The sequence below is a fragment of the Mycobacterium colombiense genome (assembly GCF_001953985.1).
Taxonomy (GTDB): domain Bacteria; phylum Actinomycetota; class Actinomycetes; order Mycobacteriales; family Mycobacteriaceae; genus Mycobacterium; species Mycobacterium colombiense_B.
In genome coordinates this window covers 1-186,859 of record NZ_MBEI01000001.1, presented here as the reverse complement: position 1 = coordinate 186,859, position 186,859 = coordinate 1, and the positions used below count along the sequence as shown (strand labels likewise).

Below are 186,859 nucleotides of genomic sequence, written 5' to 3'. Positions count from 1 at the left end.
CCGCCGGAATGTAGTTGTAGATACGGTTTTTGATGATCGGGTTGAGGTACTGCAGGCACAGTTTCGACACCCGGGCCAACCGCGCCCGCGACGCAGCCTCGATCGAGCTGCAGATGAACTGCGGGATGTCGGCGAAGTTGTTCAGCGCCAGGATGCCGGTCATCGCGCTCTGGGCCGGCTGGTAGATGTTCAGGAAGTTCTGGAACACCGTCGGGGCGATGTGCAGGAGCTGCTTGATGTCGCCGCGGCTGTCGTTGAGCGCCGTGGTGATGGAACCCAACCGGTCGAACGTGACGCCGGCCGCCTCGCGGTTCTCGGCCAGGAAATCGCGCACATCGGTGAGCGCCCCGTCCAGGGACTTCAAGGCGTTGCCGACTTCGTTGGGGGTGTTCGAGAGCAGCGTCGTCACGCTCGCCAGGTTCTGGTTGAACGACGCCAGCAGGTCGCTGCTGGAGTACAGCGCGGACACCAGCAGCTGCAGGTTACGCACGGTGCTGAAGATGTCGTCAGCGTGATCTCCGAGCGCCGAGATCGCTTCTGACAGCTTGAGTACGGTCTCGCGGGCGGTGTCGCCCTGGCCGCGCACGTTGTCCGCCGCCGAGTCGATGAACTCACCGACGGAGTTGACCCCGCCCGGGCTGGTGGGCTGCAGGGCGTCGGTCAGCTTCTCCAGCTGCTTGCGGAAGTCATCCCATTCCACCGGAACCGCGGTGCGGCTCAACGGAATCGAGGAGCCGGCGCCGAGCTTGGGGCCGCCGGAGTAGGCCGGGACGAGCTGGATGGCCCGGGAGGTCACCAGCGACGGCGACAGGATGGCGGCGCGGGCATCGGCCGGGATCGAATACTGCTTGTCGACCGAGAACGTCACCTTGGAGCTGGCGGGCTGGGGCTCGATCTTGTCGACCACGCCGACGGCGACGCCGAGGATGCGAATCTCGTCACCGACGAACAGGCCGTTGGCGTCGGCGAAATAGGCCGTGTACGTGTTCTTTTCGACGTCCTTCCACAGCTTGTCGGCGACCAGGAATGACGCCACGGCCAGCGTCAGGATCAGACTGGCGGCGGTCACCTTGCGTAGGGTGCCTCGAGTCACGCTCATGGCGAATCGAAATCGTGTGGCGACGGGGGCGGAACGGTCCGGATGGGCGGCGTCGACGGCGGCGGCGAGGGCGGCTGGGACCACAGCGGCACCGGCGCGTTCTCCGGCGGCACGGGCGGCGTGCCGGTGGGCGGGTCGACCGCTTCTGACGGCAGCTTCTGGTTGGGGTCCAGGAACCGGTCATACATGTCCGCGTCGAGCACCGGGCCGCCGATCTGGCCGGGAACCAGGTTGGCCACGTAGGCCTTGAAAAATGGTCCGGAGCCCAGGCATTCGCCGAAGGACATCGCGTACCGCTTGAACTTGGGCAGCGTCTTCTGAATGTCTTCCTTGCGGTTGTCCAGGATCTCCAGCACGCCGTTGAGCTTGTCGAGCGCGGGCTTGAGCTGGGTTCGGTTGTCGTTCACCAGTCCGGAGATCTGATGCGAAACCGTGGTCAGGTTGTTCATCAACGCGTCCAGCGAGTCTCGTTCGTCGAGCAGCGCGGCCAACAGCGCGTTGGAGTTCGCCACCAGCCCGGCGATCTGCTGGCTGCGCTTGCCCAGCACCGTCGAGACCTTGTTGGCGTTGCCGAGCAGGCTGCGCAGCTGCGCGTCGCGGCCGTTGAGGGTGTCGGAGAACCGGGCCACGCCCTCCAAGGCGGGTCTCAGGTTGGACGGCGTCGCTTTCAGCGTGTCGGCCAATGTCGTGAGGGCCGTGGACAGTTGGGTGGTATCCAGTCCGCTGATGGTGGTCGTCAGGTCACCCAGCGCGTCGGGCAGCTCGTACGGCGAGGTGGTGCGTTCCAACGGGATGGTGCCCGACAGTTGCCCATTGCCACGAGGAGTCAGCTCGAGCATCTTGGCGCCCAGGATCGTCTCGGTTTTGATCGCGGCCTCGGTGCGGTCGCCCAGCTCGACACCCTTGTGCACGGTGAAGCCGACACGTACCTTGGTGCCCTCCAGGCGGAGGTCGGAGACCCGGCCCACGCCCATGCCCGAAACCCGCACGGTGTTACCGGGTTTGATGCCACCCGCCTCGGAGAAGTAGGCCGCGTAGTCGTCGGTGTTCTTGATGAACGGCAGTTTGTTGTACTGAAAGGCGACAACGGTCACGCAGGCCAGGATGACGGTTCCCATCACGCCAAGCACGAAGGGGCTTCGCCGGTCGGCCGATTTGACCTTGGGTAGTTGCAGCCTCATCGCGGCGTGCACCGCCCGCTGGGCTGGCCCAACAGTTTGACGAAGATCGGGTTGCCCCCCTTGCCGTTCAGCTTGAGCAATACCTCGCAGAAGTAGAAGCCGAAGTAGTCGCCGTTCAGGCCCTGCCGGGCGAGCACCTGATAGATGTCCGGGAGATCCGTGAGCAGTTTGTCGACGTACTCCTTGTCGGAGAGCACCTGCCCCGACACCCGATCCGTCTCGTGCACAACGTCTTTGATCGGTTGGCGGGACTGGGCGAGCAGGTCGGTGATCGAGCCCGCGGCCGCGTTGATGTAGGCGAGCCCGGTGGAGATGTCGTTCCTGCGCTGCGCGAGCCCGTCGACCAGCTGGGCCAGCTTGCCCACGCCATCGGAGAATTCGCGGTCGCGGGTGGCGAAGGTGTGCAGCACGGTGTTCAGGTTGGTGATCAGCTGGCCGATCAGCTCGCTGCGCCCGGCCAGGGTCGAGGTCAGGATCGAGGTTTGGGAGAGCACCGAGGCCAGCGTCCCGCCCTGCCCCTGGAAGATCCGCAGCAGCTGGCCGGACAGGGCGTTGACCTGATCGGGGTCCAGGGCACGGAACAACGGCCGGAAGCCGCCGATCAGGGCGTCGATGTCGAGCGCGGGGGACGTCCGGGCCAGCGGAATGGTCGCGCCCGGCGGCAGCCTGCGCGGCGGTCCGGGGCTCTCCTCGAGCGCGAGATAGCGGTCACCGATCAGGTTTTCGTAGCGCACGACGGCCTTGGTGCCCTCGCTGAGGCGCACGCCCCTGTCCACTTTGAAATCGACGGTGACCGTGCCGTCACGGTGCAGGCTCAAGTCGCCGACCTTGCCGACTTCCACCCCGGCGATGCGCACGAAGTTGCCGGACTTCAGGCCGGAGATGTTGGTGAAGATCGCGCGATAGCCCGTGCGGTCCTCGAAGCGCAGCTGCCCGAACACCGCGATGAGCGCAAACGTGAACAGCAGGCAGACCGCGGTGAAGATCCCGACGCGCAGGATGATGCTGGAGAGCTTCCTTCTCATGGCGGCGGCTGTCCCCCGCGCCAGAAGTAGCGTGGCCCTTCCGGCGGGTTCTTGGTGGTCGGGAACCAGTTGGCCCACCATGGATTACCCGCGGCCACGTTGGTGCGGATCTCGTTGGGGGCCGCCCCCCAGCCGGTGTCGGTGACCAGCGCGCGCACCGGGAAGTTCGCGCTGGGATCGGGGAGCGAACCGCAGCTGGGCTTGCCGCCCGGGCCGCCGGTGGCGTTCACCTTGGGCAGGTGCTTCGGGAAGCGGTACGGGTCGTCGCCGAACAGCAGCGCCGCGTCCAGGATGACAGAGTAGCCGTTGCCGCCCAGGGCATCGCGGCCGCCGTGGTCGACATACCATTGCGCGCCCTGGAAAAGGCAGGTGTAGGTCGGGGAGTATTTCTCCAACAGCGCCATGGTCGGGTCGAGCAGGTTCATCGACCGCACGATGTTCGATTCGTTGCGGCCGATCACGTTGATGCCGGTCTGGCTGAAGCCGATCGCCGACAGCAACAGCGAGTCCAGCGAACGCTGGTCGTCGGTGATGGTGGCGCTGGTCGTCGTCGCCGAGTCCAGGATGGACAGGATGTTCTGTGCCGCATCGGAATAGATGGCGGTGGTCTTGCCGAACAGCCGCCAGTCCTTTCCGATGGTATCCATGCGCGGGTTGACCGTGAGGAGCACGTTATTGGCGTCGGTGATCGCCTGACCGATCCGTTCGCCCTTGCCGCGCACCGATTGCGCGAAGGCCGACAGGATCGAGTTCAGCTGTGCCGGGTCGAGCGCCTGGACCACCGCCTGCAGATTCTCGAACACCGTGTTGACTTCGACGGTGACGTTGCGCGAGTGCAGCAACGCGCCGGGCTTGAGCGACGTGGCGCTGGGATGGTCGGGAACGATCAGGTCGACGAATTTGGAGCCGAACGCGGTGGTCGACTTGATCTCGGCCTCGAGGTTGCTCGGCAGATACTTGAAGGCGTCCGGCTGTATCTTCAGTTGCAGCCGAGCCGTTTTCACGTCGGTGCCGATGGACGCGACCTGGCCGACCTGGACACCGCGCAGCTTGACCTTGGCGCCGTCTTCCATCACCAGCCCCGCGCGGTCCGACACCAGCGTGAGCGGGACGAAGTCGTGGAACTTGCCCGAGAACGAGGCCGCCGTCATCGCGATCAGACCTCCGACGAGGATGAACAGCGTGGGCGCCCACCAGATCGGATCAATCCTGCTGCTGCGGGTCCTGTTCCGCTGGAATGCCCCGCCGGCCGTGTGATCACTCATCCGGTCACCCCGACAGATTGAAGTTGCCGGACTGGCCGTAGACGGACAGCGAGATCATCAGGCACACGAATGCCGTGACGATCATCGACGACCGCACCGACCGGCCAACCGCTTCCCCGACTCCCGCCGGGCCGCCCGTCGCGGTGAAACCGTAATAGGTGTGCACCACCATCACCCCGGCCGCCATGGTCAGCGCCGCCAGGAACGACCAGAACAGGTCGGTGGGTCGCAAAAACGTTGCGAAGTAATGCTCGTAGACGCCGCGTGACTGGCCGTACACGTAGATCGTCAGGAACTTCGCCGCGATGAACGACATCAGCACGGCGACGGCGTACAGCGGGATGACGACCAGGATGCCGGCGATGATGCGGGTGGACGCCAGATAGGTGACCGCCCGGATGCCCATGACCTCCAGCGCGTCGATCTCCTCGTTGATGCGCATCGCGCCCAGTTGCGCCGTCGCGCCCGCGCCGATCGTGGCGGCGAGCGCCAGACCGGCCGTGCAGGGCGCGATCATCCGGACGTTCAAAAACGCCGAGAGAAACCCGGTCAGCGCCTCGACGCCGATGTTGGACAGGGTGTCGTAACCCTGCACCGCGACGAGGGCGCCGGTGGTCAGCGTGAGGAAGCCGATGATGCCGACGGTGCCGCCGATGACGGCCAATGCGCCTGTGCCCATGCCCATCTCGGCGATCAGCCGCAGGAGCTCGTTCGGGTAGCGCCGGATCGCATCGACGGTGGCGGCCAGAGATTGTCCGTAGAACGCGGTCTGCTCGCCCAGCTTGCGGGTGGAATGCGTCAGCCGGGGCCCGAGGGTGACGAACCACGACGGTTCGCGTGCGGCATCGGTCATTTGGCGGTCACCTTCACACCGAGCGCGGTGGTCAAGATGTTGATGAAGAACAGGGCCATGAACGAGAACACCACGGTCTCGTTCACCGCGTTGCCGACGCCGGTCGGGCCACCGCCCACCGACAAGCCCTTGTAGCAGGCGATCAGGCCGGCGGACAGTCCGAACAGGGTCGCCTTGATCAGCGAGATGACCACCTGCGGTAGACCGGTCACCAAGGTCATTCCCGCGATGAACGCACCGGGCGTGACGTGCTGGACGAAGACCACGAAGATATAGCTGCCGGTCAGCCCGGTCACCGCCACCACCGAGTACAGCAGGACCGCGACGAACGTCGCCGCGATGATGCGCGGAACCACCAGCGCCTGAGTCGGATTGACGCCGATCACCTTCATCGCGTCGATTTCCTCGCGGATGGTGCGCGCGCCCAGGTCGGCGCACATGGCCGTCGACCCGGCGCCCGAGACGACCATCGCGGTGACAACGGGTCCGACCTGGGTTACCGAGGCCAGCCCGGCACCGGCACCGGAGAGGTCGCCGGCACCGATTTCGACGAGCAGGATGTTGAGGACGAACACGATGAGCACCGTGTACGGGATCGACAACATGATGGTCGGGAAGATGGAAACCCGGGCGACAAACCAAATCTGTTCGAGGACCTCACGCCACGCCCAGGGCCCACGCACCGCGGCGACCAAGGCCTCGGCGCTGAGCAGAAAAAATTGGCCCAGCGCGTTCATGGGCTTCGCGAGGGCCGCCCCGTTCACGCCGCTTGCCCAACCCAATGGCGGTCCTTGACTCAAACCCGACCCCCATTTCGTAACGGCGTTTACACGTTCGTGATTCGCTGGCCCTGAAGCAAACAGCACTGTTTACCTGCGCCGCGTCTGTTCGAGCGCATAGATGAGGGAATGTACGGGCATAGCGATGCCCGACGTCAGGTTTGTAATCAACAAGAAGAAATGTGGGCGACGGCCGAGGGGCTCCGGCCGAAATTCCTATCGCCCACGCGGATCGGCAGGCCCTGAGCCCGCGTGGCTGCTTGGCGTCGGCCTTGCGCGGGGGCCGCTTAGCGGCTGCCGGCAGACGGGCCGATGCCCGGGCGGTGGCGCACGCAAACGGCGGGATCGACCGATGGGTATTCCCGGGTGACCGCCCGAAATAGATTGTGCCGTAGCGCTTCTCATCGCAGCACGGGTCGCGCCGCTGACGCGGCTTTCCGTCCGCTCCGAAACCAGATGAGCACCCACGGCCACCGTCCCGTTCGGCTGTCGTCGCCGAACGCCACAGTTCGGGTAAGTCGGTTTCGAGGCAAGGGTTTCCTTCAGCCTGACCGTAACCGCGCGACCCCGGATAAGAATTGAAGGTTCTGGATACACTCTGCCGGTGACAAGTAGCCCGTCGTCATATCTGGTGTTGGCGTCGCAGCGCAGCGGCAGCACGCTGCTGGTTGAGTCGCTGCGCGCCACCGGCGTGGCAGGCGAGCCACAGGAGTTTTTTCAGTACCTCCCGGCCACCAGCCAGTCCCCGCAGCCGCGGGAGTGGTTCGCCGGCGTCGACGACGAGTCGATCCTGAGCCTGCTCGACCCGCTCGATGTCGGGACGCCGGACCTGGCGCCGCCCGAGATCTGGCGCGCCTACATCCGCACGGTCGGACGGACACCCAACGGGGTGTGGGGCGGCAAGCTGATGTGGAACCAGACGCCGCTGCTGCTAGACCGTGCGAAGAACCTGCCGGACCGCAGCGGTGACGGCCTGCTGGCGGCGATCACCGACGTGGTGGGCGAGCAGCCGCTGCTGATTCACGTGTACCGGCCCGATGTGATTTCGCAGGCGGTGTCGTTCTGGCGCGCGGTGCAGACGCGGGTCTGGCGGGGCAGGCCCGATCCGGTGCGGGACGCTCGGGCCACCTATCACGCCGGAGCGATCGCCCACGTCGTCAAAATGCTGCGCGCCCAGGAAGAGGGCTGGCGCAACTGGTTCGCCGAAGAAGACATTCAGCCGATGGACATTTCGTATCCGGTGTTATGGCGCAACCTGACTCAGGTGGTGGGATCCATCCTCGAGGCTCTGGGGCTGGACCCCCAGCTGGCGCCCGACCCGGTGCTGGAACGCCAGGCCGACCAACGCTCCGACGAATGGGTGGACCGCTACCGCGCCGACGCCGAGAAGCACGGCCTGCCAACCTGATCGACCGATAGAGCTAAATTCAGCCCGAGCCAATCACTTGGATGTGACGCGCGCGGACGCCACCATTCGGATCGACGGTGCGGCTGGGAGACGCCGCCATGGGCGCTTGAGGAGCGGTCATCGTGGGTGAAGGCGTGCCAACTGACGGACGGGATCCCGACGCTTCGCGGCGTCCGGATTGGGCGGCCCGGTTCGGTTCGGTGTCGGTGGACTGGTGGGCGACGGCGGTGGCGGGTGTCATCGTCGCGTCGGCCGTGGCCAACGTACTCCCGAAAATCCCCTGGTGACAGGCGTGAGCACGGTCCAGGTGCGGCCCGACGAAACGTCGGATGAAGCCACCTTCACCAGCACCCGTCCGCTCGACTATGTGCCCGGCATCCTGCTGCTGATCGGCGTCGGGGTGTTGGGCAAGTACGCCCAGATCTGGTGGAACGCACTGGCCAAGCACCAGCACTGGACCGTGCCCGACATCGAATATGTGTTGTGGGCGATCGTGATCGGGCTGCTCATCACCAACACCATCGGCCTGCACCCGATATTTCGCCCCGGCGTGCTGACCTACGAATTCTGGCTCAAGGTCGGGATCGTGGCGCTTGGTTCGCGATTCGTGCTGGGCGACATCGCCAAGCTCGGCGGGATCAGCCTGGTGCAGATCCTGGTGGACATGACCATTGCCGGAACGATCATCATCGTGGTGGCCCGCGCGTTCGGGTTATCGGGCAAGCTCGGCTCGCTGTTGGCGATAGGCACGTCCATTTGTGGGGTGTCGGCCATCGTGGCGGCCAAGGGCGCGATCCGGGCCCGCAACTCCGATGTCAGCTACGCGATCGCGGCGATCCTGGCGCTGGGCGCGGTGTCACTGTTCGTGCTGCCGCCGCTGGGCCATGCGATCGGCCTCACCGACCACGAATTCGGTTTGTGGGCGGGGCTTTCGGTGGACAACACCGCCGAGACCACCGCCACCGGATACCTGTACTCCGATCATGCCGGCAAGATCGCGGTGCTGGTGAAGTCGACCCGCAACGCGCTGATCGGGTTCGTCGTTCTCGGCTTCGCGCTGTTTTGGGCGGGTCGGGGGCAAGCCGACGAGATCGCGCGCGGCGCCAGGGCCAAGGCCGCGTTCGTCTGGAACAAGTTCCCCAAATTCGTGCTCGGCTTCCTGGTGGTCTCGGCGATCGCCACCGCCGGCTGGCTGACGAAGGGCCAAACCGCCAACCTCGCCAACGTCTCGAAATGGGCGTTCCTGCTGACCTTTGCCGGTGTGGGACTCAACACCGACATCCGCGCGATCGCGCGCACCGGGTGGCGTCCGCTGGTGGTCGCGGTCATCGGGCTCACCGTCGTCGCCACGGTCTCGCTCGGCATCGTGCTGCTGACGTCGCGCGTGTTCGGTTGGGGCGCAACAGGCTAAGGGTTCAGCGCCCCAACCACGTTGCCTATGCGCTCGGCTGGGCGGACGCTCAAATCCCAACGCCCGGCTGGGCGGGCGCTCGGCAAGCCGCGCGTCAGCCGACGTTGGTACCGCCCTCGGCGATCCGGCGCACCGCCTTCAGGAAGACGTCGATATCTTTGAACGTGTTGTAAGAAGGCGAACGACGGACGCGGTGGCCTCGAGCCCATAGCGCCTGCCCACCTCGAGTGGCTCGTGCCCGGCCAGCGCGAACGACAGCACGCTGACCCACCAGCGCACACCCGCTGCTGTGGGCTCGGTCGATGCCCTGATTGCGACCGCCACAGCGTGGCCACGGTGATTGTTTTGCCCGCGCCGTGCCCCGGACGGGTGCACGCGCAGTGCTAAGACACGAGTAAGTCCTGGCCAGCAGGTCAAAAGAAGAGCTGGGCGAAACGTCCGACCACGTCCGATGGCCTATAGTGGCGGCATGCAACACCCCGTACAGCTGCGCTTTGCCCCGTCGCGCTGCATCGTCGTGAACTGTTGTTGCTGTTGCTGGTGTTGTTGATTTCCTCAAGCGCTCTGACCTTGTAGAACTCCGCGCTCGCCCCGCTCAGGACGGTGCCGCCGGGTCTGCCCGGCGGACTCACGACGCGGGCTCGCGGAAAGCCTTTCAGGAAGATCAACCACCCATGACGATATTGTCCGCGACCAACCGCGCCCTGGCGCCTCGACGCCCTGTCACCTGCGCCTACCGTTATTACCGGTTGGTCGAACACTCCGAGACGGGTACACCGAGGATCGACCAGGCGCCCAACACTTCGGGAATAAGGCTCACCGCGAAAACGGTTGGCGATCTGCATGGACGCGTGCTCACCGGGGTGGCGCTGGACGAAGCGTCGCGACGCTTCACCCCGGTGGCGCTAGCCATCCCCACCGAGATGAACATAGAGTTCGATATTAGCTGGCAGGCAGAGGCCTGGTCCTACGTCGTTGGAGACAATAGGTAGATGAGCATCGCGGAGAACGTCACGGAATTGATCGGTAACACGCCGCTGGTCCGGCTGAACCGGGTCACCGAAGGTGCGGTCGCCGACGTCGTCGCCAAGCTGGAATTCTTCAACCCGGGCAACAGCGTCAAGGACCGCATCGGGGTCGCGATGATCGACGCGGCCGAGCAGGCGGGCCTGATCAAGCCGGACACCATCATCCTCGAGCCGACGAGCGGGAACACCGGCATCGCCCTGGCGCTGGTGGCCGCGGCCCGCGGCTACCGTTGCGTGCTGACCATGCCGGAGACCATGAGCGTCGAGCGACGAATGTTGTTGCGCGCCTTGGGCGCCGAGATCGTTCTGACACCGGGTTCCGACGGCATGCCCGGTGCGATCGCCAAGGCCGAGGAACTGGCCAAGAGCGACCAACGGTATTTCGTGCCACAGCAATTCGAGAACAAGGCCAACCCCGCGATCCACCGCGCCACCACCGCGGAGGAAGTGTGGCGCGACACCGACGGCAAGGTTGACATCTTCGTCGCCGGCGTGGGCACCGGTGGCACCATCACCGGCGTCGCGCAGGTGATCAAGGAACGCAAGCCCTCGGCACAATTCATTGCCGTCGAGCCGGCCGCGTCGCCGGTGCTGTCCGGCGGACAGAAGGGACCGCACCCCATCCAGGGCCTCGGCGCCGGGTTCATCCCGCCGGTGCTCGCGATGGATCTGGTCGACGAGGTGATCGCCGTCGACAACGACGAATCAATCACCCTCGCCCGCCGCCTGGCCGCGGAAGAGGGACTGTTGGTCGGCATCTCCTCGGGCGCGGCGGTGGTTGCCGCCCTGCAGGTGGCCCGCCGACCCGAGAACGCCGGAAAGCTCGTCGTCGTGGTGCTGCCCGACTTCGGCGAGCGGTACCTCAGCACGCCGTTGTTCGCGGATCTGGCCGATTAGCCATGCTCGAAGCCATCCGACGTGACATACGAGCGGCCCGGGAGCGGGACCCCGCCGTTCCGACCACGCTCCAGGTGATCTTTGCCTACCCGGGCGTGCATGCCATCTGGGGTCACCGCATCAACCATTGGCTTTGGCGACGCGGCGCAAGACTGGTCGCGCGCATCACCGCCGAAATCACCCGGATCCTGACCGGCGTCGAGATCCATCCCGGTGCCATCCTGGGCCCCGGTCTCTTCATCGACCACGCGACCGGGGTGGTGATCGGCGAGACTGCCGAGGTGGGCGAAGACGTGACCCTCTACCACGGCGTCACCCTCGGCGGCAGCGGCAGGGACACCGGAAAGCGCCATCCCACCATCGGCGATCGGGTGATTATCGGCGCCGGGGCGAAGATCTTGGGCGCGATCAAAATCGGCGACGACAGCCGCATCGGCGCCAATGCCGTGGTGGTCAAAGAGGTTCCGTCGTGCTCGGTGGTCGTGGGTGTGCCGGGACAGGTCATCAGCCGCAGCCGGCCCGGCAGTCCGGACGACTCGATGATGCCCGACCTCGTCGGCGTCAGCCTGCAGTCGCTGCTGACCCGGGTGACCAAACTCGAGGCCCGCGCGGACGGCGCTCAGAGCAATCACGTCATCAGGCCGCCGGAGGCCGGTGTCTGGCACGGCGAGGACTTCTCCATCTGATCTGTGAAAGATCGTGAAGCCAAACTGAACACGCCCTGATCGCCGGTATTCGCCACGCTGCATCGAATCCCCGTCGGCGCATTGCACGGGGTTGAGCTCGGCGAAGTATTACTCACGCTGAACATAACCCGGTGATGGAATGCATCACCGTCAGCAGCGTTGCACAGTGGGTTATGACCACGACGCGCGACGGCGATACCCTCGGCGGGGTCCGATCATGACCGAGCTGCATCTGGCGGTCGGCCTGGACGGCTACGGTTGGCACCCCCAGGCGTGGCGATACGCGTTCGCGCACAACGCGACCGGTGGCGGGCAACTCAGCGGTCGCTACTGGGCCGCGCTGGCGGGCACCGCCGAGCGCGGGCTGCTGGATTTCCTGACCATCGACGACAGCCTGGACGCCCAGCCGGGCCGCCGGCCCGAGATCTCCCCGCGGCGCCTGGCGGGGCGCGCCGATGCCACGCTGGTGGCCGCCCGGATCGCGCCGGTCACCAAGCACATCGGCCTGATCCCGGTCGCCACGGTGACCCATACCGAGCCGTTCCACGTCTCCAAAGCGATTGCGACGCTTGACCATATCTCGCATGGCCGGGCGGGCTGGCAGGTGCGGGTGAGCCCTACCGCGCACGAAGCGGCGCTGTTCGGCCGGCGGGCCGCCCCCGCCGCCGACGAACTCTTCGACGAGGCCGCCGACGCCGTCGAGGTGGTGCGCCGCCTGTGGGACAGCTGGGAGGACGACGCCGTCATCCGCGACGTCGCGACCGGTCGCTACATCGACCGCGACAAGCTGCATTACATCGATTTCGCCGGCGAGCACTTCTCGGTCAAGGGACCCTCGATCACCCCGCGGCCACCCCAGGGCCAGCCGGTGGTGGCCGCGCTGGCGCACGCTGACTACGAATTCGCCGCCGCCAACGCCGCCGCCGTGTTCGTCACCCCACACGACGAGGGCTCGCTGCGCGCGATCCTGGCCGACGTCGGCGCGCGGCGCGCCGTGGGCCGCGAGATCCGGGTCTATGCGGACCTGGTGGTGTCCCTGGCCGACGATCCGCTGGCACCGGCGGCCGCCATCTCCTCCGATGCGCACGTATTCACCGGCAACACAAGCGATCTGGCGGATCTTCTGCTCGCCTGGCAGGACGCCGGGGCCGACGGCGTGCGGCTGCGGCCCGCGATCAACGCCATCGACCTGCCCGCCATCGTCGACGACCTGGTGCCGCGGCTGCAGCACGCCGGCCGATTCCGCGCCGGCTACCGCGACGGCGAGACGCTGCGCGAACGCCTGGGCCTGGCCCCCGCACCCAATCGTTACGCGGCGGTGCCGTCATGACCGTCACTTCCCTGTCGATCCTCGACCTCGCGCCCATCAGCGCCGGCAGCGACGCCGCGACGGCGCTGCGCAACACCATCGACCTGGCCCAGCACGCCGAGAGCTGGGGCTACCGGCGCTACTGGCTCGCCGAGCACCACTTCGTCGCGGTGGCCAGCTCGTCACCGGTGATGCTGATCGGCCAAATCGCCGCGGCCACAGAGCGAATCCACGTCGGATCGGCCGCGGTCCAGGTCGGCCACACGACGGCGCTCGCCGTGGTGGAAAGCTTCGGCATCCTCGACGCGCTCTACCCCGGCCGCATCGACATGGGGCTGGGCCGCTCCGGGCAGCGGCGCAAAGAGGCGGCCACGTCGTCTCCGGCCGTACCCGAACGCGCGCCCACTCCGTGGCGTGAGGTGGCCGGCGTCGTCATCCCCACCCCTTTTGACCAGACGCCGCTGATGAATAGCGATCGGATCCGGGCTCAGGCGTCGGCGCTCGCGCAGCCGTGTGCCCAACCCCCCGACTTCGGCGAGCAGCTGGCCGACATCGAGGCGATGCTTAACGGCACCTACACCGTCAATGGCCATGAGTTGCACGCCGTTCCGGGTGAGCACGCCCAATTGACGCCGTGGATCTTCGGCAGCACCAAGGGCCAAAGCGCCGAGGTGGCAGGTGCCCGTGGGCTGCCGTTCGTCGCCAGTTACCACATCACCCCCGGCACGGCGCTCGACGCGATCACCGCCTACCGCAACGCGTTCCGGCCGTCCGCCCGGCTCTCCGAGCCGTACGTGGTGGTTTCGGCCGACGTCGTGGTTGCCGAGGACAGCGCGACCGCACGCCACCTCGCGACCGGCTACGGCCGCTGGGTGCATTCCATCCGCAGCGGCCACGGCGCGGTCCCCTATCCGGACCCCGACTTCTGCGAGCCGTTGACCGAGGAGCAGCAGGCGCTGGTAGCCGACCGCACCGCAACACAATTCGTCGGCAACCCGGACGAGGTCGCCGACCGGCTCGAGCTGCTGCGTCGGGCCACCGATGCCGACGAACTGGTGATCACCTCCGTGACGCACCGGCACGTCGACCGGCTGCGCTCGCATGAACTGCTCGCCAAGCGATGGGGGCTGACCGGATGAGCGTTCGAGAAGCGGCCCGCCGCAAGCAGATCCATCTGGGCGCGCACTTTCCCGGGGTGAACAACACGACGGTGTGGTCCGATCCGAGCGCGGGCAGCCAGATCGCGTTCGAATCGTTTGTGCACCTTGCCCAGACGGCCGAGCGGGGGCTGTTCGACTTCTTCTTCCTGGCCGAAGGCCTGCGGCTGCGTGAGCATCGCGGCAAGATCCACGACCTCGACGTCGTCGGCAGGCCCGACACCTTCACCGTGCTGGCCGCGCTCGCCGCGGTCACCGACAGGCTCGGCCTGGCCGGAACCATCAACACCACCTTCAACGAACCCTATGAGGTGGCAAGGCAATTCGCGACGCTGGACCACCTGTCCGACGGGCGGTCGGCCTGGAACATGGTCACCTCCTCGGACGCATTCACCGGGGAGAACTTCCGCCGCGGCGGATTTCTCGCGCACGCCGACCGCTACCACCGGGCCGAGGAATTCATCACCGTGGCGCGAAAGTTCTGGGACAGTTGGGCGGCCGATGCCGTCGTCGCCGACGTCGATGCGGGGATCTATGTCGATCCCGCCCGTATCGGCAGCGTCGAGCACCACGGCCCGCAGTTCGGCGTCCACGGCGTGGCCTCGCTGCCCGCGGGGCCGCAAGGGCAGCCGGTGCTGCTGCAGGCCGGCGACTCCGACGACGGCCGCGACTTCGGCGCCCGGCACGCCGATGCCCTGTTCACGCTGCACGGGTCGCTCGAGGCGGGCCAGCGCTACTACGCCGACGTGAAGAGCCGCGCCGCCGCCTACGGGCGCGATCCCGACCAGCTCAAGGTGCTGCCCGGTGCGACGTTCGCGCTGGGCGACACCCCCGCCGAGGCGCAGGACAACGCCCGCCACATCCGCGAGCAGCAGGTCAGCGGCCCGACCGCCATCGCGTTCCTCGAACAGGTGTGGGGCGTGGACCTCTCGGCCTACGACCCCGACGGGCCGCTGCCCGACCTCGACCCCGTCGAAAATCCGAACATCACGCGAGGACGGGTCCGGCACGGCGACCCCAAGACGGTCGCCGCAACCTGGCGGGCCCGAGCGGAAGCCGAAAACCTGTCGATCCGCGAGCTGATCATCGAAGTGACCAGCCGGCAGCAATTCGTCGGGACCCCGCAGCAGGTGGCCGAGGAGATCGACCGCTACGTGCAGTCAAATGCCTGCGACGGCTTCATCCTGGTGCCGCACCTGACGCCGCACGGCCTCGACGAGTTCGTCGACAAGGTGGTACCGCTGCTGCAGGAACGCGGCAGCTTCCGCACCGAATACCGCGGCCACACCTTGCGCGAGCATCTGGGCTTGTCACCCACTCCGGGGTGGGCGGGAAATCCGGCCGGCATCGCGATCGGCCAATGAGAGTCGGCGCAGTGAACTTTGCTCCCCCGCCTGGACTCGAACCAGGAACCCTTCGGTTAACAGCCGAATGCTCTGCCAATTGAGCTACAGGGGACTAACCCGATCGCGGGACGACTCTAGCGTACTGGCACGACCGCACCCAACTGCGGACCAGTGGCGATCGCCAGCGCGGCGTAGCCGGGCGCAGCGGGTCGCCGGGCGGTGAGGCAGGATGGAGCCATCGCTAGTCGGGAGGACCGTTTTGATCCGGTATGTCGTGGTGCTTGGACTGGGTTACGTGCTGGGCTCGAAGGCCGGGCGTCGCCGATACGAGCAGCTCGTCGGCACTTATCGCGCGCTGACCAGCAGTCCGGTGGCCAAGTCGATGATCGAGGGCGGACGGCGCAAGGTCGCCAATCGGATCTCGCCTGACGCCGGTTTCGTCACGCTGACGGAGATCGACGACCAAACGGCCATCATGGAACGCGATGTCGAGGGCTCGGCCGACGAGGCGCTCGCGCCGTCTAATCGTCGCCGCTAGCCTGCTCCAACAGGCTGCGCCGGTAGGACTCCATCGCCACCAGGTCGCCGAATAGGGCGTGATACTCGTCGCCCTGCTCGATCGGCGACATGCGCTGCAGCTTCGACTTCACCTCGGCGATCTGCCGGCCCATCCACACCTCTTGCAGCCGGGCCAGCACGCCGCCGATGTAGCGCGGCAGCTTCTCCTCGTCGACCTGGATCGCCTCCACACCCAGCTCGCTGGCCAGCCCGGCCGTCAGGGGCGAGGAGGCCTGGTCACGCACCGCCTCGATCCACTGCGCGCCGGTGACCCCGCTCGACGTACCCCCGGCGGTCTCGATGGCCGCCCGGATGGCCGCGTACCCGGGATGGGTGAAGCTCTCGACGGTCAGCGTGTCGAATACCGGCCCCGCGAACGCCGGGTACTGCAGGGCCGCCTTGAGCGCCTCCCGTTGCGGCCACAGCGTGGGGTCGCGCGGGTCCGGACGGCTGGCGGCGGCGGCCTGGGCCGCGGCGGGCGTCGGCCCGGCCGCGCGGCGGGAGGCCTTGGGCGCGGAACCGCCGCGGGCCTGGGTGTTGGAGCTCTTGGCCTGGCTGCGCACCCGGTCGATCACCTGCGCGACGTCGTCCCAGCCGACCCACCCGGCGAGCTGGCGGGCGTACTCGTCGCGCAGCGTGGGGTCCTTGATCTGGCTCACCATCGGCACGCAGCGGCGCAGCGCGGCAACGCGGCCCTCGGCGCTGTCCAGGTCCATCTCGGCGAGCGCCGAACGTATCGCGAATTCGAACAGCGGGGTTCGCCGCGCCACCAGGTCGCGCAGCGCGCCGTCGCCGGACTTCAGCCGCAGATCGCACGGATCCATGCCGTCCGGCGCGACGGCCACGAACGACTGCCCCGCCAGATTCTGCTCGCCGCCGAAGGCCTTGAGCGCGGCGGCCCGCCCGGCCGCGTCACCGTCGAAAACGTAGATCAGTTCGCCGCGAAAGAAGCTGTCGTCCATCATCAGTCGGCGCAGCATCGACAGGTGCTCGTCGCCGAACGCGGTGCCGCACGAGGCGACGGCGGTGGTGACCCCGCTCAGATGCATCGCCATCACGTCGGTGTAGCCCTCGACGACGACGGCCTGATGCCCCTTGGCGATGTCGCGTTTGGCCAAGTCGATGCCGAACATCACGTTCGACTTCTTGTACAGCAGCGTCTCGGGCGTGTTGATGTACTTGGCTTCCATCGGATCGTCGTCGAACAGCCGGCGGGCCCCGAAGCCGATCACCTCACCGGCCGAACTCCGGATGGGCCACAACAATCGGCGGTGGAAGCGGTCCATCGGTCCGCGCCGCCCCTGCCGCGACAGGCCGGCCGCTTCCAGCTCTTTGAACTCAAAGCCCTTGCGCACCAAGTGCTTTGTCAACGAATCCCAGCCCGACGGCGCGAAGCCGCAACCGAAGCGCCGGGCCGCCTCGGCGTCGAAGTTCCGCTCCGTCAGATACTGCCGGGCCGGTGCGGCCTCGGCGGATTCCAGCGCCGCCGCGTAGAACTCCGCCGCGGCCGCGTTGGCCGCGACGAGCCGGCTGCGACTACCGCGGTCGCGCTGCACGCTGGTCGCCGGGCCGGAGTAGTTGATGGTGTGGCCGATCCGGTCGGCGAGCAGTTCGACCGCCTCGACGAAGCTGACGTGTTCGATCTTCTGGATGAACGCGTACACGTCGCCGCCCTCACCACAGCCGAAGCAGTGGAAGTGGCCGTGGTTGGGGCGGACGTGAAACGACGGCGACTTCTCGTCGTGGAACGGACACAGGCCCTTGAGCGAATCGGCGCCGGCACGCCGTAATTGGACGTAATCGCCGATGACTTCGTCGATGCGCACCCGTTCGCGGATGGCCGCGATGTCGCGGTCGGGAATCCGGCCGCGACCCCGGGCACGGCCATCGCCCTCCGCGCGTGAACCTGCCGGGCTTGACATCGGCTCAGTCTAAGGCGCGAGCGCGAAAGCTAGCTGGTACCGATGACGCCGCAGGCGACCCGGTCCATCGCGTTCTCGGTGTCCTGGGCGCCGTGCAGCATCAGCGCGGTCTTGTTACCCGCCAGCAGGTCGTCCCGGTTGAACGAATCGGTGGTGGTGACCAGGTAGGCCGAGCCGTCCTGACGGACCTCGAGCGACGCCAGATCGCCGCTTTCCGGCTTCCCGGTGTGGCCGGGCGCCTGGTAGTGACCGCCGGCGGACAGGAAGTTCCCGGGCGCTCCGCCGGTGGGAGCCACCGAGTTCGGCTCGCACTTGCCGATCTCGTGCACGTGCAGGCCGTGGATGCCGGGCGTCAGGATGCCGGGCGCCGCCGTCTTCACAGTGACGGTCACGTAGCCGCCGGTGAAGTCGAAGGTCGCGATGGCCGCCGAGCGACCATCGGGCGTCTTCAGGTCCGCGCTGAGCGAGCCGGCGGCCGGTGCCGGGGTCGTCGTCTCACCGGACGACGTCGGAGCGGCACTCTTCACCGACGGGGTGGTGCCCGGCTGGGTGCTCGCATGCTGCGGTGAACTGCAGGCTGTCATGGCGACGACGGGCAGTGCCATCAAGGAGGCCACAAAGGTCGAGCCGCTGAATTTCTTCATGCCGGGCAGCCTAACTCGCGGCGGCCCCGCTGATTCCCGGACCGGACGACTTGATGCCCGCCGCGACTACGGAGCGGCCTGGCGGACGTCGATCCGTTCGAGCCGGCCCTCGGTGAACGAGGCGATCTGATCGACGATGACCCGCCACCTCGCGCCGTCGTCCGCCGCGGTGTTGAAGGCCGCAGCAAAGACCGGATCGAGTGTTCGGGGTGCCCCGGCGTAAAGCCAGTGCGCGACCCGGTGGATGCGTTCACGCTGCCCGGCTTGGGTTTCCTGATGCCGCGGATCGGACATGATGAATTGCAGCGCCAGGATTTTCAGCAAGGCGACCTCGGCACGCACCAGGTCGGGAACCTGCAGTTCGGCCCGGTAGCGCACCAGGGGCCCGGGGCCCGCCGCCGCGCGGGTGGTGGCGATGGCGGCCGAGGCGAACCGGCCGACCAGCTCACTGGTCAACCGCTTCAGCGCGACCGAAGCGGCGAGCGTGGCGTCGTATTTGCCGACGGCGGCGACCACCGGCAGGCCGGCGAGCCGTCGCGCGGCCGCCATGAAGTCATCGGCACGCACCCGGGAGAATTCGGTCTCGCCCAGTTTGGCCAACGCGGCGGCCTCGTCGTCGTCGGCGAGCACCCGCAGGTCGATGCGTTGGGACACCACACCGTCCTCGACGTCGTGCACCGAATACGCCACGTCGTCGGCCCAGTCCATGACCTGCGCCTCCAGGCACATCCGGCCCTCCGGCGCGCCCGCCCGAACCCAGGCGGCCGGCTCGCGGTCGTCGTCGTAGAACCCGAACTTGCGTTGCCCTTCGCCGCGCGGCCACGGATACTTGGTGACCGCGTCCAGCGACGCGCGAGTCAGATTCAGTCCCGCGCTATTGCCTTGTTCGTCAAGGACTTTGGGCTCGAGACTGGTCAGGATTCGGAAGTTCTGGGCGTTGCCCTCGAAGCCGCCATAATCCGTTGCGACCTCGTCGAGCGCCTTTTCACCGTTGTGCCCGTAGGGCGGGTGGCCGATGTCGTGGGCCAGTCCCGCCAGCTCGACCAGGTCGAGGTCGCAGCCCAGCCCGATCGCCATCCCGCGCCCGATCTGGGCGACCTCGAGCGAATGCGTCAGCCGGGTGCGCGGCGTGTCGCCCTCGCGGAGCCCGACCACCTGGGTCTTGTCGGCCAACCGGCGCAGCGCGGCGCTGTGCAGAACGCGCGCGCGATCACGGGCGAAGTCCGTGCGGTGCTGACCCTCGGTACCCGGCAGACCCGCAGTCTTCGGCGCTTCGGCCACCCGTCGCTGACGGTCGAAGTCGTCGTATGGGTCGTGCTGATTCCCGGTCACCGACGCACAGTCTGCCAGGGAATGCCCGCCGAAGTCTGGCTCGACTCAGGCCTACTGGCGTGTGTCGCGGCGGGGCTGCGCCTGACCGCCCCACTCCTCATGAGGCCTACTGGCCTGCATCGTCGCGGGTCTAGATTGGCCCTATGCGTTGCACCGCTCGCCTGATCGCCGTGATCGCGACGATCCTCACGGTCGGCTTCGGCGGCAGCCTGCTCCTGGCACCGTCCGCCGGCGCGCAACCACCATTCCGGTTGGCCGACTACATCACTGATCCCGCGGGAGCCTTGTCGAATTCCGGGCACAGCGCGGTCAGCTCCGCCCTCAACAAGCTGTACACCGACCGCCACATCCGGCTGTGGGTGGTCTACGTCGACAACTTCTCCGGGCAGAGCGCGGCCGAATGGGCACAGCGCACTGTGCGCAGCAGCGACCTGGGCGACTACGACGCGCTGCTGGCCGTCGGCACCACCAGCCGTGAATACGCGTTCCTGGTGCCGACCACGATCAAGAGCATCAACGCAAACCAGGTCGACAAGTTGCGGCGCAACAAGATCGAGCCCGCGCTGCACAACGGGGATTGGAGCGGAGCCGCCGTCGCGGCGGCCAACGGGCTCGACACCTCGCCCGGTTCGTCGGGCCGGGTGGCACTGCTGGCCGTGCTGGCGGGCATTCTCGTCTCGTTGGCAGTCCTGTTGCTGGTCATGCGTTATCGGGGCCGGCGCCGCCGCGCCGCGGCGTTGGCCGCGGCACGCCGGGTCGACCCCACCGACGCCGATGCGCTGGCCACGGTGCCGCCGCAGGCACTCGACGACCTGTCGCGCGCGCTGGTGGTGGACGTCGACAATGCGGTGCGCACCAGCGCCAACGAATTGGACCTGGCGGTCAGCGAATTCGGCGAAGACCGCACCCAGCCATTCACCCAGGCCGTGACCAACGCGAAAGCGGCTCTGTCCCAGGCATTCACGATCCGCCAGCAGCTCGACGACGCGACGCCGGAAACGCCGGCGCAGCGCCGCGAATTGCTCACCCAGGTGATCGTCTCGGCGGCGCGGGCAGACCGCGAACTCGAGTCACAGACCGAGGCATTCGAGAAGTTGCGCGATCTGGTGATCAACGCCCCCGCCCGGCTGGACTCGCTGACGCAGCAGTACGTGGAACTCACCACCCGCATCGCACCGGCCGAGGAACGACTTGCCGCACTGTACAAGGACTTCAGTGCTGCCGCATTGACTTCGGTGTCCGGCAATGTCACGGCGGCCAAGGAGCGCCTGGCATTCGCCGACAGCAACATCGGCAGCGCCCGTGAGCTGGCCGCCCAGGCCATCAGCGGGCAGCAAGCCGGTCTGGTCGATGCCGTCCGCGCCGCCGAGTCGGCGCTGGGCCAGGCGCGCGCGTTGCTCGACGCGGTGGACAACGCGGCCAGCGACATTCAGCACGCCATTGACCGGTTGCCGTCGGCGATGACCGACATCCAGAACGACATCGAGCGCGCAGGCGAACTGCTGAAGAAAACACCGAACGCCAAAACCGCGCGCCGCGGTGATCTGGCCGCGGCGCGCGACGCGGCCGTCAGGGCCGTCGAGAGCGCACGAGCCGGCGCATCCGACGATCCGCTGGGCGAGTTCAGTCAGCTGACCAAGGCCGACGCCGCCCTCAACGGGCTACTGGCCACGCTGGCCCAGGAGCAGGCCGCCGCCGAACAACTGAACCGGTCGTTGGAGCAGGCGTTGTTCACCGCGCAGTCGAGGGTGCGCGCGGTGTCGGACTACGTCGACACGCGTCGGGGCAGCATCGGCCCCGAGGCGCGCACCCGGCTGGCCGAGGCCAGACGGCATCTCCAAGCCGCGGAGGATAAGCGGTCGACGCTGCCGGCCGAGGCGATCGCTCACGCCAATGCGGCGTCGACGCTGGCCGCCACGGCGCAATCCCTGGCCAACGACGACGTGCAACTGGCGCAGCGTGCCTACATGGGCCGCGGCGGCAGTGACATGGGCGCGATGCTCGGCGGGATCATCATCGGCAATGTCCTCAGCGGAGGCATGCGGGGCGGATTCGGCGGCTGGAGCCCGACCTCGTTCGGCGGCAGCGCGGGTTCGTCCGGCGGCGGTTTCATGGGTGGCGGCGGCCGATTCTGAGCAGCGCCTGACGCCGGCGATCAGCTTTGGGTTTGCTCCGGTCTCAGCCGGCTGCCGGGGAATGCGGTATCACGCCCGGGCTCCGCTGGACGGTGTCACCTTCCCAACCACTCCACACTCCGTCTGCAACGGCCGTCGGGCGGGGGACGTCGGTCATCTCTTCGGGAGCTTCGGCAGTGACATCCGCCTTCGGCGCCCAGTGGTCGTAGTCATCTGGTGGGACGACCACGCCCCACTTGAGCGGAACCGACAGGCCACCGAGCATGCCGGACTCACCTCGAACTGCCGACACCGTGTCATCCGGCAACGGCGAACCGAGAGGCAAAAGCACCCCTGCCCCCTTCCACAGCCGATAGTGCGTTCGGGCGCTGTGGCGAATCTATTTACACCAACCGGTCACATCGTAAGACAAACTGAAGAAAATATGTGGGAATTGCCAATTTTGATTTTTCCGGTTCGCGCTCGACAGCGGGCGACTCGTCGCCGGTCCGCGACGACAGCCGCGGATCACCGTCGCCCGCATTCGACAACGCCGGGTGCCGACGCTCGTCGCGAGGCGTCATGCGACGCATCGCCGAATCCACATCCGTTGGCGCGCAACGTGTTAGGGCCATCATCGAGCTCGCGAGACGGGCGGACGAGGTTTTGTTGGCGCGCCGCGGGAGTCGGTCTCGCCGGATTCGTTCGTTGAATGCGTAGACCCTGCTGCGAGTTTTTACTAGACGCAACAGATGAATTCCGCGTTGCGATACAACGCTCGTTGCCGCGTATGCTCGCAAAAGTATTGAATTCGCGCCCCATTGCACAGTATTCACGTGTGCAACAGCAGCACCGTCGCCGCTATCCCGGGCGGTTGCGCGGAACCACTTTGGGACGCGACCTCACCACCTGAGCCCGGGTCCCGCGGTCCTCGCCCTCGGGACTCTTGTCGCCGACCGGCATCGCGGCCATCGGCACGCCACTGCCCGACCCGGTAGCCGCCGCGGCAGTCGGCGCTCCAGAGCCCACGCCCGACATCGCCGGGGTGGCGATGTAGGCCGGCATCGACCCTTCCCATGCGGCGGGCACCGACATCGACCCGATGAACCGCGCGCTCCCCAGGCCCGCCGTCGCAATGCCCAAGGCGCCCAAACCCCCGCCGGCCAACGGCTGCAGGTCGGACAGTGGGCTCCCCGCGCTGTGTGGCGCGTTGAGGGGCGCGCTGCTCGCGCCGACCACGGCCGGTGCCAGTGTCGGCGCCGCCTGGGGCGCCGCAGTCGGGCCCGCAGGTCCGGCACTGTGGGCGAGCGTCGCCATGGGCGTCACCAAAGCGGTGGCCGGGTACATCCCCGCCTGCGCCACCGTCGTCAACGTGGCCACCGGCGTCGACGTGAGCAGTGAGACGGCCGGCGAGAGCGCGCCGAACACCGACTGAAGCTCGGAGGCGAACGCGGTCCCCAGTGAGGACAGGCCCTGGAAGAACTGGGACGCGAAACTCAGCGGCGCCGTCACCAATCCGGCCAGGCCCGACAGGTCCGCGGCCGGTGCGCCACCTCCTCCCAGAGCCGCGGGCGGCACGCTGAACTCCGGCAATGCCTGCGCCATCGATTGAGCCCCGGCGTGATAGCCCAACATCGCCGCCACATCCTGCGCCCACATCTCGACGTATTCGAGCTCGGTCTGTGCGATGGCCGCGGTGTTGATGCCGAAAAAGTTCGTCGCGATCAGCACGAGCAGCCGGGCCCGGTTCGCCAGCACCTGCGGCAGCGGCACCGTCGCCACCAGAGCGCCCTCGAAAGCCAGCGCCGCGATCCGGGCCTGCAGGGCCGCCACCTCCGCTTGCGCCGCAGCGATAATCAGCCATTCCACGTAGGGCGACGCGGCAGCCGTCATCGACATCGACGACGGCCCCATCCAGGCGCCACCGGCCAAATCGGAAACCGTGGTGTGAAACGACGATGCCGAGGTTGACAGCTCGACCGCCAGCCCATCCCACGCCGAGGCCGCCTCGAACAGAGGTCCGGCCCCCGGGCCGCCAACTATCAAGGCCGAGTTGATCTCAGGAGGGAAGAACACAAACGCGGGAATCATTTGCAACCCCAACCGGCCGAGTCAACGGCTCCTACCCCGGACGGCCCAACGTCCGCCCGCGGCCATTAGCTATCTACTTATGCCCCAGAGGGATCCTAAGGCACCGTCACCGCGAAAGGCCGAACTTTAAACAAACCTTATTTCGGAAATCCGGCGTCGGTGATGGCGCATCGCCACCCGCGCGGGACCATCAGACGTGCGGCGGCGAAACAGGAAAGACAATATACAAGACCGCGCCACAACTGGCCGATTAACAGCCCTTCAGGCGCGCCGCCAGATAATCGGACACGGCATTCATCGGGACGCGATCCTGGGACATGTCGTCGCGGCGGCGCACCGTCACGGCGTGGTCCTCGAGTGAGTCGAAATCGACCGTGACGCAGAACGGGGTACCGATCTCGTCCTGGCGCCGATACCGTCGCCCGATCGCACCGGCGTCGTCGAAATCGATATTCCAAAACTTGCGCAACTCGGCGGCCAAGTCCCGCGCCTTGGGGCTCAAGTCGGCGTGACGGGACAGCGGAAGCACCGCAGCCTTGACCGGGGACAGGCGCGGGTCCAGACGCAGCACCGTACGTTTTTCCATCTTGCCCTTGGCGTTCGGGGCTTCGTCCTCCACGTAGGCGTCGATCAAGAAGGCCATGAACGACCGTGTCAGGCCGGCGGCCGGCTCGATGACATAGGGCGTGTACCGGGTGTCGGTGACCTGGTCGTAGAACGACAGGTCGACGCCCGAGTGCTTTGCATGCGTCGACAGATCGAAATCGGTGCGGTTGGCGACGCCTTCCAGCTCGCCCCACGGATTACCGGCGAAGCCGAACTTGTACTCGATGTCGACGGTGCGATCGGAGTAGTGCGACAGCTTGTCGGCGGGGTGCTCGAATAACCGTAAGTTCTCCTGATCGATGCCCAGGTCGACATACCATTGCAGCCGGGTGTCGATCCAGTACTGATGCCATTCCTTCGCGGTCGACGGCTCGACGAAGAACTCCATTTCCATTTGTTCGAACTCGCGGGTCCGGAAAATGAAGTTGCCCGGCGTGATCTCGTTGCGAAAACTCTTGCCGATCTGGCCGATACCGAAAGGCGGCTTCTTGCGGGCGGTAGTGACCACGTTGGCAAAGTTGACGAAGATGCCCTGCGCCGTCTCCGGGCGCAGATAGTGCAGGCCCTCCTCGGTCTCGATCGGACCCAGGTAGGTCTTGAGCATCATGTTGAACTCGCGCGGCTCGGTCCACTGGCCCGGCTCGCCGGTCTCCGGGTCGCGGATGTCGGCCAGCCCGTTGGGCGGCGGGTGTCCGTGCTTGGCTTCGTAGGCCTCGATGAGATGGTCGGCGCGGTAGCGCTTGTGGGTGATCAACGACTCGACCAGCGGGTCATGGAACACGTCGACGTGGCCGGAGGCCACCCACACCTGCCGCGGCAGGATGATCGACGAATCCAGGCCCACGACGTCGTCGCGACCGCTGACCACCGAGCGCCACCACTGGCGTTTGATGTTCTCTTTGAACTCCACACCCAGCGGGCCGTAATCCCACGCCGACCGGGTGCCACCGTAGATCTCGCCCGAGGGAAAAACGAAGCCGCGCCGTTTGGCCAGGTTCACTACGGTGTCGATGACGGACGCCACGGGGCGGTGCACTCCCTTTCCGGGTTCGGGCGGGCACGCGCGGCGGTCAACCGCGGTGCGCAGAGCATCAGTCATGGTAGCGATCGACGCCGCGCTCTTTGACATGCGTCATCATGCATGTGACAGTGGATGGCAGCCGATAACGATATTCAATGGCGGATACTTCCCCACTACCTGGCACTTCTCGAGGTGATGCCGCTCCCATGATGACGTCCCCGTCGCCTTCCGCATCGATGCCGGCCGCCGACGACGGCGACGCGGACCCCGGCGTGGTCGCCCACGACCACGCCGCTCTGGACGCCGCCGGGCACTCCGGAGTCACCGCCTACCCCGTCCCGCCGCCGCGAGACATCCTCGATGCCGCCGGCGAGTTGTTGCGCGCGCTGGCCGCGCCGGTGCGGATCGCGATCGTGTTGCAGCTGCGCGAGTCCCACCGCTGCGTGCACGAACTGGTGGATGCGCTGGGCGTCCCCCAGCCGCTGGTCAGCCAGCACCTCAAGATTCTGAAGGCGGCCGGGGTGGTCACCGGGGAGCGGTCGGGTCGCGAGGTGCTCTACCGGCTGGCCGATCATCACCTCGCGCACATCGTGGTGGACGCCGTCGCGCACGCCAGTGAGGAGCCGCGACAATGACCGGAGCCAGCGTCCGCTCCACCCGGCAGCGTGCGGCGATCTCCACGTTGCTGGAGACGCTCGACGAGTTCCGCTCGGCCCAAGAGTTGCATGACGAGCTGCGCCGCCGCGGCGAGAACATCGGCCTGACGACCGTCTACCGGACACTGCAGTCGATGGCCGCGGCCGGGATGATCGACACGCTGCGCACCGACACCGGCGAATCGGTGTACCGCAGGTGTTCCGAGCACCATCACCACCACCTGGTGTGCCGCAGCTGCGGCGCCACCATCGAGGTGGGCGATCACGAGGTCGAGGTGTGGGCGGCGGAAGTGGCTGCCAAGCATGGCTTCTCCGACGTCAGCCACACCATCGAGATCTTCGGCACCTGTTCGGATTGCGAGGGCCGGTAGCCGCTCAGCCCGTCAGCGTCCGACGTATCCCGGCGCCGGTGTCGAGCACCAACAGGATCAGCGTCCGCAGGGCGTCGTCGGTGAGGCCGCCGCCGGGGAAGTTGTAGCGCAGCATCACGTCGGCGGTCTTCGACGCACCCTTGCCCGAATTGCGTTGCACCGCCTTCTCATTGACCTTCTCGATCAGGCTCACGCTGCCGAAGTTGCTGTCGCGGGCCTGCTTTGCCACCTGTTCGCTGACCTTCTTGGTCAGCGGCAGGTCCCACGCCAATATCTGGGTGAGCGACACCAGATCGAGGCCCTCGGCGATGTTCACCACCCGCAACGAGGCGATGGTGCCGTCGTGGCGCACGGTCACCGCGCCGTCGGCCTCCTCCTCGAGTGGGAGAACCTCGCCGAGTATCGACGACAGGCGTTCTTGCAGCGATGACACTATGCGCTCCCGAATCTGCGGTTGCGGGAAGCGTATTCCTCACACGCCGCCCACAAATCGCGGCGGTCGTAGTCGGGCCAAAGCTTGTCCTGAAACACGTATTCGGCGTACGCCGCCTGCCACAACATGAAATTGCTGGACCGGTGCTCCCCCGAGGTCCGCAGGAACAGATCGACGTCAGGAATGTCGGGCCGCTGCAGGTGATGCGACACCGTCGACTCGGTGATGCGTTCCGGGTTCAGCCGGCCGGCGGCGGCCAAGCGCGCGATTTCCTTTGTAGCCTCGGCGATTTCGGCACGCCCACCGTAGTTGACGCAATAGTTGACGGTGATGACGTCGTTGTTCTTGGTCATGTCCTCCGCGATCGCCAATTCATTGATCACGCTGCGCCACAGGCGCGGCCGCGAACCCACCCACCGGATCTTGACCCCGATCGTCTTCAAATTCACCCGGCGCATGCGCACCACGTCGCGGTTGAACCCCATCAGGAAGCGGACCTCCTCGGGGGAACGCTTCCAGTTCTCCGTGGAGAAGGCATACAGGCTGAGCCACTTGATGCCGAGTTCTATTGCGCCGCAAACGATGTCGATGACCACGGCCTCGCCTGCCTTGTGACCGTCGGTGCGGGTCAGCCCCTGCTGGGTGGCCCATCGGCCGTTGCCGTCCATCACGATGGCCACATGGTTGGGCAGTCGATCGGCCTCGATCTTGGGCGGGGCCGCCTTGGAGATGTGCTGCGGCGGCCGGGACGGCCCGCCGTCGGGGGACGGCGGCAGCTCCGGAAAGACGACCGGCCAGGTCGACTTGTCGGGAAACACGGGATAGTCGTCGGGCGCGGGGGGCAGCTGCGGGAAATCGGCTGACGCCGTGGCGCGCTCGGTCTTTCGAGCGGAGCCGCCGGCCCAGAGTTTAGCCACAGTCCATATCCTGCCCGATCAGCGCCGCGCGCTGGTCGGCGATGGTCCGGTCGACGTGATACGTCCGTTCCACGAGCGGCAACGTCTTGAGCTGTCGCTCCAGATGCCACTGCAGGTGCGCGGCCACCAGACCGCTGACGTAGTTGCGGTGCGATTGCGGCGTGTGCTCGGCGAAGTCCCAATCGCCGTCGTGCAGCGCGGACATCAGATCCAACACCCCCGGCGGCGGCGTCGTCGTAGCGGCCGGGCGGCAGTGTGCGCAGACGCTGCCGCCGGCGCCGACGTGGAACGCCCGATGGGGACCGGGGGTGGCGCAACGGGCGCACTCATTGAGCGCGGGCGCCCATCCGGCGATGCCCATCGCGCGCAGCAGGTAGGCATCCAGCAGGAGGTCCCGGGACCGGCGGCCGTCGGCCACCGCGCGCAGCGCGCTCACCGTGAGCCCATGCAGGGCCGGGGCGGGCGCGCGCTCCTCGCCGGCGAGGCGCTCGGCGGTCTCCAGCATGGCGCAGCCACAGGTGTAACGGCCGTAGTCGCTGACGATGTCGGTGGCGAACGCGTCTAGAGAAACGACCTGGGTGACGATGTCGAGGTTGCGGCCGGGGTGTAGCTGCGCGTCGATGTGCGCGAACGGCTCCAGCCGCGCACCGAATTTGCTGCGGGTGCGGCGCACGCCCTTGGCCACCGCGCGGACCAGCCCGTGATCACGAGTCAGCAGGGTGACGATCCGGTCGGCTTCGCCGAGCTTGTGCTGGCGCAGCACAACAGCTCGGTCTCGGTATAGCCGCATCACAATAGTTTTGCACCCCGCCGCGACATTACGGGTATCCGCGCCGTTAGTCTCGTACCCCGTGATTGGCGCTTCCGGGTCGGGTCCTGGATCCATTTCCGGATCCGGCCACCGGCGCCTGCCCACACTCACTGACCTGCTCTATCAGCTGGCCAGCCGCTCAGTGACATCCACCACACTGGTGGGTCGCTCCCTGCACGCCATTCACGCCAGCCAGCCCACGCTGAACGCCTTCCGGGTGGTGCTCACCGAGTCGGCGCTGGCCGACGCGGCGGAGGCCGACCGGCGCCGCGCGGTTGGTGACACCGCCCCGTTGCTGGGGGTCCCCATCGCGGTCAAAGACGACGTCGACATCGCAGGGGTGCCGACCGCCTTCGGGACGGAGGGGTCGGTAGCCCCCGCCACGCACGACGCCGAGGTGGTGCGCCGCCTCAAGGCGGCCGGCGCGGTGATCGTCGGCAAGACGAACACCTGCGAACTCGGGCAATGGCCGTTCACCAGCGGGCCCGGGTTCGGACATACCCGCAACCCCTGGTCGCGCCGGCACACCCCCGGCGGATCGTCGGGCGGCAGCGCCGCCGCGGTGGCGGCCGGACTGGTCACCGCGGCGATCGGCTCGGACGGCGCCGGCAGCATCCGCATCCCGGCGGCGTGGACGCATTTGGTGGGCATCAAGCCGCAGCGGGGGCGCATCTCGACCTGGCCGTTGCCGGAGGCGTTCAACGGCATCACGGTCAACGGCGTGCTGGCCCGCACCGTGGCCGATGCGGCGCTGGTGCTCGACGCCGCGTCGGGCAACGTCGAGGGCGACCGGCACAAGCCACCCCCGCTCACCGCGACCGACTATGTGGGCAAAGCGCCCGGCCCGCTGAACATCGCGCTGTCCACCCGGTTCCCGTACACCGGCTTCCGGCCGAAGCTGCATCCGGAGATCCTGGCCGCGACGCGGGCCGTCGGCAAGCAACTCGAGCTGCTCGGCCACACCGTGGTGCCTGGCAACCCCGACTACGGCATGCGGCTGTCGTGGGACTTCCTCGCCCGCTCCACCTCGGGCCTCCGCGACTGGGAGGAGCGGCTGGGCGACGGTGTCGTGCTGGACCCCCGCACCCTGTCCAACCTGCGCTTGGGCGCGGTGCTGGGACAGGCGATCCTGCGCAGCGCCCGCCGCCACGAAGCGGAAGACCAGCGCCGGGTGGGGTCCATCTTCGACATCGTCGACGTGGTGCTGGCGCCGACCACGGCCCAACCGCCGCCGTTGGCGCGCGCCTTCGACCGGTTGAGTGGCTTCGGCACCGACCGCGCCATGATCGCGGCGTGCCCACTGACGTTCCCCTGGAACGTGCTGGGCTGGCCGTCGATCAACGTTCCGGCGGGCTTCACGTCTGAAGGCCTGCCGATCGGTGTGCAGCTGATGGGTCCGGCGAACAGCGAGGGCATGCTGATTTCGCTGGCCGCCGAGCTGGAGGCGGTCTGCGGGTGGGCGAGCCAACAGCCCCAGTCGTGGTGGGACCAGACCACCGATGCGTCCGGCGCCAATTAGCCGCTGACAACCCGGGTACCCGTCCGTCATGGACCAATCGACCGCTCCCCTGCTCGATGCGCTGGCCGATTACCGGAACCAGAACCGGTACGGATTCACCCCGCCGGGCCACCGGCAAGGCCGCGGCGCCGACGACCGAGTCCTGGCGGTCTTGGGCCGCGAGCCGTTCCTGGACGACGTGCTGGCCAGCGGCGGCCTGGATGACCGCAGATCCAGCAACGGATACCTCAAGCGCGCCGAAGACCTGATGGCCGAAGCCGTGGGCGCCGACATCGCCTTTTTCTCCACCTGCGGCAGCTCCCTGTCGGTCAGGGCGGCGATGATGGCCGTCGCCGGCGGGGACGGCAGCCTTCTGCTAGGCCGCGACAGCCACAAGTCGATCGTGGCGGGGCTGATCTTCTCCGGTGTGCAGCCGCGTTGGATCACGCCCCAATGGGACGCCGAGCACCACTTTTCTCACCCGCCCTCCCCGCAGCAGGTCGAGGAAGCCTGGACCAAGCACCCCGACGCCTCCGGAGCGCTCATCGTGAGCCCCAGCCCGTATGGCACCTGCGCCGACATCGCCGGCATCGCCGACGTGTGCCACGCACGGGGCAAGCCCTTGATCATCGATGAAGCCTGGGGGGCACATTTGCCGTTCCACGACGACCTACCGACGTGGGCGATGGACGCCGGAGCCGACGTCTGTGTGGTCAGCGTGCACAAGATGGGCGCGGGTTTCGAGCAGGGCTCGGTGTTCCACGTGCAGGGCGACCTGATCGATCAGGACCGCCTTTCCGGTTGCGCTGACCTGCTGATGACGACCAGCCCCAACGTCTTGCTGTACGCGGCGATGGACGGATGGCGGCGGCAAATGGTCGAGCACGGACACGAATTACTCGGCGCCGCACTCGATCTCGCGCATCAGTTGCGCGCAGACATCGAAGGCCTCCCAGGCGTCGAGGTGCTCGACGACGAGTTACTCGGGGCGCAGGCATCCCACGACCTGGACCGCTTACAGGTGCTGATGGACGTATCGGGCACGGGCACCTCCGGTTACCAGGCCGCCGACTGGCTGCGCGCGAACGCTCATATCGACACCGGGATGAGCGATCACCGCCGCATTCTGGCCACCCAGTCCTTCGCGGACGACAAGACCACCGCCAGCCGTCTCACCGATGCGCTGACGGCGTGGCGCAAGGCAGCCGACGACTTCGACAGCCCGCCGCAAATAGACCTGCCCTCCCCCGATGAGCTGGAATTGGAGACAGTTTGCCTGCCCCGCGGCGCGTTCTTCGGGCACGTCGAGGCGGTGCCCACCGATCAGGCCGCCGGTCGGGTCGCCGCCGAACAGGTGACGCCCTATCCCCCCGGCATTCCCGCGGTCGTGCCCGGCGAGCGTCTCAATGATGCTGTGCTGAACTACTTGTGCTCCGGGGTGCGCGCCGGCATGAATACCCCGGATGCCGCCGATCCGTCGATGAAAACGATTCGGGTGCTCGCCTGACGAGGCGATCCCGGTGAATTCACATGAGCCACATGCGTAGCCTCTGCCAGGCATATGGCCTTTCTCAAATGCGCTAGCACCGGCGCTAGCACGATTGAGACTCACCTATTGGTCGGGTGTGCGGCGGTGGAAGGTGTGCGGCCGGGTGTGCGGCGGTGGAAGGTGCGCGGCCGGGCGCGTGGCGGAAGGTGTGCGGCCGGGTGTGCGGCGGTGGAAGGTGCGCGGCCGGGCATGACCGCTAAAAGCCCAGTCGACCAAGCTGTTTGGGGTCGCTCTGCCAGTTCTTGGCGACCTTGACGCGCAGGTCGAGGTAAATCTTGGTGCCCAGCAGCTTCTCGATCTGGGCGCGCGCGGCGGTGCCGACCTCCCGCAGCCGGGCACCACCCTTGCCGATGACTATGCCCTTCTGGCTGTCGCGTTCGACGTAGAGCAGGGCGTGCACGTCGATCAGGTCGTCGCGATCCTCCCGCGGATTGACCTCGTCGATGACCACCGCCAGTGAGTGCGGCAGCTCGTCGCGAACACCTTCCAGCGCGGCCTCCCGAATGAGCTCGGCCATCAGGACTTCTTCGGGTTCGTCGGTCAGCTCACCGTCGGGGTAGTAGGCCGGGCCGGGCGGCAGCGCCGCGGCCAACACGTCGATCAAGATGTCGACCTGCGCACCGGTCACCGCCGACACCGGCACGATTTCGGCCGAGTCACCGACTAACTCGCTGACCGCCACCAGTTGCGCGGCCACCCGGTCCTTGGGGGTCTTGTCGATCTTGGTGACGATGGCGACCAGGGTCGTCTTCGGCGCGGTCGCGCGGATCTGTTCGACGATCCACCGGTCTCCGGGACCGATCGCCTCGTCCGCCGGGATGCACAGCCCGATCACGTCGACTTCGGAATAGGTGTCGCGCACAAGGTCATTGAGCCGCTTGCCCAGCAAGGTGCGCGGCCGGTGCAGGCCCGGCGTGTCGACCAGGATGATCTGAAAGTCGTCCCGGTGCACGATGCCGCGGATGGTGTGCCGGGTGGTCTGTGGCCGCATCGAGGTGATCGCGACCTTGGTCCCGACGAGCGCGTTCGTCAGTGTCGATTTCCCGGTGTTGGGACGACCGACGAAACATACGAAACCGGAGCGGAATTCAGTCATGCTGCTCGGATGCCTCGCCATCGGGTGAACCGTCGGATTCGCTCGGGCTGAGCAGGACGGTGTTGATCCGTACCCTGCCCCGGTGATCGGTGCCGCCCTCGGCCTGCAGCCGCAGACCGTGCGACACCACCTCGGCGCCCGGCAGCGGAACGCGGCCCAATTCCAGGGCGAGCAGGCCGCCGACGGTGTCGACGTCGAGATCGTCGTCGAATTCCACGTCATACAGCTCGCCCAGGTCCTCGATCGGCAGCCGCGCCGACACCCGGAAGTGCTTGTCGCCCAGGTCCTCTATGGGCGCCGTCTCCGCCTGGTCGTACTCGTCGGCGATCTCGCCGACGATTTCCTCGAGCACATCTTCGATGCTGACCAGGCCGGCGATCGCGCCGTACTCGTCGACGAGCAGCGCCATGTGGTTGCGGTCGCGCTGCATTTCCCGCAGCAGCGAGTCCAGGGGTTTGGAGTCGGGCACGAAGACCGCCGGGCGCATCACCTTCGACACCGGCGGGGTCCGGCCGCCGTCACCGGACAGCACCGTCTGCTGGACAAGGTCTTTCAGGTACACGACGCCGACGATGTCGTCGACGTTCTCGCCGATCACCGGGATGCGGGAATGCCCGCTGCGCACCGCCAGGTTGATCGCCTGGCTGGCGAACTTGTCGCTTTCGATCCAGATCATCTCGGTGCGCGGCACCATCACCTCGCGGGCCGGAGTGTCACCGAGTTCGAAGACCGACTGGATCATCCGGCGCTCTTCGGCGGCGACCACGCCGCGCTGCTGGGCCAGATCGACGACCTCACGCAGCTCGATCTCGGAGGCGAACGGCCCGTTCCGCAGGCCGCGCCCGGGAGTGACCGCGTTACCCAGCACCACCAGCAGTCGGCTGATCGGCATCAACAGCCACGAGATCGCCTGCAGCGGAAGCACCGTCGTCAATGCGATCGAGTAGGCGTTCTGCCGGCCGAGGGTGCGCGGCCCCACCCCCATTACGACGAAGCTGGTCACCACCATGATGGTCGCGGCGCCGAACAATCCCCAGCGCAGCCCGAAGTTGTCGTAGAGGAAAACCACCAGCAACACGGTCGCGGTGATCTCGCAGGTGATCCGCAGCAGCACCACCAGGTTGATGTAGCGCGGCCGCTCCGACATCACCTTGGACAACGCCACCGCGCCGGGCCGCTCGTCGCGCACCAACTCCTGAACCCGGGCCAGCGACACCGTGCTGATGGCCGCATCGATCGCCGCGAACAGTCCGCCCAGCGCAATCAGCGCGACTGCGCCGAGCAGCTCAGACCAGCCCGTCAATTGTCGACGTACCTAGGTGTCAGCGTCCTGCTCCTCGGTCCGGCTCCGGCGAGCGAGCAACCAGGCGACCAGGCACACCACGACCGCGAACCCGCCGTAGCGCAGCGCCATAGTCCAGATGGATTGGTTGGGTTCACCGGGCTCCTGATGGTGGACGGCGAGCAGCACCAGGAAGCTGCCATCGTCGGTCGGGCCGACGCCGGGCGTCGGCTGGGTCTTGATCACCCGGATCTGGGCGGGGGCGCTGGTGGAATTGTCGATCTGCCCCCAGGCCAGGGTGGAGTCGTCGAGCAGGAAGGTGTCCTGGCCGCCGGCGGGTTGGCTGCCGTCGTGACCCACCACCGACACGTGGCCCACTTCGACGGTCTCGCCCTTGGCGGGGACGGACACGCTGACGTTCTCGTAGAGCTTCGGGGGCGCGGGCGGCTTGTAATCGGGGGGCGGCGGGCCGTTGTAGCCGTTCAGCGGTATCGAACCCCCGCCGTAGAAGCTGCCGGCCGCCACATAGCTGTCGCCGACCGCGGTGAACGGGACGACGCCGACGGTCGTCGCGTCGAGCACCATCCGCGCTCCTCGCGGCAGGTACGCCTGCTGGTAGGCGCCGTTGTAGAAGTAGCGGAACGTGACCGGCTGATTGAGCGGGTTGTAGATGGTCGGGCGGCGGTAGGCGTCGTCGTAGTCGAGGTAGTCCCAGTGGCGCGGGCGGACGAACTTCTGGTCGTCAATCTTGAGGATGTCGACGTTGTCCCGGTGCGAACTCACGACGTTCTGCACCTGCTGGTTGAAATCGATCTGGGTGGGCGGCTTCGGCGGGTTGGCGGGGTCGACGCGCGTCACCGGCGCGCCCTTGGCCGCCGCGATCGCCAGCGACGGCGCATCCAGCCCGCGCGGCGGCGCCACCACCGGGGCGTTGCGCGGCGCGTCGGGGCCGGGCGGAGGGATTTCCAGCACCGGCACGTTCTGACCCGAGTTGGGCGGCGGCAGGACCAGCGGGTTCTGCGCCGGCGGCGGCATCGGGGGCGGCTCGTACACCGGAATGGGAACTTCTGGGGCCCGCGTGGGCGCGTTGCTCGGGGGCCCCTGCACCCCGTGGCGGTCCTCGTTGCACACGTTCGCCGTGTGGTAGGCGTTCACGTAGAACATGCAGTGCTCGCAGGCGACCGGGTTCGATCCCGCACCCGCACACGGGGCGGCCTGCGCCTCGGTGTCGGTGATGGCCCACACCGGCAACGGTGCGAACGCGATGGCGGCTGCCGCCAGAATCTTGAGGGTCCTCAATTGTCGAAATACCTTGACTTGTCGAGCAATCGGCGGTCCCGCTCCTCTTGGCGGTCCTGACGGTAAGCCTCGACCTGATCGGCGACCCACTCTTCGAGGAGCCGGTCCTGCAGGGCGAACATCTCCTTCTCCTCGTCCGGCTCGCCGTGGTCGTAGCCGATCAGGTGAAGCACCCCGTGGATGGTCAGCAGCGCCAGCTCGTGCCCCAGGCTGTGCCCCGCCGAGGCGGCCTGGCCGGCCGCGAATTCCGGGCACAGCACGATGTCGCCCAGCATCGAGGGACCCGGCTCGGGGGCGTCCGGGCGCCCACCCGGCTCGAGCTCGTCCATCGGAAAGCTCATCACGTCGGTCGGGCCGGGCAGGTCCATCCAGCGCATGTGCAGGTCGGCCATCGCGGCGGTGTCCAGCAACACCATCGACAGCTCGGCGGCCGGATTGACGTCCATCTTGGCGATCACGAACCGCGCGACGCTGATCAGCTCGGCTTCGGAGACGTCGATACCCGATTCGTTGGATACCTCAATGCTCATAAACCCGCTCACCGCACCATCATCGACGACCGCGCGAGCCCGTCGCCCGCCGCGACGCCCGGTTCATCGTCAGACCGGGCTCTTCAAACTTCGCATAGGCGTCGACGATCTCCGAGACCAGCCGGTGGCGGACCACGTCCACGCTGGTCAGCTCGGCGACGTGGATGTCCTCCACGCTGTCCAGGATTTCCATCGCCGAACGCAGGCCCGACTTGGCGCCCCCGGGCAGGTCGACCTGCGTGATGTCGCCGGTGACAACGATCTTCGACCCGAAGCCCAGCCGGGTGAGGAACATCTTCATCTGCTCGGCGGTGGTGTTCTGCGCCTCGTCGAGGACGATGAACGCGGAGTTCAACGTCCTTCCCCGCATGTAGGCCAGCGGCGCCACCTCGATGACCCCGGCGGTCATCAGTTTCTGGATCAGCTCGGGATCCATCATTTCGTAGAGCGCGTCGTACAACGGCCGCAGATAGGGATCGATCTTCTCGCTGAGCGTGCCGGGCAAAAAGCCAAGGCGCTCACCGGCTTCCACGGCCGGGCGGGTCAAGATGATGCGGCTGACCTGTTTGGTCTGCAGCGCGTTGACCGCCTTGGCCATCGCGAGATAGGTCTTGCCGGTGCCGGCCGGGCCGACCCCGAAGACGATCGTGTTGTCGTCGATGGCGTCGACGTAGCGCTTCTGGTTGAGCGTCTTGGGCCGGATCGTCTTTCCCCGCCGCGACAGGATGTCCAGCGTGAGCACTTCGGCCGGTGACTCGTTGTCGGTGCCGGCCAGCATGGCGACGCTGTGCCGGACCACCTCGGGGGTCAACGACTGACCCCCGGCGACGATGGCGACCAGCTCGGAGATCACCCGCTCGGCGAGCGCGACGTCGGCGGGCTCACCCGCGACGGTGACCGCGTTGCCACGCACGTGCAGGTCGGCATTCAGGCTGCGCTCGAGGGCCCGCAGGTTCTGGTCCGCCGAACCCAACAGGCCCATGACGACATCGGGCGGAACGTCGATGCTGCTGCGAACCTGAGCAGAGGCCGGGACGGCTCCGGCTGCGTCAGCAGCGCTGGTCTCGCGGGGCGTCACGTGGCTCTCGATGCCTGCTTCCTCGGCTTGTCGGTGGGTTGCTGGGCCGTCTCAGTCTACGCCGAGGGCCCGGGTTGGTCAGTGTTCAGCAACGTACTCGACGACGGGCCGGTGTCGCGAACCTGCAGCGTGAGGCCGTTTGCCGGAATGTCGCCGCGCCGGTCCCAGCGCGGGGTCAGCACGCCGAGGGCGCCCAGGGCCACCGCCGCGGCCGTCGACGTCCGCAGCACCTGCGGACCGAGCCGCACCGCGGCCGCGCCTGCGTCGGATAGCGCCGCCATCTCGTCGTCGGCGATCCCGCCTTCGGGGCCGACGACGACCAGCAGTGATTTGGCTTGTGCCAGCTCAATATCCGCGAGCCGGTCGGTGGCCGACTCGTGCAAGGCCAGCGCCGTCGCGCCGGCGGCCACCTCGTCGCGGATCCGCCGCGTCAGCTCCGCGGTGGACAGCACGCCGTCGACCGGCGGGATGTGCGCCCGGCGGGATTGCCGGGCCGCCGAACGGACGACGGCGCGCCACCGGCGCAGCCCCTTGTCGACCCGGTTGCCCTGCCAGTTGGCCACGCACCGTGCGGCCTGCCACGCCAGGAACGCGTCGGCGCCGGCTTCGGTGGCCAGCTCGATGGCCAGCTCCGAGCGCTCCGACTTCGGCAGCGCCTGCACGACCGTCACGGCCGGGGATCCGGGCGGGACGCTCCAGCGCTCGAGCACCCGCGCGCGCAGGCCGTCACGCCCGGCGTGCTCCACCTCGCAGTGGGCCAAGACTCCGGCGCCGTCGCCCAGCACGAGCCGCTCGCCGGGACGGATGCGCCGCACGGTGGCGGCGTGAAAGCCCTCGTCACCGCCCAGCACGGCGAGCGCGCCGGGCTGCGGCAGATCGTCGAGGTAGAACAGGGTCGCGACCATGCGGGCGCCTTCGCGGGCTCCCGACTAGCGTCCGGTGAAGGTTTCGCGGAGCCGGCTGAACAGGCCGCCGCCGGCGTGGGTCGAGCGGACCTCGGGCACGTCGCGGCTGCGGCGCGTCTTGAGCTCGCGCAGCAATTCGGTGTCGCGGTGATCCAGTCGGGCCGGAACCACCACCTCGACGTGCACATGCAGATCGCCCCGGGTGCCGGACCGCAGGTGCGGCATGCCGTGGCCGCGCAGCGTGATGACCGACGCCGGTTGGGTGCCGGGCGGGATGGTGATCTCGCTGACGCCGTCCAGGATGGCGTCGACGGTGACGGTGGCGCCCAGCGCCGCGTCGACCATCGGCACCGAGACCGTGCAGTGCAGGTCGTCGCCCTCGCGGACGAAGACGTCGTGGGGCTGTTCGTGCACCTCGACGTACAGGTCACCGGCCGGCCCGCCGCCGGGCCCGACCTCACCCTGGGCGGCGAGCCGCACGCGCATGCCGTCGCCCACACCGGCGGGGATTTTGACGCTGATCTCGCGGCGGGCCCGCACCCGGCCGTCGCCCATGCACTGGTGGCACGGGTCGGGGATGACGACGCCGACGCCACGGCAGGTCGGGCACGGCCGCGAGGTCATCACCTGTCCCAGCAGCGAGCGCTGTACCGTCTGGACCTCGCCGCGGCCACCGCAGGTGTCGCACGGCACCGGCGCCGAATCGCCGTTGGTGCCCTTGCCCTGGCATCGGTCGCACAGCACCGCGGTATCGACGGTGACCTGCTTGGTGACGCCGGTGGCGCACTCTTCGAGGTCGAGCCGCATCCGCAGCAGCGAGTCCGAGCCCGGACGCACCCGCCCGATGGGGCCGCGGGAGGTCGCGCCGCCGCTGAAGCCGCCGCCGAAGAAGGCCTCGAACACGTCGCCCAGGCCGCCGAAACCGCCGCCGAAGCCGCCGCCCGCCGCGGCCGCACCCTCCATCGGGTCACCGCCCAGGTCGACGATCCGCCGCTTCTCGGGGTCGCTCAGCACCTCGTAGGCGACGCTGATCTCCTGGAATTTCGCCTGCGCAGCCTGGTCGGGGTTGACGTCGGGATGCAGTTCGCGCGCCATCTTGCGATACGCGCGCTTGATCTCCGCGTCGCTGGCGTTTCTGCTCACGCCGAGCAGCCCGTAGTAATCGCGTGCCACGCTTGACTCTCCTATACCTGGTCTTTACCCCGCGCCAACCCATCCTGCGGGTGCGCGTTCATCGAGCACCCAGGACTTCGCCGATATATAGGGCAACCGCAGCAACACTGGCGATAGTTCCCGGATAGTCCATCCGGGTGGGCCCCAGCACACCCATTCCCCCGTAAACGGTGTCGGAAGTGCCGTAGGCGGTGGTGACCACGGAGGTGCCCAATATCTGCTCGGCGGCCGTCTCGTGGCCGATGCGCACCGTCACCTTACCGGCTTCCTGCTGGGCGGCCAGCAACCGCAGCACCACCACCTGCTCCTCCAGCGCTTCCAGGATGGAGCGCAACGAGCCACCGAAATCGGCCGCGTTACGGGTCAGGTTGGCGGTACCACCGAGCAACAGGCGTTCTTCGGTGTGTTCGACGAGGGACTCCAGCAACACCGTCGCCGACCGGCCGACGGCGTCGCCCAGGCCGTCCGGGCTGCGCAGCTGTCCGGCGAGGTCGGCCACCGCCACCGAGGCGGCCGACAGCTTCTTGCCCACCAGCGCCTGGCCGAGCATCTCGCGTAGCTGAGAAAGTTCGTGGTCGTCGATGACGTCACCGAGTTCGACGACCCGCTGGTCGACCCGGCCCGAGTCGGTGATGACGACCATCAGCAGCCGCGCCGGGGTCAGGGCGATCACTTCGAGGTGACGCACCGTCGACGAGGACAGCGTGGGGTACTGCACCACGGCCACCTGCCGGGTCAGTTGCGACAGCAGCCGGACCGCCCGGCGCAGCACGTCGTCGAGGTCGACCCCGGATTCGAGGAAGCTCTGGATCGCGCGCCGTTCGGCCGAGGATAGGGGTTTGACGTCGTCGAGCCGGTCGACGAATTCGCGGTAGCCCTTCTCGGTGGGCACCCGCCCGGAACTGGTGTGCGGCTGGGTGATGTAGCCCTCGGCCTCGAGCACCGCCATGTCGTTGCGGACGGTGGCGGACGAGACGCCCAGGTTGTGACGCTCCACCAACGCCTTGGAACCGATCGGTTCTTTGGTGGCGACGAAGTCGGCGACGATGGCGCGCAGCACCTCGAACCGACGGTCATCGGCACTTCCCACCGGCCGCCACCTCCTTCGATACCGCCTTGACCGGATTCATTTTACGGGCTCGGGCGGTGCCGACCGTTATCAGCGGCGTTTCGGCGGACTGGGTGGCCGCGGGGCTGACGGCCCGTCCTCGCCGCGAAGACGGCGGGTCGCTCGGAAGACTTTCTGCGCACGCACCGGTGCTGCCGAGCACCAGTCCGACTAGCCTTTCCAGAATGAAGCGGTCGGGCCAGCGCGATGAGTCGGGAGAGGTCGGCCGATGATTTTCAAGGGCGTGCGCGACGGCAAGCCGTATCCGGAGCACAACCTGTCCTACCGGGATTGGTCGCAGATACCGCCGCAGCAGATCCGGCTCGACGAATTGGTCACCACCACAACGGTGCTCGCACTGGACCGCCTGCTCTCCGAGGACTCCACCTTCTACGGCGATCTCTTCCCGCACGCGGTGCGGTGGAAGGGCATCACCTATCTCGAAGACGGCCTGCACCGTGCGGTGCGCGCCGCGCTGCGGAACCGCACCGTGCTGCACGCCCGGGTCTACAACATGGATATGCCGCTGGGCTCGCCCGCATAACCGTCACGTTCGGGCCTCGCCGCGTGTCGACCTAGTAAGGACGTTGGTTCTCACCACACAACTTGCCAGGGAGGGTGGTCATGTCACGGCTGCAAGGAGTCTCCGACCGCGACGCCGGCCTCGGCGCCAAAATCGCCTTCTTCTTCACCAAGCGCAAGCTCGCGCAGATGGCCGGACTCGAAACCGCGGGGATGCTGGAGCCGCTGCGGATGTATGCGCATATCCCCCGCTTGCTCAGCGCCTACGGCAAGTTGGAGCAGGCCGAGTCGAAACTGGACATTCTCAGTCCCCGCCACCGCGCGCTGGCGGAGCTCAAGGCGGCAACGACGGTGCGCTGTGAGTACTGCATCGACCTCGGCTCACAGATCGCACGCCGCTGGGGCATGACCGACGAAGAGCTGTTGGCCCTCTCCGATTATCAGAACGCGCCATGCTTCTCCGACGTCGACAAGCTGATCCTGCGGTACGCCACCGCGATGAGTCGCACACCGGTCGAGGTGACCGATGAACTTTTCGACGCGCTGCGTCTCCACTTCGACACACCACAGCTCGTTGGGCTGACCCATGTCATCAATCTGGGCAACATGCGCGCCCGGTTCAACATTGCCCTCGGTATCGGGTCGTCGGGCTTTTCCGGTGGCCGGGTGTGCGCCTTACCCGAGACCGATCGGCCGTGACGGCGGAGGCGTCACTGGCGGCACGCTTCGAGGCGGCCCGACCACAGCTGGGCGCCATCGCCTACCGCATGCTGGGCTCGATCGACGACGCTCAGGATGCGGTGCAGGAGGCGTGGCTGCGGTTGAGCCGCAGCGCCGAATCGGACGGCGGGGAGGGCATCGTCAATCTGGACGCCTGGCTGACCACGGTGGTGGCGCGCATCTGCTTGAACATGTTGCGCGACCGCCGGACTCACGGCGGCGAGGAACTGGTCGGTCACCTGCCGGATCCGATCGTGGAGGCAGAGGGTGAATTCGACCCCGAACACCGCGCCATGCTGGCCGACGCGGTGGGGCTGGCGCTGTTCGTGGTGCTGGACACGTTGCCGCCGGCCGAGCGGCTGGCGTTCGTCCTGCACGACGTCTTCACCGTGCCGTTCGATCAGATCGCGGCCATCGTCGACCGGACGCCGGAGTCGGCCCGCAAGCTGGCCAGCCGGGCACGACGCCGGATCGAGCAGGCCGATCCGGTTCCCGACGGCACATTGGCCGCGCAACGCGAGGTGGTCGACGCCTTCTTCGCGGCGGGGCGCAGTGGCGACTTCGACCGCCTGGTCGCGGTGCTCCATCCCGACGTGGTGTTGCGGGGTGACTTCGGCGCCGCCGCGCCCGTCTTCCGCGCCCAGGGTGCGGTCTCGGTGGCGGAGCTGGCCCGCGGTTACGCGGGCTCGGAGCGCGAGGCGCGTGCCGCGACCATCAACGGTGCCGCCGGCGCGGTGATTTTCATCGCCGGCCGGGCGGCATCCGTCATGGGTTTCGTGGTACGCGACGGCCGGATCCGCGCGATCGATGTGCTCGCGGATCCGGCGCGCATCGCCCGGTTAGACCTGCGCGCGCTGGGCGCCGATCACTGACCGGCGGCCTGCAGCAGTTCCATCGCCGACGCCCGCGACAGCACCCAGCCGCCCTGATTGACGAAGGTGACGTTCTGCGTGACCGGCGACGTCAGCTTGGGGCCGGAGACCGCAACGTCGGCGGTCGCCGAACCGCCCGCGGCCGGCTGGATGTTCGTGACGTCGAACGACAGCGGCAGGTCGCCGTTCTTGGCGGCCTTCTGCAGCTTCTTGTCCGCGACGTGCGCTTCCATGCCACTGATGCCGCCCTGGACCAGGTTGCCCTTGCTGTTGAACGACACCTTCGGGTCGGCGAGGCTGTTCAACACGCCCGTCAGCTGATCGGGCGTCGGCACATTGGCTCCGGCGACCGGCTGCGCCGGCGGCGGATCCTGCGGAAGCGGCGCACCGACGGTGGCCAGCCGCACCCCGGCGGCCAGCGAACTCGGCGTCGCGACGGAAGCCACGCCGGCGGCGGCGCCCCCGACGATGGCCAGCGCTGCCACCGCGGTGGCAATGGTCTTGACTGTGTTCATGGTTCCCCCTTCGGTAGGCACGAATTTCGACGCATCGCAATCCGCACCGCCTGTCGTGGCAGCTCAGATGGTGTAGGCGTGCCCGTTGCGTCTGGTATTTCGTATCTCGGCACCGATACGTTACGGCGAGCCGATGTGGAACAAACAAGAGCAAACTGTGCGCCGGCTGTGCGAGGACGTGCATGGGTACGCCGCCGGGGGCGACCGGTGATTGCGTGCCAGGGGAATTGAAACGCAGAACCCCATGCGCCGCCTCACGGAGGCGCATGGGGTCCGCTTGAAACGTCGGTTTTGTCAGACGAATCGCCGAACTGTTTAGTTGGTCGCCGTCGCCGCCTGGAGCAGGGCAAGCGCCGCGTCGTGTTGCAGGATCCAGTTTCCGTTCTGGTTGACGAACACCAGGTGCTTTTCGACCGGCCCGGCGAACTTCGGCCCGGTGATGGCCACGTCGGCCTGGGCCATGTTCGGCCCCGCCGGCGCGATGTTCGTCACGTTGAACTGCTCGGGGAAGTTGCCGTTCCGGTAGGCCTTCCGCAGGTCGTGGTCGGCGACCATACCCTCGTTTTGCGGGACGCCGTTTTCAACGAGGTTGTTCTTGTCCCTGTAGTTGACCCCGGGGTCGGTTACTTGGGTGCAGAGATTGGCCAGTTGGTCAGCCGTCGGCAACTGTCCCGGCGCTCCCGGCGGCGGGGGCGGAGGCGCCGGCGCAGGCGGCGGGTCCTGCGGCAGTGGCGCGCCGACCGCAGCCAGTTGCACCTGATCCAGGCCGATCGGTGCTGCAATGGAAGCCACACCGGCGGCGGCGCCGCCAATGGCGGTCAGCGCCGCCACGCCCGTGGCAATGGACTTCACGGATTTCACAGGTCCCCCTTCGATGCACATGGGCCGTGGCGGAAATCCCGCGGATCGCCGCACACGGTCACACGTCTCCATGGTTGAAGATGGTGTAAGTGTGCCCTGTGACTCCGCGATTTGTGTCTCAGGTCGGTCACGTTACGACGACGCTACGGCCGCGACGTGTAATCACGCTAATTATTCTGTGCCGCAAGCATGTAGCGGCAAAAATCTCGCCCCCGCGGACCCCCTGCTACTCGCCGGCGAGTGTCTCGATCAGGCTCTTGGGCCGGATGTCGGACCAGTTCTGTTCCACGTACTGCAGGCAGTCCGCGCGGCTGGCCTCACCGAACGCCACCCGCCAGCCGGCCGGCGTGTCAGCGAAGGTCGGCCACAGGCTGTGCTGGTCTTCGTCGTTGACCAGCACCACAAAGGTCGCGTTGTCGTCATCAAAGGGGTTCGCGCTCATCGTGTCTCCTTCGCACGGGATACTTGGACGGGCTGACGGTGGATCCCAACACCCGGTCGGATAGCAGTCCAAGGCAGCTCAGGTTGGGAAACCCGGGCCCCTGGGTAAGTCCTGACAGGTTCGGCAGGAACAACTTGGGTGTCACGTCTGTGACGGCCAGGTCATAACCTATCGCCTCCTGCAGCCGTTCCGCAGTCAGGGGCCCACCCAGACCGAGTTCTAACAGATCAAGGGCTTCCTGGCTGAATAACGGTGCGAACCAAAGCGAGTCGGCGCCGGAACCATCGATGACGAGATCGAACCCGTGTACCGTCTCCAGATTCTCGCTGCCGCGGTTGGTGGACAGCGTCAACCGGATCTGCCCCTCCTTGCCCACCGCGTGGGCGACGCGGCCACGCAGGTGGTGGATGCGATCGTCGGCCAGCAACGCTTCCTGCACGTGGGACGAAAACACCCCACGGTCGGTGCGCGCCAACGCATCACGGCGTTCGGCAAGCGTGAGGGCCGGCCAGTTGGTGGGATCGGAGAACAGCGAGTTCTCGAAGAACCCCTCGCCGCGGGTGAACAATGTGGCTTGTGGCGAAATCACGGTGATGCTGGAAACCCGGTGCCGGAACAGCTCATAGAGCATCGCCGCGGCCGTCTCGCCACCGCCGATCACCGCCACCCGCTCCGCATCGATGCGGTCGTGATTGGCGGCGCGGTCCCAGAACTGGGCGATCGACAGCACGCGCGGATTGCCCGGAAGCAAAGACTTTTCGGCCTGGCCGGGGCCGGTGATCATCAACGCGTCGGCGTGCACGGTGGTCTCGTGCGTGTACAGCGCCCAGCGGTCTCCGGCGATCGCCATTCGCTCGACATCGCCGTGCACCACGTTCATGCCCACGTGGTGAGCGACCCAATTCAGGTACTGACCCCATCGGCGATGCGTCGGCGCCGGCCTGCCGCGGTCGATCCACTCCGCGAACGAGGCCGTCGCGATGAGATAGGACTGCCAGCTGTAGCGGGTCATCCGCTCGTCGAGTTCGGCGTTGCGGCGCGGCACCAGCGCCGAGCGGTAGGGAAACCCGACGTCTTTTTCGGGGCTGGTACCCAACCGATGCGCGCCATCGGTCCAGCCTCCGCTGGCCTGCCAGTTCGCCGCGACGCCGATCCGCTCCACCGCGACCACGTCGGGAACCTCGACGCCCATGTCGCGCAGCGCGAAGGCCTTGGCTGCCACAGCCACCGCCTTGGCGCCGGCACCCACGATCGCAAGTGTGCTCATTTCACCATCTCCCGCAGCGAATCGACCCAAAGCTCCTGCAGCGCAGCAATATCCGTGTCATCGAGAATGTCGGGCAGGGCGCGCCACTGCGCGGCCAGCACCCGCTCCCCGTCATAGCTCAGCACCATCGCGGCGATGGTCAGTTCGTGGCGCACCGCCAGTTCCGGCTCCGGCACCGGCGACGACCCGGCGAGTAGCTCACGCTCGAGCCGCAGTCCGGTGCCGCCGTCGGTGTGCGCGGCGCCGAGATAATTCAGCAGCAGCTGCGGAGGTGCATAACCGGCGAGCCGCTCCGCGGTGTCGTCGCGCAGGTAGCGCAGCAATCCGTAGTCGAGTCCATCGCCGGGGATCGCCGCCATCGTCTCCGCCACCGCGCGCGGATCCGTCGAGTCGAACCGCACCGGGTAGATGGAGCTGAGCAACCCGACCGTGTCGCCGGTGTCGATGGTGTGTGCGCCCGGCCCGTCCACCAAACTGTCCGCGCGGCCGTGTGTTTCGAGTGCCAGCAGCGGGGGCGGGGTGGCCTGGCCGCGCATCTCGCGCCAGCGCGTCACCGTCGCCGCGGTCGCGGCGATCAGCAGCGTGGGCAACGGCAGGCCCGACTCCAGCAGCCGGCGGGTGACGTCGGCGTCGGTGGCGGCGTTGCGCACGATCAGGTCACGAGCCCGATCGCGGCTCGGATCGAGGCGACGGGCACCGAGGTCGGGATCGTCGCCGTCCAGTTGGGACGCCCAGAATTGGACGGTGTCCAACCGGTGCGCCCGCGCGGTCAGCGCGTCCGCCCAGCGTCGATAGCTGGTGTGCTCGCGGATCGGCGCCGGCGAGTGGCCGGTGGCCGACGCCGTCAGGCCCGCACCGAGTTCACCGAGGATCACGCGCCACGACGCCGGGTCCAGCGCGACGACGTGCGCGGCCAGCAGCAGGACGCTCTCCCCCGCCTGCGGTCGCAACCACACCGCGGACAGCAGCGTTCCGCGTTCGGGGTCGAGGCGGTCGACGGCCTGGGCGACGTGGGTGGGTACCACCGCGGCCAGATCGCCAACCACCTCAACCTCTTTGACCACATCGACAATGTCTGCCGCCGGAGCCGGCACCAGGGTCATGGTGGAGCGGTCCACCCGGGTGCGCAGCACCTCGTGTCCCTCGATGATGCTTGCCAAGGCCGCGTCCAACTGCTCGCGGCGCAGCGTCTCGGGCAATCGGACGGCTTCGGTCTGCGCGAGCCGGCGCGGGTCACCGAACTCATAGAGCCATCGGCCGTTGGGCAGCAACGGCATTGGTCCGGATCCGGTGTCCGCCTGCCCGGCGGCGGCCGCGGTTTCCGAGTCGATCGCCTCGGCCAGTTCGCGGACGTTGCTGCACTCGAGGATGAGCCTGGCGCGCAGCGCAATTCCGCGTGCGCGGGCCGCTTGCACCACCGACAACGCCATGATGCTGTCCAGGCCCAGCTGCAGGAAATCCGCGGTGACGTCGATGCGCGGCTGCCCGAGCAGCTCGGCCAGCAGCTCGGCCAGCGCGGATTCCGTGGCGGTCTCGGGCGTTGCCGCCCCGACCTCCGACTCGGCGTTGTCGAAGGCGGCCAGCGCGGTCTCGTCCAGCTTCCCGTTGGCGGTCAATGGGATTTCGTCGACCAGGACGATGCGCTGCGGAACCATGTAGCGCGGCAGCCGGGTGCTGAGCATGCCCCGAAGCTCGGACGTTGTGGGCCGGTCGGCTGTTGCGTCGGTGGCGACGTACGCGGTGAGCCGCGCGGCACCGCGGCGCTGTTGCACCAGCACCCCCGCGTGCCGCACGGCCGGGTGCGATTCGAGGGCGGCGGCGATCTCCCCGGGTTCGACGCGGTGGCCGCGGATCTTCACCTGGGCGTCGGCGCGTCCCACGTATTGCACTGAGCCGTCGGGCAATCGGCGCACCAGATCGCCGGTGCGATACATCCGTTCGGCCGTCGCAAACGGGTCGGCGACAAAGCGCGCCGCGGTCTCCGGAGCGCGGCCCAGGTAGCCACGGGCCAGCTGGGCACCGCCCAGATAGAGTTCGCCCGTCGCCCCGCACGGCACCGGCCGCAGCGCCGAGTCCAGGACGTAGCCACGGGTGTGCCGGGTCGGCCGCCCGATGGCTGGGTCATCGTGCTCGGCGATGGCGGCGACCACCGCCTCCACCGTGGTCTCGGTGGGCCCGTAGCAGTTGTATGCCACCATCGACGAGGTGCCGCAGGTGTTGCGGATCCGGTTCCAGGCCGCGCTGCCGACCGCCTCGCCGCCCAGCGCAAGCACGGTCAGTGGCGCCTCGGTCAGCAGACCAAAAGCCTGCAGTTGGGCGAACATTGACGGCGTGGTGTCGATCATGTCGATGCCGTGCGCGGCGATCAGCGCGACGAGCGCCTCGGCATCGGTCTGGGTCTGCTCGTCGACGACATGCACGCGGTGCCCGTCGAGCAGGCCGACCAACGGCTGCCACGCGGCGTCGAAGGCGAACGACCAGGCGTGGGCGATGCGCAGCGGACGCCCGAGTTTGCCTGCCGCGGACCGCAATACGCGGTCCAGATGATCGTCGGCGTAGGCACCTACCGCGCCGTGGGTTCCGATGACACCCTTGGGTTCTCCCGTCGTGCCCGAGGTGAACACGACATACGCGGCCTGCTCGGCGGTAACGTCGACTGGGTTGAACTCGTCGTCATGCGGTTCGCAGGCGTTCAGCAGCTCCTCGGTCAGCTCGTCGTCCAACACGATCGACGCGCCCGATTGGCGCAGGATCGAGTCCACCCGCTCGGGGGGCATTGCAGGTTCCATCGGCACGCACATGCCGCCGGCCTTGAGCACGGCGAGTATCGCGATGATGTAGTGCGGGCCGCGGGAAAGGCTGAGTCCCACCGGAGTTTCGGGCTTGACCCCCTTGTGGGCGAGTCGCGCCGCCAGCCGGGTGGCATGAAGATCCAGCTCGCGGTAGCTCAGCGCGCCGCCCGCCCAGCTGACCGCCGCGTTGTCCGGTGTCCGGGCGACGACGCCGGCGAACCGGGCATGAATGCTCAACGGCGACAAAGGCGTTAGCGCGCCGGCGGCCCGCAGCGGGTCGGCCTCGTCGCCGAGCAGAACGCTGACGTCGCGCAGCGGACGCTCCCAGCCCTGCAGCAGCCTCTCAGCGGCGGTAAGCACCCGCTGCCCGAAGGTGGCGGCGGGAATGGCGCCCAGCGCTCCGTCGATCGCTTCGATCAGCACCACCAGCTCGCCGCCTTCCATGTGGGCGGCGATCGCGACCGGGAAATGCGACAGGGTTTGCAGGGCGGACGGCCGGAAAGTCGCACCACCGGCGGTCAATTCGCCACCGGCGGTCAGCCCGTCCATCGGGAAGTTCTCGTAGACCAGCAGGGTGTCGAACATCTCCCCGACCCCGCCGAGGGCGCGCAGTTGGGCATGGCCGAGGTGGCTGTGCTCGCGCAGCAGCGCCGCGTCGCGCTGCACGGCGCGGCACTGCTCGCCGGCCGTCGCGGCCGGGTCGAGCCGCACCCGCAGCGGCACGGTGTTGATGAACAAGCCGACCATGGTCTCGACGCCGGTCAGTTCGGGTGGCCGACCGGAGACCGTGACCCCGAAAACCACATCGCGGGTGTCGGTTAGCCGCGACAACACCAGCGCCCACGCCATTTGCATCAGGGTGTTGACGGTGATGCCGCGCGCTCGGGTGTCCTCGACCAACCGCGCGGTGGTGTCTGCCGGCAGGCGCAGCCGGGTGGTGCGGGGCAGCGCCGACTGCTGCCCCTCGGTCGTCTCGATGGACCCCAGCGAGGCGGCGAGCAGGGTGGGGCCCGGCAGTCCGGCCAGGTGCTCGCGCCAAACCCGTTGGCTGGTTTCCGGGTCGCGGCTCGCCAGCCAGCCAATGTAGTCGCGGTAGGGCCGCGGCGCCACGGGCAGCGCCGACGGGTCGCCGCCGGCCTGATACAGGATCGTCATCTCGTTGACGAACACCGGCAACGACCATCCGTCGATCACAATGTGATGCGCGGTGAGCACCAAACGCCATTGCGCGCCGGGCAATTCGATCAACAGGAAGCGAATGGCCGGCCCACGTTCCAGATTGAACGGCCGTTGGCGTTCGCCGGTTTCCAGCGCGGGCACGTCCCCGGGTGTGGCGGTGACCAGTCGCCAGGGCAACTCGACGCGGGACGGCACGATCTGAACCGGTCGCGGGATCCCCCGGCTGAAGAAGCTGGCCCGCAGATTCGGGTGTCGCACCAACATCCGCTCCGCGCATTCGCGTAGCAGCGCGACATCGAGTTCGCCGGAGATGTCCGCCGCGATCCCGATGACGTACGGGTCGTCCGCCGCTTCCCCGTCGGCGAACTCGGCGAGCGTGGTCAGCGAATACAAGCCCTCCTGCAGCGGGCTCAGCGCCATCACGTCCTCGATGTCGGGCGCGACATCGGTTTGGGCAGCTGTCATGTCGTGCCTTCGCGCGACGACGAGAAGAGTTGCGTCACGGCGGCCAGATCCGAGGGCGACAGTCCCGAAGTACTCATCGGCTCGAAACGGGTGTCGGCCGGCAACTCGTCCTGTTCGACGACGGCCCCTTCGTCGCCCAGGGCATCCAGCGCGGCGGCCAGCTGCTGCACCGTCGGGTTCTCGAAGATCATCCGCGGGCTCACGGCCAGGCCGGCCGCCCGGGCCCGCGAGGCGAGCTGCACGGACAGGATGCTGTCGCCGCCGAGGGCGAAGAAGTCGTCGAAGCGCCCGACATCCGGGGTGGACAGCAGTTCCGCGAACACCTTGGCCAGCGCCCGTTCGGTGTCGGTGCGGGCCGGTTCGGTCTGCCCGCCGGTGCTGACCGCCGGCCGCGGCAGCCCGGGCCGGTTCAGCTTGCCCGATTCGGTTTTCGGCAGGACGTCGAGCACGGTCAGCGACGACGGCAGCATGTAGCCCGGCAGGGTCGTGGCGATCGCGGCGCGCACCTCGCTCGCGAATGTCGCCTTCGCGGCGTCATCGGTGATCGGGTGTTGCGGCACAACATATCCGGCCAGGGAGGTGCCGCCGTGCACCTCCCAGGTGCGGGCCGCCGCGGCCGCGACGCCATCGGCGCCCGCCAGGGCCGCCTCGACCTCGGCCAACTCGACGCGGAAACCGCGGACTTGCACCTGATGGTCGGAACGTCCGGCGAATTCCAGTTGACCATCCTCGGTCCACCGGGCCAGGTCGCCGCTGCGGTACAGCCGCGAACCCGGCTCGGCACCATAGGGATTGGCGATGAACCGCGTCGCGGTCAGGCCCGGACGTTTCCAATAGCCTCGAGCGAGCTGGTCACCGGCGTAGTACAACTCGCCCACGACGCCGACCGGCACGGGACGCAGCCCGTCGTCGAGCAGATAGGCCTGCGCCCCCGGGACCGGCTTTCCGACAAGCGGATTCGGCAGGCCCAGCCGCCCGCGGGACACCGCGCCGGAGGTCTCGGTGGAACCGATGTTGTTCAGCAGCTCGGTGCGGACGCCGTCCTGGTCGGCGCACACCGATACCAGCCGCTGCAGCAGCGCCGTGCTCACCGGTTCCCCACCGCACACCAGCCGCGACAGCGCGCACACCGCGTCGGGCCGGCTGTCCACCAGCGCCGACACCAGGCTGGGCACCGCTGTCACCTGGGCGACGGAATACCGGTTCATCAGGTCCCCGAGGGCCTCCGGGTCGCGGTGCTCGGCGTCGTCGGCCAGGATCATGGTCGCGCCGGCCGCCAGGCCGGCCAGCATCTCCATGCCGCCTTCGAGGAAGGTGATCGAGGCCTGCGCCAGTCGAACGTCGTCGGTTCGCGGCGGGTAGTGCCGCAGCTGCCAGTCGAGCCGCGCTGTCATCGAGCGGTGCGTCCCCACCGCGCCTTTTGGCTTGCCGGTGGACCCGGAGGTGAACACCAGGTACATCGGGTCATCGGGGTGCGGCAGTCGCGCCTCCCTCGACAGGGGATCCACGTCGTCGCTGTCGACCAGGGCGCGTACCTGCGGATCGTCCAGCGAGATCAGCTCGACCCCGGGCACCTGCGGCATGGTGTCCACGGCTTCGACCGTCGCGACCACGACCGGCGGTTGCACGTCGTCGAGCATGAATTGCTTTCGGGCCAACGGATATCCGGGATCGATGGGGAAGTAACCGGCGCCGGCTTTCATGATGGCCACCAGCGCCACCACCAGCTCGATGCTCCGTCGGGTCGACAGCCCGACCAGCGACCCGGGCCCCACCCCGTTCTTGACGAGCAGCGCGGCCAGATTGTCCGAACGACGGTGCAGCGCAGGGTAACCGATGCTCTGCTCGCCGCAGCGCACCGCGACGCGGTCGGCGCCCCACGTCCGGCTGGGTTCCAGCAGTTCCGGAATGGTGCGTGGCCGGTCGTGCGGCGGCTGCTCGCCGCGGCTCCAGTCCTGCAGAATGCGGTGCTGTTCCGCGGCATCGATCAGCCGGACGTCGCGCAGAGTCTGATCGATGTCACCGGCGAACTCGGCGAGTGCTCGGCCCAGCCATTCGGCCATCCGCTCGATGGTGGTCCTGGCGTAAAGCTCGGTGCGGTAGATGACATTGCAGTTGTAGCCGATGTCGCCGGAGCCGTCGGTACCGAAGAAATTCACGCTCAGGTCGGCGTGCGCCATGTCGAAGACGGGGTCCAGCGAGGTGCACACGGTGTCCTGCTCACCGCTGCCCGGGGCCGCGGCCTCGATGACCCGGGTGGCGGACAGGTGATCCCGGACGTGCACGACGACCTGGAACAGCGGGTTGCGTGACAGCGAGCGCACCGGGCTGACGCTGTCGACCACCCGGTCGAACGGCAGGTCCTGGTGGGCGTAGGCCGCCAGCGCGGTCTCCCGGGCCCGCTTGAGCAGTTCGCGCAACGTCGGGTTGCCGTCCATGTCGTTGCGCAGCACCAGGATGTTGACGAAGAATCCGATCAGCTGGTCCAACTCGGCTTCGGTGCGGCCGGCGACCGGGGTACCCAGCGGAATGTCGGTTCCCCCACCGGCTTTGTGCAAGACCACGGCGACAGCCGTTTGCAGCAGCATGAATTCGGTGATGCCGAGCTCGCGGCACAGCTCGCCCAGCTTGGCGCGGGTGGCCGAGTCGATCTGGAAGTCGACCGACTCCCCCTCGCCACTGGGCACCGGCTGGCGCGGGAAGTCCGGGCGCAGCCCGGTGTCCTCCGGCATCCCGGCCAGCTGCCGGGTCCAGTACTCGCGCTGGCCGCCGGCGATGGCGGACTCCTGGCTCGCGTCACCCAGGAACTTGTGCTGCCAGGCCGCGTAGTCGGCGTACTGCACACGCAGCGGGGCCCAGGACGGCGCCTCCCCGCCGCGCCGGGCCCGGTAGGCCGTCATCACGTCGGAGAACAGCACGCCCGCCGACCAATGGTCGGAGGCGATGTGGTGCACGACCAGCGACAGCACATGCTCCGCGGTGTTCTGGGTGCGCAGCACCGCGACCCGGATCGGCAATTCAGCGTCCAGTTCGAAGCAGTGGCATCGCTCGACGTCGAGCTGCTGTTGCAGCCAGGCCTCGTCGGGCCCCTCCTCGCGGCGCACCGGAACCTCGACGCCGGCCGGTTCAACGACCTGATAGGGCACGCCGTCCAGCTCGACGTAGCCGGTGCGCAAGATTTCGTGCCGGGCAACGACATCGCCGACGGCGGCGATCAACGCATCGATGTCCCACGGCCCGGTCAGCTTCGCCGCAAAGGGAATGTTGTTGACCCGGCTGGGCCCGTCCACGCGGTAGGCGAACCAGCTGCGCAGCTGCGACGCCGACAGCGGCATCGGTTCGTCATGCGCGGTGGTGATCAGCCGGGGCCGCGACTGCGTCCTTACGCCCAAACCCAGTTGGTCGATCCGCTCGGCCAACGCCCCGACCGTCGCGAGTTCGAACACGTCGCGGATGCCGATTTCCACGCCGCACTCCGCGCGGATCGCGGTGACCAGTTTGGTGGCGACCAGCGAGTGGCCGCCCAGATCGAAGAACGAGTCGTCGACGCCCACGCGTTCGTGGCCGAGCAACCCGGAAAACAATTGCGCGATGCGCTCTTCGGTGGGGGTGCTGGGGTCGCGGTATTCGGTCGCGGCCGCGATCTGCGGTTCCGGCAGCGCGGCGCGGTCGATCTTCTGGTGCGCGGTGATCGGGATCTCGTCGAGCACCACGTAAGCGGCCGGGGTCATGTAGTCCGGCAGCGCGGCGGCCACCCGGGCCCGGATGCGCTCGACGTCAACGGTTTCCGTGCCGGCGCCCTGGGCCGGCGTCACGTATCCGACCAGGCTCTTGCCCACCTGGGGCAGGTCCATGGCCAGCACGACCGCTTGCCCGACGCTGGGGTCGACCGAGATGGCGGCCGCGATTTCGCCCAGCTCGATGCGGAAACCGCGGATCTTCACCTGCTCGTCGGCGCGGCCGACGAACTCGATGTCGCCGTCGGCGTTGCGGCGGGCCAGGTCACCGGAACGGTACATCCGGCCACCGGGCGTGAACGGGTCGGCGACGAAGCGCTCGGCGGTCAGCTGCGGTCTGCGGTGATATCCATGCGCGACATGCGTTCCGGCGATGTAGATTTCACCGATCACGCCGACCGGGACCGGCTGCAGCGCGTTGTCGAGCAGATACACCTGCGTGTTGATCTTGGGCCGGCCGATGGGCACCACCCGGGTGCCCTGGGCGCCCTCGACCGGGTAGCTGGTGCAGTTCACCACCGTCTCGGTCGGTCCGTAGAAGTTGTGCAGCGACGCGTCGAAGGTGGCGTGGAACTTGTCGGCGATCTCGCCCGGCAGGGCCTCCCCGCCGATGGGCACGCGCCGCAGGGTCCGCCACTGGCCGACGCCGGGTAACGACAGGAAGAGCCCCAGCAGCGACGGGACGAAGTGCATCGACGTGATGCCCTCACGGGCCAGCAGCTCGGTGAGGTAACCGATGTCGCGCAGCCCGTCGGGCCGCGGAATCACCAAGCGGGCACCCATGATCAGCGTGCCGAAGATCTCGCCCATCGACACGTCGAAGCTGGGCGAGGCGACCTGCAGCAGCCGATCGGTGTCGTCGATCCGGTATTCGTCGCCGAACCAGACGAAGTACTCGGCGATGGGGGCGTGCGGCACCGGAACGCCCTTGGGCAGCCCGGTGGAGCCCGAGGTGTAGATCAGGTAGGCGGTGTTCTGCGGGCTCAGCGGTCGGATCAGCTCGGCGGGTGCGCTGGCCGGATAGCGCGCGGCGTCGCTAATCGGTTCGCGCAGAACCAGTTTCGTGTCCGCGTCCTCGAGGATGAAGCTCAGCCGGTCCTCCGGATAGGTGGGATCCACCGGCAGATAGACCCCGCCCGCTTTGAGCACCCCGAGCGCGGTGATGACCAATTCGGGGGACTTGTCCAGCAGCACCGCGACGCGATCCTCGGTGCCGATCCCCTGCTCGATGAGCCAGTGCGCCAACCGGTTCGACTCTTCGTCGATTTCCCGGTAGGAGTAGGCGCGCCCCTCGTAGACCACGGCGACGGCATCGGGGGTGAGCCCGGCCCTCCGGCTGACCAGCTCGGGCAACGTGCTGGCCGGGGTGACGAATTCCTCGCCGGTCGATACCGCGCGCAGCCACTCGGCGTCCTCGTCGCTCATCAACGCGCACGCCGACAGCGTCACGTCGGGGTCGGACAGCACGCCATCCAGCAAGGCGGCGTAGTGGCGCAGCAATTGCTCGACCAATTGCTGATCCATCACCTCGACCAGGTACTCGGCCTCGACCACGCCGCCGCCTGAGCCGTCCGGTGCCCGGTCCAGCTCGACCATCAGGCTCAAGGGCAATTGGTTGAAATGGCCGCGCAATTCGCCGCGCTCGCAGCGCACGCCGGGCGGACAGAAGCCGGCGCCGTCGGGCTCCCGTTGCCCGAAGCTCACCCGAGTCATCCGATCCGCGCCATGCCGGCGATCGGGATTCGACTCGCGCACCAGCCAGTCCAGGTCGGCGCGCGAATGAGCGAAGGCGCCCACCGCCTCCTCACGGGTTTGGGCCAGCAGCTCGCGGAACGTCTGGTGCGACCGCGGCCGCAGCCGGATCACCACGGTGTTGCCGTAATAACCGATGACATCCTCGGTGCCCACCCCGCGGTTGAGCACCGGGGCCGCAACCAAGAAGTCCGTCGACTGCGTGTACCGGTGCACGAGCGCGGCGAACGCGGCCATCAACACCATGTACGGGGTGGCGCCCGTCTCGCGGGCCAGCACGGCCGCCCGCTCGACGGTGTCCGCCGACAACTGCGCGAACGCGCGCTGTGCGCGCCAGGTGCTGGGCACCACCGAACCGTTGACCCCGGGCAGTTCAAGGGGTTCCGGAAGGTCGGCCATCCGCGGCCGCCAGTAGTCCAGGTCCGCCTGGCGAATGGCGGTCGCATCCGCGGCGAGGTCCCTGAGCGCCCGACCATCGGCGAACGCAGCCGGGTCGGTGTATGCGCGGGTCAGATCGGCGAAGAAGGGCGCCCACGAGCCGTCGTCCCAGGCGATGTGGTGCGCGGTGATCAGCAGCATCAGTTCGTCATCAGCCACGCGCGCCACCGTGACCCGCAGCGGCGAATCCTTGCTCAGGTCGAATGGCCGGCGAAAGTCACGCTGCGCCAGCACATCCAGACGTAGCCCGCGCGCCTGATCGGTCATCCCGGTCAGGTCGTGTTCGGCCCATTCGGGCCGCAGGTCCTCGCGGATCACCGGATGCGGGTAGCCCTCGCCGTCGGTGGCGTACGTCGTATGCAGCACCGGGTGTCGCGCGGCGACTGCGTCGACCGCACGATGCAACTGCGCGGTGTCGACGGTGCCGGATAGGCGGTACGAGACGCAGATGTTGAGCAACGCGCCGTCGGGATCCACGGACTGCACGAACCACATCCGGTGCTGGCCGACCGACATGCGTGGTTCGCCGTCGGTCGCGAGCGGCGCCGCGGCCGTCGTCTTGGCCAGGCCGCGTTCAGCGAGCTTGCGGCGCAGTAATTCCAGCCGCTCATCGTCGAGACGAGTGCCGACGCCGGTGGTGTCTGTCACGCTAGGAGTCCAACCTTTCTAGCATCGCGAGCGTTGAGCGGTGCGCACCGTTGGCGGCTCCGGTGCGTCCGAATGACGGCGCCGCCGCGGGCCCGCCGGTCGAGTCGGCACGCAGCGCGTCGATCAGCTCGGTCACCGTGATGCCGCCGAGCATGCGGGACACCGGAACCGAGCTACCTACCGTGCGGCGCAGCCGCTTACGTAAATCGAGTGCGAGCAGCGAGTCCACACCCAGGTCGATCAGCGGCGTGCCCGGGTCGATCGACAACGAATCACCCAGGTGCAATGTCGCGGCCAATTCGGCCCGCACGATGTCGGCGAGGGGCTTCTCCGCCGCGGCCTCGCGGTCGTCGTCCTCGCCGGCGGGCGAGACGGTGAACGGCATTGGCATTCCCTGGCTTTCGAAGAACACCTGCAGCCGCTCGAAGTCCGCGTCGAAGATCAGTGGATCGCCCTGGTAGCGATACAGGCTGGCTTCGATGGCCCGTTCCGGCTCCATCGCCACCAGACCGGAGCGCTCGGTGCGGGTGATCTCGTTGCCGACCACAACCCCGGCGCCCTGCCACAGACCCCACCGGATCGCCGTGCAGTCGCGGCCGGTGGCGCGCAACTGGGCGGCCAACACGTCGAGCATCCGGTTGGACGCCGCGTACGCCGCGTGGGTGTAGCCGCCCCAGACGCCGAATACCGAGGAGCAGGCCAGGATCCGGCAGTCCGGCCGCAACGGCCACACGTCGGTCAGCATCGCCAGTCCGCGGACCTTGGCCGCGCACACCGCCGCCACATCGGAGCCGGTGAGCTCGGCACGCGAACGCGCCCGCGCGATGCCCGCGGTGTGGATCAGCAACGACGCGCCCGATCCATAATCGGCGGCCACCGCGGCCAGTGCGGCGCGATCGGTGATATCGCATTGCGGCGCGTGCACTTCGGCGTCGAACCGGTCGGCGAGCTCACGCAGTGCGGTCGGGTCAACGCCGTTGCGGCTCAACAGGGTGACGGTCCGGGCGCCGCGTTCCAGGCAATACCGGGCGTACTGCTGTCCGATGGCTCCGCTGCCACCGGTGATCACCACGTCGTCCAGGGTGGCGGCATCGAGGGGCCGCGGGGTCGCCGGTTCGCGACACGCGCGGAACGTCCGGACGTGGCGTCGCGGCGATCCGGTGCCCCGCAACGCGACCTCGGCCGGCTCGCCGAGCAGCACCTCGACGACGGCTGGTGCCGTGGCGGCATCGACGTCGCGGTGCGCGAGGTCGAGATGCCCGAATGCCTGATCCGGGAATTCGAAACCAACGCTGCGATGCATGCCGGCCAGCGCCGCCTGTGCCGGAGAGACGCTGGTGTCATCGCGGTCGACCTGTTCGGCTCCGGCGGTGAGCAACCATACGGCGCGGCATCGCGGACCGATGAGCGCGGGGTAATCGGGCAGGCCCGCATCGGGCCTGCCGGCGATCTGCTCGATCGCGGCGCTGACGTCGAGCCGATCGAGTTCCGGCGCGACCACCACCAGGATTTCCGCCTCGTTCGGCGACACAGCCCGGCAGCCGCCGTGTGCCGCAACGACATCGGCCAGCCGCTGCGTCAGCGCGCCCGCACCGAAGACGCCGATGTCAACAGGGCTCGCGCTCGGTGTGATCGGCGCCGTCGCGGGCTGCCAGTCCTCGACGGCCACGGTGAGCGCAGGAGTCGGCGCCGCTTCGGTCGATCGTTCGGGCGCCGCCCACAGGTGCACCGCCCGCATCGGCGCGTTCGGGAATCCCCGCAGCGCAGGCCGGTCGGCCATCGGGACCGCGTCGACCCACCTGCAGCCGGGGTCGGCGGTCGCGACGGCGGCGATGCTCGCGGACAGCGAATCGGTGATGGATCGGTCGCGATGCCCCGAGCCGACGATGACGGTCGACTCGTCATCGACGATGTCGCCCAGCGGGTAGAGCAATGACGGGTGTGCGGACAGCTCCACGAATGCGTCCGCCCCGCAGGCCCGGGCGTGCTGCACGGCTAGATCGAATCGCACCGTGCCGCAGAGGTTTCTATACCAATAGTCGGAGAAGTCGGTGGTGTCACCCAATTCGGTGCCCAGCGTGGAGCCGATGAACCTCACCGGGCCGTCCCGGAACGCCGACTTCGGTGTCAGCTCGGCCAGGCTCGCACGCAACGGTCGGAGCGCACTGGTGTGGCCGGGATAGTCGACGGACAGTTGCTGGTTGAAGATCCCCCGCTGTTGGGCCAGCCCCGCCGCGGCGGCCACCGCCTCGCGATCGCCGGCGACCACGGTCGACGATGGCCCGTTGACCGCCGAAACTTCCAACCAGCCCGGCGTCTCGGCCAGCAGCGCCTCCGCGATGTCGAGGCCGGCGCCGAGCACCGCCATCGCGTAGCGGCCGGTCAATCGGTCGACGACGCTGGCGCGGGCCACCACCAGAGCGACCGCGTCCGGCAGCGAGATCGCTTCCGCCACAAAGGCCGCCGCCACCTCGCCGAGGCTGTGCCCGATGGTGATGTCGGGCAGCACCCCACAGAATCGCCACGCTTCGGCCAGGCTGACCGCGTGGGTGAACTGCGCGCCCTGGATCTCGGGACGCGACCAGTCACGCTCCTCGTCGCCCACCAGATAGGGCAGCGGAGAAGGAAATCCACCGGATGCGAACGCTTGCGCGCACCGGTCGGCCGCCTCGCGGTAGGCCGGCAGCCGCCGGTAGGCCTCGGCTCCCATCGCCTGCCACTGATTGCCCTGGCCCGGGAACACGAACGCGATGCGCGGCGGCGCCGCCGTGGCGGAGCGCGAGACCAACTCGTGGTCGTCGCCGCGAGCGATCGCGGACAGCCCCGCGAGCAGTTCGGCGCGATCGGCGGCTCGCAGCACTGCACGGTGACGTCGCACCCGGCGCAACCGCAGCAGGGTGGAGGCGACCGCAGCGGTCGGGTCCGTCGCGGTATCGATGCGGCCCAGGTAGGCGGCAATCGCCGCGGCGTCTTGGCGGATCAGCTCGGGGTCGTGGGCGCTGAGCAGCACCGGGACGCGCCCGTCCGGCAACCCATGATTGAGCATCATGCGACCTCGGGGACGGAGACGATCAGATGGGCGTTGGTGCCGGCGATCCCGAACGCGGACGCCGCGGCGGTGCGCTGCCCGTCAATGGCCGGCCACGGTGTCAACGTCTGCGCCAGCCGCAGACCCTGTTTGTCCCATTCGATTTCGGGGCTGGCATCGCCGGCGTGCAGGGTGGCCGGCACGGCGCCGTGTTCGGCGGAGACCAGCACCTTGGCCAACCCCAGGGCGCCGGCGGCGGCCAGCGAGTGGCCCACGTTGGATTTCACCGAGCCCAGCAGTGCTCCGGCGCCGGGTTCAATATCGCCGTAGGTCTGGGCCAGCGAACGCAATTCGGTCCGGTCGCCGAGCCTGGTGCCCGTGCCGTGTCCCTCGATCATCCCCACCTCGTCGGGCTTGATCCCGGCCTGGCTGATGGCCCGCTGGAACAGCCGCACCTGTGCGTCGCCGCTGGGCGCGCTCAGACCGGCGCTGCGCCCGTCCTGATTCATGGCGGTGGCCCGCACCTCGGCCACGATCTGCCGACCGGCACGCAGCGCCGCCGACTTCCGTTGCAGCACAAACATCGCCGCTCCCTCGGCCCACACGGTTCCGCTGGCCTGCGCGCTGTAGGGACGGCAGTATCCGTCGTCGGAGAGCGCGTGTTGTTTGGAGAACTCGACGAAGAAGCCTGGGGACCCCAGCACGTTGACGCCACCGGCGATGGCCAGGTCGCAGTCGTCGTTCTGCAGGGAGCGCACCGCGACATGGAAGGCCACCAGAGCCGACGCGCACGACGAGTCCAGGGTCAGCGCCGGCCCGGTCAATCCCAGGGTGTAGGCGATGCGGCCCGAGATCACACTAAGCGCGGTGCCGGCCAGCAGATGACCGCTGTGTTCGGAGAACTTGGCCATCTGGGGCCCGTATCCCGTGGCCGAGGCGCCGACGAAACAGCCCACGTCGTGCCCGGCCAGGTCGTCGGGATTGATGCCGCTGTTTTCGCACGCACGCCAGGCCACCCGAAGCGCGACCCGCTGCTGCGGGTCCATCACGACGGCCTCGCGTGGTGAGATGCCGAAGAACTCCGGATCGAATGTGGTTGCCCCGGTGAGGAAACCGCCGCGGTCGTGAATCTCCTTGAAACCGCTGCGGCGCGAGCCGGTGAGCAGTTCGCGCACCGCCCAACCGCGGTCGGTGGGAAACGGGCCCAGCGCCTCACGGCCGTGTGCCAGCAGATCCCAGTAATCGTCGGCGGTTTCGATGCCGCCGGGCGCCTCCACGCCCATGCCCACGATCACGACCGGGTCGGCGCGCTCGGCGTCGAACCCGTCGTCAGACATTGGTATCACCCGGCATTCACCTGCGCCGCGATCGCATCGACATGGTCATAGACGTAGAAGTGGCCGCCGTCATACAGCGACACGGCGAAGGATCCGGCGGTGTGCCTTTCCCACTGCCGCAGCACGCCGGTGGCGATGCGGTGGTCGTCATGGCCGCCCAGCACGTGAATGTCGGCGCCGATGCGGACATCGGGGCTGGGGCTGTATCCGTTGAAGGCCTGGTAGTCGGCGCGCACCGCGGTGGTCAGTAGTTCGGAAAACTCCTCGTCGGCAAGCAGTTCGGGGTCGGTACCACCCAAATCGGCGATATCGGCCAGCAACCCGTCGTCACTGGTCGGCAGTTCGGGCATGTCGGCGACGACGCAGGGCGGCGGACCGGCCGACACCCACAGTTTCTGCACGGCCGCGCCGTGCGTTTCGGCGACGCGGGCGAACTCGAAGGCGACGACGGCGCCCATGCTGTGCCCGAACAGCTTCAGCGGCGCGACGCTGGGCCATGGCGCGGCCTGGAAGAGGCTGGCGGCCAGGTCGTGCACGCTGTCGTGAGCGGGTTCGCTGAGGCGGTCCGCCCGCTGCGGGTACTGCACGATGTACGTGTCGCCGCCGGCGGCCAGCGCCGCTGCCAGCACCCGATAGCTCGCGGCGGCGGCGCCGGCGTGCGGAAAGACCACGGTGGCACCGGAGGACGACCCGTTGTTGCCGCCCGGGGTCAGTTTGATCCAGGACGGGAACGTGGTGGTGATCAGGTTATTCAATGTCATTGCGCTATCTGCGATTTCGCGGTTCGCTGGGAGTCGGCCAGAACCGATTCGGCGTCCATGCCGATCACTTCCAGGTACAGCTCGGCGACCTGGTCGAGCCGGTCGGGGTCGTCCTCGGCGGCGCTGAGCACCGCGGCCAGCGCCGCCACGGTTCGGTTGGCGAAGATGTCTGCGACCATGATGTCCGGCGCGTCCAGCCAGGCCCGGATCCTCGCCACCGCCTGGGTGGCGAGCACCGAATCGCCGCCGAGGGCGAAGAAGTCGTCGTCGACTCCGACGTTGTCCCGGCCGAGCAGGTCGCCGACGATCATTGCCAGCGCGGATTCCAACCGCGTCGACGGTGAGCGGTGACCGGGCCGCTGTGCTTGCGAGACGGCGGCTTCCAATTCGCGTGCGACGGCCCGGCGGTCGAGCTTTCCGGCATCGGTGAAACCGATCCGCTCCACCACCGTGATGTGGCGCGGGACCATGTGCGCGGGGACCAGGTCACCGAGACGCTGCCGAATCCGCTCGGCGGTCAAAGTCGTGTCATCGCTACCCACCTGCGCGGCCAGCACGTCGGATTCCCCGGACACGGCGATCAAGGCGGCCACCGCCGTCCGCACCCCGGGCACGCGCCGCAACGCGGTCTCGATCTCGCCCAGCTCGACGCGGTACCCGCTGATCTTGACGCGGTGGTCGGCACGGCCGACAAATTCGAGGGTGCCGTCCGGCCAGTAGCGAACCAAATCGCCAGTGCGGTACCAGGTTCGGCCGTCATGCTCAACGAAGCGTTCCGCGGTGAGATCGGGACGTCCACGGTAGCCGCGCGCGATGCCGCGTCCGGACACCCAATATTCCCCGGCGACCCAGTCGGGGCAGTCGGCGCCGGTGTCGTCGACGACGCGGCAGGCGTTGTTGGGCAGCGGGACGCCGAAGGGCAGGGCGGTCCAGCCCTCCGGTATCGCCTCGGTGACCTCGAAAATGGTGTTGTGCACCGGGGTTTCAGTCGCACCGCCCAGGCCGGCGAAGCGCAGGTTGGGCGCCTCGGATTGGAGGCGGCGCACCACCTCGGGTCGCACCCAGTCGCCTCCGGTGGGGATCACCCGCACCGAAGACAGCCGACCGCGGCCGACTTCGATCAACATCTCCAGCCAGCCGGGCATGAAGTGGAGCACTGTGACTTTGTGAGCGTCGATGAGCCGGGCCCAGGCGTCGGGATCACGCCGCTGCGCCTCGTCGACCACCACGATGGCCCCGCCGGTGCGCAAGGTGACGAACACGTCCATCACCGAGATGTCGCCTTCCAAAGTGGACAGGGCCAGGCATCGGTCCGCGGGGCCGATCTCGAAGTGTCGGCCGATGAATTCCACCGTGTTCATGGCGGCGTCGTGGGTGACCTCGACGCCTTTGGGTTCGCCGGTGGACCCCGAGGTGAACAACACGTAGGCCAGTTCGCCGGGATCGACGCTCGTTGAGGCGATCTCGGCGCCGGCTCGAATCTCGCAAAGCACCTCGGCGATAACCAGTTCGGGCACCGGCAACGACAGCCGTTGTCCGCCGCACACCAGGGCCAGGCTCACCGCACCGGTGTCGAGGATGCGCTCGGCGCGATCGCGCGGCTGGTCGACGCCGATCGGCAGATACACGGCGCCGACGGAGAGGATGCCCAGCAACGCTGGAATCTGCTCGGCGGTCTTCGGGCCCATCACCGCGACGGTGTCGCCGGCCGTGATGCCGGCGGTGCGCAACGCGGCGGCCACGGCCAGCGCCTGGTCGCGCAGCTGCGCGTAGCTGAGGTCGCCCGAACTCGCGAGCACTGCGGGGGCATCGGGCCGCTGCTCGGCTTGCCGAAAGAACCCGTCGTGCAAGGCTTCTCCGCTGGGGTCGGCGGTGCGCGCGTTGGCGGCATCGCGCACCGCTCGCTGCGCTTGCGGCAGCGCCGCGGGGCCCGGCGCGTCCCAGGAGTCGTCGCCGTGGGCCAATTGGAGCAGCTCGTCGATGTGGTAGCCGAACATGGCGTCGATGACCCCGGGCGGGAACATGCCTTCGCGCACATCCCAATTCACCAGGACACCGCCGTTGAACTCGGTGACCTGCGCGTCGAGCAGCACCTGCGGCCCCTGGGAAATGATCCACCCCGGTGCGCCGAATTGGTCGGTCACGTCGCGGCTGAACAGGTCGCCGAGGCCCAGCGCGCTGGTGAAGACCACGGGCGCGAGCACCTGGGTACCGCGATGACGGCTGAGGTCGCGCAGTACCGACAGCCCCGGATAGGCGGAGTGGGCGGCGGCCGTGCGCATCGCGTCCTGCACCACCTGCGCCCGCGCGGTGGCGGTGTCCGCGCCGACGAGATCGATGTCGAGCAGCAGCGATGAGGTGAAGTCGCCGACCAACGAGTCGACGTCGGGGTGCAGGGCCTGGCGCCCGAACAGCGGGACGTTCAGCAGGAAGCGCGAGGTGGTCGACCAGCGCGCCAGGGTGTTGGCGAAACCCGCGGCCAGGGCCATGGCCGGGGTGATGCCGCGCGCCTGGGCGCGGGCAAACAGCGCATCGCGGGTTTGCGGGTCCAGCCAGTGCCAGCGCCGGGTGCTGTGGTTCGAGGCGCCGCCACCGGTCGACGGCAGCGCGGGCGGGTCCGGCAGCTCCGGGAGGCGCTGCGCCCACCACGCCCGGTCCGCCTCGCGCGCGGGTTGCGGCTGCGCGTCTTCGGCCTCTATGGCTTGGCGGTACTGCCGGTAGGTGTAGGTCAGCTCCGGGAGGTCGCGGCCGCCGTAGAAGGCCGCGAGATCGGCCATCAGGGTGCGATAGCTCATCGCGTCGGCGGCCTGCATGTCCAGATCGACGTGTAGCCGCGACCGCTCGGCCGGTAGCAGCGTCATGGCCAGTTCAAACACCGCACCGTCCAGCTGCTGATGCGATTTGGCAACCCGGATCGCGTCGAGCCGCTGCTCGACCTCGTCGGCGCTCAGCGCGCGGAGGTCCTCGACGCCGACCGGGAAGTCGCCGCTCTCGTCGGCCGGGGTGATGCGCTGCGTGCCGTCGGGGAGGAACCGCACCCGCAGCATCGGGTGGCGACGCGCCAGCGCGGTGGCCGCCACGCGCAGCCGTTTGGCATCGATCGGACCACCGTCGAACTCCACGTAAAGGTGCCCGGCAACACCGCCCAGCTGCTGGTTGCCTTGGCGACCGACCCACATCGCATGCTGCATCGGGGCCAGGGAAAACGGCTCGTCCTCGCCGGACAGCTCGGCGTCGCCGGGCTCTTCGGCGGGAACGGTGTGCCGGTCGGCGTCCTGCCCGCCGGCGCAGACCAACCCGGCCCAGGCCTCGACCGTCGGGGTCTCGGCGAGCGTCGCGAAGTCGATGTCGATGCCCTGGCGGCGCCAGCGACCGGCCAACGTCATGATCCGGATGGAGTCCAGGCCCTGGCCGATGAGGTTGCTACCTGGCTGAACCGCATCGACGTCGACGCCGAGCAATTCGGCCACCTCCGCCCGGATGTTCTCCGAGCGTGCCGAGGCGTGCACCACAGACCCTCCCTGAATTAGCACAGGCTGCCCTAATTTTTTGGTTACCCTATCCTTACCCCCTGCGTCCCCGCTACTACGCCCCCGTCTAAGGAGCCATGAGCCCGAACACACCGCAGCCGCCGGCCGAAGTCCTCGACGGGTTCGTGCCGTTCCCCGCTGATCGGGCCGCCGCCTACCGGGCGGCTGGTTACTGGACGGGACGGCCCCTGGACGCGATCCTGACCGACGCGGCCCTGCGATGGCCCGGCCGAACTGCCGTCGTCGACGCCATGGGCGAAACCGGCCTCAGTTATGCGGACCTCGACGACCAGGCTAACCGCGCGGCCAGTGGGCTACGGAGTGCGGGTGTCGCGCCGGGTGACCGGGTGCTGCTGCAGCTGCCGAACGGCTGCCAGTTCGCGGTGGCGCTGTTCGCGCTGTTGCGCGCGGGCGCGATCCCGGTGATGTGCCTGCCCGGCCACCGGGCCGCCGAACTTGGGCATTTCGCCGCGGTGAGCGAGGCCACCGCACTGTTGATCGCCGATACCGCAGCGGGTTTCGACTACCGCACGATGGCGCAGGGGCTCGCCGAGCAACACGCCGCGCTCAAGCACGTCATCGTCGACGGCGACCCGGGACCGTTCACCTCGTGGACACAGCTGCGCGACCAGGCGACCGCCGGCACGCCACCGTCGGCGCCGGACCCGGGATCGCCTGCGCTGCTGCTGGTTTCAGGCGGCACCACGGGCACACCCAAGCTCATCCCCCGCACCCACGACGATTACGTTTTCAACGCGAGGGCCAGCGCCGAACTCTGCGGGCTCACCTCGAACGACGTCTATTTCGCGGTGCTGTCGGCCGGCCACAATTTCCCGCTCGCCTGTCCGGGTCTGCTCGGCGCGATGACCGTCGGTGCCACCACCGTTTTCGGCACCGATCCCAGCCCCGAAGCGGCCTTTGCCGCCATCGCACGCCACGGCGTCACGGTGACCGCCCTGGTTCCGGCGCTGGCCAAGTTGTGGGCGCAAGCCTGCGACTGGGAACCCGTGACACCAAAGACATTGCGCCTCTTGCAGGTTGGTGGCGCCAAGCTGGACCCCGAGGACGCCCGCCTGGTGCGCGGCGCCCTGACCCCGGGGTTGCAACAGGTCTTCGGGATGGCCGAGGGGCTGCTGAACTACACCCGGCTCGACGATCCCCCGGAACTCACCGAACACACGCAGGGGCGACCGATGTCGGCCGCCGACGAATTGCGCGTCGTCGACGCGGCGGGCGAACCGGTGGACCCAGGTGAGGAAGGCGAACTACTGGTCCGCGGGCCGTACACGTTCAACGGCTACTTCCGCGCCGAGCGCGACAACGAACGCAGCTTCGACGCGCAAGGCTTCTTCCGCAGCGGCGACGTAGTGCGGCTGCGCAACGACGGCTATCTGGTGGTGACCGGTCGGGTCAAAGACGTGATTTGCCGTGGCGGGGAAACGATTTCCGCGGCCGATCTCGAGGAGCAGATGCACAGCCACCCGGCGATCTTCTCGGCCGCCGCGGTCGCGCTGCCCGACCCGTACCTGGGCGAGAAAATCTGCGCGGCAGTCGTTTTCGACGGCCCCGAACTGACGCTGGCGGAATTGAACGGCCATCTGGACTCCCGCGGTGTGGCCGCGCACGCCCGCCCCGACGTCCTGGTCGCGATGACCTCACTACCGACCACCCCGATCGGCAAGATCGACAAAAAGGCGATCGCCGGCCGGGTTTCGGCGCAACAAGCAGAACCGCGACGGTAAAGCCGCGCGCTTCTGCCGTCGTCCGCGGTCAGCCCATCGCGGCGTAGAGGTCGGCGAGCAAGCCCGCCGTGGTCCGGAAGTCCATGCACTGATCGGTCACCGATTGCCCATAGGTCAGCTCGCCGCCGAGCGATTGCGCACCGGCCACCAGGAAGCTCTCCAGCATCAGACCGGCGATACCGCGCTCGCCGGCGGCCAGGCGTGCGGCCACCTCGGCCGTGACTTCGGCCTGCCGCACATGGTCTTTGGCGGAGTTGGCGTGCGAGCAGTCGAGCATGACCTGCGCCGAAAGCCCCGCCTTGCTCAGCCGTTCGATGGCGGTGGCCACCGAGGCGGCGTCGTAGTTGGGCCCGGCGGTTCCGCCCCGAAGGATCACGTGGCAGTCGGGGTTGCCCATGGTCTGCACGATGGCCGCGCGACCGACGTTGTCGGTGCCGAAGAAATGGTGCGGTGCCGCAGCGGCTTTGACGCCGTCGATGGCGACCTGGATGCTGCCGTCGGTGCCGTTCTTGAATCCGACCGGCATCGACAGGCCGGACGCCAACTGGCGGTGCACCTGCGACTCGGTGGTCCGGGCGCCGATCGCGCCCCAGGCGACGGCGTCGGCGATGTACTGCGGACTGGTGGGCTCCAGGAATTCACATCCCACCGGCAGACCGACGTCGATGATGTCGAGCAGCAACCCGCGCGCGATGCGGATGCCGCGTTCGACGTCGAAGCTGCCGTCCATGTTGGGATCGTTGATGAGTCCCTTCCAGCCGATGGTGGTGCGCGGCTTCTCGAAGTAGACCCGCATCACGACCTTCAGCCGATCCGCGTACTCGGCGGCGAGCGGCGCGAGCCGGCGCGCGTAATCGAGTGCGGCGACGGGATCGTGCACCGAGCAGGGGCCGACCACCAGTAACAGCCGGTCGTCACCACCGGCCAGGATCGCCGAGATCTCCTCGCGGTCGCGCTGCACGGCCTGGGCGCGCCGCGCCGTCAACGGCAGCTCGGTGCGGATCACGGCGGGAGCCGAGAGTTCCCGGAACGAAACGATCCGATGATCGGACGTGTCGATAGTCGCCGTCTCGCAATTGATGATGGACATGGAGGGTGTGTGCCTTTCTCTGCTGGCTCCCAGGGCACGCCCGCTGGTTCCCGATGCCCTGAAAAACGAAAAGCAGCAACCTTGTGGTCGCTGCCGGGCTCCGGGTATCAGTCGTGCGGTTGCGTCAACCAGACGCTGCATCGCTGGCTCCACCCGGAGCCACGATAAAGCGCCAATACGCGCGCACGCCGATGTTCACGTCGGCGAAGATACCACGCCGGGGCGGCGCCGCTGAAAGCGGCGTCGCGGTTACGCGCGGCGCGGCCCCGGTCCGGGATCGAAAACCGCGGTCGCCGAATCGAATCAGTGCAGACCGAGCGCGGCGATCTGATCGAGGAATGCGCGCGCGGGCGCCGACGCGCTGGCGGAGATGGCGAGGCCGAGGCGCCGCACGGTCTGCGGCAGCAGCGGTCGCACCGCGACACCGTTCAGTTCGGGCAGGCCGGCGCTGGGCAGGATGCTCACCCCGAGCCCGGCGCGCACGATCTCGAGCGTGGCCGCGATCTCGCGCGCTTCGAAGGCCAAGTCGAATTCGATCCCGGCGCGGCGCGCGATCGGCATGAACACCTCCGCGCAGCCGCCGGTGCCGCGGACGAACGGCTCCTTGGCCAGGTCGGCGTAGGTGATGGTGTCCTTGGACGCCAGCCGGCTGTCGGCCGGCACTACGGCAACCATTTGCTGTTCGCCGAGGACCGCCACGTCCAGCCCCTTGACGGGCAGGCTGACTACACCGGCCTCAGCGGCGCCCTGGTCGAGCCAATCCAAGATTTCGTTCTCGCTGCCCTCCAGCAGCCGGATGGTGACGGCGGGATGCCGCTGGGCGAATGCGCGCAGCTGCGGAGCGACGAGCGAGCCGGTGGCAGACGGCACGCTTGCCAGGCTCAGCGTTCCGGTGAGGTCGCCGGCCAACCCGGCGACCTCGGTGCGCATCAATGTCAGCTGGCGCACCGCCTCTCGCGCGTGCGTCAGCGCGATGGAACCCGCTTCGGTGAGGGACAGCCCGTCTCGGCGACGGAGGAACAGCGGCAGCCCCAGCTCTTTTTCCAGGGTGGCAACCGTGCGGCTGACGGCCGGCTGCGATAACCCGAGCCGTCGGCCCGCTGCCGTGAAGCCACCCTGATCGACCACCGCAATGAACGTTTTGAGCTGCGACAACGTCGTCATCGATCCTCCATAAGACCAATGTGATCACCCATATCAACAACATTATGAGCGATTGGCTTTCCAAAACGTTTAAGTAATCATACGAATGCCTTCCAAGGAGGACACCATGACCACACGGCGAGTACTGATCACCGGGGCATCGAAGGGAATTGGGCGCGCGGTCGCGGACCGCATCGCGGCGGCCGGCGACATACCGATCGGGCTGGCCCGCACCCGGCCCGACGACTTCCCGGGCGAGTTCTACGAGGCGGACCTCGCCGACCGCGCCGCCACCGACGCCGTGCTCAAGCGCGTGCTGACGAACGGGCGCGTCGACGCGGTGGTCAACAACGTCGCCGTCGCCCGATTCGGCCGCATCGGCTCAATCGATTTGGACGATCTGTTCACCACGTACGACCTGAACGTGCGCACCGCCGTCCAGGTGGTCCAGGCGGTGCTACCCGGCATGCTCGCCAGCGGGTGGGGACGCATCGTCAACGTCACCAGCCTGACCACACTGGGCACTGCGGAGCGCACGCCCTATGCGGCCACGAAGGCGGCGCTGGAAGCGTGCACCCGGATCTGGGCCGGCGAGCTCGCCCAGTCCGGCGTCACGGTCAACGCGGTGGCGCCCGGACCCATCGAAACCGAGATGTACCGCGAACTCAGCCCGGCCGGATCCGAGCGCGAAGCTCGTGTGCTGCAGACTATTCCGCTGCGCCGTGTCGGCACACCGCACGAGATCGCACACGCCGTCTGCGCGCTGCTCGACGAGGACGCGGGTTATATCACCGGTCAGATCATTCGGGCCGACGGCGGCGGAAGCATCGCCGCATGACGGCCCTGCTACTCGAGGATCCGATCAGCAGGGAGAATTCTTATGAGCCACAATCTTTTACAGAATGTCATCGCACCGGAGGACATCGTCTGGCATGAGACCGATCTCGGTCCGAACTTTTGGACCAGTGATGAGCTGGTCGGCGCGGAATACTCCACGCTATTCAGCGCGCAATTGACGAAGTTCGGCCCCGGCGGCCGATCCTCGCCGCATCACCACGACTATAACCACGCGTTCTATTTCCTTACCGGCACCGGTCGCGTGCAACTCGGTGAGCAGGTTTGGGAGACGAAGGCGGGCACATTGGTCAAGGTCCCCGCTAACGTCGTACACAGTCTCGTCAACACCGGCGCCGACGACCTTGGATTCCTCGTCATCTACGACCCACCGCACGTCGCCACGGACTAGCCGGAAGTGTTGGCGCGCAACGCTTCGAGCAGTCTGTCCATCACCGCGCCGGCGTCCGCCCGCGCCTGGCGCTGATCGTCGGCGCGGGCGATGTAGAGCGTTGCCTCTCGCAGCGCGCCCATGATCGTCAGCGCCGTCGCCTCGACGGGCTGGCGGGGGATGGCGCCGGAGTCGATGGCCTCGGTGATTAGCCCGGTCACGAACCCGATGTTGTAGCGGTGCCCGATGTCGCTCCAGCGTTCCCATCCCAGCACCGCCAGCGCCTCGAGCAAGACGATGCGCTGGATCTCGGGTTCGGCGCACGCGTCCAGCCAGAGCCCCGAACACAGTCGCATGATCTCGATCGGATCCGAGTGCCCCGCAGCGGCGACGGCCTCCCCCATCCGGACGGCCATCTCCCCCTCCACCTGCTCGAAGACCGCCGCGAACAGCTCTGTCTTGTCGGCGAAATGGTGGTACAGGGCTCCGCGTGTCACCCCCGCGTCGCGGACGATGGTTTCCAGGGACGCGTCGGCGAATCCCACCGACGCGAACAACGGCCGCGCGGCACCCATCAGCGCCTGACGCGTCTCGGCCGCGCGTTCGGCCTGCGTGCGGCGACCGCCCTTCGCCATCAGCCCTCACCTTTCACACCGCCCGTGTCATACATACCGTATGCAGGTCGTGGATTGCGGTACCGGCGAAGTGGCGTCGCGGTTGTCTCGTCAGAACACCCTGAGCCGGCGCACGATATCCAGCGCTGACGGGTCACCCTCGGCCTGCACGCCGAGGCCCTCCCAGGCGCCGCGCTGGGTGACCCACCGCACGAAGGCCTGGGAATCGGACGTGATGCGCGCCGCGGCGGCGGAGTGGGCGCCGAGACGCAGGGTCCGGGCGCACAGACCGTCGAGGCGAATCTCCACGCCGGCCGATAAGTCGTTGAGCAGCTTGACATTCTGCTGTGGCAGCGCCGCTTCAATCCAGTCGAGCGTGGGGGCGAGCCGCAGCTCGTCGACGGGCGGCGGGTCCCCATCCAACGGTCCATCCGGAGGAAACAGGTCGTACCGTGTGTGAATGAAGGCCTCGAAGACGAACGTCGTCGGCACCACCGAGGCCGGGTAGGTACCGACGTCGCCTATGGGTATGTCGACGTCCTGGCCCTCGATTGCCGCGAGCACCTCCAGCCCGCGCGCGCTGACCGATTCATAGTCCGCCACAACCTCTTTGGGGGTCATCGAGCGTCGTGAGTCGACATAGAGGTCCGCCGCGCGTTCGGCGGGCATTCCGCCGGGGTTGGGCAGCGTCGACGGATCGACCGCCAACCAGAAGCTGCACGCCATGTGCGACACGAGGTCCTGCACCGACCACCCGGAGCAACCACTCTCCTTCGCCCACAATGGATCCGGCATTCGCGAGCAAAGCTCCAACACGATTCTGCGTTCTTCCGCTATGGCGTCGAGCGTGGCACTCATGAGACCCCTACCTACTAGATACATACCGTATGTATGAACATACACACTGTATGTATGAAGTCAAGGGCGAGTCGGGAGCCGGTGATGAGGTTGGCGTTGCCCGGCTCAGCCGGTGCCGAGCAGGCGTTGCTTTTGTTCGGCGAATTCGGTGTCGGTCAGCGCGCCGGTGGCTCGCAGTTCCGCGAGTTTGCTTAGCACGTCGGTGATTTCGCGTAGCTCGGCGGCGGTTCCGGTCGGCGCGCTGCGCTGCGACTGCCCACGCTCTTGCGGCGCCGCCGCCGCTGGGACCTGGCGGCCGGGCGCCTCGGTCGCGCCGGCCGGTTGGCGACCCCGGGAATCGGGTGCGCCGCGGCCGGGCATCGCCATCAATGGCGCACCACCGAACAGCGGCATCTGGCCGCTGAACAGCCCGGAACCGGCGCGACTCGCCGGAACAGCGCCGGCGGCGGGCGACTCGAGCGCGGTGAGGCGGACTTCCGGTGCCGCCGTCGACCAACCCTGCGGCACCGACATGCCGCCCAACGAGTTCGCACGCCCCATTCCGGCGGACACCGTCGCCGCTTTTCCGGACGGGCGCGAAATCGCCGGCTTGTCCGGCACGGCCTTCAACTTCGTGCCCGGTTCCACAATCTTGTGTTCGGTGTCGGAAATGAACCCCGCGGCGCCCGATACCCCGATCAGCCCGGTGCCGTTGCCGAGGAATGCGGAGCCGAGCGACACCAGGTTGTAGGGGTTCATGAAGCTGGAGAAGTCGCTCAATCCCGAGGACGCCGTCGACGACGTTGTGAGGCTTTGCAGCGCGTTCGGCACCGCGGACATCGTGTTGCCCGACAGCCCCGACTGCGCGTGTCCGGCCGAGGTACCGGCGGCCTGTGTGGTCGCAGCGGTCTGCGCGGCCAGCCCGCCCTGATTGGTCGTCTGCTTGGGCGGGGTGAACGGTGTCACCTGCGAGGCCGCCTGCGACGCGCCCGCATAGCCATACATCGCGGCGACATCCTGGGCCCACATTTCGCCATAGGCGACCTCGGTGGCCGCGATCGCCGGCGTGTTCTGGCCCAGCAGATTCGTGGCGACCAGGGACGACAACTGGGAACGGTTGGCCGCGATCACCGACGGGTGCACCGTTGCCGCATACGCCGACTCATAGGCCGTCGCAGCGGCTTTGGCCTGGGCGCCGGCTTGCGTGGCCTGCTCGGCAGTGGCGTTCAGCCAGGCCACCTGCGGTGCGGCCGCGGCCGCGGTCGCCGCCGCGGACGGCCCCTGCCACGGTTCACTGGTAAGCGCCGAGATCACCGACTCGATGTTGGCCGCCGTGGTGTGCAGCTCACCGGCGAGCTCATCCCACGCCGTCGCTGCGGCCAACAGTGGGCCCGCGCCGGCGCCTGCATACATGCGGCCGGAATTGACCTCCGGCGGCAATACCGCGAAGTGCATCGAGTTCCTCTGGGATCGTGGGGGCATCGGTCATCTGACCCCCGCTCACGTCCCCTTTGGTACCACGCGTTCCCAACTCTCAATCCTGCGCGCAACATCGGCGCCGAGAGCGGCGTCCCTCGCCGATTGCGCTGCTGCGCTGGCATTTCCAGTCAGCCGCCAAAGTCGTTGCCACCGCCCTGACTGGTGCATGAACGGAAAGTGAACATATTCACACCGCGGTTCCGGTACCCATAACCAGTCGCTTCGACAGTCGAAGCGATTGCCCGGAGGAGATCTCAAGCGGCTACGGTCCGCCGTCGTTCACCGGGTCGCGGACTTGGGGTATTCGGGGAGCCAGCGCACCTGCATGATGCGTTCGGTGAGTTCAGCGTCGCTGCGCGTCGGGGCGACGCCATCCGCGACAGCCTGCACGGCGACGGCGTGCGCGATCCGCACCGCGATATCGGGCACGTCCGACCATGCGGGCAGCAGCGGCTGGTCGGGGTCGGCGAGGGCCGGCGATGCCTCGCCCAAGGTTTCGGCGGCGACCCGCATCATCTCGTCGGTGACCCGCGTCGCCTGAGCCGCCGTCACCGCCAGTCCCATCGCGGGGAAGATATAGACGTTATTGCATTGAGCCACCGGGCGTTCCACGCCGTTTCGGTGTAGCGGCGCGAACGGTGAACCGGTGGCGATCAGGGCGCGCCCGTCGGTCCACTGGTCCAACTCCGCGGGGTGCGCCTCGGCGCGGCTCGTCGGGTTGGAGAGCGGGAAGATGATCGGTCGCTCGGTCTTGCCGGCGAGCTCGCGCACGATGCTCTCGGTGAAGGCACCCGCCGCGGTCGACAGGCCGAGCAGCACACCCGCGTCGACATGGTGGACGACGTCGGCGAGCTGGGCGGGCCCGGAAAGACCCCATTTCGCGACGCGGCCGGCCGGCTGGGCGAATCCGCGCTGTGCGTCGGACAGGTCGGTGCGGTCATCGGTGAGCAGGCCGACCACGTCGACAACCCAAATGCGCTGCGAGGCCTCCTGTTCGGACAAGCCTTCGGTCATCATTTGCCGGCGAATCATGTCGAGCACTCCGATACCGGCCGAGCCGGCGCCGAGCATGACGACCTCTTGCTGCGAGAGCGGGCGGCCGGCGACTTTGGCGGCGCCGTGCAGCGCTCCCACGGTGACCGCGGCCGTCCCCTGGATGTCGTCGTTGAAGGTGAGGAGCTTGTCGCGGTAGCGGGCCAGGATCGGCAGCGCATGCGTCGTGGCGAAGTCCTCCCACTGCAGCAGCACGTTGGGCAGATGCTTGCGCACCGCGGCGACGAACTTGTCGATGAATGCGTAGTAATCGTCGTCGTCGATGCGCCGGTGCCGCCAGCCCAGGTATTGCGGATCGTCGAGAAGTTCGCTGTTGTCGGTACCCACGTCGAGCACGATCGGAAGGGTGCGCGCGGGATCGATCCCGCCGATCAGGGTGTAGAGGGAGAGCTTTCCGATCGGGATACCCATCCCGCCGATGCCCTGATCCCCCAGGCCGAGGATGCGCTGCCCGTCGGTCACCACGATCACATCGACGTCGCGTTGCGGCCGGTTGTCCAGCACCTCGTCCAGACAGTCACCCTCGGCGTAGGAAACGAACAATCCTCGCGGCCGCCGGTAGATCTCACTGAAACGCTCGCAGGCCTCGCCCACGGTGGGGGTGTAGACGATCGGCAGCGCCTCGGGGATGTGGTCGCGCAACACCCGGTAGAACAGTGTTTCGTTGCGGTCCTGCAATGCCCGCAGATAGATGTGTTTGTCGAGATCGTCGCGCCGAGTGGTGAATTCGTGCCAGCAGTGCGCGGCTTGTTGCTCCAGGGTCTTCACCGTCGTCGGCAGCAGACCCAAGAGCCCCAACCGCCGGCGCTCGGATTCGGTGAAGGCGGTGCCTTTGGTGGTCACCGCATCGAACAGTCTGGCCGTACCGCGGAGCTCATCGGGCATCGTCAGCATCCGTTCTTGCGAAGGTTCACGGTGACCAGAAAGGACGGGTTGTCCCGACCATCATCGACCATCGGAGGGCGCTTTGTCTGCGTCACCGCCGTCGGGGTGCGCCGGCTCGGGGGCGACGCCGCCTCGGGCAACTTGAGATCGACGGCCAGGCGGTGCGTCCTGCAGGTTGCCGGGGCGGTCTCCGCTCACCGTGGAGAGAACAGACGCCGAACAGCTGCCTTCGCCGCTTATCCATTTGGCGCACAGAGATTTCCACGGCGCTGGGAATTCGACCTCGCGGTCACGCGCGCTGCGCCTACGTGACGAGGTTCACTATGGTGGCTCAACCGGATCACAGTTTGCTGTCCGTGCGCAGCACGGCACCGAACTGGTGCGCCCGAGCTGGCATTAGCAGCGCCGTAGGACCCAGTGCCGCGGCCCTTTTGGGAATCGATTGGCCGTTTGCCCGGATCATCGGCGCGAGGAATCTTTCGCTGACACTATTCCAATACGGCCATACATCACGATATGGTAACCGAGGCGCGCCGTTTGGGCAGGCCCACCAGCATCTGGCGAGGTCTCCCGGACATAGCGCTGGCTCCGTGGGTGGGAATCGACAGGTTGGGTCATCTCGTCGAGATAAATGCTTGTTTGACTGTTAGTTCCGAGTTAACAATGCGCGAATTAAATGACCCTGCGTGGTCGGCTACCTCACACGAGCACACATTCGATTGACAGAACTTTCCGTGCGATAGCTCAGGCCCGAAAGGGGAATGTCATGATTGCGCCGCGGGATCGCCGGCGAGTCATTTATTTGCGCGGCTTGCCAACACGTGAACCGTCAACTCAAACCCCAACCAGCTCAATCATCGGCGTGCATTGCCCGCCGCGGCACGCCGCAAGCGACTTGCCGGAGGTGCGGAACTGGACCGCTTCGGCAACCGACTTACTCAGCAATTCATGCGCGGTGCCGTTATGGTCATCCGAACCGGCGTCGCAGCTGACGGACGAAAGGTAGCGCATGTTCTTGGGCACGGTTGAGGACTGGACGGCGGAGGGCACCGTCGTATCCTGGTACCCCACGGCCGCCACCTATCGGCGCGCCGCCGAAGCGCGGCACCACCCCGCCCCAGTGAGCTATCAACAGGCGCAGCATCTCCGCTATTACCGACGCCAGGTCAGCCGCGGCCGTGATATCCCCCGGTTGTGCATCGGGGCCTGGGAAATCAGCGGCATCTGCGATATCGATGCGATGACCCAAGCCGTGAACAGTCACCTGCGGCGACACGACACCTACCACGACCGCTTTGGCTTCGGGGACAACGACGAGATCCTTCGCTATGTCATTCCCGAGCCGGAGGCCATCACCCTGGCGCCAAGGGATCTCGGGCGGATGGCGCCGAACCAGATCCGCAAACTGCTTCTCGATACGCCCGACCCGCTGCAGTGGGACTGCTTTACCTTCGGCATCGTTCAGGCCCAAGACCGGTTCACCATCTATATCGCCGTCGACCACTTGCGCGCCGATGGCATGTCGGCGGGGGTCATCTTCCTCGACATCCAGACGATGTACTTCGCCGCGCTGCAGAGGGCGGAAAACCCGCTGCCGCCCGCTCCGAGCCATCGCGAATACAGCGCGAATCAGCACGCGTACACCAGGGGCCTGAACGAGGAGTCGCCCGAGATCCAATCGTGGCGGGCCTTTCTCGCGGCGAATAGTGGGGCACTCCCGAAATTCCCGCTGGAACTGGGTGAGTCGAACGCGGACACACCGGGAGCCATCGACGTATTCGACCTGATCGATGACGACCAGGGCCGACGGTTCGAAGCGGCGTGCCGTGCGGCGGGTGCGCGTTTCAGCGGCGGCGTGTTCGCCTGCGCCGCGCTGACCGAACACCGGTTGACCGGCGCCGCAACGTATTTCGGGCTCACACCATTCGACAACCGGCGAGAGCCCGCATATGCCACCGCGGTCGGCTGGCTGGCCAGTTTCGTCCCGTTGGTGATTCCGACCGCCGGTGCGTCATTCGATGAGGTGGTCAGCGCCGCCCAGGCATCTTTTGACGGCAACACCGCCCTGGGCGCCGTGCCCTACTACCACCTGCTCGAATCGACCGACGCGTCGTCGAACCCCATCGAGGTCCCCGACCGTCCGGTCCCGATGCTGTCCTACATCGACATCCGCAAGTTGCCGTTCGGCGATTACTTCGACGGCCTGCGCGCCGGCGTGTGGGGCGACAACCGGCTGTCGGAGACGGTGTGCATGTGGGTCAATCGCATGCATGACAAGACGCAGTTGGTGGTCGCCTACCCGGGCACCGACGTCGCCCGCAGGTCCGTCCTGCGCTACGTCGAGACGATGCGTGCCGAGTTCACCCGGGTATGCGACTCCGGACTACGTATCGATGTGTGATGTAGTTCCCGTCGTGCTGTCGCCGGAGTTCGCGGTATGAGTGCCCTGGTGGCACTCACCTTGCGGACGGTGTCAGCCTCTCGGCGCGACGCCGACCTACTTTTCGCGGCGCTGGCACCGGTGGGCTGTTTCCTGGGGTTCACGCTGGTCCTCGGCGGCCTCATCCACACCGGCGCAATGAGCTATCCGCAGTATGTCGTTCCAGTGGTCATCGTGCAGGCGATGCTGTTCGGGGCAATGACCACGGCCGACCGCGCCGCACGAGACCGGTTGTCCGGCTTCGGTTCCCGCCTTCGCACCCTGCCGGTTTCCGCGGCGGTGCCGCTGGGCGCACGGATGCTCTATTGCCTGATACGCGCGATCATCGCGGTGGTCGCGGCCGTCGCGGTCGGATGGTTGTTCGACTTCCGGATGGAAGGCGGCCCGGGCGACACGGTTCTGTTCATGGTCATCGTGGTGGCGTTCGCGATGGCGGTCTGTCTCGGTGCGGATGCACTGGGCTCCCGGGTCGGCTCCGTCGAATCGTCGAGCCAATTACTGCTTCTCCCCCAACTGGTCCTGGTCTTGCTGTCCACCGGAATCGCTCCGGCGGAATCCTTTCCGGCATGGCTCGGACCGTTCATTCGCAACCAACCGGTATCTCAGGTCACCGAGACGCTCCGCGGCCTTGCCACCGGTCACCTCACCGCACGGGATCTGACGGTGACATTGACGTGGTGTCTTGGCTTGCTCGCACTTTTCGGCGTTCTCGCGGTGCGCATGCAGCGACGCGTCAGCGCGGGAAGCCCGGGCGCGCCTCTGATCGTTCGCAGGGCACGTCGAGACGAGTTGGGGGCTCGCGATGCCTGCACAGATCGGACCCAGGTGGCCGTTAGCGCCGCCGCACGGCACGAGATCCCTTGCGCTACACCGCTGACTGCCTTCGTCAGTCAAACCGCTTCGGAGGCCGGGCGGCTGCTGCGGCGCTGGCGCCGCGATCCGATTGTCGCGGTGCAAGCGCTATTGTTTCCGACCTTTCTCCTCATCATCTACAAGCTGCTGGTTGGCAAATCCGTCCTGGCCGCCACCGGACACGACAGCCTGTACGGGCTGGTCCCGATGTGCGCGGTGGTCGGCGCCGTGTTCGGAACCCTCGGTGCCGGTCTGGCTCTGCCGTCCGAGCGCGAGTCCGGTGTACTCACCAGGCTGTGGGTGCAGCCGGTACATCGGGCCAGCACCGTGGCGGGGCGACTGGTCGCTGAGGCGGCCCGGACCACCACGTCCGCCCTTGTGCTCACCGTCTTCGGGATCGCTTTGGGTCTGCGATTCAACTACGGCTGGATCGCAATGCTGGCTTTCGTCCTGATGCCCGTAGCGGTTTCGGCCGGCATGGCGACATTGGTCATCGCCATCGCTGCGCGCGCGGACGGCAAGGCGATGGTGACCTGGCTAGGTGCCGGGTGCGTGGTGCTGCTGTTCCTCAACACCGGTGTTGCGCCCGCCGAGGTGTTTCCGGGCTGGCTGCAACCGGTGGTGCGATTTTCGCCCATTTCCCCGACGATCGAGGCGATGCGCGCGCTCGCGGAGGGCGGTCCGGTGCTGTCGCCGCTGTGGCAGACGGGCCTGTGGGGCGGCGTTCTGGTCGCGGTGTTCGCGCCGGTGGCGGTGCGCGGGTATCGCGCCGCGGCCGAGGCGGGGTGCTAGTGGCGAGGCTGGCCCTGCTGGACCAGGCCGCCTTCCTGCGGCTGCGCGCCACCGGCCAAGGCAGCACCGTGCAGTCCACGTGGATCTACGACCGCGACGTGAACATCAACGAATTACGCGCCTTCAACGACAATCTCGGTGCCGGCCTGCTCGGACGCCGGATCGAGCGCTCGCCGCTGCCGTTCGGGCGCCATCGCTGGGTGCTCGACAGCCGCTCGCCCGAAATCGCGTGGGAACCGCGGCGACCGCGCGGTGAGATTGGTGCGTGGCTGGAACGACGCGCGAAGGTGGGCGTCGATCCCGAGCACGGCCCGACGTTTCATCTCGGCGTGCTGCCGCTGGACGACGGCGGTGCGGCGGTCACGCTGGTGGCGTCGCACTGCGTGGTCGACGGCCTCGGGCTGGTATTGGCCGTCGCCGACGCGGTCAAGGGAGAACGCCGCAATCTTGGCTATGCACCGCCGCATTCACGCGGGCGAGGCCGCGCGGTGTGGGACGACGTGGCCGATGCCGTTCGTGCCCTGCCGGCGGCGATCCGCGCGCTCATCGCGACCCTGCTGATTTTGCTCAGGGTCTCGTCCGATCAGCGGGGTCAGTCGCAGGCGCGGCGGCCCTCGGGGCCCGCTCCGCTCGACGACGACCCGAACACCTCGCCGTCGGTGACGATCCAAACCGACGCCGCGGCCTGGGAGGCGCGAGCGCGCGCCCTCAACGGAAGCGGCAACGCACTTTTCGTCGCGTTCGCCGCTCGCCTGGCTCACCGGATGGGCAGGGTGCTGCCCGACGGGAACTCCGTGACGGTGGTGCTTCCGGTCAGCGACCGCACCCCCGACGACGACCGCGCCAACGCGCTGACCTCTATCACGCTGAGCGTGGACGGCGCCGCGGTGGCTGACGACTTGAGCGCCGTGCGCGCCGACGTCAAGAGATCGCTGACGGCCCTGGAGCGAGAGCCCAACGAGATGCTCGCCGGACTGCCGCTCGTTCCGTTCACGCCACGCTGGCTGGTGCGGCGCGCCGAAGGCATCGCCATGTCGTCCGGCCAGCTTCCGGTGGGGTGTTCCAACCTCGGGAGCCTTGACAGCGCCGTCGGCCGCATCGATGGCGCGGATGCGACCGAGGTCTCCATGCGGCTGGCCGAGCAGGGCATCACCCAGGCCCGCATCGAGCAGGCCCAGGGTCAATTGTTCTGTGGCACAGGCACCGTCAACGGCAGCCGCTTTCTCACCATCGTGGCGTATCGGAGCGGCGCCGACAGCGGCACAGCCACGCGCGAGCTCGCGTGTGCCGCGCTGGCCGACCTGCAGCTGTCCGCCACCACCGTGTATGAGGGCCGGATCTGATGGTGGACTTGGTCGTTAAGACGGACCCACCTACCCGGAACCGCCTTGTGGGTATCGGCGCCGCGATCGCGGTGTGGACTGCACTCGTGCTGTGGTGCGCGATCAAGGTCGTTCCGCTCGACGTGTACTGGATGTCGTATTACGCCGCCGACTACACGCACGGTTTCGTCCGCCGCGGGCTCGCCGGTGAACTGGTTCGGTTGGTCCCGGGACACTACTTCGGGGCCACACTCGGTCTGCGCTGGCTGTCGACCGCGGTCTACCTGTGCGGCCTGGCCGCGATCGCGGGCGTGGTGCTCTTCAGCCGCCATCGATCTGAGCGCCGGCTGTTGGTTTCGATGGTGATTCCGTTGCTGCCCTTCGGTGTTCCGTTCGCGGCGTTCTCGGCCCGCCCCGACCTGTTCGGGGGCGCGGCCCTCGCCCTGTTCAGCTCGGCGTTGGTGTGCACACGTTCTCGTGCGGTGGCGACGGGTTGGTGCGCGGCTTACGGCGCCGTGATCGCGGTGCTGACGCTGATGCACGAGGCGATAGGGCTGCAGTTCGCTTTGGGCGCGGTGCTGGCGATCATCGTCCTCGGCGGTGCGCTGGAATCCTCTCGGCGCGTTGGCGCACTCGTGGCTGTCACGCCGGGGGTCATCAGCACGGCCGTGGTGGCGGTCTTCGGTCGTCACGACATCTCCTCTCGCCTGTGTGCGGCCGTGCCGCATCACCTGATGCCCAACCCCTTCGCGACGGTGACGTCACCGGAGACGCTGCTGCGCTTCGTGATCGATGGACGCTCCAGTCAGACCGACTATCACGACTGGGTGTGCCGCAACGTGATGCCGAACTATGACAACGGCATCGTGGCTGCCATCCGCACCGTCGGGCAAATCGGAGCACTTGGCCTCACGGTCTCGTTGATATTCGGCGCCGCTGCCGTCGCGGTGGCGCTGTGGGGACTCGGCGAGCTTTCCGGCGTACCGCTGCGTGCATTGGTCGAGGCGTTGCAGGGTCGGATGACCTGGGTTGCCGCGGGCCTGCTGTTGGTCGCACCGGTTTTCCTCACCGGCTACGACTGGACCCGCTGGGTGACGATCGTCGCGTTCGATATCGCGATCGTGTTCATTCTCTTCGCCGCACGTCGACCGGAGATCGAACAAGCGCCCACACCAAAAACCCTGCGGCGGTTCATTCTTCTCGTCATCGCATTCGCACTGATCCCGGTGGGCGCCGTTCCGGGTTTCGGCGGCCCGCTAATGGCCTGACCGGCGCCAAAGGCGTGGCTTGGTGGCAGGTGCGGCATCGCAGCTGGTAGCGTCAGTGCCACTGTGAGTTTCGGAGTTACAAAGCCTTCACGGTGGCCACGACGACAATCTGCGTCAGCCATCGTTGCTGTGCTGGCCCTCCTTGCAGTTGTCCTCGGTTGCCACGCTTTGCGAGCCGAGACGATCACCGGCACGGCGCAGCCGCAAGCGGTGGCATCGTCGACCAGCCCGGTTTCGGGCCCGACTCAGCTGAGTAACGACTCGGTTCGTGTCCGTCGTCTTGGCGTGGGGTCCACCGTGAACGATGACAAGGCCTTCAAAAGCGGCGGGCTAAAGCGTGATCGGCCAACCACTTTGGCACTTTCCACGCCACGCTCGCCCGGATCTGCGGCACCCCCGATGGTCGGGGTTATTCGGCCCCAGCAGCGGGTCGGTGTACCCGCCCGCTCGCCGGCATCAAGCTGCGTTGACCAGAATCTTCTGATTCGATTCTGCGTCGCCCGCTGCTGATCAAGCACGGCAGTTCCTCGGCGCGCACACACATCGCGGCAGGCTGAACCCTAGCCGCCGACGCGTTTCGCGTCCTTGGCGTCGGCCGCTTGTCGCGGCAGTCTGCATCGACGCGATCTTCGCTATCGAAGTCGAATTCGCCCGAAACCGGTGCGCCAGTTCCGCCGAATTCCAAGGTCAAGCCGCGAACCGTCGGCGTCGTAGTACACCGCGCCGCCGTTTGCGCGACGCTTGGGCAATTTTCAATCATTCACAACTTGCTTCAGCTGCTGACCAGATGTTGCGTGCGGCGCCACCCACGCCGATCCGGCGTCATCAAGGTCAGCCCAAACAGGCACCAAGAAATTAGGGATAGACATGGATTTTGGCGCACTACCACCGGAGATCAACTCCGGTCGAATGTATCTGGGGCCCGGGCCTTCGACCTTGCTGGCCGCCGCCGCGGGATGGGAGTCGCTGGCCGCCGAGCTGACAGACGCCGCCAGCGGTTACCAGGCCGTGATCGCGAGCCTCACCGACGAGTCCTGGTCGGGGCCGGCGTCGATGTCGATGGCGGCCGCGGTGATGCCTTACATAGCGTGGATGACGGCGACCGCCGAGCAATGTGGACAGGCGGCAATGCAGGCCACGGTCGCCGCAGCAGCCTTCGAAACCGCGTACGCGATGACGGTGCCGCCTCCGCTGGTCGCGGCCAACCGCACCCGGCTCCTGGCCTTGGTCCAGACCAACATCTTCGGGCAGAACACCCCGGCAATCATGGCGGCCGAGGCCGAGTACAGCGAAATGTGGGCTCAGGACGCCACCGCGATGTACAGCTATGCCGCCAATTCGGCGGCAGCGTCAACACTTTCGCCCATGGTGGCGCCATCGCAGTCGACCAATCCGGCCGGCCTCGCCGGCCACGTCGGCGCCGTCACCCACGTGGCAGCCCATTCCGCTACTAGCGCACAGTCAACCGCGACGCAATGGGCCTCCGCGGTGCCCCAGACCCTGCAAGGTATGTCGACCCCCGGCTCATCCTCGAGCGCCGGTCTGTCGCAGGCGGCGCTGGGCACCGGAGCCTCGCTGGGCTCGTCGGGAGCCTCCGCCCCACTGAGTGCCCTGTCGAGTCTGACCGGCGCCTCGGGCAAGGGTGCGACAAAGAGCGCGAGCACCGGTGCCGGCGCGGCCTCGGGACTGGCCTCGGCGCTCGCCGCCGCACCCGCAGCGGACGGAGCCACGGCCGGCCTGGCGTCCGAGGCGGCCGGGTACGGCGCCGACGGCGCCGGTCTGATCGCCGACGGCGGTGGAATCGGCATCGACCTCTACGGCCTCGATCTGGATTATCAGGGCTTGGCATTGGATGAGGCGGGCGCCGGTTCCATCCTGGGGGCCGAGGGCGCCCAGGGCATAGCAGGCATGGGAGGCGCGGGCACCGCGGCTGGCTTGGGAAACCTCGAGCCGTTGGCGGGACTGGGCCAGGGCGCCTCGGTGAGTGTGGGCCAAGCCAGTGCGTTGAGCACCCTGTCCGTGCCGCCGAGTTGGGCGGCGACGGTTTCGTCGGTCACCCCGCTGCAGGCTTTCCACGGCGGCGCGATGCCGGGCGGCTGGGCCGCCGCACCCGCGCCCTCACCCGGCGCCACGGTGTCCAAGCTGCCATTGGGAGGCATGGTCGGTCGCGAGTCCGAAGGTGCGGTTCAGCGCGTCGGCTTGCGCGTATCGCTGATTCCGCATTCGCCGGTGGCCGGATAGTGCACCAAATCAGTCACCACGTCGTCAAAGGCTGTACAAGGTCGTCGACCCAAAAGGAAACCGCAATGCCCATACCCGATCAACACCGGTCACGGCGGCGGCTGCTGCCTACGCGAAATCCGTTGACTTTCATCGCGATAACTGCAATATGTGCGGCTTTAATCGTGGTGAACGGCACTTTACTGGCGACGCCGGCGGGCGCCGATCCGAATCCGGGTGGCGGCAATACCAATCCCTTCGGCGGCCTCAGCTGCGGCTGCGCGCAGACCACCCCCGCCGACAGCCCGGCCCTGCGGCAACAGATCATCGGGGGAATACAGCAGGGGCTATCCGCCGGGCAGTGGGGACCCAACCTCGCTTCGTCGCCGGCCAAGCCGCCGCCCTGACCGACTGCTTCCTATCGACCGTCGGCACCGCCGAACCGCGTGCAAACTCCCGTGGTTAGGGCCGAAGCCGGCGAAGCCGAACCTACCCGATCTGCAGACTGATTAGAGGAGCACGTGATGCCCGACCGGGTGTTAACCGCCGAACTAATGCGGCAACACCGCGAAATAGGCGCTGAGATAGAATTTTTCATCGAGAAGCTCGATCGCGGCGACCGGCAGCCCGAGCTGTTGAGAGCGATGACGGATGCGCTGCGTCGGCACATCTACCTGGAAGAGATCTTCCTGTTCCCGCCGATTCGGAAGGCCGGGATAATGATGCCGATATTCGTGATGATGCGTGAACACGGTCAGCTGTGGCGGACAATGGAGAGCCTGACGCGGCTGCTTGCTGATGGAACAGGGGGCCCGCGGCTTGAGGACACTTGCGATCAGTTGCTGGGCCAGCTTCACGAGCACAACTTCAAAGAGGAGCCGGTCGTTTATCTGCACACCGACTACGAGTTGCCGGCGCCAACGAGCGCGCAGCTGACCCGGTTCGTCGTTACGGGCCGCATACCCGATGGATGGGTTTGCCAGCAGGCGGGCACGAAACGCATCCGGTAATAGGCCATTTGGGACTCCCCGCCACCTGAACGTGTTTGCGGCCATGCACGCATTATGTTCCAATCCAGAAGTGGCACGGTGCATTCCAGGCGTTAGGCCTCAACGGCCTGTGCGAGCGGGTTCGCCCACAATTCACAATCTGCCATGTTGATCACCCTGGTGGCGATGGCTTTCGTTGTGAGCCTCGAGCCGTTCCGGATCGGCATGACAGTCCTGATGCTGAACAGACCGAGGCCGATGCTGCAACTGCTCTCGTTTTTATGCGGCGGTTTCGCGATGGGAATGACCGTGGGACTGCTTGTCGTGTTCGTCTTTCGACGCACGCTGCTAGGTTCCACCTACTTCACGCTGCCCAGGGTCCAGATTCTGATCGGCGTGTTCGCGCTACTGGTCGCCGCAACACTCGTCGCGATGGACCGCACCCGGCGATTGGGCCCGCACCCGAAAATGCTGCCGACGCGGGTCCAACAATTGCTGAATGGGCGTTCGCTATGGATCGCGGGCATCGCCGGCCTCGGCATCGCGCTGCCGTCGGTGGACTATCTGGCCGCGCTGGCCGTTATCCTGGCCTCCGGCACTACGGCCATGACACAGGTCGGGGCGCTTCTGATATTCAATTTTGTCGCCTTCGCTCTCGTGGAGATTCCCCTCCTCTGCTACCTGCTTGCTCCCCAGACAACGCACGCATCGATGGTCGCGTTACACGACTGGATCAGATCGCGGCGTCGCATCGAGGTTGCCATCCTGCTGGGCGCGGTCGGCTGCGTCCTTCTCACGGTCGGGGGCGCAACCCTTTGAGATCCGTGCCGGACATGTTGTGCCGCTGGGTCATTACGCCGGTTCGGCCAGATCGACGGCCTCCGCCCCGTCGGACGGTAGGTCTGGCTCGGAGACGGACTCCGGCACCTGATCGGCCAGGTACTCAGCGAGGGACCTGATCGTCGGGTAGTCGAACACCGCGGTGGCGCTGATGGTGAACGCGCCACCGAACTGGCCGTACAGCCGATTACGGAGTTCGACCGCCATCAGCGAATCCGTGCCCAGGTCCAGGAATCGGCTGGTTGCCGCCGGCGGTTGCGCGAGCCTCAGGAAACTTTGCACTTCGCGCTGGAGGAATTCGGTGAGGAAATCGGCCCGTTGCGCGTCGGGTACCTCGTGCAGTTGCCGGAGCAACTCACTGTCGCCTCGGGTTGCCTCCACGGCACTCGGCAGGACGTGGTCGAGAAGCGGTGGGCGAGACCCGCCCAGCATCTTCGCCGCGCGCTGCCAATTCGCCTTGATCACGATCGCCTGCGCGGTGCCGTGGCCGAGAACCTCGCCGAGTGCACTCAGCGCGGCCGTGGGCTCCAGCGGAATCATTCCTTGCGCACCGAGATTGGCGCGGGCGGCGTGCGAGGTTGCCATGCCGCCCTTTGCCCAGGGACCGAAGTTGACGGCCACCGCCGGCAGACCCTCGGCCTTACGTTCCGCAACGAGCCCATCGAGCAGCGCGTTGGCGGTCGCGTAGTTGGCCTGCCCTGGTGATCCGAGCACGCTGGACGCCGACGAGTACATGACGAAGAACTCAAGGTCGTCGTCTTTCGTCAGCCGATGCAGGTGGTAGGCACCAAAGGCTTTGGGCGCCAGAGTGGTTCGGAAGCGATCCGGGCTCTGCTGTGGCAGTAGTCCGTCGTCGAGCACGCCGGCCAGGTGTGCCACTCCCGCCAGCGGCGGCAGCTCTGCCCGGATCCGCTCTATCAGCTCTACGGCCTGGGACTCGTCACCGATGTCGGCCGTGAAGGTGTGGATCCGGCATCGGTAGCGCTCCAAGATGTTGTCGATCGCCGCTTGCGCGTCCGCGTCGGGCAGATGCCGACTGGTCAACACGATGTCACCAGCGCCGAGCTGGGCAAGATGCGACGCCGTGTGCAGGCCGAGTGCACCGAGGCCGCCGGTGATCAGATAGCTCCGATCGCCGCGCGGCTGCAACGGGCTCGGCATCTGCACCACGATCTTCCCGATGTGGCGCGCTTGTTGCATGCGGCGGAAGGCCGACTTCGCCTCCGTCAGCGGGTAGACCTCGGCGGGCACCGGCGTGATCTCGCCGCTGGCCAACGCGTCCGACACCTCGGCCAGCAGTCCCCGAATGCGCTCGGGGTCCGCCACGATCGTTCCATCCAACGCGACGATCTCGTAGTCGATATCGGGGCGGGCCTGCGCCATCTGCTCGCGCGTCCAGATGTCCCGCTTGGCGATTTCGGCGAACCGGCCGCCCTGTGCGGTCGCCCGCACGGTTGCCTCGACGAAGCCTTCGTTGGTCAGGCTGTTGAGCACCACGTCGACGCCGGCACCCCCGGTGTCGGCGAGGATCTGGTCCGCGAAATCCGTACTGCGCGAGTCATAGACGTGCTCCACACCCATCTTGCGCAGCATCGCGCGTTTGTAGCTGCTGGCGGTGGCGAAGACCGTCGCTCCGCACTGCCGTGCCAGCTGGACCGCGGCCAGTCCCACGCCGCCGCTGGCGGCGTGCACGAGCACCCGGTCACCGGGGCCCAGCCTGGCCCAGTCGAAGGCGAGCCGGGCGGTCAGTGCCGCAGCGGGGATCGTCGCCGCATCCACCGCGCCCAGCCCGTCCGGCACCGGTGCCAGCAGCTGGACCGGCACATTGACCCGGCTGGCGAACGCTCCCGGCATGAAACCCATCACCCGCTGGCCCACTTCGAATCCCGTGACGCCGTCGCTCAATTCGGTGATAATGCCCGACAGGTCACCACCGATCGGTCCCGGATCACCCGGATAGAGACCGAGCACGTTGAGCACATCCCGGAAGTTGAGGCCGGCGGCCTCCACACGGATCTGCACCTCTCCGTTGACGGGCGACGTTACTTCCATCTCCTTCAGACGAAGATTGTCGATCGCACCGCGTTCGGTCGGCGCCAAGATGTAGTCGGCCGCACGCGGCATTGGTAGATGACCGCTACGGGCCCACGGCAGCAGCCGGGGTACCAGGAATTTCCCTTGCCGCAAGGCGAGTTCGGGCTCCTCGAGTGCCGCGCCGGCCACGCCGCACAGCTTGGCCAGCCAGCGGACGGTGTCCTCGGCCCCGTCGTGGTCGACGAGACGGCAGCGCAGCGTCGGCTGCTCGGCGATGATCGTGCGCCCGAGCCCCCACAGCGCGGCTTGCGCCGGGTCGACGGGCTCGCCGGATTCGGTCGCCACCGCGCGTTCGGTGATGATCCACAGTCCCCCGGCGAGTTTCACCGTCTCGTCCGCCAGCGCAGCCTGCACCGCACTGAGCATGTTGGCGATCTCGGTCTCCAGCCGCGCAGTGAATTCGGCGCTCGACTCCGCCGCGTGCGGTTGTCTGGTGCTGCGCCAGACGATCCCGGAGACCGGCGCACGCTCGGAAGCCTGTGCGAACAGCCGCTGCCAGTGCTCGGGATGGATGGTCGGGTCGAACCGGACGCAGGCGGGCAATTCGGTTGCCAGTTCGTCGTATCCGGCAATCAGCCAGGTGCCGTCGGCATTCCCGGCGGTCTCGTCAGGCGCGACCGGTGGCATCTCTTGCCAGCCGAGCGTGTACAGCAGCCGCGTGGCGTCGCCGCCTAGGCCGCGCAGCAACGCCTCGCGCGGGGCGCGTTTCACCGTGAACTCGCGAATGCCGCCCAGGTGGCGACCATCCCGATCCACGAAATCGAGGTCGAAGACCTGCGTTTCGCTGTCCAGACCACCGTTCTGCCACCGGGCGCGGCAATAAAAGCGCCGCGGCATCCGCTCGCTCAGCATTACCCGCCCGTACCGAAGCGGCAGGAAGAGATCAGGGACCGCGCCCTGTTCGGTCGCCGCCAGCAGCGCCGGGAAGGCCGGGAAGGCGACTCCGGTGCACAGGTCCAGCAGCACCGGGTGGACCGGCTCACTGCCCAGTTGCTCGGCGAGTTCCTCGCCGACGGCGACATCGCCGATCGCCTCCCCATCACCGACCCACAACGATTTCAGCGAAGTGGACCACGTGGGCCCCCAGGCCAGCTCCATATCGGTGAAGGTGTCGAACAGTTGCTGCGGGCGCGTACGGCTCAACCGCTCGATCGCGACCTCGATCGAATCCGCCGGTTCAAGTGCCCAATGATCGTCGACACCGTCGACGACGGTGCCATCGGCGTTCAGCGACCACTCGGCGTCGCGCACACCGTACGGGCGACTGTGCACTCGGAACGTCCAACCGCCACCGTCTTCAAACGGATGCAAGGTCAGCTGCACCTCTCGAGAGCTCTTGTCGGTCAGGATGATCGGTTCATAGAAGAAGACGTCCTGCACCCGCGCCGGCGCGCCTACCGCGGCAAGTGCCATCGCCGCGTACGTGGCGCCCGGAACGACAACCGAGCCGTAGATGACGTGATGAGATAGCCAAGGCTGCGATTTGACCGACAACCGACTGGTGTAGACGGAGTCCCCGGAAGCCAGATCCTTTGCGCTACCTAAGATTCCGGATACGGGAGCGCCCCCGACATCGACACCGGCGATGCCCGAGGCCTTGGGCCAGAAGCGACGGCGCTGGAACGGATAAGTGGGCAGTCCGAGCCTGCGGCCCGGCAACTGTTGCCGCGCAGTGAAGTCAATCCGGTGTCCGGCGATATAAGCGGTGGCGAACGCTTCTGCGATCTGCCGCCGGGCATCGACGCCCTTGCGCAGGGAAACGATCGCACGCGGCGCCGCCGAGGATTCCGGCCAGGCCTGCAGCGCGGCCGCGGTGAGAATCGGCTGCGGACCGATCTCCATCACCACCGAGCAGCCCAGCGCCGCCGCGGTGCGCACGCTCTCGGCGAATTGCACCGGCTGGCGCGAATGCCGCCGCCAATATTGGGCGTCCAGCGGGGTTTCCGCCGTGAGTACTGCCCCGGTGCGGTTGCAGATCAGCGGCCGGGTGGGCACGGCGAACTGGACCCGGGCGGCATGCGACTCGAATTCGTCGAGCACCGGTTCCAGCAATTCCGAGTGGAAGGCGTGACTGGTCTCCAGCCAGGTGCAGCGGATCCCGTCGTCGCTGAAGCTGGCGACGACTTGCTCCAGATCCTCCCCCGGCCCGGACAGCACCGTGTTGCGGCCGTTGTAGGCAGCGACCGAGACACGCGCGAATTCGTCGGCAACGTCCTCCACGTGCTGGGCGTCCGCGAATACCGCCACCATCCGGCCGCCCTCGGGCAGACTGCCGAACAGGCGACCGCGTTCGGCTATCAGCCGTGCCCCGTCCTCGAGGCTGAACACGTCGGCCACACACGCCGCCGCGTACTGACCCACGCTGTGCCCCAACACCACATCGGGCTCGACGCCCCACGACTGCCACAACCGGGCCAATCCCATCTCGACGGCGAAGAGCGCAGGCTGCGCAAAAGAGGTGTGCCGCAGTAATTCTGCCGTTTCGCTGTCGGTGCTGAACAGCACTTCGAGCAACGGGCGCGGCAGTATCGGATCGACGGCTTCCGCGCATCGCGCCACGGTCTCGGCGAACACCGGCTCGGTGTCGAACAACTCGCCCGCCATCCCGAGGTACTGGCTGCCTTGCCCGGTGAACAACCAGGCCGTCGTCGGCGGATCCGTGCACTCGCCGCGCACAACGCCGGGCCGCAGCCGGTTCTCGGCCAGCTCGGCGAGCAGCTCTCGAGCTCCCGCAACCGAATCCACGACCAACGCGCCCCGGTGTTCGAAATGCGAACGCCCCACGCCGGCAGTGAAGCAGACATCGGCGATGTCGGCATCGGGGTTCGCGTCCAGCCAGGCACCGTATCGCCGCGCCAACGCCACCAGTCCTTCGGCGGACCGCGCGGACAAGGGCAACACCCTGACCGGTTGCTGTTGGGCCTCAGACTCCGACGCCGCGGGGATATCGGGTAGGACGTCCTCGGTCGAGCTCTCATCCGGGATCGCCGGTTGCCGTGGCGCCTCCTCGATGAGCACATGTGCATTCGTCCCGGTGAACCCGAACGAACTGATGCCGGCGCGGCGTGGCCTGCCGTTGGTCTGCCACGGAGTTGCCTTGTCGACCACCTGCACCGGCAGCGAGTCCCACGGAATATGCGGCGACGGTTGGTCGAAGTGAAGATTCTGCGGGAGCACTTGGTTTTGCAGAGACAACACGACCTTGACCAGACCGGCGACCCCCGCCGCCGACTCGAGGTGACCGATGTTGGTCTTCACCGATCCCATCAGGAGCGGGCGGTTCGGGTCACGACCGGCGCCGTAGACGGCGGCGGCCGCCTGCACCTCGATCGGGTCGCCCAGCGCGGTGCCAGTGCCGTGCGCCTCGAGGTAATCGACGTCCGGGCCGCCGACACCGGCGCGATCCAATGCCGCGGTGATAAGCCGTTGCTGCGCACCGCCGTTAGGCACGGTCAAGCCACTGGAAGCACCGTCCTGATTGACCGCGCTGCCGCGGATGACCGCGCAGATCTGATCGCCGTCACGCTGCGCGTCGCTCAGCCGCTTGAGGACCAGAATCCCGCATCCTTCGCTGCGAACATAGCCATCGGCGGCGGCGTCGAAGGTCTTGCATCGACCATCAGGGGAAAGCATCCTGGCGCGCGAAGCGGCGACGATGGAGGCCGGGCTCAACAAGACGTTGACACCACCGGCGAGCGCCAGATCGCAGTCACCGGAGTGTAATGCCTGGCAAGCCTGGTGGACGGCCACCAGCGACGAACTGCACGCGGTGTCGACTGCCACCGCCGGTCCTTCCAAACCGAGCGCGAAGGCAACCCGACCGGAGATCGCGTTGAGCGCATTGCCGGTGATGAAGTGGGCTTCGATGGTCTCGATCGAATCGCTGGACAGCAGATGCGAATACTCGTTGGCGGCGACCCCGACAAACACGCCACTTCGACTGCCGCGCAACGCCGCAGGGGAATACCCGGCGCGCTCCAGCCCTTCCCACGCGATCTCCAGCATCAGCCGCTGCTGCGGATCCATCCACACGGCCTCGCGTGGGGAGATGCCGAAAAATTCCGGATCGAAGCCGTCGATCCCGTCGAGATATCCACCGCAGCGGGTGTAGATCTTACCCGGCGTCTCCTGGTCCGGATCGTAGAACTCGTCGATATCGAAGCGGTCATCCGGAATCTCCCGGATCGCGTCGACACCGCCGGACAGCACCTGCCAGAAGGCATCCGGATCCGGCGCGCCCGGAAAACGGCAGGCCACCGCGACGATCGCGATCGGCTCATCGGTGAGCGCCGCCGCTGGTGAGGTCGGCAACGAAGCCGGCTGGGCCGCCGATTCGACGCCCGACTTAGCGGAAACCGCTGCGGTGAGGCCGAGCACCTCGCCGAGCAGGTAATCCGCCACGTCGACCAGGCGCGGGTAGTCCATCGCGAGAGTCGCCGGCAACTCCGAGCCCACCGCGTGCTCGACGCGGCGGCGCATCTCCACGGCCATCAGCGAATCCATGCCCAAGTCAAAGAATCCGGCGTCCTCACGGATCTCCGCCACGTCGATCCGCGTCACATCCGCGACGACGTCGCGCAGATACTCCAGCACGAGTTTCTTGCGCTGCTGTACCGGGGCGACGGTGAGCCGCTCGACCAATCGGGTGGTACCGGAGGGTGTTACGGCGGACACCGAGGCGGGCACCTCGGGCTCCAACTCCGCCAAGAATGATCGCTTCCCCGAAAGCTGGTAGAGCGGCAGGAAACGGGACCAGTCGATCCGGGCCACCACGCCTTGCGAAATCCCTTGCTGTGCCGAAGCCACCATGATTTCGGCCATGCCCGCCAGTGCGTCGGCGGGCGGCAACGTCCGGACCCCACGCTGGTCCAGCCGCGCACGCGCGTCCTCGTCGGCCATACCCGCCGACCACGGACCGAAGTTGACGCTGATGTACTTCTGCTCACGCAGCCGGTCGGCCAGCCCGTCGAGAAACGCGTTAGCCGCGCTGTAGGCGGTCTGCCCGAAGCTGCCCCATACGGCGGCGATCGAGGAGGTGCTCAGGAAGAAGTCCAGCCGCATGTCGGCGGTTGCTTCGCTCAAGTGCCAAGCACCCCAGACCTTTCCGGCGAACACTCGGTCGACTTCGGTGTCATCCAGATCGCTCAGCGGGGTGGTCCCTATCTCGCCGGCGGCATGGACGACGCCGGCCAGCGGCGGCAGATCGGACTGCACGGTGGCCAAGAGGCGAGCGACATCGTGCGGGTCGGCCACATTGGAGGTGATGATGCGGAATTCGCTGCCATACCGTTCGCTGAGCGCATCGATGCGTCGTTGCGCGGCATCGCCCGGTGCGCGCCGACTCGTCAGCACCAGATGCCGGGCACCGTGGCCGGCCAGATATCCGGCGATTTCCAGTCCGACCGAACCCAGCCCGCCGGTCACCAGATACGTCGCGTCGTCACGTAGGACGAGCGGCGTTGCCAGCGGCTGCCCTACGCGCCGCGTCAGCCGGGGAACATAGACGGCTCGATCTCGCAGCGCGACTTGGTCTTCCCTGACAGCCTGGCTGTCCTGCGCCGCCACCAGGCTGATCAACCGGGACCACTCGTCGGCGCTGCCGTCATGCAGGTCCGCCAGTCCGCCCCAGACGTGCGGATGTTCCAGCGCGGCGGCGCGACCGAATCCCCAGAGGCAGCTCTGCACCGGCGACACGGTGTCCGCGCCGGTGACCCGCTGCGCACCGCGAGTTGCCAGCCAGATGGGCACGCGAAGTTCGGCGGCGGCCGCGGCTCGGAAGAGTCGCCGTGTGCCGCCCAGGACGCGATGTTGCATTCGCAAGAGCGACCGCATCGATGGTGTCGTGTCCGATTCGAGCGCCGCAAAATGCAGGATACGCAGCCTGGGATCATCCGCTACCGCCGCGCGCAGCGCGGCCACGAGCCGTTCCTCGTCCGCGTCCGATGCGGGCAATCCGAGAATCCGGTGCCGGTGTCCGCGCGCGATCAGCGCATCGACCAAAGGCCGCACGGCCTCGCCATCATCGCCGATGAGCAGCCAGCCAGATGCCTCGTCGGCTTCCGCGGCTGCCGTCCCGGTAGCCGGAGCGCTGGATATTTCCCAGCGCATCTCATAACGCGCGTCCGCCACCGACTGCGCATTGCGCTGGCGGTTGTGTTGGGTGGCAAGCTTTTTCAGTACGTCGACGGTGTGTTGGTTGTCGTTTTGGCCGTCGAGCAGCGCGGCGAGCTCCTCGATCCGGTCATCCTCGAGAAGCCGGACGGCCTCGGTGCGCGTGGCATCGGTCGGGGTGGGCCGAACCCGCTTGTCGCGGAACCAGTACGGGCGACGCTGGAATGGATAGGTGGGGAGGTCGAGCTTGCGCGCCGGTTCCCGTTGAAGGGCGGTGAAGTGAGGAAGGTGGCCGGCAACGTACGCGGTGGCAACGGCTTCGGTGATCTGGCGGTGATCGGCGCCGTTTCGGCGCAACGAGGCGATTGCCTGCGGCGCCGTTGCCGGGTCGGGCCATGCCCGCAGTGCGGATGCGGTGAGCACCGGTTGCGGGCCGACCTCTAGCAGCACCGCGCAGCCGAGGCCGGCCAAAGTTGCTACACCCTTGGCGAATTCGATCGGCTGGCGCGCATGGCGGCGCCAATACCGGGCATCCAGCCCCGCGTTCCGGCCAAGGGCCGCGCCGGTGCGGTTGCACACCAAGGTTCGTTGCGGGGCAGAGTAGTCGAATCGGCTTGCGTACGCCTCGAATTCGTCGAGGACCGGATCCAACAGCGCCGAATGGAAGGCGTGGCTGGTCTCCAGCCAGTCGCAGCGAACGCCATCGGCGACCAACGAGCCGACCGCCTTATCCAGGTCCTCCGCGGGCCCTGACAGCACGGTGTTGGCGCCGTTGTAGGCGGCCACCGAGAGCCGCGGGAATTGGTCGGTGAGGCCCTCGACCCGGTCGGCGGCGGCGAAGACCGCCACCATCCGACCGCCTGCGGGCAGACTGCCGAACAGGCGCCCGCGCTCGGCGAGCAACAACGCTCCGTCCTCGAGACCGAACACACCCGCGACGCATGCCGCCGAATACTGTCCGACGCTGTGGCCCAGCACCACATCAGGTTGCAGGCCCCACGACTGCCAGAGCCTCGCCAGGCCCATCTCCACCGCGAACAGGGCGGGCTGGGCGTAGCTGGTCTGGCGCAAGGCGTCTTCACCATCGGCGTCGAATATGACGTCCAGCAACGGTTTTTCGAGCACATCGGCGACGGCCGCGGCGCACCGGGTCATCGTCGCGGCGAACACCGGTTCGGTCTCGTACAACTCACGGGCCATGCCGGCGAACTGACTGCCCTGACCGGGGAACAACCACGCTGTCTTCGGCGTGTCGGCGCACATTCCCCGCACCAAACCCGGTGCCGGGCGGTCGTCGGCGAGCGCGCCGAGCAATTCGCGCGCGGAGTCGGTCGAATTCACCACCAAGGCGGCCCGGTGTTCGAGGTGCGATCGGCCCACCCCGGCGGTGAAGCACACGTCCGACAAGGTGGCCTCGGGGTGCGCGGCCAACCAATTGCGATAGTCGTCGGCGATCTGCACCAAAGCCGCAGGGCTGCGTGCCGACAGCGGCAAGACGCTGAAGCGCCTGTCATCGGGAGGCGCAACCGGTGCCACAGCGACGCGGTCCATTGCGGGTGCTTCTTCGACGATGACGTGCGCATTGGTCCCCGAGAAGCCGAACGAACTGACCCCCGCGATGCGGCGCCGACCGTTGCGTTCCCAGGTGAGAGGCTCGTCCACGACGCGCACCGGCAGCCGGTCCCAGGGAATATGCGGCGAGGGGTTGCGGAAGTTCAAGTGCTTCGGCAGTTGCTCGTGTTCGAGCGAGAGGATGACCTTGATCAGGCCGGCGATACCCGCCGCCGCTTCCAGGTGCCCGATGTTGGTCTTCACCGATCCGATCAGCAGCGGCTGGCCGGCATCGCGCCCGTCGCCGAGCGCGGCGGCCGCGGCCTGGACTTCGATCGGGTCGCCGAGTGATGTCCCGGTCCCATGCGCCTCCAGGTATCCGACGTCGCCGGCCACGATGCCGGAGCGCTGCAACGCTTCGGCGATAACACGTTGCTGGGCAACACCGTTCGGCACCGTCAATCCACCCGATGCGCCATCCTGGTTGATGGCGCTACCCCGGATCACGGCACGGATCCGGTCGCCGTCTCGGATCGCGTCATCGAGGCGCTTCACCACAATGACACCGCAACCCTCGCCGCGCACGTAGCCGTCCGCGGCCGCATCGAACGTCTTGCACCGGCCGTCCGGAGCCAACATCCGCGCTTGCGAAAAAGTGATCATGGTTCCCGGGCTGATCAGGACGTTCGCCCCGCCTGCCAGCGCCAGGTCGCACTCCCCCAGTCGCAGCGCTTGGCACGCCTGATGGATCGCCACCAACGACGAGCTGCACGCCGTGTCGACGGTGACCGCCGGTCCCTGCAGCCCCAGCCGATAACTGATCCGGCCCGCTCCAGCCGCGCCCGACGTCCCGATTGCCGTATACGCTTCGATGTCACCGTATTCCAGCTCGTCCGATATCATTCCGAAGTAGTCGTGGGTGGACAAACCCATGTACACGCCAGTCTTGGTGTTCGCCAAACCCATTGGCGCGGTGCCGGAATGCTCCAGTGCCCGCCATGCCATTTCCAGCAGTAGCCGATGCTGAGGATCCATCATCTTGACCTCGCGCGCCGACACCCCGAAAAACGCCGCGTCGAACCCGGCTACGTCATCGATGAAGCCCGCCCGGCGAGTCGCAATCCGGCCGGGCGCCCCGGGATCCGGGTCAAAGAATTCCTCGACATCCCAGCGATCCGATGGCACCTCCGACACCGCATCGCGCCCGTGTCGCAAGACATCCCAGAATTCGTCGGCATCGGCCGCCCCCGGTACGCGCACTGAGTAGCCAACGATCGCAAAACCCGACGTTTGCTTCATCGGATCTTCGACGGATGCCATGCGAATGTCCCCTCTGTCATGGTTGGTGAAAACTCGATCCCTCGGAGCGGGGCCGTGATATCGGGGCGGTGCTAAGTCTGGACCGACTCTTAGGTCACACAGCGCACCACACGCAATCCCGGTTGCGCACAAGGTAATCGCCCGACGGAGCGTATGACAAGTACTTCGCTGCGAAGGTGTACGAAAAATATCGAATTGTGGTCGCGGGGCTGGACCCGAAAAGATTCAGGCCCTTTCCGCACTCCCCACCAATCTGTAAGTTGTTGCATTGCTGTCCGGCCATGCCAAGTTCACCGCCGAACGCATTACCTTGATCTCGCTACCAGACCAGCCGAACTGCGGTTACCCAACAGGGAGAAACATTGCGCATCGGGAACATCACCATCGGTTCAATCGGCGACTGGGAGCTCAGCTCCGGGCCGGTCACCTCCTGGCACCCAACGGCTGCGTCTCTTGATGCGGCTCGACAAGCGCCGGTCAGCTCCGTGCCCGCCACCTACATGCAAACCCAACATCTTCGCGGCTACTACGAACGAACGGCCGCCGGCCTCGACTATTCGCGGTTACTCGTGGCCACGTGCGAGATACCCGGTCAATGCGATATCGACGTCATGAGTTACGCGCTCAATGCCTACCTGCGTCGTCACGATACGTACCGAAGCTGGTTTGAATACAACGGAACCGGTGACATCGTCAGGCACATCATCGACGATCCCGCCGACATCGAATTCGCGCCGACCACCCACGGCGAAATGACGATCGAAGAGTTGTACGAACACGCGGTCGCCACACCGGATCCGCTGCAGTGGGGTTGCTTCAGCTTCGGGATCATCCAGGCCGACGATCACTTCACGTTCTACGCGAGCATCGATCACGTACACGGAGACGCGTCGTTGATCGGCATCACGATGCTCGAGTCCTATGCGATGTACATGTCGTTGGCGGCGGGCAACGGGCCGCTTGCGCTGCCCGACGCCGGCAGCTACCACGATTACTGCCTGCAGGAGCGCCAAGACACGTCGGCCATGACCGCGGATTCGCCGGATGTACGCGCGTGGATCGACTTCGCCGAGAACAACAATGGGAGCCTTCCCGAGTTCCCGCTTCCGCTCGGCAACCCCATGGAGGCGACGGACAGCGCCATGATCACCGAAACCCTGCTTGACGCGGAACAGACGGAGAGATTCGAATCGGCCTGCACGGCTGCCGGCGCTCGGTTCATCGGCGGCTTGTTCGCCTGCAGCGCGCTGGTGGAGCACGAGTTCACGGGTGCCGTCACGTATTACGGACTGACCCCCAGGGATACCCGCCGCACATCGGAAAATTTCATGACTCAGGGTTGGTTTACCGGTCTGGTTCCGATCACCGTTCCCATCGCTGCAGCATCGTTCAGTGAAGCCGCTTGGGCAGCGCAGACGTCTTTCGATTCGGACCTGAGTTTGGCGAAGGTGCCCTATTACCGCGTGTTGGAATTGGCGCCGTGGCTGGACTGGCCTCCACCGAACTTTCCGGTGACGAATTTCTTGCATGGAGGCGCGGCTCCCCTCAATGCGGTGCTCACCGCCGAGGTGGGTGGCGCGAAGAACATCGGGATCTACTCCGACGGCCGGTATTCATATCAGCTGACCATCTATATATTCCGATACGGCGAGGGCACCATCATGGCGGTGATGCACCCCGACAACCCCATCGCCCAAAAATCGGTCACGCGGTACGTGGAAGCGATGAAATCCGCATTTACGCGGGTCGCCGATCGCGGGAATTGGTGATCGGCACGAATCAGGGCGCACCGGTGACACGGTCATCGCGCTGGGAACGTCAGCGCCGCAGGACGTTTAAGCGACTCTCGCCCCGCTGAGCGCGATGGATCTACGGACGCCCCGGTGGGCCGTCTTGGCGAGTCCACAAGGGCCCGAAATGAATTAACAGCGTGTAATGTGGCGGCGAGTACCGGCTACCCGGGAGTAGACAAGTGAAACTAGTATTCGCAACGGCACTCGCGGCGTTGCTGGCGGGTTCGGCCGGTGGATTCGGACCCGGCGTGGCAAGCGGAGACCCGGCGTTTCCCTGGCCGCCCCCGACCCCGTCTCCGGTAGGCGCCGGTGCCACGGCCGGAGTCGTCTACGCGGTTGGCGGTGCGCGGCCGCCGGGCATTCCCTGGTACGAGTACACGAGCCGGGCCGGATCCGGGTACTTTCCGAACGCCAGGCGCGACATCATCGAATATCCCGCCGGGGCGCTCTACAGCTGGGTGCCGCAAGAGATGTTTCCCGGGCCTCGAGACAACATGACCGTCGGCCAGGCGATCCAACAAGCCACGGACAACCTGGATCAGGCTATTCGGAACGGCACCGAGCCGGCCGCCACCGTCGGCCTGTCGCAGGGCAACCTCGCGCTCGACCAGGAACAGGTGCGGCTTGCCAACGACCCGAAGGCTCCACCACCAGACACGCTGCAATTCACGACCATTGGCGACCCGGTGGGAACGCACGGGTTCGGGGCGAGTTTTGCGTCCGGCATCTTCAAACCCGGTGACCGCATCCCGATTATCGACTACACCATGCCTGCGCCGGTCGACAGCCAGTACGACACCAACAAAATCGTGGCCGCATACGACGGTTTCGCGGATTTCCCCGATAGGCCGGACAACCTGCTGGCCGACGTCAACGCGCTCCTCGCCTCGGCGATCGTGCACACCCCGGCGGCGTTCACCGGACCGGGCGACGTGCCACCGCAGAACATCAGGACTGGGGTCAATCCGCGAGGTGCGAAGACGACGACGTATCTGGTTCCGGTCAATCATCTTCCGCTGACTTTGCCGCTGCGCTACCTCGGCTGGTCGGACGGCCTGGTAAACCAGATCGACGCGGCGTTGCAACCCCAAATCGATGCGGGCTATTCGCGCAACGACAACCTGTTCACCCGGCCGGTCTCCGTGGATCCGGTCAATGGCATGGACCCGGTGGGCATCTTGGGGCCTGGCACACGGGATTCCGTTGAAAATTTCTTCGCCCAGATTCGTGCAATCGTTCCCCCGCCCGGCTGATTCACCCGTCTGCGGCCACCGCTTGGAAGACCGTCGTCTTCTTGGGCGTGGCCTGTACCGGACTACGTAGCCACGGTCGGGCGGGCCACCAACCCGCCCGGCCCAGCAGTGCGGCGATGGCGGGCACAGTGATGGTGCGCACCACAAAGGTGTCGACCAGGATGCCGACGCCGATCACGAAGCCGGATTGCACGACGGCTCCGATGCTGGAGAACAGCAGACCGAACATGGATGCCGCGAAGATGAGGCCGGCGGCGGTGATGACTCCTCCGGTGGAACGCACGGTGCGGATGACTCCGGTCCGCACACCCAGCGGCGACTCGTCGCGCAATCGTGACGCGAGCAGCATGTTGTAGTCCGCGCCCACCGCGACGAGCACGACAAAGGTCAATCCTGGCACGCTCCAATGCAATTGCTGTTCCAAGATCACTTGGAACAGCACGACTCCGACACCGACGGCCGACAGATAGGACAGGCTCACCGAGCCGACCAGGTACAGCGGCGCGACGATCGCCCGCAGCAGGGCGATGAGGATCAGCAGCACCACGATGATGGTGACGACCACGATGAGCTTGATGTCGCGGTCGTAGTAGTCCCGGGTGTCGCGCAGCGTGACCGGATATCCGGAGATCGAGATCGAGGCATCCGACAGCGCGGTATTGGGTTGCGCTCCCTTGGCGGTAGCCAGGATCGTGTTGACCTGGTCCATCGCGGCGGTGCTGAACGGGTTCAGGTCAGTCTGAATGAAGTAGCGCGCCGAATGGCCATCCGGCGAGATGAACGTCTGCGCAAGCTTTTTGAAGTCGGGCGTATCGAGCGCTCCGGGCGGCACGTTGAATCCGGCCATCGATGGTTGTGAGGCATCGCGGCCCATGTCCATCAGGAAATCGGACGCCTGGCCGAGACCGACCCCCATCCGCCTGACCTGATCGACCAGCTGTTGCACACCGTCGGCCACCTGGCGCCCGGCGCTGGCCAGGTCGTTGGCACCCTGTTGCACCGTGGCGATCTGCGAGCGCGCCGCACCGGGGTTGTCCAATCCCAGTCGGTGCAGGGACGCAAGAGCACTATGCAAACTCTGCCCGAGACCGTTCACGGTGGAGGCCAGCGTCTGAGACGACCGCGTCGACTCCAGTTGGCGGAAGAGGTCGCTGATGCGGCCCAGGGTTCCGTCGTCGCGCGCGGTGATCAACCGGTGGAACTGGGCCCGCGCCCCGCTGCAGACCGAGTTGGCGTCACACACCACGCTGGTATCCAGCGCGGTGACCACGGCATCCATCCACTCGAAGTTGTTCACCATGGCCGAGAAATTGATCTGCAGCGTGTTACCGAGCACCCGGACACTGCTGACCAGCTTTGTGGCGGTGTCGATGTCGCCCAGGGTCGTGCCGCCACCGAACATGGCCGACACCGTTGCCAGGGCATCGACCAGGCCGCTGACGCCCCCGATCGCCTGACCCACCTGCGTGCGCACATCGCCGAGCTTGTCAGCCAACAATCCTGCGCCCGAAGACAATCGGTTCAGCTCCCCGGCGTGCCGGTTGATCAAGCTGGACGCACCGCCCAGTTCTTTGCCGACCTGACCGGCCTGATAGGTCGCCTTGGCCTCCTCCAGCGAGCGCCCAGTGGGACGGGTGACCCCGCGGACCATGGCGACTCCCGGAATTTGGCTCACACGTTGGGCCAACTGCTCCAAGTCGGCAAGGGCGCGCGGAGTGCGCAGGTCTTGGGCAGAGGAGATGAACAGGTATTCCGGAATCGTCTGGTTCACCGGAAAATGGTGTTCCAGCGCGGCGTATCCGAGCGAACTGCCGGCCGAGGCGGGTAGCTGCTTGCGGTCGTCGTAGTTGAAGCCCACCAGGGCCGTGCAGCAGGCCGCAGCGATCAAGACGATCAGGCTCGCGGCCAGATAGCGCGCGGGCCGCCGCACGATCCGCACCCCGGCCCGCCGCCATAACATGGTGGTGCGCTCCGCCCGCGGTGCTACCCATCCGCGCGGTCCGGCCACCATCATGATCGCCGGCAACAGCGTCACCGCCGCCAAGAACGCGATCGCGATCGCGATCGCCAGCGCCGGGCCCACCGTGGAAAACAGACCGAGGTTCGCAAACCCCATGCCCAGGAAGGTGATTCCCACCGTCCCCGCCGACGCCGCGATCACTTTCCCGATGGAGGCCATGGCTCTTGTGACGGCCCGCTGCGGATCCTCCCCGCGCCGGACGTAGTCGTGATAGCGGCTGATCAAAAAGACGGCGTAATCGGTTCCCGCACCCGCGATCATCGCCGAGAGCAACACGATCATCTGGTTGGACACGGCCATACCGGTCAGCAGCGAAACCCCGGACACCACCGCCTGCGCGGTCAGCAGCGAGGCCCCAATCGTAATGAGAGGCAAGCACATCGTGACCGGGTTGCGGTAGATGACAACCAAAATCACCAACAACAGAACCGCGATCGCCAGCTCGATGGAGACGCGGTCCTTCGTCCCCGCGTCGGTCAGGTCGGCGACCGTGGCGGCGGGCCCGGTCAAACTGGCTTTCAGCGTAGACCCCGGCGCGCTCGCCAGCGTGTGTTTCACCAGCGCCGCGACCTCGTTGTAGGCGCGGTAGGACTGCGGTGTGCCCAACTCCCCGGCCAGGCCGACCGGCACGACCCACGCCTTGTGGTCCTTGCTGCTCAACACCTCACGCAACGGCGGCGTGCTCAGGAAATCCTGCAGCATCACCACGTCTCTGGTGTCCAGGCGCAACCGGTCCACCAGTGTGCGGTAAAGGTTTTCGTCGCCTCGGCCCAACCCCTTGTCGTCGCTCAACAGCAAGATCAACACGTTTTCCGAGCCGGCCTCGTGGAAAGCCTCGTTGATCTTTTTCGCGGTGACCGTCGACGGTGCGTCGGCGGGCAGGATGGCCACCGGGTGCCGCGCAGCCATCTCGGTCAACGACGGCACCGTCATGGGCAACACCAACGCGAGCAGGCCCCAGCACCCGATCACCAGCAACGGCCACCGCACGACGAACCCGCCTAACCGCCCGAAAATGCGTTCATCCTCTCACCGCACCCGCCATCGCGGTCAGGGCGTCGCTTGGCCATGACTTTGGCTTCCTTCGCGAAAGTCTCTGAGGACTATACGGTTTGGAATTTGTTGGCGACTTCTTGCCAAGCACACGCATTTCTTCTGGCTATTTCGGCGACTGTGCCCGAACAGTGGACCGGAATGTTTTCGGCGATCGCGTTCACGGCGCCGATGGCAGCCATGTCCGTGGACAGTAGTCGCACGAGCCTTCTACCCCTGTCGGAGAACCTCACCGCGGGGTCGTTTCGAAGTCGTTCGAGGAGATCGTGGTCGTGGGCCTCACGATGCGTGTCGCTTCGACCGCCGGCGGGCGGGTCCTGGCCGGCTTGCGAAGCGAGACCCTCCGGCTCAGGGCAGGGGTTCGACGGTCTAGCGCAGTCGTCGGGCAATGAATTCTCCCGAAAACGCGCCCGCACGTCACGCGCTGTGCTGACGGAGATACCTGCAGTCCGCGCGATCTCCCGCAATGAGGCGTCCGGATTCACCGACAGGTATTCGGCGGCGCGCCGCCGGCCGTTGACCGGACTGATCGGTCGCGTCTTTCCGTCACGTCCAAGGCGGGTGTCCAAGTGGGAATCTTCCCCAGTTAAACATCTGCGCAACATGGCGACGGTTTTGTTCGACACTCCCGTGAGCACACCGATGGAGCGATCCGAGCGGTGCGGGTTCGCCAAAAGGATGCGTCGTGCCGCGGCCTTTCGTTCCGAAAGGGTGAGTGGCAAGCCGTGGGTGACGTTCAGGTGCACCGCGAGCGCGAACGCTTCGGCGTCACTGCCTTCGAAGAACTTGGCAGCTATCGAGTCGTTACCCCGCAACTGGGTTGCGCGCAGCCTGTGCACGCCATCGATCACTCGCATCGTCGTCCGGTGAATCACTATAGGAGGCAACGGGACCGGCGATTGTGCCAAGATCTTGATATGGCGTTCGTTCGCTTTGATCTTCCTGGGTGAATGCGAACTGTGAATTGCCGCTATGGGGACGTTCTCAACCGGCAGAGAGTTCTCTCGAGATAGCCACTCCGCCGTCGGACATGCTGACACCCGATCCCCCTTGTCGTATTGGCGCATTAAGCGAAGCGCCCACTGATGTCGTGGTTACTCAGCACGTTGCCCTCGGTTGACCCAGGCATCAGCCAGCGATCACCGCTTAGGATTGGCATGACCGGTCTGATCTCTGTGATTCCGCGCGCCCTTCACGACGAACTGTCTGCCCTGACCTGTATCCGCCTGTGCACACAGATTCCTATCCGCCGGAAATAGCCGACCTCACGCCGTGACGGAGTTCGCAACTGACAGGAGGGGCCCGCCGCGGTCAGCAAACTGCGGGGCGTTGAACCACTGGACGAGCTGGTCGTCGTGGGGAAAACCCTTGCGGTGAGCCTGTTCACGATCCGCTACTCCGTCTCGGGGAATCTCGGGTTATGAGAATCCACCTCTCACACTCGAGTATCAAATTTCCATAGTGCAGCGCCGGCGTCAATTAACTTCGGGTACCAATAGCCGGTCGCTGTGGTGCACGGAGTCGACCTGGATCGGGCCGCGACGCGCGCGGGCATGCGTCGGCAAATCACCACGCAGTGCTCGACATCACCACTGTTGTGCATGATTGATCCTCGGGCGCTGGTATGAGCAACTAGCCATTGCCATCTGAAGCGAGACGACAGCATCAAGTCCGAGGATTGGCATCCGCAGCAGGCGCACCTTGCCGGTTCACACCGCTCGCCGGCAAGGCCGGGCCAACTCGATGGCACCACCGACAACGGGCGATTCATCGAGTGCTTCGCAAACTCGACCGGCGAAGGGTGTCGCCGGCCTATCGGTGAGTGTGTCCGAAAAGACCTATGCTGCAGCGGGTTAGCGCCGTGTGGGCTGGTCGAAGTCGGCGGGAGCGAACTTGCCCAGCCGCAATTTTTGCTCGATGTCCTCCAGGCTGTGTCCGGTCAGATCGGGCATCTTGAAGTAGACGAACATCCAGGCCGCCACGTTGAACAGTCCGTAGATCCACATAGTTTGACCGACCCCGGCCGCATTGATGAGCGTCAGCAGTGTCAGCGTGATCAGCAGGTTGGTTCCCCACAGTGTGGCAGCCTGAGCGCTGGTACCCGCGCCGCGGACGGACAGTGGGTAGATCTCTGAACCGGTCAACCATCCCATCAGTTGCAGGCCGCCGGCGTTAAAGATCATGAACACGATCAGGCAGCCAATGATGAACGGCACGTCGCCGCGGGCGTTGTGGCCGGTCACCCACAGTGTTCCCAGTACGAATAGCGCGATGGCGGCGCCCGGAATCATCATCAGAGTCAGCCGTCTGCGGCCGACGATATCGACGATGGACAGGCCGAAGATCATCATGATCAGGTACGTGGCGCCGAGCGCGACGCTGACCTGCAAAGCTACTGCGTCGGAGAACCCATTGTCGGTGAGTATCGTCGGCGCGTAGTAGACGATCATCTCGATGCCGCTGAGCTGGGTGAACGCGGCGATGCCGCAGCCCACTTGCAGTGCGGGCCGTACCCAGGGTTGTCGTAGTCCGCGCCAGCCCCGCTCATGCTGTGCGGCACTGTGCTCCTCGGCGTCAACCGCGACGATGCCGGACAGTTCGGATTCCACGTCGTATTGGCCGCGCAGCCGCTGGAGCACCTCCCGCGCCAAGCCAACACGTTGGCCCCGTTCGACGAGCCAGCGTGGGCTCTCCGGCAGCCGCATGACCAGTAGCAGCATGAATATCGCTGGCACAGCGGCACATCCGATAGCCACCCGCCAGGAAATGAATTGACTGGCCCCGACGATCGTGGCGACGACGATGCCCACACCGATGCCGCTCTGGAACGTCAGGACAAGGCGGCCACGGAGGTTGGAAGGAGCCAGCTCAGCTATGTACATCGGCACCGTCTGGGTGGCGCCACCCACCGCGATCCCGAGGACGATGCGACTGACGGCCAGTTCGATCGCGCTGGGCGCGAACGCAGACGCCAGGGCACCGATCAGGAAGATCAGCGACAACACCACGGCCGTCTTGCGCCGGCCGAAGAGCTCACTGGCCTTACTACCGGCGAGCGCTCCGATGATGGCACCGATGAGGATCGCTGCCGCAACGAATTCGACCATGTGATCGTCCATTTGGAATTCACGCCGAATCTGCAGCAGCGCACCAGAAATCACACCAGTGTCGTAACCATACAGAAGTGACGAGATGACCGATACCAGAGCGCCGACTATCAGGATGGACGTCAAACGGCCCTCGCTGGTCTCCGCCATCGTGGGTTTTCTGCCGGCAGCGACCTCGTAAGGTTGTCTAGCTGTCATTGCTTCTCCCATCGCCGTCGAAATGACAGCGGCGGAAATCAACGAGCCCCTGTTGCCCGAGCGCTTCTCGAGATCACCGCGGAACGGCTATGGCGACCGTCGCAGGATTACGTATGGGTTCATCGCGGGAACCTACGCACGACATTCAGGCAGCTAGATCACTCATAGCCGTCATCGAGTCGACCGGCGGGTCCCACGCAGATGAGGATTCCGCCACGTTGGATGACAACTTACACGACTTCAGGTTTCCGCTTCCACAAAGCTGCCATTGACCAATGTCACCATTTGATGTTGACTGCGTTGTATGACGGACGGCGTTCCGGCTCGCGGGTCATTGCGATCCCGCGGCGCGGCAGCGGTAAGTACCTACACCCTTCGGCCGATCACCAGCGCGATTCCGCCCGAACGGGCATGGGGTCTGTGGTTATCGCGCCAGATCATCGCCAGGATCATGGGGACGTTCGGCCCCTCGCTCGCGGGCACCCGCGTCGAGTCGGTAGACGTCACGCTGCCCGACGGCCGCCGCGTCAAGGGTGAATGGGTCTATGGACCGCGAACGCCCACGAGCGAGACCGAGCGATCATCAATCAGCGAGGGTGCGATCTATTACGTGCACGGCAGCGGATACGCCGTCTGTTCGCCAAAGACCCACCGCCGCTTGACATCCTGGCTGTCAGCCCTGACCGGCCTACCGGTGTTCTGCGTCGATTACCGGCTCGCGCCGCGTCATCGCTTCCCCACCGCGGCCGACGACGTCCGCGCGGGTTGGGACTGGCTGGTCGGCACATGCGGTGTGCCGCCGAAACAGGTTGTGATCGCCGGGGATTCGGCGGGAGGTCACCTGTCGGTCGATCTGCTGTTACAGCCCGAGGTCGATCACCCCGCCGCGATGGTGCTGTTCTCTCCCCTGTACGACCTCACGTTCGAGCTGGCGCTGGCGCGCGAACGGATTCGCCCCGATCCAGCCACCCGCGCTGCGAGCGCGGTCCGCCTGGTCGGCCTCTACCACAGCGGCATCGAGCTCACCCACCAACGGCTGACGCTAGACGTCGCCGGCGGCGCCGCGCTTCCCCCCACCCTGATCCAGGCGGGCGGAGCCGAGATGCTGCAGGAGGATGCGCGCCAGCTCGCCGCCGACATCCGCACCGCCGGCGGCCGATGTGAATTGCAGATCTGGCCGCATCAGGTGCACGTCTTCCAGGCGTTGCCACGCATGACACCCGAGGCCGCCAAGGCCATGGCGTATGTCGCACGATTCATCGCCCACGGCCTGCAGGATGCACGCGCCATCACCGAGGAGATCCACTGATCATGTTCGGCCCCGTAGACAGACTGCTCAACCGGTCGAAAACCAGCCGCGGTGCATTGGCGGTGGTGACCGGCGCCGGAAGCGGCATCGGCGCCGCCTTCGCCGTCGAACTCGGCAAGCGCGGCGGCGCGGTGGTGTGCAGTGACATCGACGAGGCCGCCGCGCAGCGCACGGCCGACACGGTCACCGAGCAGGGCGCCAAGGCGGTGGCAATCCGTTGCGACGTATCGCGATTCGAGGACGTGCAGGCGCTGGCCGAACAGTCGCAGTCCTGGTTCGCGGCGCCACCCACGCTGGTGATCAACAACGCCGGCGTCGGCGCGGGCGGTGCCGCCATCGGCGAGGCGCCGCTGGACGACTGGCTGTGGACATTGGGCATCAACCTGTGGGGTCCCATCCACGGCTGCCACGTGTTCACCCCGATCCTGCGCGAGGCCGAGCCGTCGCGCGCGCCGCGGGGCATCATCAACGTGGCCTCCGCGGCGGCGTTCGGTGCGGCGCCGGGCATGGCCGCCTACAACGTCAGCAAGGCCGGTGTGCTCTCACTCTCGGAGACCCTCGCCGCCGAACTGGCCGGCACGCCGGTGCGAGTCACCGTGCTGTGCCCGACCTTCGTCAAGACCAACATCCTCGAATCCGGCCGCATCAGCGAACAATCCAGCGAGCTGGCCGGAAAACTGATGCGCTGGACCGGATTGTCCGCGGAGAAAGTCGCGCGCACCTGCCTGGACGCCCACGACCGCGGCGAGCTGTACTGCATGCCGCAATACGACGCCAAGATCGGCTGGAACATCAAACGGCTTGCCCCGCAGACCTATACACGCGCGGCCGGCCTGGTGTCCCGCATCAACCTGCCCTGATCACCCAACGAAAGGAGCTACCGGTGGCCATCGACATGGAAGCCATGCTCGCCAAGATCAAGGATCGGCAGTGGGCCCTCGCCGACATAGATTGGGACGCGCCCGGCGCCGAAATGATCAGTGATGAACAGCGGCCACAGCTCAAGGCGTTCATGGCCGATCTGTGCTGGATCGAGAACATCGGCGCCAGGGGCTTCGCGGCGCTGGCGAAGAAGGCACCCACACCGACGATCGCCGAGATCTACCGCTACTTCCACGCCGAGGAGCAGCGCCACGCCAACGCTGAACTGGCGCTGATGAAGCGCTGGGGGATGCTCGACCACGGTGAAGTTCCCGAGCCGAACGTGAACATCCGGCTGGCGATCGACTGGCTGGACCGCTGGGCCGACGACATGCCGCTGTCTCTGCTCGGCACCGTCATCCCAATGCTCGAAGTCGCGCTGGACGGCGCCCTGTTGAAGTTCCTCCTCGACGAGGTACACGACCCCGTTTGCCACCAGGTGTTCGAGAAGATCAACAATGACGAATCCCGCCATCTGGTCGTCGATTTCGAAGTTCTCGACATGATCGGGCACGCGAAGATCCGACGGTTGCTGATCGACTTCGTCGGCCACAACGCCACACCGGGTCTCATCATCGGCGCGGTCATGGGTGCACCGCTGATCAACAGGATCCGCAACGAGATCACCGCCATGGGTATGGAGCCCGAGCGGCTTTACAGAGCCGTGAAGAGATTCAAAGAGCTTGGTGATCGCGGCGAACACACCAGGCGGGTACCGACTTATCGGTTCCTGCGGCGCTACGCGGGAGTGGTCACAAATCCGCGCCACCCGTACCATCTGCTGGCGAATTCGATGGTGTGGCTTTCCGACCGGTATCCGCGGCCCCTGCTTCCGTCGGTGCCCACTTGGGTCAGAGAAGTCACCCACGAGCCGGCGGCGTGACCATGGCGAACAACCGCGCCCACGCGGCGCTCATCATCGGAGCCGGCTTCACCGGATTGGGGGCGGCGATCCGCCTGGCCGAAGCCGGAGTCGACGACATCGTGATGCTGGAGCGCGCCGACCGTGTCGGCGGAACCTGGCGCGACACAACCTATCCCGGAGCCAGCTGCGACGTCCCGTCGCTGCTGTACTCGTACTCCTTCGTCAAGAACCCGACCTGGTCACGCACCTACTCGCCCGCACCCGAGATCTACCGGCACCTCGAAGACATGGCGAACAGGTTCGACATCCGCAGCCGCATCAAGTTCGGCCACGAGGTCAAGGACCTGACCTTCGACGAGGCCGCCGGCGTCTGGACCGCGACCACCAAGAACCGCAAGAAGTTTCGCGCCCGCACCGTCGTGCTGGCCTCCGGCCCGCTGTCCGACGTCAGCTTCCCCGACATCCGGGGCCTGGACAGCTACCGCGGACACAAGATCCACAGCGCACGCTGGGATCACGACTACGACTTCACCGGCAAGCGCGTCGCGGTCATCGGTACCGGCGCCAGCGCCATCCAGATCATCCCGGAACTGGTCAAGCAGGCCGGGTTCGTCAAGGTATTCCAGCGCACGCCGTGCTGGGTGTTGCCGCGCCTCGACGTCGCCACCCCGTCGGCCGTGCAATCCCTGTTCGCCAAAGTCCCTTCCAGCCAAGAGCTTGCGCGCCAAGCGCTGTACTGGGGCCACGAAGCCAGCGCGACGGCGCTGGTGTGGGACACCCCGTTGACGTCGCTGGTCGCCCGGCTCGGCCGGGCGCACCTGCGCGCCCAGGTGAAAGACCCGTGGCTGCGGCGGCAGCTGACACCGGACTTCCGGCCCGGGTGCAAACGCATGCTGGTGTCCAGCGAGTACTACCCCGCGCTGCAGCGCGACAATTGCAAGCTGATCGACTGGCCGATCGCCACCTTGAGCCCGGCCGGCGTTCGCACCAGCGACGGCATCGAGCACCACCTCGATTGCATCGTGTTCGCCACCGGTTACGACGTGCACCTGACCGGCCCACCCTTCCCGGTCACCGGCCTGGGCGGCCGGTCGCTGGCCGCCGAATGGGCCGATGGCGCACAGGCTTACAAGAGCATCAACGTGCACGGCTATCCGAACCTGTTCGTCATGACCGGCCCCAACTCCGGACCCGGCCACAACTCACTGCTGGTGTACATCGAGGGCCAGCTGGACTACGCGGTGCGCGGGATCACCACCGTCCTCAACGATGATCTGCGTTACCTTGATGTGCGCGAAGAGGTTCAGCGTCGCCACAACGAGAGCCTGCAACGCCGGCTTACCAAGACGACCTGGATGTCGGGGTGCCGCAGTTGGTACCTCACCAAGGACGGATTCAACGGGTCGATGTACCCCGGTTTCGCCACGCAGTATCTTCGCCAGATGAGGGATTTCCGGTACGAGGACTACCAGGCGGTGGCACATAACGCCCAGACGCAGGCCACCGCGTCGGCCTGAGATGCCGCACTGACATGGCCATCGAGCGCGCGGCGCGGCCCGAACCCGGCACGATCGCCAGCGTGCTGCACAACGTGCGGCGCGCGCCCAAACGGGTTCGGCGCCAATCGCGGGAGTATCGCCAACTCATCGAGGGGGCGGTGTCCCAACTTTTCGACGCGGCCGCCCGGCACCCACAAGGCGCCGCGAACTCCGGTGAGTACCGAATCGACGACCTGGCCAGGCTGGCCGGCACCACCACCCGCAATATCCGCGTCTACCGGGACCGCGGGCTGCTGCCGCCCCCGCTGCGGGTGGGCCGAATCGCGCTGTTCAACGACACCCACCTGACCCGGCTGCGGCTCATCACTTCGATGCTCGATCGCGGCTACAACATCGCGCACGTGCGAGAGATGCTCAGCGCGTGGGAGGAAGGCAAAAACCTCGGCGACGTGCTAGGCCTGGAAACCGCCATCGCCGGCACCTGGACCACCGAAAAGCCGGAAACGATGGCGCTGGCCGACGCCCAGCGACTGGTCAACGACGCGCAAGCCTTCGAGCGCCTGGTGGCGCTACAGGTGATCCGGATCGATGGGACGCAGGCGACCATCACCCGCCCGAAACTCATCGAAGCCTTCAACGAAATCCGGGGCTACGGCGTCAAATTCGACAAGCTCATCGACCTCCACGAGCGGATCGTCCCGGAGATCGACAAGATCAGCGACATGCTGGTGCGCGCCGGAGCCGAGCACGTGCTGGATCGCATCAAGCCCGGCGAACCGCTGCCGGCCGACGCCGAAATCGCCGAGCTGATCACCATGCTGGTCCGTTTCCGGACTCAAGCCGTGGCGACCGTCACCGCCACGCTCGCATCGTCGATCGAATCGAATATCGAGTCGCTGGTCGGCCGCATCTTGGCCGACTATCTCGAATCGAGCTCGTCGGTCTGAGTCTGGGTCAGCGCGCACTTCGGGCCGTGCGCGCGCAACCTAGACGTTGGGCACAACTAAGAGGTGACGACGGTGCAGGTTGGGCACGCAACGGTCGCCGTGCAATCGGCTATTCCCGGGGAGATCAAGGCAAGCATTAAGCCAAGCAAAGCTTTCGCCCTGAGATTAGACATACAGCTCCTACTCCTCTAACCCCCGGGTGTGCGGCACACCTTACGCGGGGCTGTACCGGCAATCATGGAAATGGGCCATATTCAGGCGTCAGTGCTGGCTCAGCGTCAGCGTCCCTTTCGTTTGAAGCACTTTGCTGGCGGTGATCTTCTCGGTTCTGCGCGCCTCGCGTTGCAGGTAGCGCTGCTTGGATTCATCGAATTTCTCCGAGGCGTCCTCAAGTTCCTTGACCAGCAGCGCAAGATCGTCGCGCATGCCGGCGGCCTCACCGGTGAAGTCATCGCGTTCGAAGATCCGCCACTTCTTCAGCACCGGCATGACCACTTCTTCGAGATGGATGCGGGGGTCGTAGACACCGCCCACGGCGATGATCACCGCCTTGCGGCGAAACTCCGGGACCGTGAACCCGGGCATCTTGAAATTGCGCAGAATCCCGTGCACCGACCTCATCGCCTGATCGGGTGCGATGTCGAGGCCCGCGGCGCTGATATCCCGGTAGAAGAGCATGTGCAGGTTTTCGTCATGCGACACCCTGGCCATCAACTGCTCGGCGACCGTGTCGTTGCTGACCTTGCCGGTGTTGCGGTGCGAGACGCGGGTGGCGAGTTCCTGGAAGGAGACATACATGACCGAGTCGAACAGACTCTCAGCGAACATGTCGCCCTGCTGGTTCTGGCCGGGACTGAAGCCCCTCGTCATTTGCTCCAGCCGCAGCTTCTCCAGCTCGACCGGGTCGACGGCGCGAGTGACCACCAGATAGTCGCGCAGCGCCGTGCTATGCCTGGCCTCCTCCGCAGTCCAACGATTCACCCACTGCCCCCACGGACCGTCCATGCTGAAGTTCATCGCGATCTCACGGTGATACGACGGTAAGTTGTCCTCCGTCAACAGGTTTTGGACCATGGCCACCTGCGCGACGTCGGGCAGCATCGTCTGGCCGGGCTCCCAATCCTGGCCGTCCGGCCCGTAGAAGTTTCTGCCGTCCGACCAGGGAACGTAGTCGTGCGGGCTCCACTCCTTGAACATCGAGAGGTGGCGATTGAGCAGGCGCTCAACCACCGGCTCGAGCTCGTGAAGTAGCTGCACGTTCGTCAGCGCCTTGGACACGGAACCCTCCCAGTTATCTGTCGCGGTCAGTGACGCGCAATGTATCTGTGTCATGCGGTTACATAAAGATGACACGCGTGCGAACCGGGCAAATAGGGCCGAAAGTCCTTACGGCACCGATCGTGACGCAGGGAACATCAAGCTGCCGGTTATCACCGGCGAGCAGTCAAAGCGATCAGAAAGCTATTGGCGCGCAATCAGATAGGGGGCGAGCGTGGACAGCTTTTCGCAGGTCTCTTCGAACTCGCGATCGGGTGTGGACTCCTCGATGATGCCCGCACCGGCCCGCAGCCAGGTTTTGCCGTCACATTCGTACGCCGCCCGCAGCGTCAGCGCCGCATCAAGCCCGCCATCGGCCGAAAGCATCACGACCGCACCCGAATACAGTCCGCGCGGCCCCTCGTCGAGGCGCATGATCGCCTCGACACCACCGGCTTTCGGGATGCCCGATGCGGTGACCGCCGGGAACAGCGCTTCGAGCGCATCCATCCGGTCGTTCGATGTGCCCAGCTGGCCGCTGACCGTGGAGCCCAGGTGCTGCACGCTCCCCCGTTCCCGCACCGTCATGAAGTCGGTAACGACGGCGGTACCCGGCTCGGCGATCTCGGTCATTTCCTGCAGCGAGCTTCGCACCGAAATAGCATGCTCGACAATCTCTTTGGAGTTCGACTCCAGGTCGTCGCGAGCCTGGCGGTCGCGCACCTCGCCACGCCCGAGCGCGCGGGTGCCCGCCAGCGGTTCGGTCACCACGACGCCGTCGTGACGGACGGCCGCGACCAGTTCGGGGCTGTAACCCACGGCGCGAATTCCGCCGAGCCGCAGCAGGAACGACCTCACCGGGGTGTTGTGCCGACGGGCCAGCCGGTAGGTGGACGGGAAATCGAGCGCGAAAGGCACTTCGATAGAACGGGAAAGAATCACTTTGTGGTAGCGTCCCGCCGCGATCTCACCGACGGCCGACGCGACGCGACCGCGGTAGTCGGACTGGTCCGCGACCACGTCGACCGCCGAGGCGTCACGCACATCGGCCACGCCGTCGCCGAGTACGCCGAGGACTTCGTCCCGGTGCCCGGCCGAGGTACCGAACAGCCGGACCTCCTTCCGGGTCACCACGATGCGGCCATGCGGCCAAAACACCCGGGCCAGTGGGGTTCCCGGCGCCAGCCGCTGCTGCAGCCCGTAGCGGTAGACACCGAATTCGAAAGCGATCCAGCCGAAAAGCTGGTCGGTTTCCAGCAACAGCCGGTCGATGGCCTCACCGAGCACCGGGCCGGGCCTGCCCGACCATTGCTGGCTCTGAGCCACCCCGCCGCGGATCACCCGCAGTTCGTCGCTGTCGAGCTCGATCATCGCGCGCACACCGGTGGCCAGCACCCATTCACCGCCGCGCTCGTAGAGCAGATACTCTTCCCCGACGCGCTCGGACAGCACCACGGCCAGCTCGGCCGCCAGGTCCGCCGGGTCGACGTGCAGGGGAAGCGGAATCGACGGCGACGCAGAGCCGGCGGAACTTGTCTCGACGCTGACCTCGGTCACGATTAGTAAATGTAGCCTAACCTATGTATGTCTGCGCAACCGATCCCACGAACTGCCCCCGCGATTGCCGCATTCAGCTAAAACTCCCGCGGAGTTAAACCGCCAGCCGGCCGGGCGCTTCCCCTCGAGGCCTGGCGGCGCCCTGGCGATACGGACCTGTTTGTGCAGCTAGCGCCGTTTGAACACCGACTTCGAGGTGGAAGTCCGGCCGCCGGCTGTGAAGATCGCCACTCCAAAGGTTTCCCAACCGTTTACGTTGCGGCCGCACAACAGGCGGCTTCGGCAGCCAGACTTTTGCTAACGCTCACTGCCCGCCCCGCCCGGATCCGCCGGATTGGAGGAACACCGTGTTCATAATCCGGCTTTTCAACGGCGAGGAAGTGCACGCAAGCGAAGGCGACGAGCTCGAGATAAATCCACAGACCGGCGTGCTTTCGGTGTCCCGGGTCGACGGTTTCGAGGAAATCACGACGCATTACTCGCCGTCGGCGTGGCTCTCTGTAACGCACCGCAAAAAGGGAGCCGGTGTCAGGCCCTCGCTCGTCCCTTCTGCGCGCTGACGCTCTATTGACTCCACAGTAAATGCACAGCACCTTCACACCAAACTAGCGGCAGCGGTAGCGGCCCCGCAGGGGGAATTTCGCGCGGGTGATCCGGCTCTGACCAGCAGGTTTGCCGCTTATCAACAACCGCACCGGCGTCCGACACCCTGTGTGCTGCCAAGTGGCGTCGGGCCAGCGGCGGGGATAAATTCTTGACGGTCGTCGGGATGTTTCGTGATTGCTCCGCTTGCGGACAGTGCTTCCCCAGATCAGCGCTCTAACCAACGGAGGCATCGATGCTGCAAGAGTTCTGGCACAACTTCACGCATAACTTGTTCAAACCGCTTCTGTTGTTCTTTTACTTCGGCTTCTTGATTCCCATTCTCAAGGTGCGCTTCGAATTCCCCTACGTCATCTATCAGGGATTGACCATGTACCTGTTGCTGGCCATCGGCTGGCACGGCGGGGAGGAACTCGCACAGGTCAGTGCGTCGAGTGTCGGGGCCATCGTGGGCTTCATGGTCCTGGGCTTCGTGCTGAACTGTCTGATCGGCGGCCTGGCCTACCTGGGCCTCGGCCGCCTGAAATCACTCCGAAAGGTCGACCGCGCAACTGTCGCCGGCTACTACGGGTCGGACTCGGCGGGAACGTTCGCCACCTGCGTGGCCGTCCTGGCCGCAGTGAACATCGCCTTCAACGCGTACATGCCGGTGATGCTCGCCGTGATGGAGATCCCGGGCTGCTTGGTGGCGCTGTATTTCGTTGCCCGACTGCGGCATCGGGGCATGGACTCCGCCGGCTACATGCCCGACGAGGCCGGCTACACGCCGCCGGTCAAGGTCGGGGTCGGACCCGGGACCGCCGCGCGTCCTCCGCACGGGCAGAGCCTCGAGAGCCAAGAGGAAGCCGCCATCGAGCAGGAGCTGGAGCTCTCGCTGGAAAAGCTGGAGCACTCCGATTGGGAGGCTGACCAGAGCCCGGCGCGCCCCAAAGGCAAGAGGGTGCCCATCTTCTCCCGGGAGCTGTTCCAGGAGGTCTTCCTCAACCCCGGCCTGGTCCTGTTGATGGGCGGCATCATCATCGGCCTCGTCAGTGGGCTGCAGGGACAGAAGGTCGTCGCCGACGACGATAAATTCTTCGTCTTGGCCTTCCAGGGCGTGCTATGTCTGTTCCTGCTCGAGATGGGGATGACGGCGTCACGCAAGTTGAAGGATCTCCGCGCGGCCGGTCCCGGATTCATCGTCTTCGGCCTGGTGGCGCCGAATGTCTTTGCGACACTGGGCATCTTCGTCGCCTGCAGCTACGCATCGCTGACCCACACCGACTTCAAGACCGGAACCTACGTCTTGTTCGCGGTCCTGTGCGGTGCGGCGTCCTACATCGCCGTTCCGGCGGTGCAGCGCCTGGCGATCCCGGAAGCGAGCCCGACGTTGCCGCTGGCCGCCTCACTGGGCCTGACGTTCTCCTACAACGTCACCGTGGGGATCCCGCTCTACATCGAGATCGCCCGCGTCTTCGAGCATTGGTTCGGGGTCTGATCACGCGGAGAACGCCGCTATCCCAATAGCGTTCGCACCACGCCGTCGGCCAGCAGGCGTCCGCGCGGCGTCAGGACCAGCCTGTCACCTTCGGACACCAGCAACCCGTCGGCCACCACGCCCTCGGCACGCTCGCGCTCGGCCGGATTCAGCAATTCGGCTGGGAGTCCTTGGCGCAGACGGGTTTTCAATAGCACGTCCTCGGTGTGCAGGGCTTCGGCATCCAGCTGCTCGAATCCGGCCACCGGCAGCGCCGCCGCGCCCAACCGCTCCGCATATGCGTTCGGGTGCTTGACATTCCACCAGCGCGTCGTACCGAGATAGCCGTGTGCGCCCGGCCCCGCGCCCCACCACTGGCCACCATCCCAGTAGCCGAGGTTGTGGCGGCACTCACCGCCGGGTCGCGCCCAATTGGACACCTCGTACCAAGACAATCCCGCCTGCGACAGCCGCGCATCCACCAATTCGTAGCGGTGGGCCAGCACGTCGTCATCGGGTGCGGCCAGTTCGCCGCGCCGGACTCGCCGGGCCAGCGCGGTGCCTTCCTCGACGACCAGCGCATAGGCGGACACGTGATCCACACCGGTCTCGATGGCGGTGTCGACCGAGCACAACAGGTCGTCGTCGGACTCCCCCGGAGTTCCGTAGATCAAATCGAGGCTGACGTGCTCGAAGCCAGCGGCCAGCGCCTCGCGGGCTGCGGCCGCGGACCGGTTCGGCGTGTGGATGCGATCGAGGACGCCCAATACCCTCGGCGCCACCGACTGCATCCCCAGCGATACCCGGGTGTAGCCGGCCGCGCGGATGGCGTCGAAGAAATCCGGCCAGGCGGATTCGGGGTTGGCCTCGGTGGTGACCTCGGCATCGGCTGCCAGCGTGAAGTGTTGGCGCACCATGCCCAGCAGCGTCGCCATCCGCGAGCCCCCCAGTAGGGAGGGCGTCCCGCCACCGACAAACACGGTGTTCACCGGCGGCGCCTGCAACCTCGCGGCCGCCAGTTCCAGTTCCTTTCCCAGTGCGCTGAGCCAGGCGTCCGGATTGACACCACCCAGCTCAGCCGGGGTGTAGGTGTTGAAATCGCAGTAGCCGCAACGGGTTACACAGAACGGCACATGCACATAGATGCCAAACGACTGCCCGGCGACCACCCCGACGTCGGGCAGGTCGACCGTTTCCTCGCGAATGGCCATGCCAAATGATCCCACGATCAACCGGGCAGCGCCGGGGCGCCGATCCCGGCCGCAACGGCGACCGGTCGGTCGGGAGCGGCTTCATCAATTTCCCGGGTTTTGCGGGTAAATCTGCCAGGGTTGCCCGGCAATTTTAATCACCGTGAGCCAAGATTTGACCTGCTCGCATGGCCCTTCGGCATCCATGGCACAATGGTGGCGTGACTGTCGCCCAGCCCAGCCCGCACATCGTGCTCGTGGCTCGACGGCACATCGATCTCAAGCGCGTTTGCAGCTGTATCTGTCTGCCTTGACGTGGTAGACCCAGGTCCCCTGTGTCTCCAGCCGGCCGACGTTTCCGCGCCGCCCAAAAGTGCCGGTGAACTGTGCTGGCCGCGCTGGCGATCTTTTTAGAGGAGAGAACTTCCGATGACCACCGCCCGAGCCGCAAAGCCCCGTAACGAGGGCCAATGGGCACTGGGAAATCGTGAGCCGCTGAACCCGAACGAAGAGATGAAGCAGGCCGGCGCCCCGCTGGACGTGCGGGAGCGCATCGAGACGGTCTACGCGCAGAACGGTTTCGACAGCATCGACAAAAGCGACCTGCGGGGCCGTTTCCGCTGGTGGGGCCTGTACACCCAGCGCGAACAGGGCTACGACGGCACGTTCACCGGCGACGACAACGCCGACTTGCTGGAAGCCAGGTACTTCATGATGCGGGTGCGGTGCGACGGCGGCGCGCTGTCGGCGGCCGCGCTGCGCACCGTGGGCCAGATTTCCACCGAATTCGGCCGCGACACCGCCGACATCACCGACCGCGAGAACGTGCAGTACCACTGGATCGAGGTGGAGAACGTCCCCGAGATCTGGCGGCGGCTGGCCGAGGTCGGACTGCAGACCGCCGAGGCGTGCGGTGACTGCCCCCGCGTGATCCTGGGCTCGCCGCTGGCCGGCGAGTCGCTGGACGAGGTGCTCGACCCCAGCTGGGCCATCGACGAGATCGCGCGCCGCTACATCGGTCAGCCCGACTTCGCCGACCTGCCGCGCAAGTACAAGACCGCGATCTCGGGTCTGCAGGATGTGGTGCACGAGGTCAACGACATCGCGTTCATCGGCGTCAACCACCCCGAGCACGGCCCGGGGCTGGACCTGTGGGTGGGTGGCGGACTGTCGACCAACCCGATGCTGGCCCAGCGGGTCGGCGCCTGGGTGCCGCTCGAAGAGGTGCCCGAGGTATGGAACGCGGTGACGTCGATCTTCCGCGACTACGGCTATCGGCGGCTGCGGTCCAAGGCGCGGCTGAAGTTCCTGATCAAGGACTGGGGCATTGAAAAATTCCGTGAAGTTCTCGAACAGGAGTACCTCAAGCGTCCGCTGATCGACGGCCCGGCTCCCGAGCCGCTGAAGCACCCGATCGATCACGTGGGCGTGCAGCGGCTCAAGAATGGCCTCAACGCGGTGGGCGTCGCCTCGATCGCGGGCCGGGTGTCGGGCACCATCCTCACCGCGGTGGCCGACCTCGCCGAGCGGGCCGGCTCGGATCGGATCCGGCTCACCCCCTACCAGAAGCTGGTCATCCTCGATGTGCCCGACGACAAGCTCGACGAACTGATCGACGGCCTGGAGGCGCTCGGCCTGCAGTCACGGCCGTCGCATTGGCGGCGGAATGTGATGGCGTGCACGGGGATCGAATTCTGCAAGTTGTCCTTCGCCGAAACCCGGGTCAAGGCACAGTCTTTGGTGCCCGAGCTGGAAAGCCGCCTCGCGGACATCAACGAGCAGCTCGACGTGCCGATCACCGTCAACCTCAACGGTTGTCCCAATTCATGCGCCCGCATCCAGGTCGCCGACATCGGGCTGAAGGGCCAGATGGTCGACGACGGTGAGGGCGGCTCGGTCGAGGGTTTCCAGGTGCACCTGGGCGGCAGCCTGGGCCTGGACAGCGGCTTTGGTCGAAAACTGCGCCAGCACAAGGTCACCAGCGACGAGCTCGGCGACTACATCGAGCGGGTCACACGCAACTTCCTGAAATATCGCGGCGAGGGTGAACGTTTCGCACAGTGGGCTATGAGGGCAGACGAGGACGATTTGCGATGAGCGAACGAACGACCAAACTTCCAGAAGCCGAGCTGCGGGCGCTTGCCGCCCGCGGGGCGGCCGAGCTGGAGGGCGCCAGTGCCGCCGACGTATTGCGTTGGACTGACGAGACGTTCGGCGGCATCAACGGTCCGCGTGGCTGGGCCACCTGCAACTACGTGGTGGCTTCCAGCATGCAGGAGGCCGTGTTGATCGATCTGGCGGCCAAGGCGCGTCCGGGCGTTCCGGTGGTGTTCCTGGACACGGGTTATCACTTCGTGGAGACCATCGGCACCCGGGACGCGATCGAGTCGGTGTATGACATCCGGGTGCTCAACGTCACGCCCGAGCAGAGCGTCGCCGAGCAGGACAGAATGCTGGGCAAGGACCTGTTCGCGCGGGACCCCGGTGAGTGCTGCCGGCTACGCAAGGTCGAGCCGCTGGGCAAGACGCTGCGCGGATACTCCGCCTGGGTGACCGGGCTGCGCCGGGGTGAGACCGCCGCGCGCGCCAACGCCCCGGTGGTCGGCTTCGACGAGGGGTTCAAGCTGGTGAAGGTCAACCCGCTGGTCGAATGGTCCGACGAGGACGTGCAAAACTACATCGACGAGCACAGCGTGCTGGTCAATCCGCTTATGTACGACGGGTATTCGTCGATCGGTTGCGCGCCGTGCACGGCCAAGCCGCTGGCGGGCGCCGACCCGCGCAGCGGACGCTGGCAGGGACGGGCCAAGACCGAATGCGGGCTGCACGCGTCGTAGCGACAGACGTGCGACGAGACGAATCCGGCCGTCAGGCCGACGTCAGCGTGTTCTCGTCCTCATCGGCGCGGCGCGCGTCGGCTGCGGCCTCAAGGGCGATCGGCGGGACTCGGGTGGCACGCACGTAGACGGTGTCCCCCTCGCGCAGCGCCAGCGCCTCGGCGTCGCCGCGCGTGATCTGGGCGGTGAAGAAACCGCCGGTGGCGGCGCTGGTCAACTCGACGCGCACCTCGAAACCGAGGGTTACCACTCGGTCGACGACGGCGCGCACCACCCCGACTGAATCGGCGGTGCCATCCCCCCCGGCGATCGCCATCTCGGGGTTGCGGCCCACCCGGATATCGTGCGGCCGCACCAGGGTGCCGTTCAGGGTGGACACCGCCCCGAGGAACGACATCACGAACGCGTTCGCCGGGGTGTCATAAACGTCGGTGGGGGATCCGACCTGCTCGACGCGGCCCTGGTTCAGCACCGCGATCCGGTCGGCCAGGTCCAGCGCCTCGGCCTGGTCGTGGGTGACCAGCACCGTGGTCACGTGCACCTCGTCGTGCAGGCGCCGCAGCCATGCGCGCAGATCCTCGCGCACCTTGGCGTCCAGCGCGCCGAACGGCTCGTCGAGCAGCAGCACCTGCGGATCGACGGCCAGCGCCCGGGCCAGCGCCATCCGCTGTCGCTGACCGCCGGACAGCTGGTTGGGGTAGCGTGCCTGAAACCCGCTCAGCCCCACCACTTCCAGCAGGTTGTCGACTTTGGCTTTGATCTCGGCTTTGGGCCGCTTGCGGACCTTGAGCCCGTAGGCCACGTTGTCGCGGACGGTCAGGTGCTTGAACGCCGCGTAGTGCTGGAACACGAACCCGATTCCGCGGCGCTGCGGCGGCACCCGGGTCACGTCACGACCGTAGATCGTGACGGTTCCGGTGTCGGGCTGGTCGAGGCCGGCGATGGTGCGCAGCAGGGTCGATTTGCCCGAACCGCTGGGACCCAGCAGGGCCGTCAGCGAGCCGGTGGGAACCACGAAGTCCACATGGTCGAGGGCGACGAAATCGCCATAACGCTTGTTGGCGTCACGCACGATGATGGCGAGGTCGTCGCGTTTGGTGCCGGCGTCGGTCACGGTCATTCCCCTCGTCAGGCCTGTCTGGCCGCTCGTGCCCGGCGTGCGTCGAGCACCACCTGGAAAACCAACACCAGCACGGCAACTCCCATCAACAGCGTGGACAGCGCGTAGGCGCCGTACTCCGCACCGCGGTTGTAGCGGTCGGAGACAAGCAATGTCAGTGTCTGCGACTTCCCCGGCAGGTTCGACGACACCATGAGCACGGCACCGTATTCCCCCAGGGTACGTGCGATGGTCAACACGATGCCGTACGTCAGACCCCACCGGATGGACGGCAGCGTGATCCGCCAGAAGGTCTGCCACCAGCCCGAACCCAGGGTGGCCGCCGCCTCCTCCTGGTCGGTACCCAGCTCGTGCAGCACCGGCTCCACTTCGCGCACCACGAATGGCAGCGTGACGAAGATGCTGGCGAGCACGATTCCCGGCAGCCCGAAGATGATCTTGAACCCGAGGTCCTGCTCCACGAACCCGAGCGCACCGGCCGACCCCCACAACACGATCAGCGCGACGCCCACAATGACGGGCGAGACCGCGAACGGCAGATCTATGACGGCCTGCAGCACGCCCTTGCCACGAAACCTGTTGCGCGCGAGCACCAATGCCGTGGGAATTCCGAAGACGACGTTGAGGGGCACCACGATGGCCACCACCAGCAGCGTCAGGTTCAGCGCCGATATCGCGGCGGGTGTGCTCACCCAGGCGTAGAACTGGCCGAGCCCGGGCTGAAAGGTCCGCCACAGGATCAACGCCACCGGAACGACCAGCAGCACGAAGATGTATCCGAGCGCGATGAACCGCAACCAGTAGCGCACTCCCGCAGACGATGTCATGCGGACAGCTCCTCTCGCTTGGCCGCGTGTCCGCCCACGACCCGCAGGATGAGCAGCACGACAAACGAGATGGCCAACAGCACAATCGAAATGGCGGCGGCGCCGGTGCGGTCGTCGTTTTCGATCAGGGTACGTATCCACTGCGACGACACTTCGGTCTTGCCCGGCACCGCGCCGCCGATGAGCACCACGGATCCGAATTCGCCGATCGCCCGTGAGAAGGCCAGGCCCGCACCGGATAACAACGCGGGCAGCAGCGACGGCAGCACCACGGAGGTGAAGATCTTCGGGCCGCTGGCACCCAGCGACGCCGCGGCCTCCTCGGTTTCGCGATCCAATTCCAGCAGCACCGGCTGCACGGCGCGCACCACGAACGGCAGCGTGACGAAGGCCAGCGCCACCGTCACACCCCATGACGTGTGCTGCAGGTGCAGGCCGATCGGGCTGTTGTTGCCGTACAACGCCAGCATCACCAGGCTGGCGACGATGGTGGGCAGAGCGAACGGCAAATCGATGATCGCGTCGACGAGCCGCTTGCCCGGAAAGTCGTCACGCACCAGCACCCACGCGATCACCAGGCCGAAGACCAGGTTGAGCACGGTGACACCGGCCGAGATCGTCAGGGTCACCCGGAACGACTCGACCGCGGCGTTGGAGGAGACCGCCAGCCAGAAGGCGTGCCAGCCGCCGCCCGCGGATTGCCAGGCGATCGCCGCCAGCGGCAGCAGCACGATGACCGACAGCCACACCGTGGCCGCCCCGACCCGAAGGGCGGTGGTTCCGCGGCCGCGCCCCGGAAGCGGTCCTGGTGGGGTGTCACCGCTGAGCTCGGGCCGGATTGCCAGCGGGTCCGGCGTGATGGCCGTCATCCGGTGGCCTTCGTGTAGATCTTGGTGATGCTGCCGGCGTTCTTGTCGAACAGCTGCGGATCCGCGGTGGCCCAGCCGCCCAGGTCGGCGATGGTCCACAGCTTCGCCGGCGCCGGGTACTGGTTGCGGAAGTCGGCGGCGACGGCCGGATCGACCGGGCGGAAACCGGCCTGCGCCCAGACCTTTTGGGCCGCGGCCGTGTATTGGAAGTTCTTGAAGGCGACGGCGGCATCCAGGTGCGGGCTGGTGTTGACCACGGCCACCGGATTGTCGATCCTGAACGTCTGCGGCGGGTTGATGTGCTCGACCGGCTTTCCCGCCCGCTCAGTAGCGATGGCCTCGTTCTCGTAGCTGATCAATACGTCACCGCTGCCCTGCACGAAGACATCGGTGGCTTCCCGCCCCGATCCGGGACGCAACTTGACGTGCTCGGTCACCAACTTCTTGATGAAAGCCACGCCCGCGTCGCTGTGGGCGCCGCCTTCACTCTTAACGGCGTACGGCGCCAGCAGATTCCACTTGGCCGATCCGGAACTCAGCGGGCTGGGCGTGATGACCTCGACGCCCGGCCGCAACAGGTCATCCCAATCCTTGATGTTCTTCGGATTACCCTTCCGCACCACCAGCGTGACCACCGAGCCGAACGGAATTCCCTTGGTGGCGTCGGTATTCCAGTCCTTGGAAACCTTGCCCGCCTTGACCAGTCGAGCGATGTCGGGTTCGACGGAGAAGTTCACCACGTCGGCCGGCTTGCCGTCGACCACGCCGCGGGACTGGTCACCGGAGGCCCCGTAGGAGGTGACCACCTGCACGCCCTTGCCCTCGTCGGAGGCATTGAACGCCGGAATTATCTTGCTCCACCCCGGTTCTGGGACCGAGTAGGCGACCAGCGTGATGCTGGTGCGCGCGTCGGACAGCCCACCGCCGCCGACGGCATCGCTGGCTCCGCCGTGGCATCCGGCGACCAGCCCAGCAATCAGGGCAAGGGCGAGGACGGGCCGCCAGTGCAATGCGGTCCTGATGTCCATTGAGGGCCTTCCGATGCGGAACGTATGGGATTTCGGTCCCGTTTCTGCGGATAGGCACCTAGAACTTCAGGAGAATTCGAAAACTCCAGACCAGACCGCGCACGGGTTTGGGAGTCAGCGACAACAGTGCACGAAGGCATAGCACCCCGGAATGCCACATGCCACGCGCATGGCGGGAAGCCTAACAGGAATTGCGGTTGCCGCCACCGCGACGGTGGCTGAGCAAACAGGCGACGCCGGCTAGTGGTGCATCAAGTGGGTCACCAACCACGTGACGACCACCAGCGCCACCAGGATGGCGAGAACCAGCGTCACGTGTGACCGGGGCATGGGCGTTACTCGGGCGTCCCGTCGGCGTGGCGGGCACGGCGCATCAGCTCGATGCCCTTGCCGAGAACGCCATCCAGCACGGCCGCCGTGCCGTAGGCCACCGCCAGCACGACCGGCATCACCACCATGGCCTGCAGGACGAAAGGGAGCCCCGAAAGCCACAGCTCGTTGCCGTCCCACCAGTTGAGGAACGCGTTCACGGGCTCACCCTATTCGGCCCGGCTGTCGAAGACCAATGTCGAGCCGCGCCGGCGTCAGCGTCACGATGATGGAAAAGCACGCCGACTTCCTGCGCGAACGGTCGGGCGCGCGCCACGCCACTAGCCGGAACGTTGGACGCGAGATCGCTGAGCAGCGATGATGTCCAGATGGTTCTGCATGCCCAACCCGAAGACCAGCCGGCCGACGCCATGCCCGAGGACGCCTATCAAGCCGCCTCCGCAGCGTCGATGTCGTCGTCCATCGACTTGCGCACGCCCGGGCCTCTCGCTCCCAGCGCCGCCTTGCGCAACCCATTTCCGCCGATCGCCGACTATGCGTTCCTGTCGGACTGGGAAACCACCTGCCTGATCTCCCCGGCCGGATCGGTGGAATGGCTGTGCGTGCCCCGGCCGGACTCCCCCAGCGTGTTCGGCGCGATCTTGGACCGCAGCGCCGGGCACTTCCGGCTGGGGCCCTACGGCGTTTCGGTGCCGTCGGCCCGCCGGTACCTTCCCGGCAGCCTCATCATGGAGACGACCTGGCAGACCCACACCGGGTGGCTGATCGTGCGTGATGCGCTGGTCATGGGCCCCTGGCACGACCTGGAGCGGCGGTCGCGGACGCACCGGCGCACCCCGATGGATTGGGATGCCGAGCACATCCTGCTGCGCACCGTGCGCTGCGTCAGCGGCACCGTCGAATTGATGATGAGCTGCGAGCCGGCGTTCGACTACCACCGCGTCGGCGCCGCCTGGGAATACTCCGCCAACGCGTACGGGGAGGCCGTCGCACGCGCCACCAGGGAACCCGATGCCCACCCGACGATGCGGCTCACCAGCAACCTGCGCATCGGGCTGGAGGGCCGGGAGGCACGCGCGCGGACCCGGATGAAGGAGGGTGACGACGTGTTCGTCGCGCTGAGCTGGACCAAGCACCCGGCGCCGCAGACGTACGAAGAGGCCGCCGACAAGATGTGGCAGACCACCGAGTGTTGGCGGCAGTGGATCAACATCGGCAACTTCCCCGATCACCCGTGGCGGGCGTACCTGCAGCGCAGCGCGCTCACCTTGAAGGGCCTGACCTACTCGCCTACCGGCGCGCTGCTGGCGGCCAGCACCACCTCGTTGCCGGAAACGCCGCAGGGCGAACGCAATTGGGATTACCGCTACGCCTGGGTGCGCGACTCGACGTTCGCGTTGTGGGGTCTGTACACCCTGGGGCTGGACCGCGAGGCCGACGACTTCTTCGCCTTCATCGCCGACGTCTCCGGCGCCAACCACAACGAACGGCACCCGCTGCAGGTCATGTACGGCGTGGGCGGCGAACGCAGCCTGGTCGAAGAAGAGCTGCACCACCTGTCCGGCTATGACCACGCCCGCCCGGTCCGGATCGGCAACGGCGCCTACGACCAGATCCAGCACGACATCTGGGGCTCCATCCTGGATTCCTTCTACCTGCACGCCAAGTCACGCGAGCAGGTGCCGGAGACGTTGTGGCCGGTGCTGAAGAAGCAGGTCGAGGAGGCGATCAAGCACTGGCGCGAACCCGACCGCGGCATCTGGGAGGTGCGCGGGGAACCGCAGCACTTCACCTCGTCGAAGGTGATGTGCTGGGTGGCGCTCGACCGCGGGGCCAAGCTGGCCGAGCGGCAGGGCGAGAAGAGCTACGCCCAGCAGTGGCATGCCATCGCCGACGAGATCAAAAACGACATCCTGCAGCACGGCGTGGATTCCCGCGGGGTGTTCACGCAGCGCTACGGCAGCGACGCGCTGGACGCCTCGCTGCTGTTGGTGGTGCTGACGCGGTTCCTGCCGCCGGACGACCCCCGGGTGCGCAACACCGTCCTGGCGATCGCCGACGAACTCACCCAGGAGGGCCTGGTACTGCGCTACCGGGTCGAGGAAACCGACGACGGGCTGTCCGGCGAGGAGGGCACCTTCACGATCTGCTCGTTCTGGTTGGTGTCGGCGCTCGTCGAGATCGGCGAGGTGCGGCGCGCCAAGCGACTGTGTGAGCGGCTGCTGTCCTACGCCAGCCCGCTGCACCTCTACGCGGAGGAGATCGAACCGCGCACCGGCCGGCAACTGGGCAACTTCCCCCAGGCGTTCACCCACCTGGCGCTGATCAACGCGGTGGTGCACGTCATCCGCGCAGAGGAGGAGGCCGACGGCTCCGGGATGTTCCAGCCCGCGAACGCGCCGATGTGACGTGGCGATCGCAAGCGCGGCGTAGCCGGGCGCAGCGGGTCGCCACCATCAGGTGAGCCGCGTCAGCCGCGGGCGCTGAGTTTGTCCTTCCCGGCGAGCCGCGCGACGTCAGCCTAGGGCGCTGACTCGGTCCATCAGGGCGTGCGCGACGTCGATGGCGCTGGAATCGATGTCGGCCGATCCAGGGTCGGAGGACCGTCGCCCGCCGAAGAACACCACCTGCACCTCGACGAGGCAGTTCGACCGGATGCCGATCGCGCGCGCCTGCGGGGTGGGCCGCAGGGGCGGCATGTTGGGCAGGACCGCCGTCGCGGTTTTGGTGGCCGCGATGGTGGAATCCGTGGTGCGGACATCGCTGATGACGTTCGAGGTGCTGATCGGGCCGCTCTGCTCCGACGTCGTCATGCCGTTGCACTGCTGCCACTGCTGGGAGAACTGCGCGAACAGCGCCTGGGCCTGTGCGGGCGACGGAAGCGTGACCACGCCCTCCTCGACCACGATCACCTGCGCCGGCTCGCCGTTGTTCCACCACGATTCCGACGCAACGTCTTTCACGTCGGCGGATTGGTACACACCCTGCTGCAGCATCGCCGTCACGCCCAGACAACCGGCCTGCGACATCGATCGCTTGACCTGATACAGCTTTTCGGGCCCGCCGAATTCGGCCGGGTCCCGCGCCACGAACGTCTGATTGAGCATCCGCGACAGCGTCGGGCCGTCGAGAAGCACCTGTTTGACCGTCGCGCCGCTGAGCGGTCGCGGCTTCAGGTTCGGCGCCGGCTTCGCCGTGCCGGCCACGACCCCACCGCAGCCCGTCGCCAACGCGGCGACCGCCATCAGCACCGTCGCCATCCCCCGTATATGCATGGCTACTTCTTGCCCTTGTCCCCTACGGCGTCGGCGGACAGCGCCGCGACGAACGCCTCCTGCGGCACGTCGACGCGCCCGATGGTCTTCATCCGCTTCTTGCCTTCCTTCTGCTTTTCCAGAAGCTTGCGTTTACGGGTGATGTCACCGCCGTAGCACTTAGACAACACGTCCTTTCGGATCGCGCGAATGTTTTCGCGCGCAATGATTTTCGATCCGATGGCGGCCTGGACGGGAACCTCGAACTGCTGGCGCGGGATCAGCTCTTTGAGCTTGGTGGTCATTTTGTTGCCGTACGCCGATGCCCCGTCCTTGTGGACGATCGCGCTGAATGCGTCGACCGCCTCGCCCTGCAGCAGGATGTCGACTTTGACCAGTTGTGCCTCCTGCTCGCCGGCCTCCTCGTAGTCGAGGCTCGCGTAGCCGCGGGTGCGCGACTTCAGCGAGTCGAAGAAGTCGAAGATGATCTCGCCCAGCGGCATGGTGTAGCGCAGTTCGACCCGTTCGGGTGACAGGTAATCCATGCCGCCCAGCTCGCCGCGGCGCGACTGGCACAACTCCATGATGGTGCCGATGAATTCGCTGGGCGCGATGATCGTGGTCTTGACCACCGGCTCGTAAACGGTGCGGACCTTACCCTCGGGCCAGTCCGACGGGTTGGTCACCACGATCTCGGTGTTGTCCTCCTTGACCACGCGGTAGACGACGTTGGGCGACGTCGAAATCAGGTCCAGGTTGAACTCTCGCTCCAGGCGCTCCCGGGTGATCTCCATGTGCAGCAGACCCAAGAAGCCGCAACGGAATCCGAAGCCCAGCGCCACCGACGTCTCCGGCTCGTAGGTCAGCGCCGCGTCGTTGAGCTGCAGCCTGTCCAGAGCGTCACGCAGAACCGGATAGTCGGAGCCGTCCACCGGATAAAGGCCCGAGTAGACCATCGGCCTCGGTTCGCGGTATCCGGTCAGCGCCTCGGTGGCGCCGTGCCGGGCCGCCGTCACCGTGTCACCGACCTTGGATTGGCGCACGTCCTTGACGCCGGTGATCAGGTAGCCCACCTCCCCCACACCCAGGCCGTCGCTGGCCTTGGGCTCGGGCGAGACGATGCCGACCTCGAGCAGCTCGTGCGTGGCGCCGGTGGACATCATCGCGATGCGTTCGCGCGGGGTGATCTTGCCGTCCACCACCCGGACGTAGGTCACCACGCCGCGGTAGATGTCGTAGACGGAGTCGAAGATCATCGCCCGCAGCGGCGCGTCGGCAACACCCTGCGGGGGCGGCACCTCGCGCACCACATGGTCGAGCAGGTCGGCGACGCCGTCCCCGGTCTTGCCCGAAACGCGCAGCACGTCGCCCGGCTCGCAGCCGATGATGTGGCCGATCTCGGCGGCGTAGCGGTCGGGGTCGGCGGCGGGCAGGTCGATCTTGTTCAGCACCGGGATGATGTGCAGGTCGCGGTCGAGCGCGAGGTAGAGGTTGGCCAGGGTCTGCGCCTCGATGCCCTGCGCGGCGTCGACCAGCAGTACCGCGCCCTCGCAGGCCTCCAGCGCGCGCGACACCTCATAGGTGAAGTCGACGTGGCCCGGGGTGTCGATCAGGTGCAGCACGTAATCGGTGTCGCCGACCCGCCACGGCAGGCGCACGTTCTGGGCCTTGATGGTGATCCCGCGCTCGCGCTCGATGTCCATCCGGTCCAGGTACTGGGCACGCATGGACCGCTCGTCGACGACGCCGGTGAGCTGGAGCATCCGGTCGGCCAACGTGGACTTGCCGTGGTCGATGTGGGCGATGATGCAGAAATTCCGAATCTGCGCCGGCGCAGTGAAGGTCTTGTCGGCGAAACTGCTGATGGGAATCTCCTGGTGCGTGCAAGCTTGGCGGGGCGCGTCGCGGCCGTTTCCGGGGCGGTTCGCGGGTACGTCCAGCGTATCCAGACAGGGTCGCCGGAACCTACTTGGACACAATCGCAGCCCGCCGCTCGCGTCTATGCTGCGAATATGCCGTCTCCCCGGAAATCCCAGTGGAAGACGTTCCAGCGTTTCGCGGAGAATCTGGTGTTCAACGGGGCTCCGCGCCTGGTCCGGCAGGTGCAGAATTCCCAGACCGTGCTGCGCGAGTTGCAGCAGGCCGTGCGGATCACCGCGAACGTCATCGCCGCGGTGGCGCCGCCGGCCGCCGAAGCGCCCGTCACCGGCCGGCCGGTGACCAGCGGCAGCCTCCCGACCGCGCATCGTGCCCGCAAACTGGTGTACACGCCGAGCCTGGACGGCCGGGCGGATCCCGGCGAGATCGTTTGGACATGGGTGGTCTACGAGGACGACCCGACCCGCGGCAAGGACCGCCCCGTCCTGGTGGTGGGACGGGACCGCAGCGTCCTGCTGGGGCTGATGGTTTCCAGCCAGGAGCGTCACGCCGCGGATCACGACTGGATCGGAATCGGTTCCGGCCCTTGGGATTACGAGGGCAGGCCGAGCTGGGTCCGACTCGACCGGGTGCTCGACGTGCCCGAAGAGGGCATCCGCCGCGAGGGCGCCATCCTGGATCGCGAGCTCTTCGATGCGATCGCAGCCCGGCTGCGGGCCGACTACTCCTGGCGCTAACGCGCCGACCAGCGTGCACTCAGGGCGAGAAACGCAAAAATCTTCGCCGTGAGTGCACGCTCGGCGAATGGAGCTGGCGATCAGCCCTGGGTGATGTAGGACTGCAGCTGCGCCTGCTCGGCCTCGAGCTCTTCCATCCGCGTCTTCACCACGTCACCGATGCTGACGATGCCGATCAGCTTCTTGCCGTCCAGCACCGGCACGTGCCGCACCCGGTTCTTGGTCATCAACACGCTGATGGCGTCGACCTCGTCGGTCTTGCTGCAGGTGGCCAGCATCGACGTCATGATCTTGGACACCGGGCGGGACAGCACGCTGGCGCCGTGCGTGTGCAGCTGGCGCACCACGTCGCGCTCCGACACGATGCCGACGACACCCTCGTCGCCGACCACGACCATGGCGCCGATGTTTTGCTCGCTCAGGCCGGCAAGCAGCTCGCGAACCGTCGCGTTCGGGTTGATGGTCACCACCGCCGCGCCCTTGTTTCGCAAGACGTCCGCTATCCGCATCGAGGCCTCCAGCCGGGTCGTGATCCGCTTCACATCAGGCTACGGCTAACTCGCGCGGCGGAAAAGCCACTAAGAGAACCTGCAAACAGATCGTGTCCAAACGGTGAAAGCCGCGCGGATCGGCCGATTGGGCCCCTACAGCCACCGCGGGCTTGCAAGATATGCCCATGATCGAGGTCACTCTGCTGGGAACCGGAAGTCCGATCCCCGATCCGAACCGAGCCGGACCGTCCACGCTGGTGCGCGCCGGCGGGCAGACGTTCCTTGTCGATTGCGGGCGTGGCGTGCTGCAGCGCGCGGCCGCCGTCGGGGTGGGCGCGGCCGGCTTGACGGCCCTGTTGTTGACCCACCTGCATAGCGACCACATCGGCGATCTCGGCGACGTCCTCATCACCCGGTGGATCAGCACCTTCGCCCCCGATCCCGCACCGCTGCCGATCATCGGACCGCCGGGCACCGCCGAGGCGGTCGCGGCGACGCTGAACGCGTTCCGGCACGACATCGGCTACCGGATCGCCCATCACAACGACATCAACGAGCCGCCGGCGGTGGACGTCCACGAATACACCGAGGGCGCCGCCTGGGACCGCGACGGGATAACCATCCGGGTGGCGCCCACCGATCACCGGCCGGTCGCCCCGACCATCGGCTTCCGGATCGACTACCAGGGCGCCTCGGTGGTGCTCGCCGGGGACACCGTCCCGTGCGCCGGCCTGGACGAGCTGGCGGCGGGCGCCGGCGCGCTGGTGCACACCGTGATCCGCAAGGACATCGTCGCCAACATCCCCCAGCAGCGGCTGCAGGACATCTGCGACTACCACTCGTCGGTTGAGGAAGCAGCGGCCACCGCGGCCCGCGCGGGGGTGGGCACCCTGGTCATGACGCACTACGTGCCGGCCCTGGTGCCCGGCCAGGAAGAACAGTGGCGGGCGCTGGCGGCCGCGCAGTTCGATGGGCGCATCGAACTCGGTGACGACCTGCACCGGGTTCAGGTCGACGCGCCTGCGTGACGCCGCGGCTCACCGGGACGCCGAATTTCGTTGCGCCGCAGGGGATAGCGCAATTCCTGCCACCATCAGCCAGGTCAGCGCCAATACCCGCGCGACCGGCAGGATGACACCCAGCGCCGGCCAGATCAGCACCGCCGTCGCCGCTTCGGCGAGGGCGGCTGTCGCCACACCGATCCAGGCGATCGGCCGGGGCAGCAATCTGTTGCCGGGCGCCGCGATCGCGCCTACCAGCAGGCCCAGCGCCACGATGTGCCCCGGGCCGCCCGTGAGAAACACCAGCAGGTAGAGCGCCCTGACCACCGCCGCATTCGCCGCGACGTCCCGTATCGACAACGCCCAACCCAGCAGACCGGCCAGGCCGAGGGCACCCGCGGCCAGCGCGCCGCCGGTCAGCGCGATCGCGGCCGACCCGGCGCCGACCCCGAGTCGGCGCAACCGGGCAGCCGCGAGCGCCGCGTAGAGCGCCAGCGGCACCGACGACGCGAACGTCGCAACCGCGATGATGCGCACGGCGGTCGGCTGGGCTCGGACGTAGCTCACGACGGCGCTCGGCGGGCCGTAGGGCAACGGCATGACGCCGCCCACGGCGACCCCGACGGTGATGCCGCCGATCAGCAGCCCGATGCAAACCAGCGACAACGCGGCCAGGGGCGACCCCCCACGCCCGGGTCGGCTCGCATCGCGCCGGGCCCCAGCGGCGGCTGAATCGCTCATCCGTGCAACGGTATCGCCGCAACGGCTCGCCGACGTCGGCTTTGCACCCCGGTTAGGCGAGCCGGGTCACCTCCACGATGACGTCGAGGTCGGTGGCGCCCTCCCCGGAGTAGATGCCCTTCAACGGGGAAACGTCGGCGTAATCGCGACCCGCGCCCACGCCCACGTACTGCTCGGTGATCTCGGCGTCGTTGGTGGGGTCATAGCTCCACCACGCTCCCGTCCATGCCTCAATCCAGGCATGGCTTCGCCCGTCCACGGTGTCCCCCACGACCGCTTCACGTTTGGGATGCAGGTAGCCCGATACGTAATGCGCCGGAATTCCCATGCTGCGCAACAACATCAGCGACAGGTGGACGAAGTCCTGGCAGACGCCCTTGCCCTCTTTGAGCGCGTCCAGCCCCGAGGAGGCCACGCTGGTGGTCCCGGGAAGATACTCGAGTTCGTTGCGCACCCAATTAGCCGCGGCGACAACGGCTTCGGCCGGCTCGTGGGACTTACTGATCTTTTTGCCAACCGATGCCACCCGCTTGCTCGCCGGGGTGTGCTCGGTGGGGCGCAGCAGCTCGTCGTAGCGGTCGATCACGGCCTCCGACTGCAGGTCGCTCCAGCCCACCTCCGTCGAGAGCGGCTCGGCCCGCTCGGTTTCGACGACGGAGGACGACATCACCGTGAGGTCGGTGTGGGGAGCGTGCAGGTCGAACGCCGTGACCGCGGTGCCCCAGTAGTCGATGTAGCGATAGGACCGCGTCGCCGGAATGGTCTCGACCCGGTTGAGGATGACGTTCTGCCGAGTGTTCGATCGCGGGGTCAGCCGGGCCTCGTTGTAGGAGGCGGTCACCGGCGACTGGTAGGCGTACCCCGTGGTGTGCACCACCCGCAGCCGCCACATCAGCCGTCCCCTTTCCTGCTGACCAGTCGGGCACGCTGGCCCGCGTCCGACCACGCTACCCATGGAGTCACGTGGAAGTACTGCAGCGCCAACGCTTCTCCGACGTCACGACATGTTCGTTGCAGACCCGCCAAACGGCTCTCCAGCGTCTCCAGCAGCACGCCGGGCTGGACGAACTCCAATTCGCTGCGGGCCTGCCCGAGCAGCCGCTGCGCCTCGGCGGTGGCCCCGATTCGGCTCTGCCGGTTGCGGACCAGTTCGTCGAGGTTGTGTTCGGCCAGCCGCAGCGAGTAGAACACCGAACGGGGAAAGAGCCGGTCCAGCAACATGAATTCGACCACTCGGCCCGCGTCCAGCACACCGCGGTAGGTGCGCAGGTAGGTGTCGTGCGCACCCGCCGAACGCAACAGCGTCACCCACGCCGGCGACGAGGCGCTGTCTCCGACCCGCGACAGCAACAGCCGCACCGTCATGTCCACCCGTTCGATCGCCCGGCCCAGCACCATGAACCGGTAGCCGTCGTCGCGCGACAGCGTAGAGTCGGCCAACCCGGCGAACATTGCCGCCCGTCGCTCGATGAACGATAAGAAGTCATGTGGCCCAAGGCGTTTGGCGGCACTTTCGCGTTCGGGCAGGGCGTGGTAGGTCGTGTTGAGACACTCCCAGATTTCGCTGGACGTCACCTCACGCGCCGACTTCGCGTTTTCTCGCGCCGCCGTGATCGCGTCGACGATCGAGCAGCCGCCCTGGGTGTTGGTGTTATAGGCCACCAAGTCGGTCAACGACCACACATCCAAGTCGTGATCCGGCGGGTCGATGCCGAGCACCCGCAGCAGCAGGCGCGAAGCCTGGTCGGGGTCGACGCTGGAGTCCTCCAGCAGTTGGTGCAGTGCGACGTCCAGGATTCGTGAGGTGTCGTCGGCTCGCTCGACGTAGCGGCCGATCCAGTAGAGCGCCTCGGCGTTACGTGCCAGCATCAGCGCACCGCCTTTTGTTGTTGCTGTTGCTTGGGCTTCTCGCGCTGGGGCTGGTCGGTGGGCTGCGGCTGCTGCGAGGGCACAGACGTCAGCCGCGGCGAGTCTTCCAGCGGGTCCGGCATCGACTCGGGCAACGACCGCACCACCTCCGCCGCGCCGAGCTCATGGTCGCCCCCCGACGCTCGCGACGCCAGCACCCAGGTGTCCTTGGACCCGCCGCCCTGGCTGGAGTTGACCACCCGCGACCCCTCGACCAGGGCCACCCGGGTCAGCCCGCCGGGCAGCACGAACACGTCGTTGCCGTCGTTGACCGCGAATGGCCGCAGATCGACGTAGCGGGGCGCCAGGGTGTTACCGATCTGCGTCGGCACGGTCGAGAGCTCCATCATCGGCTGCGCGATCCAGCTGCGGGGATCGTCGCGAATCTTCTTGGCGGCCGCAGCGAGCTCTTTAGCCGAGGCCTCCGGACCGAACACGATGCCGTAGCCGCCGGAACCCTCAACCGGCTTGATGACCAGCTCGTCGATGCGGTCCAGCGCTTCTTCACGCTCGTCATCAAGCCAGCAGCGCAACGTCTCCACGTTGGCCAGCAGTGGCTTCTCGCCCAGGTAGTACTCGATCATCGTGGGCACGTAGGTGTACACGAGTTTGTCGTCGCCGACGCCGTTGCCGATGGCGCTGGAGATGGAGACGTTGCCGGCGCGGGCCGCGTTGACCAGACCGGCCACGCCCAGCATCGAGTCGGCGCGGAACTGCAGCGGATCGAGGAAGGCATCGTCGATGCGCCGGTAGATGACGTCGACCTGACGCTCGCCCTCGGTGGTGCGCATGTACACCTGGTTGTCACGGCAGAACAGGTCGCGCCCCTCGACAAGCTCCACGCCCATCTGACGGGCCAGCAGCGAATGTTCGAAATACGCCGAGTTGTAGACGCCCGGGGTCAGCACCACCACCGTGGGATCGGCCTCGTTGGTGGCCGCGGAGTTGCGCAGCGCCCGCAGCAGGTGCGAGGCGTAGTCGTCGACCGCGCGCACCCGGTGGGTGGCGAACAGGTTCGGGAAAACCCTGGCCATGGTGCGCCGGTTCTCCATGACATAGGACACACCCGACGGCGAGCGCAGGTTGTCCTCGAGAACCCGCCAAGTGCCCTTGTCGTCGCGGATCAGGTCGATGCCCGCGACGTGGATCCGCACGCCGTTGGGCGGAACGATGCCCATCGCCTGGCGGTGGAAGTGCTCACAGGAGGTGACCAGCCGGCGCGGAATGACGCCGTCGTTCAGAATTTCCTGGTCACCGTAGATGTCATCGAGGTACATCTCGAGCGCCTTGACCCGTTGGGTGATGCCGCGCTGCAACCGGGTCCACTCGGCGGCCGAGATAACGCGCGGCACCAGGTCGAGCGGAAAGGGCCGCTCCTGACCCGATAACGAGAAGGTGATCCCTTGGTCGATGAATGCGCGGGCTAGCGCTTCGGCGCGTGCTTTCAGGTCCGAGGCGTCCGAGGGCGCAAGCTCGGCGTAAATGCCCTTGTAGGGCCCGCGAACGGCGCCCTGGTCATCGAACATTTCATCGAAAGCCATCTCGTAGGCGTCCGACGACATGTTGTAGCCGCCGAAAATCCCCTCAGAACGCGCAGCACGAAACCCCCGCCTGGTCTCCTCAAGCTGGTTCGTAAGACTCACTGTTCAGATGCTGCCTCAAATCGGCGTTCTGGGCAGCCCACGTGTTCCCGTTTTGGGAGAAAACGTAACTCACTGATAACCTGGGCAATCGCTGTGGTGATATCCGGCGACCCACAAAACGTCTAATCGAAGAAGGAACTCCAGCGTGGCCAACATCAAGTCGCAGCAGAAGCGCAACAAGACGAACGAGCGCGCTCGCCTGCGCAACAAGTCGGTGAAGTCGTCGCTGCGTACCGCCGTCCGCGCGTTCCGCGAGGCCACCCAAGCCGGCGACAAGGAGAAGGCCGCCGAGCTGCTGGTGTCGACCAACCGCAAGCTGGACAAGGCGGCGAGCAAGGGCGTGATCCACAAGAACCAGGCCGCGAACAAGAAGTCTGCGCTGGCGCAGGCCCTCAACAAGATCTAAGGGCACCCGCCCGCCCCTAGTGGCCGCGCTGGGCGGCTAGTTCGGCGACCTGCCTTACCGCGGATTCCAGGGCGTAGTCGGCGTCCACCACCGCCCCCTTGACGTTCGCGTTGAGCGCGGCGACCACCTTCATCGCCGTCGCGACCGAGTCACGGGACCAACGCCGGGCCTGTTTCTGTGCCTTCTGCACCCGCCAGGGCGGCATCCCGAGCTGCGACGCCAGGCGGTACGGGTCGCCCGACAGCGGGCCGACCCGGCCGATGGTGTGGATCGCCTCGGCCAGCGCATCGGCCAGCACCACCAGCGGCTCCCCCCGCATCATCGCCCACCGCAGCGCCTCGGCGGCTCCCTCGATGTCGCCGGCCACCGCCTTGTCCGCGATGTCGAAGCCCTTCACCTCGGCCTTGCCGCTGTGGTAGCGGCGCACCGCGGCGGCGTCGACCACCCCGCCGGTGTCGGCCACCAATTGCGAGCAGGCAGAGGCCAACTCCCGCAGATCGGAACCGACCGAATCCAGCATCGCGGTCACCGTCTCCTCGTCGGCCTTGACGCGCAGACCGCGAAATTCCTTGCGGACGAAGTCGATGCGTTCGCTGAGTTTGGTGATCCGCGCGCACGCATGCACCTCGGCGCCGAGGGACTGCAGCTCGGTGGCCAGCGCCTTGGCCCGCCCACCGCCCGAGTGCACCACCACCAGCACCACACCCGTCGGCATGTCGTTCGCGGCCGAAACAATCACCGCGGCAGCGTCTTTGCCCGCTTCGCCGGCGGCCTCCAGCACCACGATGCGCTCGTCGGCGAACAGCGACGGACTCAGCAGCTCGGCGAGCTCATACGTGCTGACGTCGCCCGCCCGCATCCGGTTGACCGGCACGTCGTCGGTGCCGGCCCGTTTCCGCGCCGACCGCAGGACGTCGGCCACCGCCCGCTCGACCAGCAGATCCTCGTCTCCCAGGACCAGGTGCAACGGCGAAACCTCGCTCACCCCACGATGGTGTCACGCCCCACCGACTGCGCCGCTCGGGGATGCGGCCGGACCACGACCCGCCCTACCCCAGCCCGGACAGCGCCCAGGCCAGCCCGGCCAGTGCCGCCACTCCCGCCGCGAGCCGGAACGGCCGCCACCGCCACAGCACCACCGCCAGCACCGTGACACCGCCGACGATCAGCGTGCCGGGCATGCCCTCCGGGACCGGCAGGGTCGCGCCGGGCAGGCCGGCCGCCCAGCGGGCCACCCCGTCGACCCACCACAACTCGGGACCGGTGAACCGGATCAGCAGCCGCGCGGCGGCCGGCCACACCGCGCAGAGCGCCGCCGCGGCCGTGCCGAGCACCGTGATCGGCGCGATCACGGCGGCCACCACGAGGTTCGCCAGCGCGGCGACCACGCTGAAACGGCCCGAGATCGCCGCGACCAGAGGCGCGGTCACCACCTGCGCGGCCCAGGCGACGGCGAGCGCGTCGGCCAGCGGCTTGGGCCACCCCTTGCCCACCAGCCGCCGCGACCAGACCGGCGCGACGACGATCAGCGCGGCGGTGGCGACCACCGACAGCGCGAACCCCACGTCGACGGCCAGCGCCGGGGCGACGGCCAGCAGCACCAGCACCGTGGCGGCCAGGGCCGGAATGGCTTGGCGCCGACGCGAAGACAGCATTCCCACCAGTGCGATGGCAGCCATCACCGCCGCCCGCACCACACTGGCCGTCGGCTGCACCACGATGACGAAGGCCACCAGCGCCAGCGCGGCCAGGGCGACGGCCGCGCGGGGGCCGATCAGACGGGCCGAGAACAGCACGGCGGCGCACACGATCGTCACGTTGGCGCCCGACACGGCCATCAGGTGCGTCATGCCCGCCACGCGGAAGTCGCGGCTGGTGTCGCTCGGCACCGCCGAGGTGTCACCGAGCACCAGCGCGGGCAGCATCGCCGCCTGCTCGCCCGGCAGCGTGTCGCGGACGGCGGCGGCGAACCGGCTGCGCACCCCGTGCGCGGCGCGCTGCACGGCGCTCGCGGTGCCCATGGTCGGGCGGCCCGACGCGTTGAGCACCGCGACCGTCAGGTCGCGACGGGCCGGCCGGGTGATGCGCGTGGTGAACTGCACCGGCTGACCCACCATCACGGCGCCGAAGTCCGAGGCGCGCGCGAAAACGACGACCCGGCCCGCTGTTTGGGCGTCGCGCAGACGTCGCAGGGAGGCCTTGAACATCAACCGGCCGGCGCCCAGCGACACCGGGCTCTCGGTGGGCGTGACGGTGACCGGGGCGCTGCTGCCGAACGCCGCAGTGATCGGGTGGTGAACGACAGCGTCGGTGCGCAGCCCGATGGCGAAGCCATATCCCGCGCCCACCACGCCGATCGCGGCCAGGCCGGCGCCGATCGCCCGCAGCCGCGCCGCCGTTCGGCCGGGCCGGTGCGCGGCGCGCCATGCCAGCACACCGGACGCGGCGACGAGCGCGAGACAGCACCAGGCGAGGAGTCGACAGGCCGGCCACCAGATCCCGGCGGCGGTCACCGCCCAACAGGTCAGCGCCGCCGGCACCAGGCGCACATCGACATGCCCGGAAGGCGATACGCCCGGCCCGGCAGTGACCACCGGGGTCAGACACGGACCAGGGCGCGCAGCTTCTCCAACCGCGCCGGCCCGATGCCCTCGACGTCGGCGAGCTGGTCGACGCTGGTGAATCTGCCGTTGGATTGCCGCCACGCCACGATCGCGGCGGCGGTCACCGGGCCGACGCCGGGCAGCGCGTCGAGTTCGGCAACGGTCGCGGTGTTCAGGTCGACCGCCTGGCCCGGCTTCGGCTTGACCGACCCCGGCGCCGGTGTAGGCGCCTTCGACGTCGGTGTCGCTCCGGTGGCCACCGAACTGCCCAGCGCCGTCGGCTGCCCGGGAGCGGGAGCCAGACCGACCACGATCTGCTCGCCGTCGCCGAGCGGTCGGGCCATGTTCAGTCCGATGGTGTCCGCGCCGTTTACCGCGCCGCCGGCGGCCTGCAGCGCATCGGCGATGCGCGCACCCGGCGCGAGGGTCACCAGCCCCGGGGTGTGCACCAAACCGACCACGCTGACCACCACCGGGCGGTCGGGGCCCGGCGGTGGTGCGGCACCCGGACTTGCCGACGGCCTCGGGGCAGCCGTCGACACCTTCTGCACCGGTGGCAGCTTGGCCGACATCACCGGCGCCGGACGGTCGCGCAGCAATGTGAAGACCGTGACCAGCACCGCCAGTGCCGCCACGATCGCCAGCCCAATGGCGCCGGAGCGCCCGGGGTCAGCGCGCACCCGGGCCACCCAGCCCCGGTCCCCCGACGCCTCGGGAAGCCACCGCGGCAGCAGCGAATTCTGGTCGTCGTCCGGGGTGTCGTCCGTCGACGCGGAGCCGGCGTTCTCGGGACCGGCGAGTGCATCGATCTCCGGTTCAGCGTGGAGCCGTCGCTGCAGGCGCTCCGCCGGAAGTTCTGTTCGCATGGGCCGACGGTAGGTCCGCGGTCTGCCACAACGGCCCCGCTCAACGGCGTCGCGGGGCCGATCTGTGGATTAACCCGAGGCTGTGCACGGCGCCCGCGAGGGATGGGTCAAGATGGAAGTCGAGCGAACGACCGGCATCGCCAGAAAACAGCTCTGGGCGCTGCGTCGTCACGGTCACCCCCAAACGACAGGAGGCTGCCATGCAACTGGCGCTCACACCCGAGGAAGCCGCGTTCCGCGACGAACTCCGCACCATCTACACGACCAAGATTCCCGAGGAGGTGCGCGACCGGGTGCGCCGCGGTTCGGCGGAAGTGAACCACGACGACATCGTCGCCAGCCACAAGATCCTGCACGAGCACGGCCTGGCGGTGCCGAACTGGCCGGTCGAGTGGGGCGGCAAGGACTGGACGCCGACCCAGCATCAGATCTGGGCCGACGAAATGCAGCTGGCGTGCGTCCCGGAGCCGCTGAACTTCAACACCAAGATGGTGGGCCCGGTGATCGCCGAATTCGGTTCGGAGGAGGTCAAACAACGCTTCCTGCCCCCGACGGCCAGCCTCGACATCTGGTGGTGCCAGGGATTCTCCGAGCCCGAGGCCGGATCTGACCTGGCGTCGCTGCGCACCACCGCGGTCCGCGACGGCGACAGCTACGTCGTCAACGGCCAGAAGACCTGGACCACGCTCGGACAGTACGCGGACTGGATCTTCTGCCTGGTGCGGACCGACCCGCAGGCACCCAAGCGGCAGGCCGGCATCTCGTTCCTGCTGTTCGACATGAACACCCCCGGCATCACCCTGCGGCCCATCAAGACGATCGACGGCGGCCACGAGATCAACGAGGTCTTCTTCGAGGACGTCCGGGTGCCCGCCAATCAGCTTGTCGGAGAAGAGAATCAGGGCTGGACGTACGCGAAGTTCCTGCTGGGCAACGAGCGCACGGGCATTGCCGGAGTGGGGCGGACCAAGGTGCGCCTCGCCGAGGTGAAGAAGCACGCGGCGGCCACCGGGGTGCTCAACGACCCGCTGTTCGCGGCGCGACTGGCCGAGGCCGAAAACGAGCTGCTGGCACTGGAACTCACGCAGTCGCGAGTGGTCACCGACTCCGCGGACGGCCAGCCCAACCCGGCATCGTCGGTGCTCAAGCTGCGCGGCAGCCAACTGCAGCAGGCGGCCACCGAACTGCTCGTCGAGGTGGCCGGGCCGGATGCGCTGCCGGCCAACGGCGAAGACATCGCCTCGCCGTCCTGGGCCCAACACAGTGCGCCGCACTACCTCAACTACCGCAAGACGTCGATCTACGGCGGTAGCAGCGAGGTGCAGCGCAACATCATCGCGTCGACGATTCTGGGATTGTGAGGCAGCCATGGACTTTCAACTGAGCGACGAGCAAGCCCTGCTCCGCGACACCACGCGCGATTTGTTGTCGCGCACCTATGACCCGGAAAGCCGCAACAAGATCATCGGCTCCGATCTCGGCTGGAGCCGCGAGGTGTGGAATCAGCTCGCCGACACGGGAATTCTGGGTCTGGGTTTCGAGCCGGAGGAGTCCGGCCAGATCGAGATCGCCGTCGTACTCACCGAGGTCGGGCGCCGGCTGGCCCCCGAACCGGTGCTGCACGCCGCGCTGGGGCCCGGTGCGCTGATCGCCGAGCTGGGCAGCGCCGAGCAGAAGCAGCTGCTCGACGAGGTCGCGGGCGGGCAGCGGCTGCTGGCGTTCGCCCACCTCGAGCCGGGCCAGCGCAAGCCCTCCGCCGAGGTGGGCACCAAGGCTGAGCGGCAAGGTGATTCGTGGACGCTGAGTGGCCGGAAGAACCCGGTGCTCGCCGGGGACTGCGCCGACACCTTGGTGGTCAGCGCGGCGCTGCCGAACGGCGGCACCGGCCTGTTCCTGGTCGACGCGGCAGCGGTGACGAGGAACCCGTACCGGACGTTCGACGGACAGCGCGGCGCCCAGATCGACCTGGACTCCACCGCCGCCGAACCCCTGGGCGAGGCGGTCGACGCCTCGGGCGCCATCCGCGACGCGCTCGTGCGCATCCAGTCGGCGCTGTGCGCCGAAGCGCTGGGGGCCATGGAGGAATCGCTGCGGCTGACCACCGATTACCTCAAGACGCGCAAGCAGTTCGGCGTCACGCTCAACAAATTCCAGGCGCTTACGCAGCGCGCAGCCGACATGTACGTGTCGCTGGAATTGGCCCGCAGCATGACGCTGTACGCGGCGATGTCGATCGCCGACGGCAACATCGACCCGGTGATCGCCTCGCGTGCCAAGCTGCAGATCGGCCGCTCCGGCCGCCACATCGCGCAGGAATCGGTGCAGATGCACGGCGGCATCGGCGTGACGGCCGAATACCCGATCAGCCACTACGCCGCCCGGCTCACCGCGATCGAGAACACCCTGGGCACCTCGGGCGAGCACCTGCACAACCTGATCGATCACCTCGGCGACTACGACCTGGCCCGCCTGTAACGCATGGCCGGGCCCGCGGAGCTGACCGAGAAGGTCATCGAGTTCCTGTCGGCCGGCACCCGTACCGGGATGCTCGGCTACCTCGCCGCCGACGGCCGCCCGCTGGTCGCGCCGGTGTGGTTCGTCGTCGACGACGGGCAGCTGGCGTTCAACACCGGGCGTGACACGTCGAAAGGCCGTGCCCTGGCCCGTGATCCGCGGGTGGTGATCTGCGTCGACGACCCCCATCCGCCCTATTCGTTCGTGCAGGTGCAGGGCGTGGCCACGGTCAGCGAGGATCCGCGGGACGTGCTGGACGTCGCCACCCGCACCGGCCGCCGCTACATGGGTGCCGGCCGCGCCGACGAATTCGGCCGCCGCAACGCCGTTCCCGGTGAATTGGTGGTTCGGGTGCGTCCGACCAAGGTCAACGCGGGATTCGATATCAGCAACTAGTTCGCCCACGGCAAAGGAGCCGCGATGAGCAAGGCAAGCACAGACCGTCCGCTGCGGGTGATCCAGTGGACGACCGGCAACATCGGTCGTCGTTCGCTGCACGCCATCATCGGACGGCCCGATTTCGAACTGGCCGGGGTGTATGCGCACGGCGCGGACAAAGTGGGCGTCGACGCCGCCGATTTGGCGGGCTGGCCCGAGCCGACCGGGGTGCAGGCGACGAACGACATCGACGCGCTGTTGGCCCTGGGCGCCGACGCGTGTTGCTATAACCCGTTGTGGCCATGCGTCGATGAGTTGGTGCGGCTGCTGGAATCGGGAGTCAACGTGTGCACCAGCGCGGCGTGGATCACCGGCGGCAAGCAGACACCGCAGGACCGCAAGCGCATCGAGGACGCCTGCCAGAAGGGCAATTCGACGATCTTCGGCAGCGGCGCCCACCCGGGCATGACGAACATGGTGGGCATGGTGCTGTCCGCCTCGTGCGAGCGCGTCGACGAGATCCGGATCACCGAATCCGTCGACTGCTCGACCTACGAGTCGGCGGAAACCCAGACGGCCATGGGGTTTTCGCAAGATCCCGATACCCCGGGGCTGGCCGAAAATGTCCGGCGGGAAAGCGAGGTCTTCGCCGAATCGGCCGCGATGATGGCCGACGCGATCGGAGCCAAGCTGGACAAGATGACCTTCGACGTCACGTTCACCGCGGCCACCGACGACTCCGATCTGGGCTTCATGAAGATTCCCGCCGGAACGGTCGGCAGCGTCTACGGCTACCACCGCGGCTGGGTCGGTGATCGCAACGTCGTCAGCGTCGGGTTCAACTGGACCATGGGCAGTCACGTCGTCCCGCCCAAACCACTCGAGCACGGCCACGTCATCCAGGTTTTCGGGCTGCCCAACATGCGCACCGTTTTGCACTGCCTCCCGCCCAAGGATTGGACGGAGCCCGGGTTCATGGGACTGGGGATGATCTACACCGCGATGCCGGTTACGAATGCCGTCCCGGCGGTGGTGGCCGCCGAGCCCGGGATCGTGACGCTCGCGGACTTGCCGCCCGTCACCGGTCGGTTCGCCTATTAGCGGATATGCCGTTCGCCACAACGGGCGGCCCCGGGAGGAACGCTTGCGTGCACTAAGGTTAGTATCCCTAGCTGAGCAAATGTTCCGTTGACATTGGTGTCGTCGGCGACGGTTGGTGAGCTTTGCGGAAGGCGGTCAGGTGGTGGCTAGTCCCGACTCAGGTCCCCGCCCCGGCATTGTGACCCGCGTGCTGAAACAAGGGTGGATCCCGCTGCTTCTGGTGGTCGTTCTGGCGCTCTCGGCGCTGATCGTGTCGCGGCTGCACAGGATCTTCGGCTCGGAAGATCTCAACGCGAACGCCGGCAAGGGAATCGAAATCGTGCAGTTCAACCCGAAGGTCGTCGTCTACGAAATCTCCGGCAACCCTGGTACGACCGCGAACATCAACTACTGGGACGAAAACGCCAACACGCATCAGGTCAACAACGCCCCACTGCCCTGGACGACCACGATCTCGACCACGCTGCCCTCGGTGAGCGCCAACATCATGGCGCAGAGCGACGGCAGCACGATCAGCTGCAAGATCACCGTGGACGGCATCGTCCGCGACAACCAGAACTCCAACGGCCATAACGCCCAGACCTTCTGCCTAGTGAAGTCCGCATGAGCAACACGAGCAACCAGACCGAGCGCGACCTGAGCGCCGCCGACACCGGCCCGATCAAGACGGGGCGCCTGTCCAAGGCCGAGCGGGGCCACCGCCCCTACCTTCCGCATGCGATCCGTATCTTCGCGATACCGATCATCTTGGGCTGGGTGGCCATCACCGTGTTGGTGAACGTCATCGTTCCGACGCTGGAAAAGGTCGGCGAGGCGCACTCGGCGCCGATGACACCGCTGGACGCGCCGTCGATGAAGGCGATGATGCGCCTGGGCCACAACTTCCACGAGTTCGACTCCAACAGCACCGTCATGATCGTGCTGGAGGGTCAGCACCCGCTCGGGCCGGACGCGCACCAGTACTACGACAAGCTGATTCGGCAACTCCGCCAGGACCCCAAGCACATTCAGCACATCCAGGACTTCTGGGGCGACCGGCTCACCGCCGCGGGCGCGCAGAGCGCCGACGCCAAGGCCGCCTATGTGCAGGTGAACCTCGCCGGTAACCAGGGGACGACGCTGGCCAACGAATCCGTGGACGCCGTTCGCAAGGTGATCGACGAGAACAGGGCGCCACCTGGCGTGAAGGCCTACGTCACCGGTCCCGCGGCGCTGTCCGACGACATGCACATCATCGGTAACGCGAGCCTGGCCAAGATCACGCTGTTCACCCTGGGCGCGATCGCGATCATGTTACTGCTGGTCTACCGGTCCATCGTCACGACGCTCGTGCAGCTGTTCATGACCTTTGTCGCGCTGGCCTGTTCGCGCGGCGTCGTCGCGGTTCTCGCGTACCACAACGCGTTTGGGCTCACCACCTTCGCCGCCAACATCCTCACGATGCTGGCGATCGCCGCGGGAACGGACTACGGCATCTTCCTCGTCGGCCGCTATCAGGAGGCGTTGGCCGCCGGCGAGGATCGAGAAACCGCGTACTACACCACCTTCAGGGGCGTCGCCCCGGTCGTCCTGGGATCGGGCCTGACGATCGCGGGCGCGACCTATTGCCTGAGCTTTTCTCGGCTGCCGTGGTTCAACACCATGGGCGCGCCCGTGGCGATCGGCATGCTGGTCGTGGTGCTGGCCGGAATCACGCTGGGTCCCGCGGTGGTCTTCGTCGGCAGCCGCTTCCACCTCTTCGAAAAGCAGGCCAAGCGTGGCCGGCTGTGGCGCCGGGTCGGCACCGCCGTAGTGCGTTGGCCCGCAGCGATTTTGGCCGTCAGCGCCGCGGTCGTGCTGGTCGGCATGATCGCCCTGCCGAGCTTCCACACGAGCTACAACGACCGCCATTACCTGCCGTTGTCAGCCCCGTCCAATCAAGGGCAAGAGGCCGCGAATCGGCATTTCTCCGAGGCGCGGATGAACCCCGACCTGCTGATGGTCGAGTCCGACCACGACATGCGCAACCCGGCGGACATGCTGGTGTTGGACCGGGTGGCCAAGAACGAGATGCGCACGCTCGGCATCGCCATGGTCCAGGACATCACCCGGCCGCTGGGCATTCCGATTCAGCACAGCTCGATTCCGTTCCAGAACAGCGTCCAAAGTCAGACGACGATGCAGAACATGGGCTTCCTCAAGGAGCGCATGAACGACATCCTCAAGATGGCCGACGACCTACAAACCCAGATCGACACCACGCAGCGCCAGTACGAGGTGTCGCTGGACCTGGCCAACGCCGCCGACGACAGCGCAAAGACGACGGCGGTGACGTCGCAGATCACCGACACCCTGCGCGACCACATCGCCGATTTCGACGACACCTTCCGGCCGATTCGCAGCATCTTCTATTGGGAGAAGCACTGCTACGACATTCCCGTGTGCATCGGGTTGCGGTCCCTGTTCGACACGTTCGACGGGTTCGACCAACTGGCCGAGCAGTTCCACTATTTGACGACCGACATCGCGCACACCGCCAAAGCCTCACGCGACCTGACTGCGCTGTTTCCCACGCTGATCACCACGCTGAAGACCACCAGGGGCATCACGCTGACGCTGTACCAGACGTTCAAGGCGATGATCGACCAGATGGAGGCGATGAGCAACACCGCCATCGTGATGGGGCAAAGCTTCGACAACTCCAAGAACGACGACTTCTTCTATCTGCCGCCGGAAGCCTTTGACAACCCCGACTTCCAGACGGGTCTTCGGATGTTCCTGTCGCCGGACGGTAAGTCGGCGCGGTTCTTCATCACCCACCAGGGCGATCCGATGTCGCCGGAGGGCATCGCGCGCGTCGACGCCGAACGCACCGCCGCGCAGGAGGGGCTGAAGCAGTCCTCGCTGTCGGATGCCCGAGTGTACCTCGGCGGGACCGCCGCGACCTTCAAGGACATGGCCGACGGCGAGAAATACGACCTGATGATCGCGGTGGTGTCGGCCCTGACGCTGATCTTCATGATCATGCTGCTGTTGACCCGAAGCGTGGTGGCAGCGCTGGTGATCGTCGGCACGGCGGCCAGTTCGATCGCGGCGTCTTTCGGTCTGTCCGTGTTGATTTGGCAGGATCTGTTCGGCATCAGGATCCACTGGATCGTCATGGCGCTGTCGGTGATCATCCTGTTGGCCGTCGGGTCGGACTACAACCTGCTCCTGGTCTCCCGGTTCCGCGAAGAGATCCACGGCGGGCTCAAGACGGGGATCATCCGGTCGATGGCCGGCACCGGTGGCGTGGTGACGGCGGCCGGTCTGGTGTTCGCCTTCACCATGGCGTCCATGCTGGGCAGCGATCTGCGCGTGCTCGGTCAGTTCGGGTCGACCGTGTGCATCGGTCTGCTGCTCGACACGCTGATCGTGCGCACGTTGCTGATGCCCTCGATCGCCACCCTGCTCGGACGGTGGTTCTGGTGGCCGCAAGTGGTGCACCCGCGCGGTGACAACGCGCGGCGGCCGGTGAGCGCCTAATCCGCTGGGAGCGCCACGCTCACCGCGACCGCGCCCGCGCCGACATGCAGCGCGAGCACCGGCCCCAACTCGGTGATGATCGCCGGCTCGCACGCCGGCAGCCGCTCGCCCAACGCCGCCGCCACCTCACGGGCGCCGTCCGGGTTGTTGACGTGGTGCACCGCCAGGGCGGCGGCGTCGTTGCCGACGGCCTGACAGACCCGGTCGATCATCGCCTCCGTCGCATGGCTGACGGTGCGCACCCGTTGGGCCAGAACGAGTTTGCCGTCATCGATGCGCAACAGCGGCTTGAGTGACAACGCGGTGCCGAGCCACGCCTTCGCCCCGCCGATGCGTCCGCTGCGGCGCAGGTTGTCCAGCCGGTGCACCACGATGAAGGCATGTCCGCGGTCCACGGCCGCGCGCGCGGCGTCCGCGACGGCGTCGACGTCTTTACCGGCCGCGGCGGCCCGGGCGGCGGCCAACGCGATGAAGCCCGTGCCCATCGCGGCCGACTTGGAGTCGACGACGCGCACGTTCGGATCGAGATCGGCGGCGGTGCGTTCGGCGGCCCGGCAGGTGCCCGACAGCGCCGATGAAAGATGCACGGCCACAACCCCATCGGCCCCGCTGTCGGCCAGCGCCTGCTGGTACACGTCGGCCAGTTCGGCGGGAGTGGCCGCGGCGGTGGTGGCCGCGAGTTTGTAGATGTCGCCCGGAATGTCGTCGACGCCGTCGCGCAGATCGTGGCCGTCGAGCAGGATATGCAGCGGAACGACGCGTATCCCCCACTTTTCGAGCAGGTCGGCGGGCAGACGTGCCGACGAGTCGGTCACCACCACGACGGTCATGGCGCTAACCGCGGTGCTTCTCGTTCGCCACGCCGGCCTCGGCGAGCGCCTTGAGCATCAACTCCGCGACCGCCTGGTGCGCCTCGAAATTCCAGTGAATGCCGTCGGGGTTCCCGCGGCCACTCATAACCTGCTCGGCGACAGCGGCTTTGAGGTCGACCAGGGGAACGTGATGGTTCTGTGCCCATTCGGTGAGCGCGGCCACCGTCCCGGCGCGCCCGTGGTGCGCCCGGCCGTAGGTGTCGGCGATGTGCACCGACGGCAGCGAGGCCACGATCGGGATGCCGGGCCGGTTGAAATCGATTGCGCCACGGGTCTGTTCGAGGTAGTCCGCACTCAGGTGCGGAGGCAGGGCCGATCGGGCCACCGGCGAGAGCCTGGGCTGCAGCCAGCCATAGCCGTCGCGGACCCAGCGCCGCAGCCAGGGCGGCCGCACATAGCGGATCAGCTCTCGCAGCGCGGTGGGCAGCACAGACGGCAGTGAATCCATACCACCCGTGGCGAAGATGACCGCGCCGGCCCTGGGCAGCGCCGCCCAGGCCCGCGGGTCCTGGGTCGCCGCCCACCAGATGTCGCGGCACGTCCAACCGATGCGGCCGATCAGCTCGACATCCCAACCCAATTGCGCCGCAACGATGTTAGGCCAGATACGGGGATCGTCGGCGGGCAGCCCCCCGGTCGGCCCGTAGTAGGCCAACGAGTCAGCGAAGATCAGCAGGGTGGGCTTCGGCGGCCGTTCAGAGGACATCGTTGGACACCTGCGCCGAAGCGTTCCACACATCCAGACGCCAACGGATGCTGTCGAATTCTTCGGCGGGATCGTCGTTGTGTCCGGACAGTTGCACCCAGCTGGCGTTGCCCATGCCACCCAGAATCGGCCAGTTGCCGACCGGGAGCTTCAGCAGCGCGGCCGACAGCGCTGCGATCAGGCCCCCGTGGGCCACCAGCACCACCGGGCGGTCCGGCCCGTCGGGATCGCCCCACTCCGGCTCGCCGGACACCAGTTCGGCGACCAGCGGCACACTGCGGGCCGCGACGTCGACCCTGCTCTCGCCGCCATGCGGCGCCCAGGTGGCGTCCTCGCGCCAGGCCAGCCGTGCGCCCGGGGCCTGCGCGTCGACCTCGGTGTGGGTCAGGCCCTGCCAGTCGCCCAGGTGGGTTTCCCGCAACCGCTGATCCACCCGGATCGGCACACCGGTCACCTCCCCCAGCCTGACCGCCGTGTCGTAGGCACGATGCAGATCCGACGACACGATCAGCAACGGCTGCAGTTTGCCCAGCACCTCGGCGGCCGCAACCGCCTGCGCTCGCCCGAGTTCGCTCAGTTCGGAATCCAGCTGGCCCTGCATCCGGCTACCGGCATTGAACTCGGTTTGCCCGTGCCGCAACATGATCAGACGACGAATGCTCATTGCGCGCCCGAATCTTCAGAGTTCTCGGGACCCTCGTCCAGCTCTACCGGCACCGTCGGGCAGTCACTCCACAGCCGGTCCAGGGCGTAGAAGTCGCGGTCTTCCTGATGCTGAATGTGAACGACGATGTCGCGATAGTCCAGCAGCGTCCAGCGGCCTTCGCGCGTGCCCTCGCGGCGCGCCGGCTTGTAGCCCGCCTTGCGCATCTTCTCCTCGACCTCGTCGACGATCGCGTTGACCTGTCGCTCGTTGGACGCCGAGGCGATGACGAAGCAGTCCGTGATGGCGAGCTGGGCCGAGACGTCGATGACGACGACGTCGTCGGCCAGTTTCGCGGCGGCGGCGCCGGCGGCCACCGTCGCCATGTCGATGGCCTCCTGGGTGGCGCTCACGGGTGTTCCCCTGTGCTCAGGCGTGTTTCGTTGACGATCACCGGCGGCCCCTCATCGCGGTAGAGCCGGCGCTTGGAGACGTACTGCACGACGCCGTCGGGCATCAGGTACCACAGCGGCCGGCGCTGCGCCGCGCGCTGACGGCAGTCGGTCGAGGAGATGGCCAGCGCCGGGATCTCGACCAGGGTCAGCGCATCGTCGGGCAGCTCACCGAGCACGCCGGTGATGTGTTCGCGGCGCAGTTCGTAGCCGGGCCGGCTGACCCCGATGAACCGCGCCAGGTCGAACACCGTCTCCCAGCCCTGCCACGACAGAATGGAGGCCAGCGCGTCGGCCCCGGTGATGAAGTACAGCTCGGAGTCCGGGTTGAGGGCGTGCAGCTCGCGCAGCGTGTCCTTGGTGTAGGTGGGGCCGCCGCGGTCGATGTCGACCCGGCTGACCGAGAAGCGGGGATTGGATGCCGTGGCGATCACCGTCATCAGATACCGGTCCTCGGCGGCGGAAACGTGCCGCTCCTTCTGCCAGGGCTGCCCGCTGGGCACGAACACCACCTGGTCGAGGTCGAACAGGTCGGCGACCTCGCTGGCAGCAACCAGGTGGCCGTAATGAATGGGGTCGAACGTCCCACCCATCACTCCTAACCTGCGAAGCTGCTTTTGCACGATTTGCCAGCTTACTTGAGCCGGAGTTACGGCCCGATTTCCCAGGCGTCGTTCACACCAGCCACACCGGCCTCTGCGTCGGGCGGCACGTGTTGTGCCCGCCTCATAGCGACAAACGGCTGACGCATGGCTGTCGACAGCGCCAGGACGGCGGTGCGCCCGCGGTTGTCGCTGTGAGGCGGCCACAAAGGACACCCCCGCCGACGGAGACGCGTGTGGTGGCCGGTATGAAACGGCGCCGCGCCCCTACACCGGCAGCAGCTGGTCGATCACCGCGGCCAGCTGCTTGGCGGACCGGCACTCGTGCATCGGGATGACCTCTTGATAGCGCGGCACCGCCGAGTCGCCGCTGCCCCACAGATGCTTGGGCTCGGGGTTCAGCCAGTGCGCATGCCGGCTGGCGGTCACCATGTGGGTCAGCAGCTCAATCTCCGGATTGCGGTAATTGGTGCGGCCGTCCCCGAGGACCAGCAGCGAGGTGCGCGGTGACAGCACATTGGGGAACGCCTGCACGAACGACGCGAACGCGTTGCCGTAATCGGAATGGCCGTCGCGGCTGTACACGCCGGACTCCCGGGTGATCCGCTGGATGGCCACGGCCAGGTCGGCCTCCGGGCCGAACATGTGGGTCACCTCGTCGGTGGTGTCGATGAAGGCGAACACGCGCACCCGCGAGAACTGTTGGCGCAGAGCGTGTACCAGCAGCAGGGTGAAATGACTGAACCCGGCGACCGAGCCGGACACGTCGCACAGCACCACCAGCTCCGGCCGCGCCGGGCGCGGCTTGGCCAGCACCACGTCGATCGGCACACCGCCGGTGGACATCGACTTGCGCAGCGTCTTGCGGAGATCGATCGACCCCGCCCGGGCGCGGCGCCGCCGCGCCGCCAGGCGGGTCGCCAGGGTACGGGCCAGCGGGGCCACCACCCGGCGCATCTGGCGCAGCTGGTCACCGGAGGCGCGCAGGAATTCCACGTTCTCGGAAAGCTGTGGGATGCCGTACATCTGGACGTGATCGCGGCCCAGTTGTTCGGCGGTGCGCCGTTTGGTCTCAGAGTCGACCAGCTTGCGTATCTGGGAAATGCGCTGCGCAGCAAGCGCTTTGGCGATCTCCTCCTGACTGGGAGTGGGTTCCTCGCCGTACGAGGCGAGCAGCCCGGCCAGCAGCTTGCCCTCGAGCTCGTCGAGCGCCATCGCCTTGAGCGCCTGATACGACGAGAACGACGGTCCGCGGCTGGAGCTGTATTTGCCGTAGGCCTCCACGATTTGAGCGATCATTGCCACCAGGCGCTCGTCCATGTCGGCGAGGTCGGGGTTCTCGGTCAGCAGGTCGGCCAGCATCTGGCGCATCGCCTCGACGTCGTCGGCCGGCAACGCGTCGTCGTCCGGCGACCCGTCGGCCTCGTCGTCGGTGACCACCGCGCGAGCGCCCAGCGCCGCGGGGAACCACAAATCGAACATCGCGTCGTAGGTCTCGCGATGATCCGAGCGGCGCAGCACGGCGCACGCGAGGCCCTCGCGCAGCACCTTCCGGTCACCCAGGCCGAGCGTCGCCATCACCCGCCCGGCGTCCACAGTCTCCGACGGACCGACCGAAATCCCTGCCGCGCGAAGCGCTTCCACAAACCCCACCAGGTGGCCCGGCAGGCCGTGCGGGGCGAGCGGTCGGGCGGGTCGGATACGGCGGGTGGCCATCGCAGCAGTCCTAATTCAGCCGCAGCTCGCCGGTCGCGCGCTGCTGGTCGGACTGGTGTTTGAGCACCACGCCGAGCGTGGCCGCGACGACCGCGTCGTCGATGGTGTCCAGGCCCAACGCGAGCAGCGTGCGACCCCAGTCGATGGTCTCGGCGATGGACGGCACCTTCTTGAGCTGCATGCCGCGCAGCACGCCGATGATGCGAACGAGCTCCTCGGCCAGGTGCGCGGGCAGCTCGGGGACCCGGGACAACAGGATGCGGCGTTCCAGGTCGGGACTCGGAAAGTCGATGTGCAAGAACAGGCACCGGCGCTTGAGCGCCTCGGAGAGTTCACGCGTGGCGTTCGACGTCAGCACCACCAGCGGCGTGCGGTCGGCGGTGATCGTGCCCAGCTCGGGAACGGTCACGGCGAAGTCCGACAGCACCTCCAGCAGCAGGCCCTCGATCTCGATGTCGGCCTTGTCGGTCTCGTCGATGAGCAGCACGGTGGGCTCGGTCCGCCGGATCGCGGTCAGCAACGGACGCTGCAGCAGGAACTCCTCGCTGAACACATCGTCCTTGGTCTGGTCCCAGTCCCCCGAACCGGCCTGGATGCGCAGGATCTGCTTGGCGTGGTTCCACTCGTAGAGCGCGCGCGCCTCGTCGACGCCCTCGTAGCACTGCAGGCGCACCAGGCCCGAGCCGGTGGCCTGGGCGATGGCGCGGGCCAGCTCGGTCTTTCCCACGCCGGCCGGGCCTTCCACCAACAACGGCTTACCGAGCCGGTCGGCCAGAAACACGGCCGTCGCGGTGGCGGTGTCGGGCAGATAGCCGGTCTCGGCCAACCGCCGCGAGACGTCGTCGATGTCGTCGAACAACGGCTTGGACCGGGCGGGCACACTCACAATCGGTTCTCCTAAAACACTTGCTGCACGAGGGGTATCAGGCCGGACGAGTTTGTCCGTCTCCCCACGCAATCCATTTGGTCGAGGTCAATTCGGGTAGCCCCATCGGGCCGCGGGCATGCAGCTTCTGGGTGGAGATGCCGATTTCGGCGCCGAAGCCGAACTGCTCACCGTCGGTGAAGGCCGTGGACGCGTTCACCATCACCGCGGCGGCATCAATGCCGTCCGTAAACTTCTGCGCCGCAGCCATATTGGTGGTCACGATGGCCTCGGTGTGTCCGGTGCCGTACTCGTTGATGTGCGCGATCGCGGCGTCGATACCGTCGACCACCGCCACCGCGATGTCCATCGACAGGTACTCGCGACGCAGGTCGTCCTCGTGCGCGTCCTTGGAGAATCCACCGTGCACGGTCACGCCGGCGTCTTGCAGGGCGGTCACCAGGCGGGGCAGCGCCTCCTCGGCGATCCCGACGTCGACCAGCAGTGTCTCGGCGGCGTTGCAGACACTGGGCCGACGTGTCTTGGAATTCAGCAGGATTCGCTCCGCCACATCCAGGTCGGCGCCCTCGTGCACGTAGACGTGACAGTTGCCGACGCCGGTCTCGATGGTGGGCACCTGCGCGTCGCGGACCACCGCGTCAATCAGGCTCGCGCCGCCGCGCGGAATCACCACGTCGACCAGGCCGCGGGCCTGGATCAGGTGCGTCACCGTGGAGCGGTCATCGGCCGAAAGCAGTTGCACCGCATCGGCGGGCAGATCCTCGCTGACCAGCGACGCACGCAGCACCTGCACCAGCGCCTGGTTGGACCGCAACGCCGACGAACTTCCGCGCAGCAGCACGGCATTGCCGGACTTCAGCGCCAAACCGAAGGCGTCGACGGTCACGTTGGGCCGGCCCTCGTAGATCATGCCGACGACGCCCAGCGGAACCCGCTGCTGGCGCAGCTGCAGCCCGTTGGGCAGCGTGTAACCGCGTAACACCTCCCCGACCGGGTCGGGCAGCCCGGCGACCTGACGCAGGCCGGCGGCGATGCCCTCGACGCGTGTGGTGTTCAGGGCCAACCGGTCGAGCATTGCGGACGGCGTGCCGCCGGCCCTGGCGGCGTCGAGGTCTTCGGCGTTGGCCGACAGGATCAAATCGCTGCTGGCGACGACCGCGTCGGCCGCAGAGCGCAGTGCCTGATCCTTGGCAACGGTGGGCAGCAGCGCCAGGACACGTGACGCGACTCGGGCGCGGCGTGCGGCGTTGCGCACCTCCTGTCGCAAGTCAGGAAGCGATGGTGCTTGCAGACTCATTGAACCAGGGTATCCGGCGGCGAAACCCCGGGTGAGGCGACCCGATGAGGGCTAGCCCCGATGGTGGCGACCCGCTTCGCCCGGCACCGCCGCGCTCGCGATCGCCACTACCCGACCCGCTCGCCGCGCCGCGCGCTGCGCACCTTGCTGCGCCGCTCTTCGATGATGTTGCCGAAGTTCTGCAGCAACAGGGGCGCGCGCGTCACCAGGTGCTCGATGTGTTCCCGGTCGATCTCCAGCGCGGTGACTTCTTCCAGCGCGTACGCGCTGGCCAGGTTCGGTTGCCGGGTCAGCGCCGTCAGCCCCAGGAACGACCCCTCGACCAGCGTGCTGATCGGCACCAGAGACCCGTCGTCGGCGGTCGCGGTCAGCTGCACGCGCCCGGAGACCAGGAAGGTCATGGTCGCGGGCACCTGACCGGCGTACTCCACCACCTCGTCGGCGCCGTAGCGGACGATCCGCGCCGCCGACCGCAGCGACCGCTGCTCCTCGGCGCCGATCCGCAACGCCGGCGCCACCACCGTGTGCAACGCGTGCTCCACCCGTTCGAGGGTGGAGAAGTCGTCGTCGGCGTCGTCGAGGTGCAGTTCCTCCCGGCGGGCCGCATACCAGGCCCAGCGCAGGAACGTGGCCTTGGCGGCGCCGGCCTCCGCCGGTGAGTCCAATCCGATGGTCGTGCGGTACTCGCCCGCACCCACCGGGACGGTGCGCGGTACGCTGCCGGCCTTCAGCTGTGGCAACCCCTGCGCGATCCGCGACAGCAGCGCACACACCCGGTCCGGCGGGTCGACGCTGGAGAACATCGTCGTCACCGCCAGCTTGTACGCGCCCAGCGGGCGGCTGAGATTCGTGAACGCGTTGCTGGCGAGCACCGAGTTCGGCATGACCCGAATACCGCTGCCGGTGTCGATGTGCACGGCGCGCCAGTTCACCTCGACCACCCGCCCGCGGGCCGTGCCGGTGTCCAGCCATTCATCGAGGCGGAAGGGCTGCTCGAACAACATGAACAGGCCCGACACGATCTGGCCGACGGAGTTCTGCAGCATCAGACCGATGACCACCGACGTGACGCCCAGCGCGGTGAAGATGCCGCCGATGCGCACACCCCAGATGTAGGACGACATCACCGCCAGGCCGACACCGATCACCGCCAGCCGGGCGCAGTCCAGAAAGATAGTGGGAAGCCTTTTGCGCCAACTCTTTTCGGGCGCACCTTCGAACATCGTCGCGTTGAGACCGGACAGCACGAGCACCAGCACCAGCAGACCGAACACCGTGGTCAAAACGCGCACCGGAACGTCGCCGGCGGGAACCTGGGAGGCCTGGACCAACAGCAGCAACAGCGCACCGAGCGGCAGCAGGTAGTTGCGCAGGAGGCCGACCTGCCGGGCCAGCGGGCTGTTCCTTCGCAGCAACGCGTCGTGTAGCTCGGTGAGCGCGATCAACCCGAGCGGCAGTCCGACCGCGATGCCGATCGCCCAGTAGAACCATGTCGAGTTGAAGAGGTTCATCAGCGCTCCACCAACCGGTAAATGGCCTGATCGGTGCCGCCGACGGAGATGCTGCCGGCGGGCGTGAACTGCCGGACATCCCGCATCGCCTCATATACCTGCGAGCTGACGTACACGCCGGGCTGCGGTGCGCCACTGTGCATCTGATACGCCAGGCTGACCGCGCCGCCCCACATGTCATAAACCAGGCTGGAGCGGCCGACCAGCCCGCTCACCACGTTGCCCGTGTTCACCCCGACCCGCAGACCCAGCTGATGCGCGGCCTGGCGATTGAAGCGATCGATGATACGACCGATCTCGAGGGCGAAGTCGACGGCACGGTGAATGCTGTCCAGGCGGGGAGTGACCACCCCACAACTGGCCAGATAGCCGTTGTGGAAGGTGCGAATCCGTTCGACGCCAAGGGCTTCGGCGGCCGAATCGAATTGGCGGAATAGATCGTCCACGGTGGCGACCAACTCGTCTTCGGGCACGTCGTTGGAAAACTCATCCAGGCCGACGATGTCGGCGTAGATGATGGCGACGTCCTGATGCTTCTGGGCGATGGTCTCCTCGCCCTCGCGATAGCGTTGCAGCACCGATTCGGGCATCAACGCCAGCAGCAGACGGTCGTTTTCCCGGCGCTGCTCGTTGAGCAGCTCCTCCTTGATCGCCAGATTCCGGCTCATCTCGTTGAATGCCGCTGTGAGATCACCGATTTCGTCGCGATGCCGGACCGGGATGTTGATCTCATAGTCGCCGGAGCTGATCTTGCGGGTGCCTTCTTCGAGGCGCCGGACCGGTCGCACCGCGGCCTGAGCGACGAACATCGAGGCCACGCAGATGGCGAAGATCATTGCGGCGACCGCGATCACCAGCGTCTTGCTGAACCTGCCGAGCCGGGCGAACGCATCGGAGTTGTCGCGTGTCGCGAGGATCGACCAGTGCAGGTCGGAGTTGGGGATGCTCAGCGGTGAATAGGCTTCCAGTTCCCTGTTACCCAGGTAGTCGGTGGCGGTGACCACCCCCGTTTCGCCGCGTTTGGCGGCGCGAAAACCGGCGGTGTCAACCGGCTGCACCAGGGTGGTGGTGCCCAGCCGGATCGCCCGGTCCACCACGTCGGGCGGCGTGCCGGCGTCGATCGCCGAGCGCCGGTATGCCTTCGGATCCTCGATGAAATCCCGTGAATCGGAACGCATCAGCTCGTCGGGGCCGGCCAGATAGGTCTCGGTCGCGGGCCCCATCCCGGCGGCCTCCCAGTGCTTGTCGGCGGTCATGATCTTGTTGATCTTCGCGACCGGCACCGGCAGCGCCATCACGCCCTCGAACTTGCCGTTCATGCCGATCGGTGACACCACCCACGCCGTGGGGGTGTCGAGTGCCGGCTGGTACTGCTGGAAGTCGGTGATCCAGACGAAGTCGAGGTCGTTGGACGCCAAGGCTTTCTGATACGCCTCCCGCAGCTTCGACTCGCGATACGGGCCGGTCAGAATGTTGGTCCCGAGATCGGGGCCCTTCAGCACGCTGTAGACGACATTGCCCTGCATGTCCAACAGCAGCGCGTCGCGATAGTCGAAACGCGTGACGATGCCGCGCATGTAGAAGTCGAAGCGCGCGTTGGCCGCCGACCATGCGCTGCCGTCGCCGGCATCCTGGGCGGGCAGCGCGTCGGGGCCCGACCGGGGCGCGGCGGTGTAGTACGCCTGAACGTACTTCTGCGCGTTGGAACTTGGCAGGACGGCCCTGATGTCGATGGTGTCCCCGGTGATTCGCTTGATCGGTTTGATCATGTCGTTGTCGTAGTAATCGACCAGCGACTGCTCTTGAGCCGGAGAGATCGGCGCGTTGTTCAATTGGGCGAAGTCCGCCGTGAGGGCCGTCGTCGCCTGGTTGATGCCGAACCCGCCACTCCAGGTGATCACCGAATTCGACACCTCGCGAAACAACGCCTGCACCGCTCGCTTCTGGGATTCGCGCATCTCGATCAGGCGTTCGGACTCAACCTGCCGCAACGCGTTGCGCCCGGACGCGGCCCCGATGGCGCCGATCACCGCCACACCCAGGATGCTCGACAGCAGCATGGTGATCAGGATCTTGGATTGGATGCCGAACCGGAATCGGGCCAGGGCACGCTGACGCGGGCGCTTGGTGGCTGGTTGGGCCGGTTCGGGATCGATATGGGGGTCAGCGTCCGTTAGCTCGCTCGTGGTCAACCGCCTGCCCCTTTTCTCGGGATCCAGCACCCCTAACGCAGCAGAATATCGCGCGGCCATCGAGTTATTCAGCGTTTGCCGTGAGCGTTTCGGCGTGGAAAGTGCTGCTGGCCCTGGTGTGCTTTGCCATCCCGTCGCGACTAACGTCGGCGTCATGGCTGGGGTTTGTGTAGTGGGCAGCGTGAATCTCGATCTGTCGTTGGGTGTCGACGCCCTTCCGCGGCCTGGCGAAACGGTTTTGGCGTCGTCGTTGACGCAGGCCCCCGGCGGCAAGGGCGGCAATCAGGCGGTGGCGGCGGCGCGCGCGGGCGCGCAGGTGCAGTTCGTCGGTGCGGTGGGCGATGACGCGGCCGCCGAACAATTGCGCGCCCACCTCGAGGCCAACGGTGTCGGGTTGGACGGAGCCGTCGAAATTCCCGGCCCCAGCGGCACGGCCATCGTGGTGGTGGACGCGAACGCCGAGAACACCATCGTGGTCGCGCCGGGCGCCAACGGTCGTTTCACGCTGACCGACGACCGTGCGCGTGCGGTCATCGCGGACTGCGATGTGATGTTGACCCAGCTGGAGATTCCGGTGGAAACGGCTGTCGCGGCGGCGCAACACGCGCGTTCGGCGGGGGCGATCGTCGTCGTGAATGCTTCGCCGGCCGGCCAGGACCCCCGCTCGTTGGGCGAGTTGGCGGCCGCGGCGGACGTGGTGATCACCAACGAAGATGAAGCCGACGAATGGTCTTGGCACCCAGAGCATTTAGTGATCACCCTGGGTGCGCACGGCGTCCGCTACGTTGGCGCGGACGGCGAGTACACCGTGCCGGCTCCGACAGTGGATCCGGTGGACACCACCGGGGCCGGCGACGTGTTCGCCGGCGTGCTGGCCGCGAATTGGCCGTCCAATCCGGGCTCGCGGGATCAGCGGCGGCTCGCGTTGCAGCGTGCGTGCGCGGCGGGCGCGCTGGCGACCCTGGTCGCCGGCGCCGGTGATTGCGCGCCCGACTCCCACGCGATCGACAAGGCGGTCGGCGACGCGTCCTAGCCGCTCTGCCCGCCGACGTCGTGAGCGATTCTCAGACCGTCGCCGGTCTCCATCTCGTCGGCCGCCTGGCTGAGCAGCACGCGACTCCGGCTCGGCGATAGCAGGGCAGAGAGGTAGTGGTGCGGTGCATCGGCCGTGTACACGAGCCGGTTGACCCGTAATAGGGCCGCGCCGATCGGCATATCGAGCAGGTGCGCGTTGCGCGGGCCCGCGATTTCGGCCGTGATCTCGTGCCGCACCCGGTTCATGGTGATGCCGGCGCCGGACAGCAACTCGTAGAGCGGTGCGCGCCGCAACGCGGCCTCGGTCAGCACCGGGGCCAGCTCCGGGGGCAGCCAGGCGTCGGTCACCATCAACGGCTCGCCGGTCCTGCGCTGCCGGCGCACGCGCACGATGTGCAGCAACTCGCCGGCGCGCCCGAGGGTTTCGGCGACGACCCGGGTGGGTGACCTCGTGCCGAGTTCGACCACCTCGACCTCGGTCTCGAATTGGGTCTGGCGCAGTTCTTGCAGATACGAGCGCCCGGTCGGCGCATCCGAGGGATCATGTTGGCGCACAAACGAACCGACGCCATGCCGACGTTCGATGTAGCCCTGTTCGGCGAGGTCGGCGAGCGCGCGCCGCACGGTGATGCGAGAAACCCCGAACTGATCGCACAGGGTCTGCTCGGTGGGCAGCGCCTCGCCGGGGGCGATGACACCGCGGTCGATCTCGTCGTGCAGCACCAAATACAGCTGCCGGTGCAACGGCACACCGGCGGTCGCGGACACCGGCCCGGCCTTGTCGCTGCGCTGCTGCACGGTGCTCAATGCTGTCACACCGCCTCCCTTGCGCGATCCGATCAGTTGTTATAAACATATAACAACTGATCACGATCTACTAGGGGGTCGCGATGACCGCGGTGCAGCAGCGGGTCGCCACCGATCCGGCCGGGCCGACCGGACGCCTTGCCACCTGGGTCGCCGAGCTCACGCTCGACGACGTCCCCGCCGCCGTCGTCGAGCGCGCCAAGCACCTGCTGCTCGACGGCATCGGCTGCGCCCTGGTGGGGGCCCAATTGCCATGGTCACGCGTCGCCACCGGCGCCGTGCTGGGTTTGGAGGGCCCGGGCGACTGCGCCGTCATCGGGACCGGTCAGCGGACCAGCGCGCCCGCGGCGGCGGTGCTCAACGGCACGTTCATCCAAGGCTTCGAACTCGACGACTTCCACCCGCTGGCCCCGCTGCACAGCTGCTCGCTGCTGATCCCGGCGCTGTTGGCGACGGCGTCGACACGCCCGGCCCCGACGGCCGGTGCCGACCTGCTGCTCGCGGCCATCGCCGGCTTCGAGGTGGGGCCGCGCGTGGGCTACACCCTGCACGGCACCCAAATGCTCGACCGCGGATGGCATTCGGGCCCGGTGTTCGGCACCCATGCGGCGGCGATGGCGTCCGGCAAGCTGAGCGGACTGCCGCCGGCGCAACTGGAAGACGCCCTGGGTCTGGCCGCAACCCAGTCGGCGGGTCTGATGGCCGCGCAGTACGAAGCGATGAGCAAGCGCATGCACCACGGCCTGGCCGCGCGCAACGGCTTCTACGCGGCGGGTCTGGCGGCCGCCGGGTATACCGGGATCAAGCGCGTGTTCGAACGTGAATATGGCGGCTTCCTCAGCGTTTTCGGCGAGGGTCACGACCCGGATCCCGCACCGCTGACCGGTGAACTCGGCCACCGCTGGGAGACCTGCCTCATCATGGTCAAGTCCTACGCCGCGATGGGTGGGCTGCACGGTGCCATCGACGCCGCCCGACAGTTGCGGAATTCGGTTGCACCGGAAGATATCTCGGCGGTCGACATCTCCGTCGGAGAGACCGTGTACAAGCACGGCTGGTGGTCGCCGGAGCGTCCGCTCACCCCGATCGGGGCACAGATGAACATCGGGTACGCCACCGCGGCCGCGCTGCTCGACGGCAATGTGCTGCCCGAACAGTTCACCGGAGCCCGGCTTGATTCCGACGACATCTGGTCGCTGATCGCGGCCACCACGGTGCATCTCGACGAATCATTGGCCGGCGCCGGTATCGCCGAGAAATTCCGCACCGACGTCGCGGTGACCACCCGGGACGGAACCGTGCACCGCGCGCGAGTGGCCCTGCCGCACGGCGCGCCCAACGATCCGGTCACCAATGACGAACTGGTGGCCAAGTTCCACGCGCTGGCCGACCGGGTCACCGACCACGGCCGCGCCGCGGCGATCGAGCGGGCCGTGGTCGGGCTCGACGACCTGACCGACATCAACACCCTGATCGACCTGCTCGCCGGCCCCGTCGCGGGCGCGCTGGACTGAAAGGACGCACGATGGCAACGACACCGGCCCGCACTCGGCTCAGGGCATTGCTGGACAAACGCGAACTCATCGTCGCGCCAGGCATTTTCGATGGGATATCCGCGCACCTAACCAGACGCACCGGGCACGTCGCCGCCTATATGACGGGCGCCGGTGTGGCGGCGTCGGGCTTCGGCTTGCCCGACATCGGCCTGGTCACCGCGACCGAAATGGCCGATCGGGTCGCAATGATCACCGGCGCCCTCGGTGACGTCCCGCTGATCGCCGATGCCGACACCGGCTACGGCGGACCGATGAACGTGGTGCGCACGGTTCGTTCCTACGATGCGGCCGGGGTGGCCGCCATCCAGCTGGAGGACCAGGTGTTCCCGAAACGCTGCGGTCACCTGCCGGACAAGCAGGTCGTCGACGCGGCGGTGTTCGAACAGACGCTGGCGGCCGCACTGGACGCCAGATCCGATGACAACCTGCTGGTGGTGGCCCGCACCGATGCTCGCGGACCACTCGGTCTGGATGCCGCGATCGAGCGCGCCAACCGGTACGCGCAAGCGGGCGCCGACATCATCTTCGTGGAGGCGCCCCAGGACGTCGGCGAAATCGAGCGCATCGCACACGAAGTCGACGCTCCCCTGCTGATCAACCTGGTCCTCGGCGGCCTGACACCGCTGCAGTCGGCGTCACGACTGCAGGAATTGGGTTACGCGATCGCCATCCATCCCAGCAATCTGCTGATGCAGACGACGTTCGCCATGCTGCAAAGCCTGTGCGAACTCAACGGCACCGACCTCGCCGCCCAGCTGCCCAGCTCCCCGGCTGACTTCTTCAACCTGGTGGGCATGTCGGAATGGCGGGCGCTCGACCACAAGTACGCACAGACCGAGGACCGAACATGGGCATGACCATCATCGAAAAGATCTTCGCCCGCAAGGCCGGGCTGGACTCGGTGGCACCGGGTGACACCGTCGTGGTCGACGTGGACATGACCGTGCTGATCGACCTGCAGTTCGCCACCATGTGGATACAGCCCAACAGGATTCACGACCCCGACAAGCTCGCGGTGATCATGGATCACGCCGTGCCCGCCCCGACCATCAAGGATGCCGAGGGTGGCAATCACGCCCGCAAGTTCGTCGCGGACTTCGGCATCGAGCGCTTCTATGACGTCGGCCGGCATGGCATCTGCCATCAGGTGATCGCAGAGAACGGGCTGGCCCGCCCGGGAGAAGTGCTGGCCTGCACCGACTCTCACACCTGCGCGGCCGGCGCATACAACACCGGGGCCCGCGGGCTGGGTCCCGCCGAGATCTATTCGATCATGTGCACCGGTTCCACCTGGTTCCAGGTCGCGCCGACGATCCGCTACGAATTCCACGGCGCCAAAGCGGACGTGGTGAGTGGTAAGGACATCTTCCTGCACATCGCCAACGAGTACGGCGATGCGCCCAACCAGAACCTCGAGTTCGGCGGGCCCGGCCTGGCCGGCATCCCGATGCACGACCGGCGCACCATCGCGACCCAGGGCGCCGAGGTGTCGGCCGATTTCAGCACATTCGAGCCCGACGACGTGTTGGCGTCGTTCCTCGACGAACGCGGGGTGACCGGATTCGACGCCGTCACAGCGGATTCCGACGCCGCCTACCAGGACATCCGGCGCATCGACCTCGCGGCGCTGGAACCCTACGTGGCGCGCCCGGGCACCGTCAGCCGCAACGGTTCGCCGGTGTCGCAACTGGGCAAACAGAAAATCGACCAGGCCTTCATCGGCTCCTGCGCCAACGGGCAACTCGAGGACCTGCAGATCGCCGCGCAGGTGTTGCGCGGCAAGACCGTCGCCCCCGGCGTGCGACTGCTGGTGACGCCCGCCTCGCAGGCCGTGTACCGCGAGGCCATGCGGCGCGGCTACCTTCAGGACCTCGCCGACGCCGGCGCCGTCGTCACCAACTCCACCTGCGGCGCCTGTTTCGGCTACCACATGGGCGTGGTGGGCCCGGGCGAGGTGTGCATCACGGCCAGCACCCGCAACTTCACCGGGCGCATGGGCAGCACCGAGGCCGAGATCTACATGGCCTCCCCGGCCACCGTCGCCGCGTCCGCGGTCACCGGCTACATCAGCGACCCGAGGAGTGTGATCGCATGACCCTGCGTTCGCTTGCCTTCCAAGGCAAAGTCTGGGTGTTCGGCGACAACCTGAACACCGACGCCATGTACCCGGCGTTCGCCATGAAGATGGAACCCGCCGAGGCCGCCAGGCACGTCTTCTACGAGGTGCGGCCGGGCTGGACCGACGAGGTGTCGCCGGGCGATATCGTGTTGGCCGGCAAGAACTTCGGGCTCGGCTCGTCGCGGCCAGTGGCGGCGTTGTTCGTCGAGCTCGGCGTCGCCGGCCTGGTCGCCGAGGAATTCAACTCGCTGTTCTTTCGCAACGCCGTGAACTCCGGGCTGCCGGCGATCACCGTCCCCGGCGCCACCACGGCGTTCAGCGACGGCGACACCGGAACGTTCGACCTGGCCGACGGCAGTTGGCGCAACGACACCACCGGCGCCTCCGGCACCGTCGCAAAGCTGCCCGACCTGATTCTCGACATCATCGAGAGCGGCGGCGTGCTGCCCCGCCTCGCCCGGCAGGGCTACCTGCCCAGCGAATTGGGCGACCTGCTGCGCTCACCCGCGGTGGCGATGCGCGGCGCGGGCAGCGGCGCATGATCGAGCGGCTGGGCAGGATGCTGCGCGGCGTGCGCGCGGGTGCCCATCGAAGCCCGCTCGCCGGTGGCGCATTCGCCGCACCCACCACCATCACGGTCACCAGCGCCGCGTTCGCCGACGGCGGCGCCATGCCGGCGTCCAGCGCATCCAAGGGCGTGGGCGAGAACACGTCACCGCCGTTGCGCTGGACGGCACCACCGCCCGGCACGCGTCAGCTGGCGCTCCTCATCGACGACGTCGACGTCCCGCTCCCCCGCCCGCTCGTGCACACCGCCGCGGTGATCGAACCGCGCGTCGACGGGGTGGCCGCAGGCGCACTGCAACCGGGATGCACGGGAATCCACTTCCTGCGGTCCGACCTCGGTCACCACGGCTACGCCGGCCCACGGCCGATCCCCGGCCACGGGCCACACCACTACCGCTTTCACGTTTTCGCGCTCGACGCCGTCCTCCCGGACAGCGTGACCACCGCCAAGGGACTGCTGGCCGCGATCCGCGGGCACGTGCTCGCGCGGGGCATGCTGACCGGAACGTACGAGCGCTGAACGGACGAGAGGCCCTCTGACCTGCGGTTGGCAGTGTTTGGCAGTGCCTGGCGTCGGTCTGGCAGTGGTTCGCGAGCAGCGTCGGTGGTGATCGCAGTTCGCCATCGAGAAAGGAACATCATGTCCGCAATCACGATCGACCGCACGGGCACCCGGGACGGTTTGCTTCGCCTCGCCATGCGGGCCGACGCCGCCATCAGCGGACTGGTCGGCCTGGCCGGTATGCCGTTCGCCGGCTGGCTCGCCGACATCTCGGGCACCACGAAGGCGTTCGAGTACGGCATGGGCGCGTTCTTGATCGCCTACGGCATCGTCGTGTTCGGCCTGGCCGCCCTGCCCTCGGTGCGGCGCGCCGGCCTGGCCGTGATCATCGCGAACGTGGCGTACACGGTGGCCGCAATCGTTCTCGTGCTCGCCGACGTCTTCCCGTTGACGTCGACCGGCGTGGTGTTGAACCTGGCGGCCGGCGTGTACACGCTGGTGTTCGCCGAACTGCAGTACCAGGGCTGGCGCCGCGCGAAGGCCTGAGCCGGAACGCTCGGGGCCCGCTCGGTGCCGCCGAGCGGGCCCATGAGTGGGCGAGCTAGTCCTCGGGGACCTCGCGGTCGATCTCGTCGAGCCAGATGCGGGCCGACATGTCGGACGGCGCGCGCCAATCCCCCCGCGGCGACAGCGAACCACCGTGCGACACCTTGGGCCCATTGGGCAGGGCCGAACGCTTGAACTGGCTGAACGAGTAGAACCGCTGCACGAAAACCTGCAGCCAGTGCCGAATTTCCTTCAGCGAGTATGACGGCCGTTTGTCCTCGGGGAAGCCGGGCGGCCAGATGCCGTGCTCGGGATCGCTCCACGCGTGCCAGGCCAGGAAGGCGATCTTTGACGGCCGGAATCCGAAGCGCAGCACGTGGAACAGCGAAAAGTCTTGCAGCGCAAACGGGCCCACTTTCGCCTCGCTGCTCTGCAGCTCCTCCTCCTCGCCGCTGGGAACCAGCTCGGGGGTGATCTCGGTGTCGAGCACCGACTGCAGCACCTCGCTGACCTCCGGCTCGAACTGTTCCGACGAGATCACCCAGCGGATCAGGTGCTGGACCAGCGTTTTGGGCACGCCGCCGTTGACGTTGTAGTGCGACATCTGGTCGCCGACACCGTATGTCGACCAGCCCAGCCCGAGCTCGGACAGGTCGCCGGTGCCCAGCACGATGCCGCCGCGCTGGTTGGCCAGCCGGAACAGGTAGTCGGTGCGCAAACCGGCCTGGACGTTTTCGAAGGTGACGTCGTACACCTTCTCGCCCCGGGCGAACGGGTGGTCCATCTCCTTGAGCATCAGCGCCGCGGTCTCCCGAATGTCGATCTCGGAGAACGTCACACCCAGCGCGCGGCACAGTTCGGCCGCGTTGCGTTTGGTGTGTTCCCCGGTCGCGAATCCGGGCAGCGTGAACGCCAGAATGTCACTGCGCGGCCGTTGTTCGCGATCCATCGCGCGGGCGGCGACGATCAGGGCGTGCGTCGAGTCCAGTCCGCCGGAGATCCCGATGACGATTTTCGGGAAATCCAGTGCGCGCAGCCGCTGTTCGAGACCGGCGACCTGGATGTTGTAGCCCTCGAAGCAATCCTGTTCCAGCCGTTGCGGATCGGCGGGAACGAACGGAAAACGCTCCACATCGCGCCGCAGCCCGATGTCGCCGCCCGGGGGGTCAAGCCGGAACTCGACGCGCCGGTAGGTGTCCGTCGTCGTCCGGTGGTGGCGCCGGTTGTCGTCGAAGGTGCCCATCCGGAGCCGTTCCGAGCGAAGCAATTCGATGTCGATGTCGGCGATGCTGAGTCGCTCGCCTTTGGGGAATCGCTCGGACTGGGCCAGCATCACCCCGTTCTCGAACACCATGGTCTGACCGTCCCAGGCCAGGTCGGTCGTCGATTCGCCTTCCCCGGCAGCCGAATACACGTAGGCGGCCAGGCACCGTGACGAGGCCGAACGGGCCAGCAGGCAGCGGTCCTCGGCGCGGCCGATCGTGATCGGGCTGCCGGACAGGTTGGCCAGCACCGTCGCACCCGCCAGCGCGGCCTCCGCGCTGGGCGGGATCGGCACGAACATGTCCTCGCAGATTTCCACGTGCAAAACCAGGCCGGGGACGTCGGAAGCCTCGAAGAGCAGGTCGGGGCCGAACGGCACGTCGGCGCCCGCGACGCGGATGGTGCCGCGCTCGTCGTCTCCGGGAGCGATCTGGCGGCGTTCATAGAACTCCCGGTAGGTGGGCAGGTATGACTTCGGTGCCACCCCGAGCACCGCCCCGCGGTGGATGATCACCGCGGCGTTGTAGATCCGGTGCCGATGACGCAGCGGCGCCCCAACGACAAGGACCGGCAGCAATTCGGCCGAGGCCGCGACGATCTCCGCTACTGCCTTCTCCACATCGTCGAGCAGCAGGTCCTGCAGCACGATGTCTTCGATGGAATACCCGGACAGCGTCAGCTCGGGGAAGACGGCCAGCGCGACGGCATCGTCGTGGCACTCCCTGGCCATCCGCAGCACCGATTCGGCATTCGCGGCCGGGTCACCGATGACCGTGTGGTGCGTGCATGCGGCGACGCGGGCGAAGCCCTGGCTGTAAGCGTTGTAAAAGTCCATCGCCCTTCCATTGTCGTCCCATGCGTGTCAACTCCTAGCCGCCGGGTATCCCGGACGGCATGAGTGACACCGCTGTCTTAGTGGTCGACATGATGAACACATATCAGCATCCCGACGCTGAAAATCTAATACCCAAAGTCGAGAAGATCATCGATCCTTTGACCGATTTGGTTCGGCGGGCGCGTGCAACCGATGGCGTCGACCTGGTGTATGTCAACGACAATTACGGCGACTTCACCGCGGAGTTCTCCGACATCGTCCGCTCCGCGTGCGAAGGGGCCCGGCCCGATCTGGTCAAGCCGATCGTGCCGACCGAAGAGTGCCGCGTGATGACGAAGGTCCGGCACAGCGCGTTTTATGCGACGGCGCTGGCGTACCTGCTCAACCGGCTGGAAACCAAGCGGCTGATCATCACCGGTCAGGTCACCGAGCAGTGCATCCTCTACACCGCCCTGGATGCGTACGTCCGGCACTTCCCGGTCGTGATCCCGACCGACGCCGTCGCACACATCGACCCCGACCTCGGCGAGGCGGCGTGCAAGATGATGGAACAAAATATGTCCGCCGAGCTCACGACCGCGGCCGATTGCCTGGGCTGATCCGTACCCTGGATGAGGTGACCGTCGGCCGCGCAGAATCGCCTGAACTGGTCACGCTGCTGGCGGGTCGCCGGATCGCGGTGCTGACGGGCGCGGGCATCTCCACCGATTCGGGCATTCCCGACTACCGCGGGGCCGACTCGCCGCCGAGCAATCCCATGACGATCCGACAGTTCACTGGCGATCCGGCGTTTCGGCAGCGGTATTGGGCACGCAACCACGTCGGTTGGCGGCACATGGACAACACCATGCCCAACGCCGGCCACCGGGCACTCGCTGCGCTCGAGGACGCGTCGGTGGTCACCGGCGTGATCACGCAGAACGTCGACCTGCTGCACACCAAGGCCGGCAGCCGCGCCGTCATCAACCTGCACGGCACCTACGCGCAGGTGATCTGCTTGGACTGTGCATCCACCATGACGCGGGCCGCGTTAAGCGAGCGGCTGGAGGCGCTCAACCCCGGCTTCATCGAGCGCGCCGAAGCGATCGGGGGGCTCGCGGTGGCTCCCGACGCCGACGCGGTCGTCGCCGATACCGCGTCGTTCCGCTATCTGGATTGCGAGCGCTGCGGCGGCATGCTCAAGCCGGACATCGTCTATTTCGGCGAAAGCGTTCCCAAAGACGTTGTGGCGGAAGCTTATAGGTGGGTCGAACGCGCCGACGCGCTGCTGGTCGCGGGCTCGTCGCTGACCGTGTTCTCCGGCTACCGGTTTGTGCGGCACGCCGCCGCGCTGGGCATCCCGGTGGGGATCGTCAACCGTGGCCGTACCCGCGGCGACGACCTGGCCACCGTCAAGGTCGACGGCGGCTGCTCGGAGTTGCTGGCCCTGCTCGCCGACGAGTTAGCGCCCCTGGCAACGCATTAGAAGGTGCACGGCATGGCGCGGATGGCGTGCACGAAATTGCCCGCCAGGTAGGTGGGCTCACCCGCCTCGATGTCGGGCAGCTGACCGAACAGCTCGCCGAAGATGGCCCGCAGCTGCGCGCGGGCCACGTGCGCACCGAGGCAGAAGTGCAGCCCGCCTCCGCCGAAGCCGACGTGCGGATTGGGGTCGCGGCTCAGGTTCAGGCGTTCCGGGTGGTCGAACGCCTCGGTGTCCCAGTTGCCGGACGGATAGAACATGACCACCTTCTCGCCCGCCAGGATGGTCCGACCGCCCAGCTCGACATCCGTTGCCGCCGTGCGGCGGAAGGTCATGACCGGCGTCGCCCACCGGATGAACTCCTCGATCGCGGTGCCGATGCGGTTGTCGAAATCCTCGAGCAGCCAAGCCTTCTGGTCGGGGAAGTCGGTGAGGGCGCGCAGCGTGTGGCTGATGGTCTGCCGGGTGGTGTCGTTGCCCGCCACGGAGAGCAGGACGAAGAACGCCGCCACCTCCGCATCTTCCAGGCGGTCGCCGTCCACCTCGGCGGTGACCAGGCTGCTGATCAGGTCGTCGCCGGGGTGCTCGCGACGTTGGGTGGCCAGGGTGCCGACGACCTGGTGCAGATACAGCTGGTTTTCCACCAGGACCTCCATCGCCGGGCGCCCGTCGAGGAATTCCGGGTCGGCCCAGGAGACCAGGGCGTCGGTGGCGTGCGCCATGCGCTCGCGCTCGGATTCGGGGATCCCCATCATGTCCGACAGGGTGCGGATGGGCAGTTCTTTGGCGCAGTGGTCGACGAAATCCACGCCGCTGCCGGCGGCCCGCAGTTCCTCGACGATGGTCTTGGCATTGGCCCTGATCGAGTCCTCGATGCGGCGAACCTGCCGCGGGCTGAGCGCGGCGTGAGCGAGCTTGCGCAGCTTGGTGTGTCGCGGCGGGTCCATCGCGAGGAACGACTGCGACGCCTCGAGTAGCTCCACCGGAATGCTCTCGAACATCACGCCCTGGCCGGACAGGAAGGCGTCGTTGTTGCGGCTGACCGCGACGATGTCGGAGCGCCGGGTGACCGCCCAGAAGCCCGGATCGGCGGGATCGGGCATCAGCGAGTCTTCGACGGGTGGATGCCAACTCACCGGGCGCTCGGCGCGCAGCACCGCGAAGGAGCGTTCCCGATCCGCCGCGGTGGTGGACCAGAACGCCCGCGAAGACAGATCGATCTCGTCGTAGGCCCGACCGGACTTGTCGGTCCCGGACTTACCCGTCATCACGGCCATGGTGATCCCTCCGTCTCGTATGACCCCGGTCACAGACTTCCCCGCGACGATATGCCTAGACATTGTGTCTAGTCAACATGTCGAATAGTCGGCTATGCTCGGCCCATGCCGTCGCTCACCCGCAAGCCGCAGGGCCACCGGAGCGTGGGGCGTGAGCAGCGGCGCGAGCAGATGGAGCGCCGCCTGCTGGACGCCACCGAGCGGCTGATGCGCGACGGTGCGAGCTTCACCGAACTAAGCGTCGATCGGCTCTCCGGGGAGGCCGGCATCTCGCGGGCCAGCTTTTACATCTACTTCGAGGACAAGGGTCATCTGCTGCGACGGCTCGCGGGCCAGGTGTTCGGCGATCTGACCGACGGCGCGCGGAGTTGGTGGAGCGTGGCCGGGCGGCATGACCCGGACGACGTGCGGACGGCGATGAGCCGCATCATCGCCACCTACCGGCGGCATCAGGCGGTGCTGGTCGCGCTCAACGAGATGGCCGCCTACGACCCGCTGACGGCGCAAACGTATCGCGAACTGCTGACCGGCATCTCCGAGCAGTTCACCCACGTCATCGAGGCCGGCCAGGCCGACGGCTCGATCCGCCCCGAGCTGGCCCCGCTGACCACCGCCAGCGCGCTGACCTGGATGGTCGAGCGGGCCTGTCAGCAGAACCTGCCGGCGAAGCCGCCCGACTACGATGCCGAACTGGCCGCGACCCTGGCCGAAATCGTTTGGGGCGCACTGTATCTCAAGCCAACCTCGGAGCGCTGACCCAGACCCCCGTCACCCGCACCGGCAAAGGTGCTTCTACACCGCCACCAGGTCGTCGGCGTGCACCGCGGGCCGGCGCAACTCGCCCGGCAGCTCAGAGGTTGAGCGGCCCATCATGGTGGTCAGTTCGGTCGCGTCGTAGGCGACCACGCCACGGGCCACCATCACGGCGTCCGGGTCGCGCAGTTCGACGACGTCGCCGGCGTAGAACCGCCCGGCCACCGCGGTGATCCCGGCGGGCAGTAGCGAGCGACGCTGCCGCACCACCGCGCGCACCGCACCCTCGTCCAGCGTGAGTTCGCCGGCCGCCTCGGCGGCGTAACGCACCCAGAACCGCCGCGCCGACATTCGTACCGGGCGCGCGGCAAACACCGTGCCAACCGAGGCGTCGGTGAGCGCGGTCGCGGCGTCGGCCGCGGCGGCCAGTAGCACCGGCACACCGGCGTCGGCAGCCAGCAGCGCCGACGACATCTTCGAGGTCATCCCACCGGTACCCAAATCGCTTCCGGGCCCGGCGATTACACCGATCAGATCGGCGGAGCCGGACACCTCCGGGATGAACCTAGCGCCATCGGTCTTTCGCGGATCCGAGTCGTAGAGCCCGTCGATGTCGGACAGCAACACCAAGGCCTCGGCGCCGACCAGGTGGGCCACCAGCGCCGAGAGCCGGTCGTTGTCGCCGAACCGGATCTCGTTGGTGGCAACGGTGTCGTTCTCGTTGACGATCGCCACCGCGTGCAGTGCGCGCAGCCGATCCAGCGTGCGCTGGGCGTTGGTGTGCTGGGCCCGCATCGAGATGTCGTGCGCGCTCAGCAGCACCTGCCCGACCGTGCGGCCGTATCGGGCGAACGCGGCGCTCCACGAATTCACCAGCGCCACCTGACCGACGCTGGCCGCGGCCTGCTTCGTCGCCAAATCCCTTGGGCGACGGGATAATCCGAGCGGCTCGATGCCGGCGGCGATGGCTCCCGACGACACGATGACGACGTCGGTACCCGCCTTCATTCGCGCCTCGATCGCGTCGACGAGCCCGGCCAACCGGCCGGCGTCGAACACCCCCGCCGGTGTGGTCAGCGCGTTCGTCCCCACCTTGACGACCAGGCTGCGCGCAGTGCGGATGACGTCGCGGTGCGCGCTCACGACTCCTCACCGTGTTCGCGGCGCTGGCGCCGGGCGGCCTTGCGTTCGGCGGCGCCGACTCGCTCGGTTCGCTCCAACCGTGCGTCGGTTCCGCGACCCGACAGCGTAACCTGTTGTCCGGCAGGCGTTTGCGGCTCCCAATCGAACGTCATGTCCCCGATGGTTACTTCGCAGCCCGGTCGCGCGCCCAGCCGCAGCAACTCCTCTTCGACACCGAGGCGCGCCAGCCGGTCGGCGAGGTATCCGACGGCCTCGTCGTTGTCGAAGTTGGTCTGACGGATCCACCGCTCGGGGCGCGCGCCGCTGACCACGAAGGCGCCCGGCTGCTGGGGATCGGGCTCGACGCTGAAACCGCTGTCGTCGACGGGAACCGGACGGATCACCGGACGGCGCGGCACAATCTCCGGCTGGGCGGCCTTGTACTCCGAGATCATCTTCCACAACCCGAAGATCAACGGCTGCAAGCCGTCTCGCGCGACCGTCGACACCAGGAACACCGGCCAGCCGCGCTCGGCGATCTCGTCACGGACGAATTCGGCGAGCTCGCGCGCCTCGGGCACGTCGATCTTGTTGAGCACCACCGCGCGGGGCCGCTCGGTCAGATCACCCAACGTGGCATCCCCTTGCAGGGTGGGCGTATACGCGGCGAGTTCGGCCTCCAACGCGTCGATGTCGGAGATCGGATCGCGGCCGGGTTCCGCGGTGGCGCAGTCGACGACATGCACCAGCACCGCGCATCGCTCGATGTGCCGGAGGAAGTCCAGCCCCAGGCCGCGGCCCTCGGATGCGCCCGGGATCAGGCCGGGCACGTCGGCGACGGTGAAGGTGTGCTCCCCCGCCGACACCACGCCGAGGTTGGGAACCAGCGTGGTGAACGGGTAGTCGGCGATCTTGGGCTTGGCCGCCGAGATCGTCGACACCAGCGACGATTTGCCGGCCGAGGGAAAACCGATCAGGCCGGCATCGGCGACCGTCTTGAGTTCCAGGGTGAGGTCGCGGGTCTGGCCCTGTTCGCCCAACAGCGCGAAGCCAGGAGCCTTGCGCGCCCGCGACGCGAGGGCGGCGTTGCCCAGCCCGCCCCGTCCGCCCGCGGCGGCTTCGAAGCGGGTGCCCGCGCCGACCAGGTCGGCCAGCAGCCGACCGTTCTCGTCGAGGACGACGGTGCCGTCGGGCACCTTGACCTCCAGGTCGGCGCCGGCGGCGCCGTCCCGATTGTTGCCCATCCCCTGCTTGCCAGAGGGCGCGGTGACGTGCGGATGGAAATGGAAGTCGAGCAGGGTGTGCACTTGCGGATCGACGACGAAGACAATGCTGCCGCCGCGCCCGCCATTGCCACCGTCGGGGCCGCCGAGCGGCTTGAACTTCTCGCGATGGACCGAGGCGCAGCCGTTACCCCCGGCACCGGCGCGCGCATGGATGACGACGCGGTCGACGAACCGAGGCATCGTGGGTCCTCTCACCTACCACCGGGCGCCGAAATCACCGGGCTGGGCCCGGAAACACGGGTCAGTCGGTGGCTTGTCCGGCCGCCACGATGTTGACGGTCTTGCGGCCGCGCTTGATGCCGAACTCGACGGCGCCGGCCTCCTTGGCGAACAGCGTGTCGTCCCCGCCGCGCCCAACACCCACGCCCGGGTGGAACTTGGTGCCGCGCTGCCGAACGATGATCTCGCCCGCCTTGACGACCTGGCCGCCGAATCGCTTCACGCCCAGCCGCTGCGCGGCGGAATCGCGACCGTTGCGCGAGCTGGAAGCGCCCTTCTTGTGTGCCATGTTCTGTCGCCTTCGCTACTTGATTCCGGTGACCTTCAGGACCGTCAGCTGCTGACGGTGCCCCTGACGCTTGTGGTAGCCGGTCTTGTTCCTGAACTTGTGGATACGGATCTTGGGGCCCTTGGTGTGCTCGAGCACCTCGCCGGTCACCGCGACCTTGGCCAGCGCGGCCGCGTCGGTGGTCACCTTGGCGCCGTCCACCACCAGCGCGACCGGCAGCGACACGTTCGAGCCGGGCTCGGATTCGAGCTTCTCGACCTTGACCACGTCCCCGACGGCGACCTTGTACTGCTTGCCGCCCGTCTTCACGATTGCGTAGGTCGCCATCGTCGCTCTGCTCCTTCTGCTAGCCGCTGCTCTGCGCGTCGCGCGCGAACCAGCCGCGGTGCGCGTGGTGGGTCTGGGTTGCGGGCCTGCGCCGATTCCCCGGGAGTCCCGCTGCCGCCGGCCAAGTTTTTCCTCGCCCGGCCTGACGACAACTGTCCAAGGGTACGTGACCAGCGGCTACAGGGTCAAACCGGACACGACCGGCGCCATCGGCGTCAGCCAGGTCAGTCCGCGTGGATCGGCGGTCCGGCCGGCCTGCCCGCGGCGCGCCGGCGCCTGGGGCGTCCCGAGACGGCCTGGCCGGCCCCGGCGGAGGCCTGCCCGGCGTCGGTGTCGTCCGAATCGTCGTCCTCGGTGTCCAGATCGTCGTCGTCGAGCTCGAGGTCCTCGTCATCGTCGCCGAGGTCCTCTTCGTCGTCGATGTCGTCGTCATCGTCCTCGTCATCATCATCGAGGTCGTCGTCATCGTCCGAATCGTCGTCGTCCGAGTCCTCGTCATCGGAATCGTCATCCGAGTCCTCGTCGTCGGTGTCGTCGAAGTCCTCTTCGTCGGTGTCCGCGACGCCACCGGCGCGTTCCGCCTCCTCCTGGTCGAGCTCGTCGGTGGTTTCTTCGGTGGTCTCGTCGGTCTCGTCGTCCTCGGACTGGTTGGAGGAGCCGGCCGCCATCGCCTTGAACATCGGATGCTCGCCCGGAGCGTGGGTGGGCACCTTGGCCACCACCTGCTCCTCGGCCTTGTTCTTCTTGCGCCTGCCCCGGCGGCCGCCCCCACCGGATTCGGACTTACGCCCGCTCGACGGGGCCGAATCGACCGGGTCGGTGTGCAGCAGGATGCCGCGCCCACCACAGTTGGAGCACGACGTCGAGAAGGCTTCGATGAGGCCGGTGCCCAACCGCTTGCGGGTCAGCTGGACCAAACCAAGCGAGGTCACCTCGGACACCTGATGGCGGGTGCGGTCGCGGGCCAGCGCCTCGGTCAGCCGCCGGAGCACCAGATCGCGGTTGGACTCCAGCACCATGTCGATGAAGTCAATGACCACGATGCCGCCGATGTCGCGCAGCCGCAGCTGGCGCACGATCTCCTCGGCCGCCTCGAGGTTGTTCTTGGTGACGGTCTGCTCGAGATTGCCACCGGACCCGGTGAACTTGCCGGTGTTGACGTCGACCACCGTCATGGCCTCTGTCCGGTCGATCACCAGCGTGCCGCCCGACGGCAGCCACACCTTGCGTTCCATCGCCTTGGCCAGCTGCTCGTCGATGCGGTGCACCGCGAACACGTCCGGCCCGGCCTGCCCGTCCGGCCCGTCGGCCGTCTCGTACTTGGTCAGCTTCGAAACCAGGTCGGGGGCAACGGTATTCACGTAGTCGTTGATCGTGGTCCAGGCCTCGTCACCGGAGACGATGAGGCCGGCGAAGTCCTCGTTGAACAGGTCGCGGATGACCTTGACCAGCACGTCGGGCTCTTCGTAGAGGGCCACCGCGGCGCCGGCGGCCTTCTCCTTGATCTCGATCGCCTTGGCCTCGATTTGTTTCCAACGCTCCTGCAGGCGGGTGACGTCGCTGCGGATGTCCTCTTCCTTGACGCCCTCGGACGCGGTCCGGATGATCACCCCGGCATCGGACGGCACGACCTCACGCAGGATCTCTTTGAGTCGCTGACGCTCGGTGTCGGGCAGCTTGCGGCTGATCCCGGTCGACGACGCCCCCGGCACGTAGACCAGGTAGCGGCCCGCCAGCGACACCTGGGTGGTCAGCCGCGCGCCCTTGTGCCCGACCGGGTCCTTGCTGACCTGAACGACGACATAGTCGCCGGGTTTGAGCGCTTGTTCGATCTTGCGGTCGGACCCGCCGAGTCCGGCGGCTTCCCAGTTGACCTCGCCGGCGTAGAGCACACCGTTACGGCCGCGGCCGATGTCGACGAACGCCGCCTCCATCGACGGCAGCACGTTCTGCACGATGCCCAGGTAGATGTTGCCCACCAGGGAGGCCGACGCGGCCGAGGTGACGAAGTGCTCGACGACGATGCCGTCCTCGAGCACCGCGATCTGGGTGTACCGCGCCCCCTGATGCGGCTGCTCGGTGCGGACACGGTCGCGCACGACCATCATCCGCTCGACGGCCTCGCGGCGGGCCAGGAATTCGGCCTCGGTCAGTACCGGGGGGCGGCGCCGCCCGGCGTCGCGGCCGTCCCGGCGCCGCTGCCGCTTGGCCTCCAGCCGGGTGGAGCCGTTGATGCCCTTGATCTCGTTGTTCGAGCCTCCGGAGTCGTCTCCGCCCTTGCCGCTGCGGGGCGACCGCTCATGCACCACGGTGTTGGGCGGATCGTCCGGCGATGAGCTCTCGTCACTGTCGTCGCCCGATCCGGATTTGCGCCGCCGGCGCCGCCGGCGGCGGCGGTTGCCGCCGTCTGCCGAGCCGTCGTCACCGTTGTCGGAATCGTCGGAGTCGTCGGAGTCGTCGGCATCTTGGCCGTCGGAGTCCTCGGGGTCGGCTTGACCGCCCTTCTTGCCCCGCGGTTGCGCCTCGTCGTCGTCACCGTCGTCGCCCTGCCCGTCGGATCCGCCCTGCTCACCGCGCCCGCGGCCGCGGCCGCGCCGGCCGCGGCGCCGCCGCCGGTTCGACGGCCGGTCGGACTGCTCGTCGTCGTCGCCGTCGGAATCGTCGGAGTCGTCGCTGTCATCGGCGCCGGCCTCCTCCTCGCGGGCATCGATCGGCTGGGGCGCAACGAAGAGCGGCATGTAATGCGGACGCTCGGCGGCGTTGTCCGGGGTCTCGAGCAACAGCCGGGATTCGGGTTCATCGGCCTCGGTTCCGCCCGCCGCCGGTGCGCTGTCCGCGTCCTCCGCGCTCGCCGAGGGCTGCGCGGAGGCCAGCAGGTCGCGCACCCGGACCGCGTCGTCACGGTCCACGGTGGAATGTGCGCTGCGGATTCGCCCGTCCAGCTCGCTCAGGGCGTCCAGAACGCGCTTGCTGGTGGTTCCCAGCGTTCGGGCCAGCGAATGAACTCTTAAGCGGTCCGGCAGTTCCTCGGGCCGAGTCGATTCTTCTGATGGGTCTGCAGTCGGTGCACCGTCTACCACGTATTCTCCTCAAGCCCCCGGGCGCGTCTGTTGCGACGCGGCCACGCGAGGGCTTCGCTATGGACCCGGGCCACTTCTCCCGGGCTTGTAATGGTCTCGCCCCGAGCGGCCCAGGATCGCAGACCCACTCGGCGCCGTGCTGAATGACGGCTTGACATGCAGCGAACCAAGGCGACGGGGCTATTGGTCGCGCTTGTCTAAGTCTTCATTCGGGTGTCTGACGCCGGTCCGGCGACGTTCACCCGAGACCAGTATCCCACATCAGGTCGCCGACCCAGCCACACCTGATGCAGCCCGCTTCAGCAAAGTCGCTCGGGACGGCGTCCCCGCAGCTCTAAGCGTTGGGAAACCAGAGCGCGATTTCGCGCTTCGCGGACTCCACCGAATCCGACCCGTGCACGAGATTGAACTGGGTCTCCAACCCGAAATCGCCGCGGATCGTGCCGGGGATCGCCTTCTCCACCGGGTCGGTACCGCCGGCGAGCTGCCGAAACGCCGCGATCGCCCGCGGCCCCTCCACGATGGCCGCCACCACCGGTCCCGAGGTGATGAACTCCAGCAGCGACTCGAAGAAGGGCTTGCCGTCGTGTTCCGCGTAGTGCTGGACGGCGAGGTCGCGGCCGACGGGCCGCAGCTCCAGCGCAGCGATGGAAAGGCCCTTGCGCTCGATGCGGCCGATGATCTCCCCCACCAGCTGCCGCTGCACGCCGTCGGGCTTGATCAGTACCAATGTCCGTTCGGTCACGGCGCACAGCGTACATAACCAGGAGGCATTGGGTCGGGCGACGGCGGCCGGCCCTGCTCGGGTGGTTTTCGGCGCCTGCTGCCGGCCTAGGGCTGCCTGCGCCGGACCTCGGCCCGGAAGTAGGCGATCAGGGCCCACAGCCCGGTGAACAGCACGCCGATGAACCCCACCCCCGGGTAGACCGCGAAGCCGGCGAGCAGGATCACCTGTACGCCGAGGTTGGCCCAGATCGCCCAGGGTTTGCGCTGCACCGCGGTCATCAGGATCAGCAGTACGGCCAGCCCGACCAGGTAGGCCAGCGACACCGTCGTCAGGCCGCCGCCGACCGCGCCCACCACCGGGATCGCCAGCAGCACCACGATCGCTTCCAGAAACAGCGTCAGGGCCATCACCGCGCCGAAGCTGCGCCACGGGTCGGCCGGCGGTGCCGGGGCCCGTTCCTCCTCGGGGTTCTCGGGCACGCCGGTCATTGCGGATCACGACCGAACAGGGTCCGCGCCGCCCCGGCGGTGACCACCGACCCGGTGATGACGATGCCGGTGCCGGAAAAGGCTTCGGCTGGTCCGTCCACCGCGGCTTCGTCGACCAGCGCGGTCGCGACGTCGATGGCGTCGCGGAGGTTCTCGGCGGTGCTCACCCGGTCGGGCCCGAACCGCTCGCGCGCCGCCAGGGCCAGCGACTCGACGTCGAGCGCCCGCGGGGATCCGTTGTGGGTCACCACGACAGCGTCGAACACCGGCTGCAGGGCGGCCAGGATGCCGTCGACGTCCTTGTCGGCGAGCACGCTGAGGACCCCGACGAGATAGCGGAAGTCGAATTCGCCGGCCAGGGTCTGCGCCAGCGCGGCCGCACCGGCGGGATTGTGCGCGGCGTCGAGGAACACCGTGGGCGCGCTGCGCATCCGCTCCAGCCGGCCGGGGCTGGCGACGGCGGCGAAACCGGCGCGCACCGCCTCGACGTCGAGCTGACGCTGCGCACCGGCGCCGAAGAACGCCTCGACGGCCGCGAGGGCCAGCGCGGCGTTGTGCGCCTGGTGTTCGCCGTGCAGCGGCAAGTAGACATCGGAATACACCCCGCCCAGGCCCTGCAGCTGCAGCACCTGCCCGCCGATCGCGACCTGACGGCCCAGGACGGCGAACTCGGAATCCTCGCGGGCCACCGCGGCGTCGGCCTGCACGGTCTGGGTCAACAGCACCTCCATCGCCTCGGGGGCCTGACGTCCGATGACCGCGACCGTATCCGGTGCGCCCTCGGGCGCCCGGGTGATGATGCCGGCCTTCTCCCCCGCGATGGCGGCGAGATCGTCGCCCAGGTATTCGACGTGGTCGATGGAGATCGGGGTGATGACCGCGACGGGGGCGTTGATCACGTTGGTGGCATCCCAGCGGCCGCCCATGCCCACCTCGACCACGGCGACGTCGACGGGGGCGTCGGCGAACGCCGCGAACGCCATCGCGGTCAGCACCTCGAACTTGCTCATCGCGGGGCCGCCGTCCGCCTGCGACTGCGCGTCGACCATCTGCACGAACGGCTCGATCTCGCGATAGGTCGCCACGTATTGCGCCGGGGTGATCGGCTTGGAGTCGATCGAGATGCGTTCCACCGCCGACTGCAGGTGCGGGCTGGTGGTGCGCCCGGTGCGCCGGTGCAACGCGGTGATCAGCGCGTCGATCATCCGCGCCACCGACGTCTTGCCGTTGGTGCCCGCGACATGGATCGACGGGTAGGCCAGTTGCGGCGAGCCCAGCAGGTCCATCAGCGCGCTGATCCGGGTCAGGCTCGGCTCGATCTTGGTCTCCGGCCAGCGCTGGTCAAGCAGGTGCTCGACCTGCAACAGCGACGCGATCTCGTCCGGGGTGGGGTCCGGGTCGGGGATCTCGGCGGGTACCTCGTCCTGCGGCCAGTCAGGGTCCCGCGGCCAGTCGGGCGGCTCGGTCATAGGACCCTCACTGCAGCCCGGCTAGCCGCGCGTTGATCCGCTCGGTTTCCTCCTGGGCCAGGCGCTGACGATCGCGGATCTTGTCGACGACGTTTTGCGGGGCCTTGCCCAGGAATTCGTCGTTGGCCAGTTTCGCGGTGGTCGATGCCAGCTCCTTCTGCGCCGCGGCCAGATCCTTTTCCAGCCGGCGACGTTCGGCGGCGACGTCGATGGTGCCGGAGGTGTCGAGCTCGACGACGACGGTGCCGCCGGACAGCCGCACCTCCACCGACGCCGACGGGCGAAACTGCGGGCCCGCCGCGGTGAGCCACGCCAGCGACGTCACCGCGCTCACCTGGGTGCCCAGATCGGATTCGTCGACACCGGCCATCCGCGCCGGCACCTTCTGCCGGTCCGCCAGGCCCTGGTCGCTGCGGAACCGGCGCACCTCGGTCACCAGCTTCTGCATGTCGGTAATCCGTTGTGCGGCGACCTGATCCAGGCTGATCCCGGACGACTGCGGCCAGTCGGCGATCACCAGCGACTCTTGGGCCTCATCGCCGGTCAGCGCCTGCCACAGGGCCTCGGTGATGAAGGGGATCACCGGGTGCAGCAACCGCAGCAGGGTGTCCAGCGTCGCCGCCAGCACGGCCGTGGTGTGCGTAATCCCTTCGGCCAGTTGCGTCTTGGCCAATTCGACATACCAGTCACAGAATTCGTCCCACGCGAAGTGGTAGAGCGCCTCGCAGGCGCGACTGAACTCGTAGCTGTCGAACGCCGAATCAACCTCCGCGCGAACCTCTTCCAGCCGCCCGAGAATCCATCGGTCGGCGTCGGTGAGCTCGGCCGCCGCGGGCAGCGGGGCCAGCCTCGCGCCGTTGAGTAATGCGTAGCGGGTGGCATTGAACAGCTTGGTGCAGAAGTTGCGCGACGCGCGGACGTGGTCCTCGCCGACCGCCACGGCGCCGCCGGGGCTGGCGCCGCGGGCCAGCGTGAACCGCAGCGCGTCGGCCCCGAACGCGTCCACCCAGTCCAGCGGGTCGATGACGTTGCCCTTGGACTTGCTCATCTTGCGGCCGGACTCGTCGCGGATCAGCCCGTGCAGGAAGACATCGGTGAACGGCACCTGCGGACCGCGTCGGCTGTCAAGGGTGATGGCATCGTCGTCACCGACGAAGGTGCCGAACATCATCATTCTGGCCACCCAGAAAAACAGGATGTCATATCCGGTGACCAGAACGCTTGTGGGATAAAACTTCTCGAGCTCCGGGGTCCTGTCGGGCCAGCCGAGCGTGGAGAACGGCCACAAGGCGGACGAGAACCAGGTGTCCAACACGTCGGGGTCCTGCTCCCAGCCGTCCGGTGGTGTCTCGTCGGGGCCCACGCACACCTGTTCGCCATCGGGCCCGTACCAGATCGGGATGCGGTGGCCCCACCACAGCTGCCGCGAGATCGTCCAATCGCGCATGTCGTCGACCCATGCGAACCAGCGCGGCTCCAGGCTCGCCGGGTGAATCACGGTGTCGCCGTTGCGCACCGCGTCGCCAGCCGCCTTGGCCAGCGACTCCACCCGGACAAACCATTGCAGCGACAGCCGCGGCTCGATCGGCTCGCCGCTGCGCTCCGAGTGTCCGACGCTGTGCAGGTACGGACGCTTCTCCTCGACGACCCGACCCTCGGCCGCCAGCGCCTCACGCACCGCGACGCGGGCCTCGAAGCGATCCATTCCGTCGAATTGCGTTGCAGTGTCGACGATCCGGCCCTTGGTGTCCAGAATCGAGATCATCGGCAGCTGATGCCGGAGGCCGATCTCGAAGTCATTGGGGTCGTGCGCCGGGGTGACTTTGACCGCGCCCGTGCCGAATTCGGGATCGACGTGCTCGTCGGCGACCACCAGCAGCTGGCGGTCCACGAACGGGTGCGGGAGCGTGGTACCGACCAGGTCGCGATAGCGCTCGTCGTCGGGATGCACCGCGATCGCGGTGTCGCCCAGCATCGTCTCGACCCGGGTGGTGGCGACCACAATGTGCGGCTGCGAGTCGTCCATCGAGCCGTACCGGAACGACACCAGCTCGCCCTCGACGTCGAGGTAGTCGACCTCGATGTCCGAGATCGCCGTCTGCAACACCGGAGACCAGTTGACCAGCCGCTCGGCCCGATAAATCAGCCCGGCGTCGTAGAGCCGCTTGAAGATCGTGCGGACCGCCCGCGACAGACCCTCGTCCATGGTGAAGCGGTCGCGGCTCCAGTCCACGCCGTCGCCGAGCCGGCGCATCTGGCCGCCGATCGCGCCGCCGGACTCCCGCTTCCAGTCCCACACCTTCTCGACGAACAGCTCGCGGCCGAAGTCCTCTTTGGTCTTGCCGTCGACCGAAAGCTGCTTTTCCACCACGCTCTGGGTCGCGATGCCGGCGTGATCCATGCCCGGCTGCCACAGCACCTCGTAGCCCTGCATGCGCTTGCGGCGGGTCAGGGCGTCCATCATGGTGTGCTCGAGCGCGTGGCCCATGTGCAGGCTGCCCGTCACATTCGGCGGCGGCAGCACGATCGAGTACGCGGGCTTGGCGCTGTTAGGGTCCGCCGTGAAGTAGCCCGCGTCCACCCATTTCTGGTAGATCGCGCTCTCGGCCGCAGCGGGATCCCACGACTTGGGCAGGTCGGTGGCGGGGCTGCGGCTGGCGGTCACCCGTCAATTCTAGGGAGCGGTGTTTACCTTCATGTAAGCGCCCAAACCCACAGGTGGCGGGGTTGGGTGCCCGGTGATCAGGGAATCGTGAGCACTTGGCCGGGCTGAATCAGGTCCGGGTTGGAGATGCCGCTGGCGTCGGCGATCGCCTGATATCGGTTGCCGTCGCCGTAGAAGCGCTCCGCGATCGCCCACAGGGTGTCGCCGGAGGCGACGGTGTAGGTCCGCGCCGCGGGCTCTGGCTCTGGTTCTGGCGCTGGTTCTGCAGCGACCTCGGCAGGCGCCTCTTCAGCGACGGCATCCTCGGCCTGCGCGGCAGGCTCGCTGGCGGCGGCCTCGGGCGCCGGTGGCGGCGGGTTATCGGTCTCTGTGTGCGTCGACCACGCCGGCCCGTCGGAGGCATACAGCACCAAGTTGCGGTCGTCTTGAAGCACGAGTTTGACGTCCTTCTTGCCCTTGGTGTCGGTATGCCAGACCGGTTTATCCGCCGTGTAGAGGACGAAGTTGCCGTCGGGCTGCACCTCGGCACGCACCACATTTTGGCCCTCGGTTGACGTGGACCACAAAGCCTGGCCCCGCGAGGCCAACACCAGGTTGCCGTCGTCCTCCAGAGTCAAGGTGTAGGCGCCGTTGTTCGAGGCGAGCGATTCCCCGCGCACGAGCTTTTGACCACCAGTAAGCGTGTCTGACATAGCATTACCTTTCTCATCAACGCAGTCCGGCCACGCCAAGGCCGAACATTGCTCGTACCCGCTAGGGGCTGTTCGATCTCTTGATAGGGGCCTAGGCATCCCTCCCTCGACGCATTCGAAACCACCCGAGAAATACCGATGAAGACTCCGCGTGGATTTTTGCGGCGCTGGGCTACTTCTTGCCGCCGAGCAACCCACCGAGGATGTTCCCCAGCGCACCGCCCTTGCCGCCCAACACGTTTCCGAGAATGCCGCCAAAGGATTTGTCGCCGGAACCGGCACCGAGAATGCTGCCCAGAACTTCGCCCAGGGCGCCACCCGAAGCGGCCTGCGTCGTCCGCGGGACCGATTCCGGCGACCCCCGTCCTTCCGAATTGAGCTGTTTTCCGATGTATGCCAACACGATCGGGACCAAGACCGGCAGTAACTGCTTGAGCATGTCGCTGTTACCGGCGCCTCCCTTGGCCAGTGCCGACGCGACTTGATCGGCGTCGTTGCCAGCGAAGATCGTCGCGATCGCCTGCTGGCCGTCGCCCGCATCAACCCGGTCGACGTCCCCGCCGGCATCGAGCAGTCCACTGGCGGCGTGACTCGTGGCAGCTGACTCGATCCGGTCTGCTGCCGCGGGATCCTGCGAGTTCTGGTGCAGGCCGCTCAGCAGCACCGGCACCAGCGTGTGAACCGCGCTTACGACTTCGTCTTCGTTCGCACCGAGCCGTGTCGCGATTTCAGATGTAGGGATCTGGGCGTACAGATCATCAAGACCGGCCATCGGGGGTCACCCGCCTTTATTGCTGGATGTATGAGCCAAGTCAGATACGACACTAGACTCATGCGACCCCACACAACAGCCCTCGCGGTGGGCCATGCAACGCAACCGGATCAGTGCAGCCGCTCGACCTCCAATGTCACGCCCGCGGCGGGGAACCGGTCCAGCAGCGCGTCGCCCATCGCGGCCGCGGGGGTGAGAACGCCGTGCAGATCCGGGAGCTTGTCGCGGTCCACGGCCAGCGCGAGCCCGCACTCCCCCAGCAATACCGAAGTCGCCTTGTAGCCGGGGTCGCCGCGCTGTTCCATGCGCGCCACGTAGCGGGCGCCGGTGGTTGTGGTGGTGAACGTCTCGATCCGGTAGTAGCCGCGCTCCCGGGCGGCCTCGCTCGGGCCGGTTCCGGGTTTGGGCACGATGCGCTCCACCAGTTTGCGTGGCAGCAGCCGGAAATACCGGCTGCCCAATCCGAAGGTCGCCGCGCCGACCCCACCCACCACCGCGGATGCCACCGGAGCCAGCGGCGACGAGCCCAGGCTCATGCTTTCGCTGTACCGCAACTGGCGTCCGTAGGCCCAGTCCAGCAATGCGTTGCTGCGCCGCACAATTCGGGTGTTGTAGGGAGCCATCAGGAAGCCCGACGTCCACAACCCGGACAGTTCCGGCGCGATCCGACGACCCCGACGCCAGGGCAGATCGGGCTGGGGGCCGATATCGGGTTCCGCGCCGCGGTCGGTGGTCAGCGTGTAGGGGTCGGCGAGCTGGCGGCGGGCCTCGGGATCGCGGGAGGCGGTATCGAGCACTTCCAGCATCGACGCGACGGTTCCGCCGGACACGCCGCCGGAGAAGGAGCGGACCACCAGGTCGGTGTCGCCGAGCTCCCCGGCGCCGTCGTCGCGCGCCGCCCGGTAGAGCGCATACACGCTGAGGTCCGAAGGGACGGAATCGAATCCGCACGCGTGCACGATGCGGGCGCCGGTGTCCGCGGCCTGCTTGTGGTACACGTCGATGCTTTCGCGGACGAACATCGCCTCGCCGGTCAGGTCGGCGTAGTCGGTGCCCGCGCCGGCGCAGGCGGCCACCAGCGGCAATCCGTACCGGGTGTAGGGCCCGACCGTGGTGATGACGACCTGGGTGCGGGCCGCCATCTCATCGAGCGTCGAGGGCGACGACGCGTCGGCGTTCAGGATCGGCCACGACTGCGCGCTGTCGCCGAGAGTGTCGCGGACGGCGCGCAACCGGTCGGCCGATCTGCCGGCCAGCGCGATCCGCCTGTCCGGTGCCGAGGCGGCCAGGTATTCGGCGGTGAGTTTCCCGACGAAGCCGGTCGCCCCATACAGCACAATGTCGAATTCGCGCGGCGTTGCGGTCACGGGCCCGACGCTACCCGACGCCGGGGGTCGCACCCCCTGGAGCTAAGAAGTGCCGGGCACGAGCCCGGCACTTCTTATATGTATGACAGCGAAGCCGTCGGTTGCCGCTGCGGCTCAGCCGCGGCGGCCGCAGACCGGCCAAGCGCCGATGCCCTGCGAGTGCAGCACGTTCTCGGCAACCCGGATCTGCTCCTCGCGGCTCGCGCCGGACGGGGAACCCGACCCACCGTTGGCGTGCCAGGTGCTCGGGGTGAACTGGAGGCCACCGGAGAAGCCGTTACCGGTGCTGATCCCCCAGTTGCCACCCGACTCGCACTGCGCGATGGCGTCCCAGTTCACGCTGTACGCGCGGTGAGCGGGAGGCGGCGGGACGTCCGGGCCGGGCGGCGGTGCGTCCGGTGCCGGCGGCGGCGGAGCGTCGGGGGCCGGCGGCGGCGGAGCGTCCGGGGCCGGCGGCGGCGGAGCGTCGGGGGCCGGCGGCGGCGGAGCGTCGGGGGCCGGCATCGCCGGTGCGGCGGTGCT

146 protein-coding genes, 1 tRNA gene and 3 pseudogenes are annotated in these 186,859 nt (G+C 67.3%); 61 read left to right on the top strand and 89 right to left on the bottom strand.

Annotated features, from left to right (window positions below):
- The 6 genes from A5732_RS00745 to A5732_RS00720 form a co-directional block, all read right to left on the bottom strand.
- Positions 1 to 1,099: MCE family protein (locus tag A5732_RS00745; RefSeq protein ID WP_076099966.1), on the bottom strand; the 1,099-nt coding region annotated here is incomplete at its 3' end.
- The gene (locus A5732_RS00740; protein WP_142254606.1) at positions 1,096 to 2,280 is read right to left on the bottom strand and encodes an MCE family protein; all 1,185 of its coding nucleotides are present in this window, start codon (positions 2,278 to 2,280) and stop codon (positions 1,096 to 1,098) included. The genes A5732_RS00745 and A5732_RS00740, both read right to left, overlap by 4 nt.
- Positions 2,277 to 3,305 carry an MCE family protein gene (locus A5732_RS00735; protein WP_076099964.1) on the bottom strand — a complete coding sequence of 343 codons (1,029 nt, stop codon included), beginning with the start codon at positions 3,303 to 3,305 and terminating at the stop codon, positions 2,277 to 2,279. Before A5732_RS00735 ends, A5732_RS00740 begins: the two co-directional genes overlap by 4 nt.
- Entirely contained in the window at positions 3,302 to 4,570 is a 1,269-nt protein-coding gene (locus A5732_RS00730) for an MCE family protein (RefSeq protein ID WP_076054303.1), read from the bottom strand. The genes A5732_RS00735 and A5732_RS00730 overlap by 4 nt, the downstream gene beginning before the upstream one ends.
- 4 nt (positions 4,571 to 4,574) lie before the next feature.
- A complete protein-coding gene (locus A5732_RS00725) occupies positions 4,575 to 5,423 on the bottom strand; it encodes an ABC transporter permease (protein WP_076054301.1) in 849 nt (282 codons plus the stop codon).
- Complete coding sequence (locus A5732_RS00720) at positions 5,420 to 6,187, bottom strand: MlaE family ABC transporter permease (protein WP_076054299.1); 768 nt, start codon at positions 6,185 to 6,187, stop codon at positions 5,420 to 5,422. The genes A5732_RS00725 and A5732_RS00720 overlap by 4 nt, the downstream gene beginning before the upstream one ends.
- A 619-nt stretch (positions 6,188 to 6,806) precedes the next feature.
- Between A5732_RS00720 and stf0 the strand changes: the two genes are divergently transcribed.
- The 9 genes and pseudogenes from stf0 (at position 6,807) to A5732_RS00680 (ending at position 15,462) form a co-directional block, all read left to right on the top strand.
- Positions 6,807 to 7,610 (top strand): trehalose 2-sulfotransferase, encoded by an 804-nt coding sequence (gene stf0, locus A5732_RS00715; RefSeq protein WP_076054297.1) that lies wholly within the window; start codon positions 6,807 to 6,809, stop codon positions 7,608 to 7,610.
- 134 nt (positions 7,611 to 7,744) lie between these two features.
- Entirely contained in the window at positions 7,745 to 7,897 is a 153-nt protein-coding gene (locus tag A5732_RS27200; protein ID WP_171974930.1) for a hypothetical protein, read from the top strand.
- Positions 7,891 to 9,021, top strand: a complete 1,131-nt coding sequence (locus A5732_RS00710; RefSeq protein WP_076054366.1) for a YeiH family protein — start codon at positions 7,891 to 7,893, stop codon at positions 9,019 to 9,021. The genes A5732_RS27200 and A5732_RS00710 overlap by 7 nt, the downstream gene beginning before the upstream one ends.
- Positions 9,022 to 9,803: 782 nt before the next feature.
- A pseudogene (locus A5732_RS00705) lies at positions 9,804 to 10,013 on the top strand (TQXA domain-containing protein); the annotation flags it as partial.
- Positions 10,014 to 10,946, top strand: coding sequence for a cysteine synthase A (cysK, locus tag A5732_RS00700; protein ID WP_076054295.1), 933 nt, complete (start codon positions 10,014 to 10,016; stop codon positions 10,944 to 10,946).
- Between the two features lie 2 nt (positions 10,947 to 10,948).
- Positions 10,949 to 11,632 carry a serine O-acetyltransferase gene (cysE, locus tag A5732_RS00695; protein WP_065074928.1) on the top strand — a complete coding sequence of 228 codons (684 nt, stop codon included), beginning with the start codon at positions 10,949 to 10,951 and terminating at the stop codon, positions 11,630 to 11,632.
- A 217-nt stretch (positions 11,633 to 11,849) separates the two neighbouring features.
- Positions 11,850 to 12,962 (top strand): LLM class flavin-dependent oxidoreductase, encoded by a 1,113-nt coding sequence (locus tag A5732_RS00690; RefSeq protein WP_076099961.1) that lies wholly within the window; start codon positions 11,850 to 11,852, stop codon positions 12,960 to 12,962.
- Positions 12,959 to 14,080 (top strand): LLM class flavin-dependent oxidoreductase, encoded by a 1,122-nt coding sequence (locus A5732_RS00685; RefSeq protein WP_076099959.1) that lies wholly within the window; start codon positions 12,959 to 12,961, stop codon positions 14,078 to 14,080. The genes A5732_RS00690 and A5732_RS00685 overlap by 4 nt, the downstream gene beginning before the upstream one ends.
- A complete protein-coding gene (locus A5732_RS00680; protein WP_076099999.1) occupies positions 14,077 to 15,462 on the top strand; it encodes an NtaA/DmoA family FMN-dependent monooxygenase in 1,386 nt (461 codons plus the stop codon). The genes A5732_RS00685 and A5732_RS00680 overlap by 4 nt, the downstream gene beginning before the upstream one ends.
- A 21-nt stretch (positions 15,463 to 15,483) precedes the next feature.
- On the opposite strand, the gene A5732_RS00675 is transcribed toward A5732_RS00680, so the two are convergent.
- A tRNA-Asn gene (locus A5732_RS00675) sits at positions 15,484 to 15,556 on the bottom strand.
- Between the two features lie 147 nt (positions 15,557 to 15,703).
- On the opposite strand from A5732_RS00675, the gene A5732_RS00670 reads away from it, so the two are divergent.
- Positions 15,704 to 15,982: a hypothetical protein gene (locus A5732_RS00670; RefSeq protein ID WP_064954072.1), complete on the top strand. Its 279-nt coding sequence runs from the start codon at positions 15,704 to 15,706 to the stop codon at positions 15,980 to 15,982.
- On the opposite strand, the gene dnaG is transcribed toward A5732_RS00670, so the two are convergent.
- The 3 genes from dnaG to A5732_RS00655 all read right to left on the bottom strand — a co-directional run bounded on the left by dnaG (position 15,966) and on the right by A5732_RS00655 (position 19,900).
- Positions 15,966 to 17,924: a DNA primase gene (gene dnaG / locus A5732_RS00665; RefSeq protein ID WP_076099957.1), complete on the bottom strand. Its 1,959-nt coding sequence runs from the start codon at positions 17,922 to 17,924 to the stop codon at positions 15,966 to 15,968. The two genes, A5732_RS00670 and dnaG, sit on opposite strands and share 17 nt — an antisense overlap.
- A 29-nt stretch (positions 17,925 to 17,953) precedes the next feature.
- Positions 17,954 to 18,568, bottom strand: coding sequence for a superoxide dismutase[Cu-Zn] (sodC, locus tag A5732_RS00660; protein ID WP_076054287.1), 615 nt, complete (start codon positions 18,566 to 18,568; stop codon positions 17,954 to 17,956).
- A gap of 66 nt (positions 18,569 to 18,634) precedes the next feature.
- A complete protein-coding gene (locus A5732_RS00655) occupies positions 18,635 to 19,900 on the bottom strand; it encodes a deoxyguanosinetriphosphate triphosphohydrolase (protein ID WP_076099955.1) in 1,266 nt (421 codons plus the stop codon).
- 143 nt (positions 19,901 to 20,043) lie between these two features.
- Between A5732_RS00655 and A5732_RS00650 the strand changes: the two genes are divergently transcribed.
- Positions 20,044 to 22,035: a TPM domain-containing protein gene (locus A5732_RS00650; RefSeq protein WP_076099954.1), complete on the top strand. Its 1,992-nt coding sequence runs from the start codon at positions 20,044 to 20,046 to the stop codon at positions 22,033 to 22,035.
- Positions 22,036 to 22,200: 165 nt separating this feature from the next.
- Here the strand turns inward: A5732_RS00650 and A5732_RS27485 are convergent.
- The 3 genes and pseudogenes from A5732_RS27485 to A5732_RS00635 form a co-directional block, all read right to left on the bottom strand.
- Positions 22,201 to 22,366: pseudogene (locus tag A5732_RS27485) on the bottom strand (hypothetical protein); the annotation flags it as partial.
- A gap of 509 nt (positions 22,367 to 22,875) precedes the next feature.
- Positions 22,876 to 24,105, bottom strand: a complete 1,230-nt coding sequence (locus A5732_RS00640) for a PPE family protein (protein WP_076099952.1) — start codon at positions 24,103 to 24,105, stop codon at positions 22,876 to 22,878.
- A 250-nt stretch (positions 24,106 to 24,355) separates the two neighbouring features.
- The gene (locus A5732_RS00635) at positions 24,356 to 25,747 is read right to left on the bottom strand and encodes a glycine--tRNA ligase (RefSeq protein ID WP_065052870.1); all 1,392 of its coding nucleotides are present in this window, start codon (positions 25,745 to 25,747) and stop codon (positions 24,356 to 24,358) included.
- Between the two features lie 191 nt (positions 25,748 to 25,938).
- On the opposite strand from A5732_RS00635, the gene A5732_RS00630 reads away from it, so the two are divergent.
- Both A5732_RS00630 and A5732_RS00625 read left to right on the top strand, forming a co-directional pair.
- Positions 25,939 to 26,367 carry an ArsR/SmtB family transcription factor gene (locus A5732_RS00630; RefSeq protein WP_139334709.1) on the top strand — a complete coding sequence of 143 codons (429 nt, stop codon included), beginning with the start codon at positions 25,939 to 25,941 and terminating at the stop codon, positions 26,365 to 26,367.
- On the top strand, positions 26,364 to 26,759 hold the full coding sequence (locus A5732_RS00625) for a Fur family transcriptional regulator (protein ID WP_076054278.1): 396 nt from the start codon (positions 26,364 to 26,366) through the stop codon (positions 26,757 to 26,759). Before A5732_RS00630 ends, A5732_RS00625 begins: the two co-directional genes overlap by 4 nt.
- 4 nt (positions 26,760 to 26,763) lie before the next feature.
- Here the strand turns inward: A5732_RS00625 and A5732_RS00620 are convergent, their stop codons facing one another.
- From A5732_RS00620 to recO, 3 genes are read right to left on the bottom strand one after another with little or no spacing between them, the layout of a single operon-like run.
- On the bottom strand, positions 26,764 to 27,192 hold the full coding sequence (locus tag A5732_RS00620) for a hypothetical protein (RefSeq protein WP_076099951.1): 429 nt from the start codon (positions 27,190 to 27,192) through the stop codon (positions 26,764 to 26,766).
- Positions 27,192 to 28,109 (bottom strand): decaprenyl diphosphate synthase, encoded by a 918-nt coding sequence (locus A5732_RS00615; RefSeq protein ID WP_076054274.1) that lies wholly within the window; start codon positions 28,107 to 28,109, stop codon positions 27,192 to 27,194. The genes A5732_RS00620 and A5732_RS00615 overlap by 1 nt, the downstream gene beginning before the upstream one ends.
- Positions 28,102 to 28,899, bottom strand: coding sequence for a DNA repair protein RecO (gene recO, locus A5732_RS00610; protein ID WP_076099949.1), 798 nt, complete (start codon positions 28,897 to 28,899; stop codon positions 28,102 to 28,104). Before recO ends, A5732_RS00615 begins: the two co-directional genes overlap by 8 nt.
- Before the next feature lie 61 nt (positions 28,900 to 28,960).
- Between recO and A5732_RS00605 the strand changes: the two genes are divergently transcribed.
- Both A5732_RS00605 and A5732_RS00600 read left to right on the top strand, forming a co-directional pair.
- The gene (locus tag A5732_RS00605) at positions 28,961 to 30,439 is read left to right on the top strand and encodes an amidase (protein ID WP_076099948.1); all 1,479 of its coding nucleotides are present in this window, start codon (positions 28,961 to 28,963) and stop codon (positions 30,437 to 30,439) included.
- A gap of 28 nt (positions 30,440 to 30,467) precedes the next feature.
- Positions 30,468 to 31,925 carry an aminotransferase class I/II-fold pyridoxal phosphate-dependent enzyme gene (locus tag A5732_RS00600; RefSeq protein WP_076099946.1) on the top strand — a complete coding sequence of 486 codons (1,458 nt, stop codon included), beginning with the start codon at positions 30,468 to 30,470 and terminating at the stop codon, positions 31,923 to 31,925.
- A gap of 238 nt (positions 31,926 to 32,163) precedes the next feature.
- On the opposite strand, the gene era is transcribed toward A5732_RS00600, so the two are convergent.
- The 8 genes from era to hrcA are packed head-to-tail and all read right to left on the bottom strand — an operon-like array spanning position 32,164 to position 40,420.
- Positions 32,164 to 33,063 (bottom strand): GTPase Era, encoded by a 900-nt coding sequence (gene era, locus A5732_RS00595; RefSeq protein ID WP_064878190.1) that lies wholly within the window; start codon positions 33,061 to 33,063, stop codon positions 32,164 to 32,166.
- Positions 33,056 to 34,366, bottom strand: coding sequence for a hemolysin family protein (locus A5732_RS00590; protein ID WP_064954087.1), 1,311 nt, complete (start codon positions 34,364 to 34,366; stop codon positions 33,056 to 33,058). The genes era and A5732_RS00590 overlap by 8 nt, the downstream gene beginning before the upstream one ends.
- 12 nt (positions 34,367 to 34,378) lie before the next feature.
- Positions 34,379 to 35,644, bottom strand: coding sequence for a hypothetical protein (locus tag A5732_RS00585; RefSeq protein WP_076099944.1), 1,266 nt, complete (start codon positions 35,642 to 35,644; stop codon positions 34,379 to 34,381).
- A complete protein-coding gene (gene ybeY / locus A5732_RS00580; protein WP_007770263.1) occupies positions 35,641 to 36,174 on the bottom strand; it encodes an rRNA maturation RNase YbeY in 534 nt (177 codons plus the stop codon). The genes A5732_RS00585 and ybeY overlap by 4 nt, the downstream gene beginning before the upstream one ends.
- A gap of 19 nt (positions 36,175 to 36,193) precedes the next feature.
- The gene (locus tag A5732_RS00575; RefSeq protein ID WP_065127907.1) at positions 36,194 to 37,252 is read right to left on the bottom strand and encodes a PhoH family protein; all 1,059 of its coding nucleotides are present in this window, start codon (positions 37,250 to 37,252) and stop codon (positions 36,194 to 36,196) included.
- A 56-nt stretch (positions 37,253 to 37,308) separates the two neighbouring features.
- A complete protein-coding gene (locus A5732_RS00570; RefSeq protein WP_076099942.1) occupies positions 37,309 to 38,157 on the bottom strand; it encodes a 16S rRNA (uracil(1498)-N(3))-methyltransferase in 849 nt (282 codons plus the stop codon).
- Positions 38,158 to 38,181: 24 nt separating this feature from the next.
- The gene (gene dnaJ, locus A5732_RS00565; RefSeq protein ID WP_064954091.1) at positions 38,182 to 39,330 is read right to left on the bottom strand and encodes a molecular chaperone DnaJ; all 1,149 of its coding nucleotides are present in this window, start codon (positions 39,328 to 39,330) and stop codon (positions 38,182 to 38,184) included.
- A 58-nt stretch (positions 39,331 to 39,388) separates the two neighbouring features.
- Positions 39,389 to 40,420 carry a heat-inducible transcriptional repressor HrcA gene (gene hrcA, locus A5732_RS00560; protein ID WP_064954092.1) on the bottom strand — a complete coding sequence of 344 codons (1,032 nt, stop codon included), beginning with the start codon at positions 40,418 to 40,420 and terminating at the stop codon, positions 39,389 to 39,391.
- Between the two features lie 247 nt (positions 40,421 to 40,667).
- Here hrcA and A5732_RS00555 point away from each other — a divergent pair, with 247 nt between their 5' ends.
- The 3 genes from A5732_RS00555 (at position 40,668) to A5732_RS00545 (ending at position 42,552) form a co-directional block, all read left to right on the top strand.
- Positions 40,668 to 40,982: a type II toxin-antitoxin system VapB family antitoxin gene (locus A5732_RS00555; protein ID WP_064954093.1), complete on the top strand. Its 315-nt coding sequence runs from the start codon at positions 40,668 to 40,670 to the stop codon at positions 40,980 to 40,982.
- Positions 40,983 to 41,062: 80 nt separating this feature from the next.
- The gene (locus A5732_RS00550; RefSeq protein WP_076054360.1) at positions 41,063 to 41,659 is read left to right on the top strand and encodes a carboxymuconolactone decarboxylase family protein; all 597 of its coding nucleotides are present in this window, start codon (positions 41,063 to 41,065) and stop codon (positions 41,657 to 41,659) included.
- Positions 41,656 to 42,552 (top strand): sigma-70 family RNA polymerase sigma factor, encoded by an 897-nt coding sequence (locus A5732_RS00545; RefSeq protein ID WP_076054261.1) that lies wholly within the window; start codon positions 41,656 to 41,658, stop codon positions 42,550 to 42,552. Before A5732_RS00550 ends, A5732_RS00545 begins: the two co-directional genes overlap by 4 nt.
- Here A5732_RS00545 and A5732_RS00540 read toward each other — a convergent pair.
- From A5732_RS00540 to A5732_RS00495, 10 genes are all read right to left on the bottom strand, one after another.
- Positions 42,546 to 43,067, bottom strand: coding sequence for a hypothetical protein (locus A5732_RS00540; protein ID WP_076099940.1), 522 nt, complete (start codon positions 43,065 to 43,067; stop codon positions 42,546 to 42,548). The two genes, A5732_RS00545 and A5732_RS00540, sit on opposite strands and share 7 nt — an antisense overlap.
- 315 nt (positions 43,068 to 43,382) lie before the next feature.
- Positions 43,383 to 43,928 (bottom strand): hypothetical protein, encoded by a 546-nt coding sequence (locus A5732_RS00535; protein ID WP_076099938.1) that lies wholly within the window; start codon positions 43,926 to 43,928, stop codon positions 43,383 to 43,385.
- A 226-nt stretch (positions 43,929 to 44,154) separates the two neighbouring features.
- Positions 44,155 to 44,370, bottom strand: a complete 216-nt coding sequence (locus A5732_RS00530) for an MbtH family protein (protein ID WP_064954098.1) — start codon at positions 44,368 to 44,370, stop codon at positions 44,155 to 44,157.
- Positions 44,351 to 45,637: an NADPH-dependent L-lysine N(6)-monooxygenase MbtG gene (gene mbtG, locus A5732_RS00525; RefSeq protein ID WP_076054255.1), complete on the bottom strand. Its 1,287-nt coding sequence runs from the start codon at positions 45,635 to 45,637 to the stop codon at positions 44,351 to 44,353. Before mbtG ends, A5732_RS00530 begins: the two co-directional genes overlap by 20 nt.
- Positions 45,634 to 50,073: a non-ribosomal peptide synthetase gene (locus A5732_RS00520; protein WP_076099936.1), complete on the bottom strand. Its 4,440-nt coding sequence runs from the start codon at positions 50,071 to 50,073 to the stop codon at positions 45,634 to 45,636. The genes mbtG and A5732_RS00520 overlap by 4 nt, the downstream gene beginning before the upstream one ends.
- Entirely contained in the window at positions 50,070 to 56,648 is a 6,579-nt protein-coding gene (locus tag A5732_RS00515) for a non-ribosomal peptide synthetase (RefSeq protein ID WP_076099933.1), read from the bottom strand. The genes A5732_RS00520 and A5732_RS00515 overlap by 4 nt, the downstream gene beginning before the upstream one ends.
- A gap of 1 nt (position 56,649) precedes the next feature.
- Entirely contained in the window at positions 56,650 to 59,694 is a 3,045-nt protein-coding gene (gene mbtD / locus A5732_RS00510; RefSeq protein WP_076054359.1) for a mycobactin polyketide synthase MbtD, read from the bottom strand.
- Entirely contained in the window at positions 59,694 to 61,013 is a 1,320-nt protein-coding gene (locus A5732_RS00505; protein ID WP_212568095.1) for a polyketide synthase, read from the bottom strand. Before A5732_RS00505 ends, mbtD begins: the two co-directional genes overlap by 1 nt.
- A gap of 5 nt (positions 61,014 to 61,018) precedes the next feature.
- Positions 61,019 to 61,774: a thioesterase II family protein gene (locus A5732_RS00500; protein ID WP_076054248.1), complete on the bottom strand. Its 756-nt coding sequence runs from the start codon at positions 61,772 to 61,774 to the stop codon at positions 61,019 to 61,021.
- Positions 61,771 to 65,286, bottom strand: coding sequence for a non-ribosomal peptide synthetase (locus A5732_RS00495; RefSeq protein WP_076099931.1), 3,516 nt, complete (start codon positions 65,284 to 65,286; stop codon positions 61,771 to 61,773). Before A5732_RS00495 ends, A5732_RS00500 begins: the two co-directional genes overlap by 4 nt.
- Before the next feature lie 95 nt (positions 65,287 to 65,381).
- Here A5732_RS00495 and A5732_RS00490 point away from each other — a divergent pair, with 95 nt between their 5' ends.
- Positions 65,382 to 67,046, top strand: a complete 1,665-nt coding sequence (locus A5732_RS00490; RefSeq protein ID WP_076099928.1) for a (2,3-dihydroxybenzoyl)adenylate synthase — start codon at positions 65,382 to 65,384, stop codon at positions 67,044 to 67,046.
- Positions 67,047 to 67,074: 28 nt separating this feature from the next.
- On the opposite strand, the gene A5732_RS00485 is transcribed toward A5732_RS00490, so the two are convergent.
- Positions 67,075 to 68,136, bottom strand: a complete 1,062-nt coding sequence (locus A5732_RS00485; RefSeq protein WP_076099926.1) for a 3-deoxy-7-phosphoheptulonate synthase — start codon at positions 68,134 to 68,136, stop codon at positions 67,075 to 67,077.
- A 303-nt stretch (positions 68,137 to 68,439) separates the two neighbouring features.
- Positions 68,440 to 69,300: a LysR family transcriptional regulator gene (locus A5732_RS00480; RefSeq protein ID WP_076099923.1), complete on the bottom strand. Its 861-nt coding sequence runs from the start codon at positions 69,298 to 69,300 to the stop codon at positions 68,440 to 68,442.
- Positions 69,301 to 69,406: 106 nt separating this feature from the next.
- Between A5732_RS00480 and A5732_RS00475 the strand changes: the two genes are divergently transcribed.
- Positions 69,407 to 70,117 (top strand): SDR family oxidoreductase, encoded by a 711-nt coding sequence (locus tag A5732_RS00475; RefSeq protein WP_076099996.1) that lies wholly within the window; start codon positions 69,407 to 69,409, stop codon positions 70,115 to 70,117.
- A gap of 42 nt (positions 70,118 to 70,159) precedes the next feature.
- Positions 70,160 to 70,525 carry a cupin domain-containing protein gene (locus A5732_RS00470; RefSeq protein WP_076099921.1) on the top strand — a complete coding sequence of 122 codons (366 nt, stop codon included), beginning with the start codon at positions 70,160 to 70,162 and terminating at the stop codon, positions 70,523 to 70,525.
- On the opposite strand, the gene A5732_RS00465 is transcribed toward A5732_RS00470, so the two are convergent.
- From A5732_RS00465 to A5732_RS26790, 5 genes are all read right to left on the bottom strand, one after another.
- Positions 70,522 to 71,139, bottom strand: coding sequence for a TetR/AcrR family transcriptional regulator (locus A5732_RS00465; RefSeq protein WP_076054238.1), 618 nt, complete (start codon positions 71,137 to 71,139; stop codon positions 70,522 to 70,524). The genes A5732_RS00470 and A5732_RS00465 overlap by 4 nt on opposite strands.
- 90 nt (positions 71,140 to 71,229) lie before the next feature.
- A complete protein-coding gene (locus tag A5732_RS00460) occupies positions 71,230 to 71,976 on the bottom strand; it encodes a maleylpyruvate isomerase family mycothiol-dependent enzyme (protein ID WP_076054236.1) in 747 nt (248 codons plus the stop codon).
- Positions 71,977 to 72,081: 105 nt separating this feature from the next.
- Complete coding sequence (locus A5732_RS00455; RefSeq protein ID WP_076054235.1) at positions 72,082 to 73,410, bottom strand: PPE family protein, SVP subgroup; 1,329 nt, start codon at positions 73,408 to 73,410, stop codon at positions 72,082 to 72,084.
- 303 nt (positions 73,411 to 73,713) lie between these two features.
- Positions 73,714 to 75,372, bottom strand: a complete 1,659-nt coding sequence (locus A5732_RS00450) for an NAD-dependent malic enzyme (protein WP_076099994.1) — start codon at positions 75,370 to 75,372, stop codon at positions 73,714 to 73,716.
- 834 nt (positions 75,373 to 76,206) lie between these two features.
- Complete coding sequence (locus A5732_RS26790; RefSeq protein WP_142254605.1) at positions 76,207 to 76,395, bottom strand: hypothetical protein; 189 nt, start codon at positions 76,393 to 76,395, stop codon at positions 76,207 to 76,209.
- Between A5732_RS26790 and A5732_RS00445 the strand changes: the two genes are divergently transcribed.
- From A5732_RS00445 to A5732_RS00405, 8 genes are all read left to right on the top strand, one after another.
- Positions 76,382 to 77,773: a condensation domain-containing protein gene (locus tag A5732_RS00445; RefSeq protein WP_076099919.1), complete on the top strand. Its 1,392-nt coding sequence runs from the start codon at positions 76,382 to 76,384 to the stop codon at positions 77,771 to 77,773. The genes A5732_RS26790 and A5732_RS00445 overlap by 14 nt on opposite strands.
- Before the next feature lie 36 nt (positions 77,774 to 77,809).
- Positions 77,810 to 79,456: an ABC transporter permease gene (locus A5732_RS00440; protein ID WP_076099917.1), complete on the top strand. Its 1,647-nt coding sequence runs from the start codon at positions 77,810 to 77,812 to the stop codon at positions 79,454 to 79,456.
- Positions 79,456 to 80,799 (top strand): hypothetical protein, encoded by a 1,344-nt coding sequence (locus tag A5732_RS00435; RefSeq protein ID WP_076099915.1) that lies wholly within the window; start codon positions 79,456 to 79,458, stop codon positions 80,797 to 80,799. Before A5732_RS00440 ends, A5732_RS00435 begins: the two co-directional genes overlap by 1 nt.
- A complete protein-coding gene (locus A5732_RS00430; RefSeq protein ID WP_076099913.1) occupies positions 80,799 to 82,046 on the top strand; it encodes a hypothetical protein in 1,248 nt (415 codons plus the stop codon). Before A5732_RS00435 ends, A5732_RS00430 begins: the two co-directional genes overlap by 1 nt.
- Positions 82,047 to 82,913: 867 nt before the next feature.
- Complete coding sequence (locus A5732_RS00420; RefSeq protein WP_076099911.1) at positions 82,914 to 84,287, top strand: PPE family protein; 1,374 nt, start codon at positions 82,914 to 82,916, stop codon at positions 84,285 to 84,287.
- A gap of 122 nt (positions 84,288 to 84,409) precedes the next feature.
- The gene (locus tag A5732_RS00415; RefSeq protein ID WP_253188968.1) at positions 84,410 to 84,673 is read left to right on the top strand and encodes a hypothetical protein; all 264 of its coding nucleotides are present in this window, start codon (positions 84,410 to 84,412) and stop codon (positions 84,671 to 84,673) included.
- 117 nt (positions 84,674 to 84,790) lie between these two features.
- Positions 84,791 to 85,276, top strand: coding sequence for a hemerythrin domain-containing protein (locus tag A5732_RS00410; protein WP_076099907.1), 486 nt, complete (start codon positions 84,791 to 84,793; stop codon positions 85,274 to 85,276).
- A 144-nt stretch (positions 85,277 to 85,420) separates the two neighbouring features.
- Positions 85,421 to 86,074 (top strand): GAP family protein, encoded by a 654-nt coding sequence (locus A5732_RS00405; protein WP_076099905.1) that lies wholly within the window; start codon positions 85,421 to 85,423, stop codon positions 86,072 to 86,074.
- Between the two features lie 33 nt (positions 86,075 to 86,107).
- On the opposite strand, the gene A5732_RS00400 is transcribed toward A5732_RS00405, so the two are convergent.
- On the bottom strand, positions 86,108 to 97,171 hold the full coding sequence (locus A5732_RS00400) for a type I polyketide synthase (protein ID WP_076099902.1): 11,064 nt from the start codon (positions 97,169 to 97,171) through the stop codon (positions 86,108 to 86,110).
- A 362-nt stretch (positions 97,172 to 97,533) separates the two neighbouring features.
- Here A5732_RS00400 and A5732_RS00395 point away from each other — a divergent pair, with 362 nt between their 5' ends.
- Both A5732_RS00395 and A5732_RS00390 read left to right on the top strand, forming a co-directional pair.
- Entirely contained in the window at positions 97,534 to 98,940 is a 1,407-nt protein-coding gene (locus tag A5732_RS00395) for a condensation domain-containing protein (RefSeq protein ID WP_076099900.1), read from the top strand.
- 203 nt (positions 98,941 to 99,143) lie between these two features.
- A complete protein-coding gene (locus A5732_RS00390) occupies positions 99,144 to 100,217 on the top strand; it encodes a PE-PPE domain-containing protein (RefSeq protein ID WP_076099898.1) in 1,074 nt (357 codons plus the stop codon).
- 1 nt (position 100,218) lies between these two features.
- Here the strand turns inward: A5732_RS00390 and A5732_RS00385 are convergent, their stop codons facing one another.
- From A5732_RS00385 to A5732_RS00375, 3 genes are all read right to left on the bottom strand, one after another.
- Complete coding sequence (locus A5732_RS00385; RefSeq protein ID WP_290439390.1) at positions 100,219 to 103,227, bottom strand: RND family transporter; 3,009 nt, start codon at positions 103,225 to 103,227, stop codon at positions 100,219 to 100,221.
- A 113-nt stretch (positions 103,228 to 103,340) separates the two neighbouring features.
- Positions 103,341 to 104,357: a ParB/RepB/Spo0J family partition protein gene (locus tag A5732_RS00380; protein WP_081395962.1), complete on the bottom strand. Its 1,017-nt coding sequence runs from the start codon at positions 104,355 to 104,357 to the stop codon at positions 103,341 to 103,343.
- A gap of 786 nt (positions 104,358 to 105,143) precedes the next feature.
- Complete coding sequence (locus A5732_RS00375; RefSeq protein WP_076099895.1) at positions 105,144 to 106,547, bottom strand: sugar porter family MFS transporter; 1,404 nt, start codon at positions 106,545 to 106,547, stop codon at positions 105,144 to 105,146.
- Between the two features lie 352 nt (positions 106,548 to 106,899).
- On the opposite strand from A5732_RS00375, the gene A5732_RS00370 reads away from it, so the two are divergent.
- The 5 genes from A5732_RS00370 to A5732_RS00350 are packed head-to-tail and all read left to right on the top strand — an operon-like array spanning position 106,900 to position 112,136.
- Positions 106,900 to 107,904, top strand: a complete 1,005-nt coding sequence (locus A5732_RS00370) for an alpha/beta hydrolase (protein WP_076099893.1) — start codon at positions 106,900 to 106,902, stop codon at positions 107,902 to 107,904.
- A 2-nt stretch (positions 107,905 to 107,906) separates the two neighbouring features.
- Positions 107,907 to 108,764 carry an SDR family NAD(P)-dependent oxidoreductase gene (locus tag A5732_RS00365; RefSeq protein ID WP_076099890.1) on the top strand — a complete coding sequence of 286 codons (858 nt, stop codon included), beginning with the start codon at positions 107,907 to 107,909 and terminating at the stop codon, positions 108,762 to 108,764.
- 23 nt (positions 108,765 to 108,787) lie between these two features.
- Positions 108,788 to 109,708, top strand: a complete 921-nt coding sequence (locus tag A5732_RS00360; protein WP_076054208.1) for a reductase — start codon at positions 108,788 to 108,790, stop codon at positions 109,706 to 109,708.
- Positions 109,709 to 109,710: 2 nt separating this feature from the next.
- Positions 109,711 to 111,207 carry a flavin-containing monooxygenase gene (locus A5732_RS00355; protein WP_432760649.1) on the top strand — a complete coding sequence of 499 codons (1,497 nt, stop codon included), beginning with the start codon at positions 109,711 to 109,713 and terminating at the stop codon, positions 111,205 to 111,207.
- Positions 111,208 to 111,221: 14 nt separating this feature from the next.
- Complete coding sequence (locus A5732_RS00350; RefSeq protein ID WP_076054204.1) at positions 111,222 to 112,136, top strand: MerR family transcriptional regulator; 915 nt, start codon at positions 111,222 to 111,224, stop codon at positions 112,134 to 112,136.
- A 261-nt stretch (positions 112,137 to 112,397) separates the two neighbouring features.
- Here A5732_RS00350 and A5732_RS00345 read toward each other — a convergent pair whose 3' ends face one another.
- Together A5732_RS00345 and A5732_RS00340 are read right to left on the bottom strand one after the other, a co-directional pair.
- Positions 112,398 to 113,414, bottom strand: coding sequence for an acyl-ACP desaturase (locus A5732_RS00345; protein WP_076099985.1), 1,017 nt, complete (start codon positions 113,412 to 113,414; stop codon positions 112,398 to 112,400).
- 183 nt (positions 113,415 to 113,597) lie between these two features.
- The gene (locus A5732_RS00340; RefSeq protein WP_076054200.1) at positions 113,598 to 114,950 is read right to left on the bottom strand and encodes a salicylate synthase; all 1,353 of its coding nucleotides are present in this window, start codon (positions 114,948 to 114,950) and stop codon (positions 113,598 to 113,600) included.
- Positions 114,951 to 115,297: 347 nt separating this feature from the next.
- Here A5732_RS00340 and A5732_RS00335 point away from each other — a divergent pair, with 347 nt between their 5' ends.
- On the top strand, positions 115,298 to 115,510 hold the full coding sequence (locus A5732_RS00335; RefSeq protein ID WP_007769888.1) for a hypothetical protein: 213 nt from the start codon (positions 115,298 to 115,300) through the stop codon (positions 115,508 to 115,510).
- A 278-nt stretch (positions 115,511 to 115,788) separates the two neighbouring features.
- Positions 115,789 to 117,030 (top strand): sodium-dependent bicarbonate transport family permease, encoded by a 1,242-nt coding sequence (locus A5732_RS00330; RefSeq protein WP_076099887.1) that lies wholly within the window; start codon positions 115,789 to 115,791, stop codon positions 117,028 to 117,030.
- A 17-nt stretch (positions 117,031 to 117,047) separates the two neighbouring features.
- Here the strand turns inward: A5732_RS00330 and hemW are convergent, their stop codons facing one another.
- The gene (gene hemW, locus A5732_RS00325; RefSeq protein ID WP_076054195.1) at positions 117,048 to 118,220 is read right to left on the bottom strand and encodes a radical SAM family heme chaperone HemW; all 1,173 of its coding nucleotides are present in this window, start codon (positions 118,218 to 118,220) and stop codon (positions 117,048 to 117,050) included.
- Positions 118,221 to 118,387: 167 nt separating this feature from the next.
- Between hemW and A5732_RS27765 the strand changes: the two genes are divergently transcribed.
- The 3 genes from A5732_RS27765 to A5732_RS00310 all read left to right on the top strand — a co-directional run bounded on the left by A5732_RS27765 (position 118,388) and on the right by A5732_RS00310 (position 121,036).
- Positions 118,388 to 118,513 (top strand): Ms4527A family Cys-rich leader peptide, encoded by a 126-nt coding sequence (locus tag A5732_RS27765; RefSeq protein ID WP_364298260.1) that lies wholly within the window; start codon positions 118,388 to 118,390, stop codon positions 118,511 to 118,513.
- A gap of 115 nt (positions 118,514 to 118,628) precedes the next feature.
- Positions 118,629 to 120,296, top strand: coding sequence for a nitrite/sulfite reductase (locus A5732_RS00315; protein ID WP_076099884.1), 1,668 nt, complete (start codon positions 118,629 to 118,631; stop codon positions 120,294 to 120,296).
- A complete protein-coding gene (locus A5732_RS00310; RefSeq protein ID WP_076054192.1) occupies positions 120,293 to 121,036 on the top strand; it encodes a phosphoadenylyl-sulfate reductase in 744 nt (247 codons plus the stop codon). The genes A5732_RS00315 and A5732_RS00310 overlap by 4 nt, the downstream gene beginning before the upstream one ends.
- A gap of 31 nt (positions 121,037 to 121,067) precedes the next feature.
- Here the strand turns inward: A5732_RS00310 and A5732_RS00305 are convergent, their stop codons facing one another.
- The 5 genes from A5732_RS00305 to A5732_RS00285 all read right to left on the bottom strand — a co-directional run bounded on the left by A5732_RS00305 (position 121,068) and on the right by A5732_RS00285 (position 125,410).
- Positions 121,068 to 122,156, bottom strand: coding sequence for a sulfate/molybdate ABC transporter ATP-binding protein (locus A5732_RS00305; RefSeq protein ID WP_142256514.1), 1,089 nt, complete (start codon positions 122,154 to 122,156; stop codon positions 121,068 to 121,070).
- A gap of 8 nt (positions 122,157 to 122,164) precedes the next feature.
- Positions 122,165 to 122,983, bottom strand: coding sequence for a sulfate ABC transporter permease subunit CysW (gene cysW, locus A5732_RS00300; protein WP_064878287.1), 819 nt, complete (start codon positions 122,981 to 122,983; stop codon positions 122,165 to 122,167).
- A complete protein-coding gene (gene cysT / locus A5732_RS00295; RefSeq protein WP_076099881.1) occupies positions 122,980 to 123,852 on the bottom strand; it encodes a sulfate ABC transporter permease subunit CysT in 873 nt (290 codons plus the stop codon). Before cysT ends, cysW begins: the two co-directional genes overlap by 4 nt.
- The gene (locus A5732_RS00290; protein WP_076054188.1) at positions 123,849 to 124,880 is read right to left on the bottom strand and encodes a sulfate ABC transporter substrate-binding protein; all 1,032 of its coding nucleotides are present in this window, start codon (positions 124,878 to 124,880) and stop codon (positions 123,849 to 123,851) included. Before A5732_RS00290 ends, cysT begins: the two co-directional genes overlap by 4 nt.
- A gap of 335 nt (positions 124,881 to 125,215) precedes the next feature.
- Positions 125,216 to 125,410 (bottom strand): hypothetical protein, encoded by a 195-nt coding sequence (locus A5732_RS00285; protein ID WP_064951482.1) that lies wholly within the window; start codon positions 125,408 to 125,410, stop codon positions 125,216 to 125,218.
- Between the two features lie 168 nt (positions 125,411 to 125,578).
- Between A5732_RS00285 and A5732_RS00280 the strand changes: the two genes are divergently transcribed.
- On the top strand, positions 125,579 to 127,618 hold the full coding sequence (locus A5732_RS00280) for a glycoside hydrolase family 15 protein (protein WP_076054184.1): 2,040 nt from the start codon (positions 125,579 to 125,581) through the stop codon (positions 127,616 to 127,618).
- Between the two features lie 108 nt (positions 127,619 to 127,726).
- Here A5732_RS00280 and A5732_RS00275 read toward each other — a convergent pair whose 3' ends face one another.
- Together A5732_RS00275 and lepA are read right to left on the bottom strand one after the other, a co-directional pair.
- Positions 127,727 to 128,485: a sensor domain-containing protein gene (locus A5732_RS00275; RefSeq protein WP_076054182.1), complete on the bottom strand. Its 759-nt coding sequence runs from the start codon at positions 128,483 to 128,485 to the stop codon at positions 127,727 to 127,729.
- A gap of 2 nt (positions 128,486 to 128,487) precedes the next feature.
- Positions 128,488 to 130,495, bottom strand: a pseudogene (lepA, locus tag A5732_RS00270) (translation elongation factor 4).
- Between lepA and A5732_RS00265 the strand changes: the two are divergent.
- Positions 130,477 to 131,079: a type II toxin-antitoxin system PemK/MazF family toxin gene (locus tag A5732_RS00265; RefSeq protein ID WP_076099981.1), complete on the top strand. Its 603-nt coding sequence runs from the start codon at positions 130,477 to 130,479 to the stop codon at positions 131,077 to 131,079. The pseudogene lepA and the gene A5732_RS00265 overlap by 19 nt on opposite strands.
- A gap of 80 nt (positions 131,080 to 131,159) precedes the next feature.
- Here A5732_RS00265 and A5732_RS00260 read toward each other — a convergent pair whose 3' ends face one another.
- Complete coding sequence (locus tag A5732_RS00260) at positions 131,160 to 131,588, bottom strand: CBS domain-containing protein (protein ID WP_076099976.1); 429 nt, start codon at positions 131,586 to 131,588, stop codon at positions 131,160 to 131,162.
- Between the two features lie 167 nt (positions 131,589 to 131,755).
- Between A5732_RS00260 and A5732_RS00255 the strand changes: the two genes are divergently transcribed.
- Positions 131,756 to 132,598: a ribonuclease Z gene (locus A5732_RS00255; protein ID WP_076099973.1), complete on the top strand. Its 843-nt coding sequence runs from the start codon at positions 131,756 to 131,758 to the stop codon at positions 132,596 to 132,598.
- Positions 132,599 to 132,607: 9 nt separating this feature from the next.
- Here A5732_RS00255 and A5732_RS00250 read toward each other — a convergent pair whose 3' ends face one another.
- The 4 genes from A5732_RS00250 to A5732_RS00235 all read right to left on the bottom strand — a co-directional run bounded on the left by A5732_RS00250 (position 132,608) and on the right by A5732_RS00235 (position 136,863).
- A complete protein-coding gene (locus A5732_RS00250; protein ID WP_171974932.1) occupies positions 132,608 to 133,183 on the bottom strand; it encodes a hypothetical protein in 576 nt (191 codons plus the stop codon).
- 181 nt (positions 133,184 to 133,364) lie between these two features.
- Positions 133,365 to 134,204 (bottom strand): transglutaminase family protein, encoded by an 840-nt coding sequence (locus tag A5732_RS00245; RefSeq protein WP_076054178.1) that lies wholly within the window; start codon positions 134,202 to 134,204, stop codon positions 133,365 to 133,367.
- Positions 134,204 to 135,181 carry an alpha-E domain-containing protein gene (locus A5732_RS00240; protein WP_064951475.1) on the bottom strand — a complete coding sequence of 326 codons (978 nt, stop codon included), beginning with the start codon at positions 135,179 to 135,181 and terminating at the stop codon, positions 134,204 to 134,206. Before A5732_RS00240 ends, A5732_RS00245 begins: the two co-directional genes overlap by 1 nt.
- Positions 135,181 to 136,863 carry a circularly permuted type 2 ATP-grasp protein gene (locus tag A5732_RS00235; RefSeq protein ID WP_076099876.1) on the bottom strand — a complete coding sequence of 561 codons (1,683 nt, stop codon included), beginning with the start codon at positions 136,861 to 136,863 and terminating at the stop codon, positions 135,181 to 135,183. The genes A5732_RS00240 and A5732_RS00235 overlap by 1 nt, the downstream gene beginning before the upstream one ends.
- 145 nt (positions 136,864 to 137,008) lie before the next feature.
- Here A5732_RS00235 and rpsT point away from each other — a divergent pair, with 145 nt between their 5' ends.
- Positions 137,009 to 137,269: a 30S ribosomal protein S20 gene (rpsT, locus tag A5732_RS00230; protein ID WP_064951473.1), complete on the top strand. Its 261-nt coding sequence runs from the start codon at positions 137,009 to 137,011 to the stop codon at positions 137,267 to 137,269.
- A gap of 16 nt (positions 137,270 to 137,285) precedes the next feature.
- Here the strand turns inward: rpsT and holA are convergent, their stop codons facing one another.
- The 3 genes from holA to A5732_RS00215 all read right to left on the bottom strand — a co-directional run bounded on the left by holA (position 137,286) and on the right by A5732_RS00215 (position 140,738).
- Positions 137,286 to 138,254 (bottom strand): DNA polymerase III subunit delta, encoded by a 969-nt coding sequence (gene holA, locus A5732_RS00225; protein ID WP_076099873.1) that lies wholly within the window; start codon positions 138,252 to 138,254, stop codon positions 137,286 to 137,288.
- Positions 138,255 to 138,318: 64 nt separating this feature from the next.
- Positions 138,319 to 139,818, bottom strand: a complete 1,500-nt coding sequence (locus A5732_RS00220) for a ComEC/Rec2 family competence protein (protein ID WP_076099870.1) — start codon at positions 139,816 to 139,818, stop codon at positions 138,319 to 138,321.
- Positions 139,819 to 139,868: 50 nt separating this feature from the next.
- Complete coding sequence (locus tag A5732_RS00215) at positions 139,869 to 140,738, bottom strand: ComEA family DNA-binding protein (protein ID WP_076099868.1); 870 nt, start codon at positions 140,736 to 140,738, stop codon at positions 139,869 to 139,871.
- Between the two features lie 200 nt (positions 140,739 to 140,938).
- On the opposite strand from A5732_RS00215, the gene A5732_RS00210 reads away from it, so the two are divergent.
- From A5732_RS00210 to A5732_RS00185, 6 genes are all read left to right on the top strand, one after another.
- Positions 140,939 to 142,099, top strand: coding sequence for an acyl-CoA dehydrogenase family protein (locus A5732_RS00210; RefSeq protein ID WP_076099866.1), 1,161 nt, complete (start codon positions 140,939 to 140,941; stop codon positions 142,097 to 142,099).
- Positions 142,100 to 142,106: 7 nt separating this feature from the next.
- Positions 142,107 to 143,213, top strand: coding sequence for an acyl-CoA dehydrogenase family protein (locus A5732_RS00205; protein WP_076054168.1), 1,107 nt, complete (start codon positions 142,107 to 142,109; stop codon positions 143,211 to 143,213).
- A gap of 3 nt (positions 143,214 to 143,216) precedes the next feature.
- The gene (locus A5732_RS00200) at positions 143,217 to 143,648 is read left to right on the top strand and encodes a PPOX class F420-dependent oxidoreductase (RefSeq protein ID WP_076099863.1); all 432 of its coding nucleotides are present in this window, start codon (positions 143,217 to 143,219) and stop codon (positions 143,646 to 143,648) included.
- A gap of 24 nt (positions 143,649 to 143,672) precedes the next feature.
- On the top strand, positions 143,673 to 144,731 hold the full coding sequence (locus A5732_RS00195) for an NAD(P)H-dependent amine dehydrogenase family protein (protein WP_076099860.1): 1,059 nt from the start codon (positions 143,673 to 143,675) through the stop codon (positions 144,729 to 144,731).
- Between the two features lie 139 nt (positions 144,732 to 144,870).
- Positions 144,871 to 145,338: an MmpS family transport accessory protein gene (locus tag A5732_RS00190; protein WP_171974931.1), complete on the top strand. Its 468-nt coding sequence runs from the start codon at positions 144,871 to 144,873 to the stop codon at positions 145,336 to 145,338.
- Complete coding sequence (locus tag A5732_RS00185; protein WP_076054162.1) at positions 145,335 to 148,235, top strand: RND family transporter; 2,901 nt, start codon at positions 145,335 to 145,337, stop codon at positions 148,233 to 148,235. Before A5732_RS00190 ends, A5732_RS00185 begins: the two co-directional genes overlap by 4 nt.
- Here A5732_RS00185 and A5732_RS00180 read toward each other — a convergent pair.
- From A5732_RS00180 to A5732_RS00135, 10 genes are all read right to left on the bottom strand, one after another.
- On the bottom strand, positions 148,232 to 149,065 hold the full coding sequence (locus A5732_RS00180) for a DegV family protein (protein WP_076099858.1): 834 nt from the start codon (positions 149,063 to 149,065) through the stop codon (positions 148,232 to 148,234). The genes A5732_RS00185 and A5732_RS00180 overlap by 4 nt on opposite strands.
- Before the next feature lie 4 nt (positions 149,066 to 149,069).
- Positions 149,070 to 149,813 carry a diglucosylglycerate octanoyltransferase gene (gene octT, locus A5732_RS00175; RefSeq protein ID WP_076099856.1) on the bottom strand — a complete coding sequence of 248 codons (744 nt, stop codon included), beginning with the start codon at positions 149,811 to 149,813 and terminating at the stop codon, positions 149,070 to 149,072.
- Entirely contained in the window at positions 149,803 to 150,477 is a 675-nt protein-coding gene (gene gpgP, locus A5732_RS00170) for a glucosyl-3-phosphoglycerate phosphatase (RefSeq protein ID WP_076099853.1), read from the bottom strand. The genes octT and gpgP overlap by 11 nt, the downstream gene beginning before the upstream one ends.
- Positions 150,474 to 150,869, bottom strand: coding sequence for a ribosome silencing factor (gene rsfS / locus A5732_RS00165; RefSeq protein ID WP_064949932.1), 396 nt, complete (start codon positions 150,867 to 150,869; stop codon positions 150,474 to 150,476). Before rsfS ends, gpgP begins: the two co-directional genes overlap by 4 nt.
- Positions 150,866 to 151,531 carry a nicotinate-nucleotide adenylyltransferase gene (gene nadD / locus A5732_RS00160; protein ID WP_075234488.1) on the bottom strand — a complete coding sequence of 222 codons (666 nt, stop codon included), beginning with the start codon at positions 151,529 to 151,531 and terminating at the stop codon, positions 150,866 to 150,868. The genes rsfS and nadD overlap by 4 nt, the downstream gene beginning before the upstream one ends.
- Before the next feature lie 246 nt (positions 151,532 to 151,777).
- Entirely contained in the window at positions 151,778 to 153,226 is a 1,449-nt protein-coding gene (locus tag A5732_RS00155; RefSeq protein ID WP_076099851.1) for a vWA domain-containing protein, read from the bottom strand.
- Between the two features lie 10 nt (positions 153,227 to 153,236).
- Positions 153,237 to 154,112: an AAA family ATPase gene (locus tag A5732_RS00150; RefSeq protein ID WP_076054153.1), complete on the bottom strand. Its 876-nt coding sequence runs from the start codon at positions 154,110 to 154,112 to the stop codon at positions 153,237 to 153,239.
- Between the two features lie 37 nt (positions 154,113 to 154,149).
- Complete coding sequence (locus tag A5732_RS00145; RefSeq protein WP_076054151.1) at positions 154,150 to 155,409, bottom strand: glutamate-5-semialdehyde dehydrogenase; 1,260 nt, start codon at positions 155,407 to 155,409, stop codon at positions 154,150 to 154,152.
- Between the two features lie 107 nt (positions 155,410 to 155,516).
- Positions 155,517 to 156,920 (bottom strand): mechanosensitive ion channel family protein, encoded by a 1,404-nt coding sequence (locus A5732_RS00140; RefSeq protein WP_076099849.1) that lies wholly within the window; start codon positions 156,918 to 156,920, stop codon positions 155,517 to 155,519.
- Positions 156,920 to 159,112 (bottom strand): adenylate/guanylate cyclase domain-containing protein, encoded by a 2,193-nt coding sequence (locus tag A5732_RS00135; protein ID WP_076099970.1) that lies wholly within the window; start codon positions 159,110 to 159,112, stop codon positions 156,920 to 156,922. Before A5732_RS00135 ends, A5732_RS00140 begins: the two co-directional genes overlap by 1 nt.
- Before the next feature lie 154 nt (positions 159,113 to 159,266).
- On the opposite strand from A5732_RS00135, the gene A5732_RS00130 reads away from it, so the two are divergent.
- Positions 159,267 to 160,145, top strand: a complete 879-nt coding sequence (locus A5732_RS00130; protein ID WP_076099847.1) for a ribokinase — start codon at positions 159,267 to 159,269, stop codon at positions 160,143 to 160,145.
- On the opposite strand, the gene A5732_RS00125 is transcribed toward A5732_RS00130, so the two are convergent.
- A complete protein-coding gene (locus A5732_RS00125) occupies positions 160,142 to 160,954 on the bottom strand; it encodes a GntR family transcriptional regulator (protein WP_139334715.1) in 813 nt (270 codons plus the stop codon). The two genes, A5732_RS00130 and A5732_RS00125, sit on opposite strands and share 4 nt — an antisense overlap.
- An 83-nt stretch (positions 160,955 to 161,037) precedes the next feature.
- On the opposite strand from A5732_RS00125, the gene A5732_RS00120 reads away from it, so the two are divergent.
- The 6 genes from A5732_RS00120 to A5732_RS00095 all read left to right on the top strand — a co-directional run bounded on the left by A5732_RS00120 (position 161,038) and on the right by A5732_RS00095 (position 166,244).
- Positions 161,038 to 162,468 carry an MmgE/PrpD family protein gene (locus tag A5732_RS00120; protein ID WP_076099845.1) on the top strand — a complete coding sequence of 477 codons (1,431 nt, stop codon included), beginning with the start codon at positions 161,038 to 161,040 and terminating at the stop codon, positions 162,466 to 162,468.
- Between the two features lie 11 nt (positions 162,469 to 162,479).
- Complete coding sequence (locus A5732_RS00115) at positions 162,480 to 163,367, top strand: isocitrate lyase/PEP mutase family protein (protein ID WP_076099842.1); 888 nt, start codon at positions 162,480 to 162,482, stop codon at positions 163,365 to 163,367.
- Entirely contained in the window at positions 163,358 to 164,605 is a 1,248-nt protein-coding gene (locus A5732_RS00110; RefSeq protein ID WP_076054143.1) for a 3-isopropylmalate dehydratase large subunit, read from the top strand. The genes A5732_RS00115 and A5732_RS00110 overlap by 10 nt, the downstream gene beginning before the upstream one ends.
- Positions 164,602 to 165,171, top strand: a complete 570-nt coding sequence (locus A5732_RS00105) for a 3-isopropylmalate dehydratase (protein ID WP_076099840.1) — start codon at positions 164,602 to 164,604, stop codon at positions 165,169 to 165,171. The genes A5732_RS00110 and A5732_RS00105 overlap by 4 nt, the downstream gene beginning before the upstream one ends.
- Complete coding sequence (locus A5732_RS00100) at positions 165,168 to 165,716, top strand: YbhB/YbcL family Raf kinase inhibitor-like protein (RefSeq protein ID WP_076099838.1); 549 nt, start codon at positions 165,168 to 165,170, stop codon at positions 165,714 to 165,716. Before A5732_RS00105 ends, A5732_RS00100 begins: the two co-directional genes overlap by 4 nt.
- Positions 165,717 to 165,836: 120 nt before the next feature.
- Positions 165,837 to 166,244, top strand: a complete 408-nt coding sequence (locus tag A5732_RS00095; protein WP_065126869.1) for a hypothetical protein — start codon at positions 165,837 to 165,839, stop codon at positions 166,242 to 166,244.
- A 55-nt stretch (positions 166,245 to 166,299) separates the two neighbouring features.
- On the opposite strand, the gene A5732_RS00090 is transcribed toward A5732_RS00095, so the two are convergent.
- The gene (locus A5732_RS00090) at positions 166,300 to 168,342 is read right to left on the bottom strand and encodes an NAD(+) synthase (protein ID WP_076099836.1); all 2,043 of its coding nucleotides are present in this window, start codon (positions 168,340 to 168,342) and stop codon (positions 166,300 to 166,302) included.
- A gap of 59 nt (positions 168,343 to 168,401) precedes the next feature.
- On the opposite strand from A5732_RS00090, the gene A5732_RS00085 reads away from it, so the two are divergent.
- Complete coding sequence (locus A5732_RS00085; protein WP_076054138.1) at positions 168,402 to 168,941, top strand: cysteine hydrolase family protein; 540 nt, start codon at positions 168,402 to 168,404, stop codon at positions 168,939 to 168,941.
- Between the two features lie 17 nt (positions 168,942 to 168,958).
- On the top strand, positions 168,959 to 169,807 hold the full coding sequence (locus A5732_RS00080; RefSeq protein WP_076099833.1) for an NAD-dependent protein deacetylase: 849 nt from the start codon (positions 168,959 to 168,961) through the stop codon (positions 169,805 to 169,807).
- Here the strand turns inward: A5732_RS00080 and A5732_RS00075 are convergent.
- On the bottom strand, positions 169,804 to 171,081 hold the full coding sequence (locus A5732_RS00075) for a cytochrome P450 (protein ID WP_076099968.1): 1,278 nt from the start codon (positions 171,079 to 171,081) through the stop codon (positions 169,804 to 169,806). The two genes, A5732_RS00080 and A5732_RS00075, sit on opposite strands and share 4 nt — an antisense overlap.
- Positions 171,082 to 171,186: 105 nt before the next feature.
- Between A5732_RS00075 and A5732_RS00070 the strand changes: the two genes are divergently transcribed.
- Positions 171,187 to 171,837, top strand: a complete 651-nt coding sequence (locus A5732_RS00070; RefSeq protein WP_076099830.1) for a TetR/AcrR family transcriptional regulator — start codon at positions 171,187 to 171,189, stop codon at positions 171,835 to 171,837.
- Between the two features lie 36 nt (positions 171,838 to 171,873).
- Here A5732_RS00070 and proB read toward each other — a convergent pair whose 3' ends face one another.
- From proB to A5732_RS00005, 13 genes are all read right to left on the bottom strand, one after another.
- Positions 171,874 to 172,977: a glutamate 5-kinase gene (proB, locus tag A5732_RS00065; RefSeq protein WP_076054131.1), complete on the bottom strand. Its 1,104-nt coding sequence runs from the start codon at positions 172,975 to 172,977 to the stop codon at positions 171,874 to 171,876.
- Positions 172,974 to 174,422 carry a GTPase ObgE gene (gene obgE, locus A5732_RS00060; protein WP_076054127.1) on the bottom strand — a complete coding sequence of 483 codons (1,449 nt, stop codon included), beginning with the start codon at positions 174,420 to 174,422 and terminating at the stop codon, positions 172,974 to 172,976. Before obgE ends, proB begins: the two co-directional genes overlap by 4 nt.
- Positions 174,423 to 174,483: 61 nt before the next feature.
- The gene (gene rpmA / locus A5732_RS00055) at positions 174,484 to 174,750 is read right to left on the bottom strand and encodes a 50S ribosomal protein L27 (protein WP_008255217.1); all 267 of its coding nucleotides are present in this window, start codon (positions 174,748 to 174,750) and stop codon (positions 174,484 to 174,486) included.
- A 15-nt stretch (positions 174,751 to 174,765) separates the two neighbouring features.
- A complete protein-coding gene (rplU, locus tag A5732_RS00050) occupies positions 174,766 to 175,077 on the bottom strand; it encodes a 50S ribosomal protein L21 (protein WP_007769829.1) in 312 nt (103 codons plus the stop codon).
- 224 nt (positions 175,078 to 175,301) lie between these two features.
- Positions 175,302 to 178,157, bottom strand: a complete 2,856-nt coding sequence (locus A5732_RS00045; protein WP_076099828.1) for an Rne/Rng family ribonuclease — start codon at positions 178,155 to 178,157, stop codon at positions 175,302 to 175,304.
- A gap of 334 nt (positions 178,158 to 178,491) precedes the next feature.
- Positions 178,492 to 178,902: a nucleoside-diphosphate kinase gene (ndk, locus tag A5732_RS00040; RefSeq protein ID WP_076099825.1), complete on the bottom strand. Its 411-nt coding sequence runs from the start codon at positions 178,900 to 178,902 to the stop codon at positions 178,492 to 178,494.
- A gap of 86 nt (positions 178,903 to 178,988) precedes the next feature.
- The gene (locus A5732_RS00035) at positions 178,989 to 179,372 is read right to left on the bottom strand and encodes a DUF4233 domain-containing protein (protein WP_076054123.1); all 384 of its coding nucleotides are present in this window, start codon (positions 179,370 to 179,372) and stop codon (positions 178,989 to 178,991) included.
- Positions 179,369 to 180,841: a bifunctional tetrahydrofolate synthase/dihydrofolate synthase gene (gene folC / locus A5732_RS00030; RefSeq protein WP_076054121.1), complete on the bottom strand. Its 1,473-nt coding sequence runs from the start codon at positions 180,839 to 180,841 to the stop codon at positions 179,369 to 179,371. The genes A5732_RS00035 and folC overlap by 4 nt, the downstream gene beginning before the upstream one ends.
- 7 nt (positions 180,842 to 180,848) lie before the next feature.
- Positions 180,849 to 183,506, bottom strand: coding sequence for a valine--tRNA ligase (locus A5732_RS00025; protein ID WP_076099822.1), 2,658 nt, complete (start codon positions 183,504 to 183,506; stop codon positions 180,849 to 180,851).
- Between the two features lie 77 nt (positions 183,507 to 183,583).
- Complete coding sequence (locus A5732_RS00020) at positions 183,584 to 184,198, bottom strand: LysM peptidoglycan-binding domain-containing protein (RefSeq protein ID WP_076054117.1); 615 nt, start codon at positions 184,196 to 184,198, stop codon at positions 183,584 to 183,586.
- Positions 184,199 to 184,370: 172 nt separating this feature from the next.
- Complete coding sequence (locus A5732_RS00015; protein WP_076099820.1) at positions 184,371 to 184,970, bottom strand: DUF937 domain-containing protein; 600 nt, start codon at positions 184,968 to 184,970, stop codon at positions 184,371 to 184,373.
- Between the two features lie 110 nt (positions 184,971 to 185,080).
- Positions 185,081 to 186,337 carry a saccharopine dehydrogenase family protein gene (locus A5732_RS00010; RefSeq protein WP_076099819.1) on the bottom strand — a complete coding sequence of 419 codons (1,257 nt, stop codon included), beginning with the start codon at positions 186,335 to 186,337 and terminating at the stop codon, positions 185,081 to 185,083.
- A gap of 114 nt (positions 186,338 to 186,451) precedes the next feature.
- Positions 186,452 to 186,859: transglycosylase family protein (locus A5732_RS00005; protein ID WP_290439389.1), on the bottom strand; the 408-nt coding region annotated here is incomplete at its 5' end.

Bases quoted from the DNA above. Each gene is read 5' to 3' on its own strand.
- A5732_RS00740 (WP_142254606.1), bottom strand. From the start codon at position 2,280: ATGAGGCTGCAACTACCCAAGGTCAAATCGGCCGACCGGCGAAGCCCC.
- A5732_RS00735 (WP_076099964.1), bottom strand. From the start codon at position 3,305: ATGAGAAGGAAGCTCTCCAGCATCATCCTGCGCGTCGGGATCTTCACC.
- A5732_RS00730 (WP_076054303.1), bottom strand. From the start codon at position 4,570: ATGAGTGATCACACGGCCGGCGGGGCATTCCAGCGGAACAGGACCCGC.
- A5732_RS00725 (WP_076054301.1), bottom strand. From the start codon at position 5,423: ATGACCGATGCCGCACGCGAACCGTCGTGGTTCGTCACCCTCGGGCCC.
- cysK (WP_076054295.1), top strand. From the start codon at position 10,014: ATGAGCATCGCGGAGAACGTCACGGAATTGATCGGTAACACGCCGCTG.
- cysE (WP_065074928.1), top strand. From the start codon at position 10,949: ATGCTCGAAGCCATCCGACGTGACATACGAGCGGCCCGGGAGCGGGAC.
- A5732_RS00690 (WP_076099961.1), top strand. From the start codon at position 11,850: ATGACCGAGCTGCATCTGGCGGTCGGCCTGGACGGCTACGGTTGGCAC.
- A5732_RS00685 (WP_076099959.1), top strand. From the start codon at position 12,959: ATGACCGTCACTTCCCTGTCGATCCTCGACCTCGCGCCCATCAGCGCC.
- A5732_RS00680 (WP_076099999.1), top strand. From the start codon at position 14,077: ATGAGCGTTCGAGAAGCGGCCCGCCGCAAGCAGATCCATCTGGGCGCG.
- dnaG (WP_076099957.1), bottom strand. From the start codon at position 17,924: ATGTCAAGCCCGGCAGGTTCACGCGCGGAGGGCGATGGCCGTGCCCGG.
- sodC (WP_076054287.1), bottom strand. From the start codon at position 18,568: ATGAAGAAATTCAGCGGCTCGACCTTTGTGGCCTCCTTGATGGCACTG.
- A5732_RS00650 (WP_076099954.1), top strand. From the start codon at position 20,044: ATGCGTTGCACCGCTCGCCTGATCGCCGTGATCGCGACGATCCTCACG.
- A5732_RS00640 (WP_076099952.1), bottom strand. From the start codon at position 24,105: ATGATTCCCGCGTTTGTGTTCTTCCCTCCTGAGATCAACTCGGCCTTG.
- A5732_RS00630 (WP_139334709.1), top strand. From the start codon at position 25,939: ATGATGACGTCCCCGTCGCCTTCCGCATCGATGCCGGCCGCCGACGAC.
- A5732_RS00625 (WP_076054278.1), top strand. From the start codon at position 26,364: ATGACCGGAGCCAGCGTCCGCTCCACCCGGCAGCGTGCGGCGATCTCC.
- recO (WP_076099949.1), bottom strand. From the start codon at position 28,899: ATGCGGCTATACCGAGACCGAGCTGTTGTGCTGCGCCAGCACAAGCTC.
- A5732_RS00600 (WP_076099946.1), top strand. From the start codon at position 30,468: ATGGACCAATCGACCGCTCCCCTGCTCGATGCGCTGGCCGATTACCGG.
- era (WP_064878190.1), bottom strand. From the start codon at position 33,063: ATGACTGAATTCCGCTCCGGTTTCGTATGTTTCGTCGGTCGTCCCAAC.
- ybeY (WP_007770263.1), bottom strand. From the start codon at position 36,174: ATGAGCATTGAGGTATCCAACGAATCGGGTATCGACGTCTCCGAAGCC.
- A5732_RS00570 (WP_076099942.1), bottom strand. From the start codon at position 38,157: ATGGTCGCGACCCTGTTCTACCTCGACGATCTGCCGCAGCCCGGCGCG.
- A5732_RS00555 (WP_064954093.1), top strand. From the start codon at position 40,668: ATGATTTTCAAGGGCGTGCGCGACGGCAAGCCGTATCCGGAGCACAAC.
- A5732_RS00550 (WP_076054360.1), top strand. From the start codon at position 41,063: ATGTCACGGCTGCAAGGAGTCTCCGACCGCGACGCCGGCCTCGGCGCC.
- A5732_RS00540 (WP_076099940.1), bottom strand. From the start codon at position 43,067: ATGAACACAGTCAAGACCATTGCCACCGCGGTGGCAGCGCTGGCCATC.
- A5732_RS00530 (WP_064954098.1), bottom strand. From the start codon at position 44,370: ATGAGCGCGAACCCCTTTGATGACGACAACGCGACCTTTGTGGTGCTG.
- mbtG (WP_076054255.1), bottom strand. From the start codon at position 45,637: ATGAGCACACTTGCGATCGTGGGTGCCGGCGCCAAGGCGGTGGCTGTG.
- A5732_RS00520 (WP_076099936.1), bottom strand. From the start codon at position 50,073: ATGACAGCTGCCCAAACCGATGTCGCGCCCGACATCGAGGACGTGATG.
- mbtD (WP_076054359.1), bottom strand. From the start codon at position 59,694: ATGCTCAATCATGGGTTGCCGGACGGGCGCGTCCCGGTGCTGCTCAGC.
- A5732_RS00505 (WP_212568095.1), bottom strand. From the start codon at position 61,013: ATGTCTGACGACGGGTTCGACGCCGAGCGCGCCGACCCGGTCGTGATC.
- A5732_RS00500 (WP_076054248.1), bottom strand. From the start codon at position 61,774: ATGACATTGAATAACCTGATCACCACCACGTTCCCGTCCTGGATCAAA.
- A5732_RS00490 (WP_076099928.1), top strand. From the start codon at position 65,382: ATGAGCCCGAACACACCGCAGCCGCCGGCCGAAGTCCTCGACGGGTTC.
- A5732_RS00485 (WP_076099926.1), bottom strand. From the start codon at position 68,136: ATGTCCATCATCAATTGCGAGACGGCGACTATCGACACGTCCGATCAT.
- A5732_RS00480 (WP_076099923.1), bottom strand. From the start codon at position 69,300: ATGACGACGTTGTCGCAGCTCAAAACGTTCATTGCGGTGGTCGATCAG.
- A5732_RS00475 (WP_076099996.1), top strand. From the start codon at position 69,407: ATGACCACACGGCGAGTACTGATCACCGGGGCATCGAAGGGAATTGGG.
- A5732_RS00470 (WP_076099921.1), top strand. From the start codon at position 70,160: ATGAGCCACAATCTTTTACAGAATGTCATCGCACCGGAGGACATCGTC.
- A5732_RS00465 (WP_076054238.1), bottom strand. From the start codon at position 71,139: ATGGCGAAGGGCGGTCGCCGCACGCAGGCCGAACGCGCGGCCGAGACG.
- A5732_RS00460 (WP_076054236.1), bottom strand. From the start codon at position 71,976: ATGAGTGCCACGCTCGACGCCATAGCGGAAGAACGCAGAATCGTGTTG.
- A5732_RS00455 (WP_076054235.1), bottom strand. From the start codon at position 73,410: ATGCACTTCGCGGTATTGCCGCCGGAGGTCAATTCCGGCCGCATGTAT.
- A5732_RS00450 (WP_076099994.1), bottom strand. From the start codon at position 75,372: ATGCCCGATGAGCTCCGCGGTACGGCCAGACTGTTCGATGCGGTGACC.
- A5732_RS00445 (WP_076099919.1), top strand. From the start codon at position 76,382: ATGTTCTTGGGCACGGTTGAGGACTGGACGGCGGAGGGCACCGTCGTA.
- A5732_RS00440 (WP_076099917.1), top strand. From the start codon at position 77,810: ATGAGTGCCCTGGTGGCACTCACCTTGCGGACGGTGTCAGCCTCTCGG.
- A5732_RS00430 (WP_076099913.1), top strand. From the start codon at position 80,799: ATGGTGGACTTGGTCGTTAAGACGGACCCACCTACCCGGAACCGCCTT.
- A5732_RS00420 (WP_076099911.1), top strand. From the start codon at position 82,914: ATGGATTTTGGCGCACTACCACCGGAGATCAACTCCGGTCGAATGTAT.
- A5732_RS00410 (WP_076099907.1), top strand. From the start codon at position 84,791: ATGCCCGACCGGGTGTTAACCGCCGAACTAATGCGGCAACACCGCGAA.
- A5732_RS00405 (WP_076099905.1), top strand. From the start codon at position 85,421: ATGTTGATCACCCTGGTGGCGATGGCTTTCGTTGTGAGCCTCGAGCCG.
- A5732_RS00400 (WP_076099902.1), bottom strand. From the start codon at position 97,171: ATGGCATCCGTCGAAGATCCGATGAAGCAAACGTCGGGTTTTGCGATC.
- A5732_RS00380 (WP_081395962.1), bottom strand. From the start codon at position 104,357: ATGCGCCAATACGACAAGGGGGATCGGGTGTCAGCATGTCCGACGGCG.
- A5732_RS00375 (WP_076099895.1), bottom strand. From the start codon at position 106,547: ATGGCGGAGACCAGCGAGGGCCGTTTGACGTCCATCCTGATAGTCGGC.
- A5732_RS00370 (WP_076099893.1), top strand. From the start codon at position 106,900: ATGACGGACGGCGTTCCGGCTCGCGGGTCATTGCGATCCCGCGGCGCG.
- A5732_RS00365 (WP_076099890.1), top strand. From the start codon at position 107,907: ATGTTCGGCCCCGTAGACAGACTGCTCAACCGGTCGAAAACCAGCCGC.
- A5732_RS00355 (WP_432760649.1), top strand. From the start codon at position 109,711: ATGGCGAACAACCGCGCCCACGCGGCGCTCATCATCGGAGCCGGCTTC.
- A5732_RS00350 (WP_076054204.1), top strand. From the start codon at position 111,222: ATGGCCATCGAGCGCGCGGCGCGGCCCGAACCCGGCACGATCGCCAGC.
- A5732_RS00330 (WP_076099887.1), top strand. From the start codon at position 115,789: ATGCTGCAAGAGTTCTGGCACAACTTCACGCATAACTTGTTCAAACCG.
- hemW (WP_076054195.1), bottom strand. From the start codon at position 118,220: ATGGCCATTCGCGAGGAAACGGTCGACCTGCCCGACGTCGGGGTGGTC.
- A5732_RS27765 (WP_364298260.1), top strand. From the start codon at position 118,388: ATGGCCCTTCGGCATCCATGGCACAATGGTGGCGTGACTGTCGCCCAG.
- A5732_RS00315 (WP_076099884.1), top strand. From the start codon at position 118,629: ATGACCACCGCCCGAGCCGCAAAGCCCCGTAACGAGGGCCAATGGGCA.
- A5732_RS00310 (WP_076054192.1), top strand. From the start codon at position 120,293: ATGAGCGAACGAACGACCAAACTTCCAGAAGCCGAGCTGCGGGCGCTT.
- A5732_RS00305 (WP_142256514.1), bottom strand. From the start codon at position 122,156: ATGACCGTGACCGACGCCGGCACCAAACGCGACGACCTCGCCATCATC.
- cysW (WP_064878287.1), bottom strand. From the start codon at position 122,983: ATGACATCGTCTGCGGGAGTGCGCTACTGGTTGCGGTTCATCGCGCTC.
- cysT (WP_076099881.1), bottom strand. From the start codon at position 123,852: ATGACGGCCATCACGCCGGACCCGCTGGCAATCCGGCCCGAGCTCAGC.
- A5732_RS00290 (WP_076054188.1), bottom strand. From the start codon at position 124,880: ATGGACATCAGGACCGCATTGCACTGGCGGCCCGTCCTCGCCCTTGCC.
- A5732_RS00280 (WP_076054184.1), top strand. From the start codon at position 125,579: ATGGTTCTGCATGCCCAACCCGAAGACCAGCCGGCCGACGCCATGCCC.
- A5732_RS00275 (WP_076054182.1), bottom strand. From the start codon at position 128,485: ATGCATATACGGGGGATGGCGACGGTGCTGATGGCGGTCGCCGCGTTG.
- A5732_RS00265 (WP_076099981.1), top strand. From the start codon at position 130,477: ATGCCGTCTCCCCGGAAATCCCAGTGGAAGACGTTCCAGCGTTTCGCG.
- A5732_RS00260 (WP_076099976.1), bottom strand. From the start codon at position 131,588: ATGCGGATAGCGGACGTCTTGCGAAACAAGGGCGCGGCGGTGGTGACC.
- A5732_RS00255 (WP_076099973.1), top strand. From the start codon at position 131,756: ATGATCGAGGTCACTCTGCTGGGAACCGGAAGTCCGATCCCCGATCCG.
- A5732_RS00245 (WP_076054178.1), bottom strand. From the start codon at position 134,204: ATGTGGCGGCTGCGGGTGGTGCACACCACGGGGTACGCCTACCAGTCG.
- A5732_RS00240 (WP_064951475.1), bottom strand. From the start codon at position 135,181: ATGCTGGCACGTAACGCCGAGGCGCTCTACTGGATCGGCCGCTACGTC.
- A5732_RS00215 (WP_076099868.1), bottom strand. From the start codon at position 140,738: ATGCGAACAGAACTTCCGGCGGAGCGCCTGCAGCGACGGCTCCACGCT.
- A5732_RS00210 (WP_076099866.1), top strand. From the start codon at position 140,939: ATGCAACTGGCGCTCACACCCGAGGAAGCCGCGTTCCGCGACGAACTC.
- A5732_RS00205 (WP_076054168.1), top strand. From the start codon at position 142,107: ATGGACTTTCAACTGAGCGACGAGCAAGCCCTGCTCCGCGACACCACG.
- A5732_RS00200 (WP_076099863.1), top strand. From the start codon at position 143,217: ATGGCCGGGCCCGCGGAGCTGACCGAGAAGGTCATCGAGTTCCTGTCG.
- A5732_RS00195 (WP_076099860.1), top strand. From the start codon at position 143,673: ATGAGCAAGGCAAGCACAGACCGTCCGCTGCGGGTGATCCAGTGGACG.
- A5732_RS00185 (WP_076054162.1), top strand. From the start codon at position 145,335: ATGAGCAACACGAGCAACCAGACCGAGCGCGACCTGAGCGCCGCCGAC.
- A5732_RS00180 (WP_076099858.1), bottom strand. From the start codon at position 149,065: ATGACCGTCGTGGTGGTGACCGACTCGTCGGCACGTCTGCCCGCCGAC.
- octT (WP_076099856.1), bottom strand. From the start codon at position 149,813: ATGTCCTCTGAACGGCCGCCGAAGCCCACCCTGCTGATCTTCGCTGAC.
- gpgP (WP_076099853.1), bottom strand. From the start codon at position 150,477: ATGAGCATTCGTCGTCTGATCATGTTGCGGCACGGGCAAACCGAGTTC.
- A5732_RS00155 (WP_076099851.1), bottom strand. From the start codon at position 153,226: ATGGCCACCCGCCGTATCCGACCCGCCCGACCGCTCGCCCCGCACGGC.
- A5732_RS00145 (WP_076054151.1), bottom strand. From the start codon at position 155,409: ATGAGTCTGCAAGCACCATCGCTTCCTGACTTGCGACAGGAGGTGCGC.
- A5732_RS00140 (WP_076099849.1), bottom strand. From the start codon at position 156,920: ATGAACCTCTTCAACTCGACATGGTTCTACTGGGCGATCGGCATCGCG.
- A5732_RS00130 (WP_076099847.1), top strand. From the start codon at position 159,267: ATGGCTGGGGTTTGTGTAGTGGGCAGCGTGAATCTCGATCTGTCGTTG.
- A5732_RS00120 (WP_076099845.1), top strand. From the start codon at position 161,038: ATGACCGCGGTGCAGCAGCGGGTCGCCACCGATCCGGCCGGGCCGACC.
- A5732_RS00115 (WP_076099842.1), top strand. From the start codon at position 162,480: ATGGCAACGACACCGGCCCGCACTCGGCTCAGGGCATTGCTGGACAAA.
- A5732_RS00110 (WP_076054143.1), top strand. From the start codon at position 163,358: ATGGGCATGACCATCATCGAAAAGATCTTCGCCCGCAAGGCCGGGCTG.
- A5732_RS00105 (WP_076099840.1), top strand. From the start codon at position 164,602: ATGACCCTGCGTTCGCTTGCCTTCCAAGGCAAAGTCTGGGTGTTCGGC.
- A5732_RS00100 (WP_076099838.1), top strand. From the start codon at position 165,168: ATGATCGAGCGGCTGGGCAGGATGCTGCGCGGCGTGCGCGCGGGTGCC.
- A5732_RS00095 (WP_065126869.1), top strand. From the start codon at position 165,837: ATGTCCGCAATCACGATCGACCGCACGGGCACCCGGGACGGTTTGCTT.
- A5732_RS00090 (WP_076099836.1), bottom strand. From the start codon at position 168,342: ATGGACTTTTACAACGCTTACAGCCAGGGCTTCGCCCGCGTCGCCGCA.
- A5732_RS00085 (WP_076054138.1), top strand. From the start codon at position 168,402: ATGAGTGACACCGCTGTCTTAGTGGTCGACATGATGAACACATATCAG.
- A5732_RS00075 (WP_076099968.1), bottom strand. From the start codon at position 171,081: ATGGCCGTGATGACGGGTAAGTCCGGGACCGACAAGTCCGGTCGGGCC.
- A5732_RS00070 (WP_076099830.1), top strand. From the start codon at position 171,187: ATGCCGTCGCTCACCCGCAAGCCGCAGGGCCACCGGAGCGTGGGGCGT.
- obgE (WP_076054127.1), bottom strand. From the start codon at position 174,422: ATGCCTCGGTTCGTCGACCGCGTCGTCATCCATGCGCGCGCCGGTGCC.
- rpmA (WP_008255217.1), bottom strand. From the start codon at position 174,750: ATGGCACACAAGAAGGGCGCTTCCAGCTCGCGCAACGGTCGCGATTCC.
- rplU (WP_007769829.1), bottom strand. From the start codon at position 175,077: ATGGCGACCTACGCAATCGTGAAGACGGGCGGCAAGCAGTACAAGGTC.
- A5732_RS00035 (WP_076054123.1), bottom strand. From the start codon at position 179,372: ATGACCGGCGTGCCCGAGAACCCCGAGGAGGAACGGGCCCCGGCACCG.
- folC (WP_076054121.1), bottom strand. From the start codon at position 180,841: ATGACCGAGCCGCCCGACTGGCCGCGGGACCCTGACTGGCCGCAGGAC.
- A5732_RS00020 (WP_076054117.1), bottom strand. From the start codon at position 184,198: ATGTCAGACACGCTTACTGGTGGTCAAAAGCTCGTGCGCGGGGAATCG.
- A5732_RS00015 (WP_076099820.1), bottom strand. From the start codon at position 184,970: ATGGCCGGTCTTGATGATCTGTACGCCCAGATCCCTACATCTGAAATC.